Source organism: Alcaligenes sp. GW821-FHT11D07, from assembly GCF_058808495.1.
Map to the genome: position 1 here is coordinate 1 of NZ_JBXART010000004.1, position 230686 is coordinate 230686.

The window sequence follows — 230686 nt, forward strand, 5'->3', positions numbered from 1 at the left end:
GCGGTCAGAGTGGTTTTACCGTGGTCAACGTGACCGATAGTACCGACGTTGACGTGCGGTTTAGTCCGTTCAAACTTGCCTTTAGCCATGGCAGACTCCTGAAGGGATAGAACGATATAGAGAGATGAGGGGTGTGGTGCCCATGACGCGGATCGAACGCGTGACCTCTCCCTTACCAAGGGAGTGCTCTACCACTGAGCCACATGGGCATTCAACTTCAGCTGAGAATAGCCAAAGATTTCAAACCTGGAGCGGGTGAAGGGGATCGAACCCTCGTCTTAAGCTTGGAAGGCTTCTGCTCTACCATTGAGCTACACCCGCAGACTTTTCTTCACCCTCTCCTAAAGCCGCCTTGCTGGCTGACCTTAGAAAAGTGCTGGTGGTGGGAGTTGGATTCGAACCAACGTAGACGCAGGGTCAACAGATTTACAGTCTGCCTCCTTTAACCACTCGGACATCCCACCCGAAGCGAAAATCGAATTATGGACATGTTTTTAATACTCGTCAAGCCTTTGGAGAGGAAAACTGGATAAATCCTTAAATTTTTTGAAAAAACCCGTTTTTAAGGGGGTTTCACTCCGTTTTTTTACCGTTTGAAGACAGACCTTCAGATACTTTCAAGGCCGGCAAATATCAATGAAATACGGGTTAACACAGAGGGTTTTCTGATTTTTAAGGCTTTAATTTTGTAAGCAAATAATACATTTTTAGGTTTTATCCATTTTTGTCGCTGTCTCTCCTTCCCGTGGCCACCTGATTTCTGCTTAGCCCCCCCACCCTGCTCTTGCTTAAAATTCGATCAGGAATAAAAAAAGCCGACCTGAGGCCGGCTTTTTTCACTTCAATTGTGCTGCTTAATCGTCTGTTTGCTCCAGCAAAGACGACAAGCCCTGCTTTTCCAGCAAGGCATTCAGATGTTCCCAGCCATGAAAAGAGATCTGCAGCTGCCCTTTATCCTTGGCACCGACCTTCAACGTCACTTTGGTGCCCAGGTGGTCAGACAAAACCTTTTCAAAGCGTTGTACATCGCCAGTACGACTGGCCTTGTTCTGTGCCTGCTTGCTGGCTGGCGCATCATCCTCGTGCAAGGTACGGGCCACCAGTTTTTCGGTTTCACGCACTGACAGACGGCGCGCAATCACTTCGTTAGCCAACATGATCTGGCGCGCAGCGTCTACAGCCAGCAAGGCACGGGCGTGGCCCATATCGATATCGCCAGCCAACAGCATGATCTGCACCGGCTCTGCCAGGTTGATCAAGCGCAGCAGGTTGCTGGTGGTCGAACGTGAACGGCCAATTGCTTGCGCAGCCTGCTCGTGGGTCAGGCCGAACTCATCCAGCAAACGCTTGACCCCTTGCGCCTCTTCCAGCGGGTTCAGATCTTCACGCTGAATATTCTCGATCAGGGCCATGATGGCGGCGTTTTCGTCCCCCACCTCGCGCACCAGGACCGGCACCTCTTCCAGGCCTGCAATCTGCGAGGCACGGAAGCGTCGTTCGCCGGCGATGATCTCGTACTTGCCTTTATCCTTGCCCGACAGGGGACGCACCAAAATAGGTTGCATCACCCCTTGTGCGCGGATGGATTCGGCCAGCTCGTTCAAGGCGCCTTCGTCCATGCGCGTACGCGGCTGATAGACCCCGGCTTTCAGCGATTTGACGGGCAGGCTGGAAGGCAGGCCATCACCTGCCGTCGTTTCGCCTTTTTTCCCTATGGTTGCGATAGCGCCTGCATCAGCACCGAGCAAGGCATCCAAGCCTCGACCTAGACCTTTGGGTTTTCGTGTAGCCATGCTTACATTCCTATTGATTCTTGTGTGCCTTACGCCTTATCGCTGCGGGATTCTTTCTTCAAGCGCTTGATCAGCTCTTTGCCAAAGTCCATATAAGCTTTGGCTCCCCGGGAGTTTTTGTCGTACACAATACCTGGCATACCGTGGCTTGGTGCTTCGGCCAAACGCACATTACGGGGCACCACCGTTTTGAACACTTTGTCGCCAAAGTGCGTCTCGATTTGATTAGACACCTGCTGCTGCAAAGTCACGCGACCATCAAACATCACCCGCAGCAGTCCAATCAATTGCAAATCCGGGTTGATGTTGCGATAGACCCGTTTAACTGTGTTGACCAGGTCCGACAGCCCTTCCAGTGCGAAATACTCGCACTGCATAGGGATGATGACCCCATGAGCGCTAGCCAGACCATTGAGCGTCAACAAGGACAAGGTAGGCGGGCAATCAATCAGCACGAAATCGTAATCGTCCAGCACCTGGGCGAGCGCCTGTTTGAGTTGTTGCTCACGCTCTTGCATCTGGATCAGGTCGATCTCGGCTCCGGACAGCTCCCTATTGGAAGGCAGAACGTCATAGCCACCTGTTTCTGAATGTATCTTTACGTTAGCAATGCTTTCGTCGCCGATCAAAACCTGATAAAGATTACCAGACAGGGAGTTTTTATCGATACCGCTACCCATGGTGGCATTACCCTGGGGGTCCAGGTCAATCAACAAAACTTTTTTCTTCAGAATCGCAAGCGCAGCGGCCAAATTAATTGCTGTGGTGGTCTTGCCTACCCCGCCTTTTTGATTGGCAATACAAAACACATAGGCACGGGGAGATTTTTCGTCGTTTTTACTCATGATTATCCTTGCTGCACCAACCACACTAGACAGCGTTGTGCCTCTAGCTCCGGTACAGTTAATGATTCGATTCGCTCGACCTGCCAATTACTTTCAGATTGCAAAGCAGCTATTTCCACATCGGGCACTTTCCCTTTCATAGCTGCAATACGCCCACCTGGGCGTACATGCCTACCTGCCAAATTCACAAAATCAAGCAGCGAAGAAAAAGCTCGGGAAACCACAATATCAGCTTGCATGGGTTCCTGCCGCTCTACCCGAACATGCATAGCCGACAAATTAGGCAGACCTAAGACGCCCACCATTTGTCGAACAAATGCCATTTTTTTCTCAACAGCATCAATGCAGGTGATGTTCCACGTGGAACAAGATGCAGCCAAAACCACACCTGGTAAACCAGCCCCTGAACCTACATCCACAATCCGTACAGATTCTGCTGCAGATTGATTCTTGCTGGCCAGGTAGTCCTGAAAAGGACGAACAACCGACAGGCTATCAAAAATATGCTGCACCAGCATTTGATCTGGGTCACGCAGGGCGGTCAGATTATAAGTGCGGTTCCAGCGCTGCAACTGATTAATGTAATCCAGTAGCTTGCGTACCAAGATAGGGTCCTGATCCAGGCCTAAATCCTGCAAGGCCTGGATCAGTCGTTTTGAGAAAATATCGCTCATGCCGTGTGTTTGTTTTTTTGCTTGCGCTTCAGGTGTACCAACAATAATGAAACAGCCGCCGGTGTTACACCCTGAACACGTCCAGCCTGGCCAATCGTCAAAGGCTGGGCAGCCTTCAAGCGCTGGCGCACTTCTATAGACAAACCTTTGATGTCGTCATAATCCAGATCCTCTGGAATAGCCTGCTCTTCTAATGCAGCCTGACGGGTAACTTCATCCTGTTGACGAGCCACATAGCCCGCGTACTTGACTTGGATCTCTACCTGCTCAACATGTACAGCATCATCCAAACCTGGGCCTGCAACGGGCGTCCCTTGATCATTCAAGACGGCCATCAGCTTTTTGTAATCCACCTCAGGGCGCTTCAATAAATCAAAAAAGGAATATTCCCGTTCGATTGTTCTACCCAACAAGGTTTGAGCTTGATCGGCAGGCAGGCTACGGGGGTTCACCCACGTACCCTTCAGACGTTCGATTTCACGTGCAACCGCATCGCGCTTGCGGTTGAAATGATCCCACCGGGCGTCATCCACCAAGCCCAGCTCACGACCCATTTCAGTCAAACGCTGATCCGCATTATCTTCGCGCAGACTTAAGCGATACTCGGCACGCGATGTAAACATGCGGTAAGGCTCGGTCACACCACGGGTGATCAAATCATCCACCAGGACACCCAGATAGGCCTCGTTACGGCGGGGATACCACTGCTCTTTTTCTTGCGCTAAGCGAGCAGCATTCACCCCAGCCAACAAGCCCTGAGCTGCAGCCTCTTCGTAGCCGGTAGTGCCGTTGATCTGGCCAGCAAAGAACAGGCCACGAATCTGTTTGGTTTCCAGCGTCGGATACAAAGATCGAGGATCAAAATAATCGTACTCGATGGCATAACCTGGACGCATGATGCGCGCATTTTCCAAGCCAGGCAGACTGCGCACCATTGCCAATTGAATATCAAAAGGCAAGCTGGTGGACACCCCGTTGGGGTAGATCTCCGTCGTGCTTAAACCTTCCGGCTCCAAAAATACCTGATGGCTGCTCTTGTCCGCAAAGCGATGAATCTTGTCTTCAATAGACGGGCAGTAGCGCGGGCCTATGCCCTCGATAGTGCCCTGGTCGCTATACATGGGAGAGCGGTCCAGGCCCGAACGGATGATGTCATGCGTGCGCTCGTTAGTGTGCGTAATCCAGCATGGCATCTGCTGAGGGTGCATGGAAACATCCCCCATATACGAAAACACCGGGATGGGATCACTGTCGCCTGGCTGAACTTCCAACCGGGAAAAGTCGATGGTGTTGGCATCAATGCGAGGGGGAGTTCCGGTTTTCAATCGACCTTGGGGTAACTTCAATTCCCGCAGGCGATGCGCCAAGCTAATTGACGGTGGGTCCCCTGCCCGGCCGGCTGAATAGTTATTCAAGCCCACATGCACCAAACCGTTCAAAAAAGTACCGGCAGTCAGCACGACAGATTTGGCTTTGAACTCCAAACCAATCTTAGTGACAGCCCCAACCACACGATCGCCTTCCAAGATCAGGTCTTCTACCGACTGCTGGAACACCATCAAATTAGCTTGGTTTTGCAAGCACTCGCGAATCGCTTTCCTATATAAGGAGCGATCCGCTTGGGCTCGGGTGGCGCGCACTGCCGGCCCCTTGGAACTATTTAAGGTACGAAACTGGATGCCGGCCTGGTCAGTTGCCAATGCCATGGCCCCGCCCAAGGCGTCTACCTCTTTGACCAAATGCCCCTTGCCAATCCCTCCTATCGAGGGGTTGCAGGACATTTGCCCCAGGGTATCCATATTATGGGTTAACAATAAGGTAGACACACCGGTTCGAGCTGCCGCTAAAGCCGCTTCGGTACCAGCATGTCCGCCGCCTATGACAATAACGTCAAACTCTTCGGGATAAATCATGTCAGAACAGCTAGAAAGTAAAAATCAATTATACGATTACAAGTGGTGGATGTTCCACGTGAAACATGTGAAACCAAGATCTGTTCCACGTGGAACACACTTATTTGCTTAAAAACCACTGTGGATAACTTTGTGGAGAAATAGCCCGCTTTTTATCCCCAGGCTCTTTCGGCGCATGCAACAAGGGAGCCTGAAGGAAAAACCCGAGCTGAAAACACAACTGGCGCAAGCCATAAAAGGCGCGCTTATAGCCCTTAAATACCTTAAAAGTAGCTATCTAGGCGGGCTGTGCAGCCTTAGGGGCCAAAAGACGATTTAGCAGGGTGCGAAATTGTGGATAACAGCGCAATAAAAAGAAATACTGCCAGATAAACGAGAAAACGTCTCAACAGTCTGGCGATAAGAAAATTTGCAGCTATTCGGCAGGAAAAACTCAGCTAACGTACACCGTCCACAAGGGCGAACTATCCGCCGAGTCTCGGCCATCAAGAACGATGATCCTGGTTTCACAAGGACGAATCAAGGTAGTGAAGGCAGGAAGTCGTCGGGAAAAGAAAGCAAATTGCGACGCCTGTTTATTCCCCACTGCCTCAGTATCCATCACTCAGACCAGTTAAGGATAAAAAAATTCCTTCACGTATCAACTGCGCTTGCCTGGATCTATCGACAAAAAAGGGATCAACGGAAGCCAGCCTGCCTTATATAGAAAGCAGCTATATCGATGTAAGAAAGCATCCTGTCTATGTGGTTCCACGATCAACGGATAGCAGTGGAATCTATGGTATTTTCGACAGGGATTTATTTGATACTTCGCCACCCAATTGTCGTTCAAAGCTGGACCACGGGTGCACTTTTATTATTTATGCCGGTAGACCCATGCAGATCACATCCAAGCTCCCTTCCGTGGGCGCCACAATCTTTACAACCATGAGCCAACTGGCTCTAGAGCACAAAGCCATCAACCTGGGCCAGGGCTTCCCGGATTTCAACCCAGACCCTGCCTTGATTGAAGCAGTACATCAAGCCATGCTGGACGGCGTAAATCAATATCCCGCAATGGCGGGATACCCTGCCCTACGTGCAGCTATCGCTAGCAAGACCCAGTCCAGATATGGGCGTCTCTACAATGTGGACACCGAGATCACAGTGACCAGTGGCGCCACCGAAGCTCTGATGGCGAGCTTTCAGGCCTTCGTCCACCCTGGGGATGAAGTCGTCGTCATTGAGCCCTTCTACGACCTGTACATCCCCGCTATTGAGCTTGCAGGAGGGATCCCTGTCGCAGTACCCATGACAGCACCCAGTGCGTCGGTGCCTTACTACCGGGTGGATTGGGAGCGCGTTGAAAACGCCATTACTCCTAAGACCCGTATGCTGGTGATCAACTTCCCTCACAACCCGACCTGCACCATTTTGCAAGATCAGGATTTAGATGCATTGGAACAGATCGTAGAAAAGCATCCCTTGATCATTCTGTCCGACGAAGTCTACGAACACCTGACTTTCGACGGAAAAGATCACTTGAGCCTGGCAAGCCGCCCTACTCTGGCAGAAAGATCCGTGATCGTTTCTTCCTTTGGTAAAACCTTCCATGCAACCGGTTGGAAGGTAGGCTACTGCTGCGCCCCAGCCTATCTCAGCACCGAAATTCGCAAGATCCATCAGTACACCGTCTTTACCGTTCCTAGCCCCTTACAGGCAGGTCTGGCCACGTATATGCAGAACCCTGCTACCTGGGAGAGCCTACCGGCCTTCTACCAAGAAAAACGTGATCATTTGCTTACTGGCCTGCAAACGACGCGTTTCACGCCTATGCCCAGCGAAGGCACGTTTTTCCTGCTGGCCAGCTACGAAAATATCTCTGAGCTTTCTGAGCTGGACTTTGCCAAACACCTAAACCAGGTCCATGGAGTGGGCGCTATCCCGGTTTCCGCTTTTTACCTGAATCCCAATTTAGAGCAAGCTAATCACCGTTTACTGCGTTTTTGCTTTGCCAAGCAAACCAGCACTCTGGATCAAGCAATCGATCGCCTGCGTACTGTGTGATCCGTCAAACAGTGCTTCATCCCAACCGCCGCAAGGCGGTTTTTTTGTGTCCTGATTTTTGTGGACAACTGGCAAGGCAGCGATATCTTCACCATCCACAGCAATAAAGCCTTTCTTGGTCTGTAGAACAAAACCGTCCGAGCAAGAAACAAAGCCGCAGGTATAAACGACAAAACCCAGGCTTTGCGCATCAAAGGCAGTCGAGCGTGAAACGCTTGAGTCTGCTCCCAAACACGTTCCTGTTGATAACTTTGGGGGCAACCCTGATTTTTTGCCCAGTTATCGCTTCTTTTCCATTGATAAAACGGAAAATCCCCCTGATTGGCGAATCCGATCTACCGACCCGAATACCAAACGGAAAAAACAGCCTAAAACTTAAAACCGTGAAAAATATAGTTATAAAACAAGGACTTATTTCAAAATTACTAGACTCAGGCCCCACATAGAGCTGTGAAAAAACACAGTCCATAAAACCCAATCAACTAAAACAAGCAAGTCGCAGCCAGCAATACACGCTTTACCCACAAAATGTGGATAAGTCAAAAATTCAAATGAGATTGACCTAGTACAAGCTCCTGTTGCAGACAATGCCTGAAGCGCCGGCAGTCCAGAGCCAAGCGACTAAGGCAAGTAAGCAACCCCTCTGTTGCCACCAAGGGCTTTGTTTGAATTTTTCTCATACTGCAGAAATTATCAAAAAGCTGGTAGCAAATCCGATCTTGCGCAGCTTTGAAAATAAATTTTCAGACTTCGCAGCCCAAAACGCTGTATGCAAAAGCCGCATAAGCCAGCTTTGGACGAGATCGTGTTTTTTGTTCATGGACTGCATCTTAGTCGAGAACATTTGACTTGCAAAGTGTGGAGGCCTGGCAGGCAAGGGACTGAACTTATCTTATATAACAAGCACTTAAATCTTTTACTAAGATTAGTGGATGGAGGCCTGTTGATAAGTCGAACAAGTAGCTTTAGTAGCAGTAAAACAAGAGCTTAGCGTCTTTTTTTACGGGGATAGATCTACCGCTTACCGGTGGATGGTTTAGGTACAACTTTTGGGTAAAACAAGGAAGTACCTACTTATGCCTTAAGTATCCACACTCTGTTCACAATGCCCCTCCTAGAGCTTATCCACAGGAAAGAAAATTGTAACAGTGCCAAAAAAAGAGAATTTAACGGATGGGATGGGTAAAACCAGTGTCAGTCATGATGATTTTCTCTGGCCAGCGCAGGGCTGCCAGGTGAAAAGCGGAATCTTCCGGCGACTGGGCCTTGTGACGATCGCGCCATCGAGCTCCGACAGAAAAGTCGACACAAAATGTATTTTTTTTCTTTCCATGCCAAGAAAATGGATCTATATCCTTGAATAATAAGGAATATTTAGACATTTTTACGCTTGGGCGAGGGAAAAGCTGGCGCCAGTAATGGCCAAAAATGACTGGAATGTCGTCGTCGTAGTGGTTCCACCAGGGGGTTCGGTCCGAAAAGCGCCAGCGATTGCCAGCAAAAAAAGCTTCGCTAGCAGGGCCTTCAGTCCCCGAAGTTAGCAAACGGATCGGATTGAAGTCGTTTTTAACCAGGTCGTAATCAATATAAGCCTGCAATAAGGGCATATACGTCGCTGGATCTTCAATTTTTTCTTTCCATTCTTCTTTAGCAGCCAGATATCTATTCAGAATTCCTTTATTTTCTGCGTAGACATCTGCTTTACGCTCGCATTCAAAGAAAAAATCAAGAAAATTATCGCTTTTGACAGATCTGATGGCATTTATTGATTCATTTACCCAGGCTGCATGCACAATTCTTAAATCGTTTCTCTCCAATGCAATGGGTAGAGAGCTTAAAAACTGGCGTATTTTTTCTCTATTTTTAGGTTCTACACGAGAAAAAGGCGCGTAATTCTTTAAATCAGATTCGTATCGTTGATCAAAGTACCAGCCAGATCCATCTTTTGCATCATCGATCAGCAGGTTGATTTCATGATTTCCCAATATACCCTTTGCTTTATTATTATTTATCAATAACTTAAGGTATTCAATCACCGCTGGGCTGTTTGGACCTCGATCACAATAGTCTCCAACAAAAATGAGAGTCCGTTTATCTGGATGAGAGCCATCTTTTTGATAACCCAGGTTTTTTATCAGTTGATGCAAGGCCTGCAGCTCTCCATGTACATCACCGATGATGTCTAAAGAACCAGCAGGTAAAGGCTGTACAAGAAAGTTGGACATGGGTGGAGTGATCTTTATTTAATAATAAGTATATATATAACTAATAATGGATAATGGATGTCTGTGGATAAGTCGAATAGCTTGAAATTCAGCTTCTATTTCAACGGCTTACAGATGGTTTTTGCCTGTGTACCACCTACATTGAGTCGGTGGACCGAAACTGGACAAAATTTGCACCTCTGCCAGATGGGGGACTTATCCCCCTTCCATCCACAGCACGTCCACAACAGGTCTGCTTGGAGCTTATCCACAGGCTCCAGGAGCCAGAAGCAGCCTTAAATATAGCTTTTTTACCCAGGCTTGGATCGATTTTTCCTGGCAATGAGGCTTGTTCAGGCCTGCTTTGAGCCGCTCATGCCCATCTGTATATCGGGCCAGTGTTTTAGCTTGAATTAAGCCTTTATAATATCCACAATCTATTCACTTAATTATCAACTGGCGTTTTTCGTATTTCCATATTCTCATTTTTGGATTAATGGAAATTGTTAATAAGTTTGTGGATTTCTTTTTTATTCAGATTTGTGGATAAGTTTTATCATCACGTTTGTTATTCCTTGTTTTTCATCTTTAACAAAGCGATGGTTTTGTTTTTCAGATCACCGTGTTTGTTTAACGCTAATTTTCTTTATAAAAATATTATTTGTCTTTTATCAGCTGGAATTTTTAAATAGAAGACTAAAAATACGATCTGTTTTTTCAAAACGGTGCTGCTCGGAGTTTTTTTAGATTTATCGTTATTGATGAAAAGCACGGCTTTGTTTCAATCATTCTTCTAAATATCTACTTATTTTGGATTTATCCGTTTAAATCAATACAAAAAATAAGATTTCTTTCCGCTAATACGGTTGATATTTACTTCTCCCTCAGCAAGGCCAAGCTTTATAGAGAAGGCCAGGTGCTGATAGTGGAATTGATTCAGCAAGAGTCCCGGGCGCTGCTAAACAAACACTTCAATAGGTTTTGTGACTGCCTGTTTTTTTGTACAGTTAACGGTTGGGGCTGTTAGGGCGAGCTGCCAGCTTGAGACGTGTTCGGCCACACTGGACCTCCGACCTGATCCCGGATCGTGGCTTTTTGGCGATAGTTGATGATTCGTTTTGTCAGCTCGGTGCTTTGATAGGACAATCAGCGGGTGTTGGAACTTTCAGGGCGTTTCAGCCCACAAAGTCTTAGCTTTGAATGACAGGCCCTAGCCTGGGTGCGGCGGTACACGCGAATACAGGTAAACGTAGGACTGGCTTTTTTGTATCCCTGTCTTGGACATCACCCACTTATCTTTAAGGGGTATGTTTTTTCCTTGTTGTTTAGGGGGGTATTCTCCTGCTTGCCCATGGTCTGGATCGCTATAAGAAATAGCGCGAAATCTCCCCCCATGTAACAATTGCCGCTAAGGCTGTTTATCCCTTAAGTATCGTCTCGCTACCCTCCTCCCGTACTTCATGCCTCAACCGAATATCGAAGAAGCCGCACAGGACTGGCACGGCTTGCTCCAGAAAGTGCCACTGGCGGTCCGTGCTCATGTGCTGACTATCACCCAAGATAACCAGGACGAGCTTGCGACCCATTTTTATACGCATATGCTCAAGCACCCGGCCGCACAGGTTTATCTGTCGCATGATCAGGTACACAGGCGCTTGCATCGATCCCTGCGCAGCTGGTTGGTACAGCTGTTCTCAGTAGATGAGCACAGCGATATGCAGGATCAGGTCAAACTGCAAAACCAGGTGGGCGAAGTACATGCGCGCGTGGGGGTGCCGGTTCACCTGGTGTTGCGCGGTGCACGCTTGCTTAAAGGGCGTTACGCCCGCTTCCTGTTTGAATCCACGACGATCAGCCCCGAGCAGGCCTGGGAGTGCTATCGCTACGTTCAAAACTTTATTGATTTGGCGATGGAGTTGATGAGCCACGCCTATGCCAACTCGCGGGAACGAAAATCCCGTGCGGAGGAGTCATATCGGCTGTTTGCCATCGTGCAAAACGTCGCGGCCGAGCGAGGCCGTCAGCGAGCCGCCCTGCTGGACTGGGAAAACCTGTTCATGTTTGCGATGGCCGTCAATAACGAGGCCACACCGGTCCCGCGCATTGGTGACTCGGATTTTGGGATCTGGTTCAAACATAAAGGTGCGCATGCTTTCCAGGGAACGGTTGAAAGCCGGGAAATTCTGGATCTGATGTCCCGTATCGACACGGAGCTCTTGCCCGCCTTTGAACAGGACGATACCAAGGGGCAAGTGCTGCGTTTGCACGAGTTGCGCGATCGCACTCGGGCAATTGGCCTGCATCTGGATCGCCTGTTTGAGCAGCAAAATGAACTGGAGTCTGGTCGGGACGTATTGACCCGTCTGCTAAGCCGTAAATACCTGTCTGTGGTGCTGAGCCGAGAGGTGGGCTATGCCCAGCAGCGGGGCTCCCGTTTTGCGCTCCTGGCGGTGGATATCGACTACTTCAAACGCGTGAACGATACCTACGGCCATGATGCCGGGGACCGGATCTTGCGCCAGTTCGCTGAACTGCTCAGCAATAGTGCCCGGGCGGGGGATTATGTGTTCCGTTTGGGCGGGGAAGAGTTCCTGCTGGTGTTGGTCGATGTTGATGCTGAAGGGGCGATGCGCGCGGCGCGAAACCTGCGTCTTCGGATTCACGCTGAAACCTTCCGCGTTATGGATAGCGAGATTTTGAATATTACGGCCAGTGTGGGTGTGGCTCTGTATGATGGCCATCCTGACTACGAACGTACGCTGCGCCGAGTAGACCGTGCCTTGTATCAAGCTAAAGAAGAAGGACGCGACCGGGTCGTGTTTATCTGACAGGACAAGCCTGTCCGCGCACTTATGTCGTATGGCGGCAACCTGTGCTACAAGTGCGTATTGTTTTGTTCATGCCCGTGTCTGCGTTGGCCTGCGGTGTTTTCAAGGACCGTGGCCCTGGCACGATGTGCTGCAGTAAGTACATTTCATTTGAATGGCACAAACGCTTTGGCCTGTGGCCAAAGCAGGTTTTGTTTGCGAGCTGATTTTATGCATTCCCGTATTGCTGTTCTACCTCAGTATCTGTTACCTAAACAGGCACTGACCGAATTTTTAGGGGGCTTGGCCTCCAAACCCATGGGGTCGCGCACGACCTGGATGATCAAGCGCTTTATTGGCCGTTATCAGGTCGATATGAGCGAGGCTGAACATTCTGACCCAGCCAGCTATGCGACCTTTAACGAGTTCTTTGGCCGGGCTTTGCGCCCCGGAGCCCGCCCTGTTGCCGATACGGCGCTGGTGAGCCCTGTAGACGGTGCTATCAGCCAGTTGGGACCCATTCAAGGGGGCGAGGTTTTCCAGGCGAAGGGCCATAGCTACTCCACCACCGCTTTGCTGGGTGGCGACGCCCAGGAGGCTGCCCGCTATCAGGATGGGCAGTTTGCGACCCTGTACTTGAGCCCTAAAGACTATCACCGCGTGCACATGCCTTGCAGTGGCGTGTTAAAGCGCATGATCCATGTGCCGGGCGACTTGTTCTCCGTCAATCCCACGACTGCGCGTGGTGTGCCTGGCTTGTTTGCCCGCAACGAACGTGTCGTGTGCTTGTTTGACTCCGAGCAAGGGCCGTTTGTCCTGGTGTTGGTGGGGGCGACTGTAGTGGGCAGCATGGCGACGGTTTGGCATGGCGTCGTGAATGCTTCGCGTGACGGCAAGATCCATGAGTGGAATTACGAAGACCAGAACATTGAATTGGCTAAAGGCCAGGAAATGGGGCGTTTTCTGTTGGGGTCTACTGTTGTGCTGCTGTTCCCCAAAGAGAGTGGCTACCGCTTTGATTCGGGCTGGCAGCCGCAAGGTCTGATTCGCCAAGGTCAGGCCATGGGCCATCAGGGCTAAACCTGCTTTCTAATGGATAAAACCTGTGTTCAAGTGGACACAGGTTTTTTTTTGACTGTTCATACGGTCAAATGCAATTTATATCCTTGATGTACGTGGAGTGAGTATGAAAAGGTGGTGGGCAATGGTGATCAAGATTCTGGTCATGTTATTGGTCCTGGCCGTGGCGGCTTGGGGAGTTTTGGCCATACAGTTCCAGTGGCAAACAGGCCTTGGACGCTGGCTGGTATTGGCTGGCTGGGTCGCTGTGGCCGTGTTGAGCCTGTATGCCTTAAGCAAAGGCAAAAACTGGCTTTTGCTGCCGCAAATTCTATGCTTTCTGGGCTTGCTAGGCTGGTGGAGCACCATCACACCCAGCAATGACCGAGAGTGGGCGCCCGATGTGGCCAGAATGAGCTATGGCGAGGTTCAGGGATCACTTGTGACTTTGCACAATGTGCGGGACTTTAACTGGCGCAGCGAGACGGACTTTGATGAGCGTTGGATCACACAAGATTACGACCTGCAAACCCTGAAATCCGTGGATATGTTCCTGTCCTATTGGATGGGGCCGGTCATCGCGCATACGTTGGTGTCATTCGGCTTCGAGGATGGCCGCCATATTGTGTTTTCGGTGGAAATCCGCAAGGAAAAGCACGAGGCATTCTCTGCGATAGGCGGCTTTTTCAAAGAGTTTGAATTAAGTCTGATTGCCGCTACGGAGCAAGATATTGTGCGCACCCGCAGCAATGCGCGTGGTGAAGATGTGTACATGTACAGCGTGGAGCTAGCAAAACCGGCGATGCAGGCCTTGTTCCTGTCGTATGTGGAGCAAGGGCGGCAATTGCAGACCACTCCCCGCTTCTACAACACATTGACGGCTAACTGCACCACGATTGTGTATGACATGGTGTCCAGCATTGTGGATGGCATTCCCTGGGACTGGCGGGTCTTGGCTTCGGGCTACTTGGCAGAATATGTTTACGGCTTGGATGCCTTGGCACCGGGTTACAGCTTCCAGGAGCTGAACCAGCTTGGCTACATCAACCCCCGCGCCTTGTCGCAGCAGCCGAATCAGGATTTCTCCACGGTAATTCGCCAAGGTTTACCCCTGGTTAAGCCTCAATAAGGCTGTTTTTAAGCTGTTTTACACGCATTTTGTTCCACGTGAAACATACGTTTTATTATTATTGTTCTTAAATTTATAGCTGAAATTAGATAATCGAAATAAATAAAACCCCATCATATGAGAAACATGTGATGGGGTTTTTATTTCCTCAAGCTATCGGTCTTTTAAGCCTGATAGTGAATGCTCTTTGGAAAACTAAACGCTGCGGCTCAAGGGCTTGCTCGCCATTGCACAAGCTGCTCCAGTGTCATGGTGTTGCCGCCGCAGACAACAACCAGAATGGTTTGGTAAGGTGCCAGAGCTTCGTGATCCAGGTAAAGGGTCGACAACGCCGCGCCACATGCGGGTTCTACCAGTACGCGGTGATCTGTCAGAAAGCGCAAGCATGCGCTGACTGCCTGGGCGTCGCTTACTTGCACGCAGCTCATAGGGCGCGATTGGCTAAGAGCATAAGCCTGGTCACAGACACGGGGGGCGGCCAGCGAGGTAGCCACGCCGCTGACTTCGTCCAGACTGATGTGCTGGCGTTGACGTACCGACTCCCCCAACGAGGCCGTGCCTTGGGTTTCCACCGCAATAATGGGAGTTTTGTCCCAGCCTTGCTCTTGCATTCCCTGGGCCACACCACTGAGCAAACCCCCGCCGCCGACCGCTAGCAGGACAGCGTCTGGTTGTATTCCCAGCTGCCCTACTTCCCTGATCAAGCTGGCATGGCCCTGCCAGAGCAAAGGGTCATCAAAGGGATGAATCAGGGCATCGTCCTCTTGCACCAAGGTCAGCGCATATTCATGGGCTTCCTGCCAGTTTCGGCCGATGACAAGCAGCTCGGCTTTTTCGCGTTGAATCAAGCGTCTGGCATGCTCGCTGGTGCTCTCAGGCACAACAACCAGAGTAGGCATATTCAGGCGTCGTCCGGCGTAGGCTACGGCGATGCCCGCATTGCCGCCTGAGGAGATGATGAAGCGTTTCTTGCCTTGTTGGGCATGGTGCTGACACAAATGGCCAATACCGCGAATTTTGAATGAACCGCTGGGTTGCAGCGCGTCCATTTTCAACCAGATCTGCTTGCCAAGTTGATCGCTTAGCGAATGTGAGTAGATGAGTGGCGTCTCAAGGTGAAGAATCATTTCTTATCGTTCCAGATTTTATAGTGATCTGAAGGGGCGCATGGGGCGCTCAGGACCCTGTCCACCTTATTTTATAGGTCTGAAACAGGGCTGGCTAAAGATCATGGACCGCATTTTGTGACTGCCGGAGCAAGCGGGCGTAAAGCAAGGGGAAAGGACGCTTATATCATTGGATCGGTATTTTGTAACTATCCTTGTGCCGGTATTTAAGTCATTCTGTCAGCGTTTAATGTGAGGCGCCTGACTATCTGCTCTGCCGTCTGCACCTTCTTACAATTTCCCCTCCCCGGGGGCGCAGTGTTCAAGCTAAATCAAGGGCTTATCTGATAAAATCCCAAGCAAATCGCCCGACTCAGGACCTTGTATCAGATGGATTTCAGGCTTGGCTTTAAGCGTTTAATTTTATGTGCATGATAAGCACAAAAACTCATTCCGATCTCTCGGGCCATAAAGTAGCGTTGTTTTTTGCTTTGCCTGATCGGAATAAAAACAATAATAACCAGAACTTATTTCTAGAAAAGGCGCTGTTGTAGCGGCTCTTAAAGGAATAAAGATTTTGTTATGAAAACTGCCACCAGACCTGCTGATATTTATATGCGTTTTTTGCAGCTCGCCGATTCGCTGCATACCTTGCCCTGCCTGCCGTGCCTGGACCCTCTTGAAGAGCGTATCTTGGTGTTGGTTGCCAAGGCGTCCAAAGACTGCCTGCGTTTGTCAGTGCGTGATGTCATGGCCGTAGAACGGCTGGGATCGCCCGCAACCATACATACGCGCTTGAAGTCCATGCGTGAGAAAGGCTGGATCGTATTGAGCGATACGGAGGACACACGCCGCAAGCAGGTTGATCTCAGTCAGGCTGCCCTGCTGCATTTTGACCGCCTTTCGGCTTGTCTTTTAGAAGCAGCCAATGCCTGACCATCCTAATTGCGGATGACTGAATCACGGCAATTGGGAAGTCCCAAAAAATAAGCATTCGCATTGCGGCGATAAGTTTGGCACGCCCGGCCCGGGGGGCTGGAACGGAATCATCCTGAGTGCTGAAAGCGGCGGCTTGACGGGCGATTAAAAAAGTCCGGAAGGCTTGTCACCATTAAAAGAAAGCCCTTATTGCGCGCGCAATTACCCGCCTTCCAAGAGCCTGCTTTCTTATACTGAGCACTCCCGTTCAATCCCATGCCTGGAGGCGAAATGCGATTACCTATTTATCAGGTTGATGCCTTTACCGACACCTTGTTTGCCGGCAACCCGGCTGCAGTGGTCTTGTTGTCCGAGTTTTTGGATGATGCGGTGCTGCAGTCGATTGCCATGGAAAACAATCTGGCTGAAACCGCTTTCTTAGTTCCGCATGGCCAGGATTTCCGTCTGCGCTGGTTTACTCCCTCTGTTGAGGTGCCTCTGTGCGGCCACGCAACCTTGGCCAGTGCCGCAGTTGTACTGCAGTACGTGCGCCCTCAAGACACGCAGGTGGTGTTTCACACCTTAAGCGGTGCTTTGACGGTGCGACGCGATGGGGCCGCTTACGTGATGGATTTTCCTGCCCGGCCTGTGACCCGTGTGGATGATAGTCCGGCGCTGGAGCAAGCCTTGGGAGCCAAGATTGTGCAACTGTGGCGCAATTCGTTCACGCATATGGCGGTACTGGAGTCCGAGGAGCAAGTGCGTCAGGCGCCGGTTGATACGGCGGCCATGATGGCCTGTGGGTTTGAGGGTTGCATTGTGACTGCGCGGGGAACGGGACAGTTTGATATTGTCAGCCGCTTTTTTGCACCCGGCCACGGTATTGAGGAAGATCCCGTTACTGGATCGGCTCATTGTGCTTTGTTGCCTTACTGGGCCCCTATTTTGGGTAAGAACCAATTACTGGCCTATCAGGCCTCCGCTCGTGGCGGTGTGCTGGACTGTACCTTAAGCGGTGACCGGGTCTTTTTGAAAGGCCAGGCAGTGATGTATATGGAAGGTCAGATTACGGTGGCTTAAGGCCCTGCGGTGCTCCAGGCACAGGTGCAGTCTGTCTGCGCTGCACTTGTGTTGTGGGTCTATAGCGCGTAACACTTTGCTGCCCGGTATCGGTGCCTTGATCAGTAAGATGAGCCGGCTGCTTTTTGCAGCTTTCTTTTATTACGGCTTTTTATCGTTTCTGAACGCTTATGATCCCTGTCGCCCCGATTTCTTTGACGTTTTTATTGATTATTACGCTGGGGCCGCTGGCGCTGATTATTTTGGTGGTCTGGGCAGTTTTGCTTTTTTCCCAGCCACGGCGTCGTGCAAATTTTAAGAACAATCCGTGGCCCCGGATACTGCTGTTGATTCCCTTACTCGTTTTAGGGGTCTACTACGCCGGATTTCAATGGGCTGTCTATCAGTTTGATAAAGAGTTCGAGCAAGAGCTTGCCAGCCGCCAACATGTTTTAAAAGAACCAGGCCGATTTGCTGGGGTGGATATGCCGGCTGGCACCGAGTTGGAGCTGGCGGTCTTGGGCGATCCAGACAGCGTGTCCTGGGCGCGTTTCCCTGCAGCCGTCATGGTGGGGGGGGCGCCTGTCTTGGCGCTGAAGCGCCCCCGCCCTGATCTGGCTGATTCCAACTGGCAGTTGACGATGGCAGAGGACGCAGAGCTGGAAGGCTGGCAGTGCGATGGTCGTCAAATGCTTGAAATGAAAGCAGATCCATCGGCGGAAAGCGGGTTCCAGTTTGTCAGCTGTTTTTTGGCCAAGGGTAATCAGATTACGGGCTGGAGTCCCTATGCAGCGGCTACCAATGTGAACGAAGCCCCTGCTTTTGTTCTGGATTTACCTGCTGGGACCTTGGTGCAGGCTAGGCCCGCCGGCACCTTATATATCGATGGACAGCGTGATCAGGACCGTTGGGCTGTCCGTGTTGAGGATAGTGGATTACAGCTGCGTGCCTGGGGCTTGTCTTTGGAGCGAGCTTATTTCTCAGTCGATAAAAATAAAGCGTTGCTTTATTTATCACAGGGACGATTGGTTCAAGACATTCAATTAGGTGGATTCAGCTATCCGGCGGGTACGCGGGTATCTACTCCTAATTACCGATTTTTCCCGCAATGGCCGCTGCTATTGAGAATGCAGTTGATTGCTGATGACGATTCGGCTCAAGCAAAAGAGCGCTTGCATGACCTTAATAGCGGTCAGATTTGGGAGGAAGTTAAGTAGTTCTGCGCCTAACACTTCCGCTTTGACCGGTAATCTGCATTTTTTTTGTGGTGAGTGTAATTAAATAAGGCGAATTTGTTTTGATTGGGTCAATTTGAGTTAATGTAAGCATTTGAAGCGATTGTATAAAATAAAAACGTATCGTTTTCAAAGGTAGAGGGCTGGAGGGCTGGTCGCTACGGGTTTTAAGTCCTAGGTTTTGGTGCTGATCGGTGTGTTCTACGCTTGGCTGAAACCGTCCTACTGCTGGCTTAACTGAACAAGGTTATATGCCGCTATGACTACATATCAAGGTGAGCTGCTGGAGCACACGCAAGCTCATGCGCAGGCCGCTTATTGGTTTACTCGCCTAAACTCCGGCGAGGCCACGGCTGCAGAGCTACGCGAATTCGAGGATTGGCGTCGTGACAATCCAGAGAACGAACGCTCGTACCGATATATTTGCTATTTTTGTGATGCCAGCCTGGATGCCCCCGAGCACGAGATTCGTCGTCTATTGACGGGCCCGGATGGAAAAACCGTATTGTCCAAGCCATATTACCGAGGTGTGCTGGCTGGCCTGGTGGTCTTTGTTTTGTGCTTAGTTGTGTTTTTCTCCTGGCCAGAACGAGTGCTGAGAGAAGAGCATCTGGTGGCCGGCGCGCAGACGCTGGAACAACGTCTGGTAGATGGTTCTGTCCTCTTGTTAGGGCCGGACTCCGTCCTTGAGATTCGAGAGTACGAAGACAGGCTGAATTTGCAGCTGATGCGGGGTCAGGTATTTTTGCAACTGGCCGATCCCACTGAAAAGAGCGTGACGGTCTTTACCAACTTTGCTCAGGCACGTGCTAACCGAGGGCAGTTCTCTGCTTTTCTGGATAGCAACCATATGAAGTTCGCGGTGGATACCGGCTCGGTCGAGGTGTCCAGTGGTACGTGGTGGCGCAAGCAAATTCGGGTGCTGATTCCCGGCCAGCGTCTTGATGTTGATCGGTGGTCAGGAATGAAACGGGTTCAACCCGCTCCTGTATCTCCGAATGAGGCCGACTAATAGTCGGCCTCTTACATTTCAGGGCTATTTAGAACAGCCAATTCAGGAATAGTTTGCCGTTTATATCGGCGCGGCTGTCACCGAGCAAACGGGTGTTGGCAGCCAGGCCTAAACGTAGATGCTCAGATTGCTGCAAGCTGATGCTGGCCCCCAGCGCCAAGGCGTGGCGATCCACTCGTGCATAGCGCCCATCAAAGTTCACGGATTGTGCATTGGCAAACGCGGCATGTTGGGTCTGATTACGACGCAGTAAAGCCTGCTCCCAAGCTACGGATAAAGAAGTCTGCAGTTGACGGTCCTGGCTCAATGCCCAGTTCTGACGTAGGGCCAGACCTACAGACGCTTGCAAGGCATTTTGCCGACTGGAGTCTAATTGCAGACGGCTGGCGGCATCCCCGCTTTCTTCCAGACCGGGGCGACGGTAATGGATGTAATCCAAGGCCACCATCGGGCCGATACTGCCGTTCTCGCCCAGTGCCCAGTTATAGCCAGTCTGCACACCCAGCGAGAATGTCTTGCCTGTCCAATCAGAGGCGGGCCGTGCCTGATAGCCAGCAAAGCTGATGTCACGATTCATCTTGCCCTGCTCTATCCCTATGCGCAGTTGTGCCAGACCATTCCAGCCTTCATGGCTGTAGCCGCGATAGCGTGCATGCAGGCCCAAACCCAGACCGGTCAATTTGCTCTTGGCCTGGAAGGGGGCGTCAATGTTTACACGTTGCTCATTGGCATTGCCGTGCACACCCAGGCTCCAGTCGCTGCCTTCGGCGCGATGCTCAGCACCGAGCAAGATGCCGTAGGTGTCACTACGGTGATCCACATCATTGCTGCCCAGTTGCCAGTGGTAGCGCCCCCCATAGGTCTGGATGAAGCTTTGCCAGCCACTCTTGTCCAGCCCGGCAGTCTGGCGTAGTTGTTCGGACACCAGCTGTTCACGGCGCAAACTGGCGGCTGTCTGAGCGGCATAGGAGCCAGCGCTTAATTGGTCCAGCGCCAGGCCGATATCGCTACCATCGGCACGCGAGAAGTCCATGGCCTGATACACGGACGCTAAAGACTGATTCCCGAAGGAGGCTTGCGCCAGGCTTTGGCCGACTGCGGCGGCATTGGGCGAGGCCGCATATTGGGCATAAGCGTCCTGTTGTCGGCTGACGGTCCAGCCATTGCCATTGCTGTGCACATTCAAGCTGGGCGACGCCAGCGTGGCACTGTATAAGGCAAACTGCCCTTGTGTCTGGCTGGCGGTGAACACCTTGTCCTGATCCAATGTCCAGCCGTTTTGATACCAGTCTGGCTGCAGGTCCAGATGCAGCTCACCATCCAGTTGGGCCAAGCCTTGCACGTCAATGTGATCATTCTGCGTGGTGGATGCTTCCACCAGCATTCGTCCATCAGGGCCCTGGATAAAGTTGCCCTTGATCGTCATGCTCCCGTAGGAGTTGCCAGGACTGAGTGTGCCGTTATTGGTGAAGTTGTATTCGGGATTAATGGTGAATTGGCTATTCCCGTATAAGGTGGCGCCTTGATCGACACGCGCGCCAAATAGCTCATGTTCCCCGTTCAAGGACGTTGCGCCCCCGGCAATGACCAGCGCCAGATTGTTTTGGCCTTTGATATTGCCGTCATAGCGCATCTGGAAGTCCGCATCGGCCACCGCCGTCGCCTGCCCTTGTTCATTGGCCTTCAGACCGAAAGTGACGCGGGTCAGCAGCAGTTCCTGGTCAGTGTCGCGACGGTTGTAATCAGAGCGAATGTCACCCGTAATCTGTGCGCCTTGCAGGATATTGATGTTCTGTACCCAGGCATTGTCCGAGATATGAATGGCCGCCGTAGAGCCTGACAAGGTGCCCGACAAGTCGTAGTTGGAGATCAGGGCGCCTTTCAGAATTTCGGGCATGGGTGTCGGACGATTGCTCAAATACAGCCAGGAGCCGTGATACTCATCGTTGCTACCCATGGCGTTCTGACCAAAATCAAACAAGGCTCCGACGCCATCAGGGCCATCCGCCCGGACCTCACCTTGCTGGACAATATTGTGATGGCGGCCATAGCTGAACTGCAGACCGCGACCATACCAGCCCTGAGCATGAATACGCGTCGCTTCAGGAATAAGGAGTGTGTTTTCGCTGCCGTCCACACGCACTCCTATGCCTCCTGGGCCGGCTGTCAGCAGATCAGCTGTTTGGGTAATGGTGTTGCGCTCGCCATAAATGTGCAGGCCCAAACCTTGTGTGGCCATGTTGTACTGACCGGGCAGGTAGGCCGTGCCGTCTTCATTGCGAGCAAAGTAGCCATTGGTATTGTTCAGGGTCACGTCGTCACCGTAAACCGAGTACCCAAAGAAGTTGCGTCTATCAATTGACAGCCCAATGTCTTGCAGAGCAGCCACTTCCACTTCCATCAGGTTCACGTAGTTCCGATAGCTCTGATGACTCATCAAGCTGTTGCGCAGCTCGGTGTGGCTCATGTAGTTCGTATCTACCCCATATTGGGGAGCATCATGAAAATACAGAATGCTGACAGGGATACCCGGCATCGCACCATTCAGGACTTCCTGCACATGGTTCCCTGTGAAGTAGCCATTGTCCTCACGCAGGTCAAAGGCGTTGGGATCATAAGGCGTATCGCAGGCGGCGCACATGATCTTTTGTCCTGGCGCGGCGGCGCGTCCTTGGTCGTCACGCAAACCCAAGGCCCAGGGGCTTAAATCATTCAGAAAATAGGGAGTCGGCTTGTCAGAGCTGTTCGCGAGTGGATTGCTTACGACCTGGTTGTTAATGCCCAAAGCGTGGGCCAACTCGTGGAAAATCACCGCGTTGTAGTCAACCTTGCCCGTTAAAGGCAATTGGCTGGGGGTGACGGGGGCTGTGTCCATATCCAGCTCTCCGACGCCGACAATGGCATCCGGGCTATTCGGGTTACCCGGGAATAGTCCCTGCAAGCGTGCCTGCAATGCCGATATGGTGAAGTTCGGGTGCTCTGGGTTGGAGATGTATTCGCCATAGGCATTGGCATTTTGTCCATTCATGGTGCCCAAGTTGATAACAGCGGGTGTGTAATCAGCGGGCAAGGTAATGATTTCGGCCCAGCGCTCCAGCGCGGCACGAATTTTCAATCGGCCATTTTCGTCAACCTCCCTGGGGGAAATGCGCTGTTCTGATTGGCCAGTCGCGTCGTAGCTCCCATCGCTGGGGCCGTAAACCCGCAGCTCAAAGGCCTTTTGACCTTGCTTGTTCAGAATGATTTCTGTCTCGTAGGCGTGGGCGCTGCTGGCCCAGCTCAGGGCCAGCAAGGTGTGGCCTAGTAGTGCTTTGATTTTGAAGTCCATAGGAGTCAGAGAGGTGGAGGGCAAGGGTTAAAAGGCACTTTTTGTGTAAAAGTAAATAAAAGTGTCTTTTTGGGCTACTTATTTCTGAACGTGCCTGGGCTGCTGAGTACACGGCACAACAGTCTTTCGGGCCTAAAAGGGTAAAGACAAGGGGACTGGCAGCCGTAACCTGTATGGGATGACTTGTCCAAGAGGAGTAATTATGACGATAGAGATCAGCGGCCAGGGTTTAACGCACGCTCAAAATCTCCCGGTAGTAGAACCTTTACACGCCGCTGCGGTGACACCCCCTGTGGTGTCAGAACAAGATGGCGGGGGCGGTATTGATGCATCAGGCCGTATCAAGGTGACTCTGTCCCCACTTGGGAAAGAGCTGTCTTTGACCAGTCAGCAAGCTAATCAGAAAGAGCGCGACAAGGACATTGATGACAGCTCCTTGCCCGATGGCGTCAAAGACTTACTGAAACGCATCCGCGACCTGAAAGAACAGATCCAGCAAAAGCTGCTGGAGTTGCAGCGTATCCAGGCCAGTAATACAGGCAGCGAAGCAGAAAAAAAGCAGGAGCTTGAGCGTGTGCAGTCTGAACTGAACAGTTTGAACGGTGCACTGACCAGTGCCCATTCCATGCTGAACAAGGTCATGGACGACATTGAATTGGGTGGTGAGTCCCGCGTGGAAGTAGCGAATTTATTGATGAAGTAAAAAGCCGTTCGACTGGCTTTGGACTCCTTGGGGCGCAGGTGGCTTAGGTGGGTGTGGTTTGCCCCTTGAACCCGCTTACTGCGCCCTTTTTTTGTGCGGCAGATTGTGTAGTTGAAATAGCCGCTGGCTACAGGTCTTAGGGTTGCGTTGCTACCGTCAAAGCACGGGTGATTTTGTGGTTCAGCTGATGGGGGGACATCAAATCCGCGCTGACCTGAGCCTTGGTCTGGATGATGTAGGCCGTAGAGGGGTTCAGGCCAATGCAATAGACCACCAGCGAACCGCCCCCCAGCGGCGCAGAACCCATGTACACCCCTAACTGACCGTTGCTGGTGTCCGTTTCATTGCTTTGTTGATAGCCTTCCCCCGCCGCAGTTTGCTTGACTGTCTCCAGGCACTGGGCGACGTTTAAGCGGGAAATAGAACGCTGTTCGGCTTCCAGTTCCAAAGGCTCCAGCTCCTGAGCCTCTACCGCGAAAGCGGCGTGGATCAAAGCGGCCATCAAAACCCATTTTCGTAGTTTGCGCATGACGCCCTCCCGCAGGAGACGATGGAAAACCCAGCATAGACCTGAACGGCCAGGGCAGGCTTTGATGCTGCGTAATTCAGGACTAAGTTTCGGGTTTGTACTAAGGGGCAGTGAGGGCTTTAGCCCTACTGTTTTGGGACTGGGAGCTTTCCAGTTTGTTTCAGTAATTTCTTCTCTTCAGTTTTTACGCGACGCTCCAGTTTTTTAATGTCTTCTTCAGCGGGGAGTTGTTCAGGCTGGATGCCGCGCTGGCCGAGCATATCTCGCACACTGCGGTTGTTCTGTTCGTGTTCGCGGGTGATCAAAGTTTCGCCATGTAGCTGCTCTTGCGTGACGTTGTGGTTCGTCATCTCAGTGGCAAGATTCTTGGCAGCAATGGTTAGCGTAGGCAGAAAGTCAGCCAAAGGGCGTGTCTGGGTAATGCCGTAGCGGTCTTTCATCATCTTGGTGGTGTGCCCCCCAAATAGAGCCGCATCACCCTTGGATCGGATACGGCCAAAGCCCCTATCGTCTACGCCATGTTCATAGAGATTTTGCGAGAGTGTCCTTTCGGACTCTCGAAGACGTCCGCGGGCATCCAAGCGAGCCTGCAGACGCATGCGGTCTTCAATCAGCTCCTGTTTGCGGGTTTGGATAGCAAAGTAGCTTTGCGCAAACGCGATTGCTGGCTTTCGTGGGTCGCCGTTCTGGGCGATGAGATAGCAGGCATAGCGGGTGAGCATGATGTCTTCTATTGAACGATCTGCTCCGCTACCAATCTGGACCATTTTCGTGACGCCACGAAAATGGTCTCCTTCTTCGTAACCAGTGGTTTTACAAGACTCTACAGCCCGATCTATCGCAGTCTTGAAGTTTTCCCAGCGCACATAGCCCAAAGGCTCCATCAGGTCGCGGGCAAACCAGAACTCCACGCCCTCTTCAGGGATGGTGTGGCTCAAGTCATCGAATTGGTTTGTCAGTTGCGTAATGTCCTGGGTTTCCATTTGGTGTCTCCGGGTCGCCCGGCGCTTGTAAGGACATCCTTGGAAGCCTTGCCGGGTTCTAGGGCTAGTGTGATGAGACACCGATGGTGTTCAGGTCTGCATCACTTCCCAATACAAAAACTGGAAAAGATCTCTCCCAGCAAGTCATCGCTGCTGAATTCGCCGGTGATGGAGCATAGGTCCAGATGCGCCAGGCGTAGTTCTTCGGCAAACAGATCCAGTACTTGATCGCTGTGAGTGGCGTGTTCTGCGGCCAGGCCCAGGTGGTATTCGGCCCGCTCCAAAGCACGCAGGTGACGCTCCCGGGCCAGCCAGGGCGATTCGCTGCCCGGGTTCCAGCCTGCAATGTCCAGCAAGGTGCGGCGCAGCGTATCCAAACCTTTGTCTTTGCGGGCAGAAATAGGTAGCACGGTGGCGCCGCTTTCCTGGGCGGGCAAAGCAGCTTGTTGCTCAGGTGTCAGCAAGTCTATCTTGTTATAGACCCGCAGCACGGGTACGTGGGCTGGCAGGCGGCTGGTTATGGCACTGTCCAGTTCGTCTTGCGGATTGCGGGCGTCCAGCAGGTGCACGATTACATTGGCTTTAGCGATCTCGTCCCAGGTACGGGCGATACCAATGCGCTCCACCGTATCGTCGGTATCACGCAGGCCAGCGGTGTCCACGATATGCAGCGGGATGCCGTCGATGTGGATCAGTTGCATGACGCGGTCGCGGGTGGTGCCGGCGATATCGGTCACGATGGCTACGTCTTCGCCGGCTAGCGCGTTGAGCAGACTGGATTTGCCCACGTTGGGCTGGCCTGCCAGGACAACGTGCAAGCCCTCTCGCAGAATGGCTCCTTGGCGCGAGTGCTGCAAGATACGTTCCAGCTCGTCCTGTATGCCTTGCAGGGTGGCCGCAGCCTGGTATTTCTCTAGAAAGTCGATTTCTTCTTCGGGGAAATCCAAGGTGGCTTCAACCAGCATGCGCAGGTGAATGATGCGGTCGGCCAATGCGTTCACATTGTTGGAAAACACGCCGGACAGGGAGGCCACGGCACTGCGGGCGGCGGCTTCTGAAGAAGCGTCGATCAGGTCAGCGACGGCCTCGGCCTGGGCTAAATCCAGCCTGTCATTGAGGAAGGCGCGTTGAGTGAATTCACCTGGTTCAGCCAGCCGCAATTCCATGTCTTTGCCTGCTTCCAGGCAGCGGTCCAGCAGGCGGCGTAGAACGGCCGGGCCGCCGTGGCCTTGCAGCTCCAGTACGTCTTCGCCGGTATAAGAATGCGGGCCTTTGAAAAACAGGGCAATGCCTTCGTCGATGGCCTCGCCCTGAGCATCCTTGAAGGGCAGAAAGTGTGCGTGGCGCGCTTGTAGTGTGCGACCAAACAGTGTCTGGATCAGAGCGCTAAGGTCGGTACCCGACACGCGGATGACACCAATACCACCCCGGCCGGGGGCGGTGGCAATAGCCACAATAGGGGAAGAGCTGGACATGGGCAGATCGATCAAAAAGGCGGAATAGAACCGTATTGTAATGGAGCAATGGGTTCGGCTCGGACCTAGGCAGGACGCCTTTGTCCGTCTTAAAAACGCTTGTGATGGTGATGGGGCAAGCTACGCTCTGACAATCAAGAAATCAAACGCCAGCTCCTTGCGCCCGACAGGCTTAGTGCCCGTTTACACATACCACCAAAATCTCCACGCTCTCCCCGTGCTCGCACAGGTACAGGTGGCCCAGATTGCTTTTGAAGTAAATGCTGTCGCGGGACTGCAGGACATGGCGGCGGCCGTCCTGGAACTGCATGGTCAGTTGGCCATCGATGACAAAAATAAATTCTTCGCCCTCGTGCTGGCTAAAGTCCGTGGCATTGCGGGGCTCGCCCGCCAGGACACGTCCGTGCATGGGTGTCATCTGTTTATTGACCCACTCGGAAGCCAGCATGCCGTATTCGTAGCGGTGCGCGTGGTAGGTCACGGTGCGTGATGCCCGGCCTACCAAAATGTCCATGCCCGATTCGTTTTGATCTCGTGGGGTCTTGAACAGGTCTGACAAATCCATTTTCAAGGCTCGGCTGACGGCCAGGAATTTCTCGTAGCTCAGGCCTATCAAACCGCGTTCTGCTTTGGACAGGGTGGACAAAGAGACATTGGATAAGCGGGCCAACATCAACAGGGTCAATCCCTGTCGTTTGCGTTCATCGCGGATGCGCGCCCCCATGGCTGTTTTGCTCAATAAATTCGGGGCGGTGTTGGCTAAGTCTTTTGTCATAACCTAAAGAAGTAAGAAACCATGTTCTTATAGATATTATTAATTTTCTTATAAGAAAACTCTGTCCTATTGTATAGAACTACACGCTTTACGTCGGGAGAAAGAAGGCATGACTGCGTTGTTTGATCCTACTGCTTATCCCTCTACCTCGGTGGAATGGATACAAAAACTGATTGCTTATGATACGACAAGCCGGGAATCTAACCTGGCCCTGATTCACGATGTTCAAGCCTATTTGCAGCAGCAAGGGGTGGAAACGGTACTGACTCATGATGCCAGTGGTCGCAAGGCCAATTTGTTTGCCACTATCCCCGCTGCCGATGGCACTAAGACGGGTGGCATTGTGCTGTCCGGCCATACGGATGTGGTGCCGGTGGACGGTCAAAACTGGACCAGCGACCCATTCAAGGCAGAGATCCGCGATGATCGCCTCTATGGCCGCGGTGCCTGCGACATGAAGGGATTTGTTGGTGTCACGCTGCAGCTGGTTCCGGAAATCCTGGCGACCAAGCTGGCCAAACCCATTCACCTGGCCTATTCCTACGACGAGGAAGTCGGTTGCGTGGGGGCGCCGGTGATGATCGATGATCTGGTGCGCCGTGGCGTCAACCCTGAAGGCTGCGTGGTGGGTGAACCCACCAGCATGCGTACCATCGTGGCGCATAAAGGCATTAATGCGTATCGCTGCCGGGTGCATGGTCATGCGGCGCATTCGTCCTTGACGCCCAAAGGAGTGAACGCGATTGAGCATGCGGCGCGCATCATTACCGCGATTCGTGATCTGGCTGATGATTACAAGAGCATGGGCCCTTACGACCATGACTTCGACGTGCCCTTCACCACACTGCAAACCAGCATGATTCGTGGCGGCATTGCGCTCAATACGGTGCCCGATCTGTGCGAATTTGAGTTTGAGTACCGCAATCTGCCCGGTGTGGACCCTGAGCCCATCCTGCAAGAAATTCGTGAATTCATTGACTTGAAAGTCTTGCCTGCCATGCGTCGTGAACACCCCGATGCGCTGGTGGAGCTGGAAAAACTGGCCAGCGCCCCCGGCCTGAACCCGGAAGAGCAAGCGGCCATCACCCAGTTGGTGCGTGAACTGACACGCGACACGACGGTTCGTAAAGTGGCTTATGGCACTGAAGCCGGTCTGTTCCAGCAAGCGGGGGTCCCGTCCATTATTTGTGGTCCCGGCAATATCGAGCAGGCTCACCGCCCCGATGAATACGTAGAACTGGCTCAGGTGGATCAGTGCGAGCAGTTCTTGCGTGCCCTGATTCGCAGCCAGTCAGTTGCTTCCTAAAAACGAATAAACAGGTTTCCAGACAAACCCATGACAACAGATAAAGTTACCCAGGAAAACGTGGTGCAGGCGCATGAGCGTCTGCGTCCCTATGTGCGCCAGACGCCGGTGTTCGATTACCAAACCCGGCGTCTGGATAGCGCAGTCAATTTCAAGTTCGAGCATTTGCAGGCTTCGGGCACCTTCAAGGCACGCGGTGCCTTCAATAACCTGCTGAGCTTGTCTGAAGAAGCGCGCCAGCAAGGGGTGACCTGCGTATCGGCAGGCAATCACGCTGTGGCCGTGGCCTACGCGGCCCACCAAATGGGCGTGAAAGCTAAAACCGTGATGATCAAGACGGCCAGCCCGGCACGAGTTGCCCTGTGCCGTGAATACGGTGCGGAGATTGTGTTTGCCGACAACGGTGAACAGGCTTTTGAGCTGGTGCGCCAGATCGAGAAAGAAGAACAGATGAGCTTTATCCATCCGTTCAGTACCTACCCTACCGTGCTGGGTACAGCCACCTTGGGCTACGAGTGGTTGCAGCAAGCGGGCAAGCTGGACGCCGTGCTGGTGCCCATTGGTGGCGGTGGCCTGGCAGCTGGCGTGTCAGCAGCCGTCAAGCTGTGGCAGCCCGATTGTGTGGTCTATGGCATTGAGCCGGTGGGAGCTAATGTGATGGCACTGAGCCGTCAGGCGGGCGAACCGCAAAAAATCGGTGCCATGCAGTCGATTGCTGACAGCTTGATGGCCCCGCATACCGATGAGTTCAGCTTCCGTGTGTGTCAGGACAATATCGATACCCTGGTTACCGTCAACGACGACCAGATCCGCGCTGGGATGCACTTCCTGTTTGAAGAATTCAAGATGGCGACGGAACCGGCGTGTGCCGTGGCGACCGCCGCTTTGATGTTCCCCTTGCGCAAGCACTTGGCCGGACAGCGGGTAGGTGTGCTGTTTTGTGGTTCCAACACGGATACCGAGACCTTTACCCGGCATATCAATACGCCATTGGCGCAAGGCTAAGCATGCAGCCCACCGTTTATGTAGCAAAAGCCCAGGAAGTGTATGACGGGCTGGATTTAGGGGCGGCCATCGATCTGATGCGCCACGGCTTTATCGCCCTGCAACAAGGTCGTATTGATCAGCCTTTGCGCACGATTGTGCGCAGCAGCTTGTCCACGGGTTTTTTGGGCATGATGCCTGCCTGCATCGACATGCCCGAGATTTATCCCGAGCCTCTGTACGGTGCCAAGATGGGCACCTTGTTTCCAGACAATGTGCGTCTGGGTAAAGATCCGCATCAAGGTTGCGTGCTGTTGATGAGTGGCCTGACCGGTGAAACACGGGCCATTCTGGATGCCAGCAGTGTCACCGCCCTGCGCACGGCCGCGGTTAGTGGCCTGGCCACTGATATGTTGGCGCGGCCCGAGGCCAGCGTGCTGACCTTGTTTGGGGGTGGGCATCAGGCCCTGTGGCAGTTGCGGGCAGTAGCGCAGGTGCGCCCCCTGAGCAAAGTCTTTGTTATTACGCGCTCGGCACAATCGGCTCAGCATTTTATTGAAGAGGCTCAGGCCTATCTGGATTGCCCCTTGATTGCCGGTGCCACACCACAAGAAGCGGTGGCTCAGTCCGATATGGTGCTGACGGCAACAAGTTCCGCCACGCCGGTCTTGCAGCGTGAATGGCTGTGCCCGGGTACACACATTACTGCGATGGGTTCTAGCACACCGGCCAGCAGTGAACTGGACGGGCCCACCATGACGGCGGGCCGCTTGTTTGTGGACAGGGCGCAATCCACGCGTAATGAATCGGGCGAATTTTTGAATGCGTGCAAGCAGGGCTATTTGTCTGCGGACACTGAGCTAAACGAGCTGGGCGCCGTTTTGGAGGGGCAAGCTGCAGGCCGCCTGAATGCGGAAGAAATCACAATTTTTAAATCCTTGGGACTGGCATTTGAAGATGTACTGACGGCGGCCGCTTTGCTAAGCCGTCATGCCCAACAAGGAAGTGGACGAGTAGTAGAACTTTAATAGCGTCATCAAGAGGCAGGAGAGGAGCAATGAAAAAGAAATGGGCGCAGGTTTTGCTGGGAACGGCATTAGCCTTGGCAATGGGTGTATCGGTGGCCAGTAAATTGCCAGACACGGTACGCCTGGTAGTGGGGTATCCAGCGGGCGGCACTGCCGATGCCGTGGCACGGGTCTATGCCGAGCAACTGCGTGACAAGCTGGGTGTGAACGTGGTGGTGGACAACCGTGCGGGAGCAGGTGGGCAGGTAGCCGCGCAAGGGTTTTTGCGCTCCCCCACCGATGGGTCTGTGCTGTTGGTAGCCAATAACCACATGATGACGACCTTGCCTCTAACGGTGAAAACGGTCACTTACGATCCCATGAAGGATTTTGCGCCAGTCGCGGTGATTGCCAAGTTCGAGCATATCTTTGTTGTGGGTAAAACCACGCCGGCGAACACATTGGCGGAGTACGTAGAACTGGTGCGCAAAGAGCCGGAAAAATACGGTCATTACGGCATCCCCGCCCCTGGCAGTGCACCCCAGTTCATGGGTTACAGCATTGCCAAGAAAAACGATATCCAGATGTCCCCCGTGCCGTACAAAGGGGGCGCACCGTTGATCAACGACTTGCTGGGTGACCATATCCCTGCAGGGGTGGATGCCGTGGGCATGATTACCGAACACGTCGCCGCCGGTTCAGTGCGCGTGCTGGGTATTACCGGGGCTGAACGTCTGCCTATCTTGAAGGACGTACCTACTTTTGCAGAGATGGGCTATGGCGATCTGAAGGCCTCGGGCTGGATGGGGATTTTTGCGCCATTGGGCATGGAACCCGAGATGGTTAAGCAGTTCCAGGACGCCTTTAACGAAGTGGCCAAGTTGCCCAAGATTGAAAGCGCCATCACGCCTATCGGTTTCCGACCAGAATCGGGCGACGCGCAGGAGCTGTCCCGTATTGTTCAGGACGATCTGGATACCTGGGGTCCCATCATTAAGGAGTCGGGGTACTTGCAGCAGTAAGGCTAAGGGTGTCTGTGCGGACGCCTTGATGTACTCGTTTTGAAGCAAATATATGCGGGCCTGATACCCAATCAGGCCCGTTGCTTGTAGCAATTTTAATAATAGAACAAGCGCCCCCAGTACCAAGCTGCGTACTCAGTTTCGGCCCGGCTGATTGGTAGATCACAGTGCGAAAAAACAGGCCTTTTCCCCCGAAAGGGAAGACGGTGATCTAGGCTTTAGCTTGGCAAAATTCAGTTGATTTATCAGCCTTGAACACAGGTAAAACTCCCGGTCTGAGACTGGGAAATAGCATCAAATTTGCTCCGTTGCCTGCGCCAGTTTTCTGAACTTCCCTGAGTGAAGCCATCTTAGCGATCGCGCTTAAGTTCAATAAGTGGCTGATATATATAGAGGAATTATTGTTTTAGGTTTCTAGGGAATTCCCTATGTTTTATTTATTGGCTAGCCAGTTAATATATTTCAAACTCGAATTAACGAAGCAGGTCATTAGAAAACCACGGAAGGAGAGACAGGTGCGTAAAACGATATTGACGATGGGGTTGCTCGTGACGCTGGGGGCTGTGGGGGCCGTACAAGCACAGACCATCAAAATCGGTGTGATTCAGCCTTTAACCGGTTCGGTGGCATACAACGGCGAGGCCGATGTGAATGGTTCCAAGCTGGCTGTCAAAGAACGGAACGCTCGTGGCGGTGTTCTGGGGCAGCAGGTGGAACTGGCTATTGAGGATGGTGAGTGTCAGCCCTCTAAAACCGTGAACGCGGCTGAAAAATTGATCCAGAAAGACAAGGTGCCGATTATTTCGGGCGCCTTTTGCAGTTCAGCCACGATTGCGGCCATGAGCGTGGCACAAAAATACAAAGTGCCTTTGCTATCGGGCGTGTCCTCCAAAAGCGATTTAACGGATCGCGGCAATGAATGGTTTTTCCGGACGGCGGAAACGGATGGTTTGCTGGCACATGCCTTCGCCACCATCTTGGTCGAGCAGCTCAAGCTGAAAAAAATTGCCTACATCGCGGTCAACGATGATTGGGGCCGCGGGGGGATGGAGGAGTTCTCCAGCCAGATCGAAGCGCTGGGCGGTGAAACCGTACAGAAACTGTATTTTGACCATGGCACGACTGACTTCTACACGCTGCTGACGCGTGTACGGGCTGCTAAGCCGGATGGCGTCTTTGTGGCTGCAGAAACCCAGGATGGCTCGATTCTGGTCAAACAGATGAAGGAAGTGGGCCTGCAAAGTTTGATCTTTGGCGTGGGTAGCTGGGCCACGGCCGATTTCGTTAATTTGGCTGGCTCTGCATCGGAAGGCATTCATGCGGCTGTTCCCTACGCCCATACCTTGCAACGCCCCGAAAATCTGGAGTTCGTTCAGTCCTATCAGAAAGAGTACGGGGAACTGCCCGGCAAGTATTCGGTAGCTGGCTACAACGCACTCAACATCATCATGGATGCGATAGAGCGTGCCGGGGAAGCGGACCCGGACAAGATCCGCTTGGCACTGCCGGCGACAGACTACAACGGTCCCAATGGCAACTTCAAATTCAACGAAAAACGACAAGGCTACGGTTTTGATGCCGTGCTGGTGCAGCTCAAGAACGGGCAACCGGACATTGTGGCCCAAGCGACCGTAACGGCAGATTAAGACGGCCATGGGCTGTGGGTTTCATCGTTTTTTGAGGGGGCATTGTGTTTGATTTATTGCTGCAGTTCATTGCCAATGGACTGGTTAATGGGACGTTCTACGCTCTGTCAGCGCTAGGTCTGACCTTGATTTTTGGCCTGATGCGATTGGTGAACTTTGCTCATGGCGAGTTCTACATGATCGGTGGGCTGCTGGGGTGGCTAGTTACCCAGCAGTTGGGGCTGAATTTCTTTGTAGGGCTGGCGCTGGTCGTGGTGGTCGTGGCCTTGTTTGGCTGGTTGCTGGATCGTTTCTTGATTGCGCGCATCCGGGACAAAGGCCCGGAACCGGGTATTTTGCTGACGATTGGGCTGTCGATTTTTCTGACGAATACGGCCTTGATGATAGTGGGGACGGCACCGCTCAAAGTGATTGCGCCGGTGCCCAACACCCCGATGTTCATTGGGCCTATCTTCATTACCGAAGTTCGAATCTTTGCCATCGGGATGTCCATTGCCGCCATTGTGGGTGCGCGTTTGCTGATCCAGAAAACGCGCTTGGGCAAAGCCATGCGGGCCACGTTTCAGGACTCGACGGCTGCAAGCCTGGTAGGCATTAATACCGCCACTATCTACGCATCGACCTTCGCTTTGGGCGTGGTCCTGGCGGCAACCTCGGGCATGTTGCTCAGCTCCATCTATGTGGCGCAGGCCTCCATCGGTGGCTTGATCAGTTTGAAGGCCTTTGTGGTTGTGATCCTTGGGGGGATGGGCAATTTCGGCGGAGCCATTTTGGGCGGCTTGATCCTGGGTGTGGCAGAGGCTCTGTGGGGTGGCTATGTGCAAACGGGCACCGCAGACATGGTGGGTTTTGCACTGGTTATTTTGATTCTGTTTTTCCGCCCCTATGGCTTGTTTTCGGTTCGAGCGGAGCGCGCATAAATGAAAATAGAACGTCACGTTATGGTGGGCTTTCTGGTCTTGTCGGCCTTGCTCGCTTGTTTTGTTCAGAACGATTACTTGCTGCATATCCTGGTGCTGGTGCTGATGTACAGCGTCCTGGCCAGTAGCCTGAATTTAATTATTGGCTATGTGGGGGAGTTCCCGCTGGGGCATGTGGCATTTTTTGGTCTGGGCGCGTATTCCGTCGCTATTTTGAGTTCGCCCGCGGTGGGCTGGCCCGTCACGGTAACGATTGCAGCGGCTGCCTTGATTGCTGCTGCGGCCGGTTATGTGATTGGGCGCGTCACCCTGCGTCTGAATGGGCCCTTCTTTGTGATTGTGACGCTGGCGTTTGCCGAGGTCTTGCGTCTATTGGCCAATAACTGGGTAGACCTGACCAATGGCCCGATGGGCATCTCGGGGGTGGCTCATCCTGCGGTGCTGGATATGACGCCCTGGTTGGCGGGCAAACGCGGCTTTGTAGTGATGGGGATTGTGCTGGCAGCCATCACTTTCTATATCTGCTATCGCTTGGTTCACTCCAGCGCAGGCCGAGCTGCAGTCACGATGCGGGAAAACAATTACGTGGCCCAGTCAGTCGGTATCGACCCCTTCCGCTATTCGCAATTTGTCTTTGTGGTGGCGGCCTTTCTGGCCGGGATTGCCGGCGCGTATTACGCCAGCTACATCAGTTTTGTGGGTCCCGAAGTGTTCGGTTTTCCGTTCACGGCGACCATGATCATTATTGTTTTGCTGGGCGGTAAAGGCACCTTGCTGGGGCCTATTGCCGGAGCCATTGTGGTGGCCTTGCTGGAGGAATACCTGCGTGAGTTCAAGGAATTGCGCCTGTCCCTCTTTGGGCTGATTGTCATGGCTTCGGTGCTGTTCGCCCCCAACGGAATCATGGGCTTTGTGCAGCAGCGTTTTCATCATTTGTTTGGGAGGACGCGTCATGCTTGAAGTGTGCGGTCTTAGCAAATCCTTTGGCGGTATTCATGCGGTCCAGGACATTGATTTTACGGTTCCCTCTGGGCAGATCGTCAGCTTGATCGGGCCTAATGGGGCGGGCAAAACCACCTGCTTTAACCTCATTACCGGCTTTTATCAGCCCACCCGTGGGCGGGTGCTGTGGGATGGGCAAGAGGTCACAGCCAGCAAGCCTTATCGCATGGCACAGCAGGGGGTCATTCGCACCTTCCAAAAGACCAATGTGCTGCGGTCCCTAAGCGCTTTTGACAACCTAGTGCATGCCCATTATCTGCGTGATCGCGCGCCGCTCTGGCGTACGTTCTGGCCCAGCAAGGAGCAGGCGCAGGTTCAGCAGGAAATTAGCGATTCGGCCAGCCGCATCCTTGAGCAGATCGGGCTTTCCAAGCGTGCCGATATCCTGGCCGGTTCATTGTCTTGCGGTGAATTGCGTCTGCTGGAAGTGGGGGTGGCCTTGAGCGCCAAGCCCAGGCTGTTGATGCTGGATGAGCCAGCGGCCGGATTGAACACTCACGAGGCAGAAGGCTTGGCCGATTTGCTCAGGCAATTGCCGGGGCAATGGGTGGAATCCATTTTGCTGGTAGAGCACAACATGGGTCTGATTATGCGTGTGTCCGACCAGATCGTCGTCATGAACTTTGGCAAAAAACTGGCGACGGGTACACCCGCGCAGATTCAGGCCAATGAGCAAGTGCTGGAAGCTTATATGGGGAAAGCGGCATGAATACACAGGAAATTCCACCGCTCTTGGCTTTGCATGACGTGGTCGCGGGATATGGCAATTTGACCGCTTTGCATGGCGTTAGCTTGCATGTTCAACCCGGCGAAGTTGTAGCCATTCTGGGGGCTAACGGGGCAGGCAAATCCACCACACTCAGGGCAATCTCCGGCTTGATCCGCCCTACTGCTGGCCAGATTAGCTGGAAAGGACAAGTGATCAGTGGCCGCAGCCCTGAACACATTTTGAAGCTGGGCTTGGCGCATTGTCCTGAAGAGCGGCATGTATGGCCCGAGATGACGGTTGAAGACAATCTGGATCTGGGTGCTTACCTGATCAAATCCAAGTCCGAGGTTGAGCGCCGTAAAGGCATTGCCTTTCACCGGTTTCCACGTCTGAAAGAGCGCTACCGCCAACTGGCCGGCACGCTAAGTGGTGGAGAGCAACAGATGTTGGCGATTGCCCGGGCACTGATGTCCGAGCCCGAGCTGCTGATTCTGGATGAGCCCTCTTTAGGTTTGAGTCCCAAGATGGCGCTGGAGGTCTTTCAAGTCGTGCGCGATATCAGCGAACACGGGGTGTCTATTCTGGTTGTGGAGCAGAACGTGCATAACGCTCTTAACGTGGCCAGCCGGGCCTATGTGCTAGAGACCGGACGTGTCATTGCCGAAAAAGACAGTGCCAGCATGCTGCAAGACCCTGAACTGTTAAGCGCTTATCTGGGAGGCTGATTATGGATACGAGCGATACGATGGGCGCTCAGTCCCGGCTGAGCTATGGCGGCCATGTCAATGCCAATGGGATACGTCAGCATTACTTGCGCTACGCCGGTCCGGGCCCTGCCCTGGTACTGGTGCCGGGTATCACCAGCCCTGCTCCTACTTGGGGATTTGTGGCAGAGCGCCTGGCGCAACACTTTGATGTGTATGTGCTGGACGTGCGTGGTCGCGGGCTTTCTCAGTCGGGGGCAGAACTGGATTATGGCGTGAATGCCTGCGCGGATGATCTGGTCCAGTTTGCCCGCAGGCTTGCACTTGAATCCCCCATTTATGTGGGGCATTCCATGGGGGCGCGCATTTTGATGCGTGCCGCTGCTCGAGGCTTGGATAAAGCCGCGGCCATGGTGCTGGTAGATCCGCCAGTGTCGGGTCCGGGACGACGCCCTTACCCATCAAAAATAGCCTGGTACACCGAGTCCATTGCACAGGCCCAAAAAGGCATGAGCGCTGAGCAGATGCGTCAATTCTGCCCGACCTGGACAAAGGAGCAGCTATGGCTGCGTGCGCAGTGGCTGCATACCTGCGATGTGCGTGCAGTGACAGACAGCTATGAGTGGTTTCATACCGACGATGCCTTTCCTGACTTCAAGCAGCTTGATGGCTGGCGGGTGGCCCTGATGGTGGCTGGTAAAGGCGATGTCATTCATGAGGAGGACATCCAGGAGGCTCAGTCACTGAAACCCGATTTGAAGATTTTGCGGGTGCCAGGCGCCGGGCACATGATTCCCTGGGATGACGAGGAAGACTTTTACCGTGCGCTTGGCACCTTCCTTGGCGTCACCTTTTAATAAGAAACAGGAGAAGAAGATGGCTGTAGCGGATCATCAAATGGTGCAGGCCTGGAATGAGGTGCTGACCCTTTCTGGAGTTAAGGCAGGTCAGACGGTAACCATTCTGACCAGTCTGAATACTCACCCCCAAACCCTGGCCACGGCCAAGCTGGCGGTAGCCGCTTTGGGTGCCACGCAGATGCAAGTGGACTTGCTACCGGTAAATGCTGAAAAGTCATTGAGCCGTGACCTGTTGGCTTACCTGGGTACTACGCCGCTGACTGATAACCCGGCAGCGATTGCTGCCCTTAAGGCCAGTGATCTGGTGCTGGATTTGATGACTTTGCTGTTCTCACCCGAGCAGCATGAAATCCTGAAGTCCGGTACCAAAATTTTGTTGGCTGCCGAGCCGCCCGAGGTGCTGGTGCGCATGGTGCCGTCCCTGCAGGATAAAGAGCGTGTTGAGCGCTCGGCAATGTGGCTGAACGGGGCTCGTGAAATGCGGGCCACGTCCAAGGCGGGGACGGACTTGGTGATGCCTTTGGGTGAATATCCGGTCATGAAGGAATACGGCTTTGTCGATGAACCGGGACGGTGGGATCACTGGCCCAGCGGCTTTATCTTGACCTGGCCCAACGAGCATCAGGCACATGGACGCATTGTGATTGATCGCGGGGATATTTTGCTGCCGATGAAGTCCTATGCGGCGGACCCCATCATCATGACGGTCGAAAAGGGTTTTGTGACCTCGATTGAAGGCGGCTTGGATGCCGAGCTGCTGCGCGACTACATGGAATCGTTCGGAGATCCTGAAGCCTATGCCATGTCCCACGTAGGTTGGGGCTTGCAGCCACGGGCACGCTGGTCAACGCTGGGCCTCTACGATAAGGAGCAGACCTTGGGCATGGACGCTCGGGCCTATGCAGGCAACTTCCTGTTTTCTTTTGGCCCGAATAATGAAGTGGGGGGCGATCGAACCACAGCCTGCCATATTGATATTCCGCTGCGGTCTTGCACCGTGACTGTCGATGGCCGCGAGGCGGTGCGAGAGGGCAAATTGGTTAAGGAACTGGCATGAGCAGCCAGAGCGTTTATGAGCAACAAGGCTTCGGGCAGCGCTTGGAACCTCTTGGACAAGTGGGCCTGCTGATTGTGGACTTCGTTAACGGTTTTGCAGACCCGCAGGCCTTTGGGGGCGGGAATATTCTGGAGGCGATAGAGCAGACTCGTACTGTCTTAGCCGATGCGCGTGCGCAGCACTGGCCGGTGGCGCACAGCAGAATCGTCTTTGCCGATGACAGTGCCGATAGAAATGTGTTTGGCCTGAAAGTTCCTGGTTTGGTGCAACTGCGCGAAGACAACCCGGCCAGCGCCATTGTGGACGCGCTTCAACCTGCTCCCGGTGAGCTAGTGGTACGTAAAACGGTGCCATCCGCTTTCTTTGGGACGGCTTTGGCTGCTTGGTTGGCTGAGCGGGCGGTTCAGACCCTGCTGATTGCAGGCGCAACGACCAGCGGATGTGTGCGTGCGTCGGCGGTGGATGCCATGTCCTGCGGTTTACGCCCTTTTGTTTTGGCTGATTGTGTCGGGGATCGAGCTCAGGCGCCGCACGAGGCCAGCCTGTTTGATATTCAACAAAAATACGGGGAGGTTCAGGCTTATTCAAGTTTGCGTCCTCGTTTGTTGACGTAAGCCCCTGCATTTTTTGGCTTCTTTATTATTTATTTGTTTAATTAATTTGTGGTGTCTGGGCTTTTGTAGTTAGGACACCGAGGATGTACAGCATGAACAAGACATTGAAAGTTGGCGTCATTGGCGGTGGTATCGGTGGGGTGACCTTGGCGGCTGCTTTGGAGCAGCGCGGAATAGAAGTGCATTTATTCGAGCGTGCAGCAGCCTTCGGAGAGGTGGGCGCGGGCATTCAGATGACGCCGAACGCCGTTAAGGTCCTCAAGGCGTTGGGCGCTCACGAGGCCTTGGCCAAGGTCGGCTTTTTGCCCGAGGCCTTGGTAGGACGGGATTGGTCCACTGCAGAGGAAAGCTTTCGCATTCCTTTAAAGAGCGATTGCCCGCAACTGTATGGGGCGGAGTTCTTTCATGTGCATCGCGCTGACCTGCACCATTTGCTGACTGAACTGCTAAATACCACGCAGGTGACGTTCAACGCGCAGTGCACGGGCGTCACACAGCAAGAAGGAAAAGCGGTGGCGCATTTTGCTGACGGGTCTTGTTTTGAAGCGGATTTGATTGTTGGGGCGGACGGCGTGCGCTCGGAGATACGTCGTGCCATTTTTGGCGAAGAGGAGCCTAAATTTACCGGCAATATGTGCTATCGGGCCGTTGTGCCGTTTGATGAAATGCCCGATTTTGTGGCCCCCGAATCCTCCTTCTGGTTAGGGCCCAAGAGCCATGTCGTGACCTACTACGTTAATGGCGGCAAAGCGGTCAATATTGTGGCGGTGAATGAAACCGCCAGTTGGGTCGAGGAGTCCTGGAACGCCCGCAGCACCCAGCAGGAAATGCTGCAAGACTTCAAAGACTGGCATCCCAATATCGTCAAATTGTTCGAGCGCGTGACGGATGTGTATCGCTGGGGCCTGTTTGATCGCGACCCGATGAGCAAATGGTCTGAAGGCCGTGTCACGCTGCTGGGGGACGCGGCCCACCCTATGCTGCCCTTCCTGTCCCAAGGCGCCGCCATGGCCATCGAAGATGCGTATGTCTTGGCTGTTGCCTTGGCGGCTTTGCCTGATGATCTGAGTACGGCTTTGTCGCTTTACGAGGCAGAGCGCTTGCCACGTACCAGCCGGGTACAACTTGAAGCGCGTGAGCGGGGCCGCACGTATCACTTGTCTGACGCTCAGGCTAAAGCCAAGCGGGATGCCGAATATCGCGAACAGCAAAAGAAAAATCCACATGCCGGCGGCATCAAGACGGACTGGGTTTATTCATATAATGCTACTGATTTTCAGCCTAAAGCATTACAGGTTTAATGGGTGGGGCCGGGGGAAGCGTCTTGCGTCAGTATGTTGAAAACCAGATTCACCTCATCACCGGTCTGCAAGGCAGTCCGGTGGATTTCACCATGCCACCGGGCGACCCTGGTTTGTTTGGCCCACAATCTGCTGTGTGGGAAGTTCACGCGGACTTTACCTCTATGATGCTGGGTGGAATTGCTGCATTGTGTTTGCAGATGCTGGACCCGCGTGTATTGGCGGGTGTCTGGGATCATTCCAGCTTTCGGCAGGATATGCAGGGACGGCTCAGTCGAACCGCGCAGTTCATATCGGCTGTCAGTTATGCAGGAACGGAGCAGGCAGAGCGCTGTATTGCTTTGGTGCGGCGGGTGCATGAACATGTGCATGGCGTCTTGCCCGACGGCACACCCTACGACGCCAACGATCCGGAGTTGCTGCGCTGGGTGCATCACACGCAGGCCTATTGTTTTCTGGAGTCCCATATGCGCTGGCGTAACGCCAAGCTGGCTCCCGAGCAACAGGATCGGTATGTGGCGCAGTATTCGAAGGTGGCAGTGATGCTGGGGGCAGATGGTCTGGTGATGGATGCGTCAGCCTTGAGAGCATTATTTGCTCAACCAGCGACGCAATTACGGGTGGATGCGCGGACTCGGGAAGTGGCTACAATTTTAATGTCATCGCATACCTTGTTCCGGGGCGCAAAGGCATGGGTTGCCAAGGTGTTTTTGCTCGCGGCGCTGGATACTTTGCCTAAGTGGGCGCAAGCCTGTTTTGAACATAGGCCCAGCGCTGTGTCCGTATGGTGGCGCCGCCGGTTTGTAAACAGCGTTGCCTCGGTTTTGCGTTGGGCTACACGCAATGGATCGGTGCATCGGGCACGACGTCGCGTAGAAAGGCTCGCTTAGCGTGTAGATGGGTATGAATCAAATTTTGAGGCGAATATGGGCCGTGTAACTTTGTCGTCGGATAGCTCTTGGGTCAAACGGGATAAGCCCGGACGCCCCGAGGGGGTAGGTGACAACACGTCAGAGCGGATTCTGGACGCTGCCGAGGAAGAGTTTTCCGAAACAGGCTACGCCGGTACCACCTTGCGCGTGATAGCTCAAAAAGCGGCTGTCACTCAGGCCCTGATTAATTATTACTTCGGGTCCAAGTACGGTCTGTTTGAAGCGGTGTTTATCCGCCGCGGTAAAACCATTTCTGATGAGCGTTTGCGGCGTTTGAGTGCGTTGCGAGACAAGGATGACAAGATCCTGGTGGATGATGTCGTGCGGGCCTTTTTAGCTCCTACGATTGCCCTACGGGAAACACCGGGAGGCCGGCGGTTTTTGCGGCTGCAAGCACGCTTGCACACTGAGCCTGCCGAGATCTCCTACAAGCTGCGTAATGAAGCCTACGATGGCTCGACGCGGGCTTACGTGCACATTCTGGAAGAAATTCTGCCCGAGCTGCAGGCCAAAGATGTGTATTGGCGCATGGTGCTGATGATTGGCGCTTATATGTACGCCTTTTCGGACACACACCGGCTGGAAGAGTTGGCCCCAGGCATTTGTGATCCCAACAATACCGATGAGATTCTTGAGCAAATCATCGCCTTTGTGTCCGCTGGTTTGCTGGCAGCACCCGTTGTTTTGCCCGCCAAGCCCTAAGCTGAATCGTGCGATTTTCGTAGCGCTTGAAAGCCTATAAACATGGCTAAGCGCCCTGCTTTGAAATGACGATCAGACAATGACGCAGTTAACAAAAACGCCAGCAAATTATGCTGGCGTTTTTGTTAACTGCGTCATTGATGGGCATTTCATTGCCAGTTTGGTGGGGGGGGTGATTGCCCTGTTGATCAATAACGTGGGTCACAAGAAGGCTTGGCCCAAGTACTGGTTTTAGCCCCTCGCTTCTGGTTGGGCTGGCGCCTGGTGTATGGACCGCCCCCGGCTAGGAAGCGGGCAAGCCGACACAAGGCGTAGGCGGGCAGCATAGGCCCGCCCTGCCGCCTTATTTAACGGGCGTACACAACTCCACCACGATGCGCTCGGGGGTTTGTACATAAGACACCACTTGACCCCAAGGCTTTTCTTGGGGGGGAGCCAGTTCCGTGCCACCTTCTGCGATTGCCCGAGCATGGGCCGCAGGCACATCGTCGCAGACCAGGGCGATTTCAATGGCCAAGGGCACGTCCGAGGCGTGGGGGGACAAATGGCCTTTGGGGTAGTTCATGTAGGCCAGCATTTCCCCTGCAAAGGACAAGGTGGTTTGGCCGGTATCCAGTTCGCCGTACAGTCCGGTTTCGTGCAGCATTTTGGTGGGTAGACCAAAAGCACGGTTGAAGTAGTCCAGTGCCTGGCCGACATCGGGAACGTAGATAATCGTGTAGCCAAATTTCATGTGGTGGGCTCGGTGGTAGGTGCAGTGCCAGTGCTAAAGCAAATCGGCCTCCCGATTGTAGATGGGGAGGCCGATCCTTTTAAGGCTTAAAAAGCCCGGTCAGGGTTTAAAGCTGACCGCGTTTGCTCAGTTCTGCTTTTACCCCAGCACCGTAGGCGGGGTCAGCTTTGCTGAAGTGGCCCAGCTGGCGTTCGATGATCTCTTGGGGAACACCGGCCATGGCGTCGGCAATATTGCTGAACAGGCGCTGTTTTTCCTCGTCGTTGAACAGGCGGAACAGATTGCCGGGCTGCGTGTAGTAATCATCATCCACACGGTGATCCCAATGATCTGCAGGCTGGCCGTCCAGCGCCAGAGGCGGTTCACTACGAGGAGCCTGCTGCCATTCACCCTGGCTGTTGGGCTCGTAGTTGATGGTGCCGCCAGCATTGTCACCCATGCGCATGGCGCCGTCGCGGTGATAGCTGTTCTGGAACGGGCAACGCGGTGCATTGACGGGCAACAGGCCGTGGTTCACGCCCAAGCGGTAGCGCTGGGTATCGCCGTAAGAAAAGATACGGCCTTGCAGCATGCGGTCTGGCGAGTGGCCGATACCGGGCACCAGGTTGGCCGGGGTAAAGGCGGCTTGTTCAACTTGGGCGAAGTAGTTGCTGGGGTTCTCGTTCAATTCCAGCATGCCCACATCAATCAGCGGGAAGTCGCCATGCGGCCAGACTTTGGTCACGTCAAAGGGGTTGATGTGGTAACTGCGGGCCTGCTCTTCAGTCATGATCTGGATACGCAGCGCCCAGCGTGGGAAGTTGCCCTTTTCGATGTTCTCGTACAGATCGCGCTGCGAGCTTTCGCGGTCTTGACCGACCACGGCTGCGGCTTCTGCATTGGTGTAGTTGGCAATGCCTTGCTGCGATTTGAAGTGGAACTTCACCCAGTGACGCTGGCCTTTGTCGTTGATCAGGCTGTAGGTATGCGAACCAAAGCCGTGCTGTTGACGCAGGTTACAGGGCAAGCCGCGGTCGCTCATCAAGATGGTGACCTGATGCAAAGACTCGGGCGACAGGGACCAGAAATCCCAGGCCGCGCTCATATTGCGCAGGTGGCTGCGCGGGTCGCGTTTTTGGGTATGGATGAAGTCGGGGAACTTCAGTGGATCCCGTATAAAGAAGACAGGAGTGTTATTGCCCACCAGGTCCCAGTTTCCGTCTTCGGTATAGAACTTAAGGGCGAATCCTCGAACGTCGCGTTCTGCATCGGCGGCTCCTGCTTCACCAGCTACGGTGGAAAAACGTAAGAAAACGGGGGTGCTGCTACCAGGCTTAAAGACCTTGGCCATGCTGTACTGACTGATATCGTGCGTCACCGTAAAGGTACCGAATGCGCCCGACCCTTTGGCATGTACCACGCGTTCCGGGATGCGTTCGCGATCGAAGTGGGCCAGCTTCTCCAGTAACCAGTAATCCTGCATCAGGACAGGACCGCGAGGTCCAGCCGTCATGGAGTTCTGGTTCTCCTCGACAGGGCGGCCGGCGGCGGTCGTCAGGGTTTTGTTGCTCATTGTGTTCTCCGTGGAAGCTGACCCGAATCCGGGGGAGGCGGGTCGTTTTTAAGAAGTTGAGATCAGTCTACTTGCCTTGGTGTAAATAGTTAAATCAAATGATTTTAGCGGAGGCATAGCTTTTTGCTATAACGTCAGTTTTCCTTCCGATCATAGCGGTAAGTAGAAACGCTGCGTATGACGTTCCTGCCACTTTCACCTCGAAAAAATCAATAAATGCTCACAAATTCGGGCCCTTAGCGCCGTTGGACAGAGCATTTCCGGCAGGTGTATTATCCATCCAGCCGTCTGCGGCGTACTGTGGTGTACTGAATGGGCCGTGTGTAGAGCGCCCGTTTTCAAGCCTTTTGCTCCCGATCCGGGGCATCGCCTAGCAGGGTTTAGGACAACGATAATTTATGAGCTTGCCCATCAAAGCCGGTGGCCATTCCTTTGGCGACCCCTCTTCACAAGCCACTTCCAACCGCGATAACACGATTCAAAAGCTGGTGCTGGTTGTTGAAGACGAACCTGATATTGCGTCCGTGCTCGATGCGTACTTGCGTCGGGACGGCTTGCGCACGGCAATTGCTGGTGATGGCTTTCAAGCCTTGCAGCTGTTTCGGGATCTGCGCCCGGACATGGTCCTGCTGGATATTCATCTGCCCGGCGTAGACGGTCTGGATGTACTGCGCTCCATCCGCAATGCGGGTCAGACGCCGGTGATTTTGGTGACCGCCCTGGCTGATGATGTGGACAAGCTGCTTGGCCTGCGTCTGGGTGCGGACGATTATGTGATCAAGCCTTTTAACCCGGCTGAAGTCGTGGCACGGGTGCGGGCAGTGTTGCGCCGCACCGGCGCAGTGGCCCCCAGCACCCGCATTCGCGTGGGCAGTCTGGAAATTGACGAGCAGGATCATGTGGCCCTGGTGCATGTGGAAGGCGACCGGGTGGTCCCCTTGCCTTTGACCGTTACGGAGTTTCGTTTGCTGGCCTGCCTGGCCGCCCAGCCGCGCCGCTGCTTTTCCCGTAATTACCTGATCGAACAGTGCTTGCCGGAGAGCAATGCGATGGAGCGGGTCATTGACTCCCATATCTCCAAGTTACGACGCAAATTGCAGGTTGTGGGCCAAGGCGAACTGGTGGAAGCGGTACGTGGAGTGGGCTACCGCTTATGGCGCGAATACTAGACCGTATCTGGGTACGTTTTGGCCTGGCGGTCGCCATTGCGATTGTCGTGACGCTGGCCGTACTAGCCATTACACAATTGGCATTCTGGCGCTACGAGGAAGATCGCTTTTACCGCTCCTTACCCACTGAAATTCGCCTGGAATACGACCAGCTCACCGCACAGGGGTTGGAAGAAGGCCCGCGTGCCATGCAAATTTATGGCGAGTACTGGCAAGGCGATCCCTGGACACGCGAATATCTGACGCTGCTGTTTACCTTGATGGTGGGCTTGCCCTTTGGCCTCGTATCCGGCTTTTGGGTGTCGCGGCGGGTGATGCAACCGCTGGAGTCCATGGCTGAAGCAGCGAATCGGGTGGCGGTGGGAGACTTTACCGTGCGCGCGCACGAAGGTCAGGCTAGAGGTGAAATGGCTGAAATGGTGCGCGATTTCAATCACATGATTGACTCGCTGGAAGCACTGGACCGCGAGCGCCGAATGACAGTGGCGTCCTTGTCGCACGAGCTGCGCACTCCTTTGGCGGTGTTAAGTGCTCGCTTGCATGCGATTGTGGATGGCGTGATTCCCGGTAGTGAGCAGGAAATGCACGGCTTGTTGCAGCAATCCTTGCACCTGGGCCGTTTAGTCAGTGACCTGCACACGATTTCCCTGGCCTCGGCCGGTCGATTGTCTTTGTATTGCGAGCAGCTGGATCTGGTGCCTTTGGTGACGGAAGAACTGGCCCGTTTCGATGCCCGCTTGGAAGAAAAAGGCTTCGAACTGGATGCCGATTTGCCTGACGAGCCGGCATTTGTGCTGGTTGATCCGGATCGCTTGCGGCAAATTATTGGCAATTTGCTGGAAAATTGCCTGCGGTATGCAGCGAATGGGCGCTGGGTCGGGATTTCGCTGGAAGTGAAGGATAAGCATGTGACCTTGGCAATTAGCGATGCCGGGCCGGGTCTGCCCGAGTCCATGCGTAACCGGCCTTTCGAACGGTTTGCTCAGGAGCCCGGCACCAAGCGGCATGCGTCGGGGCTGGGCTTGTCCATTGTGCAAGCGCTGGTCGAGCAGCAAGGTGGCAGCGTCACGGTCGGCGTATCCAGCCGGGGCGGTGCTTGCGTACAGATCCGCTTTCCTTTGCTCAGTCGCCAGGCGGCCGCTTAAGCCGCTTTTCAATCTCCATCATTCCTCCATCATTTATGCACGGCCACGCAATGTGGCCCGTGCATGCTGTAGCCATCTCATCTTTCGTCATTGGGAGTGGCTGCTCTGTTGTCCCTTCTTCGTTTTCTTCCAGCGCTTATATGTGCCGCCTTACTGTCGGGCTGCTTTGCACCTATCGTGCCCGATCTGCCGCGTGGCACTGAGCTGGCCTGGGACAAGCAGCCGGCTAGCGACGGCCCGCCTGTGGAGCTGCGTGCCTGGTGGCATGTGCTGGGCGACCCGCAGCTGGATGCTTTAGTGCAGGAAGCGCTGGCAGAAAATCTGGATTTGGCGCAAATGTTCAGCCGGGTACAAGGCGAGCGGCAAATTACAGAGCGCTGGAGTAGCCAGTTTCTGCCCGCCCTCAGTGCTGATGCACACCCGGTGCAGGATGCGTCTGCACAGGACTCTTATTTTCATGCCAGTTTGGACATGGTGTGGGAACTGGGCCTGTTTGGTGCAATGGAAAATGCCCGTCTCAAGGCAATGGCGGACCTGGGCTATGCACAGGCGGATTTGCAGAGCATGAGGGTGGCGGTAGTGGCCGCGGTGGTGCGCAATTATATGGATCTGGCGCAGGCTCACCGGCAAATGGCCTTGCTGGAAAACACGGCAGCGCTGGATGAGCGCACCCTGTCATTGGCGCAAGTGCGGGTGCAAACACATCTGGGGCAATACGAAGCCGTAGAGCAGGCCCGTCTGACGCAGGCGCAGACACGAGAACAATTTCTGAATATGCAGGACCGGGCAGATCGTGCGGCACGTGCCTTGGCTTTGCTGCTCGGGCGCTCTCGCCCTGATCCCTTATGGGGGGTGTCTGCTCAAGCCCGTTTACCCCAAGCATTTACCTTGACTCAGGTGCCGGCCGACTTGCTGCGCATACGCCCGGATATCAGCATGGCGCAGGCCGAAGTTCTGCAGGCGGCCGCCCAGCTAGGGGTGGCGCGTTCGGCCTTGTATCCACGTCTGCGCCTGGGCGGCTCCATCCTGTATTCCTACAACATCACACGCAATATGCGCACCAGCACGGACTCGGTGCCGTCAATCGGCCCCATGCTGGATATCCCCTTGTGGGACTGGGGCGCACGGCGTGCACGAGTACGCGCCAGCGAACGGGAGTTGGATGCAGCGTTGCTGGGATATCGCAAATCCGTGGTATCGGCGGTGTCCGAGGTTGAGCAAGCGCTGGCGGCCTTGGTGAACCAACAAAGCCGGATTCAGACCTTGCAACAGTCCCGCCGAATTTTGGAGCAAGGGCAGACGCGTCAACAGACCTTGGTGGGCTTGGGCCTGTCCAGCGAGCTTGAGCTTGTGCAGTCGCGGCGTGCCAGCCTGAAGGCGCAGGCAGACCTGGAACTGGCACAGGACAGCCGAGCCCTGGCCTTCGTGGCTTTGTACAAGGCGCTGGGCGGTGCCCCTTTGCCGGACGAGCAAGAACCATGATTGCACTGGCGCGTAAAACCCTGGTTTATGAATGGCGGCGTTTTGTGCCTGTGGTGCTGGCCGTGGGCTTTTCGGGGCTGATGCTGGTGGCTCAGGCCGCCTTGGTCCTGGGTATTTTTGGGACTGCTGCTATCTACGTGAAAGCGTCCTCGGCCAATCTGTGGGCGGGCTACCCCGGTACACAAAGTGTGAACTTCGGGCAGCCCGTGGACCCTGATGTCGCTATGCACTTGTTACTGGACCCGGACGTGGAGGCAGTGGAGCCTTTCGAGTGGGTAGACGGCGACTGGCGTGCTCAAGCCGGTAATAGCGGCAGCGTATCGGTGTATCTGTCCGGCATTTCCGTCAGTGATGGGGCATTGATGTTCGACCAGTTGCTCAGCCCGGAAATGCGTGCCCGTCTGCGAGAGCCGGGTGCCGTCATCGTGGATGAGGCCGATTTGCAGACATTGGGGCTGGGGCGGGATGTCAGCCGCGCCTGGATAAATGGCTCTGCGGTACGGGTGGTGGGTTTGCTGCGCGGCTTGCGGGGCTTGGGCGGCGTCAATGTGTTGGCCTCCGTGGATACGGCACGTGAAATCAAGGCTGATCCTGCCGCACGGGGCAGTACCTATTATGTGGCGCGTACTCTTGCCGCCCCCGAGCAGGTTCAAGCCCGGCTCAACGATGGCAGCACTGCGTTTGGCCCGTTTGAGGTCTGGACAGCCGACCAGTTTGCCTCGCGTTCCCAGCGCTATTGGTTGCTGGATACCGGCGCGGGTATGGCGGTCTTGTTCATGGCCTTGATTGTGTGTTTGGTGGGCGCGGTGATTACCAACCAGTCGTTTGCGGCCGTCGTAGCCAGTTCAGCGCGTGAATACGCCACGCTCAATGCCTTGGGTGCCAGCCGTGCCGCCTTGGCCAAAGTGGTGATTGAGCAGTCCTGCATGGTGGGGGGCATGGGCATGGTATTGGCTGCCTTTATCAGTTCCGCGCTCTTGGGGCTGGCGGCGTTCTACCACGTCCCCGTGGCCATGACACCGGTGGTGGCACTGGCTTGCGCGGTGTTGGTGGGCTTGATGTCTCTGCTCTCCAGTGTGATGGCGGTGCGAGCCTTGTGGCGCACGGACCCATCCCTGCTCTTGCGTTGATTCAGGAGGATAAACCATGACCTTGTCAGCAACTCCGGCTGCGGCACCCAGCTTGAATGCGGTGGGCTTGGGCAAGTCTTTTTTAACTGGTTTGGTACAGCTGCGTGTGCTCAATCGCCTGTCTTTGGCGGTTCATGCAGGCGAGTTAACGCTGGTGTCCGGCCCGTCTGGCTGCGGCAAAAGCACCTTGCTGGCCTTGTTGTCGGGATTACAGCAGCCCGATGAGGGCCAGGCTTTTGCCTTGGGCCAGAACCTGGCCGAGATGAGCCGTAGCGAGCGTGACGAGTTTCGTTTGCAGCACACCGGCTTTGTGTTTCAGGGCTTTAACTTGTTCCCTGCCCTGACGGCGCAAGAACAGGTGCAACTGCCCTTGGGGTATTTGGGCATGAATGCCCGTACCAGTGCCGAGTTGGCGCACCAGGCTTTGGAGGAGGTGGGTTTGTTGCATCGGGCCCATATGCGTCCGGCGCAATTATCGGGCGGGGAAAAACAGCGGGTCGCCATTGCCAGAGCAATCGCCAAATCCCCGCAGTTGTTGTTCGCCGATGAACCGACCAGTGCTTTGGATGCAGAGAATGGCCAGCGCGTTGTAGATATCTTGCACCGCTTTGCACGGAAACACCGTGCCACGGTCTTGTGTGTCAGCCATGACCCGCGTGTGGTGCGCCATGCCGATCGGGTGGTGGGAATGGAAGATGGCGCTATTCGCAGTGATCGGCGTAGCCCGGGATATAGACAGGAGTGAAACGATGAAAAATGCGTCATTACGACGCTGGCGCTGGGGCGTCATGGCCGCTGTCATGTTGCTGGCAGCGTGCTCGGAAAGGCCCGCCGTCCCCCCTGTGCAGATGAGTACAGGCTTGCGAGATATTGCAGTCGCGCGAGGCAAGGTAGAGGTCGAAGGCGGCTTGTTGAACCTGGTCATGCCAGTGGCTGGTGTCGTGTCTGAGCAGACCGTGCGCGAAGGTGACATCGTGCAGGCAGGCCAAGCCTTGTTGAGCCTGCGTGATGGTGTTGAAGCTGCTCAGATGGAAACGGCGCAGGCCCGCTTGTCTCTGGCCCAGGCCCGTTTGCGCGCCGCCCAGGCGGGTTTGCCTGCCGCGCAGCAAGCAGCACAACGCTACGCTACCGCCGCCCGTGCAGGTGCTGCTCAGCCCCAACAGGCGGAGCAAGCCCAGCAGCGCTTGCGGCAAGCCCGTACCGAAGTCGAGATTGCCCAGGCAGAAGTGGAGTTGGCGCGCGCCCAGGGCAAGCAGCAACAAGCCCAACTGGCGCGTTTTGCACTGGCAGCCCCCGAGGCCGGACAGATCGTCAAACTGAATGTGCGCCAAGGCAGCTTTGTGCAGGCCGGTGAAGTGGTGGCCACACTCTTGCCCGCCCGCCCCTTGCAACTGCGGGTGGAGCTGAATGCCGCTTATGTCGAACAGGTCAAAGTGGGGATGAAAGCCCGGGTGGTCTTTGACACGGAAGGCGGTGGGCAGGCGAGCACCTTACCCACGGCGCATGTGCTGCGCATCAGCCCGGTTTATGGCGAAGGCCGTTTGCAAGAGGACTCTCAGCGCGGCCCGGTGCGAGTGGTGGAGAGTGTCATGGCTTTTGATGAGCCTGCCCAGGCTCGGGTAGGACAGAACGTCAGGGTGATATTCCATGAATGAAACAGTGATCAGTTTCCAGGCGCCGCTGCAGGCAGAACAGTGGCGAATTCAGTGTGATTTTGATGGCACGATCAGCCTGCAGGATGTGGCTGATACCTTGTTGACACGCCATGGCCTGCCCGGCTGGCAGGACTTGGAAGATGCTTGGGAGCGTGGCGAGATCGGCTCGCAGGAGTGCATGTGTGGTCAGGTGGCTTTGCTGGATATGAGCGTGGCTCAGCTGCACGCCTGCCTGGATGAGGTGGCCCTTGATCCCTTCTTTGCGCAATTTGTGTCGCTTAGCAAAGGCTTGGGGCTGCCCTTGCAAATTGTCAGTGACGGGTTGGACTACGCAATTCACTACTTGTTGAATCGTGAAGGACTGCGCGGTTTACCGGTACTGGCCAACTGTCTGGAAGTGCAAGGTCCGCGCCGCTGGCGTCTGGATACGCCTTGGCATAGGCCCGATTGCGCCAGTGCTAACTGCAAGTGCGGCCATCTGTCCCAAGCACATGCTCAGGCAGAGCGCGTGCTGTATATCGGGGATGGCAGTTCAGACTTTTGTGTGGCGGCCAAGGCGGATTTTGTCTTGGCCAAGGGACGTTTACGGGACTATTGCGAGCAGCAGGGTATTGCGTATGCCCCTTTTGACGATTTCAGTCAGGCGATTGCCTTGTTGCCACGTTTGCTGGATCTGCCTGATCTAAGGTCCTTGGCATGAACGAAGCGGCCTTAGCCTCTGCCTTTCCGTGTTCGCCAAGACAAGCGCAGTCTGCCCGTGGCACTCAGCCGACCGAACTATTGCCCCACGAGTACCTGCTTTACGGACACGGCGCACATGCGCGCACCGGAGTCTTGCTAATTCACGGTTTAACGGGAACGCCCAATGAAATGCGTGTGCTGGCCCGGGGTTTGAACCGGCAAGGCTTTACGGTCTATGCCGTTCAGTTGGCTGGCCATTGCGGGACCATGGATCAATTGGTGGATACGCCCTGGCAGCATTGGTTGGCCAGCACCTGCCGTGGTGCCGATTTGTTAAGCCGTTACGTAGACAGAGTGGTTGTGGGGGGCTTGTCCATGGGGGCGGTGCTGGCTTTGGCGCTGGCGCAACAACGTCCCGAGCAGATTGCCGGTGTTGTGGCCCTGTCCCCGACTTTTCGTTATGACGGCTGGAGTATGCCTGCCTATACCAAGCTCTCTTTTCTATTGCCCTGGCTGCGAGCTTTGGGGCTGGGACGCCGCCGCGTGTTCATGGAGCAGCCGCCTTACGGCATTAAAGATGAAGCCCTGCGGGCCCGTATTGTCAGCCAGATGAACAGTGGCGATAGTGCGCAGGCGGGCTTGCCCGGCAACCCGTGGTGGGCGGTGATAGAGCTGCATGCCTTGTCGGCGCGAGTGCGCAAGAATCTGGATCAAGTACGTGCGCCCTGCCTGGTGATCCATGCTCAGCACGACGATATCGCTGCAGTGGGTAATGCCTATGAAATCGTCAAGGGCGTGCGCCATGCACCGGTGCAGTTGTGCCTGTTGCAGGACAGTTATCACATGATTACGATCGACCGCGAACGCAGGCAGGTGATTGCGCAAGTGGTGGATTTTGTGGCGTCCATTGATGTCGCATCGCAGGGTGGAGTTGCCCTGCCATGAGTAGCTTGGTTCTGGCCTTATGGATAGGCAATGTGCTGGTGGATAGTGGCGGGCAATTGGCCTTCAAGGCTGCCGCTGCCGATCCCGGCGACAGACAGGGTTTGGCACGCTGGAAACGCATGTTCAGCCGGCCTTGGCTGTGGGTGGGCATTGCCTGCTACTTGATCGAGTTCGTGCTGTGGCTCGCGTTTCTCTCCCTGGTGCCTTTGTCTGATGGCGTATTGATGGGCTCCATCAGCATTGTGATTGTGATGCTGTTTGGTCGCATCCTGTTCGGGGAAAGTCTGACACCGCTGCGGGTGTTGGGGATCTTGCTGGTCTCGATTGGGGTGGGTGTTGTGGGCTTGAAAGCTTAGGAGGCCAGGGTGCGGCGTTTTTATATCATCGGGTTTTTAGTCTTGCTGGCGTTTGATACCTTGGCGCAGATCAGTTTCAAGCTGGCCGGTCAACACGCCCTGCCTTTGCAGGCCTCTTGGGACTGGCTGGAACGAGTCTTTAGCCAGCCCTGGATTTATGGGGCCTTTATCGGTTACGTAGGCACTTTTTTTTGCTGGCTGACATTGTTGAAGCGCGCCCCTATCGGCCCGGCCTTTGCCGCGTCCCATCTGGAGATTGTGGCGGTGCTGGCGGTGTCCTCTTTTCTGTTTGGTGAACAAGTGGGCTGGCCGCAAATCCTGGGCACAATGTTCATTTTGGGCGGGATTGTATGCTTGGCCTTAAGTGAGTCCGCTCAAGCCCGCCAGCACAGTAGTTAGATACGACCATACAAAAAACCGCCCTGCTTCATGGGAAGCGTTGGGGCGGTTTTTGCATGGCTTGTCGTGTTTTAGCCTAGTTCCTTGAGCCAGCGGTTCAGTTGCAGATTGAACTGATGCTGGCGAGCTTGCCATTGCGGTAAGTCAGCCGGGTTCAAGGCGGTCTCTTGCCCGTCTGCGGCGCTGAGCCATCGCTTCCAGGCGCTGCGATATTCCCAGGTGGATACGTCACCCGTCACATCGCTGCTGAGGATGCGCCCGCGCAGCGCCTTGAGCAACATACGCAGATGCGGTTCCTGCATTTTTCCTTGGTCCCAGTTGGTGCGCAGAACCTCGGGGTCGAAAACGTCTTTATCAATACTCAGATATACCGGCCTATCAGACTGGGCCAGGTGATCGCTGGCCGCCTGAACCAGCGTGTCCAGATCCGGAAAACGGCGAAAACAAGACGCCAGCCCCATGCGGCTGGTCCAGTTAACGTTCACCCCGCTGCTCCAGTAAGTGACTTTGCGGGTATAGAGAGCGCCCAGATGATGCTCCCAGACATGGCCAAAGCCGATGTCCTGGGAGGTAATGCCGATCACATGCACTTGGGCCACCTGTGGCAGCTTGGCGACTTCGTGTACCCAGGAGCCGCAATGGATACCCCAAGGAAAGCGCATATTGTCAGGATGGTTGTCCAGCACGACCACTTCAATGGGCTGATCCTGCTTGCTCAGGCAGCGCAAAATAAGCGGCCAGCTCATGTGATGAAAGTCTCCGCTGCCCAAAAAGACCGGGCCGTGTTCCCAGGGCTCGGGCATGAAGGGTGTCAGCTGGGCCATACCCTCAAACAAGGTGGTCCGCCGGCAGCCAAAACGCAGCGCTTCGCGCCATGCACTGTCTACCGTGATGCGGATTTCACCGGGAAAGCGGCCCACTGAGCCGTCCGTATCCAGTACTACAGGCGGTCGGATCAGGTCTGTTGCAGCCATGATTTATCCATTTCAAAATGTCCCAGCAAGCGCCGAGCCAGTGCACGCAACAGCGGATTGCGCACATAGATGAGGTGGCGTGTCGGGGTAAACTGCGCACCCAGCATTGCCTTGACGCCGGGGTCTGTCCAGCCCGCAATGTAGTGGCTCAGGCCATGCGTCAGGGCGTATTCCAGATTGACCATCCAGCTGACGAAATACAGGCTTAGTTCGCGTGATTCCGGGTAGGACAGGCCGATGTATTTGTCGACCAGACGGCCTTCATGCTCAAAGCACAGGTTCCAGCCAATCAGTTCACCTGAGTCCACCCGGTGGTATTCAAATACCAGCCCCGGCATGCTTTCATCACGCAGTACAGCGGCAAAAAAGTCCCGGCTGAGCAGATCAAAATGGACCTCACTTTGCGTATAGACGCTGCGGTACAGCGCGTAGTACTGATCTACCCGAGCATCGTCAGCGAAAGCCTTGCCGGTTTTGACCTGCCGAACCGTCAACTGATCGCGCTTGCGCAGTTTGCGTGTCAGATAGCGACGCGCGTCCTTGGGCAAGCGGGACAGATAGGTTTCTGTGTCTGGAAAATCAATAGGCACGTAAGCCAGCGCCTGACCTTGCAGCAAGATATAGCCCTCGTCCACGCAGGCGCTGACCAACGCATTGGTTTGTGCATTGGCGCGAGCGCTGAGCAACGGTGAACTGTCGGGCAGATCCTTGATGATGCTCAGGGGATAGCGCCTTCCCAGTGTTTTACGCAGGGTGCTGGCCAGCCCTTGAACATCCGGGTCAGTGGGCAGCCAGGCGTATTCACTGACGGTCGTACCCACAAAAGCGGTACGTACCGTCAGCCAACGCTGCCACCACGACTGCCCCGGCAGGCGGTGCAGTCGCTCTTTCAGCTCATCGTCTGCTGTGGTCAGCAGATTGAAGGGAGCCTGGAAGGCAGGCATGGGCAGCTCCTTCAATGCCGCAAACCCTTGTGGGGGATGCGCCATGAAGCGCTGCACCAGCCCTGCTGGTTCCAGTGCATTTAACAAGCGTGGTTTCATTGAGACTGCTTGGCGCGGGTGATCAGTTGATCGAGCAGAACCATGGCTTCGTCGATCTCGCTGCGGCTAATGTTCAGCGACGGTGCGAAGGTGATCACGTTCTTGTAGTAACCGCCCACATCCAGCACCAGGCCTCGTTTTTCGCCCTGGTAATCCAGATCGCCAGCCAGGCCAATATCCACCATGCGATCCAGCAGCGCCTTGTTGGGGGTGAAGCCGTCCGTGGTGCAGATCTCGGCACGCAGCGCCAGACCCAAGCCGTCTACATCACCAATTTCGGTATGGCGTTTTTGCAGATCGCGCAGGCCTTCCAGGAAGTAGGCACCGGACTCGCGAACCTGACGGCCAAAATCCACTTCGTGTGTCATCTTCATCACTTCCAGACCTACTGCCGTACCCAGAGGGTTGGAGGCGAAGGTGGAGTGGGTCGAGCCGGGCGGGAACACGGTAGGGTTGATGAGTTCTTCGCGAGCCCAGATACCAGACAGCGGGTTCAGACCATTGGTCAAGGCTTTGCCAAAAACCAATACGTCCGGGGTGACGCCAAAGTTCTCAATGGACCACAGTGTGCCGGTACGCCAGAAACCCATCTGGATTTCATCGACCACCATCAAGATGCCGTGCTGATCCAGAACCTGCTTCAGTCCTTTAAAGAAATTAGGCGGGGGAATGACGTAGCCGCCTGTGCCCTGAATAGGCTCAATGTAGAAAGCAGCGTATTCGCACTGATTGGTTTTAGGGTCCCAGATAGCGTGATACTCGTTTTCAAACTTGCGGGCGAAGTCGCGCACAATCGAGTCCCCATATTCTTCCGAGCTCATGCCTTTGGGGCGACGGAAGGGGTAAGGGAAAGGAATGAATTGTGCGCGGTCGCTGAAGTGACCAAAGCGGCGACGGTAGCGGTAGCTGGAGGTGATGCTGGAGGCGCCCAAGGTACGACCGTGATAGCCGCCCTCGAACGCGAACATCAAGCTTTTGCCCTGAGAGGCATTACGTACCAGCTTCAGGGAGTCCTCAACGGCTTGGGCGCCGCCGACGTTAAAGTGCACGCGGCCAGCCTGCCCCCATTTGCGTTCGGCATCTTGGGCAATGACTCGAGCCAGCTCGATCTTGGTGGGATGCAGGTATTGGCTGGCAACCTGTGGCAGCGTGCCCAGCTGATTCTTGAGCGCATCTTCCAGACGTGTATTGCGATAGCCAAAGTTCACCGCCGAATACCACATCTGTAAATCCAGATAGGCTTTGCCGTCGTTGTCGTACAAGTAGCTGCCTTCGCAACCGGTGAAGACTTTGGGCGGGTCTACGTAGTGAACGGTATCGCCAAATGAGGAATAGCGAGCTTCGTCGGCCAGCAGGTTTTCGATGTTGAGGGACATTGAGGTAGTTCTCCTGAAAAGGGTGCTAACTCAATGTACGTAGGCAAGTTGGACTAAGCGTTGATGGATGATGGACGAAGTGTGGAGATGGCCATCATATTGTGTCAGTGACGGGGTTTCTGCCCCGGATTGGCGCCTTTGTTCTCAATCCCGTGTTGCGGCCTGCTCTTTGAACAGGTGGCGTGCCAGACCGCCGATTTTAGGGCGGATGGCATAAATATTGCCAGCTTGGGGGTATTGCTCCAGCTCTGCGCCTGTCATGGCAAAGCGCGCAGTGGTGATGAACAAGGTGTCCAGATCAGGCCCGCCAAAACAACAACTGGTGGGGCGTGGCACCGGCATGGCGACGCGATCAATCAATTGCCCCTTATTGTCGTACTGCAGCAGACACGCTCCGTTGAACTGGCAAACCCACAGGCCACCGGCTTGATCCAGTGCGATGCCATCGGGGCGGCCCAGTGCCGCCGGAGTCTGTGCAAACAGACTCACCGCGGTCAGTTCGTCATTGGCCAGGGAGTAGTCGGCTTTAAAGATGGAGCAGGCTACGGAGTCCACAAAGAACATCGTTTTGCCATCGGCTGACCAAGCCAAGCCATTGGGCAAGGACATGCCTGCGTGGATTTGTTGGGCTCGGAGCTCGCCGTCATAGCGATACAGCGCGCCTGTTTTGCCGCTTCGTGCTTCATCCATCAGGCCGGTGACAAATCGCCCTTGCGGATCGCAGGCCCCATCATTGAAACGATAGCTCGTCGCTTCTTCTACAGAATTGCTATACCTGGAGATCGTGCCGGTTTTGGTATCCAGCAGGGTGACACGGGAGTTTTCGGTAAAGATCAGATTGCCGTGATCGCTTAGTGCCAGCGCGCCGATTCGGGCGGTAGATTGATAGACAGTGCTAAGCCTTGCCTGTGGCGTCAGGGCTTTGATTTGCCCTTGGGTAATATCCACAAAGTACAAAAGCCCGGTGTTGGCATCCCAGACGGGACTTTCCCCCAGGTCGGCCTGAGCCGGAGCAATCTGGCGTAAGTCGTAGTTATGCGGCATCGCCAAATTCCTTGATGCTTGGCCAGTGGCGGGCGATATCCTCTACGCTGGCACATTTGATGCGGGCCAAATCCGTTGGGTAAACAACGCCTGGGTTTTCCTGAAAGCAGGTAGCGGTGAACTGGCCGTTGCTGGCACGCAGAATGATGCCGCTGTCTTGGCACAGGGGGCTGGCTAGATACAGCACCCCCGGTGCGACCCATTCAGGCTTGAGGTTTTCTGGTGCTTCTGTAATCCCCCACATGCGCGTCTTGGCCACCGGGGAGATCGCATTGACTAGGATGCCATGCGCTTTACCTTCCATACTCAGGGCATTCATGATGCCTAGCTGAGCCATTTTGCCTGCGGCGTAGGCCACCAGACCGGGCTGCGCGTACTGCTCATACATGGCTCTATCGGAGGTGTTCAGGACGATGCGCGGGGAGGACGATTGTTTCAGATGTGCCCAGGCGTGCTTGCTTAGCCACACAGGTGCATGCACGTTGATGCCCAGGGAGCGCTCCAAAAAGTCGTTTTCCTGCTCCTCGATGGGCTGGTAGCCCACCCAACCTGCGTTGTGAATCAGTATGTCCAGCGTCCCGAAGTGGGAGATGGCCAGCTCAATCAGTTCCTTGCAGCCGGCTTCATGATCCAGGCGGCCGCTATGGGTGATCAACTGTCCCTGATTGGCCCGCAGGTTTTGGGCCGCTTGGGTAATCAGGTTTTGGTTCTCCCCCGCGCCGCTGCGGTCCGTACCCAGGTCGCTGGAGACTACGCAGGCACCCCTGTCCAGCAGTGCCTGAACGTAGGCTAATCCCAGCCCTTGGGCGGCTCCGGTGACAATGGCGACCTTGCCCTTGAATAGCTCCGTGTTAGTGGCTTGTTCCTGCTTCATGGTGAGTTTCCTTGAGTCTGGTTATCACGATGATGAAGCGTTCAGATCTGTCCGTAAAATATATTATTTGTTATCGAATGATATCTAAATAGTCTCAATTAAGGGTTCTAGCGACATGGCCTGACGCACCTCCTCGATCAGCCTGTCCCGGATGGCACTAGAGCGATGTTCGTTCCAGGCCATCAGTAATTCCACAGAGCGCAGGGAGTCGGGGGCATCCACCACAATGGGCCGGAATACCACATCATCCCGCTTGTCTTGGGCCAGCGAGGCAGGCAGCAGAGCCAGCCCGAAGTTGCTGGCCACCAAAGCCACCAGAGTCTGAAGTTGCCGTGCCTGTTGAGCAATGTGCGGGACGAAACCTGCCGCTTCGCAAAGCTGGATTAACTGATCATGAAAGCCTTGGCCCAAGTGTCGGGGCGAAGCGACGAAGGCTTCATCCCGCAGCGCAGCCAGTGGAACAGTTTGCAGATTTGCCAGACGATGCGTGGCTGGCACAGCCAGCACCACAGGTTCACGCAGGATGGAGACAAACCGCAGACCCGGAGCGGTTCTGCCCGGTGGCCTCATAAAGCCCAGATCGGCGCGGCCCTCTTCCAGGGCTTGGATCTGCTCCTGTGTGGTGGCTTCCTGCATGGTGAAGGACACGGCGGGGGATGCAGAGCGAAAGCGTCGCAGGGCATGCAGCAAGGCGCGATAGGGGGCGATGTTGATGAAGGTCAGGGTGAGATTGCCCTCGATACCTTGGGCGACGCGTCGGGTCTGTTCAATGCTGGCCTCAAGCTGCTGCACTATCTGTTTGGCTGAGTTCAGAAAGCTGGCCCCGGCGGGCGTCAGGGCAACGTTGCGGTTATTGCGCTCGAAGAGCGTCGCGCCGATCTCCTGCTCCAGCCGACGAATGGCCTGGCTCAGTGGTGGCTGGGCCATGTGCAGACGCTGCGCAGCACGGTTAAAGTGCAGCTCCTCAGCCACGGCAATGAATTGGTACAGCAGGCGGGTTTCGACCATGGGGGGCGCACTTAGGGTTATCGATTTTTGATACTAACAAACCGGGGCTCAGGGCTCAGGGTTGGTTTGCCCCACCCCAAAAAAAAGCCCCGCCAAATTGCTTGGGCGGGGCTTTTTTATATCAGTGCGAGATCAGCTATTGGTTGCCTTCGCGCTTTTCTTTTCGATCTGAACCATGATGTAGCGCTGTTGGGCGATGGACAAGATGTTGTTCACGCACCAGTACAGAACCAGACCGGCGGGGAAGAAGAACATCATGCCACCAAAGACCAGAGGCATCAGCATCATGACTTTGGCTTGCATTGGATCAGGTGGAGTGGGGTTCAACTTGATCTGCAGGAACATGGTACCCATCATGATGGCGGGCAAAATCATCCATGGGTCGCGTGCGGCCAAGTCATGAATCCACAGAATCCAGGGGGCGCCGCGCATTTCCACGCTGCCCAGCAAGACCCAGTACAGTGCAATAAACACCGGAATCTGAACCAGCATAGGCAAACAGCCACCCAGCGGGTTGATCTTTTCGGTGCGGTACATCTCCATCATGGCAGCGTTCAGTTTGGCCTTGTCGTCACCGAACTTCTCGCGCAATGCTTGCATGCGAGGGGCAAACTGCTTCATTTTGGCCATGGAGCGGTAGCTGGCAGCCGACAGTGGGAAGAACACCAGCTTGATCAGCACGGTCAGGGCCACGATGGACCAACCCCAGTTACCCAACAGGGAGTGCAACCAGGTCAGCAGCTTAAACAGCGGCTTGGAGATGATGGTCAACCAGCCGTAGTCCACCACCAGATCCAGACCGGTAGCCAATTGCGACATGGCTTTCTGGTCTTGTGGGCCTACCCACAGAGCGGCATCCACTGCTTTGCTTTGACCGGCGGCAATACTGCCAACGGGTTCCATTGTGCGGGCAGCGTACAGATTGTTGCCCAGCTTCAGGATTTCATTGGTGCGCTGCACGTCTTGGGCAGGAACCCAGGCCGTTGCAAAGTAGTGCTGCACCATGCCAATCCAGCCGTTATCCACGCTGCGAGCGTAGGTGGCTTTGTTTTTGTCGATATCCGAGAAGGTGATCTTCTGGAATTTGTCGCCGCTGGAATAGACCACAGGACCGGTAAAGGTGCTGTACAGGCGCGAAGAGTCGGCAGGGTTGTTGCCATCACGGGTCAGTTGCAGATACAGGCGAGGGTCGATCGTGGCGCCCGTATTGTTCTGGATGTCGTGACGGACCTGGATGTCGTAGCGACCCTTGTGCAGCGTGTAGGTCTTGGTGACCTTCACATCGTCCGAGGTGGCTTCAAATACGACGTCCAGCGTATCGCCTGTCATGCTGCGCTGGCTGGAAACCAGGGCAAACGGGGTCAGGTGATTAGGCAGGTTCTGGCCGGCGGCACCCACAATACCGGACTGAGCCAGGTAAATGGAGGCGGCCGAGTTATCCAGCAGCACCATGGGTTGCTCTGGATTGTCGGGCGAACCGTACTTCAGCAGTTCAGCCTTGATCAGCTGCGCACCTTCCGTGCTAAAGCCAAGCTTGTAGACATCCGTTGTAATGTCGATGGTCTGGGCCGTGGCAGATACCGCGCTGTTGCTCGAGGGCAAGGCAGCAGACGCAGTCGGCTCTTGAGCAGCGGGAACACCACCATTTGCGGCAGGTTCGTCGGAGGCTGCTGGCGCTTGTGTGGTGGCTGGGGTGGAAGCGAACAGCGAAGGCTTGCCGTTATATTCCTGCCAGTTGTTCCACAGCAGCAGCAGTGCAAAGGAGAAGATCATCCATAGGATGGTGCGTCGGATATCCATAGCGCCTGTATCACATTTATAAAGCTGAGCAAAAGCTTAGCAGTTTAACGTAGCTGGTCTGCAAAGAGGGAATTGCCTCAAAAAACAAGGCGCAGACCAGGACGATTTTAGTCAGTGTTGCGGTCTTCGGGCGTGCGTTCGGGGACAGGGTCATGCCCCCCTTTACACCAGGGGTTGCAGCGGCAAATGCGCACACCACCCAGCCATAGCCCTTTGAGCGGGCCATGTATTTCTATGGCCTGCAAAGCATAATTGGAACAACTGGGGGTAAAGCGACAGTTTCTACCGATCCAGGGACTGAGAAAAAACTGGTAAAAGCGGATCGGTGCCGAGGCCAGTTTGCGCATCATGGCCGTACCTTGGCAAACAAGGTGTTGGCTTCATGGCGAACCAGTTGCTTTAAGGCGGTCAACGACACCAAAGGTACTTTGCTGTGCAGCCTAAAGACATAGGCGCCATTGGGCAAGTCTTCCCGCTTGTGGCGGAAGGTTTCGCGCAAAATACGTTTGATGGTGTTGCGGGTGACGGCACGATTGGCAAAACGTTTGGGAACAATAAGTCCCAAACGAGCGCCTTCGGTTTGGTGCGGGTCATCGCCCCTGGAGCGAGTGACAACGAACAAAGCCCCGCGACCTACGCGCTGTCCTTTTAGTGACTGAGCGTATTCGGTGGGGCTATGTAAGCGAGCCGTAGCTGGAAAGGAGGCACGCATGATGCGTAACGTGGGAGTCGGGCTTTAGAATATCCATCACCCTAGGCCACGCATCCCGACATGGCTTATACAGCCAGACGTTTGCGACCTTTGGCGCGACGTGCGTTCAAAACAGCGCGACCACCGCGAGTTTTCATGCGAACGCGAAAACCGTGGGTACGCTTGCGACGGGTAACAGAGGGTTGGTAGGTGCGTTTCATGGTGTATCCAAAAAAATGAGCCGCCAGAAATCGCAGAAAATCTCCACCCCGGCAGCACAACGGCTTGGGATCTGGCAACAGAAAATCGTGTTAAGCCCGTCATTTCAGCAAATTCTTTCTGTTGTGTCAATTATTTAGCCCGATATTACGCAACTAAATTTGTTAGCCTGTGGATAACTTGGCACAGCTCAGGGTAGAATCGAGGTTTACAGAAGTGATGACCGATGAATGAATTCTGGCAGTCCTGCGTTCAGAAATTGGAGCAGGAGCTTCCCCCCCAACAAATAAGCGCGTGGATACGTCCACTGGTTCCTCTGGACTTCGACAGTGAAGCCGGAGTGTTGCGCGTTTCTGCTCCTAATCGTTTCAAACTGGATTGGGTCCGCAAGAATTTCGCCACACGTATAGAGGAACTGGCCTCGGACTTCTACGAATGTCCCGTCACTGTTCAGTTCGAGCTGCCTTCGGCCAGCGCGACACCGCGCCGTGCCCTGGCCGATCGTGCCGCCCCGCAAGTGGCGGGCGGCCCGACCGGTGATGTGGCGGCCCCGGCTACCGCCAACCCTGCCATGGCAGCGGTTGTGGATGCCGTGCAGGATCGCTCACGCCTGAACGCCGAACTGACCTTCGATAATTTCGTAACGGGTAAAGCCAACCAGCTGGCACGCGCAGCGGCCTTGCAGGTGGCAGAAAACCCCGGTGTCTCCTATAACCCCCTCTTCCTTTATGGTGGCGTGGGTCTGGGCAAGACACACTTGATTCATGCGATTGGCAATGCTTTGGTGGCCAATGGCAATGGTGTACGAGTACGTTACGTCCATGCCGACCAATACGTGTCGGATGTGGTCAAGGCCTATCAGCGCAAAGCCTTTGACGAGTTCAAGCGTTATTACCACTCACTGGACTTGTTGCTGATTGACGATATTCAGTTTTTCGCGGGCAAGAACCGGACGCAGGAAGAGTTTTTCTACGCGTTTGAAGCGATGGTGGCGCAGCGCAAACAGATCATCATCACCTCGGATACCTATCCCAAAGAGCTGGCCAATATTGATAGCCGGCTGATCTCGCGTTTTGACTCTGGCCTGACGGTGGCAATCGAGCCGCCCGAGCTGGAGATGCGTGTGGCGATTTTGCTGCGCAAAGCCCAGGCCGAAGGCATTGCCATGCCCGAGGAAGTGGCCTTTTTCATTGCCAAGCATTTGCGCAGCAATGTGCGCGAGCTGGAAGGGGCGCTACGCAAGGTTTCGGCCTACGCCCGTTTTCATGGCCGCGATGTCTTGACGGTGGAAGTGTGCAAGGATGCACTGAAGGATTTGCTGTCGGTCTCCAATGGGCAGATCACAGTGGAAAATATTCAGAAAACCGTGGCTGATTTTTATAAAATCAAGGTCGCGGACATGTATTCCAAGCGCCGCCCTGCCAATATCGCCATGCCGCGCCAGGTAGCTATGTATCTGGCCAAGGAACTGACCCAAAAGAGTTTGCCGGAAATTGGCGATCTTTTCGGTGGTAGGGACCACACTACGGTGCTGCACGCGGTGCGCAAAATCTCGGATGCACGCACCAAGCAAGCCGAATTGAATCACGCATTACACGTACTGGAACAAACTCTCAAAGGATGACCATGCAACTCGTTCAAGCTACCCGCGACGCATTGCTAAAGCCCTTATCCACAGTTGTTGGCATTGTGGAGCGCCGCCATACTTTGCCGATCCTGGCCAACATCTTGCTGCGTAAAAACGGCTCGGACGTCTCTTTCCTGGCAACAGACCTGGAAGTGCAGATTACGACCAGTGCCGATTTTGGCGTCAGCGACGATACGGCGGCCACCACGGTTGCGGCCCGCAAGCTGCTGGATATTCTGAAAGCCCTGCCTGATTTTGGCGATGTGCGCCTGGGCCTGGACAGCGGCAAGCTGACCATCCAGTCCGGCAAGAGCCGTTTTCAGCTGCAAACCCTGGAAGCGGCTGATTTTCCAGTGCTGAACATGCCCGAGCAGTGGGACGTGTCCTTGAGCCTGCCCCAGCGCACGCTCAAGCACCTGTTCAACACGGTGCACTTTGCCATGGCTCAGCAAGATATCCGCTACTACCTGAACGGTATGTTGCTGGTGTTTGAACCCGGTCTGGTACGTACGGTTACCACCGACGGCCACCGCCTGGCTCATAATGCCACCGCCATTGAAGGGGTGCAGGAACGTCACGACATCATCGTGCCACGCAAGACCGTGCTGGAAATGCAGCGCCTGCTGGGCGATACCGACGATCTGGTCAACATTGATGTGTCCAGCCGTCAGATCCGTTTCCGTTTTGGCGATGTGGAGCTGGTCTCCAAACTGGTGGAAGGCAAATTCCCGGACTTTGCCCGTGTGATTCCTTCCAACTACACCCGCCACTTTGATGTCAGCCGTGAAGTGCTGCAAGGCAGCTTGCAACGTGCTGCCATTTTGACCACCGATAAACTGCGTGGTGTGCGACTGCAGTTGTCGCAAAACCAGCTCAAGATTTCTGCTTCCAATGCTGAACAGGAAGAAGCCGTTGAAGAGCTGGATATTGATTATGAACACGAAAGTCTGGACGTAGGTTTTAACGTCAGCTACTTGCTTGATGTGTTGGCCAGCATTAAGGACGAAACCGTCCGCTGGTCGGTGCAGCCCGACGCCAACGCGTCGGTGTTGATGACGCTGCCCGAGCAAGAAGAATTCAAGTACGTGGTCATGCCGATGCGCATCTAATGCGGCATGTTCGATCGGTATGGCCCGCCGGGCCATACCCGCTTGAAGCAGACAGGCTATTACAAGGTTTTACGCTATGACCGATCAAACCACGACCACCCAGCCCGCTGATTACGGTGCTGATTCCATCAAAATGCTCAAAGGCCTGGAGGCCGTGCGCAAGCGTCCAGGCATGTACATCGGGGATACCTCCGATGGCACCGGCTTGCACCACATGGTTTTCGAGGTGGTGGATAACGCGATCGATGAGGCCTTGGCCGGTCATTGCGACGATATCGTCGTCACCATCCACTCCGATAACAGCATTTCGGTGTGCGATAACGGCCGCGGTATTCCTACCGATATCCACAAGGACGACGAGCACCAGCGCAGCGCCGCGGAAATCGTTATGACCGAGCTGCACGCTGGCGGCAAGTTTGACCAGAACTCCTACAAGGTGTCCGGTGGCTTGCACGGTGTGGGTGTCTCTTGTGTGAACGCCCTGTCCGAATGGCTGTTGCTGACCATCTGGCGCAACGGCAGCGAACACCAGGTTGAGTTCCGCCGTGGCGAGCGCACTGCGCCCCTGGCCGTTACCGGCTCAGCAGGCGAGCGCACGGGTACCTGCGTGCGCTACCTGGCGGACGTGGAAATTTTTACCAATATCGAATACCACCACGAAATTCTGGCCAAGCGTCTGCGCGAGCTGTCTTTCCTGAACAATGGCGTGAAGATCCGCCTGGTTGACGAAATTCTGGGTAAAGAAGAAGACTTCGCTTTCTTGGGTGGCGTTAAAGGGTTTGTGGAATTCATCAACCGCAACAAGACCCCACTGCACCCCAACGTGTTTAGCGTGGCCACTGAGTCCAACGCGGGCGGCACCGCCATGGTCAATGTTGAAGTGGCCATGCAGTGGAACGACAGCTACGCCGAAACCGTGCTGTGCTTTACCAACAATATTCCGCAGCGCGATGGTGGTTCCCACCTGACCGGTCTGCGTGCGGCCATGACCCGCGTACTGAACAAGTACATCGCCGATAACGAGCTGGCCAAAAAAGCCAAGGTCGATACCTCGGGCGACGACATGCGCGAAGGTCTGGTTTGTGTTCTGTCGGTCAAAGTGCCTGAGCCCAAGTTCAGCAGCCAGACCAAAGACAAGCTGGTCTCCAGCGAAGTGCGCCCTGCCGTTGAAGAGGCAGTGGGCCGTACCCTGGAAACCTGGTTGTTGGAGAACCCCAACGACGCCAAAGCGCTGTGCGGCAAGATCGTAGAAGCGGCGCGTGCCCGTGAAGCGGCCCGTAAAGCGCGCGAGATGACGCGTCGCAAGAGCATTCTGGAAGGCGCTGGCTTGCCCGGCAAACTGGCCGACTGCCAGGAAAAAGACCCCGCCTTGTGCGAACTGTACATTGTGGAGGGTGACTCCGCAGGCGGCTCGGCCAAGCAAGGCCGAGACCGTAAATTCCAGGCCATCTTGCCCCTGCGCGGCAAGGTGCTGAACGTAGAAAAAGCCCGCTTCGATCGTTTGATTTCCAGCGAACAGATCACCACGTTGATCACCGCGCTGGGTACCAGCATTGGCCCGGACTTTGATATCGACAAGCTGCGTTACCACCGCATCATCATCATGACTGACGCGGACGTGGACGGTGCTCACATTCGTACCCTGCTGCTGACCTTGCTGTACCGTCAGATGCCAGAGCTGATTGATCGTGGCTACGTCTACATCGCCCAGCCGCCGCTGTACAAGGTCAAGGTTGGCCGCGAAGAGATTTACCTGAAGGACGATGGCGAGGAAGCAGAATTCATGCTCAAGCTGGCACTGCGTGATGCCGTGCTGACTCCCTCGGTCGGTGCTGCTCCCATTACGGGCGAAGCACTGTCTGACTACGCTCATCGCTACGTGAAAGCCAAGGGTGTGATGGCGCGTTTGTCGCGTCATATGGACGGCGATGCGCTGTCGGCTTTGGCTGAGGGCGTGAAGCTGAATCTGGAAAATCAGGAAACGGCCGAGAAAAGCGCTCAGGATCTGCAAGAGGTTCTGTTCGACGAAGCCTTGCCTAATGTGGTCAAGACCTTCGCCGCCTACGACGAAGCCAGCGACTCCTGGCGCGTAGTCGTGCAGCGCCTGCATCACGGCAACATCCGCGTGACGGTGTTCGATCGCAACTTTGCTCGTGGTGGCGATCACCAGACACTGGCTCGCGCTGGCGAGATCTTCTCCGGTCTGATCGGTGAAGGTGCCATCGTTGCCCGCGGAGAGGGCGAGAAACGCCGTGAAACGCCCGTGGATGACTTCCGTGAAGTCATGCAATGGCTGCTGACCGAAGCCGAACGCGGCTTGAGCAAACAGCGCTACAAAGGTCTGGGTGAGATGAACCCAAGCCAGCTGTGGGAAACCACCATGGACCCCACCGCCCGTCGCCTGCTGCGAGTTCAGATCGCTGATGCTATCGACGCAGACCAGATCTTCACCACCTTGATGGGTGATCACGTCGAACCTCGTCGCGCCTTTATCGAATCCCATGCCTTGCAGGCGGGGAATCTGGATATTTAAGGGTGTGCGGGTGTTAAGAATTGTTGGCCTAGTGCTATGAGATAAGCGGGCCAAGGATTCGAGACGTAAAAAAGCGGCCTACTTTTTAGTGGCCGCTTTTTTATGCGTAGCGCAGGGTACATCTGCCCCCTGCCCTGTGTTGAGCTCATTTCATTGTTAAGATGGGCGCAGCAAAAATACAGAACATGATTCAATAACTATTTGTTTGGAAATGGAATGCGACTGGACAAGTTTCTTGGTGAGAGTACGGATCTGAGTCGCTCAGACGCGCGTAAAGTGCTTAAAAGCGGGGAAATCACGGTTAACGGGGAGGTGGTGACCAAGGGCACCCACGTTATCCAAGAGGGTGATGTGGTGCTCTGGGAAGACGAGCCGCTGGCCCTGATTGGCCTGCGTTACATCATGCTCAATAAGCCTGCTGGTTACGAATGTAGCCTTAAAAATAGCGCCTACCCGTCCGTGATGATGCTGATCGACGTGGACAAGCGGGAGCGTTTGCATACCGTCGGCCGCTTGGATGTGGATACCACCGGCTTGATTTTGATTACGGATGACGGCCAATGGACGCATCGGATTATCTCGCCCCGGCACCAGTGCGATAAGGTCTACGTGGCAACTTTGGCAGAACCTTTGCCTGATAACGCAGAAGCTCTTTTTCAGGCCGGTATTTTGTTGAATGGCGAGGATAAACCGACGCTGCCAGCCGTGCTGGAACGCATTGATGAACGCACCGCAAGGCTGACTATTCAGGAAGGAAAATACCATCAGGTGAAGCGTATGTTTGCCTCCCTGGGGAACCTGGTTCAGACCTTGCATCGTGAGCGCATTGGCTCGCTGTCTTTGGACGCCAGTCTGGAGCCAGGAGAGTCGCGTTATTTAACTCCTGCCGAGGTGCAGCAGTTTGCCGCAGAGGGCTAAACCGTTTCCCTGACCTTTGGTTCTTGTTGGGAGAATCCAAAGGCGTATCAAGCTCCGGGCTTTGATCTTCTCGCTCTGGGAAGCCAGCTATAAAAAAGCGCTCAAACAAGCTTTGTTTGAGCGCTTTTTCTATGACCGTGCCAAGTGATGGTTTTGCTGGCACTACAGTGTCACGCTTTATTTAAGCGCCTTGCGCATAATGCTGGTGTTTTGTTCAAAGCCCAGCTGCTCATACAGAGCGATAGCGCCCAGATTATTACTCAGGACCCCCAGCTCGATGTAGTTCAGCCCACGCCCTTGAGCCCACTCTTGGGCGGCCTGCATAAGCTGCTTCCCTAGGCCCGATCCCCGTGCAGATTGCGTCACCACCAAGTCAATGATGTAGGCAAAGTCGTGCGGCGCGATGCAGTTGTAGGGTGGTGTTTTCTGCTGCTGAACAATAATGAACCCCAGAATCTGGCTGTCGTTTTCTGCCACAAGTAAGGTTGCCTCATCCGATTCGATCATGGCCTGGATGAAGCTTTCGTCTTGCCGTGCTTGCAGGTAGTAATTCGATTGCAGCGCATGCATATGGGCAAATAGTTCAGCGTACAAATTCCCGATAGCGTCTGTGTCGGCACCTTGTGCAGGACGTATTTGGGGCATGGTTCTGGCTCCTGATAAGTAGTAAGAAACAAGCTCCTTGATGGTATTCCGGGCAGGGTGAGGTGGCAAATCTTTTGGCCGAAATACCCCCGCATCGCTCAGGGCTAATCCGTCTGTTTCCGATCCTGGCCTACGGGGCCCAGCGATCTGTTTTACCGCCTCCGACCCTCGTGAAGTCCGCCTCCCTGTATGCCTGTGCCTCTCGCACAAGGCTTTTGTACATTTACACCGGGTTTTGTAAAGTATTTGTGCACGTACTTTACGACCGTCTTTATCCTGCAATCTTGCTTCATGTGTATGAGTGCTCCGCTCTTAAACCCTTGCTGAATCTAGTTTTCCATTGATATTTAATGGAAAACCCTAAGCGAATTTTTTTCATAAAACTAGAGGTTTAAAGTAATATCACTCTGTTTTTGGGCGAATTTTGTGTACATTTAATGCACGGAATTTACACAGAGCACGTGAATTTACATGCGGTGCCTATAGAGGGGAGGAGATTGATGCAGACCCGTTTCTTGCGTCATGTTTGCAGTTTTATGTACGGGATGGCGGCGCTGGCCATCCTGGCACTGATGGCGGTGGCCTTTGCCGACGTCATGATGCGCAGCTTTGTGCGGCCGCTGTCTGGCGCTTTTGAATTAACCGAGGTGCTGGTCGGGGTGATGGTGTTTGCCGCCCTGCCTTTTGTCACCCTCAGCGGCAAGCACGTCAAAGTGTCTTTGCTGCGTGCCGTCGCTGGCCGTCATCGCCCTTTGCAGCTGTTGTTGTGCTGGTGCAGCCGTCTGGCTACGGCGGTGCTGATGGCCTTTTTGGCTTATCACCTGTGGGCTCTGGGCGTGCAGTTTGCGCAGACCAACTCTCGCGCTGTATTTGCTGATCTGCCATTAGCGCCTTTTGCCTACTTTGCGGCGCTGATGTGTGCCCTATCCACGCTGGCAGCCCTTGTCAGTGCCGACCATGACGAGCTCGCCGAGGAAAAAGAATGACTGTCGTTGTCGCTGGCATGGTCATTTTGATCGTGCTCATGATTTTGGAAGTCCCTATCGCCGTGGCGATGGCTTTGGTGGGTATTGGCGGTTTTGCGTATGTAGTCGATTGGGGCCCGGCCGCCTATATGGCTGCCGAGACTTCGTATCGCCTGGTTCATAACTACAACCTGTCTGTGATCCCCCTGTTTATCTTGATGGGCAATCTGGTGACGCGGGCGGACGTCTCCAAAGACCTGTTTGATCTGGCTTACCGTTTTGTGGGCCATCGTCGCGGCGGTCTGGCCATTGCCACCGTGCTGTCAGGCGGGATGTTTTCTGCTGTGTGTGGCTCCAGTTTCGCCACGACGGCCACCATGGCCCGGGTCGCCTACCCCTCCATGAAGCGTTATGGCTACGCGGACTCCTTGGCCGGTGGGGCAATTGCCTCTGCAGGGACTTTGGGGGCCATGATCCCGCCTAGCGTGCCTTTGATTGTTTACGGCGTACTGACCAGCAATGACATCGGCAAGCTGTTCATTGCGGCTGTGCTGCCCGGCATCTTGGGCATGTTGTTGTACATCGGCGCCGTCATGGTGGCTACCCGCATGACCCCCGGCCTGGCTGGCGCGGGTGAGCGCAGTTCCTGGGCCGAGCGTATCCGTGGTTTGAAGAGCGTCGGTTCTGTCTTGCTGCTGTTTTTGCTGGTGATTGGCGGTATTTACGGCAATTTGTTCACGCCTACGGAAGCGGCCGGTATCGGTGCGGTGGGTGCCTTGCTGATCATGATCTGGCGCCGCAAGTTCTCCTGGCAGAGCCTGATGGCAGCCTTGCGTGAAACCGCCATGACCAGTGCGGCCATCTTCGTGATCATGGTTGGCGCACAGATTTTCACCACCTTTGTGAACGTGGCGGGCTTTACTGCCATGTTGTCTGACGCTGTCCAGCAATGGGACTTGCCGGGCTGGGGAATTTTGCTGGGCATCGTGGTGCTGTATCTGGTTTTGGGCTGCATGCTGGAAGGCATGTCCATGCTCTTGCTGACGCTGCCCATTGTTTACCCGTTGATTATCAACCTGGGCCTGGACCCGATCTGGTTCGGCATTCTGGTGGTCACCTTGATCGAGGTGGGCCTGATTACACCGCCCTTGGGGATGAACGTGTTTGTGCTCAATTCCGTGGTGCCGTCCATGTCGCTCAGCACGATTTACCGGGGTGTTATCTATTTTGTGTTCGCTGATTTGGTGCGCCTGGCGCTCCTGATTGGAATTCCTGGCATTGCTTTGTTTCTGCCCTCATTGATGTAAGCCATTTTTTATTGAATCTGATTTTCTCGAAGGAATAAGCATGATTAAGCAAGTTAGCAAATGGGTGGGGACAGTAGCAGTAGCCCTGGCCGCCAGCACCAGCGTGCAGGCGCAAAACGTCACGCTGCGTTTTTCCAACTGGCTGCCGCCGACTCACCCCATGGTTACCGAGATGCTGAACCCTTGGGCCAAGGATGTGGAAAAGGCGACAGAAGGCCGTGTGAAGATTCAGGTACTGCCCCCCTTGGGCACGCCCGCATCGCACTACGATCTGGTGCGTAACGGCGTGGCAGACATGACGATTGGCGTGCACTCCTACACACCGGAGCGTTTCAAGCTGACGGAAATGGTGGAGCTGCCCATGACTGCCGAGAACGCCCAGGTGAACTCGCTGGCTTACTGGCGCACCTATCAGAAGTACTTCATGGTCAAGAATGAGCATGCCGGCACCAAGTTGCTGGGTGCTTGGGTGCCCGGCTCCTACCAATTGTGGACCGCTGCCAAAGTAGACAGCCTGGACAAGCTGGATGGCACCAAAATCCGCATCCCTGGTGTGCTGGTGGAGCGTATCGCCAAGCTGCTGGGTCTGGTGTCGATTTCCTCGACTTTGACCGAAGCCTATGACCAGATTTCGCGCGGCATTATCGACGGCATGTTCCAGAACTACACCACGGTGATCGACTTTAATCTGGCTCGTTTCATGCCCAATCTGTTCCTTCTGCCCGGCGGGTTCTCGGCTTCCAGTCAGTTCATGGTGGTCAACGAACGTAGCTGGCAGCGCATCAGCGAGGCCGACCGCGCCGCGATTGACGCCTTGTCGGGCGAGGCCATGGTCAAGCGCTTCTCCGGCGTCTGGCAAAAGAACAATATGGCAGCGTTTGATCGCCTGAGCGCCGAAGGCATCAAGGTGCATCGTATTGAAGGCGAGCAACTGGAAGCCATGAAGACCAAGCTGGCAGTGATTGAGCAGCAGTGGTTGAGCGAAGCCAAGGGTGTAGAGGCGCAGGAAGCGCTGACTTTCTACCGTGCAGAGCTGGACCGTGTCGCTGCCGAGCTGGGCGTCTCCAAGGATTAAGCCAGTCATGACACAGCATTTGGAAAGTGAATACAGCGCCAGTTGGCACGTGCCCGATCATAAGGAGATTGTGGCCTCCTGGCCGGGACTGGCCGAACAGTTCCGGGCCAGCTCGCGCCATGAAGCGAATCAGCCCTACGGCCCCGAAGTGCGCAATGTCATGGACATTCACTTCCCGGCTGTGGAGCGCGCGGATGCGGCGGTGTTGATGATTATTCATGGGGGATATTGGCAGTCCATGGATCAGCGCCGTTTCAGCCATTTGGCACAAGGCAGTGTGGACAATGGTTTGATTACCGTTTTGCCAACCTATACCTTGTGTCCGCAAGCCAGCGTGGCGCAGATCATTGAAGAACTGCGCCTGGCTTGTGCCACGGTCTGGCGACGCTTCCAGCGCCCTATTGTGGTGGCAGGACACTCCGCAGGAGGCCATTTGGCGGCCTGCCTGCTGGCAACAGATTGGCCTGAATTCGCCGCTGATTTACCCCGCGATATGTTGCGGGCAGGGTTCGGATTATCAGGTCTTTATGATCTGGAACCACTGACGCATATCGGGATCAATGATGCCTTGCAGCTTAACGCTGAAACAGCCCGCGCATCCAGCCCCTTGTTCTGGCCGGTACCCAAAGAAGGGCAGCCTTTCGAGGCCTGGGTAGGTGGGGATGAAACCTCGGAGTTTCATCGACAAAGCCAGGCGCTGGCGGACAGTTGGTCCCGCCAAGGTATAGGCGTGGTGTATAGGGCACTGCCGGGGACGAATCACTACAACGTGATCGCCCCCCTGGCCGATAAAGAGTCCGTCCTGTCCGAGCGCCTGCTGGCTTTGGCAACGAACTAAGTTATCTCTGTCTTTCATTAGACAAACCACTTTTACCGGGCCTTTGGCCCGGTTTTTTTCGTCTGTGTATAGCGGTCGTGCTGCGTTGCAGCGGCTGTGATGGATTTAAGGCTGGCCGTGCAGCCTTTGTAGCCGGACTGGCTTGCGGTGATTTAGCATGGTGCCTATTTCGCATCGACAAACCTTGGATTGAAGCCCGTCTATGACTGAACACACTCCTGATTCCCGCCCTGCCTACAAAGCGGCCTGCCATTGCGGCACCGTTCGCTTTGCAGTGAAGCTAAGCGATGGTTTGCGCTCTGCGCGCCGTTGCAACTGTTCGTATTGCCGTATGCGTGGTGCGGTGGCGGTATCGGCCAATCTGGCGGATATCCAGGTCGAGCAGGGTCAGGATGCCTTGACGCTTTATCAATTCAATACCGGGCAGGCCAAGCATTATTTCTGTTCGCGCTGCGGCATCTACACCTTCCATCAGCGGCGCTCCAACCCTGAGCAATATGGTGTGAATGTGGCTTGTATCGAAGGCATGAGTCCCTTCGACTTTACAGAAGTGCCGGTTAATGAAGGTCGCAGCCATCCCAAGGATCGGCCAGGCGGTGGCAGCGTGATTGCGGGCTACTTGCGATATGAGGCCAATCCCGAAGCGGACGAAGGCTGAAAAAAAACGTCCCCATGCGGCAAGCGTATAGGGACGTATAAAAAGATAACGCAGAACAGCTTCGCGTATCTACGGTAGAAACTTTGCAGCGGCTCACGGACATGGCCCGTGATTCAAACTGGCGCCCCCAAAGGGCGCCTTCATGCTTAGAACTTGTGGTTGAACGCCACGTACAACTGGGTGGCGCGCGCGTCAGGCAAGAAGGTCAGGTTCTTTGCGTAACCGCCGTACACGTACACCATGGTGCGCTTGGACAAGTCGTACTGGTATCCCACCGAATATACGTGTTGACGCTTGGTTTCGGCGTTAAGACCCGTAATGCTCTCCGGCAAGCTGCGTGGATCAGCCATGTTCCAACCCAGCGAGAAGCGGCCACCTGCCAACGGTGTCGTCACACCAAAGGAATAGGAGTTGATCCGCAAGCCCGGCACGGCGGAAAAGGATGGCAGTGGATTGGTGACGTTGCTCAGGCCAAAGACCTGGGTTGCAAACAGACCATCCCGGGTTTGACCGATACCGGCAAAAACTTTGACCACTTCAAAGTCATAGCTGGCGGCACCAGCCCAGGCATTGACGCGAGTGGAGTCAGCGGCAGGACGCGAACCGTTGGCGCTTTGTTTGTTGATGTGCAATTGGTCGTAAACCAAGGCTGCACTCAGAGGGCCACTGCTGTAGCGCAAGCCGGTCGTGACGGCACGGATATTGCTGTCCTTGCTGTTGCTGCCGTCCGGGCGTTCGCTATCCCATTGCTGTTTGCCATTGATATTGAAGGAATAGCCAATACCAAACTGGAAGCCGTTCAGGTTGGGGGACTGGTACTGGATCTGGTTGTCGTAGCGCACCGTGTTGGCCACGCTGAAGGTCGAACCAAACCCTACAATCCCACCGCCACCGCCCAAGGGGTGGGCCATGCTGAAGTATTCGGTGGGCATATTGTTTTTCAGACCAAAATCGACCTGACCCCAATCGTCCCCGGCCAGCCCCAAAGTGGCTTGGCGACCAAACAGGCGGCCGCCTTGAATAGACTGGCCAGTAGGCACGTCAAAGCCGCTTTCCAGTACAAACTTGGCGTGCAGGCCGTTGCCCAAATCTTCCGAACCACGAATCCCCCAACGGCTGCCAAAATGCACCCCGCTATTAGGGCCCAGGCGGGAGGTCTTGAACTCGGTTGCATCGCTGCGATCACGGCTGTAGCTGCTATTGCCCTTGTTCATGTCGTAGCCAACGCCGGTGTCCAAAATACCGTACAGGGTGACAGATGCGTGGGCAGCCGAACTGGCCATGAGTAAAAACAGGGCTGTGCTAGCCGCGGTGGTGTTTCTTATTTTCAATTCCTCTTCTCCTTTGTGGTAGATAAAAAAAGCGTGCAGCAATCCCCCTGCTGCCCGTGGGGCAGCAAGCAACAGACGCAACAAAGCAGGCAGGGCAAAAAGCCTGCGCCTTGTTACAGCGAAGGGGGTAAGGGGCGAGTACCGGCGGTACTCGCTACAGGGGTCTTAGATCAGTTCAAGATCGACCAAGGTTTGGCGTATCAGTGCTATCTCGGTGTCCTCGACCTCCAGAATGGGGCGGCGTACATAGGGTTGCACGGGGACACCGCGCATATTGAAAGCAACTTTGAGCACCGCTGGCGAGGAGCCGTAACGGCCAATCAGCTCCGGTGTGTACCAGCGCTGCAAAATTTGAATGTCTTTTTGACCGCAGGCACGGGCGGCATCGATATCGCCGCGCCAGATGTGGTTATAAAAATCGGGCTGATAGCGGCCCAGCACACCGCCGGCGCCAATCGTGCCGTCACCATCCACACTTTGCAGCAAGGCCAGGCCGTGCTCGTCCATGCGAAAACCGTAAACGCGCACCTTGTCTTTCAGACGGAACAGGGTTTTGATGAACTGTTCGATGCTGGGGCTGGATTGCTTGATGCCCACCACACCGTCTATGTCCGTCAGCTGTTCCAGCAGGTCTACAGACAGGTCGATGCCCGTGCCAGCAGGCCAGTTGTAAATGACGATGGGCAGCGTGATTTCCTTGGCAATCTGTTGATAGAAGGCCAGGATTTCCTTGTCATTGGGTCGCACATAAGGCGGAGGTGCAATCACCACGCCTTCATAGCCCAGGGCCTGGGCTTCTTGAGCAAGAGCGATGGTTTCGGCAGGTGTGTAGCCGGTACATCCTGCCAACAAGGGCAGCTTGCCGCGCATGGCATCGGCACTGGCGCGAAACAGATCTACGCGCTCCTGGGCCGACAGGCTGGTCCATTCGCTGGTGGTGCCGCCTACAAACAAGCCATGCATGCCCTCTGCATGCAGCCATTCCAACATGCTGTGCAGTGCTGGTACATCCAGCTGGCGAGCTTCATCAAAAGGGGTGATGGTGGTCGGGATATAGCCCTTCCAGTTCACCCGGTGTTTCTTACTCATGTGTGTCACTTGTATGGGTTAAAGAAAATAGGGAGTCTCAGGGCAGACTTGCGGTGGCTTCAATCTCGACCAGCATGTCTGGCAAGGCCAGGTTGGCCACTCCCAGCAAGGTGTTGGCAGCCGGTTCGGCGCCTTCATAAAACTCGTTGATCAGGGCGCAGATGGGGCCCAGCTCTTCTGGCGTGTGACCCACCAGATAGGTGCGCAAGCGCACGACATCACGCGGGCTGGCACCGGCCTCTTTCAGCACGGTTTTCAGGTTCAGCAAAGCCTGACGGGTTTGGGCGATGCGATCGCCTGCGCCTACCAGCTGCCCTTCCCCATTCCAGGCAACCTGGCCGGCCAGATGCACGGTGCGGCTTTGGCCCTGAATAACTGCGTGAGAAAAACCGAAGTTGGTGCTGTTGTAGAGCGAGCTTGGATTGACGCATTCGCGGCCCTGGTGGGCGTTCAATGGCTGGCTGCGTTGGACCAGTTCAAAAATATTGCCCCACGGGTCGGTGAAGTACTGAAATTGAGCCCCGGCTGTGGGGCCGGAATCAAAGGCGATACGGTCCAAAACTGTGCAGCCATGCTGTTCAAGTTGTGCAACGGCCTGATCCAGGTCTGCCACCAGAAAACCCAAGTGGTGTGCGCCAATATGATTGGATTTCAGCGCCTGTGCGGTGCTGCTGGCCGGCTTGTCATAGGAAAACAGTTCAATGTGAAACCCATTGGGCAGCACCATGAAGGCTAGTTCCAGGCAGGCATCGGGTACGTCCAGATGGGCGTGTGTCCAGTCTTTGCCTTGGGCAGAACGGGGCAGGTCTGCACTGTTGATAGGCCCCAGGCGGTAGAGCTGACGGGCTCCGAACAGGCGCTCGTAAAAAGCGATGGCCGCATCCAGGTCCGGCACCGTCCAGGCGGCGTGATCAATTTGTTCGATAGCCAGTGGCAAAACAGGCGATGTCATGGAGTCTCCGTTTAGGCCCTTGCAGGGACTGTACACAAGATTGTGCAATTTTACTGCACATAATTTACGGATCAATAATACTTTAGGCTTTTAGTTTTTTGTTAAAAAACCCGACTACGTATTTTCCCTAGGTAAATAGTTGTTTATAAACAAGGGTTTGTGTTTTTGGCTAGATGTAGGTGATGTCAGGTCAGGCGTGAAGTGCTTGTGCACACGTGTAAAGTCTGGAAGAATTCAGCACTGAAACTGCACGGTTTGTGCCGTTTTGGAACATGCATTTGCACACCATGGGGCTGCCTCTCTTACCCTATAATTCGTGAAGTTCGGCTACACATAACTACACGAACATAGGACTTCAGAATGATAGGCAAACGACTTCATGAGCTGCGCGTGGCCAAGGGCCTGTCCCTGCGGGAGTTGGGGCATATGGTCAAGCTCTCCCCCACGCTGCTCAGTCAGGTGGAGCGCGGTGTGACCACGCCCAGTTTGACGACCCTGCGCAAGCTAAGCGGGATCTTTGGGGAATCCATGTCTTCCTTGTTCATGGATTCCAGCAAGGGGCCGTCGGTATGGATCAGCCGCCCTGGTGAGCGCATGTTGTTGCGTGGCCCGCGCGGGGGCGTCGTGTACGAGCGACTGACGCGCGGCAATGGCGAAATGGAAGTGTTCCGGGCTGTTTACGAAGTTGGTCAACAGTCCATGGACGATATGTCGCATCCGTCCCTGGAAAGCGTGTACGTGGTCCGGGGTGTCATTACTGCAGAGATTGATAAGGTAAGTTTTGACGTCAAAGCTGGCGAGAACATCAGCTTTGATGCACGCCAAAGCCACCGTTACCTGAACCGGGGAACGGAGGAAGCTGAAATCATCATGTCGATTACCCCGCCCGTACCCTAAGTCACATTGATCTGGGGTGCACGGTGTAGCGCTTTCATACACTATGAGCCCCACCCCTGATTCTCTTTCCCCCTTGCAGACGGGTGCCCCTGGCACCTTGGCCGCCCGCACTGATGTCTTGATCGTCGGCGGCGGCTTGCTGGGTTGTGCCGCTGCCTACTACTTAAGCCTGGCAGGCGTGCAAGTCACCCTGATCGAACAAGGCGAGCTAAGCCTGCAAGCCTCCAGCCAAAATGCCGGCAGTCTGCACTTCCAGATGGAATACCGCATGATCGAAGCGGGCCTGGAAGCCAGTAAACGCGCCCTGCAGGCCATGCCTTTGCACGTGGATGCCATTGCGCGCTGGCGTGCATTGGAAGATCAGCTGGGTGTGTCAGTGGGCGTGCGTCAAAAAGGCGGCTTCATGCTGGCCGAGACGGCTCAACAAGCGCAGATCCTGGAACAGAAAAGCCGTCTGGAGTGTCAGGCCGGTTTAACGGTCAAGTTACTGGACCGTGCCGCCTTGCAGGCCAAAGCCCCTTACTTGTCCGAGTCCGTCTTGATGGGCGCATTTTGTGCCGACGAAGGCAAGGCCGATCCACGCCGTGCCAGTTTGGCTTTGGCCGCCGCTGCCCGTGCTCTGGGTGCGCGGATTGTCAGTCAATGCAAGATCGTCGACTTAAAGCGCGTAGGCGGGGATTGGCAGGCCGAAGTTGCCAGCGGAGAACAATGCCGCAGCGCACAGGTGTTGATTGCCGCCGGTGTCTGGTCTGGCCGAATTGCCCAGATGACAGGGGCGCAATTGCCGGTCAGCCCCATCGCCCTGACCATGACCGCGACAGCTCGCACCGCCCCTTTTATGGACTATCTGTTCCAGCATGTGGGCCGTCGCTTGTCCTTGAAACAAACCGCAGAAGGTACGGTGCTCATTGGTGGTGGCTGGCCTTCGCGCTTGCACCACCGTCACGGTATTGCTGACCTGGAGCGCAAGCCAGACATCTGTTTGGACTCCTTGCAGCGCAGCGTACAAACCGCCTGCAGTGTTGTGCCTCAGCTGGAAAAACTTCCCATCCTGCGTGCCTGGACGGGGGTGACGGCGCTGGTGTCTGACCAACTGCCTTTGCTGGGACAAGTCCCCCACCGCCCAGGCCTGTTCATTGCCACGGGGGGTGCTGCCTTCACTCTTGGTTTGACCTACGCGCATTTGCTGGTGGAGCGCATGTTAGGGCAGGCGCCCAGCCTGGATATCTCTGCTTATGATCCTGACCGCTTTAGGAGTTTGACCTTTGCCTGACGCACAACGCTTGCTGCATAAACGGCAGCGCTTCGAGCCTGCTGTGGTGATTATCAATGGGCAGGACACGTCCTGTTATCAGGGAGAAACCGTCGCCACCGTGTTGCTGGCGGCCGGGGTGGGGGCATTTCGCCGCACTGCCAGCGGTGCGCCGCGTCTCCCGGTTTGCAATATGGGCGTGTGCTTTGATTGCATCGTCACCATTGATGGTGTGCAAGGGCAACGCAGTTGTATGACAACGGTGCGTTCGGGCATGCGTATCGAGGTGGCCGACCATGTCTGATGTTTTGGACCTCTTGATTGTTGGGGCAGGACCGGCGGGTCTGTCTGCTGCGCGAATTGCCAGCGCCCAAGGTTTGACGGTGGCCGTGGTAGACGAGCAGCCCCGCTTTGGCGGGCAGGTTTTCCGTCAGGCACCCCAAGAGTTCGCGGCGGCCGACCCTGACTCTATGGATACTTATCCGTTCTCGCACCGCTTGTTTGAATGGGCGCGTGGCTGCACAGAGGTGCAATGGCACTTCAGTACTTTGGTCTGGGGGATTTTTGACGATCCACAGGATCAGAGCCAGCGTCAGATTGGTGTGGCGGGACCGGATGGCGCCGCTTTGCTGCGTGCTCGCCGCATCTTGATTGCGACCGGAGCTTACGACCTGCCCGTGGCCTTTCCTGGTTGGACCCTTCCCGGCGTCCTGAGTGCGGGTGGTGTACAAACCATGATCAAAAGTCAGAGCTTGCTGCCGGGCCAGCGCTTTCTGCTGGTGGGTGGTCACCCTTTACTGCTGCTGCTTGCTGATTTGCTGCTGGACGCCGGTGCACAGATTGCGGAAGTGGCGATTAGCCGCAGCCTGCCTAATCTGAAAGAAATGCTGCGTGCCACCCAGTCCCTGCCCGGGCAATCCCGGTTGGTGAAGCAATTGATCGGCATCTTGTGGAAGCTGCGTCGTCATGGCGTGCCCTTGCGGTTTGCGACGGGCATCGAGCAAGCTCATGGGAAGGAGGCTGTAGAAGCCGCTACCTTGTGCAAGGTCGATGAGCATTGGCAGGCTATCCCCGGCACACAGCGACGTGTGGATGTGGACACGGTGGTAGTGGGCTACGGCCTGCTGGCCAGCACAGAGCTGGCCCGGCAAGCAGGCTGTGCCGTGCAGTGGGACAGCGCAGCCGGAGGTTGGTTGGTGCAACATGACGACAGGCTGCACAGCACACAACAAGGGGTGATGGTAGCGGGTGAGCAGACCGGCATTGCCGGTGCTTACAACGCGCACTTGCAAGGGGAATTGGCGGCCTGGCAATGCGTGCTGGAAATGAAGCAAGCGGGTTCGGTGGAGATTGAAAAAACCATCTCTGATTTGAGTGCGCGCCTGCGCCGAAACCGCCGTTTCACCGATACGGTGATTGCCTTGTCGGCCCCCAAACTGGAGGCGCTAAGCCAGCGCATCACTGCTGACACCGTGGTATGCCGCTGCGAAGAAGTCACGGCGCAGGAAGTAGAGCAGTTTTTGGATGCCCATCCCTACGTGACCGATATCAACAGCATCAAACTGGCCTGCCGTACCGGTATGGGCATGTGTCAGGGGCGCTACTGCCAACACACCGTGGCGCAGATGCTGGCCAGCCGCCTGGGACGCACGATAGATCAGGTAGGGATCTATAAAGCACAGGCCCCGGTCAAACCAGTGCCGCTGATCGCTTTGGCGAAGATGGAATAAGGCGACGATTCCCGAGCCGGATACTGCCCTGCCGAGTGCTTTATCCCCCTGCGTTGAGCAGGATAGTTTGTATGCTTTTGAGGAAAGAAAAACAGCCCTTGGAAGGGGCTGTTTTGACTACTGCGAAGCTGGCGCGGTCCAGTCGGATAAAACTGATGATGGGCTGCTCTTGTGCTCAGGAAGGTTGTTCGAGTATTTCCTGCAAGCGGCTCAGCAGTTTGTCACTGGCGTTGTGCATATGCCGTTCGCAAATGGCAATGGCACCCGCTTCATCGCCTGCGGCGATGGCCTTGGCTAGTTCTTCATGTTCGTCCCAGATGGACAGTCGCTGTTCGGCCGATTGCAGCACTGCCCCCATGACACGGCGCAAGTGCACCCAATGCACCTGAGCACTTTCGGCGATCATGGGGTTGCCTGAGGCTTCATAAATTGCTTTGTGAAAGGCCTCATCAGCTTCGATCATGGCCCGTACATCGTGTCCGCGAGCAACTTTGCGGCCCAGACGAATCAAATCTGGATCTAGTACCGCACTTTGGCGTGCCGCCAGTTTGGTAGCCAGGGCTTCCAAGGCTCCTCGAACTTGGTAAAGGTGTCCGATATGTTCCAGATCCAGTGGGGCCACCATCACGCCCCGCCCCTCGGCATCTTGTAGCAATCCATCTTTTTTCAGTAGTTGGATGGCCTGCAATACCGGCGAGCGTGACACTTTGAGCTGCTCAGCGATGTCTTCCTGAGTGATTCGTGAGCCAGGGGCCAGGGAGCCGTCACTGATGGCATCGAGCAGGATGCGGTAGACCTCGTCCACATAATGTGGACGGGCCTGCAACTTACCGGAAAGCTTGGCATGCATGAGGTCTGGAACTCCGATACAAACAAAAAAACAAGGTAAGGCCACAGTGATGCTGTGGCCCTGGGTTTACATCAAGGCTTGGTCTGCATGGACTGCAAGAGCACAGCCATAGGGTCCTGATTGGATGTCGCTTGTACTTCAAAGGGGTTGGTCAGCGGATCGTCTGTCAGCAGGGCATCTGAGTTGAAGCTTGGCGCAGGACTATTTAGCTGTAGCATGATTTCTTCCTCGCTCAGGCTGATTGTTTTGTGCAAACCGCCTGTAACCAACTGGGGATAGGCAATGACAATACCGACCACCAGCAATTGTAGTACGACGAAGTAGGCTGAGCCTTTCCAGATCTGCTGGGTACGAACCCTTGGAATAGTTTGCTGGCTAACTGGATCGACATAATCGGATCGGGGAGCCACGCTACGCAAATACAGCAAAGCAAAGCCAAAGGGCGGCGTCAGGAAAGAGGTTTGTAGTACCAGGGCGATGACAATGCCGAACCAGATCAGATCAATACCCAGACTATTGGCCACCGGGGCGAGCAGGGGCACCACAATAAAGGCTATCTCAAAGAAATCCAGGAACATGCCCAGCACAAAGATAATGGCGCTGACGGCAATGACAAAGCCCAGTTCGCCGCCGGGAATGGCGTCAAAGAGATTTTCTACCCAGACATGTCCGTCCGCAGCACTGAAGGTAAAGCTAAAGACTGTGGAACCGATCAGGATGAACATCACGAAAATAGCTAGTTTGGCGGTGTTCTCCAGGGCTTGGTTAAGCAGGGACCAGTTAAGGCGTTTGCGAACCAAGGCCAGAATCAGAGCACCAATTGCGCCCATGGCGCCGCCTTCTGTCGGTGTGGCAATGCCCAGGAAGATGGTCCCCAGGACCAGAAAGATCAGTATGACCGGAGGAATAAGGGCAAACACAAAGCGTTCGGCCAACTGAGAAAGCAGGCCCCAGCCTGTCACACGATTAACGGTAGCAAACAAGAGCGCACTCATGGACGCCACAATCAAGGCGGTAATGGCCACTTGATCGCCTGGAGCTTGAGTAGGTTTGGAGAAAACCTGCGCCATGACTTCATTGTGCAAACCCGCCCAAGTAAAGCCGATGAAGGTACAAAACAGCACCAGCATGCCTAGTGAGCGCCGGCCGCTTGCGCCTGTCGCGGTAGTCTGACTGCGGGCCTCTTCAGGCAAGGCAGGCATCCAGGATGGGCGAACCAAAGCCAGAATGATGACAAAGGCAATATAGATCACCAGTAGCAGCAAGCCCGGTCCCAGAGCAGCCGCGTACATATCTCCGACAGATCGACCGAGTTGGTCGGCCATCACAATCAAGACTAGAGACGGCGGCAGAGCCTGTACGAGAGCCCCCGAGGCGGTGATGACACCGGTTGCGATTTCCGGTTTGTAACCGTAGCGCAGCATGACGGGCAAGGAAATCAGGCCCATGGAAATCACAACTGCAGAGGTAACGCCAGTGGAGGCCGCCAACAGTGCTCCGACCAGAACGACCGAAACGGCCAGTCCACCACGGACGGCACCAAATAATTGGCCCATCGTCTCAAGCAGATCCTCGGCCATGCCCGAGCGCTCCAAGATAATGCCCATCAGGGTAAAAAAGGGAATAGCCAGCATGGTCTCGTTTTGCATGATGCCAAAGATGCGCAGTGGCAAAACTTGAAAAAGATTGGTGGGGAACAGTTCCAACGCGATACCCAGCACGCCAAAAACCAAACCTGTTGCGGCCAGACCGAAGGCGACTGGGAAGCCAGTCAGCAACAGCACGATCAGGCTCAGAAACATGATGGGAACGAAGTATTCCGTGATGAAGGTGGCAATCATCGTGCTCCCTCCTGTGCGCTTGATAGAGCTTCTTGGGGAACATGGATAGGCGTGTCTTGCGAGCCATCTTCAGCAATACAGTCTGTGTCTTTACCCGCCAGGAAAAGAACGCGCTTACAGAGCTCGGCCAGTGCCTGGAGCAGCAACAAGCTGAACCCGGCCGGAATCAATAAGTAGGCGGGCCAGCGCACCAAACCTCCCGCATTACCGGACATCTCGCCGGAATGCCAAGCGGCGGTGAAAAAGCCCCAGCTAAGGTTGATGACGAAAATACAGAAGGGGATCAGAACAACAATAATTCCGATAACGTCGACCAGATTGCGTCCGCGTGCACCCAGGCGGGTGGAGATAAAGTCGATGCGTACGTGACTGTTGTGCATGAAGGCATAGCCTCCTCCTAATAGAAAAACAGCCGCGTACAGGTACCACTGCGCTTCCAACATGCCGTTGGAACTTAGATCAAAGGCCTTGCGGGTGATGGCATTGCTGGCACTTAGAAGGGTGGTGGCCAGCAATAGCCATTTGATGATGAAGCCGATACAGCGGTTCAGGTGGTCTATTCCCCCCACCATGGTTTTCAATGCAGTCATATTGTCTCCGCGAATATTGTTGTGTTCGTCGTTGTGCTGCCGGGGAGCTTTGGTGGCGGCCTTTTTGCAAGCCGCTTAGTGGTAGGTATGCAGGTATCTCCTTGGGCAAGAAATAAGCCCGAAGTAAATGTGCGGTGCCCTGGCAAGGCCAGGATTATTCGCTTGTTTTACAGATCCAGGATCAGTACACCCGAACGGGCGCGCGAGACACAGGCGGTCAGGCAGCGGCTTTGTTCGTCGGGACTCAGGATGTAGTCCCGGTGGTCTACGTCCCCTTGCAGATAATCGACTCGGCAGGTGCCGCACAGACCGGATACGCAGGAGGTGGCGATAGGAACGCCTGCTTGTGTCAGGGCATCACTTAAGGTTTGGTCCGGGGCTACATCGATGCACTGACCTGTGCTGGCAATTTTTGCAATGAAGGCTCCTGGCGACAGTGTGTTCGCGCTTGGGGCTGGTTCAGGTGCTTTGAAGTGCTCGCAGTGCACGGAGCTGGCGGGCCAATGGGTGCTGGCCTGGGCACAGGCCTGCATAAAGCCGGCTGGGCCGCAGTAGTACACATGGGTGCCCTCAGGAGCATGGGCCAGCAACTCCTCTAGATTCAGCCCCTGTGCAGGATTGCCATTGTCCAGGTGCAAATGCAGGCGACCTTGGTCTTGCCAACGGATCAGATCCGAGCCAAAGGCGGCGGTGTCGGCGTTGCGAGTGCAGTAGTGCAGCTCAAAGGGCTGGTCCTTGGACTCCAGGAAGTGGGCCATTGCTTTAATGGGCGTAATACCGATTCCCCCGGCCAGCAGGATGGAGCGCCGCGCTTGCGGGTCCAGTTGAAAGTGGTTGCGAGGGACGCTGACCGTGACGTGCTGCTGAACCTGCAACGTGTCATGCAAGGTTCGTGAGCCGCCTCTTCCGTGAGCATCACGCAAGACCGCGATGACATAGCGGTGTCGTTCATGGGGGGGGTTGCACAGGGAGTACTGGCGTATCAATCCGGGTTGAATATGAACATCGATATGGGCACCGGCTTCAAAGGCAGGTAGCTCGCCACCCTGGGGGCAACTTAGTTCGTAAGAATTGATGCCGTGTGCTTCGTAGCGTATCTGCCGGATGCGCAACGATAGCAAGCCGTCCTGATTGATGGCCGCCTGGACGGGAGTGGCGGGTTCTGCAATGGCGTTCATAGCGCTCTCCGTGTGTGGGCACCCGCCCCCCCTGGAGCGGGTGCGGCAGGTGATCAGGACTCGGCGGTGATAGCGCTGAGCGATTGTTGCAGCTCTTGCATGCTTTGTTTGACAAAGGCTTCGCGTTCCGAGCCTTTCAGTCCATCCGCAGAGGTCAGGATGCGCACGATTTCACGGGTGGCATGACGTCGGCGTGAGACTTCTTGTGCCAAGTCGTCCGACTCAGGGATGGACAGCACATTGCCAGAGCAATAGCTGTTGGGAGCCCCACCGCAGTCCTTCAGCCATTGAGCAAAGCCTTCGGGAGTGGCAGCAGGGTTTGCGCCGCGCAAGGCATCGCGCAGCATTTTGCGGAACATGTATAAGCCTGCGTCGAACTTGGTTGGGTTCTCCAGAGCGTGCACTGCGATAGGACGCTGGCTGATGATGGCTTCGTAGTCTCCGGGTGCTTGCTGGCATTCCTTGTAGTTGTGACGAGTGCGGTGGTCGCTAGGGATGGGCGGGAAATCTTCCAGCTTGTACTGACCGAAGCGCTCGGGACGACGCATGGCCACCTGCCCTTCCAGAAAGTCGATGGTCTCGTAGCCGACCATCTCTTTATTGCCCACACCGCGCGTATCAATGCCAGGACCCATGACACGCCAGCCAATCATCTTGCTGTTTTGATCATCAACGGGCACCGTCCAACGCACGATGTGAAAGCGGCTGAAAAACTTTTCTTGCGAGCCGTCTTCCGAGGTGTAGGCGTGCAGGCTCAGATTGGGCAGAACCTGGTGTTGAACACGAATGAACAGATTGTCCTTGCTGGCACGACGTGCGCCTGCGCAGGCCAAGCTGCGGCCGTTGTGGACAGGGATAAATTGCATATCTGGTGCCACCTCCATGGAGGCAGCACCTACTTCGTCAAAGGTTGTGCCTTGATAGTTGCCCCCTACGACGTTCTTGGCAGCGTGCAGTGCAGTGGGATGGAAGTTATCAGCGGCGTTGTCTTGTACCTGCAGCCAGTTGCAATGCTGGAAATTGCTAAAAGCGACCAGCTCGTCACCGGGCATGACAGTGAAGTTTTCTTCCCATTCAGGGAAAGGTGGCTCCGCATCGGGGGGGCCCATATAAGCGAAGATCAGGCCGTGGCGCTCGAAGGCCTTGTAGGCACCCTGACGGATGGAACAAGCGTATTTTTCACCCTCGGCCTCTTCACCTTTGGGATAAGGCACATGCAGACAGGTTCCGTCTACGTCAAATACCATGCCGTGGTAGCAGCACATGATGCCTTTTTCCTGAATGGCACCGTATTCCAGTGACGCACCACGATGGGCACAATGCGCATGCAGCAATCCAATCTGGCCGCTTTTGTCACGGAAAGCGACTAGCTCTTCACCCATAATTTTCAGAAAACGGGGGGTGTCGGTCAGCTCTGCTGCCATACATACAGGGTGCCAGAAGCGGCGCATATATTCGCCCATCGGTGTGCCGGGGCCGACCTCGGTCAGTTCGGGGTCGTGTTCAGGAGTGCGGTTGGTGTAATAGCCGCCGTAGGGAATCAGTTTCTTTTCGGTCATGTCGTCCTCGTGTGCAGATCAATGGTGGAAGGGGTCAGGCTACTTTTTTGTCGACCAATGCCTGGGCGCTGATCCAGGGCATCATGGCGCGCAGTTGTTCGCCCACAATTTCCAGACGGTGGCGCTGGTTCAAGCGGCGATGGGCGTTCAAGGAGGGTTGTCCAGCACGGCTTTCCAGAATGAAATTCTTGGCATAGGTGCCATCCTGGATGTCGCGCAGAAGGGCTTTCATGGCTTGGCGTGTGGCGTCGGTCACGATCCGTGGGCCTGCCTGGTATTCGCCAAACTCGGCGTTGTTGGAGATGCTGTAGTTAAGGTTGGCAATGCCTCCTTCGTACAGCAGGTCCACGATGAGTTTGAGCTCGTGCAGGCATTCGAAATAAGCCATTTCCTCGGAATAGCCGGCGTCGACCAGGGTCTCGAATCCGCATTTGACCAAGTCCACCATGCCGCCACAGAGCACGGCTTGCTCGCCAAACAGATCGGTTTCAGTCTCTTCGCGAAAATCAGTTTCGATCACCCCGGAACGCCCGCCCCCATTGGCAATGGCATACGACAGTGCCAGTTCACGGGCCTGGCCGGAGCGGTCTGCGTGGATGGCGATCAGATGCGGTACACCGCCTCCTTCGACATAGGTGGACCGCACGGTGTGACCGGGTGCTTTTGGGGCCACCATGATGACGTCCAGATCGTCGCGGGGCTTGACTTGGCCGTAGTGGATATTGAAGCCGTGGGCAAACCCCAAAGTCGCTCCAGGGCGAATATGAGGCGCGACGTCCTGTTCATAGACACGGGCAATATCTTCATCAGGCAAAAGCAGCATGACGATGTCGGCTTGCTGGACGGCGGCCGGGATATCGGCCACGGTCAGGCGAGCAATGGCTGCTTTGGGACGGGATGTGCTGTTGGGGCGCAGCCCAACCACAACCTCCACGCCCGAATCCCGCAAATTCAGCGCATGGGCATGACCTTGAGAGCCGTAGCCAATGATCGCAACCCGGCGTTGCTGCACGAGGGCCAGATCACCATCCTTGTCATAAAACACCTTCATACTGCCTCCTTTTTGTGAGTTCTGTGTTCTGTATACAGAGTTCAGTATTGAGGGGCGTTATTCGAGGTGTCAAGGAAAAATCGGAAGATCGGGGGAAATCCCTAGGGAGTCAGATTTGCTCAGCGCATGGGGGCAAGGCTGGCTTCGCGCAGCAGCCAATCACGCAGATGTTCAATGCGTTGCAAGGTATCCCGGTGGTTGCGGTAGTACAGGAAATGCATCTCGCGCTGCAGGCTGCGGCCATTCGGAGCAGGCAGGACGACCAGCTCCCGGTTATCCAGCTCTCGCTCGGCAAATCGCAGTGTTTCCAGACTGACACCCAACTGGTCTACCGCAGCGGCGACAGCCATGGCGCCCCGGTCAAAGGACAGGCGGGGCCCGGGTGGGGCAGACATCCCGTTGCTGCCAAACCAGTCAGCCCAGCTAACGGGGCTGATGGTGGAGTCGATCAGCGGCAAGTGCAGGTACCAAGGCTGATGCAGGGCCAGCTTGGCGTAGAGCTTTGGGGAACATAAGGGCAAAAGGGGCTCGGGATGCAATGACTCCACAACGAGCCGGGGATCGTGGCTGGGGGCATGCCCGTAGCTGATCACGCAGTCTATGTCTGTGGACTGATGCAGGTCCGGCGGGGTGGCATCGGTACGCAAATGGATGGCCAAACCGGGATGTTCCCGCATGAACGCGTGCAGGCGTGGACCCAGCCATTTCACGGCCAGACTGGGTGCGCAGTGCACCGTCAAGGCTGGCGGAGTGCCGCCCTCCCCTTGAGTTTCTTCGCATAAGCGAGCCAGTTTATCCAGCAAGGGAGTCAACTCCCGATAAAACTCCTGGCCCAGGTTGTTTAAGCTGACGCGCCGGTTGTGGCGCACGAAAAGGCTGCGTCCCAGATGGGTCTCCAGACTTTTAACCTGATGGCTGATGGCAGAGGGAGTCAGGTGAAGCTCATCGGCCGCCAAGCTGAAACTCTCCAGCCTGGCGGCCGATTCAAACGCACGTAACCAAGCAAAATTTGGGATGGCTCGCATAGGGAGACCTTCTTCAGATGAATAGTTTTAATCAATAGCTGAAAAAGCTTCGTTTGTCATTCATGGTTTTCGACCCCTACCATAAGTTCACGTTTCACCCGTACGCTGCGCTGGATGGGCTGGCGTGCGGGCAACGCAACATATTGCCGAACCCGGAGGAGACCTTCCCATGAACGCTAAACCAAACATCAACGAAATTTTGGCCATGACAGGCCGCAAGTCTATTTATCAACCCGAGCAGCAAGGCTTGATCTACCCCGAAGAGCCCCAGTTTGATTCCTTCGAAGAGGCTCGCACGCACTTGAAGCAACGCCTGGTGGCAGCTTGCCGTGCTTTCGCCTTGCATGGCTTGGACTACGGTTTTGCCGGACATCTGACCATCCGCGATCCTGAACACCCCAGCCTGTACTGGACCAATCCCATGGCCGTGCATTTTGCTGATGTGAAGGTATCCAATTTGATTCTGGCTGACCACGAGGGCAAAGTTGTCGAGGGTGACTACGCCGTGAACCGGGCTGGTTTTGTCTTGCATGCTGCTGTGCATGAAGAGCATCCGGATATCGTGGCCATGTGCCACGCTCATACGGTTTATGGCACGGCTTTCGCGGCCTTGGGCCAAGAGATTTTGCCTATTACCCAGGATGCCGCCGCCTTTTATGAGGACCACGTGGTGATCCGCGAGGAGGCAGGCCAGGTGGCCGTGGAAACCAAAGCCGGTCATAAGGTTGCCAATGCGTTTGCAGGCGTGAAAGCAGCAATTCACCAGAACCATGGTTTGCTGACGGCAAGCCGCCACAGCATTGAGGCGGCTGCTTTTTGGTTTATTGCCCTGGAGCGTTGCTGCCAACAGCAATTGATGGTGGCCGCTACAGGCATAACACCTACCTTGGTCACTCCTGAGCGTGCCCGCTATAGCCGAGAGCACGTTGGCAGCGAATACATTGGCTGGCTGCACTTTCAGCCCATCTGGGAAAACTTGCTGCGCACCCAGCCCGACATGTTTGATTGATCCGTCCCACCGCAGCCTGAGTTGTTGGGGGCAGGCTGCTTATTTCGCATAATCAGAACGAGGAGACAAAACGTGGAACGACGAGCAATGCTGAAATTGACCGGCTTGGCCGGCATTGTGGCCAGTGGCATGGCACCCGCTGTGGTCAAGGCGCAAGAGAACCTTCGTTGGCGCTTGGCATCCAGCTTTCCCAAGCATCTGGATACGATTTATGGGGGCGGGGAAGTATTTGCACAGAAAGTGCGCGAACTAAGTGATGGCAAATTCAATATTTCGGTGCACGCCGGCGGAGAACTGATGCCCGCCATGGGGGTGGTGGATGCTTTGGAGCAGAATTCGGTAGAAGCCGCCCATACTGCACCCTACTATTTCTTTGGCAAGAATGAGGCTTTTGCGTTGAGCTGTGCCATCCCCTTTGGCATGAACTCCCGCCAGTTGACTGCCTGGATGTATCACGGCAATGGTCTGAAGCTGACGCGGGATTTCTATGCCAACTACAACATCGTCAATTTTCCCTGTGGTAACAGCGGCGTGCAGATGGGGGGCTGGTTTCGCAAGCAGATCAATACCCCTGAGGATGTACGCGGCTTGAAAATTCGCATTGGCGGCCTGCCCGGTAAGGTCATCGAGAAACTGGGCGGCATTCCACAAAACATTGCCGGTGGCGAGGTCTACCAGGCTCTAGAGAAAGGCGTAATCGATGCCGCTGAATGGGTAGGACCGTACGACGATCTGCGCCTGGGTTTTCATAAGGTTGCCCCGTACTACTATTACCCAGGCTGGTGGGAGGGCTCAGTGGGTCTGGATCTGCTGGTCAATAAGAAGGCGTATGACGGTCTGTCGCAGCATTACAAGGATATTGTCTCTGCGGCCAGCACTTATGCTCATCTGGATATGCAGGCCAAGTATGACGCGCGCAATCCTGGGGCATTAAAGGAGCTGGTGGGTCAGGGAGCCAAAGTGTTGCCCTTTTCCAAGGAAGTGCTGGACGCCTCTTTCAAGGCCAGCCAGGAGCTGTATGCGGAGCTTAATGAAAGCAACCCGCAGTGGCGCACTATCTACGCAGACTATCGTGCGTTTCAGAAAGATGAGCTGCTCTGGTTTCGCTTTGCCGAAGCACGCTTTGACCAGTACATGCAGTCTGTCACGCTATGAGTGGATGGCGGGGGCGGTATCGATCTGCTGCCGACGCAAAAAATACGACGCCTCTGCCAGTTTCAGAAAATCCACCATTTCAGTACGCGCATATTCCGGATCGCCGCTGGTCAGGGCTTTGCCCAGTTTTTCCAGTGCCTCTACGGTGATGTGGTAGTTGTTGGTGTCGGTGGTATTGGCAAAGCGCACTTGGTTGGCGTGGTCGGCGGACATGGCGATGGCGTCCAGCAGGCGCTCGTTGTGCACGCATTGCAACCAGGCTTGGCGAAAGCTGGCGTTGGCGCTGAACATCAGGGCCGCGTCTTTATGCACCATGGCCACTTTGGCCAGATCGATGGCTTTGCTCAGGCCTGCATTTAACTGGTCGCGGTCTGCGATATTGACGGCTAGTGCTGCGGCTGCGGGTTCCAGGATACGGCGCAATTCAAAGATATCGCGAACCATGGCATCGGTGAGCACGGGGACCTGAAATCCCCGTGTGGTGCTATTTAACAAGCCTTCGTTGACCAGTCGCAACAGGGCCTGGCGCACCGGCATGCGGGTGCAGCCAAAGCGCTCGGCCAGCTCATAATCCAGCAGGCGGTCGCCAGGGTGCCAATCGCCGGCGTTCAAACGCCGGCGTGTGTCCCGATAGATGGTGTCTACCAGCGTTTCCGCTTTGCTTGCCTGTGTGGATTTACCCGTCGAAGTCGCCATACGAAACCGATCACAAAAGAATGGATGATTGTATCGTACAGACCCTGTGGCGCTGGTCGGGTTTGTGCTTAGAACTTGCTCCGTATGCCTACCCGTAAGAGGGTTTGATTACGGCCCGAAGAGTTAGGCATGCTGATCACATTGGCAGTGGCTCCCTCGCCTTGCGCGTGCTGGATGATGGCCTGGGTGTAGATATCCGTGCGCTTGGACAGGAAGTAGTCTGCCGTCAGGTTCAACTGATGGTATTTGTTCGATCCTAGCGTGGTCAGCCCGTAGCCTGGGCCCAGCACCAAATTAGGAGCGGCTCGCCAGGAAAAACCCAGCTGGTAGTTGCGGAAGGTGTGGTTCTTTTGCTGGCCTTCCGGAGCGACGTACAGCGCTTGCGAGAACACACCGTACACCGTGACTTTATCGAAGGTGTAGTTGGCGCCTATACCCCAGTCTCGCAGGTAGCGGCCACCAACCCGTTTGGGCGCTCCGCCGCCGGTCAAGGGGCTGATGTCCAGGCTGGCTTCTTTAACTTCGGTATAGGCCGCGCCTGTCGCAAAGTTGCCGTTTTTATAGTTGGCGGTAAAGCTCAAGGTGCGTCCGGTCTGGGCGTGCCCTTCGCGTCGCTCCGGGAAGCCGTACATTGCTCCCAGTTCTAAGCCGCCAAACGATGGGGTCAGGTATTTCACGGACTGGTTGACCCGCTGGCCGCTCATTCTGTCGTTATCCAGTGGGCTGTTGGAATAGCCACCCGCTGACCAGGTGGGCGTGTAGAACGCTTGCAAGGTGTCGGTGAAAAAGTCGTACTGGCGGCCCAGCTTCAGGCTACCTGCATAGTCGGACTTCAGGCCCAGCCAGGCTTGCCGTCCCCACAGTGCTCCGCCCTGCCCCATCTCTCCGGTCGCCAGCGAAAAACCGTTCTCCAGCTGGAAGATGGCCGACAAGCCATTGCCCAGAGATTCGGAACCGCGTAAACCCAGGCGATTGCCTTGCATGACGCCGGTATCCAAGGTGGTGGTGGATGGGCCATTGGCATTGCTGATCCAGGTCAGGCCCGCGTCCACGATGCCATACAAAGTGACCTTGCCATCGGTCTGTGCAAGAGCAGGAGCCGTCGTGCACACCGCGCTCAGGGTCGTCGCGCCTGCCAGGGCCAGTTTCAAAGAACGGCGCATCATTGGGCACCGCCTTTGCTGGGTGTTGCATTCAGTTGAGCGGCGCGGTTCAGTGCATCTTGCTGCCCTTGTGTAGGCAAGGCGAAGACACACAGGCCACCCAGTACGGCCAAGCCGGCAATAGTCAGTACTGCGCTGCCGGTATTGCCACTGATTTCCTGGGCCAAGCCCATGGCATAAGGGCCGAACAAGCCACCCAATGCCGCCACGGCGTTAATGAGCGCATAGCCGGTTGCCGCTGCGCGGCCGCTCATGAAGTTGCCTCCCAAAGCCCAGACCAGTGGAGTGCCACCAATAAACATGGCAGTAGCGATGATGACGCCAATAATGCGCATGGTGGGATCAGGGGCCAAGGCGGTCAGCAGCAAGCCCACAGCACCGCCTGCGCAGGCAAAGGCCAGGTGCCAGCGTCGTTCACCAAAGTAGTCGGAGGAGCGGCCCAGCACCAGCATGGCGACGGCCGATGCGGCATACGGCAAGGCGGCAATGTAGCCAATGTGGGTCAGGTTTTTGATGCCTGCTTCTTGGATGATGGTGGGCGTCCAGAAGATAACTGCGTAAATACCCAGATTCAGCGACAAGAGCACGCAGGCCAGCCACCACACGTTGGGTTTGCCCAGCACTTCAGCAATTTTGTCCTTGCGAGGCAGTTCGCGTTGCGCATCCTGATTCAGGGTGTGCAGCAAGGTTTTTTCTTCCTGGCTGAGCCATTTCGCATCTTCGGGGCGGTTGGGCAAGGTGGCGTAGAGCAAGGCCGCGACAAAGACGGCAGGGATGCCTTGCAGCAGGAACAGCCACTGCCAGTTATGCATGTGGGCGGAGTCCGAAAACACATCCATGATCCAGCCCGACAAGGGGCCCACAATCATGCCGCCTGCGGCTGCGGCGGTCACCAGCGTTGCCATGACGCGCCCTTGGCGTTGGGGGGGAAACCATTGCGCCAGGTAATAGACCACGCCAGGCAGGAAACCGGCTTCGGCCACACCCAGAAGGAAACGCACGATATAGAACTGAGTGGGTGTGGTCACAAACATGGTCAGGACCGACAAGATGCCCCAGGTGACCATGATGCGTGCCAGCCAGGCACGGGCGCCAAAGCGGTACAGCAGCAGGTTGCTGGGGATCTCAAACAACAAAAATCCCACAAAGAAGATGCCCGAACCCAGGCCGTAGACTTCGGCCGAAAAATTCAGGTCTTGCAGCATTTGCAGCTTGGCAAAGCCCACATTGACACGGTCGATGTAGGCCACGATGTAGCTGATGAACAAGATGGGCATCAGCCGCCAGAGAATTTTGCCGAAAAGCAGATCCTCGGCCTTGGAGGGGGCGGGGTCTGCGGGGCGCGATTGTTGTCTCATGATAGTCCTTATTGGTAATCGCAGTAAGTGAATTCAGTTGAACCCAGTTGATGCAAATATATTCAGATTCATACTTGTTGGTCAATAAGAACTATAGGTATAAAACAACTGGATGATTTATTAGGCTATTGAAATTAAACGATTTTATATAAATAGAAAGCTCAATTTCTAGTACAAACACCTAGATTCGTTGACAGTCATAATCCTGCTCTATAAACTGAATTCAGTTTTAAAAATACCAATAAGGAGCTGACATATGAGCAGGCAGGTGGCCCCATCGGCCCAGGTGATCGAGCACGTTTCGTCCCTGATTGGCTTTGATACGGTAAGCAGGAATTCCAACCTGGAATTGATCGAATGGGCGGCCAACCGGCTTGAAGCAGCCGGAGCCCATGTGCGCTTTGATTACAACGATTCGCGCTCCAAGGCCAATCTTCTGGCCACCTTTGGCCAAGGCCCCGGTGGGGTGGTGCTGTCCGGGCATACGGACGTGGTGCCGGTGGATGGGCAGGTCTGGTCCAGCGACCCTTTCCAGGCCCAGATCCGTGACGGGCGGCTGTTTGGGCGCGGCGCTTGTGACATGAAGGGCTTCATCGGGGTGGCCATGGCGCAGGCGCAAAGTCTGGGTTCCATGAAGCTGCGCGAGCCCGTGCATCTGGCACTGAGCTACGACGAAGAAGTCGGTTGCCTGGGCATTCCGGGCTTGATCGAAGAAATGCGCAAGGCGGGGATTCGCCCCAGCGGCTGCATTGTGGGCGAGCCCACCAGCATGCGGGTGGTGGCCGCGCATAAAGGCGGCCGCATCTACCGTTGCCGCGTCAAAGGCTGCGCCGCCCACTCCTCCTTGACACCGCAGGGCCTGAACGCCATCGAGTACGCCGCCAATCTGGTGTCCCACATTCAGCATTTGGCCGATGAAGAGGCCAGCGTGGGAACGCGTATGGAAGGCTTTGATGTGCCTTTTTCTACGATTTCCACCAATACGATTTCGGGTGGCAACGGCATGAACATCATTCCTGCTCATTGCGAATTCTCCTTTGAATACCGCTATCTGCCGGGTGTGGACCCGGACGGCTTTATCAGCGATTTACGCCAGTTTGCTTACGAGCGCGTTTTGCCACGCATGCAGGCCCGCCACGCGGATGCCGCCATTGAGTTCGAGTGCCTGGGCAACATCCCTGCCCTGGATGACGATGACAGCCAGGAATTGAAAAAAATGGCCCTGGCCCTGCTGGGTGAATCGGCGGCTCAGCGCGTGGCGTACGGGACGGAGGCCTCCTTTTTTCAAGAGGCGGGTGTCCCCAGCATTGTGTGCGGTCCGGGCTCCATCACGGTGGCTCACAAGGCGGACGAATACGTCAGCCTGGAGCAGTTGGCAGCCTGCGAGTCCTTTCTGGGCAAGGTAATCCAGTCTTTGGCTGCTTAGGACCGGATGGTTTCAGGCAGTTCAGTTGGCCTGCCTTATTTTGAAGGAAAAATTTTTCATGAAGTTAGCAAAACGCATTACCGGCACTTCGCTGAAGTCCTTTGGCATGTACGAGCAAGCGGCTCGCCTGCCTGGCGATACCTCGGATCTGATTCATCTGGAAGTGGGCCGCCCACATGCCGATACGCCTGTGGCCATCAAGCAGGCTGCGGCCGATGCCTTGATGCGCGGCGACGTGCATTACAGCGATTTGCGGGGCGTGCAGGCCTTGCGGGACGCTTTGGCTCAGAAGCTGCGCACGCAGAACAAGCTGGATGTTGGCCCGGACGATGTGCTGGTGACCAATGGGCTCACGCATGCCTCTTTTGCCGCCTTTTTTGCCATTCTGGACGAGGGCGATGAGGTCATTTTGCTCTCGCCGCACTATCCGCAGCACATCGGCAAGATTGAGCTTGCCGGGGCGCATCCTGTTCTGGTGCCCCTGAACCGCGAGCAGGACTTTGCCATTGACCCCAAGGCGATCGCGGCTGCCATCACCCCGCGCACCCGCATGCTGGTGCTGGTCAATCCGGCCAACCCTACCGGCCGCGTCTACCGGCGCAGCGAGCTGGAGGCACTGGCTAAACTGGCGATTGAGCATGATTTGATCGTGGTGTCGGACGAGGTCTACGAAGACATTACCTATGACGGTGCCCAGCACATCAGTATTGCCTCCCTGCCCGGCATGCAGGAGCGCACGGTGTCCATGTTTGCCTTTACCAAGTCCTATGCCATGGACGGCTGGCGAATCGGCTATCTGGCGGCGCCCGCCTCGTTGATGCCCGGCTTGCTCAAGATCACCGCTAACGATGTCACCCATGTGAATACTTTTATTCAGGCCGGTGCGCTGGAAGCCGTCACAGGGCAGCAAGAGGCCTTGGGCAAGATGATTGCGGAAGATGATGCCAAGCGCCGCATGATGCTGCAGCGCCTGAACGCCATGCCGCATGTCAGTTGCGCCAATGTGGAAGGCACGATTTACGCCTTTGCGGATGTGCGGGCCACGGGAGTTCCGTCGCAGGAGCTGGCCGAACGCCTGTTGAATGAAGCTCGCGTCGTTGTAGAGGCAGGCAGCTTCTATGGTCCGCAGGGCGAGGGTTTCTTGCGACTGTGCTTTGGCTCAGCCTCGTTTGAGCAAATCGAACAGGCCATGGACCGCTTGCAGGTTTTCTTCACGGCCTTGGAACCGGTAGGAAGCCAGACTGCCGCCTGAGATATTTGAATCGACCGGACAAAAAGCCGCTTTCTAGCAGAAAGCGGCTTTTTTATGGCTTGTAGCGTCTGAGTGTTGCCATTTTGGCTGCCGCAACATGACTTTTTTATATAAATATATAAGTTAAAGTCCGTACAAATAAACAGACAAGTGGTCTCGGTATTTTCCCTAGTTTTATCTCTGAAAGCCCTATGGACTGCGGTTATAAGGTCATTATCAATCCATATTTCCGTAGACAAGTATTGGCTCCTTATTATATTGTTCGTATCAAACAATAATTATGTCCGGTCAATTAATAGGAGCAGGTCCATGAGAAACGGGATTCGGGGTGTACTGGCAGCAGCAGGGTTGTTGGCCGCGCTAACTGCGCAAGCTCAAACGCTCAAGCTGGGTGTGGTGGGAGGCATGACAGGTCCAGGCGCGCCCTGGGGGCTGGCCATTGATGGCGGCGTGAAAATCGCCGTGGACGAAGTTAACCAGGCCGGTGGTCTGGCGGTGGGCGACAAGAAATACAAGGTCGAAGTCTTGACCTACGACGACCACTACAAGGCTGCTGATGCCGTAACGGCTACCAACCGCCTGATCGATCAGGACGAAGTGAAGTACATCATCGGCCCTATCGGTTCGGCTTCGGTCATGGCCATGAAGCCGATTACCGAGCGCAACAAGGTCATCATGCTGTCCAACAGCTATTCGACCGAGGTGCTGGATGCGAATACGCAATACATGTTCCGTGTGCTGCCCACGCAGTATGAGTACAACCGCCAGTTGATCGGCTGGTTAAAGCAAGAGCGCCCGGAGCTCAAGCGTCTGGCTATTTTGTCGCCTAACGATGCCACCGGCTGGAGCACACAAAAAATCCAGACCGAAGCCTATAAGGATGCCGGTTACGACGTGGCGGAAACCAAGTTTTTCGAGCGTTCGCAAAACGACTTCCGCACCTTGCTGACCAGCATTCTGGCCAAGAACGTGGACTTTATTGAGCTGGATACCGTGCCCCCCGGCCCGGCTGGCATTGTGATTCGCCAGGCACGCGAAATGGGCTTCAAAGGCCAGTTCACCAAGTTTGGCGGCAATAACGTCGCTGAAACCGTGAAGTCTGCCGGTGCGGAAAACGCCCAGGGCACGCTGGTGTACCTGTCGGCCGACCCGTACAGCGAACCCTACCAAAAGCTGAGCCAGGCCTACGGCAAGATCCACAGCAACAGCATGGATGACTTCGTTTTCTACTTCTACGACGCCACCCGTTTGCTGTTCAAAGCGATCAATGAAGCGGGCACGGTGGACGATACCGATGCCGTGCGTGCTCGTATCGAAGCCAATAGCAGCTTTGACGGTATTCAGGGCGCCATCGTCTGGGGCGGCAAGGATGTGTATGGCGTCAACCATCAGATCACCACGCCTGCCTATCTGGGTGTGATCGAAGATGGCAAGGCCAAAGTTATCAATAAGTTCGACGCCCGCTAGTCGCCGGTTTGGTATCAGTCAGCACTCCGCCACGGTGGTGGAGTGCACCTTAACTACGGTTCGCAATTATGCAGATCGCAATGCAAATCGCCATCATCGCCCTGATGTCCACCTTTGTGTACGCCCTGGTTGCCCTGGGTTTCACGCTGGTGTTTGGCATCTTGCGGGTGGTGAACTTCGCCCACGGCGAGTTTTACATGCTGGGCGCCTACGCCATGTATGTGTTCTATGGACAGTTTGGCTGGCCTTACCTGCCCTCCATTGCCGCTGCGGCAGTGTTGGTGGGGGTATTGGGCTTGCTGGCTGAACGTGGCCTGTTCCGGCGCTTTGCAGGCGATGAGATGGGCGGCATGATCATGTCCCTGGCCTTGGCCATCACCTTGCAGGCCGGTATCTCCTTGCTGTTCTCGGTGGACGAGCAATCGGTGCGCCGCCCGGTCGAAGGGGCCTGGCAAATTGGCCAAGCCTTCTTTGCCAAGGACCAGTTGCTGATTGTGGGCATGAGTGTGCTGGCCTTGGCCGGCTTCTATTTCCTGATTGAGCGCACTCGTATCGGCATGACGATACGGGCTGTGGCACAAGACCGCGAAGTGGCTCGTCTGCAGGGCGTCAGCTCCTGGAAGATCATGGCTTTCACCTTTGCCTTGAGCTGCGGTCTGGCGGGCCTATCCGGAGCCTTGATGGCGCCGGTCTATACCGTGCACCCCTATATGGGTGAAGCGGTGGTGGTGAAGGCTTTCATCATCGTGGTTCTGGGTGGTTTGGGCAGTTTGCCCGGTGCAGTGGTAGCCGCCCTGATTTTGAGCGTGACTGAAGCGGTGGCCTCCACCTTTTACAACGCCACCGTGGCGACCATGCTGTCCTTCTTGATCGTGATGGCGGTGTTGCTGGTCAAGCCCAGCGGCCTGATGGGGAAATCGTCATGAGCATGATCAAAACAGCTTCTTTTTACCCGCGTGACGGTGCCCTGCAATGGGCCTGGCATGCCGTGCTGGTCGTGGCGTTACTGGGCTGGCCGCTGTGGGCCGGGCAACCACGTTTTGCCCTGCATCTGGCCATCATGGTGTCCTTGTACGCCTGCCTGGCCATGAGCATGAATCTGGTGTTGCGCATTGGTCAGCTCTCGCTGGCACATGGCGCTTTGTTTGGGCTGGGGGCTTATGCCTCGGCCATTCTCAGTCGAGATTATGGCTGGTCTTTTCCAGCCGCGTTTTTGGGCGCCGGAGTACTGACGGCAGCATTAGCTGTGATCACCGGCCCTATTTTTATGCGTATCAAGGGTGTGCACTTCGCGCTCTTGACCTTCGCCCTGGGCGAAGCCGTGGTGCTGTGCTTTATCGAGTTCCACGAACTGTTTGGCGGCAATAACGGCTTTGGGCAGATTCCGGCCCTGCAAGACAGCTTGCCTATCCCTGAAGGGCGCTATGGCGTGTATCTGGTGGTGGTGAGCTTTGCCCTGCTGGTGTATTTCGTGCTGCGTGCCTTGTATCGCCGTGAATGGGGCATGGTGGCCGACTCCCTGCATCAGAACGAACAGTTGGTGCGTTCAGGCGGCCTGAATGTGCTGCGCTTTCGGGTCAGTGTGTTTGTGCTCAGCGCTTTGATTGCAGGTTGGACGGGCAGCTTGTACGCCCATTATCAAGGCTATATCTCGCCGGATTCTTTTGGATTCTGGACGGCAGTGAATGCGGTGATCATGAACGTGCTGGGCGGCGTCGGTGCGCTGGCCGGTGCGGTGATTGGCGCAGCCATTTTGATTCCCCTGCCCGAACTGCTGCGCGATTTGCAGCAATACCAGCGCCTGATTTATGGCCTGACATTGATTTTGCTGCTCTTGTTCATGCCGCAAGGTTTGGCCGGTCTGTGGCGTAAATGGCGCGGTGCGCGCAAGGAGGCAGCATGAGCGTGCAATTGAATATTCAGGGTCTGAGCCGACACTTTGGCGGCATACGGGCGGTGGATGAGGTGTCGTTCAGCACCGCCGCTGGCCAGATTACCGGCGTGATCGGCCCTAATGGGGCGGGTAAGACCACTTTGTTCAATCTGATTGCGGGCACCACCAAGCCCAGCGCCGGTGCTGTCACCATGAATGGGGATGCAATTACCGGGCGTCCGGCGGCGTATCTGGCTCGGCAGGGACTGGTGCGCACCTTTCAGATGACGCATGTGTTTGCGGGCCATACCGTATTTGAAAACCTGTATCGCGCTGCCCTGTTTCGCCAGTTTCCTTCACCCTGGTCGCTGTTCAACCCTTGGGGTGTGCGTCGTGGTCGGCAGGAAGCTGCCAAGCAGGCAGAGCAAGCCTTGGCCTTGATCGGTTTGGAGTCGGTGGCCCATGAGCAGGCTGACTCCCTGGCCTACGGTTTGCAGAAGATTTTGGGTGTGGGTATGGCACTGACTGCCATGCCCCGCCTGCTTTTAATGGATGAGCCCGCTGCTGGTTTGAATCCGGTGGAAACCGTGGCGATGGCTGATTTGATTGAACGCATCCATGCCAGTGGCATTGATGTGGTGGTCGTCGAGCACGATATGGGTTTGGTAATGCGCCTGTGCCAAAAGTTGGTGGTGCTGGTCAATGGCCGCTTGCTGGCTGAAGGGCCAACGGCGCAGGTACGACAGGACCCTCGCGTGATCGAGGCCTATCTGGGTGCGGATCTGGATAAAGAGCCTGGTCTGGAACCGCCGGTCGATACTCGTTCTTATCAAGGCGATATCAGCCGTGTGGCGGCGGGCTCTAGCTCCAGCAAAAGCAAGGGGTCTGTCGCTACGGCAAGCAAGCCCGCTCCCATGTTGGAAATCAAGGATTTGAGCGTGTCTTACGGCGCGGTGCGCGCTTTGGATAAGGTCAGTTTTACGGTTGAAGAAGCCAGTGTGTGTGCCGTGATTGGTGCCAACGGGGCAGGTAAATCTACCCTGATGAAAGCCATTAGTGGTTTGGTGCCGGTGAGCAGTGGCGAGGTCTTGCTGGAAGGCCAGCCCATCCAGAATCTGAGTGCCGAGCGACGCGTGACGATGGGCATTGCCCTGTCGCCCGAAGGTCGCCGCCTGTTCCCTGAATTGACGGTGCGCGAGAACCTGTTGATGGGCGCGTATTTACGAAAGGATCAGGTGGAAGTAGCCGTGGATCTGGAGCGCATTTATGCCTACTTCCCGCGCCTGCTGGAACGTGAACAAAGCCAGGGTCGCCACTTGTCGGGCGGCGAGCAACAAATGTGTGCGATCGGTCGTGCACTGATGTCCCGGCCACGCCTGCTTTTACTGGATGAGCCCTCTTTGGGGCTGGCGCCTGCGGTCACGCTGGAAGTGGCCCGTGCCATACGGCAGATCAGCCAGGACGGCACCACGATCGTGCTGGTTGAGCAAAACGCTCGTCTGGCCCTGAAGCTGTCCAGCCGCGCGGTTGTACTGGAAACCGGACGGCTCACCCTGGCTGGCAACAGCAAGGACATCATGAATAACCCACAGATTGCGGCGGCCTATCTGGGCCACGCCGGAGAGTCATCGCATCATGCCTAATATCTACCAGGTAGCTATGTTTAATGCCGAACGCTACCCCGACAAGGTAGCGGTATCGGATGATAAGCAGGCGCTGTCCTTTGCGCAGTTCTGCGCCCGCACGCGTGCCTTGTCGGCCTACCTGGCCAGTTTGGGTGTGCAGCCGGGGGACCGGGTGGCGATCATGACGCCCAACTCCATCGACTATCTGGCCTTATTGCATGCGACGGCTGTGGGCGGTTTTGCTCTGGTGCCGGTCAATACCCGTTATGGGGCAGCCGAATTGCGTTACCTACTGGACGATGCCCAGCCTGTGGTGTGCATTGTGGACCCGGCTTACCGCGCATTGCGCCATCAAATTGAGCAGGAAGGGGGTTTGAATACGGCGGTACAGTGGCTGGAGGATTTGCCCGCAGCCCTGCCCGATCACCGTGCGGATGACCCTGTGCAACAACGCTTTGGCCGGGTGTCTGACGATGATGTAGCCATCATCATGTATACCTCCGGGACGACATCGGCCCCCAAGGGTGCGATGCTGACGCACGGGAATTTGTCGGCCAACGCCGTGAACTACATCATGGAACTGGGTATTGATTCCAACAGCCGTTCGCTGCTGGCAACGCCCCTGTTTCACATCGGTGGTTTTGGCGTGGTGAATGGCCCGATTTTGTATGCGGGTGGCAGCTTGCATGTGGTGCCGCGCTTTGAGACGGATGCGGTGATGGACGCGCTGCGTCTGTATCAGCCTACGCATGTGTTTTTGCTGTCGGCCATGTGGGTGGGGCTGACGGATCACCCCGAGTTCCGGGACCTGTCCTTGTCAGCTGCCCAGTTTGTGCAGACCGCCGCCGCCCCTTTGGGTCAGTGGCGTCAGGATTTGATTCGCACGGTCTTTCCCAATGCGCAGTTCAGCTGGGGCTTTGGCATGACGGAAAGCTGTGTCACCACAATCAAGAACCGCTATACCCAGGAGATTTTGGAGCATCCCGGTTCCATCGGCTATTTGTGGCGTCATGTGCAATATCGTTTGGTGGATGCGGACGGGCAGGTATTGCCTGACCAGCGTGGGCCGGGCGAATTGCAGGTGCGTGGCCCTACCGTCTTCAAAGGATATTGGCGTCAGCCGGAATTGACGGCGCAGGTGCTGGACGCGGACGGCTGGTTGCATACGGGCGACTTGATTCGTGTGGATGAAGAAGGCTTTGCCTATTTCATGGGCCGCAGCAAAGATATGATTAAAACGGGCGGGGAAAATGTGGCCGCGCTGGAAGTGGAAAACTGTTTGGCCAGCCACACGGATGTGCGCGAGGCTGCTGCCTTTGGCTTGCCTCACGAATACTGGGGCGAGGAACTGGTGGCAGCGATTGTGCCTGCCAATGGCCGCGAACCTGATGTGGAGCTGTTGCGCGAGTTCTGCCGCCAGAAACTTTCTGGTTTCAAAGTACCCAAGCGCATCTTTATTGTGGATTCCCTGCCCCAGTCCTCTTCTGGCAAAGTGCAGAAGTTCCTTCTTCGACAAAGGTATGTCTGATGGCTACTTCCCTTTCTCTGTTTGATCCTGCTTTCTTGAGCGCCTGGGCGCAGCGCGCCAGTGCGGACGATTTTGTGCGCCAGCACAGCGTGCTGGCGGATGTGTGCGTGGCCCTGCGCAATACCGAAACAGGCGAGCACATCTGGTTGAACGTGTCGGAGCAGAACGTGCAAGCCGGTGTAGGCGAGCGCCAGGTGCCGTTCTGGCTGGAAGGCGATAGCGAGGCCTTTGCTGATCTGGCCCGGGGCTACCCTTTTAACCGTCTGGTTCGTCAACACCGGCTGGTGGTGGGTGGTGATTTGCGCGCCTGCGTGCAGAACTGGATGTTGTTGTACGCGCTGACCCGGCTGACGGGCGATCTGGAGATCTGACCATGCCTTATGTACGTACCGCAGACGGTATTCGCGCCTATTACGATTTGGCGGGTTCTGGCCCGGCTCTGGTCATGGTGCATGGTGCCAGTCAGGACAGCTTGTCCTGGCAATATGTGCTGGACCATTTCGCGCCGTTTTATACCGTCTATGCACTGGATTTGCCCGGTCATGGCAAGAGCGGCATGCCTTTGGGCGGGCCGCATACGGCCACCCCGCAAAATGCGCACTATCTGCTGCAATTTCTGGAGGCCGCCGGGATCAGCGATCCGGTCTTGATGGGCCATTCCATGGGGGGCGGCGTGGTGGCCCAGGCCGCCGCGATGGCGCCGGAACGCATCCGTGGTCTGGTGCTGGTGGATGGGGCCTCGGTCAATGTGGTGAAGTCCTCCGGCTACAACCCGCGTATTTTGGAGATGGCCCGCATCAATCCGGGCGATTGGTTTGAAGTGACTTTCCGCACGTTGATGGGCACCTTGGCGGACCCGGTACGGGCATTGGAAGTGGTGACGGATGCGCGCCGCTGTATTCCGGCCGTGGCCTTCGCGGATATTTGCGCCTTTGGTGGCTTTCGCATGGAGCAGATCCTGGGCGATATCCGCTGCCCGGTGGTGATTGTGGAAGGCAGCGAGGACTGGTCCGTGCCGCCAGAGTCCGCCAGGCAGGTCGAACGCTTGCTGCGAGAGGGCAAAGTTCCGGTGGAATATATAGAATGGCCGGGCATTGGGCATTTTCCCCAAAGTGAATGTCCTGAGCAGTTCACCCGTGACACCTTGGCCGCAATGCGCCGCCTGTCTCTTTAAGCTGAAGCACATACCGTATGGCAAACCACGAATCTCAGTCCAGCGCCAAGCCAACCCTGTATCAGAACATGAGCGATCGCTTGTTGGAGCTGATCCGTTCGGGCCACTACCCCGTCGGTTCCAAGCTGCCCACCGAGATGGAGCTGTGCGAGATGTACGGGGTAGGTCGGCATACGGCACGTGAAGCCATACGCAAGCTGACCGATCTGGGTTTGATCGAACGCCGCCGCCGTGCCGGCACCACGGTGATACGCCAGCATCCCAAGCCGCAGTTTGGCCTGGCTCTGGATACCACGGACCAGTTGCAGCGCTATCTGGAATTTACCGATCTGCACGTGCATAAAAAGGCGACAGGTGTAGATAAACAGCCACCGGAAACCGCCCTGGACGGAGAACCGGCTGATTGGGTGAAAGTGGAAACCTACCGTAGTGTGCCGGGCAGTAAACGCGGCATCTCCTGGACAGATATTTATCTGCGCAAGGAATATGCGACGGTGGCCGAGCTGATTTCTACCCAGCCGGGCGGGGTGTATCCCTTGCTGGAAGAGCATTGCGGTGAAGTGGTCGAGACAATCGAAATGGAAATTTCGGCCTCGCGTTTTCCGCCGCATGTGGCCCGCTTTCTGGGTTACGAGGACTCCGATCCGGCCCTGCTCATCATCCGTACCTTCCGCAATCTGGCTGGCAAGGTCATGGAGGTAGCAGTCAGCTTCTACCCGCCTTACGAATTTCGCTACGTCACGCGCCTGTCGCGCAGTGATGGGAGCCACCGCTCACAGAGCTGATTTTTCCGAACCTTTGGGGAGACATTCATGAAACGCAAATATGGCCGCAGCGTGACGGTCAAGGTGACGGGCGACCATGCGCTGGTGCGCTTTGATCGCGGCGTGAACCGCAATGCTATCGATCAGGACACCTTGCTGGCCCTGACGCAGGTGGCGCAAGACTTGGCGCTGTCCTTGGATATTCATACTGTGGTGCTCACCGGAGCCAAGGATATTTTTTCAGCCGGAATTGACTTGAAGGACCCGCAAAAGTGGAACGACGAGCAGGCCGGTCTGCTGGAGCGGCGTGATGTCGCCCAGCGGGGTGCTCGTCTGTGCCGCTTGTGGGAAGAATTGCCCCAACTGACGATTGCTGCCATGGAAGGCGCTGCAGTAGGCGGTTCTGTGGCGCTGGCCCTGGCGTGTGACTGGCGTGTGGCCTCGCAAAGCTCCTTTTTATATCTACCGGAAGCCAAGGTGGGCCTGAACATGGGCTGGGGCGCCATTCCGCGCATGGTGAATATGGTCGGTGCCGCTCGTACCAAACGCGCTATTTTGCTGGCAGAACGCCTGGGCGCGCAGCAGGCCTTGGAATGGGGTTTGCTGGACGAGGTGTGTGAGCCCGGTCAGGCCGTCGCTGTGGCTCAATCTTTAGCCCAGCGTGCGTCCGAATCGCCGGCTGCCATTATTCGCATGACTAAAGAGTCGGTGAATCTAGTGGCCAATGCCTTGAATCGCTTGGGCATTTATATGGATGCGGACCAGGCACTGGTATGTAGGGACAGTGTTGAGGGTGCCCAGGCTCGCGCCGGTTTTTTGTCAGCGGGTCGCGCGTAGATTTTTCATGAATAAAAGCCCCAAGGCCGGGATCAGATCCTGGCCTTGGGGCTTTTTGCACTTTGGGCGCTGTTGTTACTGCGTCTTTAAGCGGTTTGGCGCTCGCGTGCCAGACGACCCATGGCCTGTGGATACAGATCCAGACCGGCCGTTGCCACCAGATCCCAGAAGCCTGCTGGCGAGCTGGACACCACGGTGACACCCAGCTTGTCTTCCACTTGGCGCACCGCTTCTAGCGACACCAAGCCACCGCAAGACAGCAGCAAGCCTTGAGCCTGACCGGGTGCCTGCTCCTGGGCCATTTCCCAGGTTTTCAGGCACAGGTCCACCAGTTCCTGAGTGGTGATCTGAGCCATCGCTTCCACTTCGGTCACGCCCAAACCATGGGCGCAAACGGCCTGGATATCGTTCTGGCATAGAAAGTGAACCAAGCGTTGGTTGACGTCCTCGATATAGGAAGAGGCCACGGCCACGCGCTCGATGCCGCTGCTGCGCAGGCCACGCAAAATGGCATGGCTCATGGTGGAACACGGCAGGCCGGTGGACTCACGCAAACGGGCCACCAGTTCTTCGTTAAAGTCCGATCCCCGGTAAAAGCTTAGCGACGTCCCCATCAGCGACACGGCCTGCGCACCGCGTGCGGCCAGCTTTTGAGCTGCATCCACGACCTGGTCGATCACCTGGTCATAGCCTTGCTTGTCCACCGAACTTAAGGCCAGACCTTGGGCGATGAAATCAATTTCCGGGTACATTTCCGGACCTTCCGGGGGCACCAGACCCGCAGCGGGTGGCACGATCAGGCCCAATACGGGGTGGTCGGTACGAGAGTGATCAGTAGTCATAACTTTGTTGCTAGTTTCATTGTTTAAAGTCGAGATTGGCCGTCTTGATGACCTGGGCCCAACGTTTTGTTTCTTCACCCAACCATTGTTCGGTTGCCTGTGCATTCTGGTAACCGGCCACCGAGCCTTGGGCCAGGAAAGCATCCTGGACTTGCTGCAGCTTCATGCTGTTTTCCAGAGCCACGCTGATGGACTGAACCAGGGCGGGGTCGACATTGCGCGGAGCCAGCATGAACAGCGAAGGCGTCACGCTATAGCCGGGAATGGTTTCCGAGACGCTGGGCAGGTCAGGCATGCCGGGGAAACGGCGCTCGGACAAGGTGGCCAGCAAGCGGATGCGGCCCGAGTTGGCCAGACCAATCGAGGAGGCCAGGCTGGCAAAGGACATGGACACCTCGCCGGAGGCCAGGGCCTGGCTGGCGGGTGCGCCGCCACGGTAAGGAACGTGGACCAGTTCGGTTTGAGTCTGCAGGGCGAACAGTTCGCCACCCAGGTGGTGAATCGAGCCTACACCGACCGATGCAAAAGTTTCGGTTTGGGGCGGGGCCTTGCGGATGGATTCCACCAGTTCAGCCACTGTCTTGATGGGGCTGTCGCCGGGTACAGCCAATGCCAGATCGGACTGGCCCACCATGCCGATGGCGGTAAAGTCGCGCTGCAGGTCGTAGCGCAGGGCCGGGTAAATATAAGGGGCGACCAGCAAAGAGGTGTCAGCAAACAGAATGGTGTTGCCGTCTGGCTGGGACTTGGATACGTAGTCGGCAGAAATCGTGCCGCCTGCGCCTGATTTGTTTTCCACAATGACCGTGCGGTCCAGCTCTTTACCTAGAGCCTGGGCTGTCACCCGTGCCAGGGTATCGACCCCGCCGCCGGGGGCAAAACCGACCACCAGGCGGATGGGCTCAGCCGCGTGCAGGGCTAAGGGGGTCAAGGTCAGGGCGAGCGCGGCCAGCGCCCGCCGTGTGAAACGGCTTGCAAACATGAAAAGTCTCCTCGGGATGAGTGTGGTTTTTAGCTAGTTATTAATTCAGTGCCGCATATAAAAGCCGGCCAGGGGATTGAGCTGGGCGTTCAGCCAGCTATATCGTTCGCGCTTGTCGAACTCCCATTTATCCGGGTGTGCCTGGGCAACGCGTCGCAGCGATTCTGCCCCGGACAGCACATGGCTGGCGGCCGCTTGCATGGCGCTGGGGCCGTCACGCTGGGCCAGCGCCTGGGTTAGTGCCTGATGCTCATGCCAGGACTGCTCCATGCGGTTTTCCTGGTCCAGATGGCGGTGTCGGTAAGGGTTGGTCAGACGACGTAGGTGTTCAATTTGCTGCACCATGAACGTATTGCCAGCAATGCTGTGGATCAGGGCATGCAGTTCCGCGTTGTAGGTGGCGTATTCAGGCAGGCTTTTTTCTTGCAGCGCCTTGGCCCCCCGCTTTTGCAGACGCTCCAGTTCGCGGATCTGGGCATTGCTGATGCGATAGGCCGCCAATTGGGTACACGCCCCTTCCAGCAAGGCCAGGGTCTCCAGCATTTCTTCCAGCTCTTCAATCGTGTGCTGGGTAACAAAAATGCCAGCGCGCGGGGCAATCCGCACCTGCCCAGTGGCGGCCAGTTGCAGCAGCGCTTCCCGAACCGGGGTGCGCGATACCCGGAAAAAAGTGCACAGCAAGGATTCATCAATGGCGCTGCCCGGCGGCAGATCACCGCTGGCAATGCGGTGCTCCAGTTCAATTCTTACCCGGTCGGTATTGCTTAGCGTCATGTCTGTCTCCTGAGCCTTTGTTATTTTTTAGGCTTAAATCATTCTAGGGAGGGCTTTTTGATATATCAATTAAGGCTTATCCGAGGGTAAAGAAAGTTTTGTGCCGTTTTGCTTCGGGTAGATTTCACGGATAATCAATCTCTTGCGGCCATTCCCACACTCTTTCCAAGAGGGGACCAGGCACGGTATTTTCCGGATGAGACCCGATGAGCAACGAACGTAAACCCCTTGATGCGCTGGCCAGTGGTGCCATGCTGGCGCTCTGTTTGATCTGGAGCTTTCAGCAGATCTTGCTCAAGGCGACGGCACAGGACATGGCCCCCATCTTTCAGATTGGTCTGCGCTCGGGCGTGGCCTGTGTGCTGGTTGCCATGCTGGTGCTGATTCGTACTCATAGGCTTGGTTTTACGCAGGGCGCCTGGAAGCCTGGCTTGATAGCCGGTTTGCTGTTTGCGCTGGAATATTTGCTGCTGGGTGAAAGCCTGCGCTTTACCTCGGCCGCGCACGTGGTGGTGTTTCTGTACACCGCGCCGGTGTTCGCCGCTCTGGGCCTGCATATTCTGTTGCCTTCGGAGCGTCTTGCCCGCCTGCAATGGGTGGGCATCGCGCTGGCGGTAGCAGGCATTGCCATCACCTTTTTAGGTCCGGCTAGTATGGCCGGGGCGGACCTGGGGCGCATGCTGTGGGGGGACTTGATGGCCTTGGCAGCCGGTGCCTTGTGGGGCTTTACCACGGTGCTGATTCGCAGCACTCGCCTGTCTGCTGTCCCGCCATCTGAAGCCCTGCTGTATCAGTTGTTCAGCGCCTTTGTAATCTTGATGGCGGCGGCCGTGCTGACCGGGCAAACCCAGGTGCATTGGTCCAGCTTGTTGGGTGCCAGCCTGGTCTTTCAGTCTGTGGTGGTGGCCTTTTTAAGCTTTCTGGTGTGGTTCTGGTTGCTGACCCGCTATCAGGCTTCCCGCCTGGGGGTGTTCTCTTTCGCTACCCCGCTGTTTGGCGTCCTATTTGGTGCTTTCCTGCTGGGTGAAACCATAGAGCCCCGCTTTGTGGCAGGCGCCTTGCTGGTGCTGATGGGCATTACCCTGGTCAGCGCCTATAGCTGGATCAGTCAGCTGCGACGTCGCAGGGCATAAGCGGTCTAGAGCTCCAGAGCAGACGGACTTAAGCGTTGCCGCAAGCTGCTTTTTAACCAGCGGCAAAATTGGCGCGCGTGACTTTGCTGCGGGGACTGCGTGTTGACGTAGGCCATGTAAGTCGCGCCCGTGGCCACCTGTCCGGGGCCGACTTCCCGCAGCACGCCATCGCGCAGATGATCCATCACCAGTAAGCGTGGCACCACCAGAAAGCCTGATCCGGCAATTGCCCCGGCAATGGCGAAAAACAGGTGGTCGTAGGTCGCGCTCATCAGCAAGCGCGACGGCTCAATATCCTGATCAAGCGCCCATAGGCCCAAGACGTCTGGCCGTGAACGGGCCGTGACCATAGGCCAGTGTTCCCAAGCCTGCCCGCTGTGTTGCTGGATCAAGGCCGGTGCCGCCACGCAGACCAGTTCTTCCCGAGTGAGCTCCCAGCTTTCGCTGTCAGGCAGGCTTAAATCCCGGCTGATCAGCACATCAAACTCTTCATTAGGACGCGGTGGGGACAGATTGGTAATCAGATCAATCTGCATATTGTGCTGGGCGGTGAACTGACCAAGCATGGGCACCAGCACCGTCATTGAAAAGCTGGGCATGGAGGTCCGTACTCGCAGCCGTTCGTGCTGATCGGGATGATGGGTAATTTGCTGAATGGCCATCTCCAATGTGGCCATGGCGTCTTTGACCGTGTCATACAACTGCAGGCCCGCTGCTGTCAGCTCAATATAGGGGCCGCGCCGAATGAACAGGGCTTGCTTGGTTGTTTTTTCCAAGGTGGCAATGTGGCGGCTGACCGCGCTTTGGGTGATCCCCAGGCTTTGGGCTGCGCGGGTGAAATTGCCTTGTCGGCCTACCGCGACAAACACGCGCAGGGGAACCAGAGGAACATTTTCAAGCATGATTAAAACTCATGATAGGGCCACAGTTAGCAAGGGGTCCAAGTAGGGTGTAACAGAACGGTCATATAAGATAAATACCATGATTTCCATGCAATTTTATTTAAATTTCAGGAAATAATCATGCAAAACCGTTTCCCTTATCTATCCGCTTTGCTCATGCTTTCCTGCTTGGGCTCGGGCGCCGCCAAGGCGGATGAGGTGGTGTTGTACTCCTCCAATAACATCGATGTGGTGAACACGGTGATCGAGCAGTTCCGTCAGGTTCACCCCGAGATATCAGTGTCTGTGGTGCGAGCCGGCTCCGGTGCCTTGATGCAACGGATCAAGGCCGAAGCCGAGCAACCTTTGGGTGACTTGTTCTGGTCGGGCGGGTTTTCCACCTTGTCGCAGTATGCCGACTATCTGGCCCCCTATTCCTCGCCCGAAGCCAGTGCGGTGGGCGCGCAGTATCAGGGCGCCGATCAGCGCTGGTTGGGTACCAATACCCATGTCACGGTGTTGATGGTCAATGAGCGCCAGTTGGGCAAGCTCAAGGCCCCGGCCAGTTGGGCAGATCTGGCGGACCCGGCCTGGAAGGGCAAGATCGTCATTCCAGACCCAGAGCGCAGCAGCTCTTCTTACGTCGCCCTGTACGGTCTGCAGGAGTTGATGGGCCAGGACGTATTTGAAAAAGTGGTACGCAATGCCGTGGTGGCCGGGACAACGTCCGGTGCCTATGAAGGCGTTGCCAATGGCGAGTTTGCGATTGCGGTGACGATGGAATACGCCGCCTACCAATATGTGGCCGGTGGCCTGGATACGATTGATCTGGTCTACCCCACAGAGGGCACTTTTTTGTCCCCAGAAGGGATGGCCTTGATCAAGGGTGGGCGTAACCCCGAGCCGGCTCGCAAGCTGTATGACTTTCTGGCTTCCCGTACGGCTCAGCAAGAGGTGTTCAAAAGCGCCTACCGCCGCCCGTTGCGCAGCGATATTGCCGTCAATACGCTAACTAGCTTGCCTGCCATGGATCAGATCCGCGTTCATGCCCTGGACGATGAACGCATGGGTGCCGATCGCGATGCCTTTCTGGCGCGTTGGCGTGCTCTGGTCTCCCAGCGCTAAGCGGGACTCGTATGCAGATACATTTATCAGGCATTGAGCAAAGCTACGGCTCCCAGACCTTGTTTCATGGCTTGAGTCTGGATATTCCCAGCGGCTCGCTGTTTACCCTGCTGGGCCCCTCGGGCTGTGGCAAGACAACCTTGCTGCGCATGTTGGCCGGTTTCGTACGTCCTGACCACGGCAAGGTGCTGTTCGGCCAGAAAGATATGACACGAGTGCCCGTGCACAAACGCAATGTGGGCATGGTGTTTCAGGATTACGCACTGTTTCCGGACCGCAGCGTGCTGGATAACGTCAGCTACGGCTTGCTGGCGCGTGGCCTGTCCCGCAGTCAAGCTCGTAGCCCCGCTCTGGAAATGCTGGAGCGCGTGGGTTTGAAGGACAAAGCGGATGCCTTGCCTTCTGCCTTGTCCGGTGGGCAGCGACAGCGGGTGGCCATGGCACGTGCCTTGGTCATTAAGCCTGACTTGCTCTTGCTGGATGAGCCTTTGTCCGCCCTGGATGCGAAGTTGCGCACAGACCTGCGCGAGATGCTGCGGGACTTGCAGCAGGAAGCGGGTATTACCACCGTGTTTGTCACGCATGACCAGGAAGAAGCGCTGAGCGTGTCCGACTACATCGCCGTCATGGACCGGGGTTGTGTACGTCAGGTTGGAACGCCGAAGCAGATTTACCGCTGCCCGGACAACAGCTTTGTGGCTGACTTTGTGGGGGGTGCCAATCTGATCGAGGTTCAGGAGGAGCTCAGTCAGGCGGCTGATGGCTGCCGTCGTTTCCGGACGTCGGGCTGCATTGTGCGCATCCAGTCTGCCGGGCAATTTTCTGAACAAACGATGTTGGCAGTACGGCCAGAAACCTTGGGTGTGGAGGCGTCGCGCCCGCTGGGCGAAGGCGACATTGCAGCGCGCATCGAGCATGTGGATTACCGCGGCCCCAGTACGGCCTACCAATTGCGCACGGGTTTTGGTTTCCTGAAAGCCGTGGTGTGGAATACCGGTGCCAGTCAGACCTGGGAACGGGGTGACGCGGTGGTATTGCGTGTCCCCGAGTCGGCTCTTTTGGTGGAGCGGACATGATGCTGGGTTCTTTGCGACGCGATCCAGCCTGGCTGATGCTGGCTTTAGGGGCATTAGCCTTGCTGGGCTACTTTTTGTTGTGGCCGGTCTTGTCCATGCTGACCAGTTCCCTGTTCAACAAGGAAGGTCAGTTTGGTTTGCACGGTTACCTGCAGTTTTTCTCGGAACCGGCGTATCGGGAAAGTCTGTTCAACACCTTGTGGCTGGGGGGCGCGGTAACGCTGCTCAGTCTGGTGCTGGGAGCCGGTCTGGCCCTGGCAGCAGCCCGTTTTTCCTTTCCATTGGCCGCCTGCCTGGGTGTCTTGCCCCTGTTGACGCTGGTTATTCCAGATGTGGTGGTGGCCGCGGCCTGGATTGTGGTGCTGGGTAAACAAGGTGTGCTCAATAGCGTGCTGGCTCCCTTCGGGTTCGAGCTGCCCTCCTTGTATTCCTGGTGGGGTCTGGTGTTTGTGATGACCTTGAACAACTACGTGTACGCCTACGTGGCCGTGCTGGTGGGTTTGAAGTCCATGGACCGTAACTTGGAGGAGGCGGGCCTGAGCCTGGGTAGCTCCCCAGGGCGTACCTTGCGCACAGTGACTTTTCCCCTGATGGTGCCGGCCTTGTGCGGTGCGGCGGTGCTGGTTTTTATGCATGTCATCGGGGATTTCGGCGTGCCGGCCATTCTGGGAGCCCGCACCCCGGTGCTGGCGGTCAAGACCTATAACGAGTTTGTCAGCGAGATGGGCGGCAACCCGCAAATGCAGACCACGATGGCCTCTTTGTTGGTGTTCCTGGGCTTGGCCTTGTTGCTGATCCAAAAGTGGGTTGTGGCTCGACGCACCTACCAAATGGAGTCCGGACGAGCTCCGGAACGAGTCCCTTTGCGAGCCTGGCAAGCAGGCGTGTGTGCCACTTTGGTGACGATCTTGATTGTCTTGTCGGTACTGCCCGTGCTGGTGGTGATTGTCACCGCGTTCACGCCCTCTATCGGGCCAGTGCTCAAGTATGGCGGCTTTACCTTAAACCACATGCAGCAAGCGCTGGTGCAGGCTCCCGGGCCTTTGTACAACTCTTTGCTGCTGGGTGCGGCAGCCACCAGTGCCGGTGCCGTGTTCTCCATCCTGGCTGCCTATCTGATCGTAAAACGCCCTTCTGGTCTTACTGCCGGGCTGGATGTGCTGGTCATGTTGCCTTTGACGATTGCCGGCACGGTGCTGGGCATTGCGCTGATTAATGTGTTCAACAGCGGCTGGCTGGTGCTGACCGGGAGCTGGGCAATTATGGCGCTGGCCTACTTCTTGCGCCGGGTGCCCACCAGTGTGCGGGCGGCCATGGGACCTTTGCACAATTTGCGCAATTCCATTGAGGAGGCCTCCATCAGCTTAGGCGTGGCCCCAATGCCAACTTTTGCGCGAGTCGTGCTGCCAGTGGTGTGGCCTGCGGTGATTGCAGCCACGGTGCTGATGTGGATCACGACGCTGTCGGAGTTATCGGCCACGGTGGTTCTGTATTTTGGCGGGATGAGCACCCTGCCGATCGAGGTTTTTCAGTTGGTGGACAGTGGGCGCTTGGCGCAGGCCAGTGCTTATAGCCTGGTGCTCTTGATGGCGATCTTTTTGCCGCTGCTGCTGACCCGTTTCATTTTCAAAGTAAAAGTAGGATGGACACAATGAGCTCTGTGCAATGTCAGGAAGAGATCGCGCTGGCCCAGCGCGTGTTGGGAGCCAAGGCATCGGCCACCAAGGAGATGACGCGTCTGGCCAATCAAATGCGGCAACAGGGGCAGTCGGTCATTACCTTAAGTCAGGGCGAGCCGGATTTTGCGACCCCCGAGCATGTGCGTCAGGCAGCCAAAGAAGCGATTGATCGCAATGAGTCCCGCTATACCGAAGTGGCCGGCACCTTGGCGTTGCGTGAAGCGGTCGTGCGCAAGTTCGAGCGTGACAATGGCCTGCACTTCAGCCCCGATCAGATTCAGGTGGGTTGTGGCGCCAAACAGGCTCTGTATAACGCCTTGCAGGCCACGGTGCAGGAAGGTGACGAGGTCATCATCCCCACCCCCGCCTGGGTGTCTTACCCTGAAATGGTGTTGCTGGCCGGTGGCCAGCCGGTCATTGTGCGTTGCAGTGCGCAAGCCGGTTTCAAGTTGCAAGCCGATCAGCTGGAACGTGCCATTACGCCCCGTACCAAATGGCTGATGCTCAATTCCCCTTCCAATCCTAGTGGCGCGGTGTATTCACGTCAGGAGCTGGAGGCGCTGGAGCAAGTGCTGTTGCGTCACCCACATGTGTGGGTGATGGCCGATGATGTGTACGAAAAAATCCGTTATAGCGACGAGCCCTTTGCAACGCCTGCCGCCTTGTCCCCGCAAATGGCAGCCCGCACCTTGACGATCAATGGTGTCTCCAAGGCCTATGCGATGACGGGTTGGCGCGTGGGTTTTGCAGCGGGCCCCCTGCACTTGATCAAGGCCATGAATCTGGTGCAGTCGCAAGCCACTTCCCACACCAGCTCCATCAGTCAGGCGGCGGCAGTGGCCGCGCTGGATGGTCCCATGGATTTTCTGCCCGAGTTTGTAGAAGCGTTCCGCCGTCGCCGTGACATGGTGGTGGCCGCGCTCAACGCCATGCCGGGTATTGAATGCGATCTGCCCATGGGGGCGTTTTACGTGTTCCCTAGTTGCCAAGGCGTATTGGGTTTGCGAGACCCTGCCGGTCAGTTGATCAGCACGGACAAGGATCTGTGCATGTACTTCCTGCGCAGCGTAGGGGTGGCGGTGGTGCCCGGTTCCGCCTTCGAGTTACCTGGTCACTTCCGAGTGTCTTATGCCTCCAGCGATCAGGAGCTGGAAGATGCGATGAGCCGCATTGCTCAGGCCATTGCTCGGCTGAGCTAAGCCCCTTTCAGGAGAAACAGTGTGAACAGTACAAAAAATCAGGTCTTGCGAGAGGCTTTCTCCCAAGGGCGTTTGATGACGGCAATGGCCGCACATAATCCGCTGGCCGCTCGTCTGGCCCAGGATGCGGGCTTTGGGGCCATATGGGGTAGCGGTTTTGAGTTGTCCGCCAGTTATGCGGTTCCCGATGCCAATATTCTGTCGATGGGAACGCACCTGGAGATGATGCGGGCCATTGCCTCGACCGTGGATATCCCCTTGATTGCCGACATTGATACCGGTTTTGGTAATGCAGTGAATGTCAGCTATGTCATACCGCAGTACGAAGCGGCGGGCGCCAGTGCGATTGTGATGGAGGATAAAACCTTCCCCAAAGACACCAGCCTGCGGGCGGATGGTCGTCAGGAACTGGTACGCATTGAGGAGTTTCAGGGCAAGATTGAGGCGGCCTGCGCGGCACGCCGTGACCCTGATTTTCTGATTATTGCGCGGGTGGAAGCCTTGATAGCTGGCCTTGGCCAAGAAGAAGCCTTAAAGCGTGGGTTGGCCTACGAGCAAGCGGGTGCGGACGCCATTTTGATTCACTCCAAACAAGCCACACCAGACCAGATCCTGTCTTTTGTCCAGGCTTGGACAGGCAAGGTGCCTTTGGTGTTGGTGCCAACGGCCTACCCCCAGCTGACGGAGGCTGATATTGCGCAGTTGGGCAAGGTGGGTGTGGTGATTTACGGCAATCACGCCATTCGTGCGGCCGTCGGTGCCATGCAGGCGGTGTTTGCCCAAATTCGTCAGGATGGCGGTATTCAAAACGTGGATGCGGGTCTGCCCTCCGTCAAAACCATTATTGGTTTGCAAGGCGATGCCCATATGCGTCAGATCGAGGCCCGATTCCTGCGCTAGAAGTGGCAGCGTGGGGCTTCGTATAATGGCTGACGGCCCGATGGCGGGCTTTTAGCCGGATGACTGCGATGCCCCAGCCTGCACAACGCCCTATCCCGGTCACGCTGTTGACCGGCTTTCTGGGCAGTGGCAAAACGACCCTGATCAATCGTGCCCTGCAAGAAGCGCAGATGGCAGACACTTTGGTCATCATCAATGAATTTGGGCAGACGGCGCTGGACCATCATCTGGTGGCGCATAGCCAGGAAAATGTGATTGAGGCCATGGGCAGCGGCTGTTTGTGCTGCACCATACGGCGTGATCTGGTGCAGACCTTGCGCGACATTATCTGGCGCTTTTCGCGGGCGGGTCAGCGCCAGTTTCGCCGGGTATTGATTGAGACGACGGGGCTGGCCAATCCTGCCCCCATTTTGCATACCCTGCTGAACGAACCCCAACTGGCTGGTAAATACACGCTGGATGGGGTGGTGACGGTGGTGGATCTGGAAAACGGGCTGGCGACCTTGGCGCGCCATGGCGAAGCCCAGCGGCAGGTGGCCGTGGCGGATCTGCTCTTGTTGAGCAAGCGCGACCGGGTAGACGCCGCGCAGGAACGCACCCTGCGCCGGCGCTTGAGTGAATTGAATCCTTTGGCGGTGCAGCAGGTTTTGTCCGGCACACAGCCCCTGGCTCCCTTCTTGTTGGGTTTGGGTGCGCAAACTGAGCAAAAACGGGCGTGGAGCCTGGAGGCTTTCGAGCGCTCAGAACAGCATGCTGATCACAGCCACAGCCACAGCCACAGCCACAGCGTGAATGACGATCAGGATCAGGTGCAAGTTCATGTTCAAGGGCAAGGCGACAGCCATGAGCACCCTGCCGATGAGGCCCATGACCTGAACCGTCACGGCCCCTCGATACGTGCATGCAGCGTCGTGCTGTCCCAGCCTTTGGATGCTGAGCCGCTGCAGGCTTGGCTGCTGGCGTTGTGCCAGTGGGCGGGCGAACGCTTGCTGCGTTTGAAAGCGGTGCTGGCGGTGCAAGGCATGGCGCAGCCGCAGATTATTCACGCCGTCCAGCATCAGCTCTACCCCTGGCAATCTGCTTCGCAATGGCCTTGGCCGGACCAACAAGGCCGTATGGTTCTGATTACGCAGGATATTGATGAGGGCGAGTTGTGGGCGCGTTTGCAGTGTCTGGATGCTGCGGTGCGCAGGGTGTCCGAATAAGTTTTAGCCTTGTTGCAGCCAGTGGGGGCTATTTGCAGGGGTGATAACTCCTGCATCGCCTCACACACAGATCGAAAAAAAGGACGCCGAAGCGTCCTTTTTAAAGCCTTCAGGCTGACAACTGTTATTGGGGCTCTACGCCCACTTTCTTAAACAAGGTGGCCCATTGGGGCACTTGCTGTTCGACTTTGGCTTGCAAGGCAGCCGGGTTCGCTTCTTTGTCCATGACGGTCGCGCCCAGGGTCGCCATACGGCTTTGGAAGTCCTTGTCGGCCATGCCGGTTTGCAGCGCTTTCACCAAGGTATCCACGACGGGCTGGGGTGTGTCTTTGGGTGCCCACATGCCGTGCCAAATACCAACTTCAAAATCCTTGAAGCCGGATTCCTGCATGGTGGGTACGTCCGGGAGAGTAGGGACGCGTTGTGGGCTGGTTACGGCGTACACCTTTACTTTGCCCGATTTGATCTGCTGGGTGGTGTTGGTGGTTTGGTCGCACATCAGGTCCACCTGCTTGCCCATCAGGTCTGCAATGGCCGGCGCGGTGCCTTTGTAGGGCACGGTTAGCAGCTCGATGCCCAGCGCTTCAGTCAGCATGGTGCCGCACAGGTGGCTGGCTGCGCCAATCCCGGCATTGGCCAGTGACACTTTGTCCTGATTGTCTTTCAGGTACTGAACCAGTTCCTGGATGTTGTTGGGCGCGAAGTCTTCGCGGGCAATGATGGTCATGGGGACATCGACCACCAGGCCAATTGGAGACATGCCGTTGATGGCGTCGTAGCCCGGTTTTTTATACAGCGAGGGCGCGGTTGAAAAGCCGATGTGCATCAGCAGCACGTTGTAGCCATCCGGTTTGGCACGGGCCACTTGGGCGGTACCAATGGAGCCACCTGCCCCACCCTTGTTTTCAACCACAATGGTTTGACCCAGCACCGGGCGCATGGCTTCGGCCAGTGCGCGCGCCACGTTGTCGGTCGGGCCGCCTGCGGCAAAAGGGACAACCATATTGATGGGTTGTTCTGGGTAGCCAGCAGCCTGTACGGCGCCAGCGCAGGCAAATACCGCGCCCAGACTTAACACCAGCTTGTTCAATGCAACAGCCATGATGCCTCCTTGATAAGGATCACTTATTCTTGTGGGAGATGCGTTTGGCCCGGTCGCTAGATATAACGTAAGCGTAAGGGAGTGGGCTTATTCTACTGAGGCTGGTGGCTTTTCTTTTTCAGGTCTAACCCTAGTAGGAGCCGAAAAAATCGTAGGGGTATACACCTGTAGATCAGGGTATACGGGTCCGGCGCGGGGCCGGACCCCAGGCTTAGTTAGCCGGTGCCGTGTTCTGAACAGGAGTCAGATAGGCGATAAAGGAAACGCTCAGGCTGGCCACAATAATCAGACCGCAAAAGATCATCAAACCTTGGTCCAGACCCAGGTGGTCGGCCAGCCAGCCCAGTCCCAAAATGGGCAGAATGGCACCCAGATAGCCGGTGATGAGGTAAGTAGAGGTCAGACCTGCACGCTGGTGCGGGGGCGAGACTTTCTGCACCACCGACATGCCACCGTACATGCACAGGCCGTGGCCAAAGGCGGTCAGCAGCACGCAGACAATAAACAGCAGCGAGGAGCTGGCCCACAAGTTCACCAGCAGGGCCATACAGGCCAGGGTGAAGGACAGCAGGCCAACCACGACACTGCGTTTGGCCGGCCAGCGGCGGATCAGCAGCTGAAAGCCCGAGGACAGGAACAAGATTATGCCAATAGAAAATCCGCTGGTTGCCGGGCCGTGCCACGGCACCATTTGCGCCATGAAGCTGGGTGCCAGAGAGGCAAACAGGCTGAACATGGCAAAGGCGCAACAGGCCGACAGACAGCCAACCAGATAGGGGCGGCGCAGGTGGCTGGCAGGCAGGGTCAGGCGGGGCATCCAGGTGCGCCAGCTGGCTTTTTCCAGGGGAGCGGGTTGTTTGCCTGCGGGGGGCTTGATCTGGAACAGGGCATAAATGGCCAGCACGCCCAGCAACATGGACGGGACATAGCTGGAGAACAAAGGCTTAGGCATCCACTGCGCAATCAGGCCACCGACGACCGGGCCCAGGCCAAAGCCAAAGGCCAGCATCAGCGAAGTGGTGGCGGCGGCACGCTGTACGTCCCCCCCACGATTGACCTGCCCCAGGCCAATGGAGGCGGAGGTCACAATCATGCTGGAGGCCATCCCTATCATGAGGCGGCTGAACAGAAAGCTGCCCACGTCCCAGGCAAAGGCCGATAGCGTCACGCCGCTGGTAACCAGAATCAGGCCGGTGCGCAGCACCGGCATAAAGCCTTTGATGTCGCTCAGGCGGCCCAAGAACAGCAGCCCGGTCAATCCGGCCGCCATATACGCCACGTACAGCTGGGTGATATGGCTGGCGTTCAGTTCCCAGCGGTCCTGGTAGAGGGGATAGAGCGGGCTGGCCAAGGCTGTGCCCATCACCCCGATACACATGGCGATACTGATCCAGACGTAGGGGTCCCATTTGGTTTTTTTGCCCGCCGGGCGGGTAGTACTTGTCACTGGTTTGGTGGTGTCCGTTTGAGCAGAGGGGGAAGCCAGGCCGGGTTCGATCCGTGCTTTTTGCAAAGCCTGGGCGGGGGCGCTGGCGTGAAAGTCCTGGCAGCTTTGCGGCTCGCGCCAGCTTTCGTGCAGAACCCACTGTTCAGGGGGCTGGTCTTTGCGCAATACATCAAAGCGTAAACAGGCCGTATTGGCTCGCGCTTGTGCGCTAAGTGAGCCTATATAGGCGTCCTGCGCCTGAGGGTCCAGATCGGGGAAATGGTAGTGTGTAGTGCGAAAGTACGTATCGCCCATGCGGCGCAATCCTTGACAGCGGGTTCATTCGGGACCATCAAGGATACTCTTTCGTGCTTGCACTGACATGGCAAATCGCCGTGGCTAGGCAGGCTGGCGTAAATCCAGATGTATATCAGCCACACGTAAAATTTCAGCTTCGTGGTCCGGGTCGCGCCAGGCATCCTGGCAGGCCAGTTGATGCCATTGCTGCATGGCAGGCAGTTCCAGCAAGCGGTTCACATAGTCCTGACAGGCCGGTTCCATTTTCAAACCATAGGTTTGCAGACGGAATACGACAGGGGCATAAAACGCGTCTACTGCACTGAAACGGCCGGCCAGAAAGGGTCCGCCAAAGCGCTCCAGCCCTTCTTGCCACAGGATCTGCAGGCGTTCCAGCTCTCCTTGCAAGCGCATGTCGTGCTGATGATGGTGAGCGCGCAAGGCGACCGCAAAGGGGCACAAATTGCGCAGGTTGGAAAAGTTGGCGTGCATCTCGGCACTGGCACTGCGGGCCCAGGCACGAGCCAGGGGATCAATGGGCCAGACGCCCGGATGCTGCTCAGCCAGATACTCCGTAATTGCCAGACTGTCCCAGATAATCTGCCCATCGGTGTGCAGAACCGGCACCTGTCCAGCCGGGGCCAGTTCATGAAATGCCAAGGTGCTAAAGGGAGGGCCGAAGTTGAACCAGCGCGTCTCAAAGTCTATGCCCAGGTGGCTCATTAATAGCCAGGGGCGCAGGGACCAGGACGAGTAGTGGGGGTTGCCTAGAATCAGGGTATAGCTCTTATTGGGTTTCATGGCGGCACGAGATTCATGATGGTGGTGGTGTTTGCACTGTAGTAGGCTTTGTTCACATTGGGTAGTGCCAGATTGCACTGGACCTTTGGTATGCTGATTTTTTGCCGAATTGTGGGGATGTTTATGGCCTATGACCTGGAAAAACGGCTGGTGATTGGATTGGCATCCAGCGCTTTGTTTGATTTGAGCCAGTCGCATCAGGTTTTTCTGGAGCATGGCGAGGCGGCTTATCGCGACTATCAACTGGCACGCGAACACGAGCCTCTGCGCCCGGGTGTGGCTTTTTCCTTCATCCGGCGATTGCTGGCCCTGAACGACCTCTCGCCCGACGATCCCTTGGTGGAAGTGGTGCTGCTCTCGCGCAATGACCCCAATACGGGCCTGCGCGTGATGAACTCCATCAGCCATCACGGCCTGAGCATTAGCCGCGCGGTATTTTTGCAAGGGGGCGATCCCAACCCTTACATCCAGCCCCTGTCCATCAGCCTGTTCCTGTCGGCCAATCAGGACGATGTGCATCGGGCCGTGCAGCAAGGCTACCCCGCCGGACAGGTGCTGAATTCTTCTTATGAAGACGCGTATGACGACCAACCCATACGCGTTGCTTTCGACTTTGACGGGGTAATTGCCGATGACGAGTCGGAACGCGTGTTTCAACAGCAAGGCGGCTTGCCGGCGTTTTTTGAGCACGAAGTGCGTTTAGTACAAAAACCGCATAATCCCGGCTTGTTGCAGGCGTTTTTGATGAAGTTGGCCCACATCCAGAAGCTTGAGCAGCAGCATCAGGCGCAAAACTCCAGCTATGTCCCGCGCTTGCGTATTTCTATTGTGACGGCGCGTAATGCCCCGGCCCACGAGCGTGTCATCAACACCATGCGCAGTTGGGGCATAGAGGTTAATGAAGCCTTCTTCTTGGGCGGTATTGAGAAACGGCGGGTGCTGGAAGTATTGCAGCCCCATATCTTTTTTGATGACCAGACGACGCACTTGATTCCCACCGCTCAGACCTTGCCGTCCGTGCATATCCCCTTTGGGGTGGTGAATCATCCGCAAGCGCAAGCCGCTAAGACCGGGGCGGCGTCATCTATAGATCCGGCAGCAAGTAGCAGCAAAGACAAAGCCGCGAACTGAGGGTCAGTCAGAGGCGGCTTTATCGTGGGGCACCGTCTTATCAGGTTTGTGCCAGGGCACGGCTGACAGCACGGGCGGCGGGCTGTATCAAGGATGCCAGCGAATCCGGGTTGATGGCTTCAAAGCGTTCCAGACTGCCCAGCAAGGTCAGGCTGCCGAAGATACGTTTGGCATCGTCAAAGATAGGAGCAGAAATACCGGCAATGCCCGGGTTGATCTGTTCTTTGGTGATGCAATAGCCTGCCCGGCGTAGTTCCTGCATATGGGTCGAGAACGTAGGCCATTCCTTGCCCAATTGCTGAACGTAATCGATCTCCTGGTTTTTTTCGTACAGGCGGCGCAGGTGACGGGTAGGCAGATAGGCCGTCACGATGCGGGCGGTGGAGCTGCGAAACATATCCATCGTGCGACCACGGCCAAACAGCAGGTCAAAGCGGTTCGGGCCCGTTTCCTGGTGGGTGGTCAGGATGCGTTCGCCGTACTGCTGGCCGATCAAGACATCCAGCCCGGTTTGCTCCACCAAAGAGCGCAGCAAGGGGCGGCAGCGGCTAACCAGCGGATCAAATTCGCGGATCAGTAAATCCATTTCTATAAAGCGCGGTCCAGGGGCGTAGCCGTCGGGACTGCGTATCAACAAGCCGCTATTACATAGTTCTTTTAAGTATCGATAGGTGGTCGCGGGCGGGTAACTTAGCCGCTCGCAGATGGTCTCCACATCCAGGACCGGCGTATGTGCACCGTATAAGTCCAGAATTTGCAGCATGCGTCTTAGACTATTCATGTGCCCTCGTAGAAACGGAGTTGTTGGTTCTCTATTCTAACCACGCTCTGGGCTGTCAGTGGAGCGCAACAGCGGGCATTGCTTCGACCTACTGGTTTATACCTAAACCTTCGGATTATTCAGAAATTATTCTCAGACTGCGGTAATAATCAGAGACATTCATCCGCTCATCATGCATTTATCGGTTTTGAGCGTTCTGTTTTTGAGCCGGGCCAAGCGCTTGCCCAGTCCGGCCTTTATCGAGGCGGACATGGAGCAGGCTGAGTCCAGTCAGGTGCCCTCTGGCATCAAGAATGTGTTGTTCATCATGTGTGATCAACTGCGCGCGGACCATCTGTCCTGTTATGCGCCGGGCGGGGTGCTGCGTACCCCGAATCTGGACCGCCTGGCGGCCATGGGTATGCGCTTTGATCGGGCCTATGTGAATTCCGCGGTCTGTGGCCCGTCGCGTGCTTCCTATTACACCGGTCGTTATCCCTTGTCGCACCGGGTCACCTGGAACCGTGTTCCCCACCCTATCGACGAACAGTATCTGGGCGACTATCTGGCCCAGGCGGGCCGGGACTGCTATTTGCTGGGCAAGACCCATCACGTCCCTGATCCTGCCGGGGCCAAAGCTGGCCGCTTTCAGGTCCAGCCCGAGGCGGCAGAGCGCTTCTGGCAAGGCGGCTTTACGGCGATCGAGCGCTACGACGGCCACTTTGAGATGGGGCCGGACAGTGAGTACCGGCAGTATCTGCAGGCCAAAGGCTATGACAGCGAGCGCCCTTGGGAAGACTATGTGATCGGCAGCCTGGATGATCAGGGCACGTTTGCCTCCGGCTGGTATATGCGTAACGCCAGTTTGCCGGCGCGGGTCAAAGCGCAGGACTCTGAAACGGCTTATTTTACGCAGCGAGCCATGGATTTCATTACCGCCAAGGGCGCGGAACCCTGGGTGCTGCACCTGTCCTACATCAAACCGCATTGGCCCTATAAAGCCCCTGCTCCCTATCACGACCGCTTTGGGGCCGAGGATGCCTGTGCTCCGCTGCGAGCCGAGCACGAACGCCACAATGCCCATCCGGTTCATGCTGCGTACCAGCAGCATGAAGAATCCCAGTCCTTCGCTAAAGATGAAGTCTGGCGCAGCATCAAACCTGTTTATATGGGGCTGGTCCAGCAAATTGATGATGAAGTTGGCCGTTTGCTGGACATGCTGGAACAGCAAGATCGCCTGAAAGACACCTTGATTGTCTTTAGTTCTGACCACGGAGATTTGCTGGGCGATCACTGGTTAGGCGAGAAAGAATATTTCTTTGAAAACGCCATACGTGTGCCCTTGATCGTGGTGGACCCTCGTGCCTGTGCAGATGTCACACGCGGCCAGGGCAGCGATGCCTTTGTGGAATGCGTGGACGTCACCCCAACCATTCTGGACGCCTTGCAACTGCCTGCTCACGAGCACCGGGTGGAAGGACGCTCCTTGCTTCCCTTGCTGCACGGTCAATCTGACTGGGGGCGGGAGTACACGGTAGCCAGTCTGGACTATGCCTACCGGGAGGCGCGCCACCTGCTGGGCAGAGGGGTTGAAGAATGCCGTGGCCTGATGTTGCGTGATGCCGGGTATAAATACATACACTGGCAAGGCTACCGGCCACAATTATTTGATTTGAAGCAGGACCCCGACGAGCTGCATGACCTGGGCGCAGACCCGGCGCGTGAGGCGGTTTGCCGGCGCATGAAAGAAGGCCTGCTGGACTGGCATGACACCTTGAAAGGACGTGCCAGCGAAAGCTGGGCAGCAGTAGAAAATCGTACCAATGCGCACGAGCGCATGATGAATATCTTGATTGGACGATGGTAAAAGCGGTGCGGGAGGCGCCTGAGGGTGGCTGGCCGCAATCAATAACGATAAGGAGTGGACAATGAAGCAGCTAAAAAACACGACGCTGGCCCTGTTGTTGGCAGGCGTGGGAGCCTTGGCCCCGATGATGGCCCAAGCGGCCTGGCCCAGCACGGATCAGGTGCGTATTGTGGTGCCCTATCCTCCCGGCACTGAGCCCGATATTCTGGCCCGTGACTTGGGCGTGCACCTGAACAAGGCCACCGGCAAGGTGTTCGTAATTGAAAACCGCCCCGGTGCCAATTCAATTATCGGTACCGACAATATCACCAAAGCCAAGGGAGACGGCGCAGCTTTGTTGATGGTGGACAGTTTGGCGGTGTCCACCAATCCCATGCTCTACAGCACCCTGCCCTATAAGTGGGAAACGGACTTGAAGCCCGTCACCACGGTGGCCGGTGTGAACTTGTACTTGCTGGTGCGCAATGACTATCCAGCTAAGGATTACAAAGAGTTCATCGCCCAAGCCAAGAAGGCCAATGGTGATACCAATGTGGGCACAGGCGGGCGCGGTCACGTGACTCATCTGGGCATGGGCCTGCTGGCGCGTGAAGAAGGGGTGGACTTTACCTACATCCCCTACAAGGGCATGGCCCCGGCCACCAACGCTATTTTGGGGGGTGAGACAGACGCCATGCTGGTGGGTGGTATCTTGGCTTCGCAGCACGTCAATGGCGGCAAGGTGCGGATTTTGGCGGTTGGCGCGGACAAGCGTACGGAGCTGCTGCCTAATATTCCTACGGTGCAAGAAGCGGGGGGCCATGCCAATAGCATTCCAACCACCACCTTCGCCTTGTTCGCACCGGGCACAACGCCTGATGACACCGTCAAGGAAATTCAGGAACAGGTGGATGCCGCCTTGAAGACGCCCGAGATGCAGGCCGCTTTCAAGAGCCGCGGACTGGCCCAGTTCTTCACCACTCCGGCTCAAACGCTGGAGCGCGTTCAGAATGACTCCAAAGTCTATTCCGAGCTGATCCCGACTTTGGGTATTCAGCCTGAATAAAGTCTGAATTCTGTATACCCCGCCTGTGGCCTGATCGCAGGCGGGAGCAAGGCTTCATGGATCTGTTTGTGGCAATGGATTGCGGCCGGCAAGAGCTCCCCCTGCCCGATTTAGGCTGGCGCTCGTGGGGGCTTTCAATTTTTGCCATGAGTGCAGCACAACGGCACCCGCTACGCTTCGGCCCTGTCTACGCAGGGTTTGAACGGATAGTGTGGCGTGCCCGGCTGCGTTTTACTGCTCGTTGTAGTCGTGCTGTTCGGAGATCAGCCGCCGCAAGGTGGTTTTAAGCGCACCGACGTCCAAGGGTTGCAAGCGTTGCACCACTTCTTGCTCGTGCAAGCGGGCCTTGGCGATCAGACCGGAAATCAAGGTTTGGCCTTCTTCGGTGATGCGCACCAGCGTAATGCGGCGATCCACATCGTGGGCAACACGGCGCAGCAAGCCCTGTTTTTCCAGCCGGTCCAGCAAGCGAGTCACGGTAGGTTGCTTGGTCGTGGCAATACGCGCCAAGTGACCAATGCTGACCTCGCCCGCACCCGACAGGGTAGACAGGACACGCCATTCGGAAATGGACAAACCGTTGCTCAGAACAACTTCGTGAAACTCGGCAGAGATTAACTGGCTGGCCTGGGCAAGCAAGGCGGGCAGGTAGTTTTCGACAAATACAGTGTCGTGTTCGGTGGGGCTCATGGTGCGTTATTGTCGTTACAGGCTAGTGGGTGCCACGAGGCTTCATAGGCTTGAGGCAGGGGCCGGCAGTCATGGTTGACGGCCCCGCGCGGCGGCAACAGGGCTCACTATAACCAAGCTGTCCGCTCGCGTGTCGCAAATAATTTGCCTACTTTACTAGGGAAAACCATGAGAATGGATATGTTGAGATATAAACATATTCCGATGAAAATAAATACTATGTTCACAATGAGCGGTAAGTAAGGAAAGAAAAATGGCTGAGCGATCGTTTGTCGAAGAAGTCAAAAAGCTGCGCTTGGGGGATGGAGACGTTTTCAGTGGCGAAGGCATCTTGGCGGTGACCAAAGCCTTGCTGGAATCGGGCGTGTCCTACGTGGCCGGTTACCAGGGTGCGCCTATCTCGCACTTGATGGACGTGCTGGCCGATGCCCAAGACATCTTGCAAGAGAACGGAATCCGTTTTGAAAACAGTGCCAGCGAAGCAACCGCTGCAGCCACGCTGGCTGCCTCGGTCAACTACCCGCTGCGTGGCGCCATCACCTTTAAAGCAACCGTCGGTACCAACGTGGCTTCGGACGCGCTGGCTAACCTGGCCTCCGGTGGGGTCAAGGGCGGTGCGCTGATTATTGTGGGTGAAGACTACGGCGAAGGCTCGTCCATCATGCAGGAGCGTAGCCACGCTTTTGCCATGAAATCGCAAATGTGGATGCTGGACCCGCGCCCGAACCTGCCCTGTATTGTGCAAGCGGTCAAAGACGGCTTTGATTTGTCTGAAGCGTCCAACACACCGGTCATGCTGCAGCTGCGTATTCGCGCCTGTCACGTACATGGCCAGTTTGTGGCTTCCGATAACCGCCGCGCCAAATTCACCATTAAAGAAGCCATGGAGCAGCCCACACGCGATATCAATCGCATTGTGTTGCCGCCTGCCAGCTTCTTGCACGAAAAAGAAAAGATCGAACAGCGCTGGCCCAACGCGGTCAAGTTCATCGAAGAGCGTCAGCTGAATGAATACTTCGCTGATGGCACCGATGATGTGGGCCTGATCGTTCAGGGCGGTGGCTACAACACGGTGATCCGTGCGTTGGAGCACCTGGATATGGCCGACGTGTTTGGCGAATCCAAAGTGCCCATGTACGTCATGAACGTGGCCTACCCGCTGATCGAGTCCGAAATTGTGCGCTTTTGTGAAGGCAAGCGTGCTGTGCTGGTGCTGGAAGAAGGTCAGCCCAACTTTGTGGAACAGAACATTTCCGACATCGTGCGTCGTCACAATGTGGACGTGACCTTGCATGGCAAGGATCTGCTGCCCCTGGCCGGTGAATACAACACCGCCACCATGTTGAAAGGCCTGCGTGCCTTCATGGAAAAGTACGAGCGCATCGAACCCCTGCCAGCCCGCAAACCCCGCGTGATCCCCATGAAAGTGGAAACCGCGGAGCGTCCCAAAGCAGCAGAAACCAGCTTGGTGGAAGCGGCTGAAGTCAAACCCTTGGGCAGCCTGGATGAGAACGTCCATGCGCGTCCCCCCGGCTTTTGTACAGGCTGTCCAGAGCGCCCCATTTTCACGGCACTCAAGATGGTGGAACGCGAGCTGGGCGAACACCACGTGTCGGCCGACATTGGCTGTCACCTGTTCTCCATCTTGCCGCCCTTCAACCTGGGTAACACCACCATGGGTTACGGTCTGGGTGGCGCAGGTTCTGCGGCCTTGAACGTGGATTCGGACAAGCGCGCCATTTCGGTAATGGGTGACGGTGGCTTCTGGCACAACGGCTTGACCAGCGGTATTGCTAACTCGGTGTTTAACCGCAGCGATAACCTGACCATTGTGATCGACAACAGCTACACGGCGGCCACGGGCGGTCAGGATATTCTGTCCTCCAAAGCCAAGAACGAGACACGCAGCACGGGCCACTTGATCGAAAAAGCCGCACGCGGTGTTGGTGTCGAGTGGTTGCATATGGTTCGTAACACCTACGACCTGAAAGCGATGACCAAGTCCTTGCGCGAAGCCCTGACGACCAAGGAAAAAGGTCCCAAGGTTCTGGTGGCGCAAAGCGAATGTATGTTGAACCGCCAGCGTCGTGAAAAAGGCCAGGTTCGCAAAGCGGTTGCGGCGGGTGAACGTGTGGTGCGCGAGCGCTTTGGTGTGGACCCCGACACATGTACGGGTGATCACTCCTGCATCCGTTTGTCCGGTTGCCCCTCGCTGTCGATTCGCCCCAATCCTGACGCCCTGCGTCAAGACCCGGTCGCCAGCGTCATGAACAGTTGTGTCGGTTGTGGCCTGTGTGGCGAGGTTTCCCACGCCGCGATTCTGTGCCCGTCGTTCTACCGTGCACAGGTGGTCAGCAACCCAACAGGCTGGGACAAGTTCCGCGAAAAAACCCGCCGTGGCTTTATCGGCTGGTTGCAGCGTCGTGACGCTGCTCGTCGTGATCGTCTGGCCTTTTAAGCACCCGTAGAGATTTTTATCATGCAGATCAAACCAATCAAGATTGCCATTTTGGCGATGGGTGGCGAAGGCGGCGGCGTGTTGGCCGACTGGATCGTTAACCTGGGCGAACAAAACGGCTACTTTGCGCAGACCACGTCGGTGCCCGGTGTGGCCCAACGTACGGGTGCCACGATTTACTACGTGGAACTGTTCCCGCATTCGGCCGTGCCGGATGGCAAAAAACCTGTGCTGGCCCTGATGCCTATGCCCGGTGACGTGGACGTGGTGCTGGCCTCCGAATTGATGGAAGCCGGCCGCGCCGTGCAACGTGGCCTGGTCACTGAAGACCGCACCACGCTGGTAGCGTCTACTCACCGCGTCTACTCCATTGCCGAAAAATCGGCCATGGGCGATGGCCGTGTGGATGACAATGCACTGATCGCTCACGCCACTCAGGCGGCCAAGCGCTTTGTGTACTTCAATATGGAAAAAGCGGCCGAGGATTCGGGCAGCGTGATTTCCGCCGTTTTGTTTGGCGCTTTGGCCAGCACCGGCGTGCTGCCCTTTAGCCGTTCGCAGTTTGAGCAAACCATTGAGCGTGGTGGCGTGGGCGTCAAGCCCAGCCTGAAGGCGTTTGGTGCAGCCTACGCCCGTGTGGCTGAAGGCGATGCCGGCAAAGCAGAGTCGGAGAACAAGCCGGTCGATATGGCTACCTTGGCTCCTCGTGATCCCGCCGTTGCCAAGCTGATTGCGCGTGTGCGTGCTGAAGTGCCTGAACAAGCCCAGCCCATCGTGGTGGAAGGGGTACGTCGCGTACTGGATTTCCAGGACGTGGACTACGCCAATGTGTACCTGGACCGCCTGAAAAAGATCAGCCAGTTCGCCCGTCCTGACGATGTGGCCCTGATCCGTGAAACCGGTCGTTATTTGGCCCTGTGGATGTCCTACGAGGACGCTATCCGTGTGGCCGAATTGAAGACCCGTTCCAGCCGTTTTGACCGTGTACACAAAGAAGTACGCGCTGCTGACGGCCAGATCGTGGCGATCAACGAATACATGCACCCCCGTGTGGAAGAAATCAGCGAAATCCTGCCTTTTGCCAGTGTGGGCCGTTGGTTGATGCGTCCTACTTGGGGCAATAAGCTGGTCAAGTCCCAGACCAAGTCCGGTCGTGTCATTCAGACCAGTTCGGTGCGTGGTTTCATTCCTTTGTACCTGCTCTCGGGCTTTAAGCGCTGGCGTCGTCGCACGCTGCGCTACCAGGCAGAACAGCAGCGTATTGAAGGCTGGTTGAAGCAAATTGAACAGGCTGCTGATGCCCACCCGGCCCTGGCGCTGGAAATTGCCCAGTGTCAGCGTCTGGTTAAAGGCTATGGCGATACCCATGCCCGTGGTTTGCGCAACTACCAGACTGTGATGTCGGCGCTGGAGCGTCACCCCAACATTGTGTCGCCCGCCTTGCTGGGCACCCTGCGCGATGCCGCTTTGGCGGATGAGCACGGTACGAAGTTGGAAGCCGCTTTACGCCAGCACGCTTTGGTGTAGAGGGGCGCACCAGGCCGCTTTCGGGCGGCCTTGGTGAAAACCCTTGAGGCCCTATTTTTATCCCGCCAAATACTTTATTTCTAAAATATTCATAGTAGAATATAAATTCGGATTGGCACTGCAACCCAGGCTTTGACAGCCCTGTGGCATGTGCCTACTTGGCCACTTGTTCAAGCAAGAATATCCCGCCTGTTGGTCAAACTGAATTAGCCAAAGTTTGGGGGAAAAAGAATATGAATCAAAGCGAAGCAGCACTCGAATTCCTGGTAGAACCGGCCGATGCCGGTTTTGAAGGCCGCGTCGGTCCTAAAGACCCCGCCAGCCTGAAATTGTGGTTGCGCATGTTGACCTGCACCAAGCAGATCGAAGATGAAATTCGCCGTCGCCTGCGCCAGAACTTTGATATTTCGCTGGCCCGCTTTGATTACATGGCCCAGCTGTACCGCTACCCGCAAGGCCTGAAGATGGGCGAGTTGTCGCGCTATCTGATGGTAACCGGCGGCAATATTACTGGACTGACTGACGAGCTGGCCCGCGAGGGCATGGTGTCTCGCCAGAGCAGCCCCACAGATCGACGTGCTTGGGTGTTGCGTCTCACCCCCAAGGGCAAAAGCAGTTTTGAGGCGATGGCCCAGGCCCATAGCGACTGGATTGCAGAAATGTTCGAAGGTCTGGGTACCGAGGAAGTCGTGCACATCCATCAGCACCTGGGCTTGTTACGGGTGCATCTGCAAAGCGCGGCCAGCTAGCATAAGGTGCATTCTGCCCGGTCTGTGAACCAGGCAGGATGCGGATAGCGCCGCAAACAGGCGCATAAAACACTTGCTAAAAAGGTGTCTACAACATGGTTTCCAAGCTGTACGAACAAGAGCATCGCATTCGTTTTTCGGAATGCGATCCAGCGGGTATCGTTTTTTATCCGCAGTATTTTGTAATGTTTAACGACCTGATGGAAGCGTGGATTGATTCCATGGTCCCCGAGGGTTTTCACAACATGATCGCCAGCAAACGGGTGGGTATGCCCTCGGTGCACATTGAGGCCGAGTTCAAATCGATCAGCCGTATGGGTGATGATGTGGTGATGAGCCTGGGTGTGGAACGTATCGGCAACAGCTCCTTGAAGCTGCGCTTGCGTTGCACAGGCAAAGACGGTGTGCTGCGCATGCAAGTGCGCCAGACTGTGGTGACCACATCGCTGGAGACACACTTGGGGATTGCGATCCCTGACTTCTTGCGTACCCCAATGCAAGAGTATGTGATCGCCGAGCAAGAAAGCAGCAATGCCTAAATTAGTGTGAAGTAGTAGCAGGTAGTGTGCAGGCCAGCTATTTTTTTTGATTTAAATAGTTGACTTGTATAATATTTATTAATAAATATACTATGCTCAGAAGCATGTATTCAGACCATACGGACATATCATGAATATCGTATGTATTGGCGGCGGCCCAGCCGGCTTGTATTTCGGTTTGCTGATGAAGTTGCAAAACCCTCAGAACGAGGTGTTTGTTGTCGAGCGCAACCGACCGTACGACACCTTTGGTTGGGGTGTGGTGTTCTCGGACGCCACCATGGAAAACCTGCGTGAAGCTGACCCTGTGTCCGCGCAGACCATCGGTGATGCGTTCAACCACTGGGACGATATTGAGTGCCATTTCAAAGGTAGCGCCGTTCGCTCCAGCGGTCATGGCTTTATCGGTATTGGTCGCAAGAAACTGCTGAACATCCTGCAGGCTCGCTGTGAAGAAGTGGGCGTCAAGCTGGTGTTCGAGACCGTTGTAACCGACGAGGCAGAACTGGCCCGCAAGTACAACGCCGATATCCTGATCGCTTCTGATGGCATCAACAGCGCCGTTCGTACCCGCTACGAAGATGTGTTCCAGCCCGATATCGATACCCGCAACTGCCGCTTTGTGTGGCTGGGTACCGAAAAGGTGTTTGACGCCTTTAACTTCATTTTTGTCGAAACCGAGCACGGCTGGTTCCAGGCACACGCCTACCGCTTCCAGGACGGCCTGTCCACGTTCATCGTGGAAACGCCTGAAGAGACCTGGCAGAAGTCCGGTATTGGCGAAATGTCGCAGGAAGAGGCCATTGCCTACTGCGAAAACCTGTTTGCCGACCACCTGGATGGCAACAAGCTGATCAGTAACGCCACACACCTGCGCGGTTCGGCCATCTGGATTCGCTTCCCCCGTGTCATCTGCAACAAGTGGGTGCACTGGCAAGATTACGGCACCGGCAAGAAAGTTCCTGTCGTGCTGATGGGCGATGCTGCCCACACCGCTCACTTCTCCATCGGTTCCGGCACCAAGCTGGCCCTGGAAGATGCCATCACCTTGGCCCAGCATATGGACCACGAGTCGATGGAAGAGGCCCTGAACGATTACGAAGCCGCTCGTAGCATTGACGTATTGCGCATTCAGAACGCCGCCCGCAACTCGACCGAATGGTTTGAGAACGTGGCCCGTTACGCCAATATGAAGCCCGAGCAGTTCACCTACTCCATGCTGACCCGCTCGCAGCGTATCTCGCACGAAAACATGCGTATGCGTGACGCGGCCTGGCTGGAAAAATACGAGCGCTGGATGGCGACCGAAGCCGGTATGCAACTGGCTGACGGTGAAAAAGCCCCTTCGCCTATGTTTACTCCCTTCAAACTGCGCGATATGCAGTTGAAGAACCGCATCGTGCTCTCGCCTACGCTGATGTACAGCGCCAAAGACGGCGTGCCGGGTGCTACGCACCAAGTGCATTACGGCAGCCGCGCCATGGGTGGCGCTGGCCTGGTCATGGCTGAAATGACGGCCGTCACTGCCGATGGCCGTGTGACTCCTGGTTGTACTGGCCTGTGGAATGACGAGCAAGCCAATGCCTGGAAACCTGTCGTGGCATTTGCCCACGAGCAAGGCGCCAAGGTGGGTGTGCAGCTGGGCCATGCTGGCCGTCGCGGTTCGACGCAGCTGGGCTGGGAAAAAGCCAACAAGCCTCTGGCTGACGGCAATTGGCCTTTGGTATCGGCCTCGGCGCTGCCTTACCAGGCTGGTGTAACGGCTGTTCCTGCCGAAATCACCCGTGCCCAGATGGACGAGATCCGTGACGCGTTTGTGGCCGCGGCCAAGCGCGCTGATCAAGCTGGTTTTGACTGCATTGAATTGCAAGCGGCCCACGGCTACTTGCTCTCCAGCTTTATCTCGCCGCTGACCAATCAGCGTAGTGACGAATTTGGTGGTAGTCTGGAAAATCGCATGGCTTACCCGCTGGAAGTGTTCGCTGCTATCCGTGCCGTCTGGCCAGAGAACAAGCCCATCATGGTGCGTATCTCGGCAACAGACTGGGCCGAAGGCGGCAACACGGCGGACGACGGCGTGGAAATTGCCCGTCTGTTCAAGCAAGCCGGTGCCGATCTGATCGACGTGTCCTCGGGTGAAGTGGTGCGTGAGCAGCAGCCAATTTACGGCCGCATGTACCAGACTCCTTTCTCGGACCGCATCCGTAACGAAGCCGGTATCGCCACCATGGCGGTGGGCTCCATCATGGAAGCTGATCACGCCAACAGCATTATTGCTGCAGGCCGTGCCGATCTGTGCGCCTTGTCCCGCGGCTTTTTGGCCGATGCAAACTGGCCACAGCGCCAGGCTGCAGAATTGGGATATACGGACCTGGCCTGGCCAGTTCAGTATGAGTGGGGCAAGGATTGGCTGCAGCGTCAAACCAAACGTGCGCCGGTGGCCCAGGACGGCCCCGCCAAGTCATAAAACACGCAAAGGAGACAGCATCATGTCGGAAGAACGTTTTGACACCCATCGCGAAAGCGTGCTCGGTCGTGCGAATGTTGAGGACACGCCCGAATTGGTGAAGTACTACCAGGATTTGACTAAATTTGAGGCCGCCGCCCTGTGGACCGTTGCCAACAAAATTGAGCCCTGGGAACCCAAGTCCGAGTCCGTGCCGGTTGTGTGGCGCTACCGCGATCTGCGTGACTACGTGTTGCGTTCCGTGGATCTGGTCAGCCCTGAAAAGGCGGGTCGTCGGGTGATTTACCTGAACAACCCCGGTCGTCAGGATGTGGCGGCGGCAGTGGGCTGGTTGTACTCCGGTTTGCAGGTCATGAAACCGGGCGAAGCGGCTTCCGCGCATGCGCACTCTGCGTCTGCCTTGCGTTTCATTATGGAAGGCCGTGGTGCCTACACCATCGTGGACGGCCACAAGATGACGCTGGGCGCCAACGACTTCGTGCTGACACCTAACGGCTGCTGGCACGAACATGGTGTGGAAGCTGACGGCCTGCCTTGCGTTTGGCAAGACGGTCTGGATATTCCCCTGGTCAATGCCTTGGAAGCAGGGTTTTACGTTGTTCATCCTGACCTGTCGCAGGCAGTGACCCATCCGGTCAATGATGCAGTCGGTATCTGGGGTGGCCGTGGCCTGAAGCCAACTTTGCACGACTGGCAAAAACCGTACTCGCCCCTGCTCAAGTACGAGTGGGAGCCAACCTACGAAGCTTTGTCGGCCTACGCCAAGGTTACCGATGGCAGCCCGTTTGATGGCGTCATCATGGACTACATCAACCCGCTGACCGGCGGCCCTGTCATGGCCACCATTGGCGCCAGCATGCAAATGCTGCGTCCTGGTGAGCACACCAAGGCCCACCGTCACACGGGCAGCATTATTTACCAATGCGCCAAGGGTGAAGGCTATTCCATCATCAATGGCAAACGTTTTGACTGGCGTGAACGCGACATTTTCTGCGTACCATCCTGGATGTTCCACGAGCACGTGAACGGCTCCTCGTCTGACGACGCTTGCCTGTTCTCGTTCCACGATCTGCCTGTGATGCGTGCCCTGAATCTGTACCGTGAAGAAGCTCTGGCTGAAAACGGCGGTCACCAAGTCTTGCTGTAAGACTACTTATTTAAGCTATTTGAACGGCCTGCCACGGCAGGCCGACCTGATTTACTTAAGCCATCCGTATAGATGGCCCAATCTGGAGATAGAAATGCGTCTTGTAACGTACCGTAGTGAAGTTGCTGCCGCTGGCCGCCTGGGTGCCATTGTGGGCGATCTGGTGGTTGACCTGGGTTACCTGGGTGATGCTACTGGCCACATGCTGCCTGACAATATGCTCGATTTCATCGACCTGGGCCCAGCCGCTGTGACCTCCACGGCTCGCTTGCTGGAAACCTACGCCGACGATATGCCTTTTGGCGTGGCGCTGCCTTTGGCCAACGTCAAGCTGTTGGCTCCTATCCCACGCCCACGCAAGAACATCTTTGGTATCGGCCTGAACTACGTGGAACACGTGGCCGAATCCAGCCGCACTCTGGACACCTCCAAAGAGCTGCCTAAAGAGCCGGTGATTTTCTCCAAGCCACCAACCAGCATTGTTGGCCCTGGCGACGCTATCGAGCACAACAAGAACATCACTCAGCAAATGGACTGGGAAGTTGAACTGGCCGTGATCATGGGCACCCGTGCTCAGCGCGTGGCTAAAGAAGACGCCCTGAAGTACGTGTTTGGCTACTCCGTCATGATCGACGTGAGCGCCCGCGACTGCCGTCGTGCCGGTCAGTGGATCTACTCCAAAGGCCAGGACACCTACGCACCTTTCGGTCCCGTGATCGTGACCGCTGACGAGCTGACCGACCCGCACAACCTGAACCTGAGCCTGACTCTGAACGGTGTGACCAAGCAAAGCTCCAACACCAAGCACCTGCTGTTCAACGTGAACCACCTGATCGCTGACATCAGCGCCGGTATCACGCTGGAACCCGGTGACATCATCGCGACCGGTACCCCAGAAGGCGTGGGCGCTGGCCGTACTCCTCAAGAATGGATGTGGCCTGGTGACGTCGTGCACGCTGTGGTTGAAGGCATTGGCGAACTGCGTCACCCCATCGTGGACGTGACCCCCCAAAACTAAGTAAAGGAGAGCATGATGCTGGAATTGCGTCAGTTCAAGGCTGCAGCCGTTCAGGCAGCGCCTGTGTTCCTGGACACGAATGCGACCATCGAAAAAGTATGCCGTCTGATCAATGAAGCAGCAGACAACGGTGCCGAGCTGATCGCCTTCCCCGAGGTGTTTGTCTCCGGTTACCCATACTGGAGCTGGGTGATGAACCCGATCCAGGGCAGCCCCTGGTTCGAGCGCCTGTGCAAATCGGCTATCGAAGTGCCGGGCCCCGAGATCCAGAAGGTTGCGCAAGTGTGTCGTCAGCGCAAGGTCAATGTGGTGTTGGGTGTGAACGAGCGCAGTCCCGTTGGGATCGGCACCTTGTACAACACCCTGGTCACTATTGGCGCTGATGGCCGCATTCTGGGCCGTCATCGCAAACTGGTTCCTACCTGGGCTGAAAAGCTGACCTGGGCCAATGGCGATGCTTCCTCGATGCGTGTGCACGACACGACCATCGGCCCTCTGGGTGCCTTGGCTTGCGGCGAAAACACCAACACGCTGGCTCGTTTCAGCCTGTTGTCGCAAGGCGAACTGGTCCACGTGGCCAGCTACATCGCCCTGCCTGTTGCTCCTAAAGACTATGACATGGCCGAAGCAATCCGTTTGCGCGCGGCAGCTCACTGCTTTGAGGGCAAAGTGTTTACGGTGGTGGCTTGCTCGACAGTCTCCGATGAGATTGTGGACGCCATGGCCGAGTCGCATCCAGAAGCTCGCGAGCTGCTGGCCCGTCCCAACAGCGCGTTCTCGGGCATTATTGGCCCCGATGGCCGCGTGCTGGGCGAGCCACTGATCGACAAGGAAGGCATTGCCTACGCCGATATCGATCTGTCGCGCTGCATCCAGCCGCGTCAGATGCACGACATTACCGGTCACTACAACCGTTTTGACGTGTTCGATCTGCGTGTGAACCGCAAGGCGCTGACACCTGCTCGCTTTTACGATGGCGACCAAGCCTCTCAGCCAGACCTGAATCCTGCCGAGTTCTCCGTTCTGGACGACAAGGAAGTGTAAGAAGGTTCAAGACGGTCCCTTTCCTGTTATGGATCGGGACCGTTTTTTGACAGGCCCCTGTAGTTTTGGGGCCGGTCAAAATCACCACCGGGGCCTGGCCGCAGTGGTTAAAGATGCAAGCTGTCCGTCCTAGGCCGGGCAGTACCGGATGAGGGACCGGGCTGTGTGAACGGCGTACCCCTATCCTGCCGGGCGCGCCGCGCACCAGGCAGGCAACGATAACGATGACATAAGATCAATGTAGGAGATGACATGAGCGACACCCATCCATTGGCCGCCCTGATCCAGGCGATCGACAGTAAGAAGGTCCGTTTCGTGGACCTGACCCAGACACTCTCCCCCAGCTTTCCTGCTTTGCAGTTGCCGCCCCAATTTGGCCAGACTGCGGGTTTTTCGATTGAGCGCATCAGCCAATACGACGAAAACGGCCCAGGCTGGTACTGGAACAACTTTACCTGTGGCGAACACACGGGTACCCACTTTGACGCGCCTGCTCACTGGATCTCCGGCAAGGATCATCCTCAGAACACCGTCGATACCATTCCGGTGGACAACTTCCTGCGCCCGGCCGTCGTGATCGACGCTTGCGCTGAAGTAGCCCAGAATGAAGACTTCATCCTGACCCCTGAATTCCTGCAAAACTGGGAAGCTGAACACGGCCGTATTCCAGAAGGTGCCTGGGTTCTGTTCCGCACAGACTGGTCCAAGCGCGTGAACGACGCTGATGCCTTCCTGAACATGCGTGAAGATGGTGCTCATACTCCGGGTCCTGCTCAAGAAACCGTTGAGTGGATGATCCACGAGCGCAACGTTCACGGTTTTGGCGTTGAAACCATCAACACCGATGCCGGTCAATCCTATGCTTGGCCTGTGGCTTACCCTTGCCACACCTTGATGCACGGTGCTAACCGTTACGGTTTGCAGTGTCTGTGCAATCTGGATCAATTGCCTCCTCAGGGTGCACTGATCATGTCGGCCCCTTTGAAGATTGAAGGCGGTTCCGGCAGCCCATTGCGCGTCGTTGCGCTGGTGGCCCAGTAAGCTGAAATTGATGAGAAAATGGCGGAACTGTGTACTGCACGGTTCTGCTGATTTCTCACCTAGTGGTTTTCCATTATATTCAGCGGTATATATTGATCCGTAAACTATTCATCAATAAAATAAATTCACAAAAGAATGAATAGAGATCCAGCCGTACAGCCAGTTCTGGTGTCAGGCAGCCGGTTTTAGCGGAGACAGTTGACGAGCCATACGCAGCCTTAGCAGGCCACGCGCTACCGTCCCATTGCCGCCCTAGGCGCTACATCATGACACGGCTTGGCCTTTTCGGCTGGGTAATTGATGTAGTCATGCTCAATGGTAGGCACATGATGGAAACTTTTGAACTCGTCATCCGGGACATCCAGAACGCATCCCCGCTGATTCGCAGTTTTACGCTCGAGCCTGCCCAGGCTGGTTCCTTGCCCGCGTTTGCGCCAGGTTCGCACCTGCAAGTGCAGATTCCTGATCTGAATGATCACCGCTGTTACTCCCTGATTTCGCTGGATGCCCAGGCCCCCGAAGGCCCTGCCCGCTACCGTTTGGGCGTGCGTCTGGAAGACAATAGTTCGGGTGGTTCGCGCTTTATGCACGGCCTGAAAGTGGGTGATACCGTGCGCGTGGCCGGCCCCAAAAACGATTTCCCCCTGCACGCGGCCGTCAATGGCGAGACAGAAACCGTGCTGATTGCCGGTGGTATTGGCATCACCCCCATTGCCAGCATGGCTGCCGCCTTGCACCATGAGGGCCGCCCCTACCAACTGCACTATGCCGGTCGCAGCCTGGAACAACTGGCTTTTCTGGACGAACTGACAGCCCTGTCCGGCCCGGCTTTGCGCCACTATGCCGACGACAGCGACAGCCGCTTTTGTCTGAATACCTTGCTCGATGGTCTGTCCAAAGACCAGCACATCTACGTCTGTGGTCCCAAAGGCATGATTGATGCCGTGATCGCAGCCTGCAAAGAGCGTGGCTGGCCTACCGACCATGTGCATTTTGAGCTGTTTATTACCGCTGCTCCCCAGGAAGGCGACCAGCCTTTTGAAGTGGAATTGCGCCAAAGCGGCGTGACCCTGCAAATTCCCGCTGACAAGACTATTGTTGATGTGATGGAAGAGCAGGGCCTGGACCCCATGATCGACTGCAAGCGCGGCGAATGCGGCGTCTGTACCTGTGATGTGATCGAAGGCGAGGTTGACCACCGCGACTATTTCCTGAGCGACTCGGAAAAAGCCAGCAATAAAGTCATCCAGATCTGTATTTCCCGCGCCAAGTCCCCGCGTCTGGTGCTGGATCTATAACGCCCAAGGGCGACGGAGAACATGATGGAAAAGTATCGTGATAATCCCCAGGCCATCCGCGAATTAGTACGCGAGGCCGAGGTCCACAAGGATTTGTACATCGACCAGGAGCTGTTTGAGCTGGAGATGGAGCAGTTGTTCGTCAATACCTGGGTCTATGTTGGCCATGCCAGCCAAGTGCCCAATAAAGGCGACTTCTACACCACGACGGTCGGTACAGAATCGGTCATCATGGTGCGTCATACGGATGACAGCATCCGTGTGCTCTACAACCGTTGTCCGCATAAGGGCGTGCAGGTAGCTGGCGAGACCTGTGGCAACACGGGCAAGTTCTTTCGCTGCCCCTACCACGCCTGGACCTTCAAGACAGACGGCTCCCTGCTGTCCATTCCCTTGAAAAAAGGCTACGAGAACACGGGTTTTGAATGCACCGAAGGCAGCAAGGGTATGGCTGCCGTCAAAAACGTGCAGGTCTACCGCGATTTCGTGTTCTGTCGCATGGCTGACGAAGGCGTGAGCTTTGAAGACTTCTTTGGCGAGTCCTTGAGCACCATCGACAATATGGTCGATCGCTCTCCCGAAGGCCGTCTGGAAGTGGCGGGTGGCGTGATGCGCTACATGCACCAGTGCAACTGGAAAATGTTGGTTGATAACCAGACCGACACCTGTCACCCCATGGTGGCGCACGAGTCCTCGGCCGGCACTGCCGTCAAAGCCTGGGAAGCTGCCCCTCCAGGTACTCCCAAGCCTATGGCAGTGGAGCTGTTTGCGCCTTTCATGTCGCCCTACGAGTTCTACGAAGGCATGGGTATTCGTGTGTGGGAAAACGGTCACGGCCACACCGGCGTGAGCAATTCCATCCACGCTGATTATTCGGAAATTCCGGGCTACTGGGACCAGATGGTCCAGGCCTACGGTGAGGAGCGCGCCAAAGCCATTTTGGGCGATACGCGTCACAACACCTGTTATTTCCCCAACATCATGGTCAAAGGCCCGATCCAGACCTTGCGTTTGTTCAAGCCCCTTGCAGCGGATAAAACCCTGGTGGAGTCCTGGACCTTCCGTCTGGTGGGCGCGCCTGACACCTTTCTTGAGCGCACCCTGATGTACAACCGCCTGATCAACGCGCCGACCTCGATGGTGGGCCACGATGACCTGGAAATGTACGAGCGTGCCCAGCAAGGTTTGCAATCGCGTGGTCGCGACTGGATGAACCTGGCTCGCCTGGTGGAAAAAGACGAAGACCAGCAAAAGAACGTGGTGATCAACGGCACCAGCGAAATGCAGATGCGCGCCCAGTTCCGCGCCTGGTTGAAGTTCATGCTGCCCGAGCAGCAGGCTAAACAAGAAGAGGAATGACCATGAGCGAAATCAGCCCTCAGGCCCTTATCGATTTTGTGTACGCGGAAGCCCGTTTGCTGGACGAACAGCGCTACGAGCAATGGCTGGACCTGTTCACCGAGGATGGCTACTACTGGATGCCGCTGGTACACGACCAGCAAGATGCCCGTTTGCATGCCTCCCTGATGCATGAAGACAAGCTTTTGCTGCGCATCCGTGTGGAACGTCTGGCAGGCCGCCGCACCTTCTCCCAACAGCCTAAAAGCCGCAGCCACCATTTGCTGCAGCAGCCAACGGTAGAGAGCGTGGACGATGAAAAGGGCGAGTACACCGTACGCTGCGCCTTTCATTACACCGAGACGCGTGCAGACAATCAGGAAATTTATGTGGGCTGGAGCACCTATACCTTGGTGCGCCAGGACGATGCGTTGAAGATCCGTCTGAAACGGGTGGATCTGCTCAACTGTGATGCGCCTTTCGGCAACATCCAGTTGTTTATGTGACAGGACAGGAGAATATTTGATGGCCAACACCACGGTCTACCAGGCTTTTCGCGATACCGCCCAACAGTGGGGCGACAAGCCGTTTGTATGTACCCTGCCTGAGACCGCAGAGATCTACGGAATCGAAGCCGGTGAACTGACCTATGGTCAGGCACTGGAACGCATCGACGCTTTGCGTGCTGATTACGCGGCGGCTGGCTACGGCCACGGCCACCGCGTGGGCATCTTGCTGGAAAACCGCCCTGTGTTTTTCCTGCACTGGTTTGCCTTGAACAGCCTGGGCGTGTCGATTGTGCCAATCAATCCGGACCTGCGTGCTGCAGAGCTGGAGTACTTGATTGGTCACTCCGAGATGATCATGGCCATCGCCCTGCCCAGCCGTCACCAGGATCTGGTGGAAGCCGCCCAGCGTGCGGGCCAGCCTTTTGCCATCATGACCGATGGCGATGTGCCTCCCATGGTGGAGCGCGCTGCCGCCCGTTCCTGTGACATTCCTGATGAAAACAGCGAATGCGCCCTGCTGTACACCTCTGGCACCACAGGCCGCCCCAAAGGCTGCATGTTGTCCAACCAGTACTTCCATTACGCCGGTGAGTGGTACCGCGACATTGGCGGTCTGGTCTCGTTGGAGCACGGCAAAGAGCGCATGCTGACTCCGCTGCCCTTGTTCCACATGAACGCCATGGCCTGCTCGACCATGGCCATGATCAAGACTGGCGGTTGCCTGATTTCCCTGGATCGCTTCCACCCGCGCAGCTGGTGGGATTCGGTGCGCGAATCCGGCGCTACCGTAGTGCACTACCTGGGTGTGATGCCCGCCATTCTGATGAAGGCGGCTGCCAGCGAAGAAGATCGCAAGCACAGCGTGCGCTTCGGTTTTGGCGCTGGTGTGGATCGCGGTCTGCATCCCCTGTTTGAAGAACGCTTTGGTTTCCCTTTGCTGGAAGCCTGGGCCATGACTGAAACCGGCGCCGGTGCCAGCATCATCGCCAACCACGAGCCACGCTACATCGGTACCTCCTGCTTCGGCAAAGAAATGCCGGTGGTGGAAGTGTTGCTGCGTAAAGATGATGGCCAAGAGGCTCAAGCTGGTGAAAACGGCGAGCTGTTGGTGCGCTCGGCCGGTGACAATCCACGCTATGGCTTTTTCTCCGGTTACTGGAAAGATCCAGCGGCAACTGACGAAGCCTGGGAAGGTGGCTGGTTCCACACGGGCGATATTGTGTGCCGTGACGAACACGGTTACCTGCACTTTGTGGACCGCAAAAAGAACGTGATCCGTCGCAGTGGCGAGAACATCGCGGCGGTGGAAGTGGAAAACATCATGCAGCAGCATCCGCTGGTGCGCTCCATTGCTGTGGCCGCCGTTCCTGATGCGATCCGTGGCGACGAAGTGATGGCGCTGGTGGTGCCACACACCCCGATTGAAACCCAGGAGCAGCGCGAACAAGCGGCCCAGGAAATGGTGCAGTGGGGTCTGACCCAACTGGCCTACTTCAAGGTGCCAGGCTACGTGCTGTTTGTGGATGCCCTGCCTTTGACATCCACCAACAAGATTCAGCGCGGTGAGCTGAAAACCGTGGCACTGGCAGCACTGGAAAATCCTGACTGCGTGAATACCAATCACCTGAAAAAACGCCAGGAGGCCTGATCATGGCCTTGCCGCAACAAGCCCGCCTGGGCTATGACGATGTGGTGCTGGTCGCCCCGGTGACCATCCCTTACGAGCGCCATTCGGAACAAACAGCGCATTGGTGGCTGGGTGCGGCATTGGGCCAGTTGCTGGCCCAGTCCGGCCTGAAGAAAGCCGATGTGGACGGTGTCTGCGTGTCCAGCTTCACGCTGGGCTCCGATACTGCGGTAGGGGTGATGCAGCACTTTCAGATGAGCCCGCGCTGGCTGGACCACATCCCTATGGGGGGTGCCAGCGGCGTGGTGGCCATGCGCCGTGCGGCCCGTGCCGTGCAGTGTGGCGATGCCTCCATCGTGGCGTGTATTGCGGGTGATACCAATCACCGCGAGTCCTTCAAGAACACGGTGTCCGGTTTCTCGCGTTTCTCGCAGGATGCAGTCTACCCCTATGGTTCCGGTGGCCCGAACGCCAGCTTTGCCTTGCTGACGGATTACTACATGCGCCAGTACGGTGCGACGCGTGAAGACTTCGGCAAGCTGTGTGTGGCCCAGCGCGATAATGCGCTGCGCAACCCGCATGCCCTGATGAAAAAGCCCCTGACGCTGGAACAGTACATGGAAGCCCGCGTTATTGCGGACCCCATCCATTTGTTTGATTGCGTCATGCCGTGTGCCGGAGCCGAAGGCTATCTGGTCATGCGCCGCGAACAGGCCGAAGCCTTGAACCTGCCTTATGTGCGCATTCGCTCCACCATCGAACGCCACAATGCCTATCCTGAAGACCCGGTACAGTTCCGGGGCGGTTGGGCCATGGACAAGGATGCCTTTTACGAACACGCCGGTTTAAGCCCGGCGGACGTCGATTTCATGGAAACCTATGATGACTACCCCGTCATCAACGTCCTGCAGTTTGAAGACCTGGGTTTTTGCGCCAAGGGCGACGGTCCGGAGTTCATTCGCAACAACAGCTTTACCGTAGATGGCAGCTTTCCTTTCAACACCAGCGGTGGCCAGCTGTCCGTAGGTCAAGCCGGTGCAGCAGGTGGTTATCTGGGTTTGGTGCAGGCACTACGTCAATTGACCGATAGCGCAGGTGACACGCAAGTGGCCAATGCCCGTGTGGGCCTGGTGTCCGGCTTTGGCATGATTAATTACGACCGTGGCATTTGTACTGCTGCGGCCTTGCTTGAACGGGGGCAGTGATGAGCGATACCCAAATCCTGCCACCGGGCGCACGTAGCGCCACGGCAGCCGGCCTGACCGAAGCGGCCAAGCGTGGCGAATTCGCCTTGCAAGTGTGCCCGTCGTGCAGCACGGTGCAATATCCGGCCCGCGATGTGTGCGGCCATTGTCTGAATACCACCCTGAACTGGCAGCCTGTGGCTGACACAGGGGTGCTGTGTGCGACGACCACTTTGCATCACAGCAACGAACCCTACTTTCAGGCACGACTGCCCTGGCGTATCGGCACCGTTGCCCTGGACTGCGGCCCCTTTGCCATCGCCCACTTGCCCGAAGGCGGGCAGGCTGAAGACAAAGTGCGCCTGAGCCTGGAACTGGATGCCGGTGGCGTAGCCGTGCTGGTGGCGCGCCCTGCGCCCTGAATTTGCCTGGAGACAATCAAGATGACACAAGCTCAATACACCGCCATTGTGACGGGCGGCAGCACCGGCATTGGTGAAGACATTTGCCGCAAGATGCTGGATCAGGGTTACACCGTGATCAGCATGGCGCGCAATGTGCTGCCCTGGACGCACGAGCGTTTGCACTGCGTACAAGTGGATTTGCTCGATGCCGTGGCAACCGAGAAAGCCGCCAAAGATATTGCTGAACGCTTTGAGGTCACCCACTTTATTCACAACGCAGGCGTGATCTGGCCCGCCTTGCTGGACGAGGTGAAGCTGGAAGACTTGCAGGGTCTGACTCAGATTCACCTGGGCGCTGCCTTGCAGATTACTCAGGCTGTGGTGCCGGGCATGCGCGAGCGCCATTTTGGCCGCATTGTGCTGATGTCCTCGCGTGGCGCGCTGGGTCTGCAAACTCGTACTGCTTACGCGGCGACCAAGGCTGGCATGTTGGGCATGGCTCGTACCTGGGCGTTGGAACTGGCTGACCAAGGCATTACGGTCAACGTAATTGCCCCCGGTCCCATCACCACCAATATGTTCTACGACGTGGTTGAAGCTGGTAGCGAGCGCGAAGCCAAGCTGGCTGCCGCGATTCCGGTGAAGCGTTTGGGCCGTGCGGATGATATCAGCCGCGCCACCATGTTCTTCTCGGACCCTGAAAACAGCTTCATCACGGGTCAGACCTTGTATGTCTGCGGTGGTGCCAGCGTGGGTACGCTGACAATCTGACTTCGGTCCAAGGCGGTTTCAATACAACAAGGGCGCATTCAGCGCCCTTTTTTTGTGCCGGCAGATAGTTTGGCGGCTGCTTGCCTGATGGATCACCCGCAGGTAAATTCGCTCCTTGCGTGGCGTAATTTTGGATAGAAAAAAGGGCCTGTTTGAGCCCAAGAAAAACTCCTGCAGGCTAGAGCCCATGCCTGCTGCGACCCATCTGCCCCGTTTCTTGCACAGGACAAGCGCCGCAGTTTGCGAGTCCCTTTCTTGCCATATGAGATAGAAACTTCGATTCCATGATTTTGGATGGAATTAAGGGTTTCTTTCTATTTACCTGGATTTGTTCATCTATAAACTATTTAGAACAGAAATATAACAATGCCGCCTTGTTTTCAAGGCGCATGATGACCTAAAAAACGGGCCTGTACCGGGCCTCAAAAGTGGAGCTGTAATGAACGACGATCTGCCAGGAATGGAGCTGGTGCGTTCACGTGGAGTGGTACGGGTTGTAGAGACAATTCTGGATACCGCCTGTGTGGTCATTTTGGTCTTGATGACCGGGATCACCACCGTGGATGTCATAGGCCGGTATGTATTTCATGCCCCTTTGCTTGGGGCTTACGAAGCCAGCGAACTGCTGCTGGGCGTGCTGATTTTTGCGGCCTTGCCGCGGGTGACCTGGCATCAGCAACACCTGACGGTCAGCCTGATTGATGCTTGGTTGGGTCCTGTTGCCCGCCGCATTCAGCAATTTGTGATCAATACAGTCTCCACCGTCATGCTGGCTGTGTTGACGGTGTATCTGTGGAATCACGCCGCAGAACTGGCCGATTACGGCGATATGAGCAATGCCCTGCAGGTGCCTATCGCCCCGTTTGCCTACGCCATTTCCATCATGACCGGCATCGCCACACTTGCTGCGCTGCTTCAGGTTTTCCGCTCCCCCCGCCGATAAAGACGGAGTTTTTTCATGTTGATTTCTATTATCGGACTGGCAGTTCTGCTGGGTAGCTTGTTTTTGGGCTTGCCCATTGCCTGGGGCATGTTGCTGGTTGGAACCATTGGTTTTTCCTTTTTCACCGGCATGGAAGCCGCCTTGAGCATGGCGGCCCAAACCAGCTTTGACACGGCCATGAGCTACAGCTTTACCGTGCTGCCCCTGTTTATCTTGATGGGTAATCTGGTTAACGCCTCGGGTCTGTCCAAAGACCTGTACAAGGCGGCTAACGCTTTTATTGGTCACCTGCGCGGTGGTCTGGCAATGGCCACGATCGTCGCCTGTGGTGCCTTCAGTGCGCTCTGTGGCTCCAGTATGGCTACGACCGCGGCCATGGGTCGCGTGGCCATGCCCAATATGCGCAAGTACAACTACGACGACCGTCTGGCTACCGGCAGTATCGCGGCTGGCGGCACATTGGGCATTTTGATTCCGCCCAGCGTGATGATGGTGGTTTACGGGATCTTGACCGAAACCGACATTGGCAAGCTGTTTGCCGCTGGCTTTTTGCCCGGCATGGTCGCCATGTTGATGTACTTGGTCACGGTCATGATCATTACCGCGATCAACCCGAACCTGGGTCGTCCTGGCGAGAAAGCCACCTGGCGCGAGCGTCTGGATGCCACCAAAGGCGTGATGGCCATTACCGTGCTGTTCGTGGTCATCATGGGTGGTATTTACGGTGGTGTGTTCACCCCGACAGAAGCGGCCGGTATTGGTGCGGCAGCAACCTTCTTGCTGACCTTGAAGCGTCGTGGCTGGCAGCCTCGCATGTACCTGACGGTGCTGATTGAAGCCGCTCAAACCACGGCCATCATGTTTGCTTTGGTGATCGGTGCTTTGGTCTTCACCAACTTTCTGACGGTAGCGGGTCTGCCCAACGAATTGCTGGGCTTCATCCAGGGTATTGATGTCTCGCCCATTGTGGTGATTCTGATTATTTGTGCCATTTACCTGGTTCTGGGTTGTTTCCTGGAAACCATGTCCATGGTCATGCTGACGGTGCCTATCTTCTACCCGATCGTGGCCTCTTTGGGCTTTGATCTGGTGTGGTTCGGCATCATCGTGGTGGTGGCCGCTGAAATCAGCCTGATTACCCCGCCGCTGGGTCTGAACATCTTCATGATTAAAAACGTGATGCCCGATGTTCCCTTGGGCACCATCATCCGGGGTGTTGCGCCCTTTGTCATGATGGACATTCTGCGTTTGCTCTTGCTGGTGTTTGTTCCTTGGATTGTTCTGGTCGTCCCGAACAGTATGTAAACCCGGCCCGGATTCAGGTGCGATCCGGGCAGCAGTAAAGCCGCTGGGCGAGCAGATCCAGGATCTGTTTATCGTCCTTCAAGCGGGCAAGATGCCGGGCTGTGAGGGTCCGGCAGCAAAATAATTTACGAGGAGTCGAGATGCGTGTTTTCAAGAAATTGGCCTTGAGCCTGGGCCTGGCTGCTGCAGCCCTGGCACCGACCATGCCTTCGGTTGCGGCTGAAGTCACTACCCTGCGTTTCTCGCAGTGGATGCCACCGGGTCACTTCATCGTGACCAATATGTTCGAACCCTGGGCTCAGGAAGTCGAGAAGGCGACGGAAGGCCGCGTGAAGGTGGAATTCATCAACGCGCTGGGCAAGCCTCAGGCTCACCTGGATCTGGTGCGTAACGGCATCGCGGACATGGGCATGTCGGTGCACAGCTATACCGCCAACCGCTTCCCGCTGATCGAATTTGCTGAACTGCCCTTCACCACGGATGACGGTGGCGTGAACTCGGTGGCCTACTGGCGCACTTACGAAAAATTCATGATGGGTGCTAACGAGCACAAAGGCGTGAAACTGCTGGGCATGTGGACCAGCCCCGCTACTGTGATCTTCACCAGCCAGGACAATGTGCAAAGCATTGACGACCTGAAAGGCAAGAAGCTGCGCTCGCCTAGCCCCTTGTTTGATGCGATTGGCAAAGCGCTGGGCATTGTGACCGTGAACGCCCCGGCATCGGACAGCTACGAAATGCTGTCGCGTGGCGTGATTGATGGCATGTACTTCCAGTACGACCAATTGGATAACTGGAAGTTGGACAAGCTGGTCAAGACTGCCGTTTCCGTCCCTGGTGGCTTTGGTAAATCCAGCCAGTACATGTTCATGAACGAGCGCAAATGGAACAGCCTGTCTGAAGCCGACCGCGCTGCCATCGAGAAAGTCAGCGGCGAATGGATTGCCAACGACTTCGGTTCCAAGTGGCAAGTTGCCGAGCAACAAGCTATTGAAAAGCACACGGCTGCTGGCCTGAAGACTCTGCGCATTGAAGGCGATGCTGCCGCTCAACTGCAAGAGCGTCTGGCTTTTGTTGAAGAAAACTGGATCCAAGCCGCAGACAAGAAGGGCGTAGACGGCAAAGCCGCACTGGCCTACTTCCGCGAGCAGATCAAAGAGCTGAGCGCTGCCAAGTAAATCAGTAGTTAGCGGCCCGCTATTGGCCCGACCCCGCTATCCAACCGGACAGCGGGGTTTTTTTATGGCTGTTCTTGTTGTGACGATGGGGGAGTAGGTAGCCCGCTTGTCGCTCCAGTCTTAGAAGACGGTACTTCGTGGCCTGAAGCGGCCTACACCGGAGCAGATGCACAAGCTGACAGGCTGTCAGCCATGGTTCGGGATGCTCCGGTGCTTGGTTCAAACGGAGCACTCCATTTGTAAGCTTCCCCATGTAAAGCAGTGATGACGCCTCCTCATTTGCACTCCATTCTCCGCCCTTTCTGACCTCATCCTTTAAATCTAAACCAAATCGGGGTTTTCCCTGCTTTTGCGGCTTCTTGCGCTTATTGGCTAGGCGCTGCGCAAAGTGGATATACCGCCAAAACGCCCGCTCCTACCATTGGCTCCATCGTCATAGCTAAAAAACAAAAGGAGACAGGACGTGGGGGACATCAATAAAAAAATAGCAGCAGTGGTTCTGGGAGCAGGTGTGCTGGGTGCAGGTCCGGCCTATGCCATTGAAGGTAATGGCCTGCCTATCTATCCCGATGGTTTGGAAAATTTCATGAGCGGTGCTCTGCCACCGCCTGGCGTGCACTTGCTGATGTACGGCGGTGCCATGCGTTACGACTCGGTGCGTGACAAGAACGGCGACAAGCTGCCCATCCCCGACTTTCAGGTCGATGTGGCCATGGTTGCACCGCGTCTGGTCTGGGTAACGGAACATCAGGTGTTGGGCGGTCAACTGGCGTTTCATGCCTTGGCTCCCTTTCTGACCGTCAAGGCGCAAGCCGCTGGTCAATCGCAACGCCGCAGCGGTTTGGGTGATGTGGTGTTTGGGCCAGCTTTGGGTTTTCACCCCAGCGAAAAAATGCACTACGTGCTGGGCGTGGATTTTGTGGCCCCCACTGGCCGCTACAAAGTCACGGACAGCGCCAATCTGGGCCGCAACTACTGGGCCATCCAGCCAGCTGCCGCGTTCAGTTACGCGCAACCCAGCGGCATCAATCTGGATTTGAAGATGATGGTGGACTTTAACTTCCGCAACAGCGACACCGAAACCCGCACGGGGAAAGCCATACACGCTGACTACGCCGTGGGTTGGGGCTTTGGTAATGGCCTGGTGCTGGGTGTGGGCGGTTATGCCTACCAACAAATTGAAAGCGACCGTGGCCCGATGGCTGGCGATAGCAAGGCGCGTGCCTTTGCGATTGGCCCCAGCCTTCGTTATGCCAATGACAAGGGTCTGCTGATTACGGCCAAGTACCAGCAGGATCTGGGGGTACGCGGTCGTCCTGAAGGAAAACAATTTTTTGTAAAAGTAGCGGTGCCTTTCTAAGGCATGCGGCAGGAGAGCGACATGAAAGGACTCAAGGATAAGGTTGTCATCGTCACCGGCGGCGCCACACGTATTGGTGCTGGCGTGGTCGAGGTCTTGTTGGGCTACGGCGCGCGTGTGGCCGTGTTCGATATTGACTCAGCCGGTGGGCAAAAGGCCGTTGGCAGCGATGCCGCCAAAGCCAAATTCTGGGAAGTGGATATTACGGACGATGCCGGTTTGAATGCCGCCATTGAACAGGTCAAGACGCACTTCGGTCGCCTTGATGGGCTGGTCAATCTGGCCTGTTCCTATCTGGATGAAGGCATGGCTTCCAGCCGAGCTGACTGGCTCACCGCCTTGGATATCAACCTGGTCAGCGCCGTACAGGCGGCCAAAGCCGTGCGTCCCTTGTTGCCGCGCGGTGGCTCCATCGTCAACTTCACCTCCATTTCTTCGTCTGTCGCACAAACCGGGCGCTGGTTGTACCCGGTCTCCAAAGCCGCCTTGTTGCAGCTGACTCGCAGCATGGCCCTGGATTTTGCACCGGATGGCATTCGCGTCAACTCGGTCTCGCCCGGCTGGATCTGGTCACGGGTGATGGACGAGCTGACCGGGGGGGATCGTGCCAAGACAGACCGCGTAGCTTCTGCATTTCACATGCTGGGCCGTGTGGGCGATCCCCAGGAAGTGGGCGAAGTGGTGGCGTTCCTGCTCTCGGATGCCGCCAGCTTTGTGACCGGGGCAGATTATGCCGTCGATGGTGGCTACTCGGCCATGGGTCCGGAGCAAGGTGTACCAGCCATTCCCAAATTGGCTGAATAACAAAAACAGGGCGTCGCCGGGGTGGCGTCCCTAGCTTCCATAGAAGGAAAAAATCATGCGTAAAGTTGCTATTGTGGGCGCCGGCCAAGCTGGCATGCCTGTTGCATTTGGTCTTTTGGCCCAGGGCTATGAAGTTGCCCTTTTCACCAACCGCAGCCCTGACGATGTTCGCGGTGGCCGTGTGATGTCCAGCCAGTGCATGTTTGCCGAGGCTCTGGACGTAGAGCGCCGCCTGGGTCTGAACTTCTGGGATGAGGAATGCCCGCCCGTGCAAGGTATTGGCTTTGCCCTGCCCAATCCCGATCAGCCTGACACCAAGGCAGTGGACTGGAGCGGCCGTCTGGACCGCGAAGCGCAAGCGACCGACCAGCGCGTCAAAATGCCTTACTGGCTGGAGCTGTTTGAGCAGCGCGGCGGCAAGCTGATCATGGAAGATGTGGGCGTGGCTGAACTGGAGCGCATCGCCCAGGAATATGACCTGACCATGTTGGCTGCCGGTAAAGGTGAAGTGGTCAAACTGTTCGAGCGTGATGATCAGCGTTCCATGTATGACAAGCCTCAGCGCGCCTTGGCACTGACCTATGTACACGGTCTGGAGCCTACGCCTGAATATTCACGCGTGTCTTTTAACTTCATTCCCGGCGTGGGCGAATACTTCGTCTTCCCATCGCTGACCTTGTCCGGCCCTTGCGACATCATGGTGTTTGAAGGTGTGCCCGGTGGCCCGCTGGATCGTTTCCGCGATGCCAAGACCCCTGAAGCGCATCTGGAACAAAGCGTGTCTTTCCTGCGTGAATTCCTGCCGTGGGAAGGCGACCGTGCCCGCAATGTGGAATTGACTGATGCCCAGGGTTACCTGTCCGGCGCTTTCCCTCCCACGGTGCGCAAACCTGTGCTGACACTGCCTTCGGGCCGCATGGTGCTGGGTCTGGGAGATGCCGTGGTCGTGAACGATCCGATTACCGGCCAAGGTTCCAACAACGCCGCCAAAGCCGCTCAGGTTTATCTGGACAGCATTCTGGAGCGTGGCGAAGGCGCTTTTGACCGCGACTGGATGGAAGCCACCTTCGAGCGCTACTGGGACTACGCCAATCTGGTGGTGCGCTGGACCAACTCCATGTTGAAGCCGCCAACCGACGCCTCGTTTGCCTTGTTGACCTCTGCCCAGCAGTCGCCGGGACTGGCTCATTTCCTGGCCAATTCCTTCAATCACCCACCGGTCCTGTTCCCGGCCTGGGAAGATTTGACGGCCGCCCAGGCATTGATCGAGCAGACTCGCAGCCAATCTGTGGCTGCCTGATAGACCGTATTTAAGGAGAAGTATCATGACCCCCACCGCAACGCTGCAAGAGCCCTCGTCCCAGACCGCTGCCCAGCGGCAGGCCGTGTCTGCCCAAGCGTTGGCAGCTGCTGACGCCAAACCCACACCGTCCAATGTGAATGTGGTCGATAGCCGTGCGTTTCGCCAGGCACTGGGCCATTTTCCAACGGGAGTGGCCATTGTCACGACTCGTTGTCCCGATGGCCGGGCGGTGGGTCTGACGATCAACTCCTTTACCTCGCTATCTCTGGAGCCGCCTTTGGTGATGTGGAGTCTGGTGAATCATTCGCCCAGCCTGGATATTTTCCAGAACTGCAGCCACTTTGCTATTAACGTCATCAGCCAGGAACAGGTGCCTGTTGCCTTGGGTTTTGCCAATTCCCAGGTCAAAGACAAGTTTTCCCTGGTCTCGCATGTGGACGGGGAAGAAGGCGTTCCTTTGCTGGACGATTGCGTGGCGACTTTTGTGTGCGAGAACTACCGTCAACACGAAGGTGGGGACCACACCCTGTTTATTGGCCGTGTAGTGCGCCACACCACCTTGACTGAACATGAGCCAGCGGTGTTTCACCGTGGCCGTTTTGCCAACCTGACCACGCCTAGCGGAGATCGTTGAAATGAGCGATGCGCACAGCGCTGATGTAGTCATTGTCGGCAGCGGGATGAACTCCCTGACTTGCGCCGCCTTGCTGGCCCAGCGTGGTTTGGCGGTGACGGTGCTGGAGCGCAACGCTGTTGCCGGGGGCTGTATCCGCACACAGGAGCTGTTCCCCGGTTTCACGCACGATGTCTTGTCCAGTTGGTATCCGCTATTCATGGGTGGGGCTTCGTATGCGGCCTTGGCGGAGCCGCTGGCCAAGGCCGGGATGGAGTTTGTTAAAGGCGAATACAGCACGGGTCTTGCGATTCCTGGTGGCCCGGCCTTGGCCTTGCGCCAGGATATGGACGACACTGTGCGCCGTTTCAATGCCTTGATGCCCGGTGAAGGCGATGCCTTGGGCGCGATGGCTGCCCGTATGTTTGGCCCTGATGCGGGCTTGGTGTTTGGCTTGCTGGGGGGCGAACCCTACCGCTGGCCTATGGCCAAGCTGGCTTTCGGTGCCTGGCGGGAACGGGGACTGGATGGCCTGATGTCGTTTGGCTCGCAAGCGCTGGAAAGTTTCCGACGCTGGGCCATGCGTGATCTGCGCAGTGATCTGGCACGCGCCATGATTGCCCCCTGGGTATTGCACAGCGGCCTGGGCCCGGACGAAGCCAGTTCTGCCCTGATCGGCAAGCTGACTTTCAGCGCGGTCGTCAGTGGTGGCATGCCGGTGGTCAAGGGTGGCAGCTACCAGATCGTGAAGGCGTTTACCCGCATCATTGAAGAGGCGGGTGGCGCTGTGCTGACCAATTCCCATGTGGATCGCGTACTGGTGGAGGGCAATAAAGCCACTGGCGTGTGCGTGGGTACCCAACGCTATCTGGCTCGCCGTGCTGTGGTGTGCAACGTCACCCCAGCTCAGTTGTACGGTGATTTGCTGCCGGACGTTAAACCTGAATTATTGAAGTCCGCCCAGGATTATCACTATGGCCGGGGCGGCATGCAGATTCACTTTGCCCTGAATTCACCACCGGACTGGGTCGACCCGGAATTGCGCCATGTGCCTATGGTGCACGTGACTGAAAGCATGGAGCAGGTGTGTTCCTCGGTCGTGACGGCCAGCAATGGCTATCTGCCCGCCAAACCGACCTTGGCTGTTGGCCAGCCGGTAGCGGTGGATGTTAGCCGTGCTCCGGAAGGTCACTGGATTTTATGGGTGCAGATGCAAGAGTTGCCGCGCCACATTAAAGGGGATGAGGCCGGGGAAATTGCCGTGCCGGCTGATGGTTGCTGGAATGAGGCGGTACGCGAAGCGATGGCTGATCGGGTACAGGCTCGTCTGGAAACTGTGATGCCGGGGCTGCCTGCCAAGATTATCGGGCGTCACAGTGTCAGCCCAGCGGATCTGGAAGCCTTGAACATGAATCTGGTGGGGGGCGATCCCTATAGCGGCGTGTGCTCGCCGGATCAGTTCTTTTTCATGCGCCCTTTTGCGGGGCATAAGGATGCGCGCAGTGGCACCACGCCGGTGCGCAATCTGCATCAAATTGGTGCGTCCGTGCATCCTGGCCCTGGCCTGGGTGGTCAATCCGGCTATCTGGCAGCGCAGCGCATCTTGAAAGCGTGATGACGCAGGAAAGAGGCCAGCTTAGTGCTGGCCGCCACGCGCTCGCAGCAGCGTTTCGCTAGGTGTCTCGCCAAAGCGGCTGCGATATTCGGCGCTGAAACGCCCCTGATGCGCAAAGCCCCAGCGTATGGCCAGATCGGCCAGTGTTAGATGCGGCTCGTTAGAGTTGATCAGTTCATGGCGCAGCCGGTCCAGCCGGACCTGACGCAGGTACTGCATGGGGCTGATGCCGTAGTGCTCTCGGAAAGCCTGCTGCAAGGTGCGTGAACTGACGCCTGCAATCGCGCTTAACTCCGCAATGGTCACGGGCAGGTGAGCCTGTTCATGCAAATGGCTGGCCACTTTCTTGATATGACGTGGCAGTACCCGGCTGGCGCTGATCGCCTGGATCTGCGCTGGTGGATGTAGACCCAGCAAGGTGGTAACCGCTAATTGCTCCAGCTGGCTGATGATCAAGGGCGAACGTCGAATGTCCTCGTAATTGCGGGCGCAATCGAGCACATAGCGCAGCATGATCTGCCAGGAAGGCTGAGTATGGGCTTGCATGCGTACTGGGAAAACCAGCCCTTGGGGGCCAACGTCCAGTCCCAGGCCACGTGCCGCTTGCTCCACCAGATTCCGGTCTATCTTGAGCATTAACTGCTCATTATTGGCGTGCCAGATCATGTCCACATCTTCGTTTGGATTCAGGATCGTGGCTTCGTAAGGGGTGGAATCTACCGTTTGACCGCCGCAGCGGATCTTTGCGGTGCCATATTGAGGCATCTGAACCAAGTAAAAACCGGCCAAGTGATCGGGCTGAATGTGAACGTCTGCGCCATAGCCCAGGCGGCTCAAAGCGACCTGACCAAACTGGGCATGTCGCAGCCGGGTTTGCAGGTTCTGGTCGGCACGCAGCTGCTTGAGCTGGTGCGATTTGAACATATCACTGACTGATTTGCGCACGTGCTCCAGGTCAGCTGAAGCGACACGTGCCCAGTGATCGGGCTTATTTTCCATGTTTCATGTGCCTAGATGGTTATGAAAGGCCGGAAGGATACGTAAAACCTTGTGTTTCAACGGTTTGCAGCGGCTTTATTTTAGTTGTAAAGTATATCAGTGGGCCACCGGGATTTCCCGCAGTCCTGTTTAGTTTGTTTTGTTCAATAACAGAGAGAACCGTGCAGAAAGACTTCCATTTTTACGAACCCACACAAGGCCACGGCCTGCGCCATGACCCTATCAGTTCGATTGTTGGCCCCCGTGTGATTGGTTGGATTGGTACCAAAAGCACCGAAGGCGTGCTCAATCTGGCCCCGTACAGCTTCTGCAACGTGTTCAATTACCGCCCGCCTGTCATCGCTTTTTCCAGCGTGGGCTACAAAGACAGCGTGCGCAACGCGATTGAAACCGGTGTCTTTACCTGGAACCTGGCTTCCCGTGATTTGGCCGAGCCCATGAACATGACCAGCCTGGAACAAGATGTGCGTGAATTTGAAGTGGCTGGTCTTACGCCAGTGGATTCGCGCCTGATTGATGCGCCGCGTGTGGGCGAGAGCCATGCTTCGCTGGAGTGCAAGGTCACCACTCATTTTCAGCTGAAAGATTCTGAAGGCAAGGATCTGAATACCTGGATGGTGCTGGGCGAAGTGGTGGGCGTGCACGTGTCGCCCAACAGTATCGTGGACGGCATCTACCGCACTGCAATCCCCCGTCCTATTTTGCGTGGTGGTGGTCCTGGCGATTACTTTGAGATCACCGATTTGGCCTTGTTCGACATGCCTCGTCCTAAGGCCTGATACGGTTTGATAGCGGAAGTTAGGCGGAATTAGTCGTCTGATGCCTGCTAGATAAAAAAACGGCGCCATGAAAGCGCCGTTTTTGTGGGTACGAATTGTGCTTATCAAGAGCGGGATGAACCGCCTGCGGCCAGAAACTGCGCCAGACGCGGGCTGCGCGGCGACACCAGAACTTCTTCTGGTGGGCCTTCTTCTTCAACCACGCCTTCGTGCAGGTAAACCACCTTGCTGGATACGTTGCGCGCAAAGCTCATTTCGTGGGTAACCACCACCATCGTGCGCCCTTCTTCGGCTAAATTCTGCATTACTCGCAAGACTTCACCCACGCGTTCCGGGTCCAGTGCGGAAGTCGGTTCATCAAACAGCATCACTTCCGGTTCCAGCGCCAAAGCGCGGGCAATGGCGACGCGCTGCTGCTGACCGCCCGACAAGAACGCGGGATATTGCTTAGCCAGATCGCGCGACAGGCCTACCTTGTCTAGATACAGTTCCGCCTTGGCAATGGCCTGAGCCTTGTCCATGCCCTGTACATGAATAGGGGTGGCGGTAATGTTTTCCAGCACCGTCATATGGGACCACAGGTTGAAATGCTGAAACACCATGGCCAAACTGGTGCGCAAACGCTTGAGCTGCTGCTTGTCCACCGCAACCAATTCCCCCGTTTTGGCGTCCAGACGAGTTTTCAGTTCTTCGCCCTTGATGACAATGCGGCCCGAGTTAGGCGTTTCCAGAAAGTTGATGCAGCGTAAAAACGTGCTTTTACCGGAACCGCTGGAGCCGATCAGGCTGATGACATCGCCCGGCTCGGCGCTTAATGAGACGCCCTTGAGCACTTCCAGGGAGCCATAGCGTTTGTGAATGTTTTCGATGAGCAGGTTGGGCATGGAGAACGATATCGTATTGAAAGTAAAAAAACCGGCGCGGCGCGGCAGAGGGGATTACATCACAGAGTGGCCGTCAGGCAAATCATTGTGCCTGTGGTTTTCCCGTACAAATCTGTGGGTCTAAACGGATTTACGCGCGTTTCTGGGTTTATGATGCAGTCTTCCTTGCCCCCCTGACGGGGCTAAGGGCTGAGCGCAAACAGCGTTGTAGCCAATGTTAGGTGTCCGTTTTGGCGGACCCGTTTCTAGAGAGTGTTGTCATGAAAAAAGTGGTCCGTGCCAAGCTGCATGGTATCAAGGTGACCGGTGCCGACTTGAACTACCACGGGTCGATCACACTGGACCCTGAAATCTGCGAACAAGCGGGCATTTTACCCATGGAGTTTGTGGAAATCTGGAATAAGGACAGCGGTGCCCGCATTTCTACCTACGTGATCTTCGGTGAACCCGGCTCGCGCTGCGTGGTCCTGAACGGCGCGGCGGCCCGTACCTGTCAAAAGGGCGACACCGTCATCATCTGTGCAACAGAATACGTGATGAATACCGAAGACCTGTATTCCCTGCGCCCCACCGTGCTGACCTTCACGCCTGAAAACGAAGTGGACGAAATCATGCATTACGAAGTCACCAAGACGGCCCAGCGCGATTACGACTTCCGCGTGGTACGCGACGACCGCCCTCGCGGTGCCGAGCGCCCACTGGCCCGTGTAGACGTGGACGCCCTTTCCGCTGATCTGCGCTCCCGTGGCCTGGATGACCGTGCTATTGCTGACATCCTGTCCTGCCACCTGGCTGACTTCGCTCCAGCGAACCAGAACTGATTGATCTTCGCCGGGCCGCATCAGGCCCGATGATGGCTGTATTGAAAAACGCTGTGTTCACTGCCTCAGGCAGCAAACACAGCGTTTTTTTATTCAGTCACAAGGTACACAGAGCGCTTGAGTACCTAGTGCACGTTCAGCCTTAGTACTGGGCGCGCAGCGTCAGCATGACGTTACGTGGGTCGCCGTAGTAGTTGTAGGCACGTTCGTGGGCGATGTAGCGGTAGTAGTTCTTGTCGAACACGTTGTTCACGTTGAGGGTGGCTGAAACCTTGGGCGTGAAGTCGTAGCGCACCATCAGATCGGCCACGGCGTAAGGATTTTGCTCGATACGGATCGTGCCCGCCGTGTTTTCGTACAGGAACTTGGTCTGCCATGTGAAGCCGCCACCCACTGTCCACTGGCGCAGCGAGCCTGGCAGGCGGTACGTGGTAAAGAGCTTGAACATGTGCTCGGGTGTGCGGGTGTTGAAGGGCTTGCCTTGGTTGGCCGCATCCTTCACGTACTTGGTGGTGTTGTACGTATAGCCCGCCGTCAGATTCCAGCCTGGGGCCAGTTCACCCGACAGTTCCGCCTCAATCCCTTCGCTACGCACTTTGCCAGCCGCCATCGAGCAGTAGTCGCTGGTGGTGTAGGGGCAAGGCTTGGGGCCGTCCAGATCGCTCTGGGCGCGGTTGGTTTCCTCGATACGGAAGGCGGCCAGCGAGGCCTGCACGCGGCCATCTTGGAATTCGCCCTTGATACCCGCCTCGTAGTTGGCACCCACGATGGGTTTGAGCAGCGAGCCATTGCGGTCGATGGCGTTCTGTGGACGGAACACGTCGGTGTAACTGGCGTACAGCGAGTAGGTGTCGTTCAGATCGAAGATCAGTCCGGCGTACGGCGTGAACTCGCCACTGACCTTGTAGCCCGAGGAACCCGTATTGGCGCCCGTGAGTAGGTTGGTGCTGTCGCTGGTGTAGTCCCACCAGCTCCAACGGCCACCGACGATCAAGGTGAGCGGGTCGGCAAGGCTCAGACGGGCAGCGGTATAGATGCCCGACTGCTTGGTGGTGGTGGCGGTGCGCGACTCATAGGGCCCAATGTTGGGCGGGGGCAGCGAGTTGGGGTCCCAGTTAAAGACATCGGGCCGGATGCTGGCGTATTCACGCAGTGGCACCTGATCGGTCTCGGTGGGGTTGCGGCGCATATTGGCGCCTATCACCAGCTCGTGCTTGCGGCCTAGCAGCGAGAACGGGCCCGAGGCGTACAGATCCACGCTGGTCTGGGTGCGATTCAGGCTGCTGGCTCGGGCGTAGTTCAGGAGCGGGCCCTGGTGGGTGTTGCGGTCTACGCCCGAGCCTGAGGCAGACAGAAACACCGTGTCTACGTCGTAGTGCTGGCGGTTGGCCGACAACTTGGTTTGCCAGCCGTTGTCCATCTCCCAGGTCAGATCGCCGAACACGGTGGTGCTGCGGGTAGCGCGGTGGTTCCAACTGGCGCCCAGGTAGCTGCTGCGTGGCAGTTCGAGATCGCCGCCATCGGCAAAGAAGACCAGACCGGTGCCGTTGGGTGTGCCCTTGGTGCGCTGGTGATCCACGCCCACGGTAGCGGTGAGTGAAGGCGTGAAGTCGTATTGCAAGACGCCGTACAGCACGTCCTTGCGTTCGTTTACATGATCGACGAAGGAGTCGCGGTCGTCGTGCGCCGCCACCACTCGCCCGCGCAGATCACCACTCTTGTTGAGCGGACCGGAGATGTCGGCCTCCACACGGTAGCTGTTCCACGATCCCACCATCGCGCTGCCGCTGGCGGAAAATTCGCGTGTAGGTTGCTTGCGCACCAGATTGAGCGTGCCGCCCGGATTGCCAGCCCCCTGCAATAGACCCGCCGCGCCGCGTACCACTTCCACACGGTCGTAGATGGCCATGTCGGCGGCCGCTTCCGAGCCGCCTGCACCTAGCGAGACAGGCACGCCGTCAAGCTGGGCAGTGTCCAGCGAGAAGCCACGGATCTGATAGGTTGTGCCCAGCACTTCGCCTTCCTGCACCTTCACGCCGGTGGCTTGCTTGAGTGCGTCGTTAAGTGTGAGCAGGCCTTGGTCGTCGAGCCGCTGGCGCGTAATGACGCTGACCGACTGCGGAGTTTCACGCGTCGACAGATTCATGCGCGTAGCTGAACTTGCGGAAGCGTTGGTGTAGCTGCCTGTACCTTCGGTCCTTGGATCGAGTTGTCCACGCACGGTTACGGCGCTTAGCTGGGTGATGTCATCGGCAGATGGCTGGGGAGCTTGGCGCAGATGATAGCTGCCATCCGAGCTGGCAACGGCGGTCAAGCCGGTACCGCTCAGCAAGGTATCCAGCGCGGCCTGGGGCGACAGCGTGCCGGAGGCTCCAGGACTGGTTTTACCCTTGGCCAGTTCAGCAGCTCCCGCTACCAGCACCCCGGAGGCGCTGGCGAAACGGGCCAGTGCAGTACTTAAGGGGCCAGCAGGAATGTTGTAGTTCTGGGCGCTGGGTGAGGCCGCTTGCGCCAGGCTTAAGGGCTTGGCTTGAGCCTGCGTGTGCCACGTGCCCAGACCCAGTGCGCAGCTGGCGATGGCCAGTTGAATCAGGCAGGCCAGCGGGGTCTGTCGAAAACGGGGCTGGAACGCAGGGGTGGCAGGTGGAGGGGACGCCTTACGGGCGGCGATAGGCGGGGAATAGCCGGACATGGTGAATGCTGCTCCTTGGAAGCGGTGTAATCGGCGAGAGCTGGCCGGTCTGCACATGCCCTGCTCCAGTTCTGGCGCAGCGGCACGGGACGTGATGAAACAAGGCCCTCTTTAGCTATATCGAGCAAGCCAAGAAAAAGCGGAACTCGGGTTGGGGAAAATATTGGGTTTTGGCAACAAGCCGCCCAGGTTGTGGCCTTGGGCGGGTCCTGCTTGCCCAGGGCAAACGGAATCAGCGGGCCGCCTGGGCAACTTCAATGCTGACCCACCATGGCAAGGTTCGTTTGATACGGATGGGCAGCACACCTTCCAGCATGCTCAATGCCCGGTCCGGGTCGGTGGCGGGATAGCTGCCGATAACCGGCAATTGCGCCGCCTGGGGAGAGACGCTGATATAGCCGCCGCGATAGCGCTGCAATTCGTTGACAACATCCAGCAAGGGGGTGTTGTCGGTCACGATGATGCCTTTGACCCAGCTCTGACGTTCGGGGGCGGCAGGGGCGAGCTCCGCAATATGCGAATGGCTCAAGCGGGTCTGTTGCCCCGCATGCACGATGCGGCGGGTATTGTGGGCCGAGGTGTCGATCTGGACAGCACCCTGGTAGACCGCTAATAAGGTCTCCTGGCCATCCAGCCGTACCGTAAAGCGCGTCCCCAGAGCACGCAGTTGCCCTTGGCGGGTGTTAACCAGAAAGGGGCGGCTGGGGTCAGCGGCGGTTTCAACTAGTATTTCACCGGCCACCAAAGACAGCACACGCTGGTCGGCACGGAAGTCGTGATTCAGGGCTGTGTCCGAGCTGAGCCAGACGGTAGATCCATCAGGCAGCATCAGTTTGCGCACTTCACCTTGGGCACTGCGGTGCTCGGCCGTCCAGGCCAGCATCGTTTGGGGTAAGGACGTATGCCGCCAGGCCAGCCAGCCGCCCAAGCCTGCGCCTGCCAGTGTGCCCAAGCTCAGAAGTAGTTGACGGCGACGCCCCATGCGCTGGTTAGCCAGACAAAAACTTTGCACCGCCGCCTGCCGGTTGCTGCTGTTTTGTATCGGTTCAAAGCGGCCGCTGATGCGCTCGACATACTGCCAGGCCTTGCGATGCTCTGCCTGAGCGGCTAGCCAGGTTTGCCAGTTTTTGTGGTCCTTCGCAGAGGCTTCGTCCGAGCGCAGCAAGGCAAACCATTCGGCGGCCTGTTCCAGGGCGGCGTAAGACGGTTCCTGCGTATTGTTGGGATGAAGTTCGGAGCTGCTCATGAAGTGGCGATATGGCGTGCGGATAATCAGCGCGGCTGGGGCAGGCCGAGTGCCTGCTGCACGGGCCTGTCCGAGGAGGTATGGCGGGCTTCCAGCTTCAGGCAGCACAACATGGCCTGGCTGATGTACTTATGCACCATACGGGTAGAGACACCCAGTGCCTGTGCAATTTCACGATTGCTCATGCCGTCGGCCATAGCCATGAAAAAGGCGTTGCCCACCTTGGGGGGAAGCGTGCGCAACATGCTGTCTATCTCGTTCAGGGCTTCCAGCACCAGAGCTTGATGTTCCACAGAGGGGACGACGGCGGCGGGACGGCTGGCCAGCTCTTCCAGCCAGGCTTGTTCGATCTGGCGGCGTCGCCACAGGTCCACACACATGCCATTGGCCATGAGCCGCAAATAGACGCGGGCTTCGGGTTCGCTGCCGAAATGGCGGGGCTTTTGCAGCAGTCGTACAAAAACGTCTTGCGCCAGATCGGCGGCGTCAAAGGAGTTGCCCAAACGCCGTCGCAGCCAAGCATGCAGCCAGCTATGGTAATTCCGGTAGAGCGATTCCATGTCTGGCGAGAAGGCGGGGTTGTGCATGATGCGTCCAGTGGTGCCTGCTCGACCAGCGGAATGGCAGAGGTGCGGGCATTAATAACTGAGAATAGTTCTCAATTATCAGAAAAAACCGCCCATTCGGCAAGGTGCCGTGGGCGGTTTCACTGTTGGCATGGCAAACGATCAGGCCTGATCGCGCCCTTCTTCGACGGCGTGGCAAGCCACTTCCTGACCGCCGGTATTTAGCAAAGCAGGTGCTTCGCGGCGGCAGCGTTCATTGGCCAAGGGGCAGCGTGGATGGAAGGTGCAGCCTGATGGCGGGTTCAGTGGATTAGGCACTTCACCGGCCACGGGAATGCGGCTTTTGCCTGCCCCGCTCATGTCGGGAATGGCGCCCAGCAGCATGCGCGTATAAGGATGACGTGGCTGCGCAAACAAATCATCGCGTGGCGCAATTTCCACAATCCGGCCTAAATACATCACCCCTATCCGGTCGGCCACGTGGTGAACCACGGCCAGATTATGGGAAATGAATAGATAGGTCAGACCCAGATCGCGCTGCAAATCCTTCATCAGGTTCAGCACTTGTGCCTGTACCGACACATCCAGCGCCGAAGTGGGTTCGTCACAGACGATGAATTCCGGTTGCAGGGCCAAGGCCCGTGCAATCGAAATACGCTGGCGTTGGCCGCCGGAGAACTGGTGCGGGTAACGCTGGGCGTCGCTGGCCGTCAGGCCTACCTGCGTCAGCAATTCCGCCACTTTGGCCTCTTGCTGCTCACGGCTCATGTCCGTGTGCGTGACCAGCGGCTCGGCAATGATACGGCCCACGCGCCAGCGGGGATTCAGGCTGGCATAGGGGTCCTGAAAAATCATCTGGCGGCGCTTGCGCATGGAGCGCTGGCTGGCTTTGTCCATGGACTTGAGCGATTGGCCGTCAAACAGGATCTCGCCGCGAGTCAGTGAATACAGGCCCGTCAGCAAACGGGCAACTGTGGATTTACCGCAGCCCGATTCGCCTACCAGCGCCAGGGTTTCACCTTTGTTCAAGGTGAAACTGACCCCGTCCACGGCGCGCAGATTCACTTTGGGTTTGCGGTAGACCAGACGTTCCAGCAAGGGTGGGGATACGTCGAACCAGCAGGCGGCGTCCTTGACCTGGACCAGGGCTTGTTTAGGGGCGCTCATGCGGACTCCTGTGCATGCAGCCAGCAGGCCGCTTGCGTCTGAGGGGGAACGGGCAACAGCTCGGGACGTTCGCTCAGGCAGCGATCAAAACGGCGGTCACAGCGCGGATTAAAGGCACAGCCAGCCGGAATTGCGTTCAGGCGGGGCATGCTGCCAGGGATCTGCTCCAGGCGTTCCAGCCCGGCGTGCAAGTTAGGGATGGAACGCATCAGGCCACGGGTATAGGGGTGGCTAGGCTGTTGAATCACATCCCGTACCGGGCCGATTTCAATGACGCGTCCGGCATACATCACCGCCACGCGGTCTGCGGTTTCCGCAATGACACCCATATCGTGCGTAATGAGCATGACCGAGGTGCCTTGCGATCGACAGAGTTTTTTCAGTAGATCAATGATCTGGGCTTGAATCGACACATCCAAGGCGGTGGTCGGTTCGTCGGCCACGATCAGCTTGGGCTCAGCGGCCAGCGCCAGGGCAATCACCACACGTTGACGCATGCCGCCGGAGAACTGATGCGGGTAGTGGTCAATACGCTCGCGGGCGGCGGGAATGCCAGTGGCCTCCAGCAGTTCGATGGCACGCTCCCGAGCCTGTTTCCAGGACAGGGGCAAGTGCGTCACGATGGTTTCAGCCAGTTGATGGCCCACTGTATAGAGCGGGTTCAGTGAGGTCAGCGGGTCCTGAAAAATAGCGCCGATCTTGCGACCGCGAATCTTGCGCATCTGGTCCTGATCCAGATTGTCGATGCGCTCGCCTTCCAGCAGGATTTGCCCGCCACTGATGCGGCCGGGCGCATCGAGCAGGCCAATAATGGAAGAACCCGTCAGGGATTTACCGGCACCTGATTCCCCTACGACCCCCAGCACTTCACCGGGGGCGATGGAAAAAGAGACATGATCCAGTGCCTGAAGCACGCCATGCCGGGTCGGAAATTCGACACACAGGTCTTGGACAGTAAGTAGTGCAGTCATGGCTCAGCTCAATTTGGGGTTCAGGGCGTCACGCAGCCAGTCGCCCAGCAGGTTGACTGACAGGACCAGCAACACCAGCATCAGGCCGGGGAAGATCGTGATCCACCACTCGCCAGAGAACAGGAAGTCGTTACCAATGCGGATCAAGGTGCCCAGCGACGGTGAGGTGGCCGGTACGCCAACCCCCAGGAAGGACAGGGTAGCTTCGGTAATGATGGCGGTAGCCAGGTGCACAGTCGCTAGCACCAGTACGGGGCCCATGACGTTGGGCAGCACATGGCTGAACATGATGCGCGAAGAAGACACGCCAATCACACGGGCTGCTTGTACGTATTCGCGGTTTTTTTCCACCATGGTGGAGCCGCGCACGGTACGGGCATACTGCGGCCAGCCAGCCAGGGCAATGGCCCCGATCAGCACCGGAAAGGCCACCACATCGTGCATGTTCAAAGGAAAGACAGCACGTGCCACACCGTCAATCAGCAAGGCGATCAGGATGGCAGGAAAGGACAACTGCACGTCAGCCACACGCATGATGAAGGCATCTACGCGGCCACCGGAATAACCCGCCAGCAGACCCAGCACAATACCCACCACCATGGCCAAAGCGACCGAAGCCAGACCAATCAGCAAGGAGGTACGGGTGCCGTACAGCAAGGCGGAAAACAGGTCACGGCCCTGGCTGTCGGTACCCAGCCAGTATTGTGGCGAGCCATTTTCAGACCAGGCCGGAGCCAGCAAAGCATCCATCAGGTCAATGGAGGTCAGATCAAAAGGATCGAAAGGGGCCAGCCAGCGGGCCCCCAGCGCGCCCACAAACAGCAGCACGGCGACGACTGTGGCCATAATCGCCACGGGTGAATGGCGCCAGGACCAGATCAGATCGCTATTCCAGGCAGTTTTTAGTTTCGCGAACATATTAGTGCCCCTTTGCGCCCGACAGCTGGGTACGCAGACGTGGATCGACCAGGAAGTACAGCAGGTCTACCAGCAGGTTGATCACAACAAACACCAGGGCAATCAGACAAAGATAGGCCGCCATGACGGGGATGTCCGCAAACTGCACAGCCTGAATAAACAGCAGGCCCATGCCAGGCCATTGGAAAACGGTTTCGGTCACGATGGCAAAGGCAATGATGCCGCCCAGTTGCAGACCGGTAATGGTGATGACGGGCACCATGGTGTTTTTCAGGGCATGGCCAAAGTGAATGGCGCGTTGCGACAGGCCGCGAGCGCGGGCAAATTTGATGTAGTCGGCGCGCAGCACTTCCAGCATCTCAGAGCGCACCAGACGCAGAATCAAGGTGAGCTGGAACAAACAGAGCGTGATGGCGGGCAGAATCAAATGCTTGATGCCGTCCCAACTGAGCAGGCCGGTGCTCCACCATCCCAATCGCATGACTTCCCCGCGCCCATAGCTGGGCAGCCAGCCCAGTTGCACGGAAAATACCAGGATCAGCAAGATACCAATCAGGAACGTGGGTAATGAAATACCCAAGAGGGAAAAGGCCAGAATGCTTTGTGCGACGAAGCCATTGCGTTTCAAGGCGGTGTACACCCCCAGCGGCAGGCCGATCAGCAAAGCCAGAATGGCCGCGACTACCGATAGCTCTACAGTGGCAGGCAGGCGTTCTTTGAGCAGAGTGGATACAGGTTGGGCTTGCCGCAAGGACAGGCCAAACTCGCCTTTCACGGCTTGGCCGACAAAGCGTCCGAATTGAACGGGAGCGGGTTGGTCCAGCCCCAGGCTGGCGCGCAGCTCGACGCGGTCCTGTTCGGTGGCGTCTTGTCCCAGCATGATGGTGACCGGATCGCCAATGTAGCGAAACAGTACGAAGGCCAGAAGGCTGACCGTCAGCATCACCAAAACAGCCTGGATCAGACGGCGAATAATAAATACCAGCATAGGCGGTCTCCTGGTGTAGTGCGAGGATCACTCGCGACCAGTGTCGTCCTTAATGTGTAGAAGTCGCCCGGCAAAGGGGCGTGCGCAGAAATGAAGACTACGGACTATATAAGACCTGCCCCGCATGGAAGCGGGGCAGGATGGGGAAGAAAGGCTTATTGCACGGTGACCCACTGAGCCGCCATGCGGTTATCCGCACGGTGAATGACGTCAACCTTTTTGGCCATGGCCCAAGGAATGATCTGGTCATGCAGCGGGATATGGCCCACTTCTTTGGCATGAATTTCCAGAACCTTATGAATGGCCGCATCGCGCTTGGCGGTGTCGGTTTCGGTCTTGATCTGGTCGATCAGGGCATCCACTTCAGCGTTGTTGTAGTTGCCAAAGTTAAAGGAACCGTCAGCGCCCTCGCCTTTGCTGTGCATCAGGCTTTGCAGGGTGTAGAGCGCGTCAAAGGTAGGTACGCCCCAGCCAAACATATAGGCGCTGCTGTCGTAGTTCTGCACCTTGGGGAAGTAGGTGGCACGGGGCATGGCGTTCAGGTTGGCTTTGACACCGACCTTGGCCCACATGCCCACAATGGCCTGGCAGATGGCTTCATCGTTGATGTAGCGATCGTTCGGGCAGTCCAGCGTGAAGCTTAAGGAGTTGTCGTAACCGGCTTCTTTCAGCAATTCTTTGGCGCGGTCCTGGCTGTAAGGAATGCGCTGTGCCAAGTCCTTGGTGTAGCCATGTACCTGTGGAGCGATCATGGTGCCGGTGGGGGCGGAGGAGCCGCGCATCACCGCTTTCTTGATGGCTTCAATGTCGATGGCGACATACAGCGCTTCACGCACGCGCTGGTCAGCAAATGGGTTCTTGCCCTTGATGCTGCTGTATTTCAGTTCGGGGCTTTTTTGGTCCAGGCCCAGGTAAATGGTGCGGTATTCATTACCTTCCACGATCTTGGCTTGTTGGCGCAGACGCTGCAAATCCTGTGCAGGCGGGTCCAGTACCAGGTCCACTTCGCCTGACAGCAAAGCGGCGGTACGGGTGGCGTTTTGCTTGATAGGCACGTAGATCACTTCGGTCACGTTGCCCACTTTGTTGGCCTTGTTCCACCAGTCTTCGTTTTCCACAAAGACGGTGCGTACGTCCACTTCACGGGACTTCACCTTATATGGGCCGGTGCCGTTCGTGTTGCGCGAGGAATAGGTTTCTTCGTTCTTGTTGAAATCCTGTGGCTGCTGGGCCTTGTTTTTTTCGGACCAGTCTTTGTTCATGATAAAGACGTTGGTCAGCTGTCGCAGCAGTACAGGGTTAGGTGCGGTGGTGATGATATCCACCGTTTTATCGTCCACTTTGACTGCTTTATCAATGCCGTTTACGTAGGCTTTGAAATTGGACGTGGGGGCCATGGCACGGTGGATGGAGAACACAACGTCGTCAGCGGTAAAGGGCGCGCCGTCATGAAACTTCACGCCTTCGCGCAGAGTGAAACGCCAGACCGTAGGCTCCAGCTGTTCCCAGGAGGTCGCCAGTGCAGGCGTTAACTGGAAGTCTTTGTTGTAATCCACCAGGGGCTCATACACATACGAGCTGGCAGTAATGATGAGGTTTTCGTTCTGGGCGTGGGGGTCCAGGGTCATGAAGTCGCCCTGGCTGGACCAAGTAAGCGTCTTGCTGTGGCCTGCCAAGGGCAGGGTGACCAGAGCCGCCAGCGCAGCAGCCAATACTGTTTTTTTCATGAAAACCTCCTGATGGGATGGTTGGTGTCGCTGATAGAGAGGCTGAATAGTACCCGAGCGTCAGTTCATGACTCAATACGTAATTTCAGCTAAAAGTCAGCTTAATGAGGATTAGTGATTTATATCATCTCTGCGCTTATTCAGACCGGATCAGTCCGGGGCAGACTTATCGCTATAATGGTGTACGTATATACAGTTACCGGGCTAAGCAAGGTCGTGGCGCAAGAACAAAAACCGTTAGGGCGGCGTATCGCTCACGTGGATATGGATGCTTTTTACGCATCGGTGGAACTGCTGCGCTACCCTCATTTGCGCGGCAGCCCTGTGGTGATTGGCGGGCGCAGTACGGATGCCCCGCGCCAGTTGCCCGATGGCTCCTGGCAGCATGCCCGTCTGGCCGATTATGTAGGACGTGGAGTGGCCACGACCTCCACCTATGAAGCTCGCCAACTGGGCGTGTTTTCCGCCATGGGTTTAATGAAGGCCGCTTTGCTGGCACCTGAGGCTATCTTATTGCCTGCAGACTTTCAGGCCTATCGTCACTATTCCCGATTGTTTAAACAGGCAGTAGCAACTGTCTCGGATCATATTGAGGATCGGGGCATAGACGAAATCTATGTAGACCTTAGCCACAAAACCGCAGACAGCCATGAATTGGCCGAGCAGATTCGCCAGGCTGTGAACCAGGCTACAGGCTTGACCTGTTCGGTAGGCATCACCCCCAACAAGCTGCTGTCCAAGATTGCCTCGGAACTGAACAAGCCCAACGGGGCCTGTGTGCTGACTATGGATGATGTCCCTACCCGCATCTGGCCGCTGGCAGTGGGCAAGATCAATGGCATCGGCCCTAAGTCCGTCGTAAAGCTGACGGAGATGGGGATACAAAATATTGGTGAATTGGCGGCTACTCCGGCAGAGAAACTACAGGATCACTTTGGGCTGCGATATGCGCAGTGGTTGATGGCCGTGGCTCAAGGTCAGGACGACCGCCCCTTGTCTACGGATCGCACTCCTAAATCCATCAGCCGCGAAACTACCTTCGAGCGCGATCTGCATGTGCGTATGGACCGTGCCCGCCTGTCCACCGTGCTGGAAGCTCTGTGCGAAAAACTGGAAGAAGATTTGCGCAAGTCGGCCATGTGCGCGCAGACCATAGGCATCAAGCTGAAGTTTGAAGACTTCAAAACCGTGACACGCGACCTTTCCTTGCCCGCTCCGGTGCTGGCGGCCGATGCCATTTTGGCCGCGGCCCGCCAAAACCTGAAACGCGCTGTGCTGGACCGGCGCTTGCGTTTGGTGGGGGTGAAGGCCAGCACTTTGCTGCCCCTGAGTGAAATGCCGCAGGAACAACCCAGGCAGCTGGATCTGGATGGCTTGTTCTGACCCTGCCTAAGCGCGGCGCTTTCGATCTGCGCTGGCTCAAATAAGACTTCAGGCTTAAAGTGATTGGGCGCCATCTGGCTTGCTGCCATGGCTTGCCGCCGTCCATGTGTGCCAGAAAAGGGACAATCCACCGCCAGAACGACATTGTCCCATGCACAAGTCTCCTGCTGGGGGTGTGCTGCGTTAGAATTAATCTGTCCAGCCGCCGGGCTGGTTTCTTTTTTCTTTTTTCATCAAGGTTTGCCGTTATGGAATTCGATCGGGCCGGTGTACGTGCATTAATGGAAATTACCCAGCGTCCGGAGTTGGTCTTTGTGCGAGGAGAAGGTTCCTGGCTACAAGATCACAACGGCAAGCGATACCTGGACACCGTCCAGGGCTGGGCCGTGAACGCACTGGGCCACAGCCCCGCCAACGTCATCAAGGCCATCACTGAACAAGCGTCCAAGCTGATCAACCCTTCGCCTGCGTTCTACAACGAGCCCTCTATCGCGCTGGCCAAGCGCATTGTGGAGCACTCCTGCTTTGACCGCGTGTTCTTTGCCAACAGTGGTGGTGAAGCTAACGAAGGCGCTATCAAGCTGGCTCGTAAATGGGGCCAGATCAACAAGAACAACGCGTTCAAGATCATCTCTTTTGAGCACTCGTTCCATGGTCGTACCCTGGCCACCATGTCCTTGTCCGGCAAACCCGGCTGGGATCGCATGTTTGCCCCGCAGGTCGATGGTTTTCCTAAAGCCCAGCTGAACGATCTGGAGTCGGTGCGCGCTTTGATCGACGATCAAACCGTGGGCATCATGCTGGAGCCTGTTCAGGGCGAAGCCGGTGTCATTCCCGCTACCGTGGAATTCATGCAAGGCCTGCGTGCCCTGGCTGACGAACACAAACTGCTCTTGATCGTGGACGAAGTGCAAACGGGCATGGGCCGTACTGGCACCATGTTTGCCTACGAACATTCGGGTATTCGTCCAGACATCATGACCTTGGGTAAAGGCATTGGTGGTGGTGTGCCGCTGTCCGCTTTGTGTGCCCGCGAAGAAGTGTCCTGCTTCCAACCTGGTGACCAAGGCGGTACCTACAACGGTAACCCCCTGATGACGGCTGCCGGCGTGGCGGTATTTGACGAACTGGCTGCCCCTGGCTTCCTGGATTCGGTCAATGCCCGTTCCAAGCAACTGTCCGAAGGCTTGCTGGCAATCAGCGCCAAGTGGGGCATGAATGGCGAACGTGGCGCAGGTCTGCTGCGCGCCTTGATCCTGGATCAGGACGATGGCCCAGAAATTGTGGCTGCCGCTCGCGATCGCGCTCCTGAAGGCATGTTGCTGAACTCGCCACGTCCTAACTTGCTGCGCTTCATGCCAGCGCTGAACATCACGGCCGACGAAATCGACCTGATGCTGGCCTGGCTGGACGAGATCCTGGTTAAGGTTCGCGGCTAAGTCTGAGCAAGGCGTCTGATGGCGCCGCAGTAAATGAATGCCCTGAAGGCTGTTTGTCAGCTCTCAGGGCATTTTTTTGTCTGCGAGTCGGAAAGTTCGGCTGATTTCTGTCCCGCTTGAGGCCTGTGTGGGCTTGGTCGGACGGCGTGTGGGCAGACCCTAAGCACCATTTTCACAACTTAGTTTATTGTTAAAAATAATATAAATATCAATAACTTAAAGTAATTTTGATGAGCCAATATGGCGCATAAGTAAATGAATGTTCTGTTGTGGTGCGAGGGGCATCGAGCCGATTTAATAGAAGCTTCTAAGATTTGTCTGCATCAGCAGGCCAACCCAGTGAGGCACTGTTTATCATGCTCCAGCATTTGTCCAAATTCATCGTAGCTAGTGCCCTTGTGCTGGCTGTCTCTCCTGCCATTGCAGCTGACTCTTTACGTATCGGTGTGGTGCCCGGTGCGTATGCCGACTCCATCAATGCGGCGGCCCAGGATGCCAAGGCCCAAGGCATCAATGTGCAGGTGATTGAGTTCACCGACTGGACCACGCCCAATGTTGCCGTAGCGAACGGCGATATTGATATCAACTACTTCCAGCACCAGCCTTTCCTGAAAAACGCGATCGAAAAAAATGGCTACAAGCTGGCCAGTGCCGGCACCGGCATCCTTGCCAATGTGGGCGTGTATTCGCTGAAACATGCCTCCGTCGATCAAGTGCCTGAAGGCGGCAAGGTAGGCATTGCCAACGATCCGGTCAATCAGGGACGCGGCTTGTTGCTGCTGCAAAAAGTGGGACTGATCACGCTCAAGCCGGAAGTGGGATACCTGGGCAATTTGGATGACATTGTCGAGAACCCTAAAAAGCTCAGCTTTGTAGAAGTGGAAGGCCCGCAGCTGGTTCGAATCACGGGCGATGTGGATATTGCCCAAGGCTATCCGCACTTTATTGTGGCGGCTAAAGCCTTTGATCCCTCCAGTGGCTTGGCTTATTCCGGGATCGAGGACTCACAGTTTGCGATTCAATTCGTTGTTCAGGCAGACCGCGCCAACGATCCTGTGATTCAAAAGTTCATTAGTATTTATCAAAACTCCCCTTCTGTGCGCGACATAACCCGCTCCGCGTTCAACAATGATCCGCGCTTGTACACCTTGGCTTGGCTGAACGCCGCAAAAGGAGCGAAGTAATGGCTGCTCGTAACCCGCGCCGTTTCACGCTTTGGGCCTTGGGTCTGGTCCTGACGGCAGTGATTCCCCTGAACAGTTCGGCGGCTGTCATCAAAGTGGGCTCCATACCGGGCGCTACGTCTGATGCGGTTCAGGCCCTGATTCCGGAAGCCAAACAACAGGGCCTGGATATTGAGCTGGTGGAATTTACGGATTGGACGCTGCCCAATGAGGCCGTCAACAATCGAGATATTGATGTCAATTTTTTCCAGCACGAAGCGTTTCTGAAAAACGCGATTAAAGAGCGTGGCTACGATCTGAAATTTATCGGTCTGGGTCTGCTGCAAAACATCGGCCTGTACTCCAACAAGCATCAATCCCTGGCGCAGGTGCCGGATGGGGCGACTGTCTCGCTGCCTAACGACCCGGTCAATCAAGGGCGCGGTTTATTGCTCTTGCAAAAAGCAGGCTTGCTGACGCTGCGCCATGGTCTGGATACCGGCGCGACCATTAATGATGTGGTGGGCAATCCGAAAAAGCTCAAGCTGGTAGAAATTGAAGGCCCTCAGTTGATCCATTCACTGCCGGACGTGGATTTGGCGGTGGTGTGGCCCAGCTACTTTGTCAGTGCCGGCCGCAAGGCGGATGCGGGCAAGGCCCTGGCGTATTCCGGCATTGCGGACACCTTCTATGCCATGGGTTTTGTGACGCGCCAAGACCGCGCCAATGACCCTGCCTTACAGCAATTTGTTGAGCTGTTTCAGCAGTCGCAAGCGGTGCGCAGCACGATTGATGATCGCTTTGATCACAACCCCAATCTTTACACCTTGCCGTGGCAGGGTAGTCAGCGCAAGGAGTAAGCGACATGGCATACACAACAGCGCTGCGGCGTAATGTAGATGAACGGTTTGAGACCGGACAGGAAGCGGCTCAGCCGCGTGTAGAACCTGAAAGCAAGGTGCCCGAAGCGGCTCGGCAGGCGGTGTCCGCGCAAGCGACCCGTGCAGGTAGCGTGGCGTTTCGTAATCTGTCCAAGGTGTATCAGTCCTCCGCAGGTGCCGTGCCTGCACTGCAAGACATTGATCTGGATATTGAGCCGGGCAGCATCTTTGGCATTATTGGCCGCAGTGGCGCGGGCAAGTCCAGCTTGCTGCGCACCATCAATCGCCTGGAGCGCCCTACGGACGGCCAGGTACTGGTAGATGGCGTAGACATCGCCTTATTGAATGAGTCGGAGCTGGTCAAACTGCGCCGACGCATTGGCATGATTTTTCAGCACTTCAATTTGCTGTCCGCGAAAACCGTGTACGAGAACGTCGCCCTGCCCTTGAAAGTCGCCGGGGTGCCAGCGCAAGCCCTGGCCCAGCGCGTTCAGGAACTCTTGCAACTGGTGGGCTTGCAGGACAAGGCGGACACCTATCCCAGTCGCTTGTCGGGCGGGCAAAAGCAGCGCGTGGGCATTGCCCGGGCGCTGGCTACCGGGCCGCAGATTCTTCTGTGTGACGAGGCAACGTCGGCCCTGGACCCGGAAACGACGCAATCTATTCTGAGTTTGCTCAAAGATATCAACCGTCGCCTGGGCATCACCGTGGTGCTGATTACGCACGAGATGAGCGTGATCCGGGAAATTGCGGACCGGGTATTGGTGCTGGAGAAAGGCCGCATTGCCGAGCTGGGCGAGGTCTGGCGGGTCTTTGGCAAACCCCAGCATGACGCGACCAAAGCGCTGCTGGCTCCGCTGCAACACAATCTGCCCGAGGATCTGCAGGCAAGGTTGGTACAGCAGCGCCCCAAGGCCGGTGTGTACAGCCGCATCTTGCAGTTGAGCTATAGCGGCGAAGGGGGATGGGAGCCAGATTTGCTGCGCATCGCTCGCAGCCTGCCCGGCCAACCGCAATTGGTACATGGCGGGGTGGACCGCATTCAGGGCCATGCACAAGGCAGCTTGCTGGTCGCGATTGAAGGGCATGTGACATTGCCTGATTTGAAATCTTTGACGCAAGGCCCGGCGGCCATCGCGCATCACATTGAGGACATTGGCTATGTTGTGGAATCTGAGTATCCCCGCTGAGCGTTATTGGCAGGCCTTGCTGGATACGCTGATGATGGTGGGCGTGTCCGGTGTCGTGGCGTTTCTGGCGGGTATTCCGCTGGCGGTGCTCTTGATTGTGACGGCCCCCAATGGTTTTTGGGAGTCGCCCAAGATCAACCGTGTCGTGGGCAGCGTAGTGAATGGCTTTCGCGCCACGCCCTTCATTGTCTTGCTGGTGGCGTTGATTCCCTTCACTCGCCTGTTGGCGGGCACCACGATTGGGGTGTGGGCAGCCATTGTGCCGCTGGCGATCAGCGCGACACCTTTTTTCGCCCGCATAGCGGAGGTCAGCCTGCGCGAGGTGGATGAGGGCTTGATCGAGGCGGCGCAGGCCATGGGCTGCAAGAAATGGGACATCGTGCGCCATGTCTATTTGCCCGAAGCCCTGCCCGGCATTATCGGGGGCTTCACGATTACCTTGGTGGCCTTGATCAGTTCTTCGGCCATGGCGGGCGCAGTGGGCGCCGGCGGACTGGGTGATCTGGCCATCCGCTACGGCTATCAACGCTTTGATACCCAGGTCATGCTGATTGTGATTGCTGTACTGATTGCACTGGTGACGGTGGTGCAGTTTGCCGGAGACCGTTACGTGCACTGGTTGCGCGGCCGTTAAATCAGGCGCTGCACGCGCCTGCCCCCTCCTTTTTTAGTAACTGAAAAGAGTACCGTATGACTGATCGGAATACTCAGGGCGAAGCTTTGCCCGCAACAATCGCAGAACAGCGTTTGCCGCTGCCTCCCCAAGTGCCCTACCGCATTCGCAGCGAGGCCGAAGCGATTGCGATTGCACAGCAATTGGCCGCTGAATTTGCGCAAACAGCCGCCGAGCGTGACCGCTTGCGTCAATTGCCCTGGGACGAGATAGAGCGTTATACCGCCAGCGGTCTAGGCGCCATCACCATCCCTAAAGCCTATGGCGGCCTGGAAGCATCCAAGGCCACACTGGCCCAGGTGTTTGCCATCATTAGTGCGGCTGACGCCTCATTGGGGCAGATTCCGCAAAACCATTTTGCCTTGATCCAGAACGTGAATGACACCGGCTCTGAGGCGCAAAAGCAGCGCTGGTTTGGTGCCGTGCTCAAGGGAGCGCGTCTGGGCAATGCCGGACCCGAAAAAAAGGGCAAAGCGGCACGGATTACTGATCTCACCGCGCAACTGAGTCGGCAGGCAGATGGCAGCTTGCGCGTCAGCGGCACGCGCTTTTATTCCACTGGCGCTTTGTTCGCGCACTGGATTCCTTTTCGCGCCGCCGATGAGCAAGGCCGTAGCGTGCAAGTCTGGGTGCCCGCGGATGCGCCGGGCGTACAAGTGATTGACGACTGGAATGCATTTGGTCAGCGCACTACCGCCAGTGGCAGCGTGGTGTTTGATCAGGTGCAGGTTGAGCCAGACAACATCATTGAAAGTTGGCGTTTTGCGGATGTGCCTTCTCTTTCCGGGCCTGTTTCGCAGCTGATTCAGGCCAGTATTGATGCAGGTATCGCGCAGGGAGCCTTGCAGGACGCGCTGGATTTTGTACGTCATCGGGCGCGGCCCTGGGGCGACTCAGGTGTGGACAGCGCCACGCAAGACCCGCACATCATTCAAGAGGTGGGTGCCTTGCAGATCGAAGTCGATGCGGCCCAGGAAGTCTTGCTGGAGACCGCCCGCTTGCTTGATGCCTTGGCAGCGCAGCCGATTGATGCGGCGCTTAGCGCCCGCGCCTCTGCCGCGGTGGCCGAGGCCAAGATTCTGACTACTGAAGCCGCGCTCAATGCCAGCGAGCAGCTATTCGCCTTGGCGGGCTCATCGTCTACTCGTGCTGCTCACAATCTGGACCGCCATTGGCGTAATGCCCGCGTCCACACCTTGCACGATCCGGTGCGCTGGAAATACCACTTGCTGGGCAACTATCTGCTCAATGGCACCGCGCCACGCTATCACCAATGGAATTGAGGCCATGACGACACAGATATCCCAAGCTGTACCTATCATCCAGTCCGAGGCCCAGGCGCTACAAGCGGCAGAATGGTTTGCTCAGTTGGTTGCCGATAAAGCTCTGGAGCGCGACCGCGACCGCATCTTGCCCTACCAGGAGGTCGAGCAATTTAGCCAAAGCGGCTTATGGGGCATCACCGTCCCCAAGGAATACGGCGGCGCCGGTGTTTCTACCGAGGTGCTGGCCCAGGTGGTGCATCGCATTGCCGCAGCCGATGGCAATTTTGGTCATATCCCGCAGAACCACTACTACGCGTTGGAAGTGCTGCGGGTAGGGGCAACGCACGAGCAAAAAGCCTTTTTCTATGATCAGGTGTTGAAGGGAAAGCGCTTTGGCAATGCCTTGGCCGAGATCGGCAAGAAGGATTTTGTACGCCGTACGCAATTGCTTAAAGAGCCAGATGGCTGGTTTGTGGATGGCCGCAAATTCTATTGCACCGGCTCCTTGTTTGCGCACTGGATTCCTACGCTCACGACGGCGCAAGATGATGGCCGCCTGTATCTGGTGTTCGTGCCGCGTGGCGCAGCCGGCGTGACGCTGACGGACGATTGGGACGGCTTTGGCCAGCGCGTGACAGGCAGTGGTTCAGTGGAGTTTCAGCGCGTCCAGGTCCAGCCGCAATGGGTGGTGCCGTTTACGGATTCGTTCGATCGTCCGACCACCATAGGCCCCTTTGCACAGATCATCCACGCCGCGCTGGATTTGGGGATTGGCCAGGGCGCTTTCGAGGCCACCTTGTCTTTTGTACGTGAGCACAGCCGCCCCTGGATTGATGCCGGTGTAGATAGCGCGGCCCAGGACCCCTTGCTTTTGCAGGAGGTGGGCAATGTGCATCTGCGTTTACGTGCGGCAAAGGCCTTGCTGACACGCGCTGTCCGCTTTGTAGACGCTGCGCAGCAAGCCCCGGACGAAGACAGTGTGGCGCAGGCTTCGGTAGCGGTTGCGCAGGCCAAGGCGCTGGCCACCAGCGCCAGCGTGCTGGCCGGCAGCAAGCTGTTTGAGCTGGCCGGGACCGGAGCCACCTTGTCACAACATGGGCTGGACCGCTATTGGCGTAATGCTCGCGTCCATACCCTGCACGATCCGGTGCGCTGGAAATACCACGCAGTGGGCAACTATGCCCTCAATGGTGTGCGCCCGCCACGTCATGGAGCCCTGTGATGTTGATCCCAACTGTGCATGCGCCTGAATGCCGCGTTGAGCAAACAGCTGGCAGCCCGTGCCGGATAACGGTCTGGTGATTTGATAGCGGGCGTGGATTTGCGCCCGGCCTTCCCCTTTTTTGACTGGAATTTGATTGATGAACGTAGCGCAATTTCTGAAGAAACTGACCGTCTTGAGCGTCATGGCGACTGCCGCGCTTTTGTCGCACACGGCAGCCTCGGCCCCCTTAAGGATTGGTGTGGTTCCCGGCATTTTTGCGGACTCAGTGGGGGTGGCGGCCCAGGAAGCGAAAAAGCAGGGGCTGGATATTCAGGTGATCGAGTTCACGGATTGGGCCACGCCCAATGTGGCCTTGGATGCCGGTGATATTGACTTGAATTACTACCAAAACAGCAATTACCTGGCTAATGCCGTGCGTGACAAGGGGTTTGAACTGGTCAGTGTGCAGCCCGGCATTCTGTCCTATCTGGGCCTGTATTCGCTGAAGTACCCGTCGCTGGCCGAGCTGCCCGATGGGGCCAAGGTGGCGATTGCCAGCGATGCGGTAAATGTGGGGCGGGGTTTGCGTCTGTTGGAGCATGCAGGCTTGATTGAATTGCGTCCCGATACAGGCTTGCTAAGTACGCTGGATGATATTGCCGCCAACCCAAAAAAATTGAAGTTTGTGGAGGTAGAGGGACCGCAACTGGCCCGTGCCACGCAAGACGTGGATTTGGCCCAGGGCTTTCCGTATTTCATCCTGGCTTCCAATGCTTTTGATGCCCGAAAAGCCTTGGCCTTAACCAGTTACGAGGACGACTCCTGGGCGATTCAGTTTGTGGCGCGCCATGACAAGGCCAGTGATCCGCGTATTGCGCAGTTTCTGGAGGTCTATAAAACCTCCCCTGCTGTGCGCCAGGCTATCGACCAGTTCTATCAAGGTGAACAAAAACTGTATCGCTTGAGCTGGATAAAGAACTAAGCAAGGAGACGGACAAATGACGCAGCCATTGCCACCGAACAAGCACATCCATATCAACGCTTTCAATATGAATTGCGTTGGCCATATTCATCATGGACTGTGGACGCATCCGCGTGACCGCTCAACCGAATATCACAGCCTGAAGTACTGGACCGATCTGGCCAAAACACTGGAAAAGGGCTTGTTCGACGGCATTTTCATGGCCGATGTGGTGGGCTACTACGACGTCTACCAGCAAGGTGTGGACCTGACCCTGCGGGAAGGGATTCAACTGCCGGTGAACAATCCCTGGCTGCTGGTCTCTGCCATGGCCGCGGTGACCGAGCATCTGGGTTTTGGCCTGACGGCCACCGTGGCGGCGTACCATCCTTACACCTTTGCGCGGGATGTCAGCACACTGGATCAGCTGAGCAATGGCCGTATCGGCTGGAACATTGTGACCGGCTACGTGGACAGTGGTGCACGCGGCCTGGGGCAAGATGGTTTGGATGCGCACGACAGTCGTTATGACCGTGCGGAGGACTTTTTGCAGCTGGCCTACAAGCTGTGGGAAGGCAGTTGGGAAGAAGGGGCGCTGATTGCCGACAAACAGCGCCGCATTCATGCCTTGCCGGAGAAAGTTCATACGGTTCACCACGAAGGGCCGTTTTACCGCAGCAATGCCATTCACATGAGTGCGCCCTCCCCGCAGCGCACCCCCTTATTGTTTCAGGCAGGTACATCGCCACGTGGCGTGCAATTTGCCGGTCAGCATGCCGAAGGCGTTTTCATCGGTGCGCGGGACCCGCAGACCGCGCGGGAGGCCTCCCGCAAGCTGCGCCAGGCGGCGGTGGATGCGGGACGGCAAGCGCAGGATCTGAAAATCTATGCAGGCGTGGCGGTGGTGACCGGAGCGACAGAAGCCGAGGCCAAAGAGAAATACGCGGACTATCTGGCCCATGCCAGCTCTGAAGGCGGTCTGGCGCATTTTGCTGCGAGCACGGGGGTGGATTTTTCCCAATACGACCTGGACGAGCCTATTCAGTTTGGCCCCAGCAATGCCATTCAATCAGCAGCGGCAGCAGCGCAAAAACAGGGTTGGACGACGCGTCGCAAACTGCTGGACCAATTCACGCTGGGCAGCCGCTACAAGACGCTTGTGGGGGACCCGCAGCAAGTGGCCGATGCGCTGACCAACTGGATTGATGAAGGTGAGATCGACGGTTTTAACCTGACCCGCATTGTCGTGCCCGAGACCTGGGAGGACTTTGCCAGCTACATCGTTCCTGAGCTGCAAAACCGGGGCCGCTATCGCACTGCTTACGAAGGCGGGACCTTGCGCCAACAGCTGTTTGGCCAAGGCGACCGTTTGCCTGCTCATCATCCAGCCGTGCAATGGCGGCACACACCTTCCCAATCGCCCGATCAGGCCCAGCCTGGCAGCCAGGAGTTTGCCCGCTCTGCTGTGTCGGCAAGCTGAAGGGGCTGCGGCAAGGCTGCCTGTAGTGCTTTGCGTTTTTTTGCTGACGACTCTTTTTCCCTAAGGACCTGAGCATGTTGTTTGTCCGTTTTTCATTGCGTGTTTTGTCCGCTGTTGCGGCGTTTGGTTTGGCGGGTAGCTTGTCGGCTGCACCGCTAAAAATAGGGGTGACACCCGGTTCGTTGGCGGACTCTGTCAACGTGGCCGCTGCCCAGGCCAAGCAAGCAGGGCTGGAGGTGCAAGTGATCGAATTCACTGACTGGACCACGCCCAACACGGCCCTGGCATCCGGAGATCTGGATTTGAACTATTTCCAGCATCAGGCATTTTTGGACAACGCCGTGGCGGAACGGGCTTATGCCATTGAAAGCGTGGCTTACGGCCTGCTTCCCAATATTGGCCTGTATTCCAAGAAGTACGCATCGCTGGACGACCTGCCGGAGCAAGCGGCAGTGGGCGTGGCCAACGACCCGGTCAATCAGGCCAGGGGTTTGCTGCTCTTGCAGGCGGCCGGTTTGATTCAGTTAAAGGAAGGCCTGGGGGCGCGGGCCTCTGTCAATGACGTGACGGCGAACCCGCGCAAGCTGCAGTTTGTGGAAGTGGAAGGGCCGCAACTGGTGCGTGCGGCGGACGACCTGGCCTTGGTTCAAGGCTACCCGGCTCATTTTGTGAATGCGGGCCAGGCCGAGCTGGCCAGCAAGGCTTTGCAGTACTCCACCGTGGATGATCTGTACTACGCCATCCGCTTTGTGGCGCGCAGCAGCCATACGGATGATCCACGCATTGCCCAGTTTGTTGATATTTACCAAAACTCCCCTGCCGTGGCCGAGCAAATCGACCAGTCTTTTGCAGGAGATAAAAACTTGTATTCCTTGCCTTGGAAAACGGCGAAATAGTGGCTGATCTGGCCGCCTGTTTAGGCAGGGATGCAGGTTCTGATCTAAACGCGGGGACGCGTGAATATGCTGTCCCTGGTCTTACCTTTGCTCTTGTAAGGGAGCCTGCTCACCATGACTGATTTCTCTACTGCCTTCGCCCCTGACCATGCGTCTGCGCGGTTCGCAGCCCCCCAGCCCGCAGTTGCTCCGGATCTTGCACAATTGCGAGTCCGGTTTGGCGCGATTTTTCAACGAATTGCCGATACCTCAGCCGAGCGGGAACACACCCGGACCTTGGCATACGCCCCGGTTCTATGGCTGAAAGACAGCGGTTTTACTGCCTTGCGTGTGCCGCAATGCTGGGGAGGCAGTGGCGTGTCGCTTCCAGTGTTTTTTGAGTTGCTGCAGGACCTGGCGGCGGCCGACTCGAACGTGGCGCAAATTCTGCGGCCACATTTCGGTTTTATCGACCGGCTTTTACTGGATCGTGATGCTGACACCCAGGCCCATTGGTTGCCCTTGGCGGCTCAAGGGGCAATTTTCGGAAATGCCACAACGGAGACAGGCCAAGGCGTGGTGGGCCAAATTCAAACGACGTTGGAACCCGATGCCGAGCAAGCAGGCCAATGGCGCTTGAATGGCCGCAAATTCTATAGCACGGGCACCTTATACGCAGATTGGGTCACGGTGGTGGCGCGCAGCACTACGCCAGGGCAAGAGGATGAGACAGTGCATGCCGTGGTACCTACCGATCTGGCCGGTGTAGAGCGCCTGGATGACTGGCATGGTTTCGGGCAGCGCCTGACCGGTTCCGGCACCACCGTGTTGACGGATGTGCTGGTGCCGGAGAGCGCCATCATTCGTTTCCCCCGGCAAGAGCCCACGCCTTTGGTGGCGTATTTTCAATTGGTGCATTTGGCTACCTTGGCCGGTATTGCCCGTGCGGTGCAGCGCGATGCCGTGGCCTATGTACAAGCCCGTAAACGGGTCTTTAGCCATGGCACAGCGGCTTTGCCTAAGGACGATCCCTTGGTCCAACAGATTGTGGGTGAATTGTCGGGTACGGCCTATATCGCCCAACTGGCAGTGCGTGATGTGGCGGCGAATTTACAGACCATTGCCGAACAGCGGGCGGCGGGTGTGGACATATCGCGGGAGGCATTGGACGCGCTGGAACTGCGCACGGCTCAGGCGCAGGTCTCGATTGTGGAGCCGGTCCTGCGGGCGGCCACTCGCCTGTTTGATGTGGGTGGTTCGACGGCTCTGGAAGAATCCCGTCGCTTGGATCGCCATTGGCGCAACGCACGTGCCTTGGCGTCCCATAATCCGGTGGTATATAAGGCTCGTTCAGTGGGCGATATTTTGCTTAATGATGCCGAGCCTGTGTACTACTGGCATGTGGGGACTCAGGCAAGCTGAAGCGTTGGCGCAGATCGCTGGATGACAGGTAAAGGGCGCGAATCAATCGCGCCCTTTTCGTGCTGTACCAAGGAGTGATGACCCTTTACGGCGCTAATTGAAAAAGCCGGGCCGCATTGTCATAAAGCAGCTTGTCCAGGATGGAGTCCTTGAAACCTAGCGCTTGAAAGTCCTCAATGCTCTGGCGTATGGGGCGGAAGGTATAGGACGAGCCAAACAGCAATTGCTCGGACAGAAAACTGTTGGCTGCCTCTACATAGGCCTCTTTGCCTGGCTGGAAAAGGTACATGTCCGGCACCAGATGCACGTTCTCGTGCAGGAAGGCCAGGCCAATGGCTTGCTGCACATTGGGCCAGTAGCCGTGATAGACGACTAAAGGCAGATCGGGAAAGGCTTTAGCGACTTTCGCCAGTCCAGCCGGATCGTTATAGCGCAGGTCCGGAGTGGTCGGGCCGCTCATCAGAAAAACGGGCACTTTCAGGTGGCGGGCGAGCTCGTAGACAGGCCAGTAAATGGGGTCATCCGGGTGGCGGGCAGGGAGGCCAAAACCGGGCTCAATATCAATGCCGGACAGGCCCAGTTCCTTGATGGCACGCTCGGCCTCCGCCAACGCGGCCTGCTCGCCTTGCAGGGCCGGGTCAATTCCGGCAATGCCCAGCAGTTCATCGTGGCCGTGCACAATTTGGTGAATGGTATCGATAGGCAGATGCTGCGACGGGGTGTGGCGACCCACAACCACGGCTTTGCTCAGACCAGCTTGCCGCACTTCGTCCAGAAAACCTTCTTGGCTCAGTGATTTTTCAAAATGAGTGTCGCTGCCGCGAGTCCCTACGCGGCGGTTCAACCAGCGGGCGGTGGCGTGTTCAGGTGAGCCGGGTTCAGCTCCAAAAAATTTATGCAGGAAGGCAGGTCTGCAACGCAGGTCTATGATTTTCTGGCTCATGATGCGGAAGAAAGTTGCTGGTTTTGAATACCGCGACCGTCAAAGGCGCCACCGGTTTGGGCGCGATCGCTGATGGTGACGGCTTGTTTGCCCAGAAGTGGAAAGACCAGTTCGGCAAAGCGAATGGACTCTTCCAGATGCGGGTAGCCGGACAGCACAAAGGAGTCCGCGCCCTGCTCGATATATTCTTGCAAGCGTTGGGCCACGGTCTGGGCATCACCGACCAGCGCAGTGCCTGCCCCGCCCCGCACCAGGCCTACCCCTGCCCACAGGTTCGGGGATATCTCCAACTGATCGCGGCGGCCCCCGTGCAAGGCAGCCATGCGTTTCTGGCCTACCGAATCCATCTTGGCGTAGTTAGCCTGAGCCTGGGCAATATCCTCGTCAGTCAGTTTGCTGATCAGGCGTTCGGCTTCCGCCCAGGCTTCTTCATTGGTTTCACGCACGATGACGTGCAGCCGCACACCCAGCTTTAACTTGCGGCCACGGGCGGCAGCGCGGCGGCGAATGTCATCAAACTTCTGGCCCACGGCAGCAGGAGGTTCACCCCAGGTCAGATAGGCGTCCACGTGCTCGGCGGCCAGTTCGTGCGCCGCGTCCGAGGAACCGCCGAAATACAGCGGCGGGTAGGGCTTTTGCACGGGGGGAAAGAAGTTGCGGCCGTTCTTGACCTTGAAGTGCTTGCCGTGGAAATTGACGGTCTCTCCGGCCAGCAGTTGACGCCAGATCGTCAGGTATTCTTTGGCGTATTCATAGCGGGCGTCATGGTCCAGAAACACGCCTTCGGCGGCCAGTTCTGTCGCATCTCCGCCCGGCACCACGTTCAGCAGCAAGCGGCCATGCAGGGCCTGATCCAGCGAAGCAGCCTGCCGCGCACTGGACACGGGAGCCCCTAACGAAGTGCGCAGCGCAACCAGCAGCTTGATGCGCTGGGTGACAGGCACCAGGCTGGCCGCCACGACCCAGGGGTCCAGGCAAGAGGCCCCGGTAGGAATCAGCAGGCCGTCATAGCCCAGGTTTTCACTGGTGACGGCAATGCTGCGCAGGTATTCGTTGGTGGGCGCGCGGCCAAAGTCGGATTTTCCCAGGTAGCGGGTGTCCCCGGAGGTGGGCAAAAACCAGAAAATATCGGGCGTGGTGGAGGTGATTTGGCTCATGCTGCTTGCGCCTCCAGAGTGGTGACACGCTGTTGTAGCTGGGCCTGTACGCCTTGCAAGACGGGCGCAGCCAGATTAACCGTGCGTTGTATGTGTTGTTGCAGCGCTTCGCTGGTGATCTCGCCGTCCTGAATATCCTCGGGGGTGGCGTACACACCAATTGGCAAGGTCAATGCTTGGAAAAAACTGAACAGGGGGCGCAATTGGTGCTCAATCACCAAGGCATGCCGTTGGCTGCCTCCTGTGGCCGCCAAGAGCACAGGCGTGCCATTCAGGGCGTTCATGTCCACCAGATCAAACAAGTGCTTGAGCAAACCGGGAATGCCGGCGCGAAAGATGGGAGAACCCACGATCAGAAAGTCGGCCTGCTCAATGGCTTTAATGGCCTGGTGTGCGTGGGCAGGCAGTGCGTCCGTGGACAGCGCGGCTCCCAGTTCTGGTAGCAGGCTGACCAGTTCAATATTGTGCACGTCCAATGCCAGTTGATCGTTCAGAGCGTCGCGCAGGGCATCCAGCAACACTTGCGTGCGGGACGGGCGATGCAAACTTCCATTCACGATGACGGTTTTCAGGGGGCGGCTCATGGCTGTTCCTTGCAGTGAAATCATGGCCAGGTGCCGTCAACAGAACGTGCACCCGTGCGGATCAATGTCTTGTATTACATGCCTGATCTGCGCTGCTGCGAAAGACAATTAGCTCATGTGTTTATGGGTGATATGCGTCCTTACTCTTTTGATTTGCATATGAAAAACAGTGTTGTTGAATGTGCAAAAATGAGCTGCCAAATAGAGTCAGTGCAAAGTATCGCAGTGAGTAGAAATGGCCTTGATTTGAGGGGAGTGCCAAATCTGGATAGTGGCACTTGCTGTTGTGCCAGAGCTGGATAGTTTGGTGCCAAATGGATTCATAGAATGAAAACAAGCCAATCCGGGGGATTGGCATCCGACTGTGTCGCAAACACAGCGGTTTTTATTTCTATGAGAGAGACAAGCCATGACTCAAGACAACAGCCCAGCCTACATCGAGACCGAAAAGCGCATCGACAAAGTACGCGATGAATATGCCCTGGTTGAAGGCCATTTCGATACGTCCGAAGAAACGTCTCCCTGGATTCCTTTCGGCCCCAATATCTGGCTGCGCCATTTGAGCTTTGATATTCGCAACAACACCTCGGTGCACATCATGCGGGCAGATAAAGGGGGTTCCTTGGGCCGCCACCGTCACCGTGCCATCGTTACCGGCTACATCCTGTCAGGCAGCCTGCGCTACGAGGAATACGATTGGGTTGCCCGTGCAGGTGACTACATCCACGAAAGCCCCGGCCGCACTCACACCCTGGTGTCGGATGAAGGCATGGAAACCTTGTTCAACCTGGGCACCCCTATCGAGTTTCTGGACGAGAACGACCACATCATTGAAATCATTGATGTGTTCTGGATGATCGACCACTACACCAGCTACTGTAAGAAGCACAATCTGCCCATCAACCAGTCCATGTTCATCTAAGACGGGTTAGGCCTTGTAGTATCAACAGGCCCTCAGATTGGTGTGCTGTCTCTGCCCCGTTTGATGGGGCAGTTCATGAAAGCGCTGCTGGTAGTACGCAGAAAAACGCCCCAGATGCCCAAAGCCATGTGCCAATGCCACCTCGGTGACAGGGGGACGTGGACGGCATTGCAGAACCTGATGCGCGGCATCCAGCCGCAGATTGCGCACCCAGGTCATGGGGGATTGCTGGTAGTGACGACGGCACAGCAGATGCAGGAAGCGGGGGCTGACACCCGCTGCCTGTGCCAGATCATCCAATGAGATGCTGGTGTGCAAATGAGTCAGCACGTAGTTTTTGGCCTGGAGCAGGCGTACTTGCCCTGCCCGGGCTGCCGCACCCATGGACTCATCCATTAGCGCGGGTGCTAGTTGCGGGTTGGCTGGATGGCACAGCAAAAACAGAGCCAGACTATTTTCAATATGGCGGGTCCACACAGCGTGCTCAGAACCAGCCTTGGCTTGTGGCGGCAGCAGCAGCAAATGTTGGATGAGATTGGCCCATTGTGGGCCCATACAGGGGTCTATCTTGTAGGCGCAGCCCCGTATCGAACCATGCTCCCCCAGGCCTTGCGGGTCCAGCCCGTCAAACAGGCGATAGGGAATCTTGACGATCAATTGCTCGCAACCGGCTTGCCACAGCGTACGCACGCTGTGTTTGGGCGAGACCACCGCGATATCACCGGGGTAGGCCGTCAGCTTTTGGCCATCACTGATAAATTCCGCCGTGCCTTGCAGCGACATTTGCACCAGACAGAAATGCTCGAACGCATCAGCGTGAATTTCTACTTCGGCGCCGTAGCCCAGTTTCATCACGCTGATCTGGTCAATATCGCGTCGGTACAGGCTGGTATTGATCCGCCCTCGTCCCCAGTTCAAGGCATGCTTGGAAATCGCCCGACTGAGTGGCTGGTGTGACAGCTCGGCGCTGTGTGAATGAAAGATTGGATGGCGGTGTAATACCGACAGATCCAAACGATGTTCTGCCGACATTGGGAACCCCCGTTCCAGAGCATAAAGATGCGCGTGATCAGTGTGTAGTGTAGAGTTTGCGCTCTTTTCTGGGCATGGGGGCTATCCCTGATCGGAAGTTGTAATGAGTTTAAATAGCCTTTATTTACAACAACTTGATAGAGTTTTAAGGTTTATTTAAGTTTAAAGGAAGCGACGTTTTTTTGTTGTTATCGTTCAGGCTTGAAGCAACTGCACAGGCGGCCCTTGATCGCTTTTAGGCCCGCTCCCCTTTTAAGGCCATGACCGTACTTTCTACGAGGCTGAGAAGCGTGCCAACCTAGGGGATTCCTGTTGTAGCTAAGGGTGGCGCGTTCATCCTAGAAAAAGGGCCGGATAATCAACTGCAAGCCCAGCACGGCCAGGAACAGCAGCAGGTACTGCTTGAAACGACGTGGGCTGATGTGTTTGCGGATCTTCCCTCCCAAGTACATGCCCAGCAGAGCGGGGACCAGGACCATGGTAGACATGCCTAGCTGGTCGACTCGGAACACATCGTGCATCAACAGCCCAGCGGCCAGCGCCACAGTGGAAATGGTGAAAGACAGGCCCAAGGCTTGGACCAGCTCATCTTTATCCAGATTCAGGGATTGCAGGTAGGGCACGGCGGGCATCACAAAGACGCCAGTGATACCGGTGACGATCCCGGTTGCCAGACCGACAAGGGGAGATAGCCAAGGCTCCAAACGGCGTGGCACTGTTAAGGGAGGTGCCACAAGTGCGTAGCCTGCGTATACCAGCAGTGCGATACCCAAGGCCATGCCCGATAGCTGCGGCGCGGTATCGGCCAGCAGCGATGCGCCCCATAGCGTTCCCACCACAATGGTCAGCAGTAAGGGCCAGAGTCTGCGCAGCAATGCTCCCATCGATGGTCCGGCAAAGCATTGCCAGATATTGGTGATGAAAGAAGGGATCACCAGCAAGGCGGCAGCGGAGGCAGGCGACATCAGCAAGCCTAGCAAGCTCATGGCGACCGTGGGCAGGCCCATACCGGTAATGCCTTTGACCATGCCAGCCAGCAAGAAGGTGAACGTAATCAGGGCGAGGGAAGAGAGAGATTCGTGCATGCCCGTATTGAAGCGTGGCAGGTAGCTGGGCACAATGTGGATTTTAGGCTTTAGCCTTCGGCTTATCCGAAGCCTTGGGGAGTCGTCATGCGATTGGGACTAGCCGATCTTCATTTGTTCTTGAGCATTGTGGATGCGGGCAGCATTACTCAGGGGGCGGCACGCGCTAATTTGGCTCTGGCCTCGGCCAGCGAACGCCTGCGCCGTATCGAAGACGATGCCGGGGTAGCGCTGTTGGAGCGTTTACCGCGCGGAGTGGTGACGACCGAAGCGGGCGAGGCTTTGGCCCACCATGCACGTTTGATGCTGCGCCAACACGCCTTGTTAAAAGGTGAGCTGCAAGATTTTGCCACCGGCGCACGGGGCACCTTGCAGCTGTATGCCAATACCGCTGCCTTGACCGAGTTTCTGCCCTCCCGTCTGGCTCCCTGGCTGGCCCAGCGGCCGGATTTGCACATCGAATTGAAGGAGCGCACCAGCGCGGATATTGTGCGTACCGTTGCGGCGGGTCTGGCTCAAGCGGGCATCGTGTCAGATGCGGTTCAAGCACCTGGTCTGATACTGGAGCCGGTGGCCAAAGACCATCTGGTTTTGATTATGGCGGCTGACCATCCTTTGAGCCTGCACCAAAAACTGAGACTGACCGAGCTCATGAAAGAGCCCTTTGTAGGTCTGATGCCCGGCAATGCCTTGCAGGATCACATTGATGAACAGGCCCGTGCGCTGGGCCATGCTTTGGCACAGCGCATTCGCATGAAAACCTTTGAAGGGCTATGTCAGATGGTGGCCCACGGTGTGGGCCTGGGCATCGTGCCAGAGGGCGTCGCCAAGCGCTACAAGCGCCGGCATGGTTTTGTGATCCGACCCTTGAGCGATGAGTGGGCCAAGCGCTCCTTGTGTCTGTGCTACCAGGACTGGCAAGCCCTGCCCCAAGCCATGAAGCATTTATTGCGGCATCTGGGAGCGCAGGCGGAGGCTTAAGCCCCCTTGCGGCGCATAAAAAAGTTAGCGCTTGAATAAGGCAATAGCGCTGCCCTTAGTGCAGCCCTTCGATTTTGCTGGCTAGCAACGGCGCTTGCGTTTCAGCCTGCTCGCTCAGGCTGACTTTCACCCCAATATCAGCCGGTTTTGCATAGTGTAGGCTGCTGGTGACCAGTGCATTGACGCCTGTGGCGGCATAGGCGGCTGCGTTGCCCGCATGAATGCCACCAGCGGCCAAAATGGTGATTTGTGGATGCGCTTTTCGCAGGGCTGGCACGATCTGGGCCAGTGTTTCAGGCGGCACCTTGTCAAATTGCACGACGTCAGCCCCCGCAACCGCTGCGCTATACGCTTCGTCCAGGTCGCTGGCTTCAATCACGATTTTCTTTTCGCACAGTGCATACTTGTGGCGTGCAATGGCGCGGGCAACTTCTTCCCAGCCGCCCATCAGCGCACGATGCTGAGGGAAGATCAAAATGGTTTCACCCAGGCCCAAACGATGGGGCATGGCGCCGCCCGACAGCGTGGCCTTTAAAGCCAGCTTGCGCACGCCAGGCGCGTGTTTGCGTGTCGTCAGCACCGCTACCGAAGCATTTACGGTTTGCACGGCCTGTACGACCTGGTGCGTCAGGGTGGCAATGCCGCAGGCAAACTCCAGCAGGTTCTGTCCTACTTTCCAGGCGCGCAGCAAGGACTTGGCCGAGCCTTGTGCCAGCAAGATCGTCTGGCCCGGCATGGCGGCCACGCCGCTGGGGGTGTAGTGCTGAGTCTGCCCACCACAAGAGCGCACAATTTCAGCGACCTCTTCAGTGCCGGCGACGCGAATATGGTCGCGCACGATGTAGCGTAGTGTTGTTTCCTGATTGTGCAGGCCCAGCATGTGGCTGGTCAGGTCCAAATAGGAGGCGTCTTCGCCAATCCATTGGTCGATTTGGCTTTGTTCAAAAAATACCGTCATTTTTGATTCCCGTAGCGCCGCAGCGCCCAAAAACAGGCCAGTGCCATCAGCCCCAAGAGCCAGGAAAGCGCATTGGCACAGTCTGTGTCGCCATCCAGGACGGCGTTGTAGATAGATAAAGACAGGGTTTCCGTACGGCCGGCAATATTGCCACCCAGCATCAGTGAAATGCCCACTTCCCCCATTGCCCGGCCGCCCGACAAGATCAGGCCCGTCGCCAAGGCTGGCCGCAGCAGCGGCAGCTCGACCCGGAAAAAATAAGACCAGTTGCCGTGGCCCAGCGTTGCCGCGGCTTCACGCAGCCGTGGCGACAGGCTGTTCATGCTGTTTTGTACGGGTTTCACCATCAAAGGCAGACCAGCAATAAAAGCGGCGATCAACAAGGCGGCAGGTTGAAAAACGATATTGGGCGACCAGCCGGTGGCGCTGGCCAGCCAGCCTTGCCTGCCCAAGGCCAGCAGCAAGAGATAGCCGATCACAATGGGCGGAAAAACCAGCGGCAGGCTCACCAGCGAATCGAGTAATCCGTGACCAGGAAAGCGTTTCTTGGCTAGTACCCAGGCTAGTGCTACGCCTAGAAACAGTTGGGCTACCAAGGTGGCGGCCAGCACATTCACACTCAGGCCCAGGGAGCTGCTGGAGCAGCTCATCCAGGCAGGCATTACAGGCCGTGGCGCTCAAGAATGGACTTGGCCGAGTCCGAGCCCAGGAACTGGGTCCAGGATTGCAAGGCAGGGCTCTCAGGGCGGTCTTTGAGCACAGCCAGACTCAAGTCAATCGGGTCGTGACATTGAGCAGGCATGGGCAGGATGGTGCCCAGCTTGTCCTTGTGGGCCAGCGCTTCGCTGCGGTTGATGAAACCGGCGTCCACCTCGCCAGTGAGCAGGTAAGCGGATACTTGTGGCAGCATGGCCACCTGGATCGTGCGCCCCTCGGCCTGGATTTTTTCCCGTTCCATGCAGGTCGTGGCGGCACGGCCATACACCGTTTTCTTGGCGTCGCCGATAGCAATGCGCTGATAGCCGGTTTGCTGCAAATCCTGGATGGATTCGATGGTCTTGCCCTGGGGCACGGCCAGCATCAAAGCGCCTTGGCTGATGTTCACAAACTGCTGGGCAATTCCCATGGGTGCCAGGAAAAAGCGATCGCCAATGATGGCGGCGATTTCCGGGTTTTGCTCACTTTGCGCGCGTACCTGCTGCATGTTCCCAAAACTGCTCTCCACTGTCAGGCCGGTTTCTTTCTGGAAGGCCTCCATCAATTCAGTGACGGGTTTGCGGTAGCCTGCGCCTGTCGCAATCAGCAGGTCGGAGGCTTGGGCAGCCGTGGTGGCCGCCAGCAAACAGGCAGCGGAAAACAGCAGAGATTTCATGGGGGTTTCCTGTCGGTCAGATACGTTATGAGTGTGAGTTTATAACGAGATAGAACGGATAGGGGTTCCCACTCTGCTTTTCGTTCGGAGTGCGAAAGTCACAGACTGGAATGAATCATCTGCCAGCCTGCTTCTGCTTGTTGCGGCGTGTTCTTGCCCGTTTGCCGGGGCTCATGACGTACCGGCAATGGTGATCTGTGAATGGCCTTGTTCAAGTACTCGTCCTGGACAAGGGCCACCCGTTTTGGAAACGTTTGAATTAAGGCTGGGGCAATAAACCAGCTTCGTGCAGCGCGGGCTCTTCGTATACGGAGTCTTCTGCCGGGTAGCGCAGGTTCGGAAGACCTTGGGCCTTGGCCAGTGCCCAGATGATGCTTTCCCCGGCAGGCAGTGTCTGGGGGGCTTGTGCGTACAGCGGGTCCTTGAATGCAGCGCTTGCAGAGTCTATGGTCCACCCTTGCGCTTTGAAGGCCGCGATGATTTCGGGCAGCGCGGTGGCGTTGATCTGGTTGGTGTGCAGGAGAATCATATGTTTGGGACTGCGCCCCAGAACCTCTTGAGCCAGGCGGTCGTAATAGCTTGCACGATCAAGCAGGTGACGTATGTAGTGCTGTTTGACGCGTTCAGCTTTGGCGCTATCGCCCGCTTGGACATGATCGGCAAAAACCCGGCTGTAGTACCAGTCGCTGGCATCAATGGACACCGGTGCGCCTTTGTACCCATGATCCCGCATCCAGTTGCGCAAACCATCGCGTTTGGCGGGGGTGTCGCCTTCCTTTAAATAGGGAAACCGCAGCATGGGGGTGAAGTTTGGCAGGTCTTTGAATGCTGCATCGGCTACTTGTACGTCTGCAATGAACTCGTCCAGTGTGATGTTCGGGTCAGCCAGGCTTTTGTGGCTGGCCGTATGGTTCCCGATCAGATGCCCTTTTTGACCCCATGATGTGGCTAGTGTCAGCCCGTCGGTGCCGCCCATGCGTGCCAGCGAAGGGAACAGCACGGCCTGGATATTGTGTTCCTGCAAGGCGGCCAAGATCTGCGCATTCCATTGGGGTGCTTGCGGCTGCGTGTTGGGATTGAAGCCGTCGTCAAAGCTCAGGGCCAGTGTCTGAGCAACTGCCCATGAGGTCCAGAGGGAGAGGATGGCACTGGCCAGAAATTGAAGCGGGGAGAGACGGAAAGCCATACGGAGTCAGGTGTTTAAAAGGAGTCGAGGCAGAGTAAAAGAGGGTGGGTAAAGCCAAGCCTTGCCAGCATGCATGAGCCCTGCGGTGCGCGCAATGCCGCTACTGTTGCAATGCGGAAAGCATCAGACGAAAAAAATCCCCACCTTGAACGAGCAAGATGGGGATTGGGGGCACCTGCCACCCGAAGTCAGGCTTCGGGCGACATTGTGTGCTTTAGGCTTGGGCGGCTTTGAATGCCAGACGCCATTGGTGCAGCAAAGGCTCGGTGTAGCCGTTGGGCTGTTCCAGACCTTTCAGAACCAGATCCTGAGCAGCGCGGAAGGCAAAGGAGCCTTCGAAGTTGCCAGCCATCTTGATGTAGGCTGGGTCACCCGCGTTTTGCTGATCCACCACGGCGGCCATGCGCTGCAGGGTTTCAACAACTTGCTCATGGGTCACGATGCCATGCAGCAGCCAGTTGGCGATGTGCTGGCTGGAAATACGCAGCGTGGCACGGTCTTCCATCAGGCCCACGTCGTGGATATCGGGCACTTTGGAGCAACCCACGCCTTGATCGATCCAGCGCACTACGTAACCTAGGATGCCCTGAGCGTTGTTGTCCAGTTCTTCCTGGATTTCTTTGGCGGACCAGTTGGTGTCGGTGGCCACAGGAATGGTCAGGATGCTGTCCAGGTAGTCGTTGGTGTCGCCTTCCAGACCTTTCTGAACGTCGATCACATTGACTTGGTGGTAGTGCAGCGCGTGCAGCGTAGCAGCCGTAGGCGATGGCACCCAAGCGGTGTTGCCACCGGCTTTCACGTGACCAATCTTTTGCTCCAGCATTTCAGCCATCAGGTCAGGCATGGCCCACATGCCTTTACCGATTTGAGCACGACCACGCAGGCCGCATTGCAGACCGATCTGAACGTTGTTGCGCTCGTAAGCAGGCTGCCAGTCAGCTTGCTTCATGTCGGCCTTGCGCACCACGGCGCCAGCTTGCATGCAAGTGTGGATTTCGTCGCCCGTGCGGTCCAGGAAGCCGGTATTGATGAACACTACGCGCTCGGTGGCCTGGGCAATGGCTGCCTTCAGGTTCACGCTGGTGCGGCGCTCTTCGTCCATGATGCCCAGCTTGACGGTGTTGGGAGCCAGACCCAGCAGGCCTTCCACGCGGTCAAAAATTTCGCTGGCAAAAGCCACTTCGTCAGGGCCGTGCATTTTGGGTTTGACGATGTACAGCGAGCCACTGCGCGAGTTTTTCTTCAGTTCCAGATCACGCATGCCGATCAGGGTGGTAATCACCGCGTCCAGGATGCCTTCAGGAATTTCATGGCCTTCGCCGTCCACGATGGCAGGGTTGCTCATCAGGTGACCGACGTTACGCACAAACATCAAAGAGCGGCCAGCCAGTGTTTGCGTGGCGCCGTTCAGGTCCGTGTACTGGCGATCTTCAGCCAGACGACGGGTGAACACCTTGCCGTCTTTCTTGATTTCTTCAGTCAGCGAGCCCGTTACCAGTCCCAGCCAGTTGCGGTAGGCCAGTGTCTTGTCTTCAGCGTCCACGGCGGCCACGGAGTCTTCGCAGTCCATGATGGTGGTCAGGGCCGATTCCAGGGCGATGTCTTTTACGCCAGCCGGGTCGGTCTTGCCGATGGGGCTGTTGGGGTCGATTTGCAGTTCAAAGTGCAAGCCGTTGTGCAGGAACACAATTGCTTCAGGAGCACCGGCATCGCCTCGGAAACCCAGCAGGGTCGAAGGATCTTTCAGGCCGGTGGTGCCACCGTTTTCCAGCGTCACGCGCACAGCGCCGTCAGCGATGGTGTAGGAGGTAGCCTGATCGTGGCTGCCTTGTGCCAGAGGAATCGTGTCGTTCAGGAACTTGCGGCCAAAGGCGATAACCTTGGCACCGCGCACCGGGTTGTAGCCACCGCCACGCTGAGCACCGTCGGTGTCAGGGATGGCATTGGTGCCGTACAGGGCGTCGTACAGGCTACCCCAACGCGCGTTCACGGCGTTCAGGGCGTAGCGTGCGTTCATGATGGGCACAACCAGCTGCGGGCCACCCTGATCGGTAATTTCCGTATCCACATTGGCAGTATTGACCTTGACCGAAGCAGGCGCTTCTTTCAGGTAGCCAATGGAGCTCAAAAAGCTCTTGTAGGCGGGCATATCGGTGATGGGGCCTGGATTGGCAGCGTGCCATTTGTCCAGTTCAACTTGCAGGCGATCGCGTTCGGCCAGCAGGGCGCGATTTTTAGGTGCCAGATCATGGACCAGCTTATCGAAACCAGCCCAGAAGGCTTCGGAGGAGATACCTGTGCCGGGCAGGGCTTCTTGTTCGATGAACTGATGAAGCACCTCGGCGACTTGCAATCGCTGGCAGGAGATTCGTGTGGTCATGTGTACCCTTGCTGATAGTTAAAAGTGATTCGGTACAGCGACGGCCTAAAGCGGCCTTGTCGTTGCAAGAACCTGGTCAAGAGCACATTCAGACCAATGCTGAATCGCGGACATCAAGGCCCACGCGGCGCCAGGACACAAATAACATCAGGGGCAAGCAGCTTACTTGAAGCGAATATCACTAAAAAACGCTAACCCATTGTAAATTAGCCCGAAAACAAGCTAATTTGCGCGATGATGGTCTATGTATCACACGCATACCGAGCACACTGCCAGGTTGGATAACTTAAATTATGAAGGACTGACGCAAGCTGGATTTAATACTAAAAGTATTAAGACTACATACTTAATGTATTTACTGGTTTTGGGCAAGTCTTATATATGAGGTAGAAGACGTGCCGGTGTCCGGATTGGCATCATCAGCAGCCATATCAGTTGGCCGGCGGGATATCAAACAAACTCGCCAAGCCGCTTGCACAGCGCCATTAGCATAAAAACAAAGGCTTGTGGCAATGGCTGCGATCAGGGGCTTGAAGCCTTCCCGCTGCAAAACTGGAAAATGCCCAAAACGGGGGTAAAGCCTTTTAGGCGATTGAGCCTTATGAGTAATTTCAGTCTCAAAATCACGGATAGTTGTGTCCATTCTGTGGACACTGGGACTTGTGGTTCAGTCAAAAACCCGTAATGACATTTGCAGACCCACTAAACCGGCTTTCGTGCTTCAGTCTGTGCTTTCGGGTGGAGCGTGAAGTCGGGGGCGTCAGCTTCATGTCCTGCCCGGCTGCGTAGCGTTCAAAGCTATTTGTACGTATCGACATGCGCTTTAGATGGCGCTTTGTTTGAGCTGGAGCCCCAGGCCGAGCACAAAGGGCCTCGTTCCAAAGGTATACGCGGGATGCCAATAGGTGCAGGTCGACACAAATATCCCTGAGCGACGTCCGGGTAGTTCAAGGTCTTCAAAGGCGGTACAGGCAAGGCTGGGCTGCAGGTCCGGAGCAAAAAGGTCTGGGTAGTGAGGCTGGATTTGTCATAGAGCTGTGTAGGAACCCGGGCAATAAACAGCTTATGATGCTTGCAGATCTGCCCCCCTTTGTTTTTCCCTTGGAATGCTTGCTATGTCTGATCCCAGCGGTTTTTCCCGCATCACGTCCATGCCTGAATTAATTCCATTCAAGGGCTATAAGGATGCGAGCCTGGCTCTTGAACAACTGAGCCTTATCTACGGCCGGAACACCGCCTATTTGCGCGATTCTTTCGCCCAATGTCTGGAAACCGGCTTCCCACGCGGACAGCGCTTTAGAGCCTGCTATCCCGCCATACGTTTACGCGTCGATACGTACCAGGAAGTGGATAGCCGTCTGTCTTACGGGCACGTGGTGGAACCGGGCATCTACATGACCACCATTACGGCCCCGGACCTGTACCACGACTATCTGCTGGAGCAACTGGAATTGCTGATCCGCAACCACGGTGTGGAAGTGGAAATTGGCGAATCGTCGGTGCCTATTCCTTTGCACTTCGCGTTGAATAATGGTGTGCAAACCACCGCGACGACCGTGCCCGAGTCCCCCGGCGATACCTTGCGCGATCACTTTGATGTGCCGGATCTAGCCTATATGGACGATGCCATCGTCAACGGTACGTGGGAGCGTGTGCACAACGAACCTTTGCCGCTGGCACCGTTCACCGCACCGCGCATTGACTATTCCTTGCATCGTTTGCAGCACTACAGCGCCACCCGGCCTGAGTACTTCCAGAATTTTGTGCTGTTTACCAATTACCAGTTTTACGTGGACGAGTTCTGCCAGTGGGCGCGTGAAGTGCTGCAGGCCGACGATCAAGGCTATATCGACCTGGTCGAGCCTGGAAACATCATTACCCCGGCCGGTGCGAATGCCGCCACCACGGGATCACCCCTGGCGCGTTCGCCGCAAATGCCCTCTTACCACCTGCGGCGTGCCGATCATTCCGGCATTACCTTGATCAATATTGGTGTGGGCCCCTCCAATGCCAAGACCATTACCGATCACGTGGCGGTGCTGCGTCCCGCGGCCTGGCTGATGCTGGGCCACTGCGCTGGTTTGCGCACCACACAGCGCTTGGGGGACTATGTGCTGGCACATGGTTATGTGCGTCAGGATCACGTGCTGGACGAGGATCTGCCTACCTGGGTGCCTATCCCTCCCTTGGCGGAGATTCAGGTGGCCCTGGAGCAGGCCGTGGCTGAAGTCGCCGGGCTGTCTGGTTGGGAGTTAAAGCGGATTATGCGTACCGGCACGGTGGCGTCGATTGATAACCGTAATTGGGAACTGCGCGACCACCACGAGCCCGTGCGCCGCTTGTCACAGTCCCGCGCTATTGCCTTGGATATGGAGTCCGCCACGATTGCGGCCAATGGTTTCCGCTTCCGGGTGCCTTATGGCACGTTGCTGTGCGTATCGGACAAGCCTTTGCATGGCGAGTTGAAGCTGCCGGGCATGGCCAGCGAATTCTATGCGCGTCAGGTAGGCCAGCATTTGCACATTGGCATACGGGCGCTGGAGTTGCTGCGGGATATGCCCAAAGAGCGGCTGCATTCCAGAAAGTTGCGCAGTTTTCTGGAAACCGCTTTTCAATAGGATCAAGCAATTTCCAGGGCTGATAGCTTATATGAGCTTGGCAGCGATCAGCCCTTTAAAATGCAAGACCCAGGGTATTCAGGACTCGTCGTTTTAAGAGTGGTTTTGCCCACCGTAATTGAGTCGCTTTAGCAAGGGCCGTGTTTCTGAACCAGGCACGGCTTCTTCATTTTTTTTGAAAGCAGCAAATACCAAAATGGATAAAGCATTCCAAGATTTTTACGCCGATCAGTTCAGTCATTGCTATGGCTGTGGCAAACATAATCCTGACGGGCATCAATTAAAAAGCTATTGGGACGGCGAGGACACCGTGGCCCGCTATACGCCCAAACCCATCTACACCGGTGGCGTGCCTAAGCATGTGTATGGCGGGCTTATTGCATCACTTCTGGACTGCCATGGCACGGCTTCTGCAGCGGCATTCATCTATCGGGATTTGGACTGTGAAATGGGCTCCAGTGATGAGCCCATACGTTGCGTGACAGCGTCTTTAAAGGTGGATTTTCGCCGCCCCACGCCTATGGGGACGGAGCTGACGGTTCAGGGCAAACTTCGTGAGCTGGATGGCCGCAAGGTGTGGGTGGATTTGTCGTTAAGTGCGAATGGCGAAGTTTGCGCCACGGGCGAGATGTTGGCGATTCGCTTCAAGGAATAGTCTGTTTTTGCAGAGTTCTAAGCCCGTACCCTGCTACCTTGTCTCGGCAGCGTATCAAGAGGCTATGTTGCTTCTTGATCAGTTGGGCAAAAAAAGCCGGGCCTGCAAAGGTCCGGCTTTTTTCTTTCGATAAAGGCTGATTAGCGGCTGGCAGCAATGGCGTCGCGCGCTTTCTTCACCAGATCTTCACCAATGGTCTTGGTCCATTTTTCGACCACGCCGGCTGTGGCGTCTGCAAAGGCAGCGTGCTGCTCGGCGGTCAGGGTGGTGACTTTCACACCATGGCCTTCGATCTCTTTCAGCAAGCTTGGGTCTTGGGCTGTGATGCCTTTACGAGCGATCTCGATTTCACGCTTACCCGCTTCAACGGCGGCTTCACGCACAATCTTCTGATCTTCTTCGCTCCAGGATTTCCACACGTCGCGGTTCACCACAAACACCAGTGGGTCGGAGACGTAGTTCCACAGTGTCAGGTATTGCTGTTGTACGTCGTACAGCTTGGCTCCGGCGTAAATGGACAAGGGGTTCTCCTGACCATCCACGGCCTTGTTGGCCAAGGCGGGTTGGGCATCGGCCCAGCTCATTTGGGTGGGGTTGGCACCCAGGGCGGTGAAGGTGTCCATATACAGCGGCGAACCGACCACGCGCAGCTTCAGGCCCTTCATATCGGCAGGCTTGGTCACTTCGTGCTTGGAGTTGCTGAGCTGACGGAAACCGTTTTCACCCCAGGCCAGAGGCACCACGCCTGCTTTTTCGATGTAGCCAAACAGGTCTTTACCCACTTCGCCGTTGATCAGGGCGTCGGTGGCTTTGGCGTCAGGCTGCAGGAAAGGCAGGGAGAACAGGTTCAGTTGCTTGATCTGGGGCGACCAGTTGATGGTGGAGCCCACGGCCATATCAATCATGCCTTGGCGGATCGCGGTAAATTCGCGGGTCTGGTCGCCCTGAACCAGCGAGGTGCCGGGATAGATTTTGATGTTGATGCGGCCATCAGTGCGCTCGCGCACCAAGTCGGACCAAATTACCGCACCTTGGCCCCAGGGGAAGGAGGTGCCCACTACGATGGACAGCTTGTACTCGGATTTATAAGCAGCCTGGGCAGCGGGAACCACGGCCAGGGTGGCGGCTGTACATGCCAAAGCGGCCAGAATGTGACGTAATTTCATGAGTCAGGTCTCCCTTTCTAGTAGTGATGCAGTCTTTTAGTTAAAGCCCAGGTAGCGTGGCAGCCACAGGGCAATTTCGGGTTCAGCGATAACAATCAACATGGTGGACCCCATACCCAGCAGCAGCCAGCCTACCCAGCGCAAGGTGCTCTCCATGGGGACACCGGCAATACGGCAGGACACCATCAAGTTCACGGCCACCGGCGGGGTGAACTGGCCCAAGGCCACATTCAGGGTCAGCAGCACACCAAACCAGACAGGGTGCCAGCCAAAGTTGTAGACAATGGGCATGAACAGCGGCACAAAGATCAGGAAGATCGAAATGCCGTCCAGGAACATGCCCAGCACGATCAACATCACAATCATCAAGGCCAGAATGCCGTACTCACCCAAGCCGGAGTTGATGATGGCGTCGGTAACCGGGTCCACGATGCTCAGGGTAGACAGAGCCCAGGCAAAAATCCCGGCCAGTGCCACGACCATCATGATGACGGCTGACAGTTCGGCGGCTTCGCGCAGGATCAGAAAAAGATCGCGGAACTTGATGGTGCGATGGATGACCATGCCCACAAACAAACCGTAGAACACGGCCACCACGGCCGCTTCGGTGGGGGTGAACAAGCCGATGCGCATCCCACCCAGAATGATGACGGGCGCAATCAAGCCCCAGGATGCTTCACGCAGGCTGCGCCAAAACGGCGGGCGTGGCAGTTCGGCCTCTGCAAGACCCAGCTTGTGGCGACGCGACAGCCAGACGGCGGGAATGATCAGACCAATACCGGCCAGGATGCCGGGGAACATGCCAGCGGCAAATAGCGCGGGCACGGAGGCTTCGGGGACCAGGACCGAATAAATAATGAAGGCGATCGAAGGCGGGATCAGAATGTCGGTCGCGGCACCGGCCGCCACAATACTGGCAGCGAAGGGGCTGGGATAGCCAGCGCGCTTCATGGCACCAATCATGACGGCACCCACAGCAGCCGCACAAGCGGGGCCCGATCCGGAGATACCACCCAGGAACATGGCCACGCCAATGGCGACGACGGGCAGCATGCCAGAACCACGGCCCACCAGGGATACGGCAAAGTTCACCAGACGGCTGGCCACGCCGGAGCGGTCAAAGATGGAACCCACCAGCACAAACATGGGGATGGCCAGCAAGGGATATTTGGCCAGACCCGCATAAAAGCTTTGCGGTACGGCCATCAGACCAAACCAGTGCGTGTCCAGATTGGACATCAAAATTGCAAAGGCCCCACCTATGCCCAGGGACACGCCCACGGGTACGCCCAGCATCATCAGGGCGATGAAAATAAGGAATAACAGGGTTGCGATCATGATTGAGCCTGCCAACGACGTACCCACATGCCCAGCAAGCGCAGGCTCAAGGTAATGGACAGGATAGGCAGCCACATGCTGTACCACCAGGTGGGCACACCAATAGAAGGCGAGGTGTCACCCCACTCCAGTTCATCCAGCGCCATGCGCCCGGACAAAACGCTCATGGCGATAAAAAACAGCAGGGTCATGCCAATGCCAAACAGGGCCAGGCGTCGCTGTCGGCGCAACGTGCCTCCATCGGCAAAGATTTCAATACGAATATGCAGATGGCGTACGCAGGCACTGGCACCGGCGTTCATGGTCAGGACCACCAGCAAGAAGATGGAAATTTCCTCTGTCCAGGCAAACGAGCTATCGGTCAGATAGCGCACGACCACGTTGGCAAAAGTAATTAAAGCCAGGGCTGCCATGATCAGGACAGATGCCCAATCTTCTATTTGTAGAGGAATACGCACTGCCGGTTCGGCCGTTGCGGGGATGTCATCCTTGGGTATATCTGTAGAGCTTGAATCCATGAGATCTGTCAGATTTGGCAATAAAGCTACATGCTAGCGGTCAACGACCAGGCTGGCAGTGAGTAATTTCCCCCGGTGCGAAAGCGCCTGCAGGCCGAGTTCGGCCAAAGGGGAAGCGATAGGGATGGGGGCGAGCGCACGCAAAATCCGGGGGTGGGTGCAGTCGCGTCGCTGGTGAGGTATGAACCTGGCCCGGCACGGCAGAGCAACCTGGGGTGAGGCGGTCTGATTAGGCCCGAAGGGGGTGGTGACGGGCGGATGCGGGCATTAGCAAGGGTGGCAAGCTGCCTTTCAGGCAGCTTGGGCTAAGCGCGAGTTGGGCGAAAGCTTACTCTTTTTTGCGGCCTTTTTTGGCTTTTTTGCCTTCTTTGTCCTTTTTGTCCGCTTTTTTATCCTTGTCCTTGGATTTTTTCTTGTCTTTGTTTTTGGATTTTTCTTTTTTCTTTTTCTTGTCCTTTTTCTCTTTTTTATCCTTTTTGTCTTCTTCTATTTCTGATTCGGTATTTTTCTGCTCAGCGCTTTCTTGAGGCAGATTGGATACGTCTTTATCTGTTTGCGGTGTGGCTTTTGGACGGGCAGCGGCTTTTTTGGCTTTAGCTTTCACAGGGGTTTTACGAGCCTGTTCCATTTCTGCATCCAGTTCTGCGGCCACTTCGCGCAATTCATCAGCGGCTGCTTGTGCACGTTCCTCAGCAGAGGGCAGCGGCGCAATCATGGTCCCACGGCATTGGGCAGCGCCACACAGGCAGCGGTAGTTCTGCTTGAGTTCCTCGGTGATCTCGTCATCAATGACCAGCGAATAGTCGTAAAGCAGTTCTTCACCGGCGGCGATATCGCGCATGGCCACAATGAATACGCGCGAGCCATCCTGATTCTCATGTCCTTCACAGTTGGGGGCGCAGGAATGGTTGATCCAGCGCGAATCATTCCCGCCTTGGCCGCCATCCACAATCTTGCCGTTGCTCAGCGCAAAAAAGAAAGTGTGAAAAGGCTCATCGGGATTGACGGGGAAAAGTGCATCCGCCTGTTCAGGGGTGAGCCGCTTGCCCGCGTATTGCAGGATGCGCGTTCCGCTAGGAATATCGCGCAGCGCAAAGACGCCGTTGCCATGCAGTTTGGACGGTTTAACGACGTGCCAAGGTTGGCGTTGAGTGACCATGGGGAATCAGCCTGTAAAAGGGGATAAACTGGACGGCGATCTCTATCTTACAAAACATGCAGGGCTACGTAACCATGTCACTTGAAACGACCGCCCATAACGGCGCGCAAATCTTGCTCGAAACCTTGATCGCTCAGGGTGTAGATACCATTTTTGGTTATCCTGGCGGAGCCGTGTTACCGCTCTATGATGCTCTACATGCGCAACCGCGTATTCGTCATATTTTGGTTCGTCACGAGCAAGCTGCTGTACACGCTGCCGAAGGCTATGCCCGCAGCACCGGCAAGCCCGGTGTGGTGCTAGTGACATCCGGCCCCGGTATGGCCAATACCACGTCCGGTTTGCTGGATGCCTTGTGCGATTCTATTCCTGTCTTGTGTATTAGTGGTCAAGTTGCCACAACCGCCATTGGTACTGCTGCGTTTCAGGAGTGCGATGCCATTGGTATTTCGCGCCCTGTCACCAAGTGGAATGCGCAGGTGCGCCGTATTGAAGACGTGGCTGCCCTGACCGCCAAAGCCCTCCGTCTATGTACTCAGGGCCGCCCTGGCCCGGTCCTGCTGGATTTTCCCAAAGACATACAGATGGCGACCTTGCCGGCAACACCGGCTGAAGCCACAACGCATGACGAGAGCGATAGCCTTTTGGCCCCAGCGGCTCCGGCATCAGCCCAAGAAGCGGCCATCAAACGGGCGGCTGCCATGATTGCTCACGCCCGTCGCCCGGTGTTTTATGGCGGTGGTGGCTTGATCAACTCCGGCACCGATGCCAGCCATGCGTTTACCAGCCTGGTACAAGAAACCGGTGCCCCCTGCACGCTGACCTTGATGGGCCTGGGTGCATACCCGGCGCGCAACGAACAGTTCGTAGGCATGCTGGGCATGCACGGCACGCTGGAAGCCAACCTGGCCATGCACCATGCCGATCTGATCATCTGTGTGGGAGCCCGTTTTGACGACCGCATCACGGGCCGTCTGTCTGATTTCTGCCCGCATGCCAGCAAGATCCATATTGATATTGACCCCGGCTCCATCGACAAAGTTGTCCGCGCCGATGTGGCCCTGGTAGGGGATTGCTATCCCTTGCTGCGCGCCTTGCGCAAGGAGCTGTCGCATCACGAGCTGCCAGCCGGTCGCCTGGATGACTGGTGGCAACGTATTGGTGTGTGGCGCGCACAGGAGTGCTTGAAAGTCACCCCGCGCAGCGACGCCATCTTGCCGCAGCACCTGCTGCAAAGCCTGGATGCGCATCTGGAAGGCCGTGATGCCATTGTGTCCACCGATGTGGGCCAGCACCAGATGTGGGCGGCTCAATACATCAAGTTTGACCGGCCCCGTCGCTGGCTGACTTCCGGCGGTGCGGGAACCATGGGGTATGGCGTGCCTGCCGCTTTTGGTGCGCAAATTGCTCATCCCGACAAGCTGGTGGTGTGTGTTAGCGGTGATGCCTCCGTGCTGATGAATATTCAGGAACTGGCTACCGCGGTGCAGCACCGTGCGCCGATCAAAGTCATTCTGTGTAATAACCGACACATGGGCATGGTCCGTCAGTGGCAAGAGCTGATTCATGATGGCCGTTACAGCCATAGCTATAACGAGGCCTTGCCAGACTTTGTGGCCCTGTCCCGCTCCTTTGGTTGGGAAGCCGAGCGTGTGGAACACCCGGATCAGCTGGAAGCCGCTTTGGAGCGTTGCCTGGCCCATGACGGCCCGTTCTTTTTGAACGTGGAAGTGCTGGCGCTGGAGAACTGTTTCCCCATGATGCCAGCGGGCTATGGCCATCAACAGGTCATGCTGTCCGAAGATAACTGGTACGTCGAAGAATAAATAACAATCAAGGCGGGACAGACGGGCGTAAAAACCCCTATGTCCCAGCCTGAGCACTGCGCATTAAATACACTGATCCATTCAGACAGGAGGGGCATGCATGATGTACCGTCACATGAAGAACCGTCTTTTGGCAGCAGGTTTGCTTTTGGGCTTGAGCCTGGCTGTACCGGCAACGGCACAGACATCCTTGAAACTGGCTTACGCCTTGTCAACCAGTTCCCACTACGGCGCGGGCGCCAAGGCGTTTTCCAGTGCCTTGGAAAAGGATGGCAACTACACCATCGAAGCCTTTCCTAACAGCGCTTTGGGTGGCGAGCGTGAAGTGATTGAAGGCCTGCAACTGGGCACGATTGATCTGGCCATTGTGTCTACCGGCGCGACGCTGAACTTTGTGCCCAAAACTGGCGTGTTCGATATTCCCTTTCTGTTCCGCGATCTTGAACATGCCCGCCATGTGCTGGATGGCAAGATCGGCCAGGACATGCTGGCTGAATTCCCCAAGCGCGGCATTGTGGCGCTGGCCTGGGGCGAACAAGGCTTTCGTCACCTGACCAATAATGTGCGCCCGGTCAACACACCGGCGGATGCCAAAGGCTTGAAGATCCGCACCACGGAAAACCCGATTCATATCGCCGCTTTCCGTGAAATGGGTATTTTGGCGACGCCTATGGCCTGGCCAGAAGTGGCTACCGCCCTGCAGCAAGGCACGATCGACGGTCAGGAAAACCCTCTGTCAGTGATTGTGTCGGCCAAGCTGCCGCAAGTGCAAAAGTATTTGTCGCTGACCGCTCACGTCTATGGCCCCGCTTTGGTGCTGATGTCGCCCGCCGTCTATGACGGTATGTCCGATACCGACAAACAATTGATGCGCGATGCCGGAGTGAGCGCTGCTCAAGCCATGCGCGATTATGTGGACGATATCGAAAAGTCCGGTGTTGAAGCCGTCAAGGCCGAGTCCATGCAGGTCAATACGGTTGACCATGCAGCCTTTGCCAAAGTGGTCGAGCCTATCTATCCCAAGTACTACAAACAGTTCGGCCAGGACCTGGTCGAGTCTATTCGTCAGACTCAGTAAACGGCGCTCATCATGAAAGCTCTGGTGTCCTTCCTGGATAAGGGCGTGTTTCGTCTGGTGTCCTGGGTGACGCAGCTGCTGCTCTTATCAGCGGTGGCAGCGGCGTTCTACCAGGTGGTGGCCCGTTTTGTGCTCCAGTCGCCGGCTGACTGGAGCGAGGCCTGGTCACGCGCGGCCCTGATCTGGACCGTGATGCTGGGTCTGTGTCTGGCCTTGCGCCAGGGGGCCATGCTGAGCGTGGATGTTGTGCGCCTATGGGTTGGGCAGCGCACCCAGCGTCTGCTGGACGCGGCGGTGCTGATCGCCTGCCTGACTTTCTTTGGCCTGTTGACCTGGGTGGGTTCGCAAATGACCTGGCGGGTGCGGTTTCAAACCATGCCCAGTCTGGAGTGGTCTATCTCCTGGATCTACATTGCTATCCCGATCGGCGCGGTCCTGGCCATGTTGGGCTTGCTGGCTCGCTGGGTGGAAAGACCACCGCCAGCGGTGGTGGATAACATTCAGCTATAGGCTCTTGCCATGGCCCTGCCTATTGTGAAGACCGCCGTTCCGGATGCCGATCTGGCATCTGTATAAACCGGAGACAATACCGTGTCCCAGATCATGCTTGTGTCCATGCTGCTGTTCTTTGTATTGACCGTGCCGGTGGCGATTGCCGTCGGTCTGGCCAATATGGTGGGCGTGGCGTGGGAGGGACGCATGACCTTTTTGGTCATCGCCCAGCAGTTATATGCTGCGCTGGATAAGTACCCCTTGGTGGCCGTGCCCTTCTTTATTCTTGCCGGCAACTTGATGGAATCGGGCGGCATGTCCAACCGCATGGTGGAGTTCGCCAAGAGCCTGGTGGGTGGCATGCAAGGCGGCCTGGCATGTAGCTGTGTGCTGACCTGCATGATTTTCGCGGCGGTAGCCGGCTCCAGTGTGGCAACGACGTTTGCCGTGGGAGCCATCTTGATTCCGGCCATGGTGCGTCACGGCTATCCGGCACCCTTTGCCGCATCCCTGCAAGCCTCCGCCGCCGAGCTAGGGGTGATTATCCCGCCGTCTATTCCCATGATTTTGTTTGCCGTGTCCACCGATACCTCGGTGGGTGAGCTGTTCGTGGCGGGTGTGGGCCCTGGCCTGCTGATTGGCATGGCCTTGATGGCCTACGTCTGGTTTTATGCGCGCCGTCATGGTTTGGGTTTGCAAGATGGCGTGGGCCGCTTGTCTGTGTGGCCGGCCTTTCGCCAGGCCTGGTTGGCCTTGTTGATGCCCGTCATTATTCTGGGCGGGATTTACGGGGGTATTTTCACCCCGACTGAAGCCTCAGCCGTGGCTGTGGTCTACGCCTTGATCGTCAGCATATTTATTTATCGCAGCGTCAAATGGCGGGACTTGTCCAAGGTCTTGCATCGCTCGGTGGTGTCCACGGCCGTCATCATGTTCATCATTGCGAACGCGGGTGTGTTTGGCTTTTTGCTAAATCGCACCGGAATTCCTGCCGCCTTGGGGCTTTGGCTAGGAGACTTGTTCAGCAGCCCCATGATGTTTTTGCTAGGGGTGAATGCGGCCTTGTTTGTGGTGGGCATGTTTGTTGAGACATCGGCGTCGATTGTGGTGCTGGCCCCCTTGCTCTTGCCCGTAGCCATGCAGTTCGGAATTGATCCGGCCCACTTTGGCATCATCATGGTGGTCAATCTGGCCTTGGGGATGGTGACTCCGCCTTTTGGGGTGAACCTGTTTGCGGCGTGTTCCGTAGCCGGGATTTCCTTGGAAAAATTGATACGGCCTTTGGTGCCTTTTGTGCTGGTGGTGGTGGCCTGCTTGATGCTGATCAGCTATGTGCCAGAAGTCAGTTTGTGGGCGCGGGACCTGGTGTACCGTTGATGAATTCTCTGCTTTTTTGAGCGGTATTCATGAGCTATTACGTTCTTCTGCTGGCCCATCTTCTGGCAGCATTGTTTTTCATCGGCACGGTGTTTTTCGAGGTGCTGATGCTATCGCCCTTGGCGCGGCAAGTGTCTCGCCCGGCCATGCGGGAGTTTGAACATGCGCTGGGGCGACGTGCGCGCCGCATCATGCCTTGGGTCTTGCTGGTGCTGTACGGCGCAGGCTTGAGCTTGGCGTGGCAGCATATAGCCTTGTTTGAGCTTGGCGGTGCAAGGGCCTGGATATTGGGCTTGAAGATCACTCTGGCGTTAAGCGTGTTTGGGCACTTTGTGTCGGTCATGGTGATGAGCCGACGCAAGACCATGACAGCACGCCGCTCTCGGCTTATTCACCTGAGCGTTTTCGTGCACGTACTGCTGATCGTGGTGCTGGCCAAGGCTTTGTTTTATTGGCCGCTTTAATTGTTTTGTTGCCGTTTTTATCAGTCACAGCGCTCTAGCAATGAGCTTGCCCACTGTCTCATCGGCTACTTTCATGTTGGCGAAGAGTCCCGGTTTCGGTCGGCATAAATACCGGCAAAATAGGCGGCAAATATACTTTATTTAAATCATATAATTTTGATATAAAATTCATTGATATCAATAAGTTAATTTTATGATTTAAGTGGCATATAAGGCGGCAAAAAATGTACGATTCACCTCATCAGTTCGAGCCTCTTGTTCCGTCCAGTTTGCCCAAGAGTTTGATTGAAAAAGCGGCTGACATCTCTCGTGATGCAACGCGCTTGGCTGGCGTTGCTCACCCTTGCGCACGCGAAAGGATTCGTGAGCTTGTGCGCTCCATGAACTCGTACTATTCGAACCGGATTGAGGGGCAAAGTACTCACCCGATTCATATTGAGGATGCTCTACACAAGCAGTTTTCAGACAAACCAGACGTTGCGCGGTTACAGCGAGTCGCTCTTGCTCATATCCAAGCGGAAAAAGATTTGGAGGAGCTGGTTGATCAAGGGGTGTCCCCGATGAGCTCGGAGTTTCTGGTCACAGCGCATGAAAAGCTGTACTCGCAACTTGCTCAGGAGGACAGGGTGACGGAGGATGGTCGCGTCATTATTCCTGGCAAACTTCGACAGGACAAGGTGCAGGTTGGTCTGCATATTCCTCCTGTACCCGCATCCTTGCCTCGTTTTATGAAGCGCATGAACGAGGTCTACGATCAAAGCCATTCTTGGGACCGGCGCCTTATTCTGGTCGCCTGCATGCATCACCGTGTCACTTGGGTACACCCATTCCTGGACGGTAATGGCCGCTCTGCACGTTTGCAGACCCATTGCGCGCTTTGGCCTCTATCTGATGGCTTGTGGTCTCCTAGTCGAGGGCTGGCTCGTGCCACACAAGACTATTACGTTCACTTGAAAAATGCCGACTCGGCTCGTCGTGGGGACTTGGATGGTAGGGGTAATCTGAGTACCGCGGGCCTTAACGAGTGGATCGAGTTCTTTCTCAATGTCTGTGAAGACCAAGTGAAGTTTATGACCCGCATGCTTGATCTGGATGATATGAAGCGGCGCATTGAGGCGCTCATCACATTCCGTCACGCTCATGACAAGGAAGTGCGCAAGGAAGCAATCTTGCCTCTGTATCACTTGTTCGCTGCCGGACCGCTCAAGCGCATGGAGTTTGCTCAAATGACGGGCTTAGGCGAGCGTACAGCCCGCTCCTTGATGTCAAAGCTGTTAAAAAGCGGTTTGGTCATCAGCGATACCGCATCAGGGCCAGTGCGTTGGGGTTTGCCGCTCGATAGCTTGCAGTTCTTGTTTCCGGAGTTATATCCGGAAGCGGCAACTAGGCTGGATTAAGTCGCGTCACTTCTTTATTCGGTAAAGCCTTGCATAACAAAACGGCCCTCCATCTGGAGGGCCGTTCTTTTGCATAAGCAGCTAAAAACGCTTACTCGGTAGCAGCAGTCGTTTTCTTGGCGGCTGTTTTTTTAACGGCGGCTTTTTTAGCAACTGTCTTTTTAGCCGCTGTTTTCTTGGCAGCGGTTTTCTTCGCCGCCGCCTTCGTGGCTGTCTTTTTGGCGGCTGATTTGCGACCTGGCTTCTCTGGACGTGGCTCGAACTCAAAGCCGATTTTGCCGTCTGCCTGGCGCACCAGGAAGGCCTTGAACTTGCGATTGGTACGCGAGGACACAAAGCCGTCCAGCAAGTCCGTCTTGCCTTCACCCAGCAGCTTGCTCATCTGTTCGCGGCTGATCTCTTGCTGCAAGATCACCTTGCCGCTACGGAAGTCGCAGCTCTTGGAGGGGCCAACGGACTTCTCGCACAGATAGCGCAAACCGTGCTCGAAAACGGAGGACTGACACTTGGGGCATGGGCCTACCGGTGTCTGACCACTGAAATCCAGGCCTTCTTCATCGTCGTCGTCATTCTGGCCGAAGTCGAACTCCAGCTTGTATTCGTCCGTGATGCGCAAAAGAGCGGCAAAGGGGCGACCCATTTTGCTGATGAAGCCGGGCAAGGGGCCCAACTCTTTCTTGGCCAACAGTTCTTCAACTTCTGGCAGCTCAAAGGTGCGGCCACCCGGGTGTTTGCCAATCGAGAAGTCGCAGGCCGTGCAGGCATAACGACGGTAGTTTTCTTTAACCACACCGCCACATTTCGGGCAGGGTGTCTGCAAGGTCGCATAGTCACCGGGAACGGTGTCGCGCTCGTATTCTTTCGCCCGTTTGACGATAACTTGCGTCATCTGCGCGATTTCACGCATGAATACGTCGCGATCCAGCTGACGTTGCTCAATCTGCTTGAGCTGATGTTCCCACTCGCCGGTCAGTTCGGGCGAGGTCAGTTCGCTTACGCCCAGACCTGACAGCAGGGTCATCAACTGACGGGCCTTGGCGCTAGGCACCAGCTCGCGGCCTTCGCGGCGCAGGTAGGCTTCGTTTAGCAGACCTTCAATAATGGCTGCACGCGTGGCTGGTGTACCCAGGCCACGTTCGGACATGGCTTCACGCAAGGCTTCGTCATCCACTAGCTTGCCAGCGCTTTCCATTGCCGACAGCAAGGTGGCTTCTGTAAAGCGTGCGGGAGGCTTGGTTGCCAAAGCCTTGGTGTTGACGTCTTCCGTGCGAACTTTTTCGCCGTCAGCCACAGGGACCAGGGAATCGTCTTCGCCTTGTGCACCACGGCCGTAAATGGCCAGCCAGCCCGGTTTGACCAGCACTTTACCTTCGGTCTTGAAGTGGTGGCCCGACACCTGCGTAATACGAGTCGTGACGCGGAACTCGGCGGTGGGGAAGAACACGGCCAGGAAACGGCGGCTGATCAGCTCGTAAATCTTGTGTTCGGCATCGCTCAGTTCACGCGGCACCTGCAAGGTTGGGATGATGGCAAAGTGATCCGATACCTTTTTGTTGTCAAAAATGCGGCGGTTGGGCTTCACCCATTTTTGCTCGACCACTTCTTGCGCGAACGGTTGCACCGATGCACTGGCGGGCGTACCGCTATCGGCCAGGGCACGCATGGTTTCTTGCACCGTCGGAACATAGTCTTCAGGCAGGTAGCGCGAGTCAGTACGAGGGTAAGTCAGCGCCTTGTGGCGTTCGTACAGGGTCTGCGCCAGGGACAAGGTTGTCTTGGCAGAAAAACCAAAGCGCGAGTTGGCTTCGCGTTGCAGCGAGGTCAAATCAAACAGCGCGGGAGACATCTGCGTGCTGGGTTTGGATTCTTCAGTAACGACACCGGGTTGCTCACGGCAGGCCGCCACAATAGTTTGGGCTGCTGCCTGCGACCACAGACGTGAGTCTTTCTTTTCGGGGTCGTGCTCGTCTTTGCTGAATTTGGGGTCGAACCAGCGGCCTGTGTACAAACCGGCTGCGGCAATAAAGTCTGCGTGGACTTCCCAGTAATCGCGCGACACAAACTGGCGAATGCGGTTTTCGCGTTCGTTAACAATAGCCAGTGTGGGTGTCTGCACTCGACCAACAGGAGTCTTGAAAAAGCCGCCGTCCTTGCTGTTGAAGGCCGTCATGGCACGCGTGCCGTTGATGCCCACCAGCCAATCGGCCTCGGCGCGCGAACGGGCTGCGGCTTCCAGCGGCTTCATGTCCTCGTCGTCACGCAAGTTTTCAAATGCTTCACGGATCGCCGATTGTGTCATCGAACGTAACCAGAGGCGTTGTACCGGTTTTTTCGCCCCGGCGTACTGCATAATGTAGCGAAAAATCAGCTCGCCCTCGCGTCCCGCGTCACAGGCATTGATGACAGCAGTGACATCTTTTCGTTTGATCAGCTTGACCAGCAGTTTCAAGCGTTCAGTCGATTTCTTGTCAGTGGGGTTGAGCTCAAACTGAGGGGGAATAACGGGTAGATGAGTGAAGCTCCATTTGCCGCGGACCGGATCATTAGGGGCCACCAGACCCAGCAGATGGCCAATGCTGGAAGCCAGCACATAGCGATCGCTTTCAAAATAATCACCTTCTCGAGTGAAACCGCCCAATGCCCGCGAGATATCTACGGCGACTGAAGGTTTCTCGGCAATGATTAGTGTTTTATCCATATGATTCCAGTGACAGCAATTGCGCTGCAATGCGCGAAATGATACGAGGTGCTTATCCCTCTATGCAAGTTATGAGAACTGACAAGACTAACGTATGGCCCACAGACTGGCGAGTGTTTCTCACAAAACTCGCCTGGGGCCTAGCCGTTTTACTGCTCGCCAGTGGTTTGGTGACCTGGGTTGCAGCCAATTGGGCAAATTGGGGACATGTGACTAAATTTGCCCTGGCCCAAGCTGCGGTGTTGATCTCAGCGGGCCTGGCCGTGCTGTTTCGTCGCCGAACTGGGGGCTGGGGGCATGACCTGGGCGTTCCCGCTGCCTTGACCGGTCTGGCTGCCGTGGCGACCGGCGGTTTGCTGGCGCTGATAGGACAGACTTATCAGACCGGTGCCGACCCCTGGCAGCTTTTCGCATTGTGGACTGTGCTGATCATACCTTGGGTGTTCACGGTGCGCAGTGTCTTTCTGTCTGTGCTGTGGATGGTGCTGATCAATACGGCCCTCTACTTATGGATAGACGCCACGCGGCTGGATTGGTTCGACCGGAATTTTCTGGCGCAGACCACGGTGGCGTTGGTTGCGAATGCGATTTTGCTGCTGGCCGCTGAAACGATCTGGCGTGCCCGCGTGGACCCGTGGCGCATTTTGCCGCGTGTGGCCGCGATTGCCGTGTTCTTTTTTATCAGCATGCGGGCCATGGACGGCGAGTTTACGCTGAGCCTGATCCTGTTTCTGGCTATGTACGGGATTTACCACGTGCGCCGGCCTGATCTGCTGATTATGTCGCTGGCCTCATTTGGGGCCTACAGCTGTTTGAGCATTCTGATTATCGAACAGGCGGGCGATGCGTTCTTATTAATAGTGGTGGTTGTGGTCGGCCTGGGCTTGGGCCTGCTGCGCTTCTTGCAGCAGCAAGTCCTTAACTGGCGTCGCACCCAAGGCCAAGCGGCACTAGAGACGACAGATGTGGCGGCGACCACTACAGACAAGGCCATATTCAGTGAGGACGATAACGCCAAGGCTAAGGCAGAAGTTTTGCTCAGCGCCCCAGCTAGCGTTCAAACTGCTGCGCAAGTCAGTGCTGTAGCCGACGCGGCCGAGATCCAGGGCAGCGACGATCACTATCCTTGGTATCTGCGCCTGATCAAGTTGTTCCTGTTTTTGCTGCTTCCGCTGATTATTCTGCTTTATCTGGCGGTCTCGCTGGATTTGAGCATGGAAGCGCTCGGGGTCTTGGGTGCAGTTATGGCCCTGGTGTCTCCAGTGCTCTCTGCCAAGGCAAAGACCGTGTCCAGTCGGGATCTGGTGGGTGGCTGGGTTGCCTGCGCATTGCTCTTGCTAAGCGCGCCGATTGTAGACATGCGCTACCCCTGGCCACATGAGGTCAGCGCGATCCTGGCCGTCGTGATCAGCGCCTTGTTGTATAGACAGGCCAAGGGGCAGTTTGTCCTGCGCATGTTGCTGGTGATTTGGGCTTTGGCCGCGGTCGAATTTCTGGTGATCGAGCGCTTGTTTGATCGCTGGACCATGATGCCGTACTGGGTGCTGGAAATGCCGGCGGCCTTCATGTTCTTTGCAGCGCTGCTGGTGGGGCATTTCTACCTGCGCGTGGATAAGAAGTCCACCTTCTGGTCGCCTTTGTTCTGGTCCTTGTTGTTAGTGGCCCAGATTCATATTGTCTCGGCAGGTGTCTTGTTTTTCTCCATGCCCTTCTGGGACGAAACACGCTCTTATTTGACCGTGTCCGGTCTGTTGATGGCGATGGCCCCGGTGGCGATTCTGGCCTTTTACTGGCGCGGCTGGCGTGAGCAGCCACTGGTTTATGCGATTGCCTTATTGGCTTTGGCCGCTTTGTGCGCAGTTTGGACGCCCTATCCCCCCGTCGCTTTAGCCTTGAGCTGGATCCTGGCCTCTTATGCCTGGCGCTACCGCAGTTTGCTGGCGGTGGCGGTGGCCATGGGCCTGTTCTGCTTGTGGCGTCTGTATTACATCCTGAATATCAGTTTGTTGGACAAGGCCGAGCTTCTATTGGCAACGGGTGCAGGCTGCTTGGTCCTGGCCTACGTGGGGCAAATGGGACGCAAGACAGTCGAAGCGGAATCGACTGTGCCGGCAGCTCCTAAAGGCATTGTGGCCAGCGTGCTGCTGGGCACGGTCTTGGTGCTGGGCGTTGCGAATACAGTGATTGCACAAAAAGAGCGGATTTTGTCGGACGGGCAGACTGTGTTGTTGGAACTGGCCCCTGTGGACCCCCGTTCCTTGATGCAGGGTGATTACATGGCCCTGGACTTTGCCCTGTCGCAGCAAATGGCTTATGTAGCCCGGCGTTTGCCCGTAGACCTGGTGGCTCAAATTCAGTCCCAGACTTGGGTGGTGGTCGGGGTGCAACTGGATGAGAACAACGTGGCGCAATTTAAAGGCATCTATATAAAGCAAGATGGTCAGGAACGCCTCTGGGTCGAGGAAGGCCCTATTGCGGAGGCTGCCGATGTCTTGCGCATACGGATGCGCCGCCATCGCAATAACTGGTCGCCCGGTACCAATGCCTGGTTCTTTGCTGAAGGCTCGGCAGAGCGCTTTGAAGCGGCCCGCTATGGCGAGTTTGCCGTGACAGAGGATGGCCAAAGCCTGCTGCGTGGCATGATGGATCAGGACAGGAAGGAAATAAAGTAAGACTGTATCCGCTTGGCTTGTATAGGAGCCAAGCGGACGTCAGACAAGACAGAACAATGTAAAAGGCCCGAATCCGATGTGTTGTCGGGTTCGGGCCTTATCTTTAGGTTCGTGAATGGCTCATCTTGAAAGAGGGCCGCTTCGTGAGCAAAAAGAGTTTCCTGAAAATGCGTGCTTAGTGGGACTGACGGGTGGAGTCGTCGCTGAGCAGTTCTTCAAAGATCAGGTGATCGATTTCAGCTTCGTGGCTCCACAAGACCATCAGAGCGACAATTTTCATTTTGTCCAACGAGACAGGACTTTCGTCGACCGTCATAGCGCTTTCGATCAGGATTTCGCGCAGATGTGCAGTCAACGCCCCTGAAGTTTGTAAAAAGGTAATAAAGCCCATGGCATCGGCGCCCAGCACATGTTGTTCGTGCTCAGAAAAAATGCGCTGACTGATGGGACTCAGTTGTTCCATAGGCTGACACTGTTGCGAGGTCTCGCCCAGTGCATGCAACCAGCCCAGTGCGTCGTTGATGTCCTCGTCTTCAAAGCCAATAGCCGCCAGCTTATGGGCCAGAACCTCCGCCTTGGGACAGGACTGGGGGTTGTAATACGTCTCGAATAGATAAACCAGGATATCAAACATGAGTATAAGGTTGCCGTCCTAAGTGATTAAAAAAACTGCGTGATTTCGGTAACCAGTGACCAGACTTTACGCTGATTTGCGGTAGGGGGCAAATGGAGGGTCGGGGAAAAGGATGGATGCCGGGTAGCGCTTTCAGGCCGTTTTCTGCCTGCGTCTACTCTGGTGGACGCCCCTTGTACTGCAGCGTCTTTATGATTGAAACATAAATCGATTGTTCGGGCAGAAAGTGTCGTTTATTTGAAACCCAGGCTCTATGCCGCTGGCAGCGGGAAACGCTGCGCCCAAGCACTGATGGCCTGACTCCAAAAATCCTCAATCCCCGTGACGGCCAAGGGTGCAAACCCTAGAAAGGCCCAAACTCGGTTCAAGGTGTCCAAGGGGTGGTCCAGATCAAAAGCCGGAGCGTGATTCTGCTTGGAAAGCTTGCGCCCCTGGGGATCGCAGGCCAGAGGAACATGCAGCGTGCGCGGCATGGGCAGCCCCAGTGTTTGCTGCAGAACGCGCTGGCGTGCGGTGGATGTGAGCAGGTCTGCGCCCCGGACGACGTCGCTAATCTGGCTGTCCGCATCGTCCACGACGACCACAAACTGGTAGGCCCAGAGCTTGTCGGCTCGCTTGAGAATGTAGTCGCCCACCTCTTTGGCCACATCTTGCTGCTGGGGGCCTGCCCAGCGGTCGGTAAAGCGCTCTATGCCTTCAGGCACTCGCAGACGCCAGGCACGTATCGAGCGGTCCGCTGGGATGCCGTGGCGGCAGGTACCGGCGTAAGGGTGCTCATGTGAATCGGGAGCGACAGGCACAGAAGCGGCCACAATTTCCTGACGGGTGCAGATGCAGCCATAAACCTGCTGTTGGTCGCGCAGCGTGTTGAAGACTTCCTGGTAGCGTGCCAGGCGCTGGCTTTGCCAAACGACGTCCCCATCCCAACGCATCCCCAGTCCGAGCAACTGCTGCATGATGATCTGGTCAGCGCCCGCAAGCACCCGTGGGGTGTCTATGTCTTCAATACGTAGTAACCAACGACCACGCTGGGCGCGTGCATCCAGAAAGCTGGCCATAGCCGCGACCAGCGAGCCCTCGTGCAAGGGACCACTGGGACTAGGCGCAAATCGACCACAGTATGGGGTAGGAGGCTGGACGGTCATGAGTCGTTCTTAACGGCAAGAGCCCCTGGATGGGGGCTCTTGTTAATGCGACTTTACGCCTATTTTTCCGCCCGGGCAATCGCTGCAATGCCAGGGCGAAACAGATGGATTTCAGCTTTCCATTGTGACCAGTTCGGCGCCTTCGGGGACTTGATCGCCCACTGCAAAGAACAGTTCAGCGACAGTGCCATCAGCCGGAGCCTGAATAGAATGCTCCATTTTCATCGCCTCCATCACCAGCAAGACATCGCCTTGCTTGACACTGTCTCCCGCCCCTACGTTCAGGGCAATAATCTTGCCCGGCATAGGCGCAGTCAAACGGCCGCTGTTGGCTTCCTGGCTGTTTCGGCCCGCTGTAGCCAGGGTATCGATCACGGCTACCGTCCAGTCCGAACCGGCCTGAGCCACTTGCAGTTGGTCGCCATCTTGCAGCACTTGAGCGCGATATTCCTGCTGATCCAGCCACAGACGCAGGGTCAGGGTCTTGTCCAGCTCGGCGGTAGCTTCGGCTTGCCAGCGCAACTCATGCTGAGTTTGACCCAGCGAGATCTGCCACTGCTGATTACGACGTTGCAACAGCACCTTGTGCGCTTGCTCGCCCACTTGCAACGACAGTGTCTGATCGTAGTCCCCGCTAAGACGCCAGCCGTCATGCATGGCCCAAGGATCGGGGTTGTTCACTGTTTGCTGCGCCATTCCTTGATGGCTCAGTACAGCGCAGGCCGCAAAAGCCAGCACAGAGCCCGGCACGTCTTGATTGCTGGGGAATAGCGCGTCGTGACGGCGTGGAATCAAGCCTGTATCCAGGTCGGCTTGAGCAAAGGCTTCATCGCTCAACAGACGTTGCAGAAAAGTCTTGTTGGTATGCACGCCCGCCACCTGGGTGTCGGCCAGCGTGCGTATCAAACGACGACGGGCCTGCTCGCGGTCCGCACCGTGGGTGATGACCTTGGCAATCATGGGGTCGTAAAACGGGCTGATGACACTGCCCTGACGCACACCGCTGTCGATACGGACCTCGCCGTAGGTGAAGGACGCATGCGCGGGGTACTGCAAGCTGCGCAAGGTGCCGATGGAGGGCAGGAAGTCCTTATCAGGGTTTTCGGCGTAGATGCGCACCTCAATGGCATGGCCATTGATACGCAATTCGTCTTGTTTGGCGGGCAAAGGCTGGCCATCGGCAACGCGCAGCTGCCATTCCACCAAGTCGTGGCCGGTAATCAGTTCCGTTACCGGATGCTCCACTTGCAGGCGGGTATTCATTTCCATGAAGTAAAAGCGCCCGTCTTGTTCTGCAATGAACTCCACGGTGCCTGCACCTACGTAATTGACGGCACGGGCAGCGGCAATGGCCGCTTCGCCCATGGCCTGACGACGCTCGGGCGTCATGCCGGGTGCAGGAGCTTCTTCAATCACTTTTTGGTGGCGGCGCTGTACCGAGCAATCACGCTCGAACAGGTAGACGTATCCGCCGTGCTGGTCACCAAAGACTTGAATTTCGATATGGCGTGGCTTGGTGATATAGCGCTCGATCAGCACACGGTCATCGCTAAAGCTGCTGGCCGCTTCGCGCTGGCAGGAGCGCAAGGCCTCCAGGAAGGCTGCGGACTCTTCCACAATGCGCATGCCCTTGCCGCCACCACCTGCACTGGCTTTGATCAGAACGGGGTAACCGATCTGGTCTGCTTGCTGGTGCAGGAAGTCCGGGTCCTGATTGTCGCCGTGGTAACCGGGGACTAAAGGCACGCCGGCCTTTTCCATCAGGGTTTTGGCGGCCGATTTACTGCCCATGGCGGCAATGGCGTCGGCAGGTGGGCCAACAAAAATAATGCCAGCCTCTTCGCAGGCACGAGCAAAGTGCTCATTTTCTGAAAGAAAACCGTAGCCAGGGTGGATGGCGTTCGCGCCGGTTGCGCGGGCAGCCTCCAAAATGGCGTCTATCTTCAAGTAACTGTCGCGCGGCTCGGGGCCACCGATGCGTACGGCTTGATCACAAGCGCGTACGTGTTGGGCGTCGGCGTCCGCGTCGGAGTAAACAGCAACGGTACGCAGCCCCAGGCTGCGGGCAGTTGCGGCCACGCGGCAGGCAATTTCACCGCGATTGGCTATCAGCAGGGTCTGAAACACAGGGTCTCCTTGTCTTACATGCGGAACACGCCAAAGCGGGTGTCTTCAATAGGGGCGTTCAAGGCGGCGGACAGGCCCAGGGCCAAAACGCGCCGGGTGTCCGAAGGCTGGATAATGCCGTCATCCCACAAACGCGCCGTGGCGTAGTAGGGGTGGCCTTCGTGTTCGTATTGGTCACGAATGGGGGTTTTGAAGGCCTCTTCATCCTCGGCGCTCCACGTCTGACCACGGGCTTCCAGGCCATCACGGCGCACGGTTGCCAGTACGCTGGCAGCTTGTTCGCCACCCATCACGGAAATGCGGGCATTGGGCCAGAGAAACAGCAGGCGCGGGCTGAATGCGCGGCCGCACATGCCATAGTTTCCGGCACCAAAGGAACCACCCAAAATCACGGTGAACTTGGGGACGGCTGCGGTCGAGACAGCGGTGACCAGCTTGGCACCGTGGCGGGCAATCCCTTCGTTCTCGTACTTGCGGCCCACCATGAAGCCGGTGATGTTTTGCAGAAACACCAGCGGTGTCTTGCGCTGGCAGCACAGTTCAATAAAGTGAGCGCCTTTCTGGGCGGCTTCAGAGAACAGAATGCCGTTGTTGGCGATGATGCCCACGGGCATGCCGTGAATATGGGCAAAACCTGTGACCAGCGTAGTGCCAAAACGAGCTTTAAATTCGTCAAAGTCCGAGTCGTCCACAATGCGCGCGATCACTTCGCGCACATCGTAGGGCTTGCGGGTATCGGCAGGAATAATGCCGTTCAGCTCTTGCGGATCGTAGCGCGGCTCGCGCACTTCCTTCAGCGGCCAGGGCAGTTTCTTTTCACGGTTCAGGCGGCCTACGCAGCGGCGTGCCAGTTCCAGTGCATGCAGATCGTTTTCGGCCAGATGGTCCGCTACGCCGGACAGACGCGTGTGTACATCGCCACCGCCCAAGTCCTCGGCGCTGACTTCTTCACCTGTTGCCGCTTTGACCAGCGGTGGGCCACCCAAAAAGATGGTGCCTTGATCGCGCACGATGATGGACTCATCGCTCATGGCGGGAACGTAAGCGCCGCCCGCCGTACACGAACCCATGACCACGGCGATCTGCGCAATGCCCTGAGCCGACATATTGGCCTGGTTGTAGAAGATGCGGCCAAAGTGATCCCGATCCGGGAAGACATCTTCCTGGTTGGGCAGGTTGGCTCCGCCCGAGTCCACCAGGTATACGCAAGGCAGATTGTTCTGTTGGGCAATTTCCTGAGCGCGCAAATGCTTTTTGACGGTCAGGGGGTAGTAGGTGCCGCCTTTTACCGTAGCGTCGTTGCAGACCACCACGCATTCAATGCCAGCAATACGGCCAATGCCGGTGATGATGCCTGCACCCGGAGACTCATTGTTGTAGACGTCCTGGGCCGCCAGCGGAGACAGCTCCAGAAAAGGAGTGCCGGGGTCCAGCAGGCGCTCGACGCGCTCGCGGGGCAATAGCTTGCCACGCCCGATATGGCGTTGCCGAGAAGATTCGGAGCCGCCCAATGCGGTTGTCTGTAGCTTTTGGCGCAGATCAAGGATCAGGGCCTGCATGATCGAGGCGTTGTCCTGAAAGTCTTGGGAACGCGGATTGATGCGGGATTCAATAACTGACATGGCGTGCCTGGAAAGAGAACAGAGAAAAGCCCATGAAATCAGCCGGGACGCTGCCCGGCTGATGAGCTTGCTTTAGACCAGCTCGACGGCCAGGGCAACAGCTTCGCCGCCGCCAATGCACAGCGAGGCAATGCCGCGCTTGCCGCCGGTTTTGCGCAGTGCGCCGATCAGTGTGGCCAACAGGCGAGCACCGGATGCACCGATGGGGTGACCCAGGGCCGTTGCGCCACCGTGGACGTTGACCTTGTCGTGCGGGATGTTCAGATCTTTCATGGCTGCCATGGTGACCACGGCAAAGGCTTCGTTAATCTCGAACAGGTCCACATCGGCCACGGTCCAGCCGGTTTTATCCAGCAGCTTCTGAATGGCGGCAACAGGCGCAGTCGTAAACCAGGCAGGTTCCTGGGAATGCTGGGTATGAGCCACGATGCGGGCCAGCGGGGTAGCGCCCAGTTCTTTGGCCTTGTCTTCAGTGGTAATTACCATGGCGGCGGCACCGTCCGAAATGGACGAGGCGTTGGCAGCAGTAATCGTGCCGTCTTTCTTGAAGGCAGGACGCAGTGTCGGGATTTTTTCAGGCATGGCTTTGGTGGGGGCTTCATCTTTGGAGATGACGACATCCCCTTTGCGACCGGCAATGGTCACAGGGGCAATTTCCCAGTCAAAGCTGCCATCGTCGCTGGCTTTGCGGGCGCGGCGCAGGGACTCCAGGGCGTAGGCGTCTTGCTCTTCGCGGCTGAATTCGTACTTGCTGGCGCAATCTTCGGCAAACACACCCATGGCAGTGCCACGCTGGTAAGCATCTTCCAGGCCGTCCATCGCCATGTGGTCATACACAGTGGAGTGGCCATAACGGTAGCCTTCGCGCCCCTTGAGCAGCAGGTAAGGCGCATTGCTCATGCTTTCCTGACCACCGGCAACGACGACGTCCGCGCTGCCAGCCTTGATCAGATCATGGGCAAACATGGCCGCTTTCAGACCCGAACCACATACTTTGTGAATGGTGGTGCACGCTACGCCCTGGGGCAGACCGGCTCCCAGCGCTGCCTGGCGGGCGGGGGCCTGGCCCTGACCGGCTTGCAGCACATTACCCATGATCACTTCGTCGATCTTGTCGGCCTGAATGCCCGAGCGCTCCAGAGCAGCTTTGATGGCGACGGCGCCCAATTCGTGAGCGGCCAGGTCGGACAAGCTGCCCATCATGCCGCCCATAGGGGTGCGGGCGATAGAGACGATGACAACGGAATTAGTCATGAAAGACTCCTGATTGCGAATAGGGGATCGGCGTGCGCTTGGCAAATTCATGCAGCTGCCGATCTTTGTTATACGGGAAAATATTTTCGATTCGACCTTGCGTTACCCGCAAGCGGCACTGTGTCCACCATTGCGCCTCCAGCAGTTCGGCGTGGTGGGCCATGAAGGCTTTGCGGATGCGCGGGTCAGTCAGTAAAAAGTAGCCGAACTCTTCGGGGAATACATCATTTGGGCCAATGGGATACCAGGGTTCGCTGGCCATTTCGGCCTCTTCATTGGGGGCGGGCGGAATGACTCGAAAGTTCATCTCGCGCATGTGCTGGATTTCGTCATAGTCATAGAACACGACGCGGCCCAGACGGGTTACCCCAAAGTTTTTGAACAGCATGTCGCCAGGGAAAATATCGGCGGCAGCCAGTTCTCGGATAGCCTTGCCGTATTGCTCCACCGCTGCATTCAAAGCGGGGTCGCTGGCTTTGTTCAGGTACAGGTTCAGCGGCGTCATGCGTCGTTCGATATACACATGGCGCAGCAAAATCGTGTCCTCGGACTCTTCCAGCAGGCTGGGCACTTCACGACGCAGCTCTTCCAGCAGCGCTTGGGAAAAGCGCGCTTTGGGCAAGGCTACTTGTGCATAGTCCCAGGTATCGGCCATGCGTCCGACACGGTCGTGCTTTTTGACCAACTGGTATTTGCTGCGCACAGTGGCGTGATCCATGCCCTGCTTTTGAATTCGGTCGCGGATCAGCTTGAACACATAGGGGTAGGACGGCAAGGTAAAGACCGTCATCACCATCCCTGCAATACCGGGAGCCAGATCAAAGTGGTCGTGCGAGTGCGAAAGATGATGGAGAAAGTCGCGGTAAAACAAGGTCTTGCCCTGTTTCTGCAAGCCAATCGCGGTATAAAGTTCTGCCTTGGGCTTGCGGGGCAGCAAACTGGATAAGAAGTCTACGTAGGCCGATGGCGCTTCCATATCGACCAGGAAATAGGCGCGGGTAAAGCTGAACAGCGTAGACAGGTCGTCTGTGGTGTGCAGCAGCGCGTCTATGTACAAATGCCCCGATGGACGGTGCAAGATGGCGATAGAAAACGGCAGCACTTCGCCCTGATTAATCAGTCGACCCACCACGTAGGCACCCTTGTTGCGAAAGAACAGGGAATTGAGCACCTGAATCTGGCAGTCGGAGCCGATGCGCGAGCCGTAGCCACGCGGCAAACGACGGCACAACTGGCGCAAGGCCATACGTGCCAGGGTGCGCACATCGCGGGGCAAGTCAGCAAAGGGGGCGGCCAGACCAAAGTCGGCCAGCATATGGGTCAGGCTGGCTTCCAGCCCTTCTTCGGTGGGGTAATACACCCGGTACGAAGGTAAGGCGCCGTCCAGATAGTCGGTAGCAACGGCCGGGCGCACGAAAATGAATTCGTTGCGAAAGTAATGGCGGTGCAAAACGCGGCAGGACACCGAATTAAAGAAGGTCTCGGCGCATTCAGGCTGACGGTGCCCGGACAGCAGGCGCACAAACTCGCCTTTGGCTTGCAACCACAACTGTTGCTGTGCCGTGTCCAGGTGTGCAGGGCCAGCCGGGTCAGGTTGATGCAGTCGGAGTGTCTGGCTCAGCATGGACGCGCATTCGCGTACCCGCGTGGCGTAGTACTCAATACGTTCGCGCGACAGTTGCTGGATACCCTGCCAGTCGCCAGATTCGTACAAAGACTTGGCGCGCTGGGCGCTATAGCGAAACAGCGCATAGTGGCGGTTAAAACCGTCCAACATGGCCTGGGCCACTTGGATAGCGGTCAAACCCGGTTTTTGGACCGGGGTGATGACCGTGGTTTCGCCAAAATCAGGGTTAGACATGCCTTTGCCTTTTTAGGCGGTTTCGGCGAACAGTTCGCGGCCGATCAACATGCGGCGGATTTCGCTGGTACCCGCGCCGATCTCGTACAGCTTGGCGTCACGCCACAGGCGGCCTGTAGGGAATTCGTTGATGTAGCCGTTACCGCCCAGAATTTGGATGCCTTCACCGGCCATCCAGGTCGCTTTTTCTGCGCTGTACAAAATGGCGGCTGCACAGTCTTTACGCACGGAGCGCACGTGATCGGTACCCAAACGATCCAGATTCTTGCCCACGGCATAGCACAGCGCACGGCTGGCTTGCAGAGTGGTGTACATATCGGCCATCTTGCCTTGGATCAGCTGGAATTCGCCAATGGCCTGACCGAACTGCTTGCGGTCATGAATATAGGGAATGACCACGTCCATGACGGCCTGCATGATCCCCAGCGGACCACCGGCCAGTACGGCACGTTCGTAGTCCAGACCGGACATCAGCACTTTGACGCCACCATTGAGCTGCCCCAGCACGTTTTCTTCGGGGACTTCGCAGTCCTGGAAAACCAGCTCGCCCGTATGGCTGCCGCGCATACCCAGCTTGTCCAGCTTTTGGGCTACGGAAAAACCGGCAAAGCCTTTTTCGATCAGGAAAGCGGTGATGCCGCGCGCACCGGCTTGCGGGTCGGTCTTGGCATACACCACCAGGGTGTCAGCGTCCGGGCCGTTGGTAATCCACATTTTGGAGCCGTTCAGCACATAGCGATCGCCCTTTTTTTCAGCGCGCAGCTTCATGCTGACGACATCCGAACCGGCACCCGGTTCGCTCATGGCCAAAGCACCAATGTGCTCGCCGCTGATCAGCTTGGGCAGGTATTTTTGTTTTTGTGCTTCTGTGCCGTTGCGGTTGATCTGGTTCACACACAGATTGGAATGAGCACCGTAGGACAGAGCCACCGAGGCGCTGGCACGCGAGATTTCTTCCATGGCGATCATGTGGGCCAGGTAGCCCAAATTCGCGCCACCATATTCTTCGCTCACCGTCATGCCGAGCAAACCCATTTCACCGAACTTCTTCCACAAGTGCATGGGGAACTGGTCGTCATGATCCAGTTGAGCCGCTAAGGGGGCAATTTCGGCCTGGGAGAAGTCGGCGACAGCGTCGCGCAGCATGTCCAGGTCGGAGCCAAGATCGAAATTCAGGCCGGGCAGGCTCATGAGGCACTCCGTGGATATAAATGGGTTGGGGAATTGTATTTATATTACGTTTACGTAAACGTCATATATATGGGTTTTCCCTTATCGGGCTTCGGTCTTTAGTTGTTCGCTCATGTTGTGACAGATGTCCAACTGGTCCTGGATTTCCTGCAAAGTCTGGTCCAGGTCCTGCCGTTGGCGCTCCAGGCGTAGGCGGTGCTCGTTCAGCACCGCTTGATAGTGCTTGAGCTGGGAGGCCGTGTCCATCGGGGATTCATACATATTGATCAGCCGCAGGATCTCCGATAACTGCAGCCCCAATCGTTTGCCGCGCAGGGCCAGCTTCAGACGGGCACGATCGCGGGGCTGGTAAATGCGCTGCGTGCCTTGGCGCAGCGGACTGAGAATCCCTTGGTCCTCATAGAAGCGCAGGGTACGGGGCGTGATGCCAAACTCGTGCGCCAGGTCGGATATTGTCCAGGTTGTCGTTGTCATTTTTAGTGTGATTTACGTAAACGTAAACTATCATGCCATAGAGCCGGGGTGCGAACTAGGGCCTTTTAGTATGGTCTGCCCTTACGCCCTACAAGAGCCATTCTTTGGAGCGAGCATGAATCCTAACGAACAAAAATTGAATTATCCCTGGGCAGATACCCTGCCCCCTGCCGGCGGCAGTCTGGAGGTGGCGCCGGGCGTGCGCTGGTTGCGCATGCCTTTGCCTTTTGCACTGGATCACATCAATTTGTGGCTATTGCGCGACCAAATCGACGGGCGCGATGGCTGGACAATTGTGGACTGTGGCGTGTCTCGCCCGGAAGTGCGTGAGCTGTGGGAGCAAGTTTTCCAAAATGAGCTGGAAGGTTTGCCGGTACTGCGGGTGATCGTGACCCATATGCATCCCGATCACATTGGGCTGGCAGACTGGTTGTGCCAGCGCTGGAATGCGCCGCTGTGGATCAGCATGACGGATTACGCCACGGCCAAACTGTGGTCCGGTACAGGCGGACGTCAGACCGGTGCAGAGGCTGGTGGCCCTAACGGTGTCGCGGCTGAAGCCCACTTTGTGCGTCACGGCCTGCAAGATGAAAAGGCCCGTGAGCAGATTCGTAGCCGTGGTGACTATTTCCCGTCCATGGTGCCGTCCGTCCCGGATCGTTTTGTGCGCTTGCTGGATGGCCAGCGCGTGGTGATTGCCGGTCGTCCCTGGCGGTTGATTGTTGGATACGGCCATGCCCCCGAGCATATGTCTCTGTACAGCGAAGATCTGAAGGTGCTGATCTCCGGCGACATGCTCTTGCCACGTATCTCCACCAATATCAGCGTGTTCGATACCGAGCCTTTTGCCAATCCGCTGCCTTTGTACTTGAATTCCCTGCAGTCCTATCAGGATTTGGCTCCGGACACCCTGGTATTGCCTTCGCATGGCAAGCCTTTCCGTGGCATGCATGAACGTATCCGTCAGCAGCAGGAGCACCATGCCGAGCGCCTGGAAGAAGTGCTGGAAGCCTGTGCGACACCTTGTACCGCTGCGGATATTCTGCCTGTGCTGTTCCACCGCAAACTGGACTCCCATCAGATGACCTTTGCCATGGGCGAGGCCATTGCTCACCTGCACGCCTTGTTCTTTGATGATCGTCTGCGCCGTGAAATGGGCGAGGACGGGGTGTACCGCTTCCAGCGGATTTAAGCGCTGAACTGCTTGTGCTGCTCTCTTAATAAGGGGGCGCAATATAGCGAAAAGGGCTTAGGCGACTGAGCATCATGGCCTGTGGTAGCGTAGAGCTTTTCTTGCTACCGCCTGCCGACACTATGAGCTCTGATCTCGCCCTGGATACCGCCCTGCAACACACTGGTCTGGCACCATTCGATCCGCATACGGATGCGGCACCGGTGGCCGTGCCCATCATGCGCACCAGCACGGTGCGCTTTCGCAACCTGGATGCCTTGGACCGGGCTCAGGCGGATAAGGCCGATCCAGAAAAACGGTCGGTGACCTATGGGCGATCAGGTATGGACACCCATGCGGCGCTGGAGCAGGTGTTCTGTCAGTTGGAGTCTGCTACCCAGGCTTTGTTGGCACCGTCTGGTATGGCTGCGATTACTTTAGGTTTGCTGGCCTTGCTGGATTCCGGCGATCACGTCCTGATTGCCGACAGCGCCTATGGCCCTGTGCGCTATCTGGAAAAAACCGTGCTGCGTCGCATGGGCATACAGGTCACGTTTTGCGCGCCGACCCCCGAGGAAATGGAGCGTCATCTGCAAGACAACACCCGCATGGTGTATGTGGAATCGCCCGGTTCTTTGCTGATGCAGATGCTGGACATGCCCGCCTTGGCCGAGTTTGGCCGCAAGCATGATCTGCTGCTGGTCACTGACAATACCTGGGGCTCGGGCTATATCTATCGCCCGTTGGAGCTGGGTTTTGATGTGTCCATTGTGGCGGGCACCAAGTACGTGGCGGGCCATTCCGATTTGATGTTGGGGGCCGTGATGTCGGCAGACCCGGCCATCAGCAAGCGCTTGCACGACAACCATTACGCACTGGGCTTTTCGATCAGTGCTGATGATGCCTGGCTGGCCTTGCGCGGTGCGCGTACCTTGCCTATCCGTATGCGTGAAAGTGCAGCCAATGCCTTGAAGGTCTGCCAGTTTCTGGATAGCCGCCCTGAAGTTACCCGTATTTATCACCCTGCTTGGCCGCAAGATCCTGGCCATGCTTTGTGGCAACGCGACTGCACCGGCTCCAATGGCATGTTGTCGGTGCAGCTACGCATGAACAATGCCCAGGCTCGTGTGTTTGTAGATGCCCTGACGCTTTTTGGCATCGGCTTTTCCTGGGGTGGTTTTGAAAGCCTGGTGCAGTTGGTGGATACCGCATTTTTAAGCGGCCACAGCTATTGGCAAGAAAGCCAGGACAGCCTGGTGCGTCTGCATATCGGTTTGGAGTCCACTAAGGACTTGTGTGCTGACCTGACCCAGGCTTTTGAGAAGGCGGCGCAGGTTTAAAATCTTTCATCTGCAACGTAGCTAATACGCCCATTCTGGACTGGGCGGGCCGGGGCCACATTGAAAGCTTAGGCCGCTATGGTTTGGGTGGATGTCTACCCATATTGAATGGCAACTGCCAACACACAGCCCATAAATACCAAGGGCCTTTAAAACCGGAGCGAATCCAGTTTTAAAGGCCTTTGGCGGTATTGCTTATGCCAGGTGCTAATTAGCGATTGGTGACCATCTTCACCAGTTCTTGCGCCTTGGCGATGCTTTCGTCGTAACCGTTGGCCAGTGCAGGCGAAGTCACAAACTTGCCACCCACTGCCAGGCTAGGTGTTCCCTGGATCTGGTAGGTGCTGGAGAGTTCGTTAGCTTTATTAGCTTTGGTTTGCACACCAAAGGAGTTGAAGGTTTGCTCAAAGCGCGCTTGGTCTACGCCTTGCTTGGCTGCCCAGGCAGTGATGGTCTTGGCATCAAAAATGCGTTCGCGCTTTTGGTGAATCGCTTCAAACACCTTGGGATGCAGGTCCAGACGGTCCATGGCTTCCAGGGTGTAGTACAGCTTTTGCAGGTCGCTCATGCCAGCGTTGAAGGCCACGGGTACACGGCGCAGCACGACATTGGCGGGCAGTGTCTTGGACCAGGCTTCAACCTTGGGTTCGAGAATGGCGCAATGCGGGCAGCTGTAGGCAAAAAATTCCAGAACTTCCGTTTTACCGGCGCTGTCCGAGGGTTGAGCTGGAGACAGGGTGACGAAGCCCTGATTACTTTGCTGGGCCAGCGCGCTAGTGGCGGGCAACAGAGTAGCACCAGCCAGCAGGCTGGCACCAAGCAGGGATCGTACAAACAATGCGTTCAGCTTCATGAATCAATTTCCTTAAGGGGGAAGATGAGGTCTATGACCTGTTCAATAGCGGAAAAGTTCACCGCAAGCGTCGTGCCCAAGCAAATTGCTTAGGGCCGAACGACCGAGGTATCAATTTTTTCTTCCGCCAGACGGCTGCGAGCCCGGTTCATTTCGTCTATGCCTTTGAAGGGGCCCAGACGTACTCGGTTGATGGTGCCACCGTTGACCTGGGCGCTTTGTACTGAAGCGTCAAAGCCTAACATCAGCAAACGTGCCTTCATGGCCTCCGCATCGCCGTTGCTGCGGAATGCGCCAGCTTGCAGATAGTAAGGCGTGGAGTTGGCAGCACCTTTGTTCGCGGCGGGAGCAGCGGGTGGTGTCGGCGTTGCAGGTTTGGCCGCTGGAGTTACTGGGGTGGCAGGTGCCGGTGTCGTGGCGGGTGCTGGTGCTGCGGGTGCCGTTGGCACGGTGTTACGCACCGCGCCCTGAGCAGCAGGGTCCGCACCCATGGATGGCAAAGTAGCAATCAAATCACCCAGCGCGTCCGGCGCGGCGGGCTTGGGAATGCTGGGCAGACTGGCTGGCGGCAAGGTCAAGCCAGGGATGGCGTCGATGGACGGCGTTGGCGTCTGTCCGGGCGAGGTGCTGTACAAATCCCGGTTTGGGTCCAGCAATTCCCGCCCTTCAGGCAAGGCCACCGTCGGGGCGTCCCGACTGGCCTTGTCCACAAAAGGCATAGGCACTTTAGTGACAAACAAGGCGACCGCTACCGCGGCCCCCAAACCCAGAATCAGGCCAATCAGAATGCCGGTATAGGTACCGCCAGAACCGCTGGATTTTTTACGTGCTCTTGCCATATCTGCCTATGGGTTTACATACGGTCGGGTGCGGACACACCCAGCAGGCTGAGCCCATTGCGAATGACCTGAGCGCAGGCTTGTGCCAGACGCAGGCGGGCCAGACGCAAGGCGGTGTCGTCTACCGACACGCGCTCGGCGTTGTACCAGGAGTGAAAGTCCGCGGCGCAGTCACGCAGCCAGAATGCAATGTGGTGAGGGGCCAGTTCGCGAGCGGACTGGGCCAGCACATTGGGGTATTCCGACAGGCGCTGCAGCAAAGCGATTTCGGTGGGCGCGGTCAA

The 230686-nt window shown here is 56.4% G+C and carries 205 protein-coding genes, 3 tRNA genes and 1 pseudogene (1 of these 209 cut by a window edge); 122 read left to right on the top strand and 87 right to left on the bottom strand.

Features of this window, described 5'->3' with window-relative positions; translation table 11 throughout:
• From AC1RSM_RS16740 to mnmG, 8 genes are all read right to left on the bottom strand, one after another.
• Positions 1-89 (bottom strand): GTP-binding protein (locus AC1RSM_RS16740; RefSeq protein ID WP_032978997.1); only part of this gene is annotated, 89 nt, incomplete at its 3' end.
• A 45-nt stretch (positions 90-134) separates the two neighbouring features.
• A tRNA-Thr gene (locus AC1RSM_RS16745) sits at positions 135-209 on the bottom strand.
• Between the two features lie 38 nt (positions 210-247).
• Positions 248-321 (bottom strand) — tRNA-Gly (locus AC1RSM_RS16750).
• A gap of 56 nt (positions 322-377) precedes the next feature.
• A tRNA-Tyr gene (locus tag AC1RSM_RS16755) sits at positions 378-464 on the bottom strand.
• Positions 465-854: 390 nt separating this feature from the next.
• On the bottom strand, positions 855-1793 hold the full coding sequence (locus AC1RSM_RS16760; protein ID WP_492933709.1) for a ParB/RepB/Spo0J family partition protein: 939 nt from the start codon (positions 1791-1793) through the stop codon (positions 855-857).
• A gap of 29 nt (positions 1794-1822) precedes the next feature.
• Positions 1823-2638: a ParA family protein gene (locus tag AC1RSM_RS16765; RefSeq protein ID WP_492933710.1), complete on the bottom strand. Its 816-nt coding sequence runs from the start codon at positions 2636-2638 to the stop codon at positions 1823-1825.
• Between the two features lie 2 nt (positions 2639-2640).
• Positions 2641-3312: a 16S rRNA (guanine(527)-N(7))-methyltransferase RsmG gene (rsmG, locus tag AC1RSM_RS16770; RefSeq protein ID WP_492933711.1), complete on the bottom strand. Its 672-nt coding sequence runs from the start codon at positions 3310-3312 to the stop codon at positions 2641-2643.
• Entirely contained in the window at positions 3309-5225 is a 1917-nt protein-coding gene (gene mnmG / locus AC1RSM_RS16775) for a tRNA uridine-5-carboxymethylaminomethyl(34) synthesis enzyme MnmG (protein WP_492933712.1), read from the bottom strand. The genes rsmG and mnmG overlap by 4 nt, the downstream gene beginning before the upstream one ends.
• Before the next feature lie 876 nt (positions 5226-6101).
• Here mnmG and AC1RSM_RS16780 point away from each other — a divergent pair.
• A complete protein-coding gene (locus tag AC1RSM_RS16780; protein WP_492933713.1) occupies positions 6102-7271 on the top strand; it encodes a methionine aminotransferase in 1170 nt (389 codons plus the stop codon).
• Positions 7272-8437: 1166 nt separating this feature from the next.
• Here AC1RSM_RS16780 and AC1RSM_RS16785 read toward each other — a convergent pair.
• A complete protein-coding gene (locus tag AC1RSM_RS16785; RefSeq protein WP_492933714.1) occupies positions 8438-9496 on the bottom strand; it encodes a metallophosphoesterase in 1059 nt (352 codons plus the stop codon).
• 1439 nt (positions 9497-10935) lie between these two features.
• Between AC1RSM_RS16785 and AC1RSM_RS16790 the strand changes: the two genes are divergently transcribed.
• The 3 genes from AC1RSM_RS16790 (at position 10936) to AC1RSM_RS16800 (ending at position 14470) form a co-directional block, all read left to right on the top strand.
• Complete coding sequence (locus AC1RSM_RS16790; RefSeq protein ID WP_492933715.1) at positions 10936-12303, top strand: diguanylate cyclase; 1368 nt, start codon at positions 10936-10938, stop codon at positions 12301-12303.
• 210 nt (positions 12304-12513) lie between these two features.
• Entirely contained in the window at positions 12514-13362 is an 849-nt protein-coding gene (gene asd / locus AC1RSM_RS16795) for an archaetidylserine decarboxylase (RefSeq protein WP_492933716.1), read from the top strand.
• 106 nt (positions 13363-13468) lie between these two features.
• Positions 13469-14470 (top strand): Lnb N-terminal periplasmic domain-containing protein, encoded by a 1002-nt coding sequence (locus AC1RSM_RS16800; RefSeq protein WP_492933717.1) that lies wholly within the window; start codon positions 13469-13471, stop codon positions 14468-14470.
• Between the two features lie 209 nt (positions 14471-14679).
• On the opposite strand, the gene AC1RSM_RS16805 is transcribed toward AC1RSM_RS16800, so the two are convergent.
• Positions 14680-15597 carry a pyridoxal-phosphate dependent enzyme gene (locus AC1RSM_RS16805; protein WP_492933718.1) on the bottom strand — a complete coding sequence of 306 codons (918 nt, stop codon included), beginning with the start codon at positions 15595-15597 and terminating at the stop codon, positions 14680-14682.
• Between the two features lie 561 nt (positions 15598-16158).
• Between AC1RSM_RS16805 and AC1RSM_RS16810 the strand changes: the two genes are divergently transcribed.
• The 4 genes from AC1RSM_RS16810 to AC1RSM_RS16825 all read left to right on the top strand — a co-directional run bounded on the left by AC1RSM_RS16810 (position 16159) and on the right by AC1RSM_RS16825 (position 19800).
• Entirely contained in the window at positions 16159-16512 is a 354-nt protein-coding gene (locus tag AC1RSM_RS16810) for a winged helix-turn-helix domain-containing protein (protein WP_153231475.1), read from the top strand.
• A gap of 273 nt (positions 16513-16785) precedes the next feature.
• Positions 16786-17574 (top strand): PhzF family phenazine biosynthesis protein, encoded by a 789-nt coding sequence (locus AC1RSM_RS16815; RefSeq protein ID WP_492933719.1) that lies wholly within the window; start codon positions 16786-16788, stop codon positions 17572-17574.
• A 326-nt stretch (positions 17575-17900) separates the two neighbouring features.
• Positions 17901-18770 (top strand): hypothetical protein, encoded by an 870-nt coding sequence (locus AC1RSM_RS16820; protein ID WP_492933720.1) that lies wholly within the window; start codon positions 17901-17903, stop codon positions 18768-18770.
• Positions 18771-19047: 277 nt separating this feature from the next.
• Complete coding sequence (locus AC1RSM_RS16825) at positions 19048-19800, top strand: DUF4880 domain-containing protein (RefSeq protein ID WP_492933721.1); 753 nt, start codon at positions 19048-19050, stop codon at positions 19798-19800.
• A 28-nt stretch (positions 19801-19828) separates the two neighbouring features.
• Here the strand turns inward: AC1RSM_RS16825 and AC1RSM_RS16830 are convergent, their stop codons facing one another.
• Complete coding sequence (locus tag AC1RSM_RS16830; RefSeq protein ID WP_492933722.1) at positions 19829-23152, bottom strand: autotransporter outer membrane beta-barrel domain-containing protein; 3324 nt, start codon at positions 23150-23152, stop codon at positions 19829-19831.
• A gap of 178 nt (positions 23153-23330) precedes the next feature.
• On the opposite strand from AC1RSM_RS16830, the gene AC1RSM_RS16835 reads away from it, so the two are divergent.
• Complete coding sequence (locus AC1RSM_RS16835; RefSeq protein WP_492933723.1) at positions 23331-23831, top strand: hypothetical protein; 501 nt, start codon at positions 23331-23333, stop codon at positions 23829-23831.
• A gap of 136 nt (positions 23832-23967) precedes the next feature.
• Here AC1RSM_RS16835 and AC1RSM_RS16840 read toward each other — a convergent pair whose 3' ends face one another.
• The 4 genes from AC1RSM_RS16840 to AC1RSM_RS16855 all read right to left on the bottom strand — a co-directional run bounded on the left by AC1RSM_RS16840 (position 23968) and on the right by AC1RSM_RS16855 (position 27593).
• The gene (locus AC1RSM_RS16840) at positions 23968-24360 is read right to left on the bottom strand and encodes a DUF6180 family protein (RefSeq protein WP_492933724.1); all 393 of its coding nucleotides are present in this window, start codon (positions 24358-24360) and stop codon (positions 23968-23970) included.
• Positions 24361-24485: 125 nt separating this feature from the next.
• Positions 24486-25343, bottom strand: coding sequence for a DNA damage-inducible protein D (gene dinD / locus AC1RSM_RS16845; protein WP_492933725.1), 858 nt, complete (start codon positions 25341-25343; stop codon positions 24486-24488).
• A gap of 101 nt (positions 25344-25444) precedes the next feature.
• Complete coding sequence (gene mnmE / locus AC1RSM_RS16850) at positions 25445-26818, bottom strand: tRNA uridine-5-carboxymethylaminomethyl(34) synthesis GTPase MnmE (RefSeq protein WP_492933726.1); 1374 nt, start codon at positions 26816-26818, stop codon at positions 25445-25447.
• 172 nt (positions 26819-26990) lie between these two features.
• The gene (locus AC1RSM_RS16855) at positions 26991-27593 is read right to left on the bottom strand and encodes a helix-turn-helix domain-containing protein (protein WP_492933727.1); all 603 of its coding nucleotides are present in this window, start codon (positions 27591-27593) and stop codon (positions 26991-26993) included.
• A gap of 109 nt (positions 27594-27702) precedes the next feature.
• Between AC1RSM_RS16855 and argE (AC1RSM_RS16860) the strand changes: the two genes are divergently transcribed.
• The 16 genes from argE (AC1RSM_RS16860) (at position 27703) to AC1RSM_RS16935 (ending at position 42594) form a co-directional block, all read left to right on the top strand.
• On the top strand, positions 27703-28899 hold the full coding sequence (argE, locus tag AC1RSM_RS16860; RefSeq protein ID WP_492933728.1) for an acetylornithine deacetylase: 1197 nt from the start codon (positions 27703-27705) through the stop codon (positions 28897-28899).
• A 30-nt stretch (positions 28900-28929) separates the two neighbouring features.
• Positions 28930-29904: a threonine ammonia-lyase gene (locus AC1RSM_RS16865; protein ID WP_492933729.1), complete on the top strand. Its 975-nt coding sequence runs from the start codon at positions 28930-28932 to the stop codon at positions 29902-29904.
• A gap of 2 nt (positions 29905-29906) precedes the next feature.
• Positions 29907-30911: an ornithine cyclodeaminase family protein gene (locus AC1RSM_RS16870; RefSeq protein WP_492933730.1), complete on the top strand. Its 1005-nt coding sequence runs from the start codon at positions 29907-29909 to the stop codon at positions 30909-30911.
• Positions 30912-30940: 29 nt separating this feature from the next.
• The gene (locus tag AC1RSM_RS16875) at positions 30941-31912 is read left to right on the top strand and encodes a tripartite tricarboxylate transporter substrate-binding protein (RefSeq protein WP_492933731.1); all 972 of its coding nucleotides are present in this window, start codon (positions 30941-30943) and stop codon (positions 31910-31912) included.
• A gap of 515 nt (positions 31913-32427) precedes the next feature.
• Positions 32428-33558, top strand: a complete 1131-nt coding sequence (locus AC1RSM_RS16880) for an ABC transporter substrate-binding protein (protein WP_492933732.1) — start codon at positions 32428-32430, stop codon at positions 33556-33558.
• Between the two features lie 44 nt (positions 33559-33602).
• Positions 33603-34478: a branched-chain amino acid ABC transporter permease gene (locus AC1RSM_RS16885; protein WP_492933733.1), complete on the top strand. Its 876-nt coding sequence runs from the start codon at positions 33603-33605 to the stop codon at positions 34476-34478.
• A complete protein-coding gene (locus tag AC1RSM_RS16890) occupies positions 34479-35438 on the top strand; it encodes a branched-chain amino acid ABC transporter permease (RefSeq protein WP_492933734.1) in 960 nt (319 codons plus the stop codon).
• Entirely contained in the window at positions 35431-36189 is a 759-nt protein-coding gene (locus tag AC1RSM_RS16895) for an ABC transporter ATP-binding protein (RefSeq protein ID WP_492933735.1), read from the top strand. Before AC1RSM_RS16890 ends, AC1RSM_RS16895 begins: the two co-directional genes overlap by 8 nt.
• On the top strand, positions 36186-36914 hold the full coding sequence (locus AC1RSM_RS16900; RefSeq protein ID WP_492933736.1) for an ABC transporter ATP-binding protein: 729 nt from the start codon (positions 36186-36188) through the stop codon (positions 36912-36914). Before AC1RSM_RS16895 ends, AC1RSM_RS16900 begins: the two co-directional genes overlap by 4 nt.
• A 2-nt stretch (positions 36915-36916) precedes the next feature.
• Positions 36917-37750, top strand: a complete 834-nt coding sequence (locus tag AC1RSM_RS16905) for an alpha/beta fold hydrolase (RefSeq protein ID WP_492933737.1) — start codon at positions 36917-36919, stop codon at positions 37748-37750.
• Between the two features lie 19 nt (positions 37751-37769).
• Entirely contained in the window at positions 37770-38810 is a 1041-nt protein-coding gene (locus AC1RSM_RS16910; RefSeq protein ID WP_492933738.1) for a 2,5-dihydroxypyridine 5,6-dioxygenase NicX family protein, read from the top strand.
• Positions 38807-39424 (top strand): isochorismatase family protein, encoded by a 618-nt coding sequence (locus tag AC1RSM_RS16915; protein ID WP_492933739.1) that lies wholly within the window; start codon positions 38807-38809, stop codon positions 39422-39424. The genes AC1RSM_RS16910 and AC1RSM_RS16915 overlap by 4 nt, the downstream gene beginning before the upstream one ends.
• Positions 39425-39516: 92 nt before the next feature.
• Complete coding sequence (locus AC1RSM_RS16920; protein WP_492933740.1) at positions 39517-40725, top strand: FAD-dependent monooxygenase; 1209 nt, start codon at positions 39517-39519, stop codon at positions 40723-40725.
• A gap of 23 nt (positions 40726-40748) precedes the next feature.
• The gene (locus AC1RSM_RS16925; RefSeq protein WP_492933741.1) at positions 40749-41615 is read left to right on the top strand and encodes an oxygenase MpaB family protein; all 867 of its coding nucleotides are present in this window, start codon (positions 40749-40751) and stop codon (positions 41613-41615) included.
• Between the two features lie 36 nt (positions 41616-41651).
• A complete protein-coding gene (locus AC1RSM_RS16930; protein WP_492933742.1) occupies positions 41652-42359 on the top strand; it encodes a TetR/AcrR family transcriptional regulator in 708 nt (235 codons plus the stop codon).
• Positions 42360-42438: 79 nt separating this feature from the next.
• Positions 42439-42594 (top strand): hypothetical protein, encoded by a 156-nt coding sequence (locus tag AC1RSM_RS16935; RefSeq protein ID WP_492933743.1) that lies wholly within the window; start codon positions 42439-42441, stop codon positions 42592-42594.
• 108 nt (positions 42595-42702) lie between these two features.
• Here AC1RSM_RS16935 and AC1RSM_RS16940 read toward each other — a convergent pair whose 3' ends face one another.
• Both AC1RSM_RS16940 and AC1RSM_RS16945 read right to left on the bottom strand, forming a co-directional pair.
• On the bottom strand, positions 42703-43092 hold the full coding sequence (locus AC1RSM_RS16940) for a VOC family protein (RefSeq protein WP_492933744.1): 390 nt from the start codon (positions 43090-43092) through the stop codon (positions 42703-42705).
• A gap of 106 nt (positions 43093-43198) precedes the next feature.
• On the bottom strand, positions 43199-44644 hold the full coding sequence (locus AC1RSM_RS16945) for a catalase (RefSeq protein WP_492933745.1): 1446 nt from the start codon (positions 44642-44644) through the stop codon (positions 43199-43201).
• Positions 44645-45042: 398 nt separating this feature from the next.
• Between AC1RSM_RS16945 and AC1RSM_RS16950 the strand changes: the two genes are divergently transcribed.
• The 10 genes from AC1RSM_RS16950 (at position 45043) to AC1RSM_RS16995 (ending at position 53606) form a co-directional block, all read left to right on the top strand.
• The gene (locus AC1RSM_RS16950; protein WP_492933746.1) at positions 45043-45813 is read left to right on the top strand and encodes a response regulator; all 771 of its coding nucleotides are present in this window, start codon (positions 45043-45045) and stop codon (positions 45811-45813) included.
• On the top strand, positions 45798-46958 hold the full coding sequence (locus AC1RSM_RS16955; protein ID WP_492933747.1) for a sensor histidine kinase: 1161 nt from the start codon (positions 45798-45800) through the stop codon (positions 46956-46958). Before AC1RSM_RS16950 ends, AC1RSM_RS16955 begins: the two co-directional genes overlap by 16 nt.
• A 96-nt stretch (positions 46959-47054) precedes the next feature.
• Positions 47055-48440, top strand: coding sequence for an efflux transporter outer membrane subunit (locus AC1RSM_RS16960; protein ID WP_492933748.1), 1386 nt, complete (start codon positions 47055-47057; stop codon positions 48438-48440).
• A complete protein-coding gene (locus tag AC1RSM_RS16965; protein WP_492933749.1) occupies positions 48437-49570 on the top strand; it encodes an ABC transporter permease in 1134 nt (377 codons plus the stop codon). Before AC1RSM_RS16960 ends, AC1RSM_RS16965 begins: the two co-directional genes overlap by 4 nt.
• Positions 49571-49586: 16 nt before the next feature.
• The gene (locus AC1RSM_RS16970) at positions 49587-50315 is read left to right on the top strand and encodes an ABC transporter ATP-binding protein (protein ID WP_492933750.1); all 729 of its coding nucleotides are present in this window, start codon (positions 49587-49589) and stop codon (positions 50313-50315) included.
• Positions 50316-50319: 4 nt separating this feature from the next.
• Entirely contained in the window at positions 50320-51225 is a 906-nt protein-coding gene (locus AC1RSM_RS16975) for an efflux RND transporter periplasmic adaptor subunit (protein WP_492933751.1), read from the top strand.
• Entirely contained in the window at positions 51218-51925 is a 708-nt protein-coding gene (locus tag AC1RSM_RS16980; protein ID WP_492933752.1) for an MtnX-like HAD-IB family phosphatase, read from the top strand. The genes AC1RSM_RS16975 and AC1RSM_RS16980 overlap by 8 nt, the downstream gene beginning before the upstream one ends.
• The gene (locus AC1RSM_RS16985) at positions 51922-52851 is read left to right on the top strand and encodes an alpha/beta hydrolase (protein ID WP_492933753.1); all 930 of its coding nucleotides are present in this window, start codon (positions 51922-51924) and stop codon (positions 52849-52851) included. The genes AC1RSM_RS16980 and AC1RSM_RS16985 overlap by 4 nt, the downstream gene beginning before the upstream one ends.
• On the top strand, positions 52848-53207 hold the full coding sequence (locus AC1RSM_RS16990) for an EamA family transporter (RefSeq protein WP_492933754.1): 360 nt from the start codon (positions 52848-52850) through the stop codon (positions 53205-53207). Before AC1RSM_RS16985 ends, AC1RSM_RS16990 begins: the two co-directional genes overlap by 4 nt.
• A 9-nt stretch (positions 53208-53216) precedes the next feature.
• A complete protein-coding gene (locus AC1RSM_RS16995) occupies positions 53217-53606 on the top strand; it encodes a DMT family transporter (RefSeq protein WP_492933755.1) in 390 nt (129 codons plus the stop codon).
• Positions 53607-53677: 71 nt separating this feature from the next.
• Here the strand turns inward: AC1RSM_RS16995 and AC1RSM_RS17000 are convergent, their stop codons facing one another.
• The 10 genes from AC1RSM_RS17000 to rpmH all read right to left on the bottom strand — a co-directional run bounded on the left by AC1RSM_RS17000 (position 53678) and on the right by rpmH (position 62637).
• Positions 53678-54580, bottom strand: coding sequence for an arginase family protein (locus AC1RSM_RS17000; protein WP_492933756.1), 903 nt, complete (start codon positions 54578-54580; stop codon positions 53678-53680).
• Positions 54562-55623 (bottom strand): GNAT family N-acetyltransferase, encoded by a 1062-nt coding sequence (locus AC1RSM_RS17005; protein ID WP_492933757.1) that lies wholly within the window; start codon positions 55621-55623, stop codon positions 54562-54564. Before AC1RSM_RS17005 ends, AC1RSM_RS17000 begins: the two co-directional genes overlap by 19 nt.
• Positions 55620-56999: an aspartate aminotransferase family protein gene (locus AC1RSM_RS17010; protein ID WP_492933758.1), complete on the bottom strand. Its 1380-nt coding sequence runs from the start codon at positions 56997-56999 to the stop codon at positions 55620-55622. Before AC1RSM_RS17010 ends, AC1RSM_RS17005 begins: the two co-directional genes overlap by 4 nt.
• 144 nt (positions 57000-57143) lie before the next feature.
• The gene (locus AC1RSM_RS17015) at positions 57144-58043 is read right to left on the bottom strand and encodes an SMP-30/gluconolactonase/LRE family protein (protein WP_492933759.1); all 900 of its coding nucleotides are present in this window, start codon (positions 58041-58043) and stop codon (positions 57144-57146) included.
• Positions 58033-58917: an SDR family NAD(P)-dependent oxidoreductase gene (locus AC1RSM_RS17020; RefSeq protein WP_492933760.1), complete on the bottom strand. Its 885-nt coding sequence runs from the start codon at positions 58915-58917 to the stop codon at positions 58033-58035. Before AC1RSM_RS17020 ends, AC1RSM_RS17015 begins: the two co-directional genes overlap by 11 nt.
• An 84-nt stretch (positions 58918-59001) precedes the next feature.
• Positions 59002-59925: a LysR family transcriptional regulator gene (locus AC1RSM_RS17025; RefSeq protein ID WP_492933761.1), complete on the bottom strand. Its 924-nt coding sequence runs from the start codon at positions 59923-59925 to the stop codon at positions 59002-59004.
• A 132-nt stretch (positions 59926-60057) separates the two neighbouring features.
• Positions 60058-61725 (bottom strand): membrane protein insertase YidC, encoded by a 1668-nt coding sequence (gene yidC, locus AC1RSM_RS17030; RefSeq protein ID WP_492933762.1) that lies wholly within the window; start codon positions 61723-61725, stop codon positions 60058-60060.
• A 107-nt stretch (positions 61726-61832) separates the two neighbouring features.
• Positions 61833-62075, bottom strand: a complete 243-nt coding sequence (gene yidD, locus AC1RSM_RS17035) for a membrane protein insertion efficiency factor YidD (protein WP_492933763.1) — start codon at positions 62073-62075, stop codon at positions 61833-61835.
• Entirely contained in the window at positions 62072-62437 is a 366-nt protein-coding gene (locus tag AC1RSM_RS17040; RefSeq protein ID WP_492933764.1) for a ribonuclease P protein component, read from the bottom strand. Before AC1RSM_RS17040 ends, yidD begins: the two co-directional genes overlap by 4 nt.
• 65 nt (positions 62438-62502) lie before the next feature.
• On the bottom strand, positions 62503-62637 hold the full coding sequence (gene rpmH, locus AC1RSM_RS17045) for a 50S ribosomal protein L34 (protein ID WP_003800771.1): 135 nt from the start codon (positions 62635-62637) through the stop codon (positions 62503-62505).
• A 224-nt stretch (positions 62638-62861) separates the two neighbouring features.
• On the opposite strand from rpmH, the gene dnaA reads away from it, so the two are divergent.
• The 4 genes from dnaA to AC1RSM_RS17065 all read left to right on the top strand — a co-directional run bounded on the left by dnaA (position 62862) and on the right by AC1RSM_RS17065 (position 68822).
• Entirely contained in the window at positions 62862-64259 is a 1398-nt protein-coding gene (dnaA, locus tag AC1RSM_RS17050; protein WP_492933765.1) for a chromosomal replication initiator protein DnaA, read from the top strand.
• A 2-nt stretch (positions 64260-64261) separates the two neighbouring features.
• Positions 64262-65371 (top strand): DNA polymerase III subunit beta, encoded by a 1110-nt coding sequence (gene dnaN / locus AC1RSM_RS17055; RefSeq protein WP_492933766.1) that lies wholly within the window; start codon positions 64262-64264, stop codon positions 65369-65371.
• Positions 65372-65447: 76 nt separating this feature from the next.
• Entirely contained in the window at positions 65448-67904 is a 2457-nt protein-coding gene (gyrB, locus tag AC1RSM_RS17060; protein ID WP_492933767.1) for a DNA topoisomerase (ATP-hydrolyzing) subunit B, read from the top strand.
• A 216-nt stretch (positions 67905-68120) separates the two neighbouring features.
• The gene (locus AC1RSM_RS17065; protein ID WP_492933768.1) at positions 68121-68822 is read left to right on the top strand and encodes a pseudouridine synthase; all 702 of its coding nucleotides are present in this window, start codon (positions 68121-68123) and stop codon (positions 68820-68822) included.
• A 177-nt stretch (positions 68823-68999) separates the two neighbouring features.
• Here the strand turns inward: AC1RSM_RS17065 and AC1RSM_RS17070 are convergent, their stop codons facing one another.
• Positions 69000-69467: a GNAT family N-acetyltransferase gene (locus tag AC1RSM_RS17070; protein WP_492933769.1), complete on the bottom strand. Its 468-nt coding sequence runs from the start codon at positions 69465-69467 to the stop codon at positions 69000-69002.
• A 500-nt stretch (positions 69468-69967) separates the two neighbouring features.
• On the opposite strand from AC1RSM_RS17070, the gene AC1RSM_RS17075 reads away from it, so the two are divergent.
• The 5 genes from AC1RSM_RS17075 (at position 69968) to AC1RSM_RS17095 (ending at position 74310) form a co-directional block, all read left to right on the top strand.
• Positions 69968-70453, top strand: a complete 486-nt coding sequence (locus AC1RSM_RS17075; RefSeq protein ID WP_492933770.1) for a TRAP transporter small permease — start codon at positions 69968-69970, stop codon at positions 70451-70453.
• Positions 70450-71739: a TRAP transporter large permease gene (locus tag AC1RSM_RS17080; protein WP_492933771.1), complete on the top strand. Its 1290-nt coding sequence runs from the start codon at positions 70450-70452 to the stop codon at positions 71737-71739. The genes AC1RSM_RS17075 and AC1RSM_RS17080 overlap by 4 nt, the downstream gene beginning before the upstream one ends.
• Positions 71740-71779: 40 nt before the next feature.
• Entirely contained in the window at positions 71780-72814 is a 1035-nt protein-coding gene (locus AC1RSM_RS17085) for a TRAP transporter substrate-binding protein (RefSeq protein ID WP_492933772.1), read from the top strand.
• Between the two features lie 7 nt (positions 72815-72821).
• On the top strand, positions 72822-73652 hold the full coding sequence (locus AC1RSM_RS17090; protein ID WP_492933773.1) for an alpha/beta hydrolase: 831 nt from the start codon (positions 72822-72824) through the stop codon (positions 73650-73652).
• A gap of 202 nt (positions 73653-73854) precedes the next feature.
• Positions 73855-74310: a GFA family protein gene (locus AC1RSM_RS17095; protein WP_492933774.1), complete on the top strand. Its 456-nt coding sequence runs from the start codon at positions 73855-73857 to the stop codon at positions 74308-74310.
• Between the two features lie 146 nt (positions 74311-74456).
• Here the strand turns inward: AC1RSM_RS17095 and AC1RSM_RS17100 are convergent, their stop codons facing one another.
• The 3 genes from AC1RSM_RS17100 to AC1RSM_RS17110 all read right to left on the bottom strand — a co-directional run bounded on the left by AC1RSM_RS17100 (position 74457) and on the right by AC1RSM_RS17110 (position 77682).
• Positions 74457-75641, bottom strand: a complete 1185-nt coding sequence (locus tag AC1RSM_RS17100) for a porin (protein ID WP_492933775.1) — start codon at positions 75639-75641, stop codon at positions 74457-74459.
• A gap of 165 nt (positions 75642-75806) precedes the next feature.
• Positions 75807-76730 carry a dihydrodipicolinate synthase family protein gene (locus tag AC1RSM_RS17105; RefSeq protein ID WP_492933776.1) on the bottom strand — a complete coding sequence of 308 codons (924 nt, stop codon included), beginning with the start codon at positions 76728-76730 and terminating at the stop codon, positions 75807-75809.
• Between the two features lie 37 nt (positions 76731-76767).
• The gene (locus AC1RSM_RS17110) at positions 76768-77682 is read right to left on the bottom strand and encodes a Rid family hydrolase (RefSeq protein ID WP_492933777.1); all 915 of its coding nucleotides are present in this window, start codon (positions 77680-77682) and stop codon (positions 76768-76770) included.
• 360 nt (positions 77683-78042) lie between these two features.
• On the opposite strand from AC1RSM_RS17110, the gene AC1RSM_RS17115 reads away from it, so the two are divergent.
• From AC1RSM_RS17115 to AC1RSM_RS17130, 4 genes are read left to right on the top strand one after another with little or no spacing between them, the layout of a single operon-like run.
• Positions 78043-78579 carry a helix-turn-helix domain-containing protein gene (locus tag AC1RSM_RS17115; RefSeq protein WP_492933778.1) on the top strand — a complete coding sequence of 179 codons (537 nt, stop codon included), beginning with the start codon at positions 78043-78045 and terminating at the stop codon, positions 78577-78579.
• A 43-nt stretch (positions 78580-78622) separates the two neighbouring features.
• On the top strand, positions 78623-79852 hold the full coding sequence (locus tag AC1RSM_RS17120) for an NAD(P)/FAD-dependent oxidoreductase (protein ID WP_492933779.1): 1230 nt from the start codon (positions 78623-78625) through the stop codon (positions 79850-79852).
• Entirely contained in the window at positions 79845-80135 is a 291-nt protein-coding gene (locus AC1RSM_RS17125) for a (2Fe-2S)-binding protein (RefSeq protein ID WP_492933780.1), read from the top strand. Before AC1RSM_RS17120 ends, AC1RSM_RS17125 begins: the two co-directional genes overlap by 8 nt.
• Positions 80128-81561: an FAD-dependent oxidoreductase gene (locus AC1RSM_RS17130; RefSeq protein WP_492933781.1), complete on the top strand. Its 1434-nt coding sequence runs from the start codon at positions 80128-80130 to the stop codon at positions 81559-81561. The genes AC1RSM_RS17125 and AC1RSM_RS17130 overlap by 8 nt, the downstream gene beginning before the upstream one ends.
• Before the next feature lie 175 nt (positions 81562-81736).
• Here AC1RSM_RS17130 and AC1RSM_RS17135 read toward each other — a convergent pair whose 3' ends face one another.
• From AC1RSM_RS17135 to AC1RSM_RS17165, 7 genes are all read right to left on the bottom strand, one after another.
• Positions 81737-82411 carry a GntR family transcriptional regulator gene (locus tag AC1RSM_RS17135; RefSeq protein WP_492933782.1) on the bottom strand — a complete coding sequence of 225 codons (675 nt, stop codon included), beginning with the start codon at positions 82409-82411 and terminating at the stop codon, positions 81737-81739.
• Between the two features lie 71 nt (positions 82412-82482).
• Complete coding sequence (locus AC1RSM_RS17140; RefSeq protein ID WP_492933783.1) at positions 82483-84252, bottom strand: TRAP transporter large permease; 1770 nt, start codon at positions 84250-84252, stop codon at positions 82483-82485.
• Complete coding sequence (locus AC1RSM_RS17145) at positions 84249-84842, bottom strand: TRAP transporter small permease subunit (RefSeq protein ID WP_492933784.1); 594 nt, start codon at positions 84840-84842, stop codon at positions 84249-84251. The genes AC1RSM_RS17140 and AC1RSM_RS17145 overlap by 4 nt, the downstream gene beginning before the upstream one ends.
• 167 nt (positions 84843-85009) lie before the next feature.
• Entirely contained in the window at positions 85010-86020 is a 1011-nt protein-coding gene (locus tag AC1RSM_RS17150) for a PDR/VanB family oxidoreductase (RefSeq protein ID WP_492933785.1), read from the bottom strand.
• A 53-nt stretch (positions 86021-86073) separates the two neighbouring features.
• Positions 86074-87579: a Rieske 2Fe-2S domain-containing protein gene (locus AC1RSM_RS17155; RefSeq protein ID WP_492933786.1), complete on the bottom strand. Its 1506-nt coding sequence runs from the start codon at positions 87577-87579 to the stop codon at positions 86074-86076.
• Positions 87580-87613: 34 nt separating this feature from the next.
• Positions 87614-88675 (bottom strand): ketol-acid reductoisomerase, encoded by a 1062-nt coding sequence (gene ilvC, locus AC1RSM_RS17160; RefSeq protein WP_492934004.1) that lies wholly within the window; start codon positions 88673-88675, stop codon positions 87614-87616.
• 74 nt (positions 88676-88749) lie between these two features.
• Positions 88750-89655: a LysR substrate-binding domain-containing protein gene (locus AC1RSM_RS17165; protein ID WP_492933787.1), complete on the bottom strand. Its 906-nt coding sequence runs from the start codon at positions 89653-89655 to the stop codon at positions 88750-88752.
• A 169-nt stretch (positions 89656-89824) separates the two neighbouring features.
• Between AC1RSM_RS17165 and AC1RSM_RS17170 the strand changes: the two genes are divergently transcribed.
• Both AC1RSM_RS17170 and AC1RSM_RS17175 read left to right on the top strand, forming a co-directional pair.
• On the top strand, positions 89825-90664 hold the full coding sequence (locus tag AC1RSM_RS17170) for a class II aldolase/adducin family protein (RefSeq protein ID WP_492933788.1): 840 nt from the start codon (positions 89825-89827) through the stop codon (positions 90662-90664).
• Positions 90665-90736: 72 nt separating this feature from the next.
• Positions 90737-91819, top strand: coding sequence for a TRAP transporter substrate-binding protein (locus AC1RSM_RS17175; RefSeq protein WP_492933789.1), 1083 nt, complete (start codon positions 90737-90739; stop codon positions 91817-91819).
• Here the strand turns inward: AC1RSM_RS17175 and AC1RSM_RS17180 are convergent.
• The 3 genes from AC1RSM_RS17180 to AC1RSM_RS17190 all read right to left on the bottom strand — a co-directional run bounded on the left by AC1RSM_RS17180 (position 91814) and on the right by AC1RSM_RS17190 (position 95036).
• Complete coding sequence (locus AC1RSM_RS17180; protein ID WP_492933790.1) at positions 91814-92515, bottom strand: GntR family transcriptional regulator; 702 nt, start codon at positions 92513-92515, stop codon at positions 91814-91816. The two genes, AC1RSM_RS17175 and AC1RSM_RS17180, sit on opposite strands and share 6 nt — an antisense overlap.
• 68 nt (positions 92516-92583) lie before the next feature.
• Positions 92584-93681 (bottom strand): porin, encoded by a 1098-nt coding sequence (locus tag AC1RSM_RS17185; RefSeq protein ID WP_492933791.1) that lies wholly within the window; start codon positions 93679-93681, stop codon positions 92584-92586.
• Positions 93678-95036, bottom strand: a complete 1359-nt coding sequence (locus AC1RSM_RS17190; RefSeq protein WP_492933792.1) for an MFS transporter — start codon at positions 95034-95036, stop codon at positions 93678-93680. Before AC1RSM_RS17190 ends, AC1RSM_RS17185 begins: the two co-directional genes overlap by 4 nt.
• A gap of 256 nt (positions 95037-95292) precedes the next feature.
• On the opposite strand from AC1RSM_RS17190, the gene argE (AC1RSM_RS17195) reads away from it, so the two are divergent.
• The 11 genes from argE (AC1RSM_RS17195) to AC1RSM_RS17245 all read left to right on the top strand — a co-directional run bounded on the left by argE (AC1RSM_RS17195) (position 95293) and on the right by AC1RSM_RS17245 (position 106982).
• Entirely contained in the window at positions 95293-96462 is a 1170-nt protein-coding gene (gene argE / locus AC1RSM_RS17195) for an acetylornithine deacetylase (RefSeq protein WP_492933793.1), read from the top strand.
• A gap of 58 nt (positions 96463-96520) precedes the next feature.
• On the top strand, positions 96521-97714 hold the full coding sequence (locus AC1RSM_RS17200; RefSeq protein WP_492933794.1) for a pyridoxal phosphate-dependent aminotransferase: 1194 nt from the start codon (positions 96521-96523) through the stop codon (positions 97712-97714).
• Positions 97715-98023: 309 nt separating this feature from the next.
• Positions 98024-99181 carry an ABC transporter substrate-binding protein gene (locus tag AC1RSM_RS17205; RefSeq protein WP_492933795.1) on the top strand — a complete coding sequence of 386 codons (1158 nt, stop codon included), beginning with the start codon at positions 98024-98026 and terminating at the stop codon, positions 99179-99181.
• A gap of 80 nt (positions 99182-99261) precedes the next feature.
• Positions 99262-100107: a branched-chain amino acid ABC transporter permease gene (locus AC1RSM_RS17210; protein WP_492933796.1), complete on the top strand. Its 846-nt coding sequence runs from the start codon at positions 99262-99264 to the stop codon at positions 100105-100107.
• Positions 100104-101084 (top strand): branched-chain amino acid ABC transporter permease, encoded by a 981-nt coding sequence (locus tag AC1RSM_RS17215; protein WP_492933797.1) that lies wholly within the window; start codon positions 100104-100106, stop codon positions 101082-101084. The genes AC1RSM_RS17210 and AC1RSM_RS17215 overlap by 4 nt, the downstream gene beginning before the upstream one ends.
• Positions 101081-102697, top strand: coding sequence for an ATP-binding cassette domain-containing protein (locus AC1RSM_RS17220; protein ID WP_492933798.1), 1617 nt, complete (start codon positions 101081-101083; stop codon positions 102695-102697). Before AC1RSM_RS17215 ends, AC1RSM_RS17220 begins: the two co-directional genes overlap by 4 nt.
• Entirely contained in the window at positions 102690-104207 is a 1518-nt protein-coding gene (locus AC1RSM_RS17225) for a class I adenylate-forming enzyme family protein (protein WP_492933799.1), read from the top strand. The genes AC1RSM_RS17220 and AC1RSM_RS17225 overlap by 8 nt, the downstream gene beginning before the upstream one ends.
• Positions 104207-104578, top strand: coding sequence for a hypothetical protein (locus tag AC1RSM_RS17230; RefSeq protein ID WP_492933800.1), 372 nt, complete (start codon positions 104207-104209; stop codon positions 104576-104578). Before AC1RSM_RS17225 ends, AC1RSM_RS17230 begins: the two co-directional genes overlap by 1 nt.
• A gap of 2 nt (positions 104579-104580) precedes the next feature.
• Positions 104581-105381, top strand: coding sequence for an alpha/beta fold hydrolase (locus AC1RSM_RS17235; protein WP_492933801.1), 801 nt, complete (start codon positions 104581-104583; stop codon positions 105379-105381).
• Positions 105382-105398: 17 nt separating this feature from the next.
• Entirely contained in the window at positions 105399-106166 is a 768-nt protein-coding gene (locus AC1RSM_RS17240) for a GntR family transcriptional regulator (RefSeq protein WP_492933802.1), read from the top strand.
• Between the two features lie 27 nt (positions 106167-106193).
• Entirely contained in the window at positions 106194-106982 is a 789-nt protein-coding gene (locus AC1RSM_RS17245) for an enoyl-CoA hydratase/isomerase family protein (RefSeq protein ID WP_492933803.1), read from the top strand.
• A gap of 86 nt (positions 106983-107068) precedes the next feature.
• Here AC1RSM_RS17245 and AC1RSM_RS17250 read toward each other — a convergent pair whose 3' ends face one another.
• The 3 genes from AC1RSM_RS17250 to AC1RSM_RS17260 are packed head-to-tail and all read right to left on the bottom strand — an operon-like array spanning position 107069 to position 109580.
• The gene (locus AC1RSM_RS17250) at positions 107069-107824 is read right to left on the bottom strand and encodes an arylmalonate decarboxylase (protein ID WP_492933804.1); all 756 of its coding nucleotides are present in this window, start codon (positions 107822-107824) and stop codon (positions 107069-107071) included.
• Positions 107825-107840: 16 nt separating this feature from the next.
• Positions 107841-108806, bottom strand: coding sequence for a Bug family tripartite tricarboxylate transporter substrate binding protein (locus AC1RSM_RS17255; RefSeq protein ID WP_492933805.1), 966 nt, complete (start codon positions 108804-108806; stop codon positions 107841-107843).
• Positions 108807-108851: 45 nt separating this feature from the next.
• On the bottom strand, positions 108852-109580 hold the full coding sequence (locus AC1RSM_RS17260) for a GntR family transcriptional regulator (protein WP_492933806.1): 729 nt from the start codon (positions 109578-109580) through the stop codon (positions 108852-108854).
• 206 nt (positions 109581-109786) lie between these two features.
• Here AC1RSM_RS17260 and AC1RSM_RS17265 point away from each other — a divergent pair, with 206 nt between their 5' ends.
• Positions 109787-110713 carry a DMT family transporter gene (locus AC1RSM_RS17265; RefSeq protein WP_492933807.1) on the top strand — a complete coding sequence of 309 codons (927 nt, stop codon included), beginning with the start codon at positions 109787-109789 and terminating at the stop codon, positions 110711-110713.
• Positions 110714-110718: 5 nt separating this feature from the next.
• On the opposite strand, the gene AC1RSM_RS17270 is transcribed toward AC1RSM_RS17265, so the two are convergent.
• Complete coding sequence (locus AC1RSM_RS17270; protein WP_492933808.1) at positions 110719-111615, bottom strand: LysR family transcriptional regulator; 897 nt, start codon at positions 111613-111615, stop codon at positions 110719-110721.
• Between the two features lie 120 nt (positions 111616-111735).
• On the opposite strand from AC1RSM_RS17270, the gene AC1RSM_RS17275 reads away from it, so the two are divergent.
• The 6 genes from AC1RSM_RS17275 to AC1RSM_RS17300 all read left to right on the top strand — a co-directional run bounded on the left by AC1RSM_RS17275 (position 111736) and on the right by AC1RSM_RS17300 (position 118778).
• Positions 111736-112719 carry an ABC transporter substrate-binding protein gene (locus AC1RSM_RS17275; RefSeq protein ID WP_492933809.1) on the top strand — a complete coding sequence of 328 codons (984 nt, stop codon included), beginning with the start codon at positions 111736-111738 and terminating at the stop codon, positions 112717-112719.
• 11 nt (positions 112720-112730) lie between these two features.
• Positions 112731-113795 (top strand): ABC transporter ATP-binding protein, encoded by a 1065-nt coding sequence (locus AC1RSM_RS17280; RefSeq protein ID WP_492933810.1) that lies wholly within the window; start codon positions 112731-112733, stop codon positions 113793-113795.
• Positions 113792-115450, top strand: coding sequence for an ABC transporter permease (locus tag AC1RSM_RS17285; protein ID WP_492933811.1), 1659 nt, complete (start codon positions 113792-113794; stop codon positions 115448-115450). The genes AC1RSM_RS17280 and AC1RSM_RS17285 overlap by 4 nt, the downstream gene beginning before the upstream one ends.
• Positions 115447-116673, top strand: coding sequence for a pyridoxal phosphate-dependent aminotransferase (locus AC1RSM_RS17290; RefSeq protein ID WP_492933812.1), 1227 nt, complete (start codon positions 115447-115449; stop codon positions 116671-116673). The genes AC1RSM_RS17285 and AC1RSM_RS17290 overlap by 4 nt, the downstream gene beginning before the upstream one ends.
• Positions 116674-116694: 21 nt before the next feature.
• Complete coding sequence (locus tag AC1RSM_RS17295) at positions 116695-117573, top strand: phosphonopyruvate hydrolase (protein WP_492933813.1); 879 nt, start codon at positions 116695-116697, stop codon at positions 117571-117573.
• Between the two features lie 68 nt (positions 117574-117641).
• Positions 117642-118778 carry a CobW family GTP-binding protein gene (locus AC1RSM_RS17300; protein ID WP_492933814.1) on the top strand — a complete coding sequence of 379 codons (1137 nt, stop codon included), beginning with the start codon at positions 117642-117644 and terminating at the stop codon, positions 118776-118778.
• A 124-nt stretch (positions 118779-118902) separates the two neighbouring features.
• Here the strand turns inward: AC1RSM_RS17300 and AC1RSM_RS17305 are convergent, their stop codons facing one another.
• From AC1RSM_RS17305 to AC1RSM_RS17315, 3 genes are all read right to left on the bottom strand, one after another.
• Positions 118903-119880, bottom strand: coding sequence for a tripartite tricarboxylate transporter substrate binding protein BugD (locus AC1RSM_RS17305; protein ID WP_492933815.1), 978 nt, complete (start codon positions 119878-119880; stop codon positions 118903-118905).
• 211 nt (positions 119881-120091) lie between these two features.
• Positions 120092-121621 (bottom strand): MFS transporter, encoded by a 1530-nt coding sequence (locus tag AC1RSM_RS17310; RefSeq protein ID WP_492933816.1) that lies wholly within the window; start codon positions 121619-121621, stop codon positions 120092-120094.
• A gap of 84 nt (positions 121622-121705) precedes the next feature.
• Complete coding sequence (locus AC1RSM_RS17315) at positions 121706-122404, bottom strand: glutathione S-transferase family protein (RefSeq protein ID WP_492933817.1); 699 nt, start codon at positions 122402-122404, stop codon at positions 121706-121708.
• A gap of 123 nt (positions 122405-122527) precedes the next feature.
• Between AC1RSM_RS17315 and AC1RSM_RS17320 the strand changes: the two genes are divergently transcribed.
• Positions 122528-123535: a 5'-nucleotidase gene (locus AC1RSM_RS17320; RefSeq protein ID WP_492934005.1), complete on the top strand. Its 1008-nt coding sequence runs from the start codon at positions 122528-122530 to the stop codon at positions 123533-123535.
• Between the two features lie 40 nt (positions 123536-123575).
• Here the strand turns inward: AC1RSM_RS17320 and AC1RSM_RS17325 are convergent, their stop codons facing one another.
• Positions 123576-124316, bottom strand: a complete 741-nt coding sequence (locus AC1RSM_RS17325; RefSeq protein ID WP_492933818.1) for an IclR family transcriptional regulator — start codon at positions 124314-124316, stop codon at positions 123576-123578.
• 250 nt (positions 124317-124566) lie between these two features.
• Between AC1RSM_RS17325 and AC1RSM_RS17330 the strand changes: the two genes are divergently transcribed.
• Together AC1RSM_RS17330 and AC1RSM_RS17335 are read left to right on the top strand one after the other, a co-directional pair.
• Positions 124567-126162 carry a sulfatase-like hydrolase/transferase gene (locus AC1RSM_RS17330; protein WP_492934006.1) on the top strand — a complete coding sequence of 532 codons (1596 nt, stop codon included), beginning with the start codon at positions 124567-124569 and terminating at the stop codon, positions 126160-126162.
• Between the two features lie 61 nt (positions 126163-126223).
• Positions 126224-127207: a Bug family tripartite tricarboxylate transporter substrate binding protein gene (locus tag AC1RSM_RS17335; RefSeq protein ID WP_492933819.1), complete on the top strand. Its 984-nt coding sequence runs from the start codon at positions 126224-126226 to the stop codon at positions 127205-127207.
• Positions 127208-127438: 231 nt separating this feature from the next.
• On the opposite strand, the gene AC1RSM_RS17340 is transcribed toward AC1RSM_RS17335, so the two are convergent.
• The gene (locus AC1RSM_RS17340) at positions 127439-127897 is read right to left on the bottom strand and encodes a MarR family winged helix-turn-helix transcriptional regulator (RefSeq protein WP_226349102.1); all 459 of its coding nucleotides are present in this window, start codon (positions 127895-127897) and stop codon (positions 127439-127441) included.
• Between the two features lie 253 nt (positions 127898-128150).
• Here AC1RSM_RS17340 and AC1RSM_RS17345 point away from each other — a divergent pair, with 253 nt between their 5' ends.
• The 24 genes from AC1RSM_RS17345 (at position 128151) to AC1RSM_RS17460 (ending at position 156139) form a co-directional block, all read left to right on the top strand.
• Complete coding sequence (locus AC1RSM_RS17345; RefSeq protein ID WP_492933820.1) at positions 128151-130355, top strand: thiamine pyrophosphate-dependent enzyme; 2205 nt, start codon at positions 128151-128153, stop codon at positions 130353-130355.
• Between the two features lie 21 nt (positions 130356-130376).
• Positions 130377-131882, top strand: a complete 1506-nt coding sequence (locus tag AC1RSM_RS17350; RefSeq protein ID WP_492933821.1) for an indolepyruvate oxidoreductase subunit beta family protein — start codon at positions 130377-130379, stop codon at positions 131880-131882.
• Positions 131883-132115: 233 nt separating this feature from the next.
• The gene (locus AC1RSM_RS17355) at positions 132116-132631 is read left to right on the top strand and encodes a MarR family winged helix-turn-helix transcriptional regulator (protein ID WP_052362948.1); all 516 of its coding nucleotides are present in this window, start codon (positions 132116-132118) and stop codon (positions 132629-132631) included.
• A 95-nt stretch (positions 132632-132726) separates the two neighbouring features.
• On the top strand, positions 132727-133170 hold the full coding sequence (locus tag AC1RSM_RS17360; RefSeq protein WP_492933822.1) for an acyl-CoA thioesterase: 444 nt from the start codon (positions 132727-132729) through the stop codon (positions 133168-133170).
• Between the two features lie 130 nt (positions 133171-133300).
• On the top strand, positions 133301-135637 hold the full coding sequence (locus AC1RSM_RS17365; RefSeq protein WP_492933823.1) for a bifunctional salicylyl-CoA 5-hydroxylase/oxidoreductase: 2337 nt from the start codon (positions 133301-133303) through the stop codon (positions 135635-135637).
• Between the two features lie 22 nt (positions 135638-135659).
• Positions 135660-136784: a cupin domain-containing protein gene (locus AC1RSM_RS17370; protein ID WP_492933824.1), complete on the top strand. Its 1125-nt coding sequence runs from the start codon at positions 135660-135662 to the stop codon at positions 136782-136784.
• A gap of 94 nt (positions 136785-136878) precedes the next feature.
• Positions 136879-137802, top strand: a complete 924-nt coding sequence (locus AC1RSM_RS17375) for a fumarylacetoacetate hydrolase family protein (protein ID WP_492933825.1) — start codon at positions 136879-136881, stop codon at positions 137800-137802.
• A 15-nt stretch (positions 137803-137817) separates the two neighbouring features.
• Complete coding sequence (locus AC1RSM_RS17380; protein ID WP_492934007.1) at positions 137818-138846, top strand: carbon-nitrogen hydrolase family protein; 1029 nt, start codon at positions 137818-137820, stop codon at positions 138844-138846.
• 252 nt (positions 138847-139098) lie between these two features.
• Entirely contained in the window at positions 139099-139887 is a 789-nt protein-coding gene (locus AC1RSM_RS17385) for a cyclase family protein (protein ID WP_492933826.1), read from the top strand.
• A 329-nt stretch (positions 139888-140216) separates the two neighbouring features.
• Complete coding sequence (locus AC1RSM_RS17390; protein ID WP_492934008.1) at positions 140217-141185, top strand: PDR/VanB family oxidoreductase; 969 nt, start codon at positions 140217-140219, stop codon at positions 141183-141185.
• A 24-nt stretch (positions 141186-141209) separates the two neighbouring features.
• On the top strand, positions 141210-142544 hold the full coding sequence (locus AC1RSM_RS17395; protein WP_492933827.1) for an aromatic ring-hydroxylating dioxygenase subunit alpha: 1335 nt from the start codon (positions 141210-141212) through the stop codon (positions 142542-142544).
• Between the two features lie 2 nt (positions 142545-142546).
• Complete coding sequence (locus tag AC1RSM_RS17400) at positions 142547-143029, top strand: aromatic-ring-hydroxylating dioxygenase subunit beta (RefSeq protein ID WP_492933828.1); 483 nt, start codon at positions 142547-142549, stop codon at positions 143027-143029.
• A gap of 19 nt (positions 143030-143048) precedes the next feature.
• Entirely contained in the window at positions 143049-144680 is a 1632-nt protein-coding gene (locus AC1RSM_RS17405) for an AMP-binding protein (protein ID WP_492933829.1), read from the top strand.
• 2 nt (positions 144681-144682) lie between these two features.
• Positions 144683-145864, top strand: coding sequence for a thiolase family protein (locus AC1RSM_RS17410; protein ID WP_492933830.1), 1182 nt, complete (start codon positions 144683-144685; stop codon positions 145862-145864).
• Positions 145864-146265 carry a Zn-ribbon domain-containing OB-fold protein gene (locus AC1RSM_RS17415; protein WP_492933831.1) on the top strand — a complete coding sequence of 134 codons (402 nt, stop codon included), beginning with the start codon at positions 145864-145866 and terminating at the stop codon, positions 146263-146265. The genes AC1RSM_RS17410 and AC1RSM_RS17415 overlap by 1 nt, the downstream gene beginning before the upstream one ends.
• Before the next feature lie 21 nt (positions 146266-146286).
• Positions 146287-147018: an SDR family NAD(P)-dependent oxidoreductase gene (locus AC1RSM_RS17420; protein ID WP_207872760.1), complete on the top strand. Its 732-nt coding sequence runs from the start codon at positions 146287-146289 to the stop codon at positions 147016-147018.
• A gap of 439 nt (positions 147019-147457) precedes the next feature.
• Positions 147458-147961: a TRAP transporter small permease gene (locus AC1RSM_RS17425; protein WP_492933832.1), complete on the top strand. Its 504-nt coding sequence runs from the start codon at positions 147458-147460 to the stop codon at positions 147959-147961.
• A gap of 15 nt (positions 147962-147976) precedes the next feature.
• Positions 147977-149266 carry a TRAP transporter large permease gene (locus AC1RSM_RS17430; protein ID WP_492933833.1) on the top strand — a complete coding sequence of 430 codons (1290 nt, stop codon included), beginning with the start codon at positions 147977-147979 and terminating at the stop codon, positions 149264-149266.
• 140 nt (positions 149267-149406) lie between these two features.
• On the top strand, positions 149407-150444 hold the full coding sequence (locus AC1RSM_RS17435; protein WP_492933834.1) for a TRAP transporter substrate-binding protein: 1038 nt from the start codon (positions 149407-149409) through the stop codon (positions 150442-150444).
• A gap of 463 nt (positions 150445-150907) precedes the next feature.
• Positions 150908-151804, top strand: a complete 897-nt coding sequence (locus tag AC1RSM_RS17440) for a SphA family protein (RefSeq protein WP_492933835.1) — start codon at positions 150908-150910, stop codon at positions 151802-151804.
• A gap of 21 nt (positions 151805-151825) precedes the next feature.
• On the top strand, positions 151826-152608 hold the full coding sequence (locus AC1RSM_RS17445; RefSeq protein ID WP_492933836.1) for an SDR family oxidoreductase: 783 nt from the start codon (positions 151826-151828) through the stop codon (positions 152606-152608).
• Positions 152609-152663: 55 nt separating this feature from the next.
• A complete protein-coding gene (locus AC1RSM_RS17450; protein WP_492933837.1) occupies positions 152664-153908 on the top strand; it encodes a styrene monooxygenase/indole monooxygenase family protein in 1245 nt (414 codons plus the stop codon).
• A 25-nt stretch (positions 153909-153933) separates the two neighbouring features.
• On the top strand, positions 153934-154545 hold the full coding sequence (locus tag AC1RSM_RS17455) for a flavin reductase family protein (protein ID WP_492933838.1): 612 nt from the start codon (positions 153934-153936) through the stop codon (positions 154543-154545).
• Between the two features lies 1 nt (position 154546).
• Positions 154547-156139: a phytoene desaturase family protein gene (locus AC1RSM_RS17460; protein WP_492933839.1), complete on the top strand. Its 1593-nt coding sequence runs from the start codon at positions 154547-154549 to the stop codon at positions 156137-156139.
• Positions 156140-156160: 21 nt separating this feature from the next.
• Here the strand turns inward: AC1RSM_RS17460 and AC1RSM_RS17465 are convergent, their stop codons facing one another.
• Positions 156161-157138, bottom strand: a complete 978-nt coding sequence (locus tag AC1RSM_RS17465; RefSeq protein ID WP_492933840.1) for an AraC family transcriptional regulator — start codon at positions 157136-157138, stop codon at positions 156161-156163.
• Positions 157139-157299: 161 nt separating this feature from the next.
• Between AC1RSM_RS17465 and AC1RSM_RS17470 the strand changes: the two genes are divergently transcribed.
• A complete protein-coding gene (locus tag AC1RSM_RS17470; RefSeq protein ID WP_492933841.1) occupies positions 157300-157917 on the top strand; it encodes a flavin reductase family protein in 618 nt (205 codons plus the stop codon).
• Positions 157918-158021: 104 nt separating this feature from the next.
• Here AC1RSM_RS17470 and AC1RSM_RS17475 read toward each other — a convergent pair whose 3' ends face one another.
• Positions 158022-158801: an ABC transporter ATP-binding protein gene (locus tag AC1RSM_RS17475; protein ID WP_492933842.1), complete on the bottom strand. Its 780-nt coding sequence runs from the start codon at positions 158799-158801 to the stop codon at positions 158022-158024.
• A gap of 260 nt (positions 158802-159061) precedes the next feature.
• Here AC1RSM_RS17475 and panD point away from each other — a divergent pair, with 260 nt between their 5' ends.
• A complete protein-coding gene (panD, locus tag AC1RSM_RS17480; RefSeq protein ID WP_492933843.1) occupies positions 159062-159622 on the top strand; it encodes an aspartate 1-decarboxylase in 561 nt (186 codons plus the stop codon).
• Positions 159623-159764: 142 nt separating this feature from the next.
• Here the strand turns inward: panD and AC1RSM_RS17485 are convergent, their stop codons facing one another.
• The 8 genes from AC1RSM_RS17485 to AC1RSM_RS17520 all read right to left on the bottom strand — a co-directional run bounded on the left by AC1RSM_RS17485 (position 159765) and on the right by AC1RSM_RS17520 (position 169897).
• Entirely contained in the window at positions 159765-162314 is a 2550-nt protein-coding gene (locus AC1RSM_RS17485; RefSeq protein ID WP_492933844.1) for a TonB-dependent siderophore receptor, read from the bottom strand.
• Between the two features lie 232 nt (positions 162315-162546).
• Positions 162547-163560, bottom strand: coding sequence for a FecR domain-containing protein (locus AC1RSM_RS17490; RefSeq protein WP_492933845.1), 1014 nt, complete (start codon positions 163558-163560; stop codon positions 162547-162549).
• Positions 163561-163586: 26 nt separating this feature from the next.
• On the bottom strand, positions 163587-164147 hold the full coding sequence (locus tag AC1RSM_RS17495) for a sigma-70 family RNA polymerase sigma factor (RefSeq protein ID WP_492933846.1): 561 nt from the start codon (positions 164145-164147) through the stop codon (positions 163587-163589).
• Between the two features lie 141 nt (positions 164148-164288).
• Entirely contained in the window at positions 164289-165293 is a 1005-nt protein-coding gene (locus AC1RSM_RS17500) for an ABC transporter ATP-binding protein (RefSeq protein ID WP_492933847.1), read from the bottom strand.
• Positions 165290-166264, bottom strand: coding sequence for an ABC transporter ATP-binding protein (locus AC1RSM_RS17505; RefSeq protein ID WP_492933848.1), 975 nt, complete (start codon positions 166262-166264; stop codon positions 165290-165292). The genes AC1RSM_RS17500 and AC1RSM_RS17505 overlap by 4 nt, the downstream gene beginning before the upstream one ends.
• Before the next feature lie 3 nt (positions 166265-166267).
• Positions 166268-167182 (bottom strand): ABC transporter permease, encoded by a 915-nt coding sequence (locus AC1RSM_RS17510; RefSeq protein ID WP_492933849.1) that lies wholly within the window; start codon positions 167180-167182, stop codon positions 166268-166270.
• A 1-nt stretch (position 167183) separates the two neighbouring features.
• Positions 167184-168170, bottom strand: a complete 987-nt coding sequence (locus AC1RSM_RS17515; RefSeq protein ID WP_492933850.1) for an ABC transporter permease — start codon at positions 168168-168170, stop codon at positions 167184-167186.
• Positions 168171-168325: 155 nt separating this feature from the next.
• A complete protein-coding gene (locus AC1RSM_RS17520; protein WP_492933851.1) occupies positions 168326-169897 on the bottom strand; it encodes an ABC transporter substrate-binding protein in 1572 nt (523 codons plus the stop codon).
• 177 nt (positions 169898-170074) lie between these two features.
• Between AC1RSM_RS17520 and dinB the strand changes: the two genes are divergently transcribed.
• The 12 genes from dinB to AC1RSM_RS17580 all read left to right on the top strand — a co-directional run bounded on the left by dinB (position 170075) and on the right by AC1RSM_RS17580 (position 183833).
• Positions 170075-171280: a DNA polymerase IV gene (gene dinB, locus AC1RSM_RS17525; RefSeq protein WP_492933852.1), complete on the top strand. Its 1206-nt coding sequence runs from the start codon at positions 170075-170077 to the stop codon at positions 171278-171280.
• Positions 171281-171528: 248 nt separating this feature from the next.
• Complete coding sequence (locus AC1RSM_RS17530) at positions 171529-172719, top strand: acetylornithine transaminase (RefSeq protein WP_492933853.1); 1191 nt, start codon at positions 171529-171531, stop codon at positions 172717-172719.
• Positions 172720-173075: 356 nt separating this feature from the next.
• Positions 173076-173903 carry a MetQ/NlpA family ABC transporter substrate-binding protein gene (locus tag AC1RSM_RS17535; RefSeq protein ID WP_492933854.1) on the top strand — a complete coding sequence of 276 codons (828 nt, stop codon included), beginning with the start codon at positions 173076-173078 and terminating at the stop codon, positions 173901-173903.
• Positions 173903-174742, top strand: coding sequence for a MetQ/NlpA family ABC transporter substrate-binding protein (locus AC1RSM_RS17540; protein WP_492933855.1), 840 nt, complete (start codon positions 173903-173905; stop codon positions 174740-174742). Before AC1RSM_RS17535 ends, AC1RSM_RS17540 begins: the two co-directional genes overlap by 1 nt.
• 5 nt (positions 174743-174747) lie before the next feature.
• Positions 174748-175953 carry a methionine ABC transporter ATP-binding protein gene (locus AC1RSM_RS17545; RefSeq protein WP_492933856.1) on the top strand — a complete coding sequence of 402 codons (1206 nt, stop codon included), beginning with the start codon at positions 174748-174750 and terminating at the stop codon, positions 175951-175953.
• Positions 175925-176587: a methionine ABC transporter permease gene (locus AC1RSM_RS17550; protein WP_492933857.1), complete on the top strand. Its 663-nt coding sequence runs from the start codon at positions 175925-175927 to the stop codon at positions 176585-176587. Before AC1RSM_RS17545 ends, AC1RSM_RS17550 begins: the two co-directional genes overlap by 29 nt.
• A gap of 56 nt (positions 176588-176643) precedes the next feature.
• Entirely contained in the window at positions 176644-177909 is a 1266-nt protein-coding gene (locus AC1RSM_RS17555) for an SfnB family sulfur acquisition oxidoreductase (RefSeq protein WP_492933858.1), read from the top strand.
• Positions 177910-177913: 4 nt separating this feature from the next.
• Positions 177914-179113 (top strand): SfnB family sulfur acquisition oxidoreductase, encoded by a 1200-nt coding sequence (locus tag AC1RSM_RS17560; RefSeq protein WP_492933859.1) that lies wholly within the window; start codon positions 177914-177916, stop codon positions 179111-179113.
• 139 nt (positions 179114-179252) lie between these two features.
• Positions 179253-180077: a MetQ/NlpA family ABC transporter substrate-binding protein gene (locus AC1RSM_RS17565; RefSeq protein WP_492933860.1), complete on the top strand. Its 825-nt coding sequence runs from the start codon at positions 179253-179255 to the stop codon at positions 180075-180077.
• Positions 180078-180093: 16 nt separating this feature from the next.
• Complete coding sequence (locus tag AC1RSM_RS17570) at positions 180094-181536, top strand: LLM class flavin-dependent oxidoreductase (protein WP_492933861.1); 1443 nt, start codon at positions 180094-180096, stop codon at positions 181534-181536.
• Positions 181537-181610: 74 nt separating this feature from the next.
• Positions 181611-182432: a MetQ/NlpA family ABC transporter substrate-binding protein gene (locus AC1RSM_RS17575; protein ID WP_492933862.1), complete on the top strand. Its 822-nt coding sequence runs from the start codon at positions 181611-181613 to the stop codon at positions 182430-182432.
• Positions 182433-182546: 114 nt separating this feature from the next.
• On the top strand, positions 182547-183833 hold the full coding sequence (locus AC1RSM_RS17580; protein WP_492933863.1) for an acyl-CoA dehydrogenase family protein: 1287 nt from the start codon (positions 182547-182549) through the stop codon (positions 183831-183833).
• A gap of 85 nt (positions 183834-183918) precedes the next feature.
• Here the strand turns inward: AC1RSM_RS17580 and AC1RSM_RS17585 are convergent, their stop codons facing one another.
• Genes AC1RSM_RS17585 through msuE form a run of 3 tightly spaced genes read right to left on the bottom strand, consistent with a single transcriptional unit; the run spans position 183919 to position 186517 of the window.
• A complete protein-coding gene (locus tag AC1RSM_RS17585; protein WP_492933864.1) occupies positions 183919-184776 on the bottom strand; it encodes an amidohydrolase family protein in 858 nt (285 codons plus the stop codon).
• On the bottom strand, positions 184773-185933 hold the full coding sequence (gene ssuD, locus AC1RSM_RS17590) for an FMNH2-dependent alkanesulfonate monooxygenase (protein WP_492933865.1): 1161 nt from the start codon (positions 185931-185933) through the stop codon (positions 184773-184775). The genes AC1RSM_RS17585 and ssuD overlap by 4 nt, the downstream gene beginning before the upstream one ends.
• Entirely contained in the window at positions 185930-186517 is a 588-nt protein-coding gene (gene msuE / locus AC1RSM_RS17595) for an FMN reductase (protein WP_492933866.1), read from the bottom strand. The genes ssuD and msuE overlap by 4 nt, the downstream gene beginning before the upstream one ends.
• Before the next feature lie 409 nt (positions 186518-186926).
• Between msuE and AC1RSM_RS17600 the strand changes: the two genes are divergently transcribed.
• Positions 186927-187439 carry a 2,4'-dihydroxyacetophenone dioxygenase family protein gene (locus tag AC1RSM_RS17600; protein WP_492933867.1) on the top strand — a complete coding sequence of 171 codons (513 nt, stop codon included), beginning with the start codon at positions 186927-186929 and terminating at the stop codon, positions 187437-187439.
• A 21-nt stretch (positions 187440-187460) separates the two neighbouring features.
• Here the strand turns inward: AC1RSM_RS17600 and AC1RSM_RS17605 are convergent, their stop codons facing one another.
• Positions 187461-188471 (bottom strand): AraC family transcriptional regulator, encoded by a 1011-nt coding sequence (locus AC1RSM_RS17605; protein ID WP_492933868.1) that lies wholly within the window; start codon positions 188469-188471, stop codon positions 187461-187463.
• Positions 188472-188809: 338 nt separating this feature from the next.
• Positions 188810-189556, bottom strand: coding sequence for a sulfite exporter TauE/SafE family protein (locus AC1RSM_RS17610; protein WP_492933869.1), 747 nt, complete (start codon positions 189554-189556; stop codon positions 188810-188812).
• 87 nt (positions 189557-189643) lie between these two features.
• On the opposite strand from AC1RSM_RS17610, the gene AC1RSM_RS17615 reads away from it, so the two are divergent.
• Positions 189644-190537: a LysR family transcriptional regulator gene (locus AC1RSM_RS17615; protein WP_492933870.1), complete on the top strand. Its 894-nt coding sequence runs from the start codon at positions 189644-189646 to the stop codon at positions 190535-190537.
• A gap of 55 nt (positions 190538-190592) precedes the next feature.
• Here AC1RSM_RS17615 and modD read toward each other — a convergent pair whose 3' ends face one another.
• From modD to AC1RSM_RS17645, 6 genes are all read right to left on the bottom strand, one after another.
• Entirely contained in the window at positions 190593-191495 is a 903-nt protein-coding gene (modD, locus tag AC1RSM_RS17620; RefSeq protein WP_492933871.1) for a ModD protein, read from the bottom strand.
• Positions 191492-192145, bottom strand: coding sequence for a molybdate ABC transporter permease subunit (gene modB / locus AC1RSM_RS17625; RefSeq protein ID WP_492933872.1), 654 nt, complete (start codon positions 192143-192145; stop codon positions 191492-191494). The genes modD and modB overlap by 4 nt, the downstream gene beginning before the upstream one ends.
• An 11-nt stretch (positions 192146-192156) precedes the next feature.
• On the bottom strand, positions 192157-192867 hold the full coding sequence (modA, locus tag AC1RSM_RS17630; protein ID WP_492933873.1) for a molybdate ABC transporter substrate-binding protein: 711 nt from the start codon (positions 192865-192867) through the stop codon (positions 192157-192159).
• Positions 192868-193126: 259 nt separating this feature from the next.
• The gene (locus tag AC1RSM_RS17635; RefSeq protein ID WP_492933874.1) at positions 193127-194053 is read right to left on the bottom strand and encodes a polysaccharide deacetylase family protein; all 927 of its coding nucleotides are present in this window, start codon (positions 194051-194053) and stop codon (positions 193127-193129) included.
• Positions 194054-194267: 214 nt separating this feature from the next.
• Positions 194268-196433 carry a malate synthase G gene (locus AC1RSM_RS17640; RefSeq protein ID WP_492933875.1) on the bottom strand — a complete coding sequence of 722 codons (2166 nt, stop codon included), beginning with the start codon at positions 196431-196433 and terminating at the stop codon, positions 194268-194270.
• 355 nt (positions 196434-196788) lie between these two features.
• Positions 196789-197076 (bottom strand): hypothetical protein, encoded by a 288-nt coding sequence (locus AC1RSM_RS17645; RefSeq protein ID WP_492933876.1) that lies wholly within the window; start codon positions 197074-197076, stop codon positions 196789-196791.
• Positions 197077-197548: 472 nt separating this feature from the next.
• Between AC1RSM_RS17645 and AC1RSM_RS17650 the strand changes: the two genes are divergently transcribed.
• Positions 197549-199051 (top strand): AMP nucleosidase, encoded by a 1503-nt coding sequence (locus tag AC1RSM_RS17650; RefSeq protein ID WP_492933877.1) that lies wholly within the window; start codon positions 197549-197551, stop codon positions 199049-199051.
• A 196-nt stretch (positions 199052-199247) separates the two neighbouring features.
• Positions 199248-199706: a PaaI family thioesterase gene (locus tag AC1RSM_RS17655; protein ID WP_492933878.1), complete on the top strand. Its 459-nt coding sequence runs from the start codon at positions 199248-199250 to the stop codon at positions 199704-199706.
• Between the two features lie 140 nt (positions 199707-199846).
• On the opposite strand, the gene AC1RSM_RS17660 is transcribed toward AC1RSM_RS17655, so the two are convergent.
• From AC1RSM_RS17660 to AC1RSM_RS17675, 4 genes and pseudogenes are all read right to left on the bottom strand, one after another.
• The gene (locus AC1RSM_RS17660; protein WP_492933879.1) at positions 199847-200872 is read right to left on the bottom strand and encodes a DctP family TRAP transporter solute-binding subunit; all 1026 of its coding nucleotides are present in this window, start codon (positions 200870-200872) and stop codon (positions 199847-199849) included.
• A 36-nt stretch (positions 200873-200908) separates the two neighbouring features.
• The gene (locus AC1RSM_RS17665) at positions 200909-202210 is read right to left on the bottom strand and encodes a TRAP transporter large permease (protein WP_492933880.1); all 1302 of its coding nucleotides are present in this window, start codon (positions 202208-202210) and stop codon (positions 200909-200911) included.
• The gene (locus AC1RSM_RS17670) at positions 202207-202728 is read right to left on the bottom strand and encodes a TRAP transporter small permease (RefSeq protein WP_492933881.1); all 522 of its coding nucleotides are present in this window, start codon (positions 202726-202728) and stop codon (positions 202207-202209) included. Before AC1RSM_RS17670 ends, AC1RSM_RS17665 begins: the two co-directional genes overlap by 4 nt.
• Before the next feature lie 670 nt (positions 202729-203398).
• Positions 203399-203887, bottom strand: a pseudogene (locus AC1RSM_RS17675) (SET domain-containing protein); the annotation flags it as partial.
• A gap of 56 nt (positions 203888-203943) precedes the next feature.
• On the opposite strand from AC1RSM_RS17675, the gene ilvB reads away from it, so the two are divergent.
• The 6 genes from ilvB to AC1RSM_RS17705 all read left to right on the top strand — a co-directional run bounded on the left by ilvB (position 203944) and on the right by AC1RSM_RS17705 (position 210521).
• Positions 203944-205713 (top strand): biosynthetic-type acetolactate synthase large subunit, encoded by a 1770-nt coding sequence (ilvB, locus tag AC1RSM_RS17680; RefSeq protein WP_492933882.1) that lies wholly within the window; start codon positions 203944-203946, stop codon positions 205711-205713.
• Positions 205714-205828: 115 nt separating this feature from the next.
• Positions 205829-206791, top strand: coding sequence for a TRAP transporter substrate-binding protein (locus tag AC1RSM_RS17685; RefSeq protein ID WP_492934009.1), 963 nt, complete (start codon positions 205829-205831; stop codon positions 206789-206791).
• Positions 206792-206803: 12 nt separating this feature from the next.
• Positions 206804-207301, top strand: a complete 498-nt coding sequence (locus AC1RSM_RS17690) for a TRAP transporter small permease (RefSeq protein WP_492933883.1) — start codon at positions 206804-206806, stop codon at positions 207299-207301.
• 81 nt (positions 207302-207382) lie between these two features.
• Positions 207383-208660 (top strand): TRAP transporter large permease, encoded by a 1278-nt coding sequence (locus AC1RSM_RS17695; protein ID WP_492933884.1) that lies wholly within the window; start codon positions 207383-207385, stop codon positions 208658-208660.
• 29 nt (positions 208661-208689) lie between these two features.
• Positions 208690-209124 carry a CopD family copper resistance protein gene (locus AC1RSM_RS17700; RefSeq protein WP_492933885.1) on the top strand — a complete coding sequence of 145 codons (435 nt, stop codon included), beginning with the start codon at positions 208690-208692 and terminating at the stop codon, positions 209122-209124.
• Positions 209125-209348: 224 nt separating this feature from the next.
• On the top strand, positions 209349-210521 hold the full coding sequence (locus AC1RSM_RS17705) for a Fic family protein (RefSeq protein ID WP_492933886.1): 1173 nt from the start codon (positions 209349-209351) through the stop codon (positions 210519-210521).
• Between the two features lie 91 nt (positions 210522-210612).
• Here AC1RSM_RS17705 and AC1RSM_RS17710 read toward each other — a convergent pair whose 3' ends face one another.
• Positions 210613-213219 (bottom strand): DNA topoisomerase III, encoded by a 2607-nt coding sequence (locus tag AC1RSM_RS17710; protein WP_492933887.1) that lies wholly within the window; start codon positions 213217-213219, stop codon positions 210613-210615.
• A 71-nt stretch (positions 213220-213290) separates the two neighbouring features.
• Between AC1RSM_RS17710 and AC1RSM_RS17715 the strand changes: the two genes are divergently transcribed.
• On the top strand, positions 213291-215891 hold the full coding sequence (locus AC1RSM_RS17715) for a GDYXXLXY domain-containing protein (RefSeq protein ID WP_492934010.1): 2601 nt from the start codon (positions 213291-213293) through the stop codon (positions 215889-215891).
• A gap of 175 nt (positions 215892-216066) precedes the next feature.
• Here the strand turns inward: AC1RSM_RS17715 and AC1RSM_RS17720 are convergent, their stop codons facing one another.
• The 8 genes from AC1RSM_RS17720 to AC1RSM_RS17755 form a co-directional block, all read right to left on the bottom strand.
• A complete protein-coding gene (locus tag AC1RSM_RS17720; RefSeq protein WP_492933888.1) occupies positions 216067-216525 on the bottom strand; it encodes a Smg family protein in 459 nt (152 codons plus the stop codon).
• A 251-nt stretch (positions 216526-216776) separates the two neighbouring features.
• A complete protein-coding gene (gene gluQRS, locus AC1RSM_RS17725) occupies positions 216777-217670 on the bottom strand; it encodes a tRNA glutamyl-Q(34) synthetase GluQRS (protein ID WP_492933889.1) in 894 nt (297 codons plus the stop codon).
• A 111-nt stretch (positions 217671-217781) separates the two neighbouring features.
• Positions 217782-219797 (bottom strand): acetyl/propionyl/methylcrotonyl-CoA carboxylase subunit alpha, encoded by a 2016-nt coding sequence (locus tag AC1RSM_RS17730; RefSeq protein ID WP_492933890.1) that lies wholly within the window; start codon positions 219795-219797, stop codon positions 217782-217784.
• 14 nt (positions 219798-219811) lie between these two features.
• Positions 219812-221419, bottom strand: coding sequence for a carboxyl transferase domain-containing protein (locus tag AC1RSM_RS17735; protein WP_492933891.1), 1608 nt, complete (start codon positions 221417-221419; stop codon positions 219812-219814).
• Between the two features lie 72 nt (positions 221420-221491).
• A complete protein-coding gene (locus AC1RSM_RS17740) occupies positions 221492-222673 on the bottom strand; it encodes an acetyl-CoA C-acyltransferase (RefSeq protein WP_492933892.1) in 1182 nt (393 codons plus the stop codon).
• A complete protein-coding gene (gene aceK, locus AC1RSM_RS17745; protein ID WP_492933893.1) occupies positions 222666-224534 on the bottom strand; it encodes a bifunctional isocitrate dehydrogenase kinase/phosphatase in 1869 nt (622 codons plus the stop codon). Before aceK ends, AC1RSM_RS17740 begins: the two co-directional genes overlap by 8 nt.
• A 12-nt stretch (positions 224535-224546) precedes the next feature.
• Entirely contained in the window at positions 224547-225725 is a 1179-nt protein-coding gene (locus AC1RSM_RS17750) for an isovaleryl-CoA dehydrogenase (protein ID WP_492933894.1), read from the bottom strand.
• A gap of 81 nt (positions 225726-225806) precedes the next feature.
• A complete protein-coding gene (locus AC1RSM_RS17755) occupies positions 225807-226199 on the bottom strand; it encodes a MerR family transcriptional regulator (RefSeq protein WP_492933895.1) in 393 nt (130 codons plus the stop codon).
• Positions 226200-226314: 115 nt separating this feature from the next.
• Between AC1RSM_RS17755 and AC1RSM_RS17760 the strand changes: the two genes are divergently transcribed.
• Positions 226315-227391, top strand: a complete 1077-nt coding sequence (locus AC1RSM_RS17760) for an MBL fold metallo-hydrolase (RefSeq protein WP_492933896.1) — start codon at positions 226315-226317, stop codon at positions 227389-227391.
• Positions 227392-227513: 122 nt separating this feature from the next.
• Complete coding sequence (gene metC / locus AC1RSM_RS17765) at positions 227514-228710, top strand: cystathionine beta-lyase (RefSeq protein WP_492933897.1); 1197 nt, start codon at positions 227514-227516, stop codon at positions 228708-228710.
• Between the two features lie 211 nt (positions 228711-228921).
• Here the strand turns inward: metC and AC1RSM_RS17770 are convergent, their stop codons facing one another.
• The 3 genes from AC1RSM_RS17770 to argS form a co-directional block, all read right to left on the bottom strand.
• Entirely contained in the window at positions 228922-229563 is a 642-nt protein-coding gene (locus AC1RSM_RS17770) for a thiol:disulfide interchange protein DsbA/DsbL (RefSeq protein WP_492933898.1), read from the bottom strand.
• 89 nt (positions 229564-229652) lie between these two features.
• On the bottom strand, positions 229653-230402 hold the full coding sequence (locus AC1RSM_RS17775; protein WP_492933899.1) for an SPOR domain-containing protein: 750 nt from the start codon (positions 230400-230402) through the stop codon (positions 229653-229655).
• A 14-nt stretch (positions 230403-230416) separates the two neighbouring features.
• On the bottom strand, positions 230417-230686 hold the 3' portion of the coding sequence (gene argS, locus AC1RSM_RS17780) for an arginine--tRNA ligase (protein WP_492933900.1). Its footprint extends 1416 nt past the window's final position; 270 of the gene's 1686 nt are visible here — the last part of the coding sequence; its start codon lies off the right edge, out of view; it ends in the stop codon at positions 230417-230419.

Excerpts from the sequence above, each read along its gene's own strand:
- AC1RSM_RS16780 (WP_492933713.1), top strand. The coding sequence starts at position 6,102 with ATGCAGATCACATCCAAGCTCCCTTCCGTGGGCGCCACAATCTTTACA.
- AC1RSM_RS17190 (WP_492933792.1), bottom strand. The coding sequence starts at position 95,036 with ATGAGACAACAATCGCGCCCCGCAGACCCCGCCCCCTCCAAGGCCGAG.
- AC1RSM_RS17550 (WP_492933857.1), top strand. The coding sequence starts at position 175,925 with ATGTTGTGGAATCTGAGTATCCCCGCTGAGCGTTATTGGCAGGCCTTG.
- AC1RSM_RS16810 (WP_153231475.1), top strand. The coding sequence starts at position 16,159 with ATGAAAACTGCCACCAGACCTGCTGATATTTATATGCGTTTTTTGCAG.
- argE (WP_492933793.1), top strand. The coding sequence starts at position 95,293 with ATGAGCAGGCAGGTGGCCCCATCGGCCCAGGTGATCGAGCACGTTTCG.
- modA (WP_492933873.1), bottom strand. The coding sequence starts at position 192,867 with ATGAAATCTCTGCTGTTTTCCGCTGCCTGTTTGCTGGCGGCCACCACG.
- AC1RSM_RS17250 (WP_492933804.1), bottom strand. The coding sequence starts at position 107,824 with ATGACTACTGATCACTCTCGTACCGACCACCCCGTATTGGGCCTGATC.
- AC1RSM_RS17575 (WP_492933862.1), top strand. The coding sequence starts at position 181,611 with ATGTTGTTTGTCCGTTTTTCATTGCGTGTTTTGTCCGCTGTTGCGGCG.
- AC1RSM_RS16905 (WP_492933737.1), top strand. The coding sequence starts at position 36,917 with ATGGATACGAGCGATACGATGGGCGCTCAGTCCCGGCTGAGCTATGGC.
- AC1RSM_RS17455 (WP_492933838.1), top strand. The coding sequence starts at position 153,934 with ATGACCCCCACCGCAACGCTGCAAGAGCCCTCGTCCCAGACCGCTGCC.
- AC1RSM_RS17430 (WP_492933833.1), top strand. The coding sequence starts at position 147,977 with ATGTTGATTTCTATTATCGGACTGGCAGTTCTGCTGGGTAGCTTGTTT.
- AC1RSM_RS17025 (WP_492933761.1), bottom strand. The coding sequence starts at position 59,925 with ATGGTCGAAACCCGCCTGCTGTACCAATTCATTGCCGTGGCTGAGGAG.
- yidD (WP_492933763.1), bottom strand. The coding sequence starts at position 62,075 with ATGATGCGCAAACTGGCCTCGGCACCGATCCGCTTTTACCAGTTTTTT.
- AC1RSM_RS17205 (WP_492933795.1), top strand. The coding sequence starts at position 98,024 with ATGAGAAACGGGATTCGGGGTGTACTGGCAGCAGCAGGGTTGTTGGCC.
- AC1RSM_RS17495 (WP_492933846.1), bottom strand. The coding sequence starts at position 164,147 with ATGCACAACCCCGCCTTCTCGCCAGACATGGAATCGCTCTACCGGAAT.
- rsmG (WP_492933711.1), bottom strand. The coding sequence starts at position 3,312 with ATGAGCGATATTTTCTCAAAACGACTGATCCAGGCCTTGCAGGATTTA.
- mnmE (WP_492933726.1), bottom strand. The coding sequence starts at position 26,818 with ATGTCCAGCTCTTCCCCTATTGTGGCTATTGCCACCGCCCCCGGCCGG.
- AC1RSM_RS17560 (WP_492933859.1), top strand. The coding sequence starts at position 177,914 with ATGACGACACAGATATCCCAAGCTGTACCTATCATCCAGTCCGAGGCC.
- AC1RSM_RS16855 (WP_492933727.1), bottom strand. The coding sequence starts at position 27,593 with ATGACAAAAGACTTAGCCAACACCGCCCCGAATTTATTGAGCAAAACA.
- AC1RSM_RS16765 (WP_492933710.1), bottom strand. The coding sequence starts at position 2,638 with ATGAGTAAAAACGACGAAAAATCTCCCCGTGCCTATGTGTTTTGTATT.
- AC1RSM_RS17605 (WP_492933868.1), bottom strand. The coding sequence starts at position 188,471 with ATGTCGGCAGAACATCGTTTGGATCTGTCGGTATTACACCGCCATCCA.
- AC1RSM_RS17275 (WP_492933809.1), top strand. The coding sequence starts at position 111,736 with ATGCAAAACCGTTTCCCTTATCTATCCGCTTTGCTCATGCTTTCCTGC.
- dnaN (WP_492933766.1), top strand. The coding sequence starts at position 64,262 with ATGCAACTCGTTCAAGCTACCCGCGACGCATTGCTAAAGCCCTTATCC.
- AC1RSM_RS17380 (WP_492934007.1), top strand. The coding sequence starts at position 137,818 with ATGCTGGAATTGCGTCAGTTCAAGGCTGCAGCCGTTCAGGCAGCGCCT.
- AC1RSM_RS16935 (WP_492933743.1), top strand. The coding sequence starts at position 42,439 with ATGACGCAGTTAACAAAAACGCCAGCAAATTATGCTGGCGTTTTTGTT.
- AC1RSM_RS17520 (WP_492933851.1), bottom strand. The coding sequence starts at position 169,897 with ATGAAAAAAACAGTATTGGCTGCTGCGCTGGCGGCTCTGGTCACCCTG.
- panD (WP_492933843.1), top strand. The coding sequence starts at position 159,062 with ATGAAAAAAGTGGTCCGTGCCAAGCTGCATGGTATCAAGGTGACCGGT.
- AC1RSM_RS17530 (WP_492933853.1), top strand. The coding sequence starts at position 171,529 with ATGGAATTCGATCGGGCCGGTGTACGTGCATTAATGGAAATTACCCAG.
- msuE (WP_492933866.1), bottom strand. The coding sequence starts at position 186,517 with ATGAGCCGCCCCCTGAAAACCGTCATCGTGAATGGAAGTTTGCATCGC.
- AC1RSM_RS17130 (WP_492933781.1), top strand. The coding sequence starts at position 80,128 with ATGTCTGATGTTTTGGACCTCTTGATTGTTGGGGCAGGACCGGCGGGT.
- AC1RSM_RS17755 (WP_492933895.1), bottom strand. The coding sequence starts at position 226,199 with ATGACAACGACAACCTGGACAATATCCGACCTGGCGCACGAGTTTGGC.
- AC1RSM_RS17635 (WP_492933874.1), bottom strand. The coding sequence starts at position 194,053 with ATGGCTTTCCGTCTCTCCCCGCTTCAATTTCTGGCCAGTGCCATCCTC.
- AC1RSM_RS17145 (WP_492933784.1), bottom strand. The coding sequence starts at position 84,842 with ATGACTGCATTGAAAACCATGGTGGGGGGAATAGACCACCTGAACCGC.
- AC1RSM_RS17515 (WP_492933850.1), bottom strand. The coding sequence starts at position 168,170 with ATGCTGGTATTTATTATTCGCCGTCTGATCCAGGCTGTTTTGGTGATG.
- AC1RSM_RS17465 (WP_492933840.1), bottom strand. The coding sequence starts at position 157,138 with ATGGAAAATAAGCCCGATCACTGGGCACGTGTCGCTTCAGCTGACCTG.
- AC1RSM_RS17330 (WP_492934006.1), top strand. The coding sequence starts at position 124,567 with ATGGAGCAGGCTGAGTCCAGTCAGGTGCCCTCTGGCATCAAGAATGTG.
- AC1RSM_RS17165 (WP_492933787.1), bottom strand. The coding sequence starts at position 89,655 with ATGCGAGCCATCCCAAATTTTGCTTGGTTACGTGCGTTTGAATCGGCC.
- AC1RSM_RS17710 (WP_492933887.1), bottom strand. The coding sequence starts at position 213,219 with ATGGATAAAACACTAATCATTGCCGAGAAACCTTCAGTCGCCGTAGAT.
- AC1RSM_RS16835 (WP_492933723.1), top strand. The coding sequence starts at position 23,331 with ATGACGATAGAGATCAGCGGCCAGGGTTTAACGCACGCTCAAAATCTC.
- AC1RSM_RS17420 (WP_207872760.1), top strand. The coding sequence starts at position 146,287 with ATGACACAAGCTCAATACACCGCCATTGTGACGGGCGGCAGCACCGGC.
- AC1RSM_RS17410 (WP_492933830.1), top strand. The coding sequence starts at position 144,683 with ATGGCCTTGCCGCAACAAGCCCGCCTGGGCTATGACGATGTGGTGCTG.
- AC1RSM_RS17280 (WP_492933810.1), top strand. The coding sequence starts at position 112,731 with ATGCAGATACATTTATCAGGCATTGAGCAAAGCTACGGCTCCCAGACC.
- AC1RSM_RS17770 (WP_492933898.1), bottom strand. The coding sequence starts at position 229,563 with ATGAAGCTGAACGCATTGTTTGTACGATCCCTGCTTGGTGCCAGCCTG.
- AC1RSM_RS17255 (WP_492933805.1), bottom strand. The coding sequence starts at position 108,806 with ATGTTTGCAAGCCGTTTCACACGGCGGGCGCTGGCCGCGCTCGCCCTG.
- AC1RSM_RS17300 (WP_492933814.1), top strand. The coding sequence starts at position 117,642 with ATGCCCCAGCCTGCACAACGCCCTATCCCGGTCACGCTGTTGACCGGC.
- AC1RSM_RS17360 (WP_492933822.1), top strand. The coding sequence starts at position 132,727 with ATGGTTTCCAAGCTGTACGAACAAGAGCATCGCATTCGTTTTTCGGAA.
- AC1RSM_RS16950 (WP_492933746.1), top strand. The coding sequence starts at position 45,043 with ATGAGCTTGCCCATCAAAGCCGGTGGCCATTCCTTTGGCGACCCCTCT.
- AC1RSM_RS17020 (WP_492933760.1), bottom strand. The coding sequence starts at position 58,917 with ATGAAGCAGGAACAAGCCACTAACACGGAGCTATTCAAGGGCAAGGTC.
- AC1RSM_RS17040 (WP_492933764.1), bottom strand. The coding sequence starts at position 62,437 with ATGCGTGCCTCCTTTCCAGCTACGGCTCGCTTACATAGCCCCACCGAA.
- AC1RSM_RS17090 (WP_492933773.1), top strand. The coding sequence starts at position 72,822 with ATGACACAGCATTTGGAAAGTGAATACAGCGCCAGTTGGCACGTGCCC.
- AC1RSM_RS17225 (WP_492933799.1), top strand. The coding sequence starts at position 102,690 with ATGCCTAATATCTACCAGGTAGCTATGTTTAATGCCGAACGCTACCCC.
- aceK (WP_492933893.1), bottom strand. The coding sequence starts at position 224,534 with ATGTCTAACCCTGATTTTGGCGAAACCACGGTCATCACCCCGGTCCAA.
- AC1RSM_RS16875 (WP_492933731.1), top strand. The coding sequence starts at position 30,941 with ATGAAAAAGAAATGGGCGCAGGTTTTGCTGGGAACGGCATTAGCCTTG.
- AC1RSM_RS17340 (WP_226349102.1), bottom strand. The coding sequence starts at position 127,897 with ATGAGCCCCACCGAACACGACACTGTATTTGTCGAAAACTACCTGCCC.
- AC1RSM_RS17705 (WP_492933886.1), top strand. The coding sequence starts at position 209,349 with ATGTACGATTCACCTCATCAGTTCGAGCCTCTTGTTCCGTCCAGTTTG.
- ssuD (WP_492933865.1), bottom strand. The coding sequence starts at position 185,933 with ATGAGCCAAATCACCTCCACCACGCCCGATATTTTCTGGTTTTTGCCC.
- AC1RSM_RS17005 (WP_492933757.1), bottom strand. The coding sequence starts at position 55,623 with ATGAAACCACGCTTGTTAAATGCACTGGAACCAGCAGGGCTGGTGCAG.
- AC1RSM_RS17210 (WP_492933796.1), top strand. The coding sequence starts at position 99,262 with ATGCAAATCGCCATCATCGCCCTGATGTCCACCTTTGTGTACGCCCTG.
- dinD (WP_492933725.1), bottom strand. The coding sequence starts at position 25,343 with ATGGAAACCCAGGACATTACGCAACTGACAAACCAATTCGATGACTTG.
- AC1RSM_RS17505 (WP_492933848.1), bottom strand. The coding sequence starts at position 166,264 with ATGACTGCACTACTTACTGTCCAAGACCTGTGTGTCGAATTTCCGACC.
- AC1RSM_RS17305 (WP_492933815.1), bottom strand. The coding sequence starts at position 119,880 with ATGGCTGTTGCATTGAACAAGCTGGTGTTAAGTCTGGGCGCGGTATTT.
- AC1RSM_RS17615 (WP_492933870.1), top strand. The coding sequence starts at position 189,644 with ATGCGATTGGGACTAGCCGATCTTCATTTGTTCTTGAGCATTGTGGAT.
- AC1RSM_RS17310 (WP_492933816.1), bottom strand. The coding sequence starts at position 121,621 with ATGGGCGATACGTACTTTCGCACTACACACTACCATTTCCCCGATCTG.
- AC1RSM_RS17375 (WP_492933825.1), top strand. The coding sequence starts at position 136,879 with ATGCGTCTTGTAACGTACCGTAGTGAAGTTGCTGCCGCTGGCCGCCTG.
- AC1RSM_RS17350 (WP_492933821.1), top strand. The coding sequence starts at position 130,377 with ATGCAGATCAAACCAATCAAGATTGCCATTTTGGCGATGGGTGGCGAA.
- AC1RSM_RS17110 (WP_492933777.1), bottom strand. The coding sequence starts at position 77,682 with ATGACATCGCCTGTTTTGCCACTGGCTATCGAACAAATTGATCACGCC.
- AC1RSM_RS17715 (WP_492934010.1), top strand. The coding sequence starts at position 213,291 with ATGAGAACTGACAAGACTAACGTATGGCCCACAGACTGGCGAGTGTTT.
- AC1RSM_RS16990 (WP_492933754.1), top strand. The coding sequence starts at position 52,848 with ATGAGTAGCTTGGTTCTGGCCTTATGGATAGGCAATGTGCTGGTGGAT.
- AC1RSM_RS17475 (WP_492933842.1), bottom strand. The coding sequence starts at position 158,801 with ATGCCCAACCTGCTCATCGAAAACATTCACAAACGCTATGGCTCCCTG.
- AC1RSM_RS16825 (WP_492933721.1), top strand. The coding sequence starts at position 19,048 with ATGACTACATATCAAGGTGAGCTGCTGGAGCACACGCAAGCTCATGCG.
- AC1RSM_RS17115 (WP_492933778.1), top strand. The coding sequence starts at position 78,043 with ATGATAGGCAAACGACTTCATGAGCTGCGCGTGGCCAAGGGCCTGTCC.
- AC1RSM_RS17400 (WP_492933828.1), top strand. The coding sequence starts at position 142,547 with ATGAGCGAAATCAGCCCTCAGGCCCTTATCGATTTTGTGTACGCGGAA.
- AC1RSM_RS17140 (WP_492933783.1), bottom strand. The coding sequence starts at position 84,252 with ATGATTGCCACCTTCATCACGGAATACTTCGTTCCCATCATGTTTCTG.
- AC1RSM_RS17535 (WP_492933854.1), top strand. The coding sequence starts at position 173,076 with ATGCTCCAGCATTTGTCCAAATTCATCGTAGCTAGTGCCCTTGTGCTG.
- AC1RSM_RS17105 (WP_492933776.1), bottom strand. The coding sequence starts at position 76,730 with ATGAGTAAGAAACACCGGGTGAACTGGAAGGGCTATATCCCGACCACC.
- AC1RSM_RS16870 (WP_492933730.1), top strand. The coding sequence starts at position 29,907 with ATGCAGCCCACCGTTTATGTAGCAAAAGCCCAGGAAGTGTATGACGGG.
- AC1RSM_RS16970 (WP_492933750.1), top strand. The coding sequence starts at position 49,587 with ATGACCTTGTCAGCAACTCCGGCTGCGGCACCCAGCTTGAATGCGGTG.
- AC1RSM_RS17365 (WP_492933823.1), top strand. The coding sequence starts at position 133,301 with ATGAATATCGTATGTATTGGCGGCGGCCCAGCCGGCTTGTATTTCGGT.
- AC1RSM_RS17095 (WP_492933774.1), top strand. The coding sequence starts at position 73,855 with ATGACTGAACACACTCCTGATTCCCGCCCTGCCTACAAAGCGGCCTGC.
- AC1RSM_RS17565 (WP_492933860.1), top strand. The coding sequence starts at position 179,253 with ATGAACGTAGCGCAATTTCTGAAGAAACTGACCGTCTTGAGCGTCATG.
- AC1RSM_RS16920 (WP_492933740.1), top strand. The coding sequence starts at position 39,517 with ATGAACAAGACATTGAAAGTTGGCGTCATTGGCGGTGGTATCGGTGGG.
- dnaA (WP_492933765.1), top strand. The coding sequence starts at position 62,862 with ATGAATGAATTCTGGCAGTCCTGCGTTCAGAAATTGGAGCAGGAGCTT.
- AC1RSM_RS17080 (WP_492933771.1), top strand. The coding sequence starts at position 70,450 with ATGACTGTCGTTGTCGCTGGCATGGTCATTTTGATCGTGCTCATGATT.
- AC1RSM_RS17405 (WP_492933829.1), top strand. The coding sequence starts at position 143,049 with ATGGCCAACACCACGGTCTACCAGGCTTTTCGCGATACCGCCCAACAG.
- AC1RSM_RS17415 (WP_492933831.1), top strand. The coding sequence starts at position 145,864 with ATGAGCGATACCCAAATCCTGCCACCGGGCGCACGTAGCGCCACGGCA.
- AC1RSM_RS17200 (WP_492933794.1), top strand. The coding sequence starts at position 96,521 with ATGAAGTTAGCAAAACGCATTACCGGCACTTCGCTGAAGTCCTTTGGC.
- AC1RSM_RS17070 (WP_492933769.1), bottom strand. The coding sequence starts at position 69,467 with ATGCCCCAAATACGTCCTGCACAAGGTGCCGACACAGACGCTATCGGG.
- AC1RSM_RS16790 (WP_492933715.1), top strand. The coding sequence starts at position 10,936 with ATGCCTCAACCGAATATCGAAGAAGCCGCACAGGACTGGCACGGCTTG.
- AC1RSM_RS17645 (WP_492933876.1), bottom strand. The coding sequence starts at position 197,076 with ATGGACACAACTATCCGTGATTTTGAGACTGAAATTACTCATAAGGCT.
- AC1RSM_RS17385 (WP_492933826.1), top strand. The coding sequence starts at position 139,099 with ATGAGCGACACCCATCCATTGGCCGCCCTGATCCAGGCGATCGACAGT.
- AC1RSM_RS16975 (WP_492933751.1), top strand. The coding sequence starts at position 50,320 with ATGAAAAATGCGTCATTACGACGCTGGCGCTGGGGCGTCATGGCCGCT.
- AC1RSM_RS17285 (WP_492933811.1), top strand. The coding sequence starts at position 113,792 with ATGATGCTGGGTTCTTTGCGACGCGATCCAGCCTGGCTGATGCTGGCT.
- modD (WP_492933871.1), bottom strand. The coding sequence starts at position 191,495 with ATGACGGTATTTTTTGAACAAAGCCAAATCGACCAATGGATTGGCGAA.
- AC1RSM_RS17735 (WP_492933891.1), bottom strand. The coding sequence starts at position 221,419 with ATGTCAGTTATTGAATCCCGCATCAATCCGCGTTCCCAAGACTTTCAG.
- AC1RSM_RS16980 (WP_492933752.1), top strand. The coding sequence starts at position 51,218 with ATGAATGAAACAGTGATCAGTTTCCAGGCGCCGCTGCAGGCAGAACAG.
- gyrB (WP_492933767.1), top strand. The coding sequence starts at position 65,448 with ATGACCGATCAAACCACGACCACCCAGCCCGCTGATTACGGTGCTGAT.
- AC1RSM_RS16985 (WP_492933753.1), top strand. The coding sequence starts at position 51,922 with ATGAACGAAGCGGCCTTAGCCTCTGCCTTTCCGTGTTCGCCAAGACAA.
- AC1RSM_RS17345 (WP_492933820.1), top strand. The coding sequence starts at position 128,151 with ATGGCTGAGCGATCGTTTGTCGAAGAAGTCAAAAAGCTGCGCTTGGGG.
- AC1RSM_RS17700 (WP_492933885.1), top strand. The coding sequence starts at position 208,690 with ATGAGCTATTACGTTCTTCTGCTGGCCCATCTTCTGGCAGCATTGTTT.
- AC1RSM_RS16895 (WP_492933735.1), top strand. The coding sequence starts at position 35,431 with ATGCTTGAAGTGTGCGGTCTTAGCAAATCCTTTGGCGGTATTCATGCG.
- AC1RSM_RS17370 (WP_492933824.1), top strand. The coding sequence starts at position 135,660 with ATGTCGGAAGAACGTTTTGACACCCATCGCGAAAGCGTGCTCGGTCGT.
- AC1RSM_RS17325 (WP_492933818.1), bottom strand. The coding sequence starts at position 124,316 with ATGAATAGTCTAAGACGCATGCTGCAAATTCTGGACTTATACGGTGCA.
- AC1RSM_RS17685 (WP_492934009.1), top strand. The coding sequence starts at position 205,829 with ATGAAGAACCGTCTTTTGGCAGCAGGTTTGCTTTTGGGCTTGAGCCTG.
- AC1RSM_RS17000 (WP_492933756.1), bottom strand. The coding sequence starts at position 54,580 with ATGGCTGCAACAGACCTGATCCGACCGCCTGTAGTACTGGATACGGAC.
- ilvB (WP_492933882.1), top strand. The coding sequence starts at position 203,944 with ATGCAGGGCTACGTAACCATGTCACTTGAAACGACCGCCCATAACGGC.
- AC1RSM_RS17450 (WP_492933837.1), top strand. The coding sequence starts at position 152,664 with ATGCGTAAAGTTGCTATTGTGGGCGCCGGCCAAGCTGGCATGCCTGTT.
- AC1RSM_RS17235 (WP_492933801.1), top strand. The coding sequence starts at position 104,581 with ATGCCTTATGTACGTACCGCAGACGGTATTCGCGCCTATTACGATTTG.
- AC1RSM_RS16915 (WP_492933739.1), top strand. The coding sequence starts at position 38,807 with ATGAGCAGCCAGAGCGTTTATGAGCAACAAGGCTTCGGGCAGCGCTTG.
- AC1RSM_RS17240 (WP_492933802.1), top strand. The coding sequence starts at position 105,399 with ATGGCAAACCACGAATCTCAGTCCAGCGCCAAGCCAACCCTGTATCAG.
- dinB (WP_492933852.1), top strand. The coding sequence starts at position 170,075 with ATGGTGTACGTATATACAGTTACCGGGCTAAGCAAGGTCGTGGCGCAA.
- AC1RSM_RS17750 (WP_492933894.1), bottom strand. The coding sequence starts at position 225,725 with ATGAGCCTGCCCGGCCTGAATTTCGATCTTGGCTCCGACCTGGACATG.
- AC1RSM_RS17170 (WP_492933788.1), top strand. The coding sequence starts at position 89,825 with ATGAACGCTAAACCAAACATCAACGAAATTTTGGCCATGACAGGCCGC.
- AC1RSM_RS17640 (WP_492933875.1), bottom strand. The coding sequence starts at position 196,433 with ATGACCACACGAATCTCCTGCCAGCGATTGCAAGTCGCCGAGGTGCTT.
- AC1RSM_RS17555 (WP_492933858.1), top strand. The coding sequence starts at position 176,644 with ATGACTGATCGGAATACTCAGGGCGAAGCTTTGCCCGCAACAATCGCA.
- AC1RSM_RS17065 (WP_492933768.1), top strand. The coding sequence starts at position 68,121 with ATGCGACTGGACAAGTTTCTTGGTGAGAGTACGGATCTGAGTCGCTCA.
- AC1RSM_RS17650 (WP_492933877.1), top strand. The coding sequence starts at position 197,549 with ATGTCTGATCCCAGCGGTTTTTCCCGCATCACGTCCATGCCTGAATTA.
- gluQRS (WP_492933889.1), bottom strand. The coding sequence starts at position 217,670 with ATGACCGTCCAGCCTCCTACCCCATACTGTGGTCGATTTGCGCCTAGT.
- AC1RSM_RS17230 (WP_492933800.1), top strand. The coding sequence starts at position 104,207 with ATGGCTACTTCCCTTTCTCTGTTTGATCCTGCTTTCTTGAGCGCCTGG.
- AC1RSM_RS17510 (WP_492933849.1), bottom strand. The coding sequence starts at position 167,182 with ATGTTCGCGAAACTAAAAACTGCCTGGAATAGCGATCTGATCTGGTCC.
- AC1RSM_RS16785 (WP_492933714.1), bottom strand. The coding sequence starts at position 9,496 with ATGTCCAACTTTCTTGTACAGCCTTTACCTGCTGGTTCTTTAGACATC.
- AC1RSM_RS17335 (WP_492933819.1), top strand. The coding sequence starts at position 126,224 with ATGAAGCAGCTAAAAAACACGACGCTGGCCCTGTTGTTGGCAGGCGTG.
- AC1RSM_RS17015 (WP_492933759.1), bottom strand. The coding sequence starts at position 58,043 with ATGCCGCATAACTACGACTTACGCCAGATTGCTCCGGCTCAGGCCGAC.
- mnmG (WP_492933712.1), bottom strand. The coding sequence starts at position 5,225 with ATGATTTATCCCGAAGAGTTTGACGTTATTGTCATAGGCGGCGGACAT.
- AC1RSM_RS17760 (WP_492933896.1), top strand. The coding sequence starts at position 226,315 with ATGAATCCTAACGAACAAAAATTGAATTATCCCTGGGCAGATACCCTG.
- AC1RSM_RS17445 (WP_492933836.1), top strand. The coding sequence starts at position 151,826 with ATGAAAGGACTCAAGGATAAGGTTGTCATCGTCACCGGCGGCGCCACA.
- AC1RSM_RS17580 (WP_492933863.1), top strand. The coding sequence starts at position 182,547 with ATGACTGATTTCTCTACTGCCTTCGCCCCTGACCATGCGTCTGCGCGG.
- AC1RSM_RS17270 (WP_492933808.1), bottom strand. The coding sequence starts at position 111,615 with ATGCTTGAAAATGTTCCTCTGGTTCCCCTGCGCGTGTTTGTCGCGGTA.
- AC1RSM_RS17425 (WP_492933832.1), top strand. The coding sequence starts at position 147,458 with ATGAACGACGATCTGCCAGGAATGGAGCTGGTGCGTTCACGTGGAGTG.
- AC1RSM_RS17120 (WP_492933779.1), top strand. The coding sequence starts at position 78,623 with ATGAGCCCCACCCCTGATTCTCTTTCCCCCTTGCAGACGGGTGCCCCT.
- AC1RSM_RS17085 (WP_492933772.1), top strand. The coding sequence starts at position 71,780 with ATGATTAAGCAAGTTAGCAAATGGGTGGGGACAGTAGCAGTAGCCCTG.
- AC1RSM_RS16890 (WP_492933734.1), top strand. The coding sequence starts at position 34,479 with ATGAAAATAGAACGTCACGTTATGGTGGGCTTTCTGGTCTTGTCGGCC.
- AC1RSM_RS17660 (WP_492933879.1), bottom strand. The coding sequence starts at position 200,872 with ATGAAATTACGTCACATTCTGGCCGCTTTGGCATGTACAGCCGCCACC.
- AC1RSM_RS16800 (WP_492933717.1), top strand. The coding sequence starts at position 13,469 with ATGAAAAGGTGGTGGGCAATGGTGATCAAGATTCTGGTCATGTTATTG.
- AC1RSM_RS17150 (WP_492933785.1), bottom strand. The coding sequence starts at position 86,020 with ATGAACGCCATTGCAGAACCCGCCACTCCCGTCCAGGCGGCCATCAAT.
- AC1RSM_RS17585 (WP_492933864.1), bottom strand. The coding sequence starts at position 184,776 with ATGAGCCAGAAAATCATAGACCTGCGTTGCAGACCTGCCTTCCTGCAT.
- AC1RSM_RS17245 (WP_492933803.1), top strand. The coding sequence starts at position 106,194 with ATGAAACGCAAATATGGCCGCAGCGTGACGGTCAAGGTGACGGGCGAC.
- AC1RSM_RS17010 (WP_492933758.1), bottom strand. The coding sequence starts at position 56,999 with ATGTCCCTCAACATCGAAAACCTGCTGGCCGACGAAGCTCGCTATTCC.
- AC1RSM_RS17260 (WP_492933806.1), bottom strand. The coding sequence starts at position 109,580 with ATGACGCTAAGCAATACCGACCGGGTAAGAATTGAACTGGAGCACCGC.
- AC1RSM_RS17290 (WP_492933812.1), top strand. The coding sequence starts at position 115,447 with ATGAGCTCTGTGCAATGTCAGGAAGAGATCGCGCTGGCCCAGCGCGTG.
- AC1RSM_RS17185 (WP_492933791.1), bottom strand. The coding sequence starts at position 93,681 with ATGATGCGCCGTTCTTTGAAACTGGCCCTGGCAGGCGCGACGACCCTG.
- AC1RSM_RS17670 (WP_492933881.1), bottom strand. The coding sequence starts at position 202,728 with ATGGATTCAAGCTCTACAGATATACCCAAGGATGACATCCCCGCAACG.
- AC1RSM_RS17610 (WP_492933869.1), bottom strand. The coding sequence starts at position 189,556 with ATGCACGAATCTCTCTCTTCCCTCGCCCTGATTACGTTCACCTTCTTG.
- AC1RSM_RS17155 (WP_492933786.1), bottom strand. The coding sequence starts at position 87,579 with ATGACCGAAAAGAAACTGATTCCCTACGGCGGCTATTACACCAACCGC.
- AC1RSM_RS16760 (WP_492933709.1), bottom strand. The coding sequence starts at position 1,793 with ATGGCTACACGAAAACCCAAAGGTCTAGGTCGAGGCTTGGATGCCTTG.
- AC1RSM_RS17355 (WP_052362948.1), top strand. The coding sequence starts at position 132,116 with ATGAATCAAAGCGAAGCAGCACTCGAATTCCTGGTAGAACCGGCCGAT.
- AC1RSM_RS17570 (WP_492933861.1), top strand. The coding sequence starts at position 180,094 with ATGACGCAGCCATTGCCACCGAACAAGCACATCCATATCAACGCTTTC.
- AC1RSM_RS17485 (WP_492933844.1), bottom strand. The coding sequence starts at position 162,314 with ATGTCCGGCTATTCCCCGCCTATCGCCGCCCGTAAGGCGTCCCCTCCA.
- AC1RSM_RS16945 (WP_492933745.1), bottom strand. The coding sequence starts at position 44,644 with ATGAGCAACAAAACCCTGACGACCGCCGCCGGCCGCCCTGTCGAGGAG.
- AC1RSM_RS17135 (WP_492933782.1), bottom strand. The coding sequence starts at position 82,411 with ATGCATGCCAAGCTTTCCGGTAAGTTGCAGGCCCGTCCACATTATGTG.
- AC1RSM_RS16805 (WP_492933718.1), bottom strand. The coding sequence starts at position 15,597 with ATGATTCTTCACCTTGAGACGCCACTCATCTACTCACATTCGCTAAGC.
- AC1RSM_RS17500 (WP_492933847.1), bottom strand. The coding sequence starts at position 165,293 with ATGAGCGCCCCTAAACAAGCCCTGGTCCAGGTCAAGGACGCCGCCTGC.
- AC1RSM_RS17740 (WP_492933892.1), bottom strand. The coding sequence starts at position 222,673 with ATGACTAATTCCGTTGTCATCGTCTCTATCGCCCGCACCCCTATGGGC.
- AC1RSM_RS16940 (WP_492933744.1), bottom strand. The coding sequence starts at position 43,092 with ATGAAATTTGGCTACACGATTATCTACGTTCCCGATGTCGGCCAGGCA.
- AC1RSM_RS16955 (WP_492933747.1), top strand. The coding sequence starts at position 45,798 with ATGGCGCGAATACTAGACCGTATCTGGGTACGTTTTGGCCTGGCGGTC.
- AC1RSM_RS17665 (WP_492933880.1), bottom strand. The coding sequence starts at position 202,210 with ATGATCGCAACCCTGTTATTCCTTATTTTCATCGCCCTGATGATGCTG.
- AC1RSM_RS16910 (WP_492933738.1), top strand. The coding sequence starts at position 37,770 with ATGGCTGTAGCGGATCATCAAATGGTGCAGGCCTGGAATGAGGTGCTG.
- AC1RSM_RS17460 (WP_492933839.1), top strand. The coding sequence starts at position 154,547 with ATGAGCGATGCGCACAGCGCTGATGTAGTCATTGTCGGCAGCGGGATG.
- AC1RSM_RS16840 (WP_492933724.1), bottom strand. The coding sequence starts at position 24,360 with ATGCGCAAACTACGAAAATGGGTTTTGATGGCCGCTTTGATCCACGCC.
- AC1RSM_RS17540 (WP_492933855.1), top strand. The coding sequence starts at position 173,903 with ATGGCTGCTCGTAACCCGCGCCGTTTCACGCTTTGGGCCTTGGGTCTG.
- AC1RSM_RS17220 (WP_492933798.1), top strand. The coding sequence starts at position 101,081 with ATGAGCGTGCAATTGAATATTCAGGGTCTGAGCCGACACTTTGGCGGC.
- AC1RSM_RS16900 (WP_492933736.1), top strand. The coding sequence starts at position 36,186 with ATGAATACACAGGAAATTCCACCGCTCTTGGCTTTGCATGACGTGGTC.
- AC1RSM_RS16865 (WP_492933729.1), top strand. The coding sequence starts at position 28,930 with ATGACAACAGATAAAGTTACCCAGGAAAACGTGGTGCAGGCGCATGAG.
- AC1RSM_RS17545 (WP_492933856.1), top strand. The coding sequence starts at position 174,748 with ATGGCATACACAACAGCGCTGCGGCGTAATGTAGATGAACGGTTTGAG.
- AC1RSM_RS17490 (WP_492933845.1), bottom strand. The coding sequence starts at position 163,560 with ATGAGCAGCTCCGAACTTCATCCCAACAATACGCAGGAACCGTCTTAC.
- AC1RSM_RS17075 (WP_492933770.1), top strand. The coding sequence starts at position 69,968 with ATGCAGACCCGTTTCTTGCGTCATGTTTGCAGTTTTATGTACGGGATG.
- AC1RSM_RS17775 (WP_492933899.1), bottom strand. The coding sequence starts at position 230,402 with ATGGCAAGAGCACGTAAAAAATCCAGCGGTTCTGGCGGTACCTATACC.
- AC1RSM_RS17655 (WP_492933878.1), top strand. The coding sequence starts at position 199,248 with ATGGATAAAGCATTCCAAGATTTTTACGCCGATCAGTTCAGTCATTGC.
- AC1RSM_RS17320 (WP_492934005.1), top strand. The coding sequence starts at position 122,528 with ATGGCCTATGACCTGGAAAAACGGCTGGTGATTGGATTGGCATCCAGC.
- AC1RSM_RS17180 (WP_492933790.1), bottom strand. The coding sequence starts at position 92,515 with ATGGCGACTTCGACGGGTAAATCCACACAGGCAAGCAAAGCGGAAACG.
- rpmH (WP_003800771.1), bottom strand. The coding sequence starts at position 62,637 with ATGAAACGCACCTACCAACCCTCTGTTACCCGTCGCAAGCGTACCCAC.
- modB (WP_492933872.1), bottom strand. The coding sequence starts at position 192,145 with ATGAGCTGCTCCAGCAGCTCCCTGGGCCTGAGTGTGAATGTGCTGGCC.
- AC1RSM_RS17690 (WP_492933883.1), top strand. The coding sequence starts at position 206,804 with ATGAAAGCTCTGGTGTCCTTCCTGGATAAGGGCGTGTTTCGTCTGGTG.
- AC1RSM_RS17395 (WP_492933827.1), top strand. The coding sequence starts at position 141,210 with ATGGAAAAGTATCGTGATAATCCCCAGGCCATCCGCGAATTAGTACGC.
- metC (WP_492933897.1), top strand. The coding sequence starts at position 227,514 with ATGAGCTCTGATCTCGCCCTGGATACCGCCCTGCAACACACTGGTCTG.
- AC1RSM_RS17265 (WP_492933807.1), top strand. The coding sequence starts at position 109,787 with ATGAGCAACGAACGTAAACCCCTTGATGCGCTGGCCAGTGGTGCCATG.
- argE (WP_492933728.1), top strand. The coding sequence starts at position 27,703 with ATGACTGCGTTGTTTGATCCTACTGCTTATCCCTCTACCTCGGTGGAA.
- AC1RSM_RS17600 (WP_492933867.1), top strand. The coding sequence starts at position 186,927 with ATGACTCAAGACAACAGCCCAGCCTACATCGAGACCGAAAAGCGCATC.
- asd (WP_492933716.1), top strand. The coding sequence starts at position 12,514 with ATGCATTCCCGTATTGCTGTTCTACCTCAGTATCTGTTACCTAAACAG.
- AC1RSM_RS17215 (WP_492933797.1), top strand. The coding sequence starts at position 100,104 with ATGAGCATGATCAAAACAGCTTCTTTTTACCCGCGTGACGGTGCCCTG.
- AC1RSM_RS16965 (WP_492933749.1), top strand. The coding sequence starts at position 48,437 with ATGATTGCACTGGCGCGTAAAACCCTGGTTTATGAATGGCGGCGTTTT.
- AC1RSM_RS16930 (WP_492933742.1), top strand. The coding sequence starts at position 41,652 with ATGGGCCGTGTAACTTTGTCGTCGGATAGCTCTTGGGTCAAACGGGAT.
- yidC (WP_492933762.1), bottom strand. The coding sequence starts at position 61,725 with ATGGATATCCGACGCACCATCCTATGGATGATCTTCTCCTTTGCACTG.
- AC1RSM_RS17435 (WP_492933834.1), top strand. The coding sequence starts at position 149,407 with ATGCGTGTTTTCAAGAAATTGGCCTTGAGCCTGGGCCTGGCTGCTGCA.
- AC1RSM_RS17720 (WP_492933888.1), bottom strand. The coding sequence starts at position 216,525 with ATGTTTGATATCCTGGTTTATCTATTCGAGACGTATTACAACCCCCAG.
- AC1RSM_RS17390 (WP_492934008.1), top strand. The coding sequence starts at position 140,217 with ATGGAAACTTTTGAACTCGTCATCCGGGACATCCAGAACGCATCCCCG.
- AC1RSM_RS16815 (WP_492933719.1), top strand. The coding sequence starts at position 16,786 with ATGCGATTACCTATTTATCAGGTTGATGCCTTTACCGACACCTTGTTT.
- AC1RSM_RS17315 (WP_492933817.1), bottom strand. The coding sequence starts at position 122,404 with ATGAAACCCAATAAGAGCTATACCCTGATTCTAGGCAACCCCCACTAC.